Annotated in this window: 148 protein-coding genes, 3 tRNA genes and 7 pseudogenes; 87 read left to right on the top strand and 71 right to left on the bottom strand. The window is 51.0% G+C overall.

The window, feature by feature from the left end; all coding sequences use genetic code 11:
- Nucleotides 1-398 precede the first annotated feature (398 nt).
- Nucleotides 399-836: an acetyltransferase gene (locus tag NAZ64_RS18370; RefSeq protein ID WP_000973248.1), complete on the bottom strand. Its 438-nt coding sequence runs from the start codon at nucleotides 834-836 to the stop codon at nucleotides 399-401.
- 156 nt (nucleotides 837-992) lie between these two features.
- Here NAZ64_RS18370 and metA point away from each other — a divergent pair, with 156 nt between their 5' ends.
- The 4 genes from metA (at nucleotide 993) to aceK (ending at nucleotide 6981) form a co-directional block, all read left to right on the top strand.
- A complete protein-coding gene (gene metA, locus NAZ64_RS18365; protein ID WP_001122763.1) occupies nucleotides 993-1922 on the top strand; it encodes a homoserine O-acetyltransferase MetA in 930 nt (309 codons plus the stop codon).
- Between the two features lie 268 nt (nucleotides 1923-2190).
- A complete protein-coding gene (gene aceB / locus NAZ64_RS18360; protein WP_001069371.1) occupies nucleotides 2191-3792 on the top strand; it encodes a malate synthase A in 1602 nt (533 codons plus the stop codon).
- A gap of 31 nt (nucleotides 3793-3823) precedes the next feature.
- Nucleotides 3824-5128, top strand: coding sequence for an isocitrate lyase (gene aceA, locus NAZ64_RS18355; protein ID WP_000857878.1), 1305 nt, complete (start codon nucleotides 3824-3826; stop codon nucleotides 5126-5128).
- A gap of 101 nt (nucleotides 5129-5229) precedes the next feature.
- A complete protein-coding gene (gene aceK / locus NAZ64_RS18350; protein WP_001137275.1) occupies nucleotides 5230-6981 on the top strand; it encodes a bifunctional isocitrate dehydrogenase kinase/phosphatase in 1752 nt (583 codons plus the stop codon).
- On the opposite strand, the gene NAZ64_RS18345 is transcribed toward aceK, so the two are convergent.
- Nucleotides 6945-7352, bottom strand: a complete 408-nt coding sequence (locus NAZ64_RS18345) for an ASCH domain-containing protein (protein WP_010989091.1) — start codon at nucleotides 7350-7352, stop codon at nucleotides 6945-6947. The two genes, aceK and NAZ64_RS18345, sit on opposite strands and share 37 nt — an antisense overlap.
- Before the next feature lie 10 nt (nucleotides 7353-7362).
- Nucleotides 7363-8187, bottom strand: coding sequence for a glyoxylate bypass operon transcriptional repressor IclR (iclR, locus tag NAZ64_RS18340; protein WP_000226434.1), 825 nt, complete (start codon nucleotides 8185-8187; stop codon nucleotides 7363-7365).
- Between the two features lie 306 nt (nucleotides 8188-8493).
- On the opposite strand from iclR, the gene metH reads away from it, so the two are divergent.
- Nucleotides 8494-12177, top strand: a complete 3684-nt coding sequence (gene metH / locus NAZ64_RS18335) for a methionine synthase (RefSeq protein WP_220569490.1) — start codon at nucleotides 8494-8496, stop codon at nucleotides 12175-12177.
- A 266-nt stretch (nucleotides 12178-12443) separates the two neighbouring features.
- The gene (locus tag NAZ64_RS18330; protein ID WP_000956811.1) at nucleotides 12444-14075 is read left to right on the top strand and encodes a Na/Pi cotransporter family protein; all 1632 of its coding nucleotides are present in this window, start codon (nucleotides 12444-12446) and stop codon (nucleotides 14073-14075) included.
- 89 nt (nucleotides 14076-14164) lie between these two features.
- Here NAZ64_RS18330 and pepE read toward each other — a convergent pair whose 3' ends face one another.
- Nucleotides 14165-14854 (bottom strand): dipeptidase PepE, encoded by a 690-nt coding sequence (gene pepE / locus NAZ64_RS18325; RefSeq protein ID WP_000421776.1) that lies wholly within the window; start codon nucleotides 14852-14854, stop codon nucleotides 14165-14167.
- Between the two features lie 71 nt (nucleotides 14855-14925).
- Between pepE and NAZ64_RS18320 the strand changes: the two genes are divergently transcribed.
- Genes NAZ64_RS18320 through rluF form a run of 3 tightly spaced genes read left to right on the top strand, consistent with a single transcriptional unit; the run spans nucleotide 14926 to nucleotide 16517 of the window.
- Nucleotides 14926-15006: a hypothetical protein gene (locus tag NAZ64_RS18320; RefSeq protein ID WP_031623067.1), complete on the top strand. Its 81-nt coding sequence runs from the start codon at nucleotides 14926-14928 to the stop codon at nucleotides 15004-15006.
- Between the two features lie 55 nt (nucleotides 15007-15061).
- Entirely contained in the window at nucleotides 15062-15601 is a 540-nt protein-coding gene (locus tag NAZ64_RS18315; RefSeq protein ID WP_001096724.1) for a DUF2058 domain-containing protein, read from the top strand.
- Nucleotides 15602-15647: 46 nt separating this feature from the next.
- The gene (rluF, locus tag NAZ64_RS18310; RefSeq protein ID WP_000954619.1) at nucleotides 15648-16517 is read left to right on the top strand and encodes a 23S rRNA pseudouridine(2604) synthase RluF; all 870 of its coding nucleotides are present in this window, start codon (nucleotides 15648-15650) and stop codon (nucleotides 16515-16517) included.
- Here rluF and NAZ64_RS18305 read toward each other — a convergent pair.
- The 6 genes from NAZ64_RS18305 to lysC all read right to left on the bottom strand — a co-directional run bounded on the left by NAZ64_RS18305 (nucleotide 16514) and on the right by lysC (nucleotide 22800).
- Nucleotides 16514-16786: a YjbD family protein gene (locus tag NAZ64_RS18305; protein ID WP_001207628.1), complete on the bottom strand. Its 273-nt coding sequence runs from the start codon at nucleotides 16784-16786 to the stop codon at nucleotides 16514-16516. The genes rluF and NAZ64_RS18305 overlap by 4 nt on opposite strands.
- Before the next feature lie 210 nt (nucleotides 16787-16996).
- Entirely contained in the window at nucleotides 16997-17755 is a 759-nt protein-coding gene (locus tag NAZ64_RS18300; RefSeq protein ID WP_001068171.1) for a DeoR/GlpR family DNA-binding transcription regulator, read from the bottom strand.
- Nucleotides 17742-18602 carry a Cof-type HAD-IIB family hydrolase gene (locus NAZ64_RS18295; protein WP_220569489.1) on the bottom strand — a complete coding sequence of 287 codons (861 nt, stop codon included), beginning with the start codon at nucleotides 18600-18602 and terminating at the stop codon, nucleotides 17742-17744. Before NAZ64_RS18295 ends, NAZ64_RS18300 begins: the two co-directional genes overlap by 14 nt.
- Before the next feature lie 16 nt (nucleotides 18603-18618).
- The gene (locus NAZ64_RS18290; protein ID WP_000472333.1) at nucleotides 18619-19458 is read right to left on the bottom strand and encodes a beta/alpha barrel domain-containing protein; all 840 of its coding nucleotides are present in this window, start codon (nucleotides 19456-19458) and stop codon (nucleotides 18619-18621) included.
- Between the two features lie 23 nt (nucleotides 19459-19481).
- On the bottom strand, nucleotides 19482-21071 hold the full coding sequence (locus NAZ64_RS18285) for a PTS sugar transporter (protein ID WP_000716849.1): 1590 nt from the start codon (nucleotides 21069-21071) through the stop codon (nucleotides 19482-19484).
- Nucleotides 21072-21450: 379 nt separating this feature from the next.
- Nucleotides 21451-22800 (bottom strand): lysine-sensitive aspartokinase 3, encoded by a 1350-nt coding sequence (lysC, locus tag NAZ64_RS18280; RefSeq protein WP_000136394.1) that lies wholly within the window; start codon nucleotides 22798-22800, stop codon nucleotides 21451-21453.
- A gap of 388 nt (nucleotides 22801-23188) precedes the next feature.
- On the opposite strand from lysC, the gene pgi reads away from it, so the two are divergent.
- The 6 genes from pgi (at nucleotide 23189) to psiE (ending at nucleotide 29607) form a co-directional block, all read left to right on the top strand.
- On the top strand, nucleotides 23189-24838 hold the full coding sequence (pgi, locus tag NAZ64_RS18275) for a glucose-6-phosphate isomerase (protein WP_080095011.1): 1650 nt from the start codon (nucleotides 23189-23191) through the stop codon (nucleotides 24836-24838).
- A 441-nt stretch (nucleotides 24839-25279) separates the two neighbouring features.
- Nucleotides 25280-25522, top strand: a complete 243-nt coding sequence (gene yjbE / locus NAZ64_RS18270; RefSeq protein ID WP_001541297.1) for an exopolysaccharide production protein YjbE — start codon at nucleotides 25280-25282, stop codon at nucleotides 25520-25522.
- Between the two features lie 63 nt (nucleotides 25523-25585).
- Entirely contained in the window at nucleotides 25586-26224 is a 639-nt protein-coding gene (locus NAZ64_RS18265; protein ID WP_031601801.1) for a YjbF family lipoprotein, read from the top strand.
- Nucleotides 26221-26958, top strand: a complete 738-nt coding sequence (locus tag NAZ64_RS18260; protein ID WP_000977972.1) for a capsule biosynthesis GfcC family protein — start codon at nucleotides 26221-26223, stop codon at nucleotides 26956-26958. Before NAZ64_RS18265 ends, NAZ64_RS18260 begins: the two co-directional genes overlap by 4 nt.
- Nucleotides 26958-29054, top strand: a complete 2097-nt coding sequence (locus NAZ64_RS18255; RefSeq protein WP_220569488.1) for a YjbH domain-containing protein — start codon at nucleotides 26958-26960, stop codon at nucleotides 29052-29054. Before NAZ64_RS18260 ends, NAZ64_RS18255 begins: the two co-directional genes overlap by 1 nt.
- Before the next feature lie 142 nt (nucleotides 29055-29196).
- Nucleotides 29197-29607, top strand: coding sequence for a phosphate-starvation-inducible protein PsiE (gene psiE / locus NAZ64_RS18250; protein ID WP_000982752.1), 411 nt, complete (start codon nucleotides 29197-29199; stop codon nucleotides 29605-29607).
- 45 nt (nucleotides 29608-29652) lie between these two features.
- Here the strand turns inward: psiE and xylE are convergent, their stop codons facing one another.
- From xylE to malF, 3 genes are all read right to left on the bottom strand, one after another.
- Nucleotides 29653-31128 carry a D-xylose transporter XylE gene (gene xylE, locus NAZ64_RS18245; RefSeq protein ID WP_001091898.1) on the bottom strand — a complete coding sequence of 492 codons (1476 nt, stop codon included), beginning with the start codon at nucleotides 31126-31128 and terminating at the stop codon, nucleotides 29653-29655.
- Between the two features lie 319 nt (nucleotides 31129-31447).
- Nucleotides 31448-32338: a maltose ABC transporter permease MalG gene (malG, locus tag NAZ64_RS18240; RefSeq protein ID WP_001252081.1), complete on the bottom strand. Its 891-nt coding sequence runs from the start codon at nucleotides 32336-32338 to the stop codon at nucleotides 31448-31450.
- 14 nt (nucleotides 32339-32352) lie between these two features.
- The gene (gene malF / locus NAZ64_RS18235) at nucleotides 32353-33897 is read right to left on the bottom strand and encodes a maltose ABC transporter permease MalF (RefSeq protein ID WP_000382565.1); all 1545 of its coding nucleotides are present in this window, start codon (nucleotides 33895-33897) and stop codon (nucleotides 32353-32355) included.
- 42 nt (nucleotides 33898-33939) lie between these two features.
- On the opposite strand from malF, the pseudogene NAZ64_RS18230 reads away from it, so the two are divergent.
- Nucleotides 33940-34080: pseudogene (locus tag NAZ64_RS18230) on the top strand (hypothetical protein); the annotation flags it as partial.
- Here NAZ64_RS18230 and malE read toward each other — a convergent pair.
- Nucleotides 34029-35219: a maltose/maltodextrin ABC transporter substrate-binding protein MalE gene (malE, locus tag NAZ64_RS18225; protein WP_000695415.1), complete on the bottom strand. Its 1191-nt coding sequence runs from the start codon at nucleotides 35217-35219 to the stop codon at nucleotides 34029-34031. The pseudogene NAZ64_RS18230 and the gene malE sit on opposite strands and share 52 nt — an antisense overlap.
- 361 nt (nucleotides 35220-35580) lie before the next feature.
- Here malE and malK point away from each other — a divergent pair, with 361 nt between their 5' ends.
- The 5 genes from malK (at nucleotide 35581) to ubiA (ending at nucleotide 40782) form a co-directional block, all read left to right on the top strand.
- Nucleotides 35581-36690, top strand: coding sequence for a maltose/maltodextrin ABC transporter ATP-binding protein MalK (gene malK, locus NAZ64_RS18220; protein WP_000179176.1), 1110 nt, complete (start codon nucleotides 35581-35583; stop codon nucleotides 36688-36690).
- Nucleotides 36691-36778: 88 nt separating this feature from the next.
- The gene (locus tag NAZ64_RS18215; RefSeq protein WP_000973678.1) at nucleotides 36779-38137 is read left to right on the top strand and encodes a maltoporin; all 1359 of its coding nucleotides are present in this window, start codon (nucleotides 36779-36781) and stop codon (nucleotides 38135-38137) included.
- A 163-nt stretch (nucleotides 38138-38300) separates the two neighbouring features.
- Nucleotides 38301-39218, top strand: a complete 918-nt coding sequence (malM, locus tag NAZ64_RS18210; RefSeq protein ID WP_000782497.1) for a maltose operon protein MalM — start codon at nucleotides 38301-38303, stop codon at nucleotides 39216-39218.
- Between the two features lie 180 nt (nucleotides 39219-39398).
- Nucleotides 39399-39896: a chorismate lyase gene (gene ubiC, locus NAZ64_RS18205; RefSeq protein ID WP_000019217.1), complete on the top strand. Its 498-nt coding sequence runs from the start codon at nucleotides 39399-39401 to the stop codon at nucleotides 39894-39896.
- 13 nt (nucleotides 39897-39909) lie between these two features.
- A complete protein-coding gene (gene ubiA, locus NAZ64_RS18200; RefSeq protein WP_000455251.1) occupies nucleotides 39910-40782 on the top strand; it encodes a 4-hydroxybenzoate octaprenyltransferase in 873 nt (290 codons plus the stop codon).
- Nucleotides 40783-40880: 98 nt separating this feature from the next.
- On the opposite strand, the gene plsB is transcribed toward ubiA, so the two are convergent.
- Nucleotides 40881-43301 carry a glycerol-3-phosphate 1-O-acyltransferase PlsB gene (gene plsB, locus NAZ64_RS18195; protein WP_483641004.1) on the bottom strand — a complete coding sequence of 807 codons (2421 nt, stop codon included), beginning with the start codon at nucleotides 43299-43301 and terminating at the stop codon, nucleotides 40881-40883.
- 170 nt (nucleotides 43302-43471) lie between these two features.
- Between plsB and NAZ64_RS18190 the strand changes: the two genes are divergently transcribed.
- The 5 genes from NAZ64_RS18190 to NAZ64_RS18170 all read left to right on the top strand — a co-directional run bounded on the left by NAZ64_RS18190 (nucleotide 43472) and on the right by NAZ64_RS18170 (nucleotide 46402).
- On the top strand, nucleotides 43472-43840 hold the full coding sequence (locus tag NAZ64_RS18190) for a diacylglycerol kinase (RefSeq protein WP_000002900.1): 369 nt from the start codon (nucleotides 43472-43474) through the stop codon (nucleotides 43838-43840).
- A gap of 108 nt (nucleotides 43841-43948) precedes the next feature.
- Nucleotides 43949-44557, top strand: a complete 609-nt coding sequence (gene lexA, locus NAZ64_RS18185; protein ID WP_000646079.1) for a transcriptional repressor LexA — start codon at nucleotides 43949-43951, stop codon at nucleotides 44555-44557.
- A gap of 178 nt (nucleotides 44558-44735) precedes the next feature.
- Entirely contained in the window at nucleotides 44736-46061 is a 1326-nt protein-coding gene (gene dinF / locus NAZ64_RS18180) for an MATE family efflux transporter DinF (protein ID WP_483641003.1), read from the top strand.
- Nucleotides 46058-46171 (top strand): hypothetical protein, encoded by a 114-nt coding sequence (locus tag NAZ64_RS18175; RefSeq protein WP_010989093.1) that lies wholly within the window; start codon nucleotides 46058-46060, stop codon nucleotides 46169-46171. Before dinF ends, NAZ64_RS18175 begins: the two co-directional genes overlap by 4 nt.
- A 21-nt stretch (nucleotides 46172-46192) precedes the next feature.
- The gene (locus NAZ64_RS18170; protein WP_001030592.1) at nucleotides 46193-46402 is read left to right on the top strand and encodes a CsbD family protein; all 210 of its coding nucleotides are present in this window, start codon (nucleotides 46193-46195) and stop codon (nucleotides 46400-46402) included.
- A 99-nt stretch (nucleotides 46403-46501) separates the two neighbouring features.
- Here the strand turns inward: NAZ64_RS18170 and zur are convergent, their stop codons facing one another.
- On the bottom strand, nucleotides 46502-47017 hold the full coding sequence (gene zur, locus NAZ64_RS18165) for a zinc uptake transcriptional repressor Zur (protein ID WP_000416271.1): 516 nt from the start codon (nucleotides 47015-47017) through the stop codon (nucleotides 46502-46504).
- A gap of 246 nt (nucleotides 47018-47263) precedes the next feature.
- Here zur and NAZ64_RS18160 point away from each other — a divergent pair, with 246 nt between their 5' ends.
- The 3 genes from NAZ64_RS18160 (at nucleotide 47264) to pspG (ending at nucleotide 50070) form a co-directional block, all read left to right on the top strand.
- Nucleotides 47264-48574, top strand: a complete 1311-nt coding sequence (locus NAZ64_RS18160) for a conjugal transfer protein TraF (RefSeq protein ID WP_220569485.1) — start codon at nucleotides 47264-47266, stop codon at nucleotides 48572-48574.
- Nucleotides 48575-48661: 87 nt separating this feature from the next.
- A complete protein-coding gene (gene dusA / locus NAZ64_RS18155; RefSeq protein WP_001527561.1) occupies nucleotides 48662-49660 on the top strand; it encodes a tRNA dihydrouridine(20/20a) synthase DusA in 999 nt (332 codons plus the stop codon).
- 167 nt (nucleotides 49661-49827) lie between these two features.
- Nucleotides 49828-50070, top strand: coding sequence for an envelope stress response protein PspG (gene pspG / locus NAZ64_RS18150; protein WP_000891414.1), 243 nt, complete (start codon nucleotides 49828-49830; stop codon nucleotides 50068-50070).
- 174 nt (nucleotides 50071-50244) lie between these two features.
- Here the strand turns inward: pspG and NAZ64_RS18145 are convergent, their stop codons facing one another.
- Nucleotides 50245-51228 carry a quinone oxidoreductase gene (locus tag NAZ64_RS18145; protein ID WP_000235555.1) on the bottom strand — a complete coding sequence of 328 codons (984 nt, stop codon included), beginning with the start codon at nucleotides 51226-51228 and terminating at the stop codon, nucleotides 50245-50247.
- Between the two features lie 64 nt (nucleotides 51229-51292).
- Between NAZ64_RS18145 and dnaB the strand changes: the two genes are divergently transcribed.
- The 6 genes from dnaB (at nucleotide 51293) to NAZ64_RS18115 (ending at nucleotide 57002) form a co-directional block, all read left to right on the top strand.
- Nucleotides 51293-52708: a replicative DNA helicase gene (dnaB, locus tag NAZ64_RS18140; protein WP_000918353.1), complete on the top strand. Its 1416-nt coding sequence runs from the start codon at nucleotides 51293-51295 to the stop codon at nucleotides 52706-52708.
- A gap of 31 nt (nucleotides 52709-52739) precedes the next feature.
- A complete protein-coding gene (gene alr / locus NAZ64_RS18135; protein WP_001147297.1) occupies nucleotides 52740-53819 on the top strand; it encodes an alanine racemase in 1080 nt (359 codons plus the stop codon).
- Nucleotides 53820-54004: 185 nt separating this feature from the next.
- A complete protein-coding gene (gene tyrB / locus NAZ64_RS18130) occupies nucleotides 54005-55198 on the top strand; it encodes an aromatic amino acid transaminase (RefSeq protein ID WP_220569484.1) in 1194 nt (397 codons plus the stop codon).
- A gap of 186 nt (nucleotides 55199-55384) precedes the next feature.
- Nucleotides 55385-56098, top strand: a complete 714-nt coding sequence (gene aphA, locus NAZ64_RS18125) for an acid phosphatase AphA (RefSeq protein ID WP_000724436.1) — start codon at nucleotides 55385-55387, stop codon at nucleotides 56096-56098.
- 128 nt (nucleotides 56099-56226) lie between these two features.
- Entirely contained in the window at nucleotides 56227-56643 is a 417-nt protein-coding gene (locus NAZ64_RS18120; RefSeq protein ID WP_220569483.1) for a secondary thiamine-phosphate synthase enzyme YjbQ, read from the top strand.
- A gap of 2 nt (nucleotides 56644-56645) precedes the next feature.
- Complete coding sequence (locus NAZ64_RS18115; RefSeq protein WP_000155665.1) at nucleotides 56646-57002, top strand: MmcQ/YjbR family DNA-binding protein; 357 nt, start codon at nucleotides 56646-56648, stop codon at nucleotides 57000-57002.
- Here NAZ64_RS18115 and NAZ64_RS18110 read toward each other — a convergent pair whose 3' ends face one another.
- The 3 genes from NAZ64_RS18110 to uvrA form a co-directional block, all read right to left on the bottom strand.
- A complete protein-coding gene (locus NAZ64_RS18110) occupies nucleotides 57003-57341 on the bottom strand; it encodes a hypothetical protein (protein WP_000146588.1) in 339 nt (112 codons plus the stop codon).
- Nucleotides 57328-57783 carry a hypothetical protein gene (locus tag NAZ64_RS18105; RefSeq protein WP_220569482.1) on the bottom strand — a complete coding sequence of 152 codons (456 nt, stop codon included), beginning with the start codon at nucleotides 57781-57783 and terminating at the stop codon, nucleotides 57328-57330. Before NAZ64_RS18105 ends, NAZ64_RS18110 begins: the two co-directional genes overlap by 14 nt.
- A gap of 131 nt (nucleotides 57784-57914) precedes the next feature.
- A complete protein-coding gene (gene uvrA, locus NAZ64_RS18100; protein WP_000357722.1) occupies nucleotides 57915-60740 on the bottom strand; it encodes an excinuclease ABC subunit UvrA in 2826 nt (941 codons plus the stop codon).
- Nucleotides 60741-60987: 247 nt separating this feature from the next.
- Here uvrA and ssb1 point away from each other — a divergent pair, with 247 nt between their 5' ends.
- From ssb1 to siiF, 7 genes are all read left to right on the top strand, one after another.
- On the top strand, nucleotides 60988-61518 hold the full coding sequence (ssb1, locus tag NAZ64_RS18095) for a single-stranded DNA-binding protein SSB1 (protein ID WP_000168322.1): 531 nt from the start codon (nucleotides 60988-60990) through the stop codon (nucleotides 61516-61518).
- Between the two features lie 1039 nt (nucleotides 61519-62557).
- Nucleotides 62558-63190 (top strand): SPI-4 type I secretion system auxiliary protein SiiA, encoded by a 633-nt coding sequence (siiA, locus tag NAZ64_RS18090; protein WP_131046697.1) that lies wholly within the window; start codon nucleotides 62558-62560, stop codon nucleotides 63188-63190.
- Nucleotides 63187-64575 carry a MotA/TolQ/ExbB proton channel family protein gene (locus tag NAZ64_RS18085; protein WP_131046696.1) on the top strand — a complete coding sequence of 463 codons (1389 nt, stop codon included), beginning with the start codon at nucleotides 63187-63189 and terminating at the stop codon, nucleotides 64573-64575. The genes siiA and NAZ64_RS18085 overlap by 4 nt, the downstream gene beginning before the upstream one ends.
- Nucleotides 64565-65884, top strand: coding sequence for an SPI-4 type I secretion system protein SiiC (siiC, locus tag NAZ64_RS18080; RefSeq protein ID WP_001670706.1), 1320 nt, complete (start codon nucleotides 64565-64567; stop codon nucleotides 65882-65884). Before NAZ64_RS18085 ends, siiC begins: the two co-directional genes overlap by 11 nt.
- Nucleotides 65881-67158: an SPI-4 type I secretion system protein SiiD gene (gene siiD / locus NAZ64_RS18075; RefSeq protein ID WP_023262289.1), complete on the top strand. Its 1278-nt coding sequence runs from the start codon at nucleotides 65881-65883 to the stop codon at nucleotides 67156-67158. Before siiC ends, siiD begins: the two co-directional genes overlap by 4 nt.
- A 16-nt stretch (nucleotides 67159-67174) precedes the next feature.
- Nucleotides 67175-83854 (top strand): non-fimbrial adhesin SiiE, encoded by a 16680-nt coding sequence (gene siiE, locus NAZ64_RS18070; protein WP_483641002.1) that lies wholly within the window; start codon nucleotides 67175-67177, stop codon nucleotides 83852-83854.
- Nucleotides 83855-83893: 39 nt separating this feature from the next.
- Nucleotides 83894-85960, top strand: a complete 2067-nt coding sequence (siiF, locus tag NAZ64_RS18065; RefSeq protein ID WP_000358571.1) for an SPI-4 type I secretion system protein SiiF — start codon at nucleotides 83894-83896, stop codon at nucleotides 85958-85960.
- 278 nt (nucleotides 85961-86238) lie between these two features.
- Here the strand turns inward: siiF and NAZ64_RS18060 are convergent, their stop codons facing one another.
- Nucleotides 86239-86520 (bottom strand): YjcB family protein, encoded by a 282-nt coding sequence (locus tag NAZ64_RS18060; protein WP_483641001.1) that lies wholly within the window; start codon nucleotides 86518-86520, stop codon nucleotides 86239-86241.
- A gap of 561 nt (nucleotides 86521-87081) precedes the next feature.
- Here NAZ64_RS18060 and NAZ64_RS18055 point away from each other — a divergent pair.
- Entirely contained in the window at nucleotides 87082-88683 is a 1602-nt protein-coding gene (locus NAZ64_RS18055) for an EAL domain-containing protein (protein ID WP_000083652.1), read from the top strand.
- Here NAZ64_RS18055 and soxS read toward each other — a convergent pair.
- On the bottom strand, nucleotides 88671-88994 hold the full coding sequence (gene soxS, locus NAZ64_RS18050) for a superoxide response transcriptional regulator SoxS (protein ID WP_000019483.1): 324 nt from the start codon (nucleotides 88992-88994) through the stop codon (nucleotides 88671-88673). The genes NAZ64_RS18055 and soxS overlap by 13 nt on opposite strands.
- A gap of 86 nt (nucleotides 88995-89080) precedes the next feature.
- On the opposite strand from soxS, the gene soxR reads away from it, so the two are divergent.
- The 4 genes from soxR to NAZ64_RS18030 all read left to right on the top strand — a co-directional run bounded on the left by soxR (nucleotide 89081) and on the right by NAZ64_RS18030 (nucleotide 93993).
- Nucleotides 89081-89539 carry a redox-sensitive transcriptional activator SoxR gene (gene soxR / locus NAZ64_RS18045; RefSeq protein ID WP_000412686.1) on the top strand — a complete coding sequence of 153 codons (459 nt, stop codon included), beginning with the start codon at nucleotides 89081-89083 and terminating at the stop codon, nucleotides 89537-89539.
- 292 nt (nucleotides 89540-89831) lie between these two features.
- Nucleotides 89832-90500, top strand: coding sequence for a glutathione S-transferase family protein (locus tag NAZ64_RS18040; protein WP_000958575.1), 669 nt, complete (start codon nucleotides 89832-89834; stop codon nucleotides 90498-90500).
- Between the two features lie 347 nt (nucleotides 90501-90847).
- A complete protein-coding gene (ghxP, locus tag NAZ64_RS18035) occupies nucleotides 90848-92197 on the top strand; it encodes a guanine/hypoxanthine transporter GhxP (RefSeq protein WP_000106907.1) in 1350 nt (449 codons plus the stop codon).
- Nucleotides 92198-92346: 149 nt separating this feature from the next.
- On the top strand, nucleotides 92347-93993 hold the full coding sequence (locus NAZ64_RS18030) for a Na+/H+ antiporter (RefSeq protein WP_000402189.1): 1647 nt from the start codon (nucleotides 92347-92349) through the stop codon (nucleotides 93991-93993).
- A 94-nt stretch (nucleotides 93994-94087) separates the two neighbouring features.
- On the opposite strand, the gene NAZ64_RS18025 is transcribed toward NAZ64_RS18030, so the two are convergent.
- Entirely contained in the window at nucleotides 94088-94975 is an 888-nt protein-coding gene (locus NAZ64_RS18025; RefSeq protein WP_000354962.1) for a LysR family transcriptional regulator, read from the bottom strand.
- A 103-nt stretch (nucleotides 94976-95078) separates the two neighbouring features.
- Between NAZ64_RS18025 and NAZ64_RS18020 the strand changes: the two genes are divergently transcribed.
- Nucleotides 95079-95489: a CidA/LrgA family protein gene (locus NAZ64_RS18020; RefSeq protein WP_000257347.1), complete on the top strand. Its 411-nt coding sequence runs from the start codon at nucleotides 95079-95081 to the stop codon at nucleotides 95487-95489.
- Nucleotides 95482-96171 (top strand): LrgB family protein, encoded by a 690-nt coding sequence (locus tag NAZ64_RS18015; protein ID WP_001067096.1) that lies wholly within the window; start codon nucleotides 95482-95484, stop codon nucleotides 96169-96171. Before NAZ64_RS18020 ends, NAZ64_RS18015 begins: the two co-directional genes overlap by 8 nt.
- A gap of 38 nt (nucleotides 96172-96209) precedes the next feature.
- Here NAZ64_RS18015 and actP read toward each other — a convergent pair whose 3' ends face one another.
- The 3 genes from actP to acs form a co-directional block, all read right to left on the bottom strand.
- Nucleotides 96210-97859: a cation/acetate symporter ActP gene (actP, locus tag NAZ64_RS18010; RefSeq protein ID WP_000832526.1), complete on the bottom strand. Its 1650-nt coding sequence runs from the start codon at nucleotides 97857-97859 to the stop codon at nucleotides 96210-96212.
- On the bottom strand, nucleotides 97856-98170 hold the full coding sequence (locus tag NAZ64_RS18005; RefSeq protein ID WP_220569925.1) for a DUF485 domain-containing protein: 315 nt from the start codon (nucleotides 98168-98170) through the stop codon (nucleotides 97856-97858). Before NAZ64_RS18005 ends, actP begins: the two co-directional genes overlap by 4 nt.
- A 239-nt stretch (nucleotides 98171-98409) precedes the next feature.
- Nucleotides 98410-100368 (bottom strand): acetate--CoA ligase, encoded by a 1959-nt coding sequence (gene acs / locus NAZ64_RS18000; RefSeq protein WP_000083874.1) that lies wholly within the window; start codon nucleotides 100366-100368, stop codon nucleotides 98410-98412.
- 431 nt (nucleotides 100369-100799) lie between these two features.
- On the opposite strand from acs, the gene nrfA reads away from it, so the two are divergent.
- The 7 genes and pseudogenes from nrfA (at nucleotide 100800) to gltP (ending at nucleotide 109038) form a co-directional block, all read left to right on the top strand.
- Nucleotides 100800-102236, top strand: a complete 1437-nt coding sequence (gene nrfA, locus NAZ64_RS17995; protein ID WP_000101775.1) for an ammonia-forming nitrite reductase cytochrome c552 subunit — start codon at nucleotides 100800-100802, stop codon at nucleotides 102234-102236.
- 111 nt (nucleotides 102237-102347) lie between these two features.
- Nucleotides 102348-102914 (top strand): cytochrome c nitrite reductase pentaheme subunit, encoded by a 567-nt coding sequence (gene nrfB / locus NAZ64_RS17990; RefSeq protein ID WP_000115065.1) that lies wholly within the window; start codon nucleotides 102348-102350, stop codon nucleotides 102912-102914.
- Entirely contained in the window at nucleotides 102911-103582 is a 672-nt protein-coding gene (nrfC, locus tag NAZ64_RS17985; RefSeq protein WP_001527214.1) for a cytochrome c nitrite reductase Fe-S protein, read from the top strand. Before nrfB ends, nrfC begins: the two co-directional genes overlap by 4 nt.
- Nucleotides 103579-104535: a cytochrome c nitrite reductase subunit NrfD gene (nrfD, locus tag NAZ64_RS17980; protein ID WP_220569480.1), complete on the top strand. Its 957-nt coding sequence runs from the start codon at nucleotides 103579-103581 to the stop codon at nucleotides 104533-104535. Before nrfC ends, nrfD begins: the two co-directional genes overlap by 4 nt.
- Nucleotides 104528-106766, top strand: a pseudogene (gene nrfF, locus NAZ64_RS17975) (heme lyase NrfEFG subunit NrfF). The gene nrfD and the pseudogene nrfF overlap by 8 nt, the downstream one beginning before the upstream one ends.
- The gene (gene nrfG, locus NAZ64_RS17970; RefSeq protein ID WP_000083232.1) at nucleotides 106763-107383 is read left to right on the top strand and encodes a heme lyase NrfEFG subunit NrfG; all 621 of its coding nucleotides are present in this window, start codon (nucleotides 106763-106765) and stop codon (nucleotides 107381-107383) included. The pseudogene nrfF and the gene nrfG overlap by 4 nt, the downstream one beginning before the upstream one ends.
- 344 nt (nucleotides 107384-107727) lie before the next feature.
- Nucleotides 107728-109038 (top strand): glutamate/aspartate:proton symporter GltP, encoded by a 1311-nt coding sequence (gene gltP, locus NAZ64_RS17965; RefSeq protein WP_000793278.1) that lies wholly within the window; start codon nucleotides 107728-107730, stop codon nucleotides 109036-109038.
- Between the two features lie 157 nt (nucleotides 109039-109195).
- Here the strand turns inward: gltP and yjcO are convergent, their stop codons facing one another.
- From yjcO to NAZ64_RS17935, 6 genes are all read right to left on the bottom strand, one after another.
- Nucleotides 109196-109885 (bottom strand): Sel1 family TPR-like repeat protein YjcO, encoded by a 690-nt coding sequence (yjcO, locus tag NAZ64_RS17960; protein WP_000771454.1) that lies wholly within the window; start codon nucleotides 109883-109885, stop codon nucleotides 109196-109198.
- A 176-nt stretch (nucleotides 109886-110061) separates the two neighbouring features.
- Nucleotides 110062-112209 (bottom strand): formate dehydrogenase H subunit alpha, selenocysteine-containing, encoded by a 2148-nt coding sequence (locus tag NAZ64_RS17955; protein WP_011233236.1) that lies wholly within the window; start codon nucleotides 112207-112209, stop codon nucleotides 110062-110064.
- Between the two features lie 365 nt (nucleotides 112210-112574).
- Complete coding sequence (lpxO, locus tag NAZ64_RS17950; RefSeq protein WP_079944676.1) at nucleotides 112575-113483, bottom strand: lipid A hydroxylase LpxO; 909 nt, start codon at nucleotides 113481-113483, stop codon at nucleotides 112575-112577.
- Nucleotides 113484-113740: 257 nt separating this feature from the next.
- Nucleotides 113741-114175, bottom strand: a complete 435-nt coding sequence (gene phnO, locus NAZ64_RS17945; RefSeq protein ID WP_220569478.1) for an aminoalkylphosphonate N-acetyltransferase — start codon at nucleotides 114173-114175, stop codon at nucleotides 113741-113743.
- 151 nt (nucleotides 114176-114326) lie between these two features.
- The gene (gene yjdN, locus NAZ64_RS17940; protein WP_001131301.1) at nucleotides 114327-114770 is read right to left on the bottom strand and encodes a VOC family metalloprotein YjdN; all 444 of its coding nucleotides are present in this window, start codon (nucleotides 114768-114770) and stop codon (nucleotides 114327-114329) included.
- A gap of 119 nt (nucleotides 114771-114889) precedes the next feature.
- Nucleotides 114890-115225, bottom strand: coding sequence for a zinc ribbon domain-containing protein YjdM (locus NAZ64_RS17935; protein WP_000056482.1), 336 nt, complete (start codon nucleotides 115223-115225; stop codon nucleotides 114890-114892).
- Between the two features lie 467 nt (nucleotides 115226-115692).
- Here NAZ64_RS17935 and proP point away from each other — a divergent pair, with 467 nt between their 5' ends.
- Both proP and pmrR read left to right on the top strand, forming a co-directional pair.
- Nucleotides 115693-117195, top strand: coding sequence for a glycine betaine/L-proline transporter ProP (gene proP, locus NAZ64_RS17930; RefSeq protein WP_000919710.1), 1503 nt, complete (start codon nucleotides 115693-115695; stop codon nucleotides 117193-117195).
- A 69-nt stretch (nucleotides 117196-117264) separates the two neighbouring features.
- Entirely contained in the window at nucleotides 117265-117354 is a 90-nt protein-coding gene (gene pmrR / locus NAZ64_RS17925) for an LpxT activity modulator PmrR (protein WP_000844399.1), read from the top strand.
- A 7-nt stretch (nucleotides 117355-117361) separates the two neighbouring features.
- Here pmrR and pmrB read toward each other — a convergent pair whose 3' ends face one another.
- The 7 genes from pmrB to melR all read right to left on the bottom strand — a co-directional run bounded on the left by pmrB (nucleotide 117362) and on the right by melR (nucleotide 126852).
- Complete coding sequence (gene pmrB / locus NAZ64_RS17920) at nucleotides 117362-118432, bottom strand: two-component system sensor histidine kinase PmrB (protein ID WP_080210022.1); 1071 nt, start codon at nucleotides 118430-118432, stop codon at nucleotides 117362-117364.
- Between the two features lie 9 nt (nucleotides 118433-118441).
- On the bottom strand, nucleotides 118442-119110 hold the full coding sequence (gene pmrA, locus NAZ64_RS17915; protein WP_000697894.1) for a two-component system response regulator PmrA: 669 nt from the start codon (nucleotides 119108-119110) through the stop codon (nucleotides 118442-118444).
- Nucleotides 119107-120750, bottom strand: coding sequence for a phosphoethanolamine transferase EptA (gene eptA / locus NAZ64_RS17910; RefSeq protein WP_076936179.1), 1644 nt, complete (start codon nucleotides 120748-120750; stop codon nucleotides 119107-119109). Before eptA ends, pmrA begins: the two co-directional genes overlap by 4 nt.
- A gap of 133 nt (nucleotides 120751-120883) precedes the next feature.
- The gene (adiC, locus tag NAZ64_RS17905) at nucleotides 120884-122221 is read right to left on the bottom strand and encodes an arginine/agmatine antiporter (RefSeq protein WP_000093130.1); all 1338 of its coding nucleotides are present in this window, start codon (nucleotides 122219-122221) and stop codon (nucleotides 120884-120886) included.
- Between the two features lie 139 nt (nucleotides 122222-122360).
- A complete protein-coding gene (locus NAZ64_RS17900) occupies nucleotides 122361-123122 on the bottom strand; it encodes an AraC family transcriptional regulator (RefSeq protein WP_001217074.1) in 762 nt (253 codons plus the stop codon).
- 297 nt (nucleotides 123123-123419) lie between these two features.
- Nucleotides 123420-125687, bottom strand: a complete 2268-nt coding sequence (adiA, locus tag NAZ64_RS17895) for an arginine decarboxylase (RefSeq protein ID WP_219564485.1) — start codon at nucleotides 125685-125687, stop codon at nucleotides 123420-123422.
- A gap of 232 nt (nucleotides 125688-125919) precedes the next feature.
- Complete coding sequence (gene melR / locus NAZ64_RS17890) at nucleotides 125920-126852, bottom strand: transcriptional regulator MelR (RefSeq protein ID WP_000106992.1); 933 nt, start codon at nucleotides 126850-126852, stop codon at nucleotides 125920-125922.
- Nucleotides 126853-127120: 268 nt separating this feature from the next.
- On the opposite strand from melR, the gene melA reads away from it, so the two are divergent.
- Nucleotides 127121-128476: an alpha-galactosidase gene (gene melA, locus NAZ64_RS17885; RefSeq protein ID WP_115286551.1), complete on the top strand. Its 1356-nt coding sequence runs from the start codon at nucleotides 127121-127123 to the stop codon at nucleotides 128474-128476.
- Between the two features lie 83 nt (nucleotides 128477-128559).
- A complete protein-coding gene (gene melB / locus NAZ64_RS17880) occupies nucleotides 128560-129990 on the top strand; it encodes a melibiose:sodium transporter MelB (RefSeq protein WP_000028070.1) in 1431 nt (476 codons plus the stop codon).
- 88 nt (nucleotides 129991-130078) lie between these two features.
- Here melB and fumA read toward each other — a convergent pair whose 3' ends face one another.
- The 5 genes from fumA to NAZ64_RS17855 form a co-directional block, all read right to left on the bottom strand.
- Nucleotides 130079-131725, bottom strand: a complete 1647-nt coding sequence (fumA, locus tag NAZ64_RS17875) for a class I fumarate hydratase FumA (protein WP_220569477.1) — start codon at nucleotides 131723-131725, stop codon at nucleotides 130079-130081.
- Between the two features lie 95 nt (nucleotides 131726-131820).
- Entirely contained in the window at nucleotides 131821-133161 is a 1341-nt protein-coding gene (dcuB, locus tag NAZ64_RS17870; protein ID WP_000899149.1) for an anaerobic C4-dicarboxylate transporter DcuB, read from the bottom strand.
- 146 nt (nucleotides 133162-133307) lie between these two features.
- On the bottom strand, nucleotides 133308-133574 hold the full coding sequence (locus NAZ64_RS17865; protein WP_001519837.1) for a hypothetical protein: 267 nt from the start codon (nucleotides 133572-133574) through the stop codon (nucleotides 133308-133310).
- Between the two features lie 316 nt (nucleotides 133575-133890).
- Entirely contained in the window at nucleotides 133891-134610 is a 720-nt protein-coding gene (gene dcuR / locus NAZ64_RS17860) for a two-component system response regulator DcuR (protein ID WP_000611307.1), read from the bottom strand.
- Nucleotides 134607-136238 (bottom strand): sensor histidine kinase, encoded by a 1632-nt coding sequence (locus NAZ64_RS17855; protein ID WP_220569476.1) that lies wholly within the window; start codon nucleotides 136236-136238, stop codon nucleotides 134607-134609. Before NAZ64_RS17855 ends, dcuR begins: the two co-directional genes overlap by 4 nt.
- A 374-nt stretch (nucleotides 136239-136612) precedes the next feature.
- Here NAZ64_RS17855 and NAZ64_RS17850 point away from each other — a divergent pair, with 374 nt between their 5' ends.
- The 4 genes from NAZ64_RS17850 (at nucleotide 136613) to NAZ64_RS17835 (ending at nucleotide 141117) form a co-directional block, all read left to right on the top strand.
- Nucleotides 136613-139042, top strand: coding sequence for a DMSO/selenate family reductase complex A subunit (locus tag NAZ64_RS17850; protein ID WP_220569475.1), 2430 nt, complete (start codon nucleotides 136613-136615; stop codon nucleotides 139040-139042).
- A gap of 13 nt (nucleotides 139043-139055) precedes the next feature.
- The gene (locus NAZ64_RS17845; RefSeq protein WP_000816143.1) at nucleotides 139056-139682 is read left to right on the top strand and encodes a DMSO/selenate family reductase complex B subunit; all 627 of its coding nucleotides are present in this window, start codon (nucleotides 139056-139058) and stop codon (nucleotides 139680-139682) included.
- Entirely contained in the window at nucleotides 139675-140448 is a 774-nt protein-coding gene (locus NAZ64_RS17840) for a dimethyl sulfoxide reductase anchor subunit family protein (RefSeq protein ID WP_000544921.1), read from the top strand. Before NAZ64_RS17845 ends, NAZ64_RS17840 begins: the two co-directional genes overlap by 8 nt.
- Nucleotides 140449-140523: 75 nt before the next feature.
- Nucleotides 140524-141117, top strand: coding sequence for a TorD/DmsD family molecular chaperone (locus tag NAZ64_RS17835; protein ID WP_001542855.1), 594 nt, complete (start codon nucleotides 140524-140526; stop codon nucleotides 141115-141117).
- Nucleotides 141118-141200: 83 nt separating this feature from the next.
- On the opposite strand, the gene NAZ64_RS17830 is transcribed toward NAZ64_RS17835, so the two are convergent.
- The gene (locus NAZ64_RS17830) at nucleotides 141201-142601 is read right to left on the bottom strand and encodes a CBM96 family carbohydrate-binding protein (protein WP_024798409.1); all 1401 of its coding nucleotides are present in this window, start codon (nucleotides 142599-142601) and stop codon (nucleotides 141201-141203) included.
- 303 nt (nucleotides 142602-142904) lie between these two features.
- Between NAZ64_RS17830 and NAZ64_RS17825 the strand changes: the two genes are divergently transcribed.
- On the top strand, nucleotides 142905-143810 hold the full coding sequence (locus tag NAZ64_RS17825; protein ID WP_076727846.1) for an SdiA-regulated domain-containing protein: 906 nt from the start codon (nucleotides 142905-142907) through the stop codon (nucleotides 143808-143810).
- A gap of 294 nt (nucleotides 143811-144104) precedes the next feature.
- Here NAZ64_RS17825 and NAZ64_RS17820 read toward each other — a convergent pair.
- The 3 pseudogenes from NAZ64_RS17820 to NAZ64_RS17810 form a co-directional block, all read right to left on the bottom strand.
- A pseudogene (locus NAZ64_RS17820) lies at nucleotides 144105-144239 on the bottom strand (hypothetical protein); the annotation flags it as partial.
- A 12-nt stretch (nucleotides 144240-144251) separates the two neighbouring features.
- A pseudogene (locus tag NAZ64_RS17815) lies at nucleotides 144252-144491 on the bottom strand (hypothetical protein); the annotation flags it as partial.
- Nucleotides 144492-144542: 51 nt separating this feature from the next.
- Nucleotides 144543-153419, bottom strand: a pseudogene (locus tag NAZ64_RS17810) (Ig-like domain-containing protein); the annotation flags it as partial.
- Between the two features lie 496 nt (nucleotides 153420-153915).
- Here NAZ64_RS17810 and NAZ64_RS17805 point away from each other — a divergent pair.
- Genes NAZ64_RS17805 through NAZ64_RS17780 form a run of 6 tightly spaced genes read left to right on the top strand, consistent with a single transcriptional unit; the run spans nucleotide 153916 to nucleotide 160208 of the window.
- A complete protein-coding gene (locus NAZ64_RS17805) occupies nucleotides 153916-154362 on the top strand; it encodes a hypothetical protein (RefSeq protein ID WP_076936195.1) in 447 nt (148 codons plus the stop codon).
- A complete protein-coding gene (locus tag NAZ64_RS17800; protein WP_316970289.1) occupies nucleotides 154325-155374 on the top strand; it encodes a hypothetical protein in 1050 nt (349 codons plus the stop codon). Before NAZ64_RS17805 ends, NAZ64_RS17800 begins: the two co-directional genes overlap by 38 nt.
- Complete coding sequence (locus tag NAZ64_RS17795) at nucleotides 155364-156581, top strand: TolC family protein (protein ID WP_220569472.1); 1218 nt, start codon at nucleotides 155364-155366, stop codon at nucleotides 156579-156581. The genes NAZ64_RS17800 and NAZ64_RS17795 overlap by 11 nt, the downstream gene beginning before the upstream one ends.
- A 1-nt stretch (nucleotide 156582) precedes the next feature.
- Nucleotides 156583-157818: an HlyD family secretion protein gene (locus NAZ64_RS17790; RefSeq protein ID WP_115286541.1), complete on the top strand. Its 1236-nt coding sequence runs from the start codon at nucleotides 156583-156585 to the stop codon at nucleotides 157816-157818.
- Between the two features lie 7 nt (nucleotides 157819-157825).
- Nucleotides 157826-158248 carry a hypothetical protein gene (locus tag NAZ64_RS17785; RefSeq protein ID WP_316987463.1) on the top strand — a complete coding sequence of 141 codons (423 nt, stop codon included), beginning with the start codon at nucleotides 157826-157828 and terminating at the stop codon, nucleotides 158246-158248.
- Nucleotides 158241-160208: an ATP-binding cassette domain-containing protein gene (locus NAZ64_RS17780; protein ID WP_115286539.1), complete on the top strand. Its 1968-nt coding sequence runs from the start codon at nucleotides 158241-158243 to the stop codon at nucleotides 160206-160208. Before NAZ64_RS17785 ends, NAZ64_RS17780 begins: the two co-directional genes overlap by 8 nt.
- Before the next feature lie 197 nt (nucleotides 160209-160405).
- On the opposite strand, the gene rtsB is transcribed toward NAZ64_RS17780, so the two are convergent.
- The 3 genes and pseudogenes from rtsB to NAZ64_RS17765 all read right to left on the bottom strand — a co-directional run bounded on the left by rtsB (nucleotide 160406) and on the right by NAZ64_RS17765 (nucleotide 162051).
- On the bottom strand, nucleotides 160406-160693 hold the full coding sequence (gene rtsB, locus NAZ64_RS17775) for a transcriptional regulator RtsB (RefSeq protein WP_001541332.1): 288 nt from the start codon (nucleotides 160691-160693) through the stop codon (nucleotides 160406-160408).
- Nucleotides 160690-161565, bottom strand: coding sequence for an AraC family transcriptional regulator (locus NAZ64_RS17770; protein WP_115286537.1), 876 nt, complete (start codon nucleotides 161563-161565; stop codon nucleotides 160690-160692). The genes rtsB and NAZ64_RS17770 overlap by 4 nt, the downstream gene beginning before the upstream one ends.
- A 263-nt stretch (nucleotides 161566-161828) precedes the next feature.
- Nucleotides 161829-162051, bottom strand: a pseudogene (locus tag NAZ64_RS17765) (hypothetical protein).
- Nucleotides 162052-162368: 317 nt separating this feature from the next.
- On the opposite strand from NAZ64_RS17765, the gene NAZ64_RS17760 reads away from it, so the two are divergent.
- On the top strand, nucleotides 162369-162662 hold the full coding sequence (locus NAZ64_RS17760) for a type II toxin-antitoxin system TacA family antitoxin (RefSeq protein ID WP_001110453.1): 294 nt from the start codon (nucleotides 162369-162371) through the stop codon (nucleotides 162660-162662).
- A complete protein-coding gene (locus tag NAZ64_RS17755; RefSeq protein WP_483641000.1) occupies nucleotides 162659-163150 on the top strand; it encodes a GNAT family N-acetyltransferase in 492 nt (163 codons plus the stop codon). The genes NAZ64_RS17760 and NAZ64_RS17755 overlap by 4 nt, the downstream gene beginning before the upstream one ends.
- Before the next feature lie 297 nt (nucleotides 163151-163447).
- Here NAZ64_RS17755 and NAZ64_RS17750 read toward each other — a convergent pair whose 3' ends face one another.
- Nucleotides 163448-164200 (bottom strand): non-specific acid phosphatase, encoded by a 753-nt coding sequence (locus NAZ64_RS17750; protein ID WP_220569471.1) that lies wholly within the window; start codon nucleotides 164198-164200, stop codon nucleotides 163448-163450.
- A 556-nt stretch (nucleotides 164201-164756) separates the two neighbouring features.
- Here NAZ64_RS17750 and NAZ64_RS17745 point away from each other — a divergent pair.
- Nucleotides 164757-164831 (top strand): annotated as a pseudogene (locus NAZ64_RS17745) (helix-turn-helix domain-containing protein); the annotation flags it as partial.
- Nucleotides 164832-164910: 79 nt separating this feature from the next.
- Here NAZ64_RS17745 and NAZ64_RS17740 read toward each other — a convergent pair.
- From NAZ64_RS17740 to aspA, 6 genes are all read right to left on the bottom strand, one after another.
- A tRNA-Phe gene (locus NAZ64_RS17740) sits at nucleotides 164911-164986 on the bottom strand.
- Nucleotides 164987-165102: 116 nt separating this feature from the next.
- Entirely contained in the window at nucleotides 165103-165678 is a 576-nt protein-coding gene (locus tag NAZ64_RS17735; protein WP_001188509.1) for a transcriptional regulator, read from the bottom strand.
- A 36-nt stretch (nucleotides 165679-165714) separates the two neighbouring features.
- Complete coding sequence (locus NAZ64_RS17730; protein ID WP_220569470.1) at nucleotides 165715-167418, bottom strand: protein-disulfide reductase DsbD; 1704 nt, start codon at nucleotides 167416-167418, stop codon at nucleotides 165715-165717.
- Entirely contained in the window at nucleotides 167394-167741 is a 348-nt protein-coding gene (cutA, locus tag NAZ64_RS17725) for a divalent cation tolerance protein CutA (protein WP_000887832.1), read from the bottom strand. The genes NAZ64_RS17730 and cutA overlap by 25 nt, the downstream gene beginning before the upstream one ends.
- Nucleotides 167742-167861: 120 nt before the next feature.
- Complete coding sequence (dcuA, locus tag NAZ64_RS17720) at nucleotides 167862-169163, bottom strand: anaerobic C4-dicarboxylate transporter DcuA (RefSeq protein WP_000637595.1); 1302 nt, start codon at nucleotides 169161-169163, stop codon at nucleotides 167862-167864.
- A 114-nt stretch (nucleotides 169164-169277) separates the two neighbouring features.
- Nucleotides 169278-170714 (bottom strand): aspartate ammonia-lyase, encoded by a 1437-nt coding sequence (aspA, locus tag NAZ64_RS17715; RefSeq protein ID WP_000069440.1) that lies wholly within the window; start codon nucleotides 170712-170714, stop codon nucleotides 169278-169280.
- A gap of 339 nt (nucleotides 170715-171053) precedes the next feature.
- Here aspA and NAZ64_RS17710 point away from each other — a divergent pair, with 339 nt between their 5' ends.
- Nucleotides 171054-171530: an FxsA family protein gene (locus NAZ64_RS17710; RefSeq protein WP_001267291.1), complete on the top strand. Its 477-nt coding sequence runs from the start codon at nucleotides 171054-171056 to the stop codon at nucleotides 171528-171530.
- 58 nt (nucleotides 171531-171588) lie between these two features.
- On the opposite strand, the gene yjeH is transcribed toward NAZ64_RS17710, so the two are convergent.
- Nucleotides 171589-172830: an L-methionine/branched-chain amino acid transporter gene (gene yjeH / locus NAZ64_RS17705; RefSeq protein ID WP_023216535.1), complete on the bottom strand. Its 1242-nt coding sequence runs from the start codon at nucleotides 172828-172830 to the stop codon at nucleotides 171589-171591.
- A 275-nt stretch (nucleotides 172831-173105) separates the two neighbouring features.
- Here yjeH and NAZ64_RS17700 point away from each other — a divergent pair, with 275 nt between their 5' ends.
- The 3 genes from NAZ64_RS17700 to NAZ64_RS17690 all read left to right on the top strand — a co-directional run bounded on the left by NAZ64_RS17700 (nucleotide 173106) and on the right by NAZ64_RS17690 (nucleotide 175686).
- Nucleotides 173106-173399, top strand: a complete 294-nt coding sequence (locus NAZ64_RS17700; protein WP_000027827.1) for a co-chaperone GroES — start codon at nucleotides 173106-173108, stop codon at nucleotides 173397-173399.
- A 43-nt stretch (nucleotides 173400-173442) separates the two neighbouring features.
- Nucleotides 173443-175089, top strand: coding sequence for a chaperonin GroEL (groL, locus tag NAZ64_RS17695; RefSeq protein WP_000729126.1), 1647 nt, complete (start codon nucleotides 173443-173445; stop codon nucleotides 175087-175089).
- A gap of 243 nt (nucleotides 175090-175332) precedes the next feature.
- Nucleotides 175333-175686, top strand: a complete 354-nt coding sequence (locus NAZ64_RS17690) for a DUF4156 domain-containing protein (protein WP_000558210.1) — start codon at nucleotides 175333-175335, stop codon at nucleotides 175684-175686.
- Nucleotides 175687-175733: 47 nt separating this feature from the next.
- Here the strand turns inward: NAZ64_RS17690 and NAZ64_RS17685 are convergent, their stop codons facing one another.
- Nucleotides 175734-176591: a YjeJ family protein gene (locus NAZ64_RS17685; protein ID WP_024797370.1), complete on the bottom strand. Its 858-nt coding sequence runs from the start codon at nucleotides 176589-176591 to the stop codon at nucleotides 175734-175736.
- A gap of 281 nt (nucleotides 176592-176872) precedes the next feature.
- Entirely contained in the window at nucleotides 176873-177901 is a 1029-nt protein-coding gene (epmB, locus tag NAZ64_RS17680; RefSeq protein WP_000940477.1) for an EF-P beta-lysylation protein EpmB, read from the bottom strand.
- A 40-nt stretch (nucleotides 177902-177941) separates the two neighbouring features.
- Here epmB and efp point away from each other — a divergent pair, with 40 nt between their 5' ends.
- From efp to ecnB, 3 genes are all read left to right on the top strand, one after another.
- A complete protein-coding gene (efp, locus tag NAZ64_RS17675; RefSeq protein WP_000257282.1) occupies nucleotides 177942-178508 on the top strand; it encodes an elongation factor P in 567 nt (188 codons plus the stop codon).
- Between the two features lie 60 nt (nucleotides 178509-178568).
- Nucleotides 178569-178703, top strand: a complete 135-nt coding sequence (locus tag NAZ64_RS17670; RefSeq protein WP_001670700.1) for an entericidin A/B family lipoprotein — start codon at nucleotides 178569-178571, stop codon at nucleotides 178701-178703.
- A gap of 107 nt (nucleotides 178704-178810) precedes the next feature.
- Nucleotides 178811-178957: a lipoprotein toxin entericidin B gene (gene ecnB / locus NAZ64_RS17665; RefSeq protein ID WP_000239598.1), complete on the top strand. Its 147-nt coding sequence runs from the start codon at nucleotides 178811-178813 to the stop codon at nucleotides 178955-178957.
- A gap of 30 nt (nucleotides 178958-178987) precedes the next feature.
- On the opposite strand, the gene NAZ64_RS17660 is transcribed toward ecnB, so the two are convergent.
- Nucleotides 178988-179575 (bottom strand): helix-turn-helix transcriptional regulator, encoded by a 588-nt coding sequence (locus NAZ64_RS17660; RefSeq protein ID WP_000912959.1) that lies wholly within the window; start codon nucleotides 179573-179575, stop codon nucleotides 178988-178990.
- Between the two features lie 256 nt (nucleotides 179576-179831).
- On the opposite strand from NAZ64_RS17660, the gene sugE reads away from it, so the two are divergent.
- Nucleotides 179832-180149 carry a quaternary ammonium compound efflux SMR transporter SugE gene (gene sugE, locus NAZ64_RS17655; protein ID WP_000118469.1) on the top strand — a complete coding sequence of 106 codons (318 nt, stop codon included), beginning with the start codon at nucleotides 179832-179834 and terminating at the stop codon, nucleotides 180147-180149.
- A 16-nt stretch (nucleotides 180150-180165) separates the two neighbouring features.
- Here sugE and NAZ64_RS17650 read toward each other — a convergent pair whose 3' ends face one another.
- From NAZ64_RS17650 to frdA, 5 genes are all read right to left on the bottom strand, one after another.
- Nucleotides 180166-180699, bottom strand: coding sequence for a lipocalin family protein (locus tag NAZ64_RS17650; RefSeq protein ID WP_001221670.1), 534 nt, complete (start codon nucleotides 180697-180699; stop codon nucleotides 180166-180168).
- A 110-nt stretch (nucleotides 180700-180809) separates the two neighbouring features.
- Nucleotides 180810-181169, bottom strand: coding sequence for a fumarate reductase subunit FrdD (frdD, locus tag NAZ64_RS17645; RefSeq protein ID WP_000609650.1), 360 nt, complete (start codon nucleotides 181167-181169; stop codon nucleotides 180810-180812).
- A 10-nt stretch (nucleotides 181170-181179) separates the two neighbouring features.
- Nucleotides 181180-181575, bottom strand: coding sequence for a fumarate reductase subunit FrdC (gene frdC, locus NAZ64_RS17640; protein WP_000208749.1), 396 nt, complete (start codon nucleotides 181573-181575; stop codon nucleotides 181180-181182).
- A gap of 10 nt (nucleotides 181576-181585) precedes the next feature.
- Nucleotides 181586-182320: a fumarate reductase iron-sulfur protein gene (gene frdB / locus NAZ64_RS17635; RefSeq protein ID WP_000829509.1), complete on the bottom strand. Its 735-nt coding sequence runs from the start codon at nucleotides 182318-182320 to the stop codon at nucleotides 181586-181588.
- Entirely contained in the window at nucleotides 182313-184103 is a 1791-nt protein-coding gene (frdA, locus tag NAZ64_RS17630; protein ID WP_001192954.1) for a fumarate reductase (quinol) flavoprotein subunit, read from the bottom strand. Before frdA ends, frdB begins: the two co-directional genes overlap by 8 nt.
- Nucleotides 184104-184425: 322 nt before the next feature.
- On the opposite strand from frdA, the gene epmA reads away from it, so the two are divergent.
- Both epmA and yjeM read left to right on the top strand, forming a co-directional pair.
- Nucleotides 184426-185403: an elongation factor P--(R)-beta-lysine ligase gene (epmA, locus tag NAZ64_RS17625; protein ID WP_000004797.1), complete on the top strand. Its 978-nt coding sequence runs from the start codon at nucleotides 184426-184428 to the stop codon at nucleotides 185401-185403.
- A gap of 225 nt (nucleotides 185404-185628) precedes the next feature.
- Entirely contained in the window at nucleotides 185629-187131 is a 1503-nt protein-coding gene (gene yjeM, locus NAZ64_RS17620) for a glutamate/gamma-aminobutyrate family transporter YjeM (protein ID WP_000149872.1), read from the top strand.
- A 61-nt stretch (nucleotides 187132-187192) separates the two neighbouring features.
- Here yjeM and mscM read toward each other — a convergent pair whose 3' ends face one another.
- From mscM to rsgA, 3 genes are all read right to left on the bottom strand, one after another.
- Nucleotides 187193-190519, bottom strand: coding sequence for a miniconductance mechanosensitive channel MscM (gene mscM / locus NAZ64_RS17615; RefSeq protein WP_001236755.1), 3327 nt, complete (start codon nucleotides 190517-190519; stop codon nucleotides 187193-187195).
- A gap of 18 nt (nucleotides 190520-190537) precedes the next feature.
- Nucleotides 190538-191506, bottom strand: coding sequence for an archaetidylserine decarboxylase (gene asd / locus NAZ64_RS17610; RefSeq protein ID WP_000934949.1), 969 nt, complete (start codon nucleotides 191504-191506; stop codon nucleotides 190538-190540).
- A 91-nt stretch (nucleotides 191507-191597) separates the two neighbouring features.
- Complete coding sequence (gene rsgA, locus NAZ64_RS17605; protein WP_000041945.1) at nucleotides 191598-192650, bottom strand: small ribosomal subunit biogenesis GTPase RsgA; 1053 nt, start codon at nucleotides 192648-192650, stop codon at nucleotides 191598-191600.
- A gap of 106 nt (nucleotides 192651-192756) precedes the next feature.
- Between rsgA and orn the strand changes: the two genes are divergently transcribed.
- Complete coding sequence (orn, locus tag NAZ64_RS17600) at nucleotides 192757-193302, top strand: oligoribonuclease (protein ID WP_001271546.1); 546 nt, start codon at nucleotides 192757-192759, stop codon at nucleotides 193300-193302.
- A gap of 61 nt (nucleotides 193303-193363) precedes the next feature.
- Here orn and NAZ64_RS17595 read toward each other — a convergent pair whose 3' ends face one another.
- Nucleotides 193364-194104 carry an arginine ABC transporter substrate-binding protein gene (locus tag NAZ64_RS17595; protein ID WP_079809967.1) on the bottom strand — a complete coding sequence of 247 codons (741 nt, stop codon included), beginning with the start codon at nucleotides 194102-194104 and terminating at the stop codon, nucleotides 193364-193366.
- A gap of 275 nt (nucleotides 194105-194379) precedes the next feature.
- Between NAZ64_RS17595 and NAZ64_RS17590 the strand changes: the two genes are divergently transcribed.
- Nucleotides 194380-194455, top strand: a tRNA-Gly gene (locus NAZ64_RS17590).
- Nucleotides 194456-194611: 156 nt separating this feature from the next.
- Nucleotides 194612-194687 (top strand) — tRNA-Gly (locus NAZ64_RS17585).

The following is a 194687-nucleotide window of genomic DNA, read 5'->3' as shown; positions in this document are numbered from 1 at the left end:
GTGAAACGCCGTAGCGCCGATGGTAGTGTGGGGTCTCCCCATGCGAGAGTAGGGAACTGCCAGGCATCAAATAAAACAAAAGGCCCTGTCGGAAGACAGGGCCTTTTGTTTTATCTGTAGTCTGTCGGTGAGCGCTCTCCTGAGGAGGACAACTCCGCCGGGAGTGGATTTGAACGTTGCGCAGCAACGGCCCGGAGGGGGGGCGGGCAGGACGCCCGCCATAAACTGCCAGGCATCAGACAAGTGAAGAAGCCCATCCTGACGGATGGGCTTTTTTGCGTGTGTGGTAACTGTAAAACCGTAGGCCTGATAAGCGCAGCGCCATCAGGCAACCTGCACCGCCGGATGGCGGCTCCGCCTTATCCGGCCTGCATGCACTTATCAGGCAGCGCCACTACTCACGGATAAATTAAATTCAACAATGGATACGGTTTCCCAAGATCGTCGACCTCCGAACGTCCCGTCACCTTAAATCCCATTTTCTTATAAAATCCAACAGCTTGTGTATTCTGCTCGTTAACATTGGTTGTCAACCCCGGCGCCAGTGTTAACGCATGTTCAACTAATCTCTTACCGATACCCTGACCACGCACGTCCGGATCGACAAACAGCGCATCCATATGTTCGCCGGTAAGCAGCATAAATCCTACCGGCTCATCCTGATCGGTCACGGCAACCCATAGTGGCGCTTCTGGCAGAAAATCGCTCACCAGTTCTTCCAGTTCGGCCCGATAAGCGTTTGACAGAAAATCGTGCGTGGCATCGACTGAGCGACGCCAGATCGCAATCAGTTTTTCCCCTTCCTCATGCCTTGAACGGCGAATGTTAATCATCATCTTCACTCCTTTTTTGCTTACTTCTATTCTAATGCAAATGCTGTCGTGAAACTTTCTCACCTTGAACTTGCAGACTCGACATTCGCCTGATTTCTGAGTATCTTCAGCTATCTGGATGTCTAAACGTTTAAACGTATGTCGTGAGGTTATCAGGTTATGCCGATTCGCGTGCTGGACGAGCTACCCGCCGTCAATTTTTTACGTGAGGAGAATGTCTTCGTCATGACGACTTCTCGCGCATCAGGTCAGGAAATTCGCCCGCTAAAGGTACTTATCCTTAACCTGATGCCGAAGAAGATTGAAACGGAAAATCAGTTTCTGCGCTTGCTATCGAACTCGCCATTGCAGGTCGATATTCAACTACTGCGGATAGATGCCCGCGAGTCGAGGAACACGCCAGCTGAGCACCTGAACAACTTTTACTGTAACTTCGACGATATCTGCGATCAGAACTTTGATGGGCTTATCGTGACCGGAGCGCCGCTGGGTCTGGTGGAATTTAATGACGTGGCTTACTGGCCGCAGATTAGGCAGGTGCTGGAATGGGCGAAAGATCACGTTACTTCGACGCTATTTGTCTGTTGGGCCGTTCAGGCTGCACTCAATATTCTGTATGGTATCCCCAAGCAGACCCGTACAGATAAACTTTCCGGCGTCTATGAACATCACATCCTTCATCCTCATGCTCTGTTGACGCGTGGTTTTGATGATTCGTTTCTTGCGCCACACTCGCGCTATGCCGATTTCCCGGCGGCGCTAATACGAGATTATACGGATCTTGAAATTCTGGCCGAAACAGAAGAAGGGGATGCGTACCTGTTTGCCAGCAAAGATAAACGTATTGCGTTTGTCACCGGTCATCCTGAATATGACGCTCATACGTTAGCGGGTGAATATTTTCGTGACGTTGAGGCCGGGTTAAATCCGGATATTCCGTACAACTATTTCCCGAAAAACGATCCGCAAAACATACCGCGCGCAACCTGGCGCAGCCACGGTAATTTACTATTTACTAACTGGCTCAACTATTATGTCTACCAGATTACGCCATATGATCTGCGTCACATGAATCCAACCCTGGATTAATCTTCTGCTTCTGACGATCCTAAAGCGTTTCAGCATGTTGAATCAGGCACCTTCGGGTGCCTTTTTTATTTCCGAAACGCACCTCATCATGTAATTAAATTTAATTTATATTGTTATCAATAGGTTAATGTATAATTAAATTAAAAATGGAAATTGTTTTTGATTTTGAAATTTAATTGAGTAGTCTTAGTTGTGTTGAACGAAAAGCGCACAGTGATCCTTCGTTCGCATTGGGGATGTATCTGGATCAACAACGAGGAGCTGCATGATGAATCCACAGGCAACCACAACTGATGAATTAACCTTTACCAGGCCGCAAGGCGAGCTGGAAAAGCAAGTCCTGACCGCTGAGGCAGTCGAGTTTTTGACGGAGTTAGTCACCCGTTTTACCCCAAAACGCAATAAACTCCTGGCTGCACGTATCCAGCAACAGCAGGATATTGATAACGGTAAGTTGCCTGATTTTATTTCGGAAACCACTTCCATTAGAGAAAGTAATTGGCAGATTCGTGGTATTCCGGCGGATTTACAGGATCGCCGAGTAGAAATTACCGGGCCGGTTGAACGTAAAATGGTGATTAATGCCCTGAACGCAAATGTGAAAGTGTTTATGGCGGATTTTGAAGACTCGCTGGCGCCGGACTGGAATAAAGTTATTGATGGTCAAATCAACCTGCGTGATGCGGTGAACGGCACCATTAGCTATACCAACGAAGCCGGAAAAATCTATCAGCTCAAGCCCGATCCGGCCGTATTGATTTGTCGTGTACGTGGTCTACATCTGCCAGAAAAACATGTTACCTGGCGGGGGGAAGCCATTCCCGGCAGCCTGTTTGATTTTGCTCTGTACTTTTTCCACAACTATAAAGCGCTGCTCGCTAAAGGTAGCGGCCCGTATTTTTACCTGCCGAAAACGCAAGCCTGGCAGGAAGCAGCCTGGTGGAGTGAAGTTTTCAGCTACGCCGAAGACCGCTTTAACCTGCCGCGCGGTACGATCAAAGCGACCCTGTTGATTGAAACGCTGCCGGCTGTTTTCCAGATGGATGAGATTCTTCATGCGCTGCGTGATCATATCGTCGGTCTCAACTGTGGTCGCTGGGATTATATTTTCAGCTATATCAAAACGTTGAAAAATCACCCGGATCGCGTCTTGCCGGACAGGCAGGTGGTAACGATGGACAAACCGTTTCTGAGCGCCTACTCGCGCCTGCTGATCAAAACCTGTCACAAGCGCGGCGCGTTCGCGATGGGCGGTATGGCGGCGTTTATCCCGAGCAAAGACGTTGAACGCAACAATCAGGTCCTTGCCAAAGTGAAAGCGGATAAAGCGCTGGAAGCGAACAACGGCCACGACGGCACGTGGATTGCGCATCCCGGGTTGGCGGATACCGCAATGGCCGTCTTTAACGAGGTACTGGGCGAGCACAAAAATCAGCTGTTCATTACCCGTGATGAAGATGCGCCGATTACCGCTGAGCAGTTACTGGAGCCATGTGAAGGCGAACGCACAGAAGCGGGAATGCGCGCCAATATTCGCGTGGCAGTGCAGTACATTGAAGCGTGGATCTCCGGCAATGGCTGTGTACCGATTTACGGTCTGATGGAGGATGCCGCGACGGCGGAAATCTCACGAACCTCTATCTGGCAGTGGATTCACCATGAGAAAACACTGAGCAATGGAAAACCCGTAACGAAAGCGCTTTTCCGCGAAATGTTGGCGGAAGAGATGCGGGTAATCCAGGACGAACTGGGCGAGCACCGCTACAGCAGCGGGCGCTTCGACGATGCCGCACGTCTGATGGAGCAAATCACCACCTCAGATGACTTAATCGACTTCCTCACCCTGCCGGGCTATCGCTTACTGGCTTAATTCACCACATAACAATATGGAGCATCTGCACATGAAAACCCGTACTCAACAAATCGAAGAATTACAGAAAGAGTGGACACAACCGCGCTGGGAAGGCATCACCCGCCCGTACAGCGCGGAGGAGGTGGTGAAATTACGCGGCTCGGTTAACCCGGAATGCACGCTGGCGCAGCTCGGCGCCGCGAAAATGTGGCGGCTGTTGCACGGTGAAGCGAAAAAAGGCTATATCAACAGCCTTGGCGCGCTGACCGGCGGTCAGGCGTTGCAGCAGGCGAAAGCCGGTATTGAGGCGATTTATCTTTCAGGCTGGCAGGTGGCGGCAGATGCCAACCTGGCATCCAGCATGTATCCGGATCAATCGTTGTACCCGGCAAACTCTGTTCCGGCGGTAGTGGATCGGATCAACAACACTTTCCGTCGTGCAGATCAGATCCAGTGGGCATCCGGTATTGAACCCAACGATCCGCGCTATGTGGATTACTTCCTGCCGATCGTTGCTGATGCGGAAGCCGGTTTTGGCGGCGTTCTGAATGCCTTCGAACTGATGAAATCGATGATTGAAGCCGGTGCAGCGGCCGTTCACTTCGAAGATCAGCTGGCGTCGGTGAAGAAATGCGGCCATATGGGCGGCAAGGTGCTGGTCCCCACGCAGGAGGCGATTCAGAAACTGATTGCTGCGCGTCTGGCCGCTGATGTGATGGGCGTCCCGACGCTGGTGATTGCGCGTACCGATGCGGATGCGGCAGATCTGATCACCTCCGACTGCGATCCCTATGACAGCGGTTTTATTACCGGCGAACGCACCAGCGAAGGTTTCTACCGCACCCATGCGGGCATTGAGCAGGCGATCAGCCGCGGTCTGGCGTATGCCCCGTATGCCGATCTGGTATGGTGCGAAACTTCTACGCCGGATCTCGAACTGGCGCGTCGTTTTGCCGATGCTATCCACGCGAAGTATCCGGGCAAACTGCTGGCCTATAACTGTTCGCCATCCTTCAACTGGCAGAAGAATCTGGACGACAAGACCATTGCCAGCTTCCAGCAGCAGTTGTCGGACATGGGTTACAAATACCAGTTTATTACCCTGGCGGGCATCCACAGCATGTGGTTCAACATGTTCGACCTGGCGCATGCATACGCTCAGGGCGAGGGCATGAAACACTATGTTGAGAAGGTTCAACAACCCGAGTTCGCCGCGGCGAAAGATGGCTACACCTTTGTTTCCCACCAGCAGGAAGTGGGTACTGGTTACTTCGACAAAGTCACCACCATTATTCAGGGCGGCGCGTCATCCGTTACCGCATTAACGGGTTCCACCGAAGAATCGCAGTTTTGATTGATGCCCGGTGGCGCTGCGCTTACCGGGCCTACAGATAGCGTAGGCCGGATAAGCGAACGCGCCATCCGGCATGACGTGGTGCCGGATGAGGGAAAAAAATGCCGCGTGGCCTGGAATTACTGATTGCTCAAACCATCCTGCAAGGCTTTGACGCGCAGTATGGTCGATTTCTGGAAGTGACTTCCGGCGCGCAGCAGCGTTTTGAACAGGCCGACTGGCATGCCGTCCAACAGGCGATGAAAAGCCGTATCCACCTCTATGATCATCATGTGGGCTTGGTGGTGGAGCAACTGCGCTGTATTACCGATGGCAAAAGTACCGACGCGGATTTCCTTTTACGCGTTAAAGAGCATTACACCCGGCTGTTACCGGATTACCCGCGCTTCGAGATTGCGGAGAGCTTTTTCAACTCCGTTTATTGCCGGTTATTTGACCACCGCTCGTTAACACCCGAGCGGTTGTTTATTTTCAGTTCGCAACCGGAGCGTCGCTTCCGTACTATCCCGCGCCCGCTGGCCAAAGACTTCTTTCCCGATCACGGTTGGGAGACGCTGTTGATGCGCATACTCAGTGATTTACCGCTGCGTCTGCCCTGGCAGAATAAAAGCCGGGATATCCGCTATATTATCGCGCACCTGACTGAAACACTGGGCGAGGACGCGCTACCTCGCTGCCATGTCCAGGTGGCGAATGAGTTGTTTTACCGTAATAAAGCGGCCTGGCTGGTAGGTAAATTAACCACACCTGACGGTACGCTGCCGTTTTTACTGCCGATTCATCGTACTGATGAGGGGGAACTATTTGTCGATACCTGCCTGACCACCACGGCAGAAGCGAGCATTGTGTTTGGTTTTGCCCGCTCTTATTTTATGGTGTATGCGCCGCTGCCTGCCGCGCTGGTTGAGTGGTTGCGTGAAATCCTGCCGGGTAAAACCACTGCCGAACTGTATATGGCGATTGGCTGCCAGAAACATGCGAAAACCGAAAGCTACCGCGAATATTTATGTTATCTGGCTGAAAGTGATGAGAAATTTATTGAGGCGCCTGGTATCCGCGGCATGGTGATGCTGGTGTTTACCCTGCCAGGTTTCGACCGGGTATTTAAAATCATTAAAGACAAATTCGCCCCGCAGAAAGAGATGTCTGCCGCCCATGTGCGTGCCTGTTATCAACTGGTAAAAGAGCATGATCGCGTCGGTCGTATGGCGGATACCCAGGAGTTTGAGAATTTCGTACTGGATAAACGGCAAATCGATCCGGCGCTGATGGCGCTGTTACGACAAGAAGCGCCAGAGAAGATTACCGATCTTGGGGAACATATCGTCATTCGCCATCTCTATATTGAACGTCGCATGGTGCCGCTCAATATCTGGCTGGAACAGGTAGAAGGCCAGCAGTTGCGCGATGCGATAGAAGAATATGGTAATGCGATTCGCCAGCTTGCCGCCGCTAATATTTTCCCCGGCGATATGTTGTTTAAAAACTTTGGCGTTACCCGTCATGGTCGCGTGGTGTTCTACGACTACGATGAAATTTGCTACATGACGGAAGTGAATTTCCGCGATATTCCGCCAGCGCGTTATCCAGAAGACGAACTGGCCAGCGAACCCTGGTATAGCGTCTCGCCGGGTGATGTTTTCCCGGAGGAGTTTCGTCACTGGCTGTGTGCCGATCCGCGTATCGGGCCATTGTTTGAAGAGATGCATGCCGACCTGTTTCGCGCCGATTACTGGCGCGCGCTACAGACGCGTATTAAAGAAGGGCATGTAGAAGATGTGTATGCCTATCGTCGTCGCCAGCGCTTTAGCGTGCGTTACGGCGCGATCTCAAGTACGGCGAACTCTTCGTAAACCAGTTCCATCTCCGGCGACCAATTACCCTCGCGCTCAAAAAAGGCTCGGTGTGCCGCTTGCCAGTACGCCAGGCTAAGATCGCCTTCGCCTTCCAGTGCGGCGAGATCGGCGCTCATCTCGTTAAAACGGATCAGCCTGAGCGCCAGCGTGCGTATGACGCACACGGCGTCGCCTGTGCCGTTGAGCACAATGTGATATGACCCGGGCGTGACAGGGGGCTGCTCTTTCTGATAGCTAACCAGCGAGCTACAGGTGCCACGCTTTTTACCGGCGACCACTAGCGCCGCCAGCTCGTCGGCCAGCGCCGGCGAATCACCGAAAGACCAACAGAAGGCCTGTGGGTACTTCTCCTGCCAGTATAATTTCAGGCTGCTCATTTCAGCGAGTTCCACCATAGGCCAGCGTCACCTCTTTCGCCGCTTTAATCACCATGGCGCCAAGTTCGGTGACGCGATCGTCAGTAATGCGTGAGCAGGGGCCGGAAATAGAGAGGGCCGCAAACGGTTCGCGGTGTTCGTCATAAATACACGAGGCCACGCAGCGCAGACCGAGCGCATGTTCTTCATCGTCAAACGAATAGCCGCGCTTGCGCGTCTGGGCCAAATCGTCTTTCAGATGCAGCGGCGACACCAGCGTCGCATGGGTATAAGCGTGCAACCCCTTGCGGTGCAGCAGACTGGTAACCTGTTCCTCACTGAGCTGTGATAAAAACGCCTTGCCCGCGCCAGAGGCGTGCATGGGCAGCTTGCCGCCAATAGGCGCGGACATACGCATCAGCTGCGTACACTGCACCTGGTCGATAATAATGGCCTGATGGTCGCTCTGGTCGAGTACGGCAAGGTTTACCGTTTCGCCGGAGTCCTCCATCAGTTTGCGCAAAATCGGATGGACAATCGCCAGCAGATTACGGCTCTGTAAGAAGCTGCTGCCGACGATAAACGCATGTGCGCCTACGGCCCAGTGGCCCAGCTCACCGACCTGGCGGACAAAACCCTGCTGCTGCATGGTGGTGAGTAGACGGTGAGTAGTGGAATTAGGCAAACCCGCCTGTTGCGCCAGTTCGGTCAGCGCGACGCTGCCGTTGGACTCGGCAATCCACTCCAGCAGCTTCAGACCGCGAGTTAAAGACTGAACCTGCCCGGTTACGGGTGCAGTGGTAGCGGCAGGTTTTCTCCCGCGTTTCGCGGGAACAGGGGCAACCATGGCAGACTCCTTTTTCTGTATCGTGGAAATCATTTTCGTTTTATTCAATTATAATGCAAGAGTTCCTGAACTGATCGGATGAGTGACATCACAGGATGCCCGATGGCGCTTCGCTTATCAGGCCTACGCTTTGTGAGCCGCCAAAGTAATTTGTAGGCTGGATAGGGCGCTTGCGCCGCCATCCGGCAAAACGGAACCAATAGCGCCAGCAAGCTGAACATGTCTCATGTTGCCCGTTGTTCTCTTTTCCGCCAGCACGCTTTGTGCCAGTATGGCTCGTTACGTGGAGCGTTGTCGGGAGCGAGTGTGAGCAGCAAAGTTGAACAACTGCGTGCGCAGTTAAATGAACGTATTCTGGTGCTGGACGGCGGTATGGGCACCATGATCCAGAGCTATCGTCTACATGAAGAAGATTTCCGCGGGGAGCGCTTTGCCGACTGGCCCTGCGACCTGAAAGGCAACAATGACCTGCTGGTACTCAGCAAGCCGGAGGTGATCGCCGCTATCCACAACGCCTACTTTGAGGCTGGCGCGGATATCATCGAAACCAACACCTTTAACTCGACAACCATTGCGATGGCGGATTACCGGATGGAATCCCTGTCGGCGGAAATTAACTATGCGGCGGCCAAACTGGCGCGCGCCTGCGCCGATGAATGGACGGCGCGAACACCAGAAAAACCACGCTTTGTTGCGGGCGTGCTTGGTCCAACTAACCGCACGGCCTCCATTTCGCCGGACGTCAACGACCCGGCGTTTCGTAATATCACCTTCGATCAGCTGGTGGCCGCCTACCGCGAATCCACCAAAGCGCTGGTGGAAGGTGGCGTAGATCTGATCCTGATTGAAACCGTCTTCGACACCCTCAACGCCAAAGCGGCGGTGTTTGCGGTGAAAGAAGAGTTTGAAGCGCTGGGCGTTGATCTGCCGATCATGATTTCCGGCACCATCACCGACGCCTCTGGCCGTACGCTTTCCGGCCAGACGACCGAAGCCTTTTATAACTCGCTGCGCCACGCCGAGGCGCTCACTTTTGGCCTTAACTGCGCGCTGGGGCCAGATGAACTGCGCCAGTACGTCCAGGAACTGTCGCGGATTGCCGAATGCTACGTCACCGCGCACCCGAACGCCGGCCTGCCGAACGCTTTCGGCGAGTACGACCTCGACGCCGACACCATGGCGAAACAGATTCGCGAATGGGCGGAAGCGGGCTTCCTGAATATCGTTGGCGGCTGCTGTGGCACTACGCCGGAGCATATCGCCGCCATGAGCCGCGCCGTTGCCGGTTTGCCGCCGCGCCAGCTGCCGGATATCCCGGTCGCCTGCCGCCTTTCCGGCCTGGAGCCGCTGAACATTGGCGACGACAGCCTGTTTGTGAACGTCGGCGAACGTACTAACGTCACCGGCTCGGCCAAATTTAAGCGCCTGATCAAAGAAGAGAAATACAGCGAAGCGCTGGATGTCGCCCGTCAGCAGGTAGAAAGCGGTGCGCAGATTATTGATATCAATATGGATGAGGGGATGCTCGACGCCGAAGCGGCGATGGTGCGTTTCCTCAGCCTGATTGCCGGTGAGCCGGACATTGCCCGTGTACCAATCATGATTGACTCCTCCAAATGGGAGGTTATCGAAAAAGGGCTGAAGTGCATTCAGGGTAAAGGCATCGTCAACTCTATTTCGATGAAAGAGGGCGTGGAAGCCTTTATTCATCATGCGAAGTTGCTACGTCGCTATGGCGCGGCAGTGGTGGTGATGGCTTTTGATGAGCAGGGGCAGGCCGACACCCGCGAACGCAAAATTGAGATTTGCCGCCGAGCCTACAAAATTCTCACCGAAGAGGTAGGCTTCCCGCCGGAAGACATTATCTTCGACCCGAACATTTTCGCCGTGGCGACCGGTATTGAAGAGCACAACAACTACGCGCAGGACTTTATCGGCGCTTGCGAAGATATTAAACGCGAGTTGCCGCACGCGCTGATCTCCGGCGGCGTGTCTAACGTGTCCTTCTCGTTCCGCGGCAACGACCCGGTACGTGAGGCTATCCACGCGGTATTCCTCTACTACGCCATCCGCAACGGCATGGACATGGGCATCGTCAACGCCGGACAGTTGGCTATCTACGACGACCTGCCCGCCGAGCTGCGCGATGCGGTTGAAGATGTCATTCTTAACCGTCGCGATGACGGCACCGAGCGTTTGCTGGATTTGGCGGAGAAATACCGCGGCAGCAAAACCGACGAAGCTGCCAACGCCCAGCAGGCGGAATGGCGTAGCTGGGACGTGAAAAAACGCCTTGAATACTCGCTGGTGAAAGGCATTACCGAGTTTATCGAGCAGGATACCGAAGAAGCCCGTCAGCAGGCCGCCCGCCCGATTGAGGTGATTGAAGGCCCGCTGATGGACGGCATGAATGTGGTCGGCGACCTGTTCGGCGAAGGGAAAATGTTCCTGCCGCAGGTGGTGAAATCCGCTCGTGTGATGAAACAAGCGGTGGCCTACCTGGAGCCGTTTATTGAAGCCAGCAAAGAAAAAGGCTCCAGCAACGGCAAGATGGTGATTGCCACCGTGAAGGGCGATGTGCACGATATCGGTAAAAATATCGTCGGCGTGGTGCTGCAATGTAACAACTACGAAATCGTCGATCTTGGCGTGATGGTGCCAGCGGAGAAAATCCTCAGAACGGCGCGTGAAGTGAATGCCGATCTGATTGGTCTTTCCGGGCTTATCACCCCGTCGCTGGACGAAATGGTCAACGTGGCGAAAGAGATGGAGCGTCAGGGTTTTACTATCCCGCTACTGATCGGCGGCGCAACCACTTCGAAAGCGCACACCGCGGTGAAAATCGAGCAGAACTACAGCGGTCCGACGGTCTACGTGCAGAATGCTTCGCGTACCGTGGGCGTGGTGGCGGCGCTACTCTCCGACACCCAGCGCGATGACTTTGTCGCCCGTACCCGCAAAGAGTACGAAACCGTGCGTATTCAGCACGCCCGCAAAAAACCGCGCACGCCGCCGGTCACGCTGGAAGCGGCGCGCGATAACGATCTGGCGTTCGATTGGGAACGCTACACTCCGCCAGTAGCCCACCGTCTGGGCGTGCAGGAGGTGGAAGCCAGCATCGAAACTTTGCGCAACTACATCGACTGGACGCCGTTCTTTATGACCTGGTCGCTGGCCGGCAAATACCCGCGCATTCTGGAAGATGAGGTGGTGGGCGTTGAGGCGCAGCGTCTGTTTAAAGACGCCAATGATATGCTGGATAAACTGAGCGCCGAGAAACTGTTGAATCCGCGTGGCGTGGTGGGCCTGTTCCCGGCGAACCGCATCGGCGATGACATCGAAATCTATCGCGACGAAACCCGTACTCATGTTCTGACGGTCAGCCACCACCTGCGCCAGCAGACTGAGAAAGTCGGTTTTGCCAACTACTGTCTGGCGGATTTTGTCGCGCCGAAATTGTCCGGAAAAGCGGACTACATCGGCGCGTTTGCCGTCACCGGCGGTCTTGAAGAAGACGCTCTGGCTGATGCTTACGAAGCGCAACACGACGACTATAACAAGATCATGGTGAAAGCGATTGCCGACCGTCTGGCGGAAGCGTTTGCCGAGTACCTGCATGAACGTGTACGTAAGGTTTACTGGGGATATGCGCCGAACGAGAGCCTGAGTAACGACGAATTAATCCGCGAAAACTACCAGGGGATTCGCCCGGCGCCGGGTTATCCTGCCTGCCCGGAACATACCGAAAAAGGCACTATCTGGCAGCTACTGGATGTCGAAAAACACACCGGGATGAAGCTCACCGAATCTTTCGCCATGTGGCCTGGCGCGTCGGTCTCCGGCTGGTACTTCAGCCATCCTGAGAGCAAATACTTCGCGGTAGCGCAGATCCAACGCGATCAGGTGACAGATTATGCTTTCCGTAAAGGAATGAGCGTTGAGGACGTTGAGCGGTGGCTGGCGCCGAACCTGGGTTACGATGCGGACTGATTCATAAAATCGTCACTTTTCCTTACAACATACAAGGCGCTCATTGGGTGCCTTGTCTCTTTCTTACAATTAAACCCTTATACTGAAGGAAGGCTCTACGCTGAATTTGCCGGATGACGGCGTAAACGCCTTATCCAGCATACCGTATTACGTATGGTAAGCCCGGTGGCGTGCAACGCCAGCAGGCCTTAACGCTGTGCGCCATCAGGCAATTTATCGCAAGTGAGCTTCAGGAAAACGTATAACGATAAGGAGAACCTGACGCCGTGTTAACTTTGCTCCATCTACTTTCTGCCGTTGCGCTGTTGGTATGGGGAACACATATCGTTCGTACTGGCGTAATGCGCGTGTTTGGCGCGCGTCTACGCACTGTCCTCAGCCGCAGCGTGGAAAAGAAACCGCTCGCCTTTTGTGCGGGTATCGGTGTTACCGCGCTGGTACAAAGCAGTAACGCCACCACTTTATTGGTAACGTCGTTTGTCGCCCAGGATCTTGTCGCCCTGACGCCAGCTCTGGTGATTGTGCTGGGCGCTGATGTGGGTACTGCGCTAATGGCGCGTATTCTCACCTTTGATTTGTCGTGGCTGTCGCCGCTGCTGATTTTTATCGGCGTGATTTTCTTTTTAGGACGTAAGCAGTCCCGCGCCGGGCAGCTGGGTCGCGTCGGTATCGGGCTTGGCCTGATTCTACTGGCGCTGGAGCTGATTGTGCAGGCAGTGACGCCGATCACTCAGGCTAATGGCGTGCAGGTCATTTTCGCGTCGCTGACGGGCGACATTATGCTGGATGCGCTGATTGGCGCGATGTTCGCTATTATCAGTTATTCCAGCCTGGCGGCGGTGTTGCTGACGGCGACCCTGACGGCGGCGGGGATTATATCGTTCCCGGTGGCGTTGTGCCTGGTCATCGGCGCTAATCTGGGATCGGGGCTGCTGGCGATGCTCAATAACAGCGCCGCCAATGCTGCCGCGCGTCGCGTAGCGCTCGGCAGCCTATTGTTCAAATTGATCGGCAGCCTGGTCATCCTGCCGTTTGTCCATCCGCTGGCGAATCTGATGGATGAGCTATCGCTACCGAAATCAGAGCTGGTGATCTATTTCCACGTTTTCTATAACCTGGTGCGCTGCCTGGCGATGGTGCCATTTGCCGAGCTGATGGCGCGTTTTTGTAAACGAATTATTCGTGATGAGCCTGAACTGGATACCCATCTGAAGCCGAAACATCTGGATGTCAGCGCGCTGGATACGCCAACGCTGGCGCTGGCTAATGCTGCCCGCGAGGTGTTGCGCATTGGCGATGCGATGGAACAGATGATGGAAGGGCTAAAAAAGGTCATGCACGGCGAGCCGCGTGAAGAGAAAGCGCTGCGCAAGCTGGCGGATGACGTTAACGTGCTCTACACCGCGATTAAGCTTTATCTGGCGCGAATGCCAAAAGACGAGCTGGCGGCGGAGGAGTCCCGTCGGTGGGCGGAGATTATTGAGATGGCCCTGAACCTCGAACAGGCGTCGGATATTATCGAGCGAATGGGCAGCGAGATTGCCGACAAGTCGCTGGCGGCGCGTCGGGCATTTTCAGAAGAAGGATTGAAAGAGCTGGATGCGCTTTACGATCAACTGCTCAGTAATCTGCAACTGGCGATGTCGGTCTTTTTCTCCGGCGATGTCACCAGCGCCCGTCGGTTGCGCCGCAGTAAACATCGCTTCCGTATACTTAATCGCCGATACTCACATGCGCATGTCGACCGCCTGCACCAGCAGAACGTGCAAAGCATTGAAACCAGCTCGCTTCATTTAGGGCTGCTGGGCGATATGAAGCGTCTTAACTCACTGTTCTGTTCGGTCGCCTATAGCGTACTGGAACAGCCGGATCAGGACGAGGAACGGGGCGAGTATTAAGTGAAATGCCGGATGGCGGTGTAAACGTCTTCCGGCCTACGGAGAACATGCGTGTAGGCCCGTCATTCGGCATTCAATGTGGCCAGAGATTAAAAGCGATGACCCGCTTCCAGCGCCACGGCCTCTTCGCCCGCTTTAAACACCCAGGTGGTATTCGGGCCGCCGAGAACCGCCTGGCCGTTGCTCACCTGAATCCAGTTACCTTCCGGCAAACCAATCACAGTCAGTTCCGGCGCGACCACCAGCAGTTCGCGAATACGCTGCTCGCGGGTCTCGCCCTTATGACCTTCCGGCAAGGCGTTAGTGAAGTGAGGATTAATTTGCAGCGGGAACAGATCCAGCGCGTCGAAACCGTTTGGATCGACGATCGGCATATCGTTGGTCGTGCGGATAGTCGGGCAGGCAAGGTTGGCGCCCGCGCTCCAGCCGATATACAGCGCGCCGCGTTTTACCCTGTCCGCCATCGGCGCCAGCAGCCCGCGTTCACGCGATTCTTTCAGTAGCTGGAAGGTATTTCCGCCGCCGACAATAATGATTTCCGCTTTCTCAATCGCCGCAAGCGGATCGGCGACACGATGAATCCCTGTGACGTTTATCCCTAATGGCGCAAGCACCTCTGCGGTTTTATCCGTGTACTCGTCCCATGTTTGCGTGACGCCGGCAAACGGAATAAACACGGCTGAGCGTCGACCGTTCAATTGATTCGCTATCAGCGGCAGAGCGTGTTCCAGCCAGGCTTTACCCGGCAGCGTCGAGTTACTTAATAAAAGCAGTTCCATTACTTCTCCACCTCATCAGGAAATGTCAAAACGTAATAATGCTACCATTATCCATTTAATGTCTTACTGATATGGCTCATGATGTTATGCGTGTCACAGGCAAAGCGCGGTCGCTAAAAGTGACGACAGGCCAGATCTGCCATCTGGTATAGCCTGAAAAATTACAGGTATAATCCGCAAAATTATTTAACACGTTTAGAGACGAAAATGGCAAAACTGACCTTACAAGAGCAACTGCTACAAGCGGGATTAGTGACCAGCAAAAAAATGGCCAAAGTCCAGCGCACGGCTAAAAAATCACGCGTTCAGGCTCGTGAGGCCAGAGAGGCGGTGGAAGAAAATAAAAAGGCGCAACTTGAGCGTGATAAACAACTCAGTGAACAGCAAAAACAAGCGGTTTTAGCGAAAGAGTTTAAAGCTCAGGTTAAGCAACTTATTGAAATGAATAGAATCAATGTATCTAAAGGCGATATTGGTTTTAACTTCACCGATAATAACGTCATCAAAAAAATAGACGTGGATAAACTCACTCAGACGCAACTGATTAATGGGCGTCTCGCGATTGCGCGTCTGGTTATCAATAACAGCGGTGAATGTGAATATGCGATTATTCCCGCGAGCGTCGCTGATAAAATCGCACAACGAGATGCGGACAGTATTGTCGTAAACAGTGCGCTGAGTCAGGAAGAGCAGGACGAAGATGATCCGTATGCCGATTTTAAAGTTCCTGACGATTTGATGTGGTAAGTCACATTCCCGACGTTTATGTAGAAAAATTTCTCAGAGAGTAAATATGCTGACCGACACATCTACCCGGCTTAATAAATATATCAGTGAAAGCGGCATCTGTTCGCGTCGCGAGGCGGACCGTTTTATCGAACAGGGCAATGTTTTTATCAACGGCAAACGCGCCGCCATTGGCGATCAGGTGGTCGCCGGGGATGTTGTTAAAGTAAATGGTCGGTTGATTGAGCCGCGAGAAGCGGATGATTTAGTGCTGATTGCGCTGAATAAACCGGTTGGCATTGTGAGTACCACTGAAGACGGCGAACGCGACAATATTGTCGATTTTGTGAACCACAGCAAACGTATCTTCCCGATTGGTCGTCTGGATAAAGACTCGCAGGGGCTGATATTTCTGACTAACCACGGCGATCTGGTCAATAAGATTCTACGTGCCGGTAACGATCACGAAAAAGAGTATCTGGTGACGGTGGATAAACCGATTACCGACGAGTTTATTCGCGGTATGGGCGCTGGCGTGCCGATTCTGGGTACCGTCACCAAAAAATGTAAGGTGAAAAAAGAGGCGCCGTTTGTCTTTCGCATCACCCTGGTGCAGGGATTAAACCGTCAGATCCGCCGTATGTGTGAATACTTTGGTTATGAAGTGACGAAACTGGAGCGTACGCGCATTATGAACGTCAGCCTGAGCGGGATTCCGCTGGGCGAGTGGCGCGATCTGACGGACGATGAGCTGATCGATCTGTTTAAATTGATTGAGCGTTCCTCTTCCGAAGCCAAACCAAAGGCCAAAGCGAAGCCGAAGACCACGGGTATTAAGCGACCGGTCGTTGCGATCGAAAAAAGCAATGAGAAAGCGCGCCCGACATCAAGCGGTAAGCGCTTTACCTCGCCGGGACGAAAGAAGAAAGGACGTTAACGTCTGCCGCGCGTCGGCGTATTCGCCGACCAGGAGAATGACGCTTCCGTATCGGGTTTATACGCCTGCTTTTTCTTCAACTGGCGGGCTTTTTTCGCTTCAGCCTCACGCAGCGCCATCAGCTTATCGATGTACTCCTTTTTGACGCTGTTGGTCTCAGAATTGGTCAGCGGACGCCCGTGCGCAATACGGGCGCGGTCCAGCAACGTTTTCAGTTCGCGCTGTTCGCGCTCGGTCATCTCTTTTTGGGTAATGCGGGGGAGTGCCATACGGGTGCCCTCAGTTAGCCGATGCATTTAGAGCCTATCCCATTAGGGCTATTTTACTTGCCATTTTAGACCTGGGCAGTGCTCAAAATCCTCACGTACTACGTGTACGCTCCGGTTTTTGCGCGCTGTCCGTGTCCAAACTGGCTGCGCCAATAACGCCTGGTGGGATAGGCTCTTAGTCTACGGCAATACGCAACGGGCGGATAGCGCTCAGTCAGCAATCCGCAGCTTTCCGGCGAAATCCTGTGGCGTATAACCCGTTGACGTAAATCCTTTATCCGTGATGATGTTATCGATTTCTTTTACGCTTGCGATGCACATCACACCGTCCTGACCAAATTTGGTATGGTCGGCGAGAATCACTGATTTTTTGCTCATCGCAATCATGGCTTTGGCAACGTAGGCTTCTTCAAAGCTCTTCACCAACACGCCATGCTGGGGAGAAATGCCGCCAGCGCCAATAAAACAGATATCCGCGTGAATTGCGTTAATCTGCTGACACACCGAGACGCCGAGGTTGGCGCGAAAATGGTAATCATATTCGCCGCCTAATACATACACGCGGGCCTGCAGGTTATGCTCTTTAATTTTATCGGCAATCAGGGCTGAATTGGTAATCACGGAAAAAGCGAGAGGCGGTAATTGCTCGGCCAGAATAAGGTTAGTTGTACAGGAATCAATAAACAATGTATCCCGTTCACTGACCATTTCGGCGGCAAGTTTGCCAATCGCTATTTTCTCTTCGCGATGCGCCTCTATTCTTGCGCTAAACGCATCCTCCTGGACAACCTGCTTTTTGACTGCGCCCCCATGAATCTTAGTGATTTTGCCTTCAGATTCCAGTAAGGAGAGATCGCGACGAATGGTTTCCGAGGTGACGTTGAGCATTTCCGATAATTTAATAACGGTGACTTCACCGAATTTGTTTAATTCATCAAGAATATGTTTTCGTCTTTTAATTGGATTCATTATCTTTCGCCGTCGTCAACCTTTGGCGCATGGTAACTGGATGCGTCAGGCAACGCAACCACTCCAATGCATGGACGATACCCTCCTCATCATTCGTGGCAGTCACATAGCCGGCCTGCCGCTTTACTGTATCCGGCGCATTGCCCATTGCGATACTGATTCCGGCAGCGGCAAACATGCTGACATCATTCTGCTGATCGCCAATCGCGACTACCTTGTCAGAAGATATATTTAAATAATGAATTAATTTATCGATTATGAACCCTTTATTTATATCGGCTCTTTGAATATCAATATAATTTTCTCCCGTGACAACCGCATAATATCCACAAGGCAGGTGATTATTCACTTCTGTACACAGAGTATCTATCTCCGAAGATGCGGCAACAAGTGTAATTTTATATATATTGCGACGATTAAAGATATTTTCTGCAGTTTCAGTTATAAGCGGTAACCCAAATAAGCGGGCTTCATATGTTGTCCAGGGCGCAATTAGTCTATCGTCACGATGGTGAATTGCTTCGGCGCTAAAAAAGTGGTGGTAGCGGGAAAGAGAAATATGTTGGTCAATATTCCATAGATCTGTGGCGGTCAGCGGGGCAGCATGAATAATGCGCGGCCCCGCCATCTCCAGCAGGCGTCCGCAGTTAAAACCGGCGCACCAGCTAAACAACGTATCAACCTGTTGCTGGCGTAGCAGGCGTACCATTGAGGAGACCGGTCTGGCGGAACATGCCGCCAGCAGACCACCGTCCTGGCGGAACGCAATCAGCGCCTGACGCGTGCGCGGGCTGATCGTTTTCTGCGAGGTGAGTAATGTTCCATCCAGATCGGTGATCAACAACATCTCTCGTTCCCTGATATCAATGAACAATAAACGGCGTAACGGCTTCTTTGGCGGCGTTGCACACCATGTTGTCGATAGCAGTACCGACCACCAGAATATTGACCCCGGTATCTTTAAACGCTTTCGCGTTGGCGAGGTTAATCCCGCCTTCCGCCAGCGTCGGAACATCCACCGCGCCGACCAACGCCCGCAGGCGATCTTTAATCATCTGCGGGATATCGCCTGCCGCTACGCCTTCATAGCTCATGCCTGTCATCAGACCAATCATATCCACGCCGATATCCTGCATTCGCTTCGCCACGCTGACGACCTCTTCCGGCGTGCGTGCAGGAATACCGAAAGTATGCAGATCGTCAGGATGGCCAATGTAGGCATCGACGGTCAGACCATACTGATGGGCGAGATTAACGATGTCCTGCAGATCGTCCCAGTCGGATTTATGCGTATGTAAACCGTCGGCCCCAGCGCGGGCAATCTCCAGAATTTCCGTTTCGCTGAGCGGCACCGGTAAGGTTTCGGTAAAACCGCCGGCGATACCAACGGTGATAAAAATATCGTCCGGGACCACATTACGCACACCGTGTACGGCCTCAGCCATCTGGCTATTGGTGATTTCGTGACGAATCTGCTCCGCCGCGTGCATGTTGCTCACGCCTTTGTGTCCACGCGCCAGCGCCAACGCAGGGTGGTTCGGCTCCAGTAGCTTAACGCCAGCCTCACACACGGCTTTCGCCAGGCGCGCATCGTCGCCGGTTATTCCTGTGCTGAGGATGGTTTGCCCGCCGTGAAGTGTGATGGCTTCTTTCACTTTCTGTAACGCTTTGGCGCGTTTTTTATTCATATCGCCTTTAAACATGGTGTACCTCTGGTGTTGGTGCATTAATTAACGGCTGTCGTTGTTGATTCGCTCTGTACGACAGGTTTGAAACGGTTAGCAATAATGGTGGTAAGGCAGGTCATCGCCATTGTGGCAATCATTACGATGGCCATCTGGAGCGCATTGCTGGATAAGAACGGTGAGGCGAAAGCCGGAACATAGGCCACGCCTTTGACGTTAAAAAAGCCCAGCATCATGCCGCCCATTCCGGCCCAAAAAATGGCGGAGCCAAAAACAATTTTGTTGGCGAACATGAAGGGATAGGCGGATTCAACAAAGGTGCCAAAACCCAGGTTAATGAGCAGGCCCGGCGTAGCAACGGCAGCTTCGCTTTTTTCACGCGGGGCGATCACATTGGCAAGGTTAATACCTGCGGCCACCATCACCAGACCGACCATATCGACCGCGCCGAGGAAGCTGACGCCGGATTTTTCCATCTCCAGCAGCACCAACGGCAGGATCACCGCGTGATAGACGCCGCCGAGAATGGCAGGCCAGATAACCAGACCAGCCAGCAGCCCGGCAAGAATTGGGCTGAATGCCAGCGTGCTTTCGATAGCCAGTTTGATGTAATTACCCGCAGATAGCGCCAGCGGACTCAGCAGATAGTGCATGATTAACCCAGCGGCAAGGCCCGATATCCCACCGGCGACGATGTTGACGGTAGTCATTGGGAAGCGCCAGTTCAGGCACAGCTCGAACAGCCAACGGACGAAAATCCCCGCCATTACACCGCCGATAATGCCGCCGATAAGACCGCCCTCTACGGAAAGCACGCCAGCGACGACCCCGGCCACAATTGAAACTTCATCCAGTTCGGAAATCTGTTTTGCCGCCAGTACCGCGACTAACACCGGCAGACCTTTTAGTAAGATTTCAAAGATATCGTTAAGTTTTTCCAGTCCTGGTATGTGGCTCAGGGCGAGTACAATCGCCATGGCGATAAAGCCTGGTAGCGCAGGGATCATGATGCTACGAATGTTAAAACGTTTGAGCAGGCTTTTTCCGGAACCGCTCTGCGAGGGCGAAGCGCTACCCAACTGTGGTTTGTACTTGATACCCCAATGTTTACACAGTGACGCCACGAAGGAGACGGCGCGGGTACGGCTGGTGGTGCCGGTTGTTCCGGAGGTCGCGACCACATTCGCCCCCTTTGCCGCCACCAGCGCCATGGAGGTTCCCCCGGTGCCGACAATCGGTGTTTTCATCTCAACGGCGGCGGCAAAAACGGCCTGGTTCGCCTTTACCGGATCGGCGCTCATTACCACGATCCCATCGATCTCACCGCGACGGATCATCTCAGCGATTTGGCGATCGCTTTCTACTACCGAGGTGTTTACCTCCGAAAGTTTGCCCTGAAATATGCGCTGTGGTTTTTGTTGGTTTTCTGTGGTTAATGCATAAACCGATGCCGGGGTATCCGGTTTGGCGACGTCCATCGAGGCTTCTGCCGCGATAAACTGTACGGCGGCCACATTCACGCCCGCAGCCTCACACTGCTGATAAATCTCCTGGAGTAACTTCTCTGGCTCGGCGCCACCCAGGTTGTAGAGGTTGCCTCCACTGCTTCCAATAATCGCAATTTTTTTCATAGCGGCCTCAAATAGGGGGTAAGGGGGTTATCTGTGTTGTAGTGCAATCATAATTCCAACTAAAACAAAATAAAGCAACAATGTAAAAGTGGGCTTATACCAAAAGATATCAATTTTTAAATGTAACTCATTAAAATATAATGATTAATTTATGTTTTTGTTTTGTGTTGTTTTGTGTGGTTTTGTGACGAGGTTCAAAATGGGGAGTGCATAAATAGGGGAAAGTTGCCCATGTTGGTGGGACGAGTAGGGTGTTGCGGATTCCTGAGCAGTATTCCGCCGGCAGCGCCTGGCGCGGGAACCGCCGGATGACGTGCCTGCGTCGCCATCCGGCAGCGTATTGCGCTGATAGCGCTCACCCGCTGTCGTGTCAGGGCGATTATTCAAATAAGTTCTGATGTAGCTTTTGCACCACTTTCTCGGCATCGTCTCCCGGCACGAGGAAGCACAGATTGTGGCTGGAGGCGCCGTAACAAATCATGCGAATGTTGAACGGTTCCAGGACGCCAAACACTTCTTTACCAACGCCGCAGGCTTTTGACAGGTTGTTGCCAATCAGCGCGACCAGCGCCAGTCCTTCTTCGACTTCTACCCGACACAGCGCGGAAAGCTCCATCAATAAGGATTGGGTCAGTAACGTATCGCCCGTGGAGGTGGAGCCGGTAGTATCCAGCGTCAGCGCGACGCTCACCTCCGAAGTGGTAATCAGATCTACCGAAATATTATGCCGCGCCAGAATGCCGAACACCTCAGCCAGGAAACCTCGCGAGTGCAGCATATTCAGGCTGTGCAGCGTCAATAGCGTTTGATTGCGGCGCAGCGCCAGCGCGCGGAACAGCGGCGGGTTTTGGGTTTTATTGCACACCAGCGTACCGCCCGCTTGCGGATCTTTACTGGAGCCAACGAAGACCGGGATATCGCTGCGCACGGCCGGGAGTAAGGTGGCTGGATGCAGTACTTTTGCGCCGAAGGTTGCCATCTCCGCCGCTTCTTCAAAGTCGATTTCATCAATTCGCTGCGCGACGGGCACCACGCGCGGGTCGGTGGTGTAAATACCGGGCACATCTGTCCAGATATCAACCCGCGCGGCGTGGAGCGCTTCAGCCAGCAACGCTGCCGTATAGTCGCTGCCGCCGCGGCCTAATGTCGTGGTGCGGCCTTTGCTTTCACTGCCGATAAAGCCCTGAGTAATGACCAAAGTTTCGCTCAGGCGCGGGAGCAACTGCTGCGCGGCCAGTTCCGCAAGCGCTGCGACGTCCGGTTCCGCACGACCAAAGCGATCGCTGGTACGCATCACTTTGCGCACGTCGAACCAGTGGGCCTGTACGTCGCGTTCACGCAGGATCTCAACAAATAGCAGGGTAGACATCAGCTCGCCGTGGCTGACCAGTTCATCGGTCAGGGCTGCCGATGTCGCCAGCGATGCCGCCTCCGCCAGAATAGTGATGTTTTCCAGCAGGCGTTCAATCTCTTCGCGAATGACATTCGGATGACGCAGACGATCAAGGATATCGAACTGGATTTTACGGATGGCGTCGAGCGTAGCGAAACGTTCGCCAGGCTCCATCCCTTCGGCCAGCGCCACCAGCAGATTAGTGATGCCGGCAGACGCGGAAAGCACGACTAAACGAACATTGGCGTCGGAAAGTACGATATCCGCGCTACGGTTCATGGCGTCAAAATCAGCGACGCTGGTACCGCCAAATTTGGAAACAACGATCTCTGTCATATCAACCTCGTGTCAGGAAATGAAAAACGCGACCATGGCACAAGGGCAGAACAGAAACCGGTGCAGGCGCAAATGCAAGTAACGTATTTATAAATAAAAGTTGTGGCCTGGACTGTCAACGTTGGGATTATGCGGATTTTTTATGCTGAGTTTAGGCTCAGTAACAGCGCTTATAACCCCGATACCCGTTTGTAGGAATGTTGGCTTATCTATGCGCCCGGCGACTCACCCACTTGCCGCCTTTCTGCACCTCGAATTATTTAGGGTATATACTTTTTATCCTCATTCGACAGTGCCTGGGGCAACGGCACTAAAACAATCACACTTTTCTGTGACTGGCGTTACAATCGATCCCAGTCACAATTCTCAAATCAGAAGAGTATTGCTAATGAAAAACATCAATCCAACGCAGACTTCTGCCTGGCAGGCGCTCCAGAAACACTACGATGAAATGAAAGACGTTACGATCGCTGAGCTTTTTGCGAACGATAGCGACCGTTTTGCTAAATTTTCCGCGACGTTTGACGATCTGATGCTGGTGGATTTCTCCAAAAACCGCATCACCGAAGAGACGCTGGCAAAATTACAGGATCTGGCGAAAGAGACCGATCTGGCCGGCGCGATTAAATCCATGTTCTCCGGCGAGAAGATCAACCGCACCGAAGACCGCGCCGTGCTGCACGTGGCGCTGCGTAACCGTAGCAATACGCCGATCATTGTGGACGGCAAAGATGTGATGCCGGAAGTGAACGCCGTGCTTGAGAAGATGAAAACTTTCTCGCAAGCGATTATCTCCGGTCAGTGGAAAGGCTACACCGGTAAGGCCATCACCGACGTGGTGAATATCGGTATCGGTGGTTCCGACCTCGGCCCGTTCATGGTGACCGAAGCGCTGCGTCCGTATAAAAATCATCTGACTATGCACTTCGTCTCTAACGTTGATGGTACCCACATCGCTGAAGTGCTGAAGAAAGTGAACCCTGAAACCACACTGTTCCTGGTCGCTTCTAAAACTTTCACCACCCAGGAAACCATGACCAACGCCCACAGCGCGCGCGACTGGTTCCTGAAAACTGCAGGCGATGAAAAACACGTGGCGAAACACTTTGCTGCGCTCTCCACCAACGCCAAAGCGGTCGGCGAATTTGGTATCGACACGGCCAATATGTTCGAGTTCTGGGACTGGGTCGGCGGTCGTTACTCGCTGTGGTCTGCCATCGGGCTATCCATTATTCTGTCCGTCGGTTTCGACAACTTTGTCGAGCTGCTTTCCGGCGCACACGCGATGGACAAGCATTTCTCCACCACTCCGGCGGAGAAAAACCTACCCGTTCTGCTGGCGTTGATTGGCATCTGGTACAACAATTTCTTCGGCGCGGAAACCGAAGCCATTCTGCCGTACGACCAGTATATGCACCGTTTCGCCGCCTACTTCCAGCAGGGTAACATGGAATCCAACGGTAAATACGTTGACCGTAACGGCAACGCCGTGGATTACCAGACAGGCCCAATTATCTGGGGCGAACCAGGCACCAACGGTCAGCACGCGTTTTATCAATTGATTCACCAGGGTACTAAAATGGTGCCGTGTGATTTTATCGCCCCGGCTATCACCCATAACCCGCTATCCGATCATCATCAGAAGCTGCTGTCTAACTTCTTCGCGCAGACCGAAGCGCTGGCGTTTGGTAAATCCCGCGAGGTGGTTGAGCAGGAATATCGCGATCAGGGTAAAGATCCGGCGCAGCTTGAACACGTTGTGCCATTCAAAGTGTTTGAAGGCAACCGCCCGACCAACTCTATCCTGCTGCGCGAAATTACGCCATTCAGCCTGGGCGCGCTGATTGCGCTGTATGAGCATAAAATCTTTACGCAGGGCGCCATCCTGAACATCTTTACTTTCGACCAGTGGGGCGTTGAATTAGGTAAACAGTTGGCTAACCGTATTCTGCCGGAGCTGGGCGATGATAAAGCTATTTCGTCCCATGATAGCTCTACTAACGGTCTGATTAACCGTTATAAAGCCTGGCGCGCCTGATGGCGCTGCGCTTATCCGGTCTACGTAATGCATAGCGTCTGTAGGCCGGATAAGGCGTTTCGCCGCCATCCGGCAAAAAGAGAATAAGATAATAAAAAGGCCGATATTCACATCGGCTTTTTTTATAAGATAATTCCGCTTGTCCGTCTTTATCCCCACAATTTTATATTGAGCTTAATCCTAAAATAAGCAATAACCAGAAAATCACTCTGCGTTATTTTCAGATTATACGGATGCCGATGTCTTTTAGTTTAATTTTAACTTATTGATTTTATTTGTTTGTTAATTAAATGATGTAGGCGTTACTTCTTTAAAGTTTAATTATCCTAAAACCTCGCTGTTATTTCTCCCGGACATAATCCGCCTGCTTTGGTTGTATACTCGGTAGCGCCCGAAATTCTTTTGGGTAAATCTCCATTCATTCAATGAAGGGAAATTATGATGAAAAAAGTACTGTATGGCATTTTTGCCATAACCGCGCTTGCGGCGACATCTGTCTCGGCAGCCCCCGTTCAGGTGGGTGAAGCGGCAGGGTCGGCAGCGACGTCGGTATCGGCGGGAAGCTCCTCCGCTACCAGCGTTAGCACCGTAAGTTCGGCGGTGGGCGTCGCGTTAGCGGCAACCGGCGGCGGCGATGGTTCTAATACCGGAACCACGACCACCACGACCACCAGTACCCAGTAGTATCGGTACGTTTAACCATAACCACACTCCGGTGTGGTTATTTTGCCCCTCTGGAGAAGCGTCGTGAAGCGACTCGCACTTATCCTGATTTGCCTGCTATTACAGGCGTGTTCGGCCACCACCAAAGGCCTGGGCGATTCACTGTGGGACAGTTTGTTCGGTACGCCAGGCGTACAGCTAACGGATGACGATATTCAAAACATGCCGTATGCCAGCCAGTACATGCAGCTTAACGGCGGTCCTCAACTGTTTGTGGTGCTCGCTTTCTCGGAAAACGGGCAGCAGAAATGGGTGACGCAGGATGGCGCGACGATCGTGACGCAGCATGGCCGTCTGGTCAAAACGCTGCTCAGCGGCGACAACCTGATCGATGTGAATAATCTGGCGGCCGACCCGCTGGCGAAACCAGGACAGATTATCGATGGCGCGACCTGGACTCGCACCCTGGGCTGGACCGAACATCGCCAGGTGCGTTACGCCACCGCCCGTTCCGTTTTTACATGGCGAGGGACCGATAGCGTTAGCGTCGGCAGTGAAGAGACCGACGTGCGGGTGCTGGATGAAGAAGTGACGACCGATCAAACGCGTTGGCGTAATCGCTACTGGGTTGATAGCGAAGGCCAAATTCGCCAGACGGAACAGTATCTGGGCGCGAATTACTTTCCGGTGAAAACCACGCTGATTAAGGCGGCAAAATCATGATGAAAAGGACGATAAGCGCGCTGGCGCTGGCCTTTGTCGCGTCATCCGCCTTTGCCAGCGGCACTGTTACCGTTTTTACCCAAGGTAATAGCGAGCCTAAAACGCTGACAGACGCTGAGCGTCTGCTCGATTTAGTCGGACAGCCGCGCCTGGCAACGAGCTGGTGGCCTGCGGCGGTGATAGGCGAAGAACAGGCGACCGTGACGGCGCGTCAGCAGCAGCAGGAACTTCTCGGGCGACTGGCGGCGCTCAGCGCTGAGGAAGACGGCGATGCGGCGGCGGCGATAAACACACTGCGCCGACAGATTCAGGCGCTGAAGGTGACGGGCAGACAATTCGTGAATCTTGATCCTGACGTGGTGCGGGTGAGCGAACGAGGTAACCCGCCGCTGCAAGGTCACTACACGCTCTGGGTCGGGCCGCAACCCACGCAGGTGACGCTCTTTGGCTTGATTAGCCAGCCGGGCAGCCAGCCGTTCGTCCCTGGGCGGGACGTCGCCAGTTATCTCGAGGGTCAGCGCTTACTCAGCGGCGCGGATCGTAGCTATGCCTGGGTGGTTTACCCTGATGGACGCAGCCAAAAAGCGCCGGTGGCTTACTGGAATAAACGTCATATCGAGCCAATGCCCGGCAGCATTATTTTTGTCGGTTTTGCCGATTCCCTTTGGCGCGGCACGCCGGAGGCGATAAATGCCGACATTCTTCATACCCTGACGCAGCGGATACCGGAATAATGAAAAAAACACATCTGCTCAGCGTGCTGGCGCTGGGTATTAGCGCGGCCTGCCATGCCGAAACATATCTAGCCCCTGTTGGGCCTTCACAATCTGACTTTGGCGGCGTGGGCCTGCTGCAAACGCCGACAGCGCGTATGGCGCGTGAAGGGGAGATGAGCCTGAACTATCGCGATAACGATCAGTACCGCTACTACTCGGCTTCGGTTCAGCTTTTCCCGTGGCTGGAAACCACGTTGCGCTATACCGATGTCCGTACGAAAAAGTACAGCAGCGTGGAATCATTCTCCGGTGACCAGACTTACAAAGATAAAGCGTTTGATGTGAAACTGCGGTTGTGGGAAGAGAGTTACTGGATGCCGCAGGTGGCGGTTGGCGCGCGCGATATCGGCGGGACGGGGCTGTTTGATGCGGAATATATTGTAGCGAGTAAGGCCTGGGGGCCATTTGATTTTTCATTAGGTCTCGGTTGGGGCTATCTTGGCACCAGCGGCAATGTGTCTAATCCTTTCTGTTCGTATAGTGATAAATTCTGTTCGCGTGATAACAGCTATAAAGAGGCAGGTTCCGTCGACGGTAGCGATATGTTTCACGGCCCGGCCTCGCTGTTTGGCGGCGTAGAATACCAGACCCCGTGGCAACCGCTACGCCTGAAGCTGGAGTATGAAGGCAATAACTATCAGCAGGATTTTGCGGGTAAACTGGAGCAGAAGAGCAAGTTTAACGTCGGCGCCATTTACCGCGTCACCGATTGGGCCGACGTTAACCTCAGCTACGAGCGCGGCAACACCTTTATGTTTGGCGTTACGCTGCGCACCAATTTCAACGATTTACGTCCCGCGTATCATGACAATTCACGCCCGCAATACCGACCACAGCCGCAGGATGCCATCCTGCAACATTCGGTAGTGGCTAATCAATTAACGTTATTGAAATATAATGCCGGTCTGGCGGACCCGAAAATCCAGGTCAAAGGCGATACGCTGTACGTTACCGGCGAACAGGTGAAGTACCGCGACTCCCGTGAAGGGATCGTGCGCGCTAACCGGATCGTCATGAACGATCTGCCGGAGGGAATCCGCACGATCCGCGTGACGGAAAACCGCCTTAATCTGCCGCAGGTCACCACTGAAACCGATGTCGCCAGCCTGAAACGCCATCTGGAAGGCGAACCGCTGGGACATGAAACCCCGCTGGCGCAAAAACGTGTGGAGCCGATCGTGCCAGAGAGTACTGAACAGGGCTGGTATATCGACAAGTCGCGCATTGATTTTCATCTTGATCCCGTGCTGAATCAGTCGGTAGGCGGCCCGGAAAACTTCTATATGTATCAGTTGGGCGTAATGGGAACTGCGGATCTGTGGGTCACGGATCATCTGCTCACCACGGGCAGCGTGTTTGCCAATATCGCCAACAACTACGACAAATTTAACTACACCAATCCGCCGAAGGATTCACATCTGCCGCGGGTGCGTACGCATGTCCGTGAGTATGTGCAGAATGATGTTTATGTGAATAACCTACAGGCCAACTACTTCCAGTATTTTGGCAATGGTTTCTATGGGCAGGTCTACGGTGGTTATCTGGAGACCATGTTTGGCGGTGCCGGGGCGGAAGTCCTGTATCGCCCGGTAGACAGCAATTGGGCGTTTGGTCTGGATGCCAACTACGTGAAACAGCGTGACTGGCGTAGCGCGCAGGATATGATGAAGTTTACCGATTACAGCGTGAAGACCGGACATTTGACCGCATACTGGACGCCGCCGTTCGCCCAGGATGTGCTGGTGAAAGCCAGCGTTGGTCAGTATCTGGCGGGCGATAAAGGCGGTACGCTGGAGATCGCCAAACGCTTCGATAGCGGCGTCGTTGTCGGCGGTTACGCGACGATTACCGATGCGTCGCCGGATGAATATGGGGAAGGGGATTTTACCAAAGGCGTATATGTTTCCGTGCCGCTGGATCTCTTCTCGTCCGGCCCAACCCGAAGTCGTGCGGCAATTGGCTGGACGCCGCTGACGCGTGACGGTGGTCAACAGCTTGGCCGTAAGTTTGGCCTGTATGATATGACCAGTGACAGGAGCGTAAATTTCCGTTAATACTCAGGCCGGATAAGGCGTTCAAAGCGCTATCCGGCAAATTATCTTATTGAACAAAATATAAACATAAATAAAAAATATAGATGCTCGTCACATTTGTGCGTTATACAGAAACCTCGCCGCAGAGAAAGAGGGGGCTGTTATGATGCCATTATCGCGCTCACGTCTTGAGTTTATCGCCACGATTTTACAAAACGTACTAAATTTGGGGCTGCTTACCCTCGGTCTGATCCTGGTCGTTTTTCTCGGTAAAGAGACGGTGCACCTGGCGGATGCCTTATTCGTGCCTGAGCAAGCCAGCAAATATGAACTGGTGGAAGGGCTGGTGATCTACTTTCTTTATTTCGAATTTATTGCGCTGATTGTGAAGTACTTTAAGTCTGGCCTTCACTTTCCGCTGCGCTATTTCGTGTACATTGGGATCACGGCGATTGTGCGCCTGATCATTGTCGATCATAAAACGCCAATGGATGTATTACTCTATTCGGCGGCGATCCTCCTGTTGGTTATCACGTTGTGGTTATGTAATTCGAACCGACTACGGCGAGAATAGGCGTCGCCACACTGTAACGGACGTACGGCGTGGCGATAAATCAGCTTATTGTATGGCGGCTTTCGGCGTTTTCTCTTCTGCTGGCGTCCATAACTTCTCAAGTTCTTCCAGCGTTTTGCCTTTGGTTTCCGGCACGAACTTCCACATAAACAGCGCCGCCAGAATACCCATACAACCGTAAATCCAGTAGGAGAAACCGTTGTGGAAATGGGAAACCAGCCACGAATTTTTGTCCATCATCGGGAAGGTCCAGGAGACGAAGTAGTTCGCCAGCCACTGCGCGGCGACGGCAATGGCGAGCGCTTTGCCACGAATCGCGTTCGGGAAGATTTCTGCCAGCAGCACCCAACAAACCGGTCCCCAGGACATGGCAAATGCGGCGACGTAAAACAGCATCGACAGCAGCGCTATCAGCCCGGAAGCCTGGGTGTAAAACGCGGTGCCAAGGCTGAACATCCCAAGAGCCATGCCCAATGCGCCAATAATTTGCAGCGGTTTGCGACCAAATTTATCTACCGTCATAATGGCCAGCACGGTGAAGCTCAGGTTGATTACGCCGACAATAATGGTCTGCAAGAGCGCCACGTCGGTGCTGGCCCCCAACGTTTTAAACACTTCCGGCGCGTAGTAGAGCACGACGTTAATGCCGACAAACTGCTGGAAGACGGACAGCATCACGCCGATGACTATCACGCCCACGCCAAACATCAACAGGCGTCCGCCGGTTTTACGACCATGCTCCAGAGACTGGTTGATCTCCTGCATGGCCTGGGTGGTGAGGCTGCTACCCATAATTTTGCGCAGAATGCCCTCCGCCTGTTCGTGTTTGCCACGTGCCATCAGCCAGCGCGGGCTTTCCGGTACGGTATACAGCAGCAGTAAAAACAGCAGGGCGGGAATACTTTCGGAAGCAAACATATATCGCCAGCCATCGGTATTCAGCCAGTTAGCGTCACCAGAGCGGGCAATGAAATAGTTAACGCAATACACCAACAGTTGACCAAAAATAATGGCGAACTGGTTAAAGGAAACCAGTTTCCCACGAATATGCGCTGGAGCCAGTTCAGCAATATACATCGGTGAGAGCATTGAGGCTAAACCAACGCCAATACCACCGATGATGCGATAAATAACAAATTCGGGGACATATCCGGCCAAATAAACAGGTACGGCATTATCTGGGTTAATCGTGGTAAATCCTAATTCTGGCCATGCGGAGCCAATACCGGAAATAAAGAACAGCAGAGCGGCGATTTTCAGCGAGTCCCGACGACCAAAGCGGTTACTGCAATAACCGCCCAGCGCACCGCCGATGATGCAGCCAATCAACGCACTGGCGACGCAGAAGCCCAATAGCGAGTTGGCGGCGGATTCACTTAAATGTTGCGGAGCGACAAACACGGTATTTAAGGATTCTACCGTTCCGGATATGACGGCAGTGTCATAGCCGAATAATAACCCTCCTAATGTTGCGACTAAGGTAATGGAAAAAATATAGCGGGAATTATAGTGGGTGTTCATTCAGACCTGCCTTAGAGGATACAGCTCTTTTGATCAGTGTCGTGATGGTGAATTTAACAGGCAGGGAAAACAATTATCATTTTTTACATTGCAATTATGTTTTGTCTTTTCTGTGATCTTAATTCTGTTTAATTTGTCTGTTTTCAGGCGGTAAATATAATTGCAGTGATGGGGGCCACGAAAGGAAATAATCGTAACAGCAATGCAAAATAACATAAAAAAAGCGCTCCGAAGAGCGCCAAAATACGACCATAAGTGGGGATAACATAAGTTGAGGGCAGTGGCATTGCCCGTTGCCGGGCAGGTACTTCGATAAGACTTAACCTTTCACACCCCCTGCCGTCAGGCCGTTGACCAGCCAACGCTGCGCCAACAGGAACACCAGGGTGATAGGAATAGCGGAAAGGACGGCGGCGGCGGCAAAGTCGCCCCACAAATAGTTTTGCGGGTTGAGATATTGCTGCATACCCACGGCCAGCGTATAGCTGTCCACATCGCGCAGTAACAACGAGGCGACCGGAACTTCGGTAATCGCCGCGATGAACGACAGAATAAACACCACCGCCAGAATCGGTACGGAAAGCGGCAGCAGCACCAGGCGAAACGCCTGCCACGGGGTTGCGCCATCCAGCGCGGCGGCCTCTTCCAGCGAACTGTCGATAGTTTCGAAGTAGCCTTTAATCGTCCAGACATGCAGCGCGATGCCGCCAAGATAGGCGAAGATCACGCCGCCATGCGTATTCAGACCGATAAATGGAATGTATTGTCCCAGGCGGTCAAATAACGCATACAGCGCCACCAGAGACAAAACCGCCGGAAACATCTGGAAAATCAGCATCCCTTTAAGCAGTGTTGCTTTACCTGGAAAACGCATTCGTGCAAAAGCGTAGGCGCAGGTGGTGGAGAGCGCCACGATGCCGATGGCGGTAATACCGGCGATTTTCACCGAGTTCCACAGCCACAGCAGGACCGGGAAGGGAGGCGGTGTTACCCGACCATCCGCATGTTCCACGCTGAAACCCAGCGCCAGCCGCCAGTGTTCCCAGGAGATTTTGTCCGGGATCAGGCTTCCGGTGGCGAAGTTCCCTTCACGTAGCGAGATAGCGATGACCATCAGCAGCGGGAACATAATCGCCGCGATGAAAATCAGCAGCCCCAGGTGCGTGATGAAGAGACGCAGTTTCTGAGATTTGGGTTGGACCATAGCCATTGTTATTATCTCCCTTAATCAAACTTCATACGCGTGGCTTTCAGGTTCACTATTGCCAGCGCGCCTACCAGCAGGAAGATCAGCGTGGCAATGGCCGCCGCCAGACCGAAGTCCTGACCGCCGCCGCCTTCAAAGGCGATACGGTAGGTGTAGCTGACGAGCAGATCGGTATAACCGGCAGGCGTGGTGGTGCCGAGACGGTCTGGCCCGCCGTTGGTCAATAACTGAATCAGTACAAAGTTATTAAAGTTAAAGGCGAAGCTGGCGATCATCAGCGGCGTTAGCGGCTTAATCAGCAGCGGTAAGGTGATCTTAAAGAAATTCTGAAATGGACCTGCGCCGTCCATTGCGGAGGCTTCGTACAGGTCATCCGGAATCGCTTTCAGCAGTCCCATGCACAGGATCATCATGTAGGGATAGCCCAGCCAGGTATTCACGATAATCACCATTGCCCGCGCGGTGTTGGGGTCGCTGAACCAGGCCGGTTTAATGCCAAACAGCGCGCTCAGCATCATATTGATTTCGCCAAAGCTTTGGTTGAATAACCCTTTGAAAATCAAAATTGAAATAAACGACGGTACGGCGTAGGGCAGAATCAGCAGGACGCGGTAGATAGCTTTACCTTTCAGCGCTTCCCACTGTACGAGGCAGGCCAATACCATCCCAACCGCCACGGTTAACACCACAGTGAGGACCGAAAAGACCACGGTCCAGACGAAGATAGCGAAAAAGGGCTTCTGGATCCCTTCGTCGGTAAAGACGCGCGTAAAGTTTTTCGCGCCGATAGTAACGGTATAACCAGGACTGAGTTTTTCATCACCCCAGCTTCCGTCGGCGTTGATCGACTGATAATAACCGCTATCGTTGTTTGGCCGGTATTTTACGCCGCTCTGGTTATTGGTAAGCAGGCCGTCATCAGCCAGTGTGTACAGCGGACGGGTACCGGAAAACTGACGTAGCGAGCTCATAATCACTTTACTTTCATCCGGCAGGACGGCGGTTATCTGGTTCAGTGCCAGACGGTTCTGGGTGATTATCCGCAGATTGGCGCGTTCGCCGCCCGGCAGGGCATCGGTCTCTTTCAGCTGTAATTTCTGTTCGCCGCCGAAGGAAAATGCGTCAGACAGGTAATGTTTGCCCGTTTCTCCGTCGGTGAGGGCCAGTTGCCACTCGTCGCCGGCCGGGTAAAGACCGAAGTTATAGGTTTTTCCTGCCTGATAAGAACGGTCCATCAGCACTTGCTGGGCGCGTTCAAAGGTGAGCTGGTTGGTGCTGCTGTAGTTAGTAAAGGCGATGGCGATGGTGCACACCAGCGGGAATAGCACAAACAGCCCCATGCCGGCGAGGCCAGGGTAAACGTAGCGCCAGGCATAGGTTTTACGATTTGCGAAAATATACAGGCCAGCAGAGCTTAAAATCAGCGTCATGATGGCGAACAGATACTCCCCTTGTACGTACATTAAAACTACAAGGTAACCCACCAGCAGGCCCAGCAGACCAATTACTGACCATTTAAGCTGGTCGCTTTGCCACCAGTGTTTCTTTTTAATGACATCCATGGGGGATTTCCTCTACAGCGTTGAAACTTCCTGGCCGGAGATGTGCCTGATGGCGCTGCGCTTATCAGGCCTACGGTGTGTTGTAGGCCGGATAAGGCATTTATGCCGCCATCCGGCACAGGCTCGCGGCATTACTTAGTGATACGGCTTTGTGCATCTTTCAGCGCGGCATCCACGGTTTGACGGCCGCTGGCGGCGTTGATCACAGCCGTACGTACCGCATACCAGAAGGCGGACATCTGCGGAATATTCGGCATGATCTCGCCTTTCTGGGCGTTATCCATGGTAGCGGCGATACGGGGGTCTTTCGCTAACTGCTCCTGGAAAGATTTCAGCGCCACGGCGCCCAGCGGTTTATCTTTGTTCACCGCTTCCAGACCCTGATCGGTCAGCAGGTAGTTTTCGAGGAACTCTTTTGCCAGCTCTTTATTCGGGCTGGCAGCGTTAATCCCCGCGCTCAGCACACCGACGAACGGTTTCGAGGGTTTACCTTTGAAGGTCGGCAGCAGGGTGACACCGTAGTTGACTTTGCTCTTGTCGATGTTCGACCATGCCCACGGGCCGTTGATGGTCATTGCCGTTTCGCCTTTATTGAAGGCCGCTTCGGCGATGGAGTAATCGGTATCGGCGCTCATATTTTTGTTCTTGATCATATCGATCAGGAAAGTCAGGCCCGCTTTCGCGCCGGCGTTGTCGACGCCAACGTCTTTCACGTCATACTTGCCGTTTTCAAATTTGAACGCGTAACCGCCGTCAGCGGCGATCAAAGGCCAGGTGAAATACGGCTCTTGCAGGTTGAACATTATCGCCGACTTCCCTTTCGCTTTTAGCTCTTTATCCAGCGCCGGGATCTCTTCCCAGGTTTTCGGCGGGTTCGGGACGAGGTCTTTGTTATAAATCAGGGAGAGGGCTTCAACGGCGATGGGGTAGGCGATCAGCTTGCCGTTATAACGTACCGCATCCCAGGTGAACGGATAGAGTTTGTCCTGAAACGCTTTATCCGGAGTGACCTCCGCCAGCAGACCAGACTGCGCGTAGCCGCCAAAACGGTCGTGCGCCCAGAAGATAATGTCAGGACCGTCGCCGGTGGCTGCCACCTGCGGGAATTTCTCTTCCAGCTTATCCGGGTGCTCAACGGTCACTTTAATGCCGGTGTCTTGCTCAAATTTTTTACCGACCTCGGCCAGACCGTTATAGCCCTTGTCGCCGTTGATCCAGATAACCAGTTTACCTTCTTCAATTTTGGCGAGAGCCGGGGCGGAAATCATCATCGTCGTAAGTGCGGATAATGCGAGGATGCCTACGCCAGTTTTAATCTTCATATCTCCCATCCTTTTTGGTGATGTACACAGAGGTGGTTTAACGGTCTCTAGTTTCTTTATACGACAACCTCTTTCCATCCTCCCCGCCCCTACGCCCCACCCCGGCTTTATGTGATCTGTGTTACATAAATGTGAGTAATGCGTGCTGGCGCACATAAAAACACGCCGATTTTTGCGGGCGGCATCACGAAATTCCTTTTCTGTCCGCGCCCGTGGTCTCAGGCGCTGTGTCCTCATCCTCCCGCCTCCTCCCCCATAAAAAAGCCGGGGGGTGGAGGATTTACCCCAGTCAGGGATCGCGCATAGTCAGGCCATCATGAATGTTGCTGTCAATGACAGGTTGTAACGAAGGGAGAAGGGCATGGCGAGCGTACAGCTACGAAATGTAACGAAAGCCTGGGGTGACGTGGTGGTATCGAAAGATATTAACCTCGATATCCATGACGGGGAGTTCGTGGTGTTTGTCGGACCGTCAGGCTGTGGTAAATCGACCTTGCTGCGTATGATCGCCGGGCTTGAAACCATCACCAGTGGCGACCTGTTTATCGGGGAAACCCGTATGAATGATATTCCGCCTGCCGAGCGCGGCGTGGGCATGGTATTCCAGTCTTATGCGCTCTATCCCCATCTCTCCGTTGCAGAAAACATGTCTTTCGGCCTCAAGCTGGCGGGTGCCAAAAAAGAAGTAATGAATCAACGCGTCAACCAGGTGGCGGAAGTGCTGCAACTGGCGCATCTGCTGGAACGTAAGCCAAAAGCGCTTTCCGGCGGGCAGCGTCAGCGCGTAGCGATTGGCCGCACGCTGGTGGCGGAGCCGCGTGTGTTTTTGCTGGATGAACCGCTCTCTAACCTGGATGCCGCGCTGCGCGTGCAGATGCGCATTGAAATTTCTCGCCTGCATAAACGTCTGGGCCGCACGATGATTTACGTCACCCACGATCAGGTCGAAGCGATGACGCTGGCCGACAAAATCGTGGTGCTGGACGCCGGTCGCGTCGCGCAGGTCGGTAAGCCGCTGGAGCTGTACCACTATCCGGCGGACCGCTTTGTCGCGGGCTTCATCGGCTCGCCGAAGATGAACTTCCTGCCGGTGAAAGTGACCGCCACCGCAATTGAACAAGTCCAGGTCGAACTGCCGAATCGCCAGCAAATCTGGTTGCCGGTCGAAAGTCGCGGCGTGCAGGTCGGCGCCAATATGTCTTTAGGCATTCGGCCGGAACACCTGCTGCCGAGCGATATCGCCGATGTCACCCTGGAAGGTGAAGTCCAGGTTGTCGAGCAGTTAGGGCACGAAACACAAATTCATATCCAGATCCCCGCCATCCGTCAAAACCTGGTTTATCGCCAGAATGACGTGGTGTTGGTAGAAGAGGGCGCCACATTCGCTATCGGCCTGCCGCCAGAGCGCTGTCATCTGTTCCGCGAGGATGGCAGCGCATGTCGTCGTCTGCATCAAGAGCCGGGTGTTTAAGGCCTCCATAAAAAAACGAAACGCAAAACCATTCGCAGTTTTAGAAGGTGGCAGCGTTTAAAGAAAAGCAATGATCTCAGGAGATAGAATGATGATTACTCTGCGCAAACTCCCTCTGGCGGTTGCTGTCGCTGCGGGCGTCATGTCCGCTCAGGCAATGGCTGTCGATTTCCACGGTTACGCCCGTTCCGGTATTGGCTGGACGGGAAGCGGCGGCGAACAACAATGTTTCCAGGTGACCGGTGCACAAAGTAAATACCGTCTCGGTAACGAATGTGAAACCTATGCGGAACTGAAACTGGGCCAGGAAGTGTGGAAAGAGGGCGATAAGAGCTTCTATTTCGACACCAACGTCGCCTATTCGGTTAACCAGCAGAACGACTGGGAATCGACCGATCCCGCCTTCCGCGAAGCGAACGTGCAGGGTAAAAACCTGATTGAATGGCTGCCGGGCTCTACCATCTGGGCCGGTAAGCGCTTCTATCAGCGTCATGACGTACACATGATCGACTTCTACTACTGGGATATTTCAGGTCCTGGCGCGGGTATCGAAAATATCGATCTGGGCTTCGGTAAGCTTTCACTGGCGGCGACCCGCTCTACTGAAGCGGGCGGCTCTTACACCTTCAGCAGCCAGAATATTTATGATGAAGTGAAAGATACCGCTAACGACGTCTTTGACGTACGTCTGGCTGGGCTGCAAACAAACCCGGACGGCGTACTGGAGCTGGGCGTTGATTACGGCCGCGCCAATACGACCGATGGTTATAAGCTGGCTGATGGGGCATCGAAAGACGGCTGGATGTTCACCGCCGAACACACGCAAAGCATGTTGAAAGGCTATAACAAGTTTGTCGTGCAATATGCCACCGATGCCATGACCACGCAGGGTAAAGGCCAGGCGCGCGGTTCCGACGGTTCTTCATCTTTCACTGAAGAATTGCCTGATGGAACCAAAATTAATTATGCCAATAAGGTCATCAACAATAATGGCGATATGTGGCGTATTTTGGATCATGGCGCCATCTCGCTTGGTGATAAATGGGATTTGATGTACGTCGGTATGTACCAGAATATCGATTGGGATAATAACCTGGGTACTGAGTGGTGGACCGTGGGCGTACGTCCAATGTACAAGTGGACGCCAATCATGAGTACCCTGCTGGAAGTCGGCTACGACAACGTGAAATCTCAGCAGACCGGCGATCGTAACAATCAATATAAAATTACCCTGGCGCAACAGTGGCAGGCGGGCGACAGCATCTGGTCGCGTCCGGCTATCCGTATTTTCGCCACCTACGCGAAATGGGATGAGAAATGGGGCTATATCAAAGACGGCGATAACATTTCCCGTTATGCCGCAGCGACTAACTCCGGCATTTCCACCAATAGCCGTGGCGATAGCGATGAGTGGACCTTCGGCGCCCAGATGGAAATCTGGTGGTAATACGATGGTCATCTGACGTAACGAGGGGCACAAGCCCCTCTGAAACATCAGGTCTGATGATGCTTGTAAGCCGAATAAGGCGCCAGCCGCCATTCGGCGATATGTTTGGGTTGGCGTGCTATTGCCTGGCTACCGCTGAACCCGCCTTATTGAGGTGAGAATAATGAAAATGAAGAAAAGTCTCGTCGCCCTCTGTTTAACCGCAGGGCTGTTCGCCAGCGTGCCGGGTATCAGCCTGGCGGAAGTGAACTATGTACCGCAAAATACCAGCGCCGCGCCCGCTATTCCTGCTGCCGCGCTACAGCAATTAACCTGGACGCCTGTAGATCAGTCAAAAACGCAGTCTACCCAACTGGCGACTGGCGGCCAGCGCCTTGACGTCGCCGGCATTACCGGCCCGGTCGCCGCTTATAGCGTTCCGGCGAATATCGGCGAGCTGACATTAACTCTGACCAGCGAGGTCAATAAGCAAGCCAGCGTTTTTGCGCCAAACGTGTTGATTCTTGACCAAAATATGACGCCTTCGGCGTTCTTCCCCAGCAGTTACTTTACTTATCAGCAGCCGGGCGTCATGAGCGCAGACCGGCTGGAAGGCGTGATGCGCCTGACGCCTGCGTTGGGGCAGCAGAAACTCTATGTTCTGGTGTTTACGACCGAAAAAGATCTTCAGCAAACCACTACACTGCTCGATCCGGCAAAAGCCTATGCCAAAGGCGTCGGCAACTCTATCCCGGATATTCCCGATCCAGTTGCTCGCCATACCACTGATGGCGTGGTGAAACTGAAGGTGAAAACCAACAGCAGCTCCAGCGTATTGGTCGGGCCGTTGTTTGGCTCGTCCGGTACCGGGCCGGTAACGGTAGGCAATACCGCCGCGCCGGTCGCTGCGCCAGCGCCAGTCGCGCCGAAGAAAAGCGAACCGATGTTGAACGATACGGAAAGCTACTTTAATAAAGCGATTAAGGATGCCGTAGCGAAAGGCGACGTCGATAAAGCGCTGAAACTGCTTGATGAGGCCGAACGTCTGGGATCGACATCTGCCCGTTCCACCTTTATCAGCAGTGTAAAAGGCAAGGGGTAATTGTTTCCCCACAGTGCTGATTTTGCAGCAACTGGTGCGTCTCCTGGCGCACCTTTTTTTATCATTTCATGCGAATTGTTATTTTTTTGTTGCGCAACAGATCACTTAATTGTGATTGCGCCCCCCGTAATGTCTTTTCTGAGATACAATGACTTTAGGTTATGAATCGGAGAGTAAGGCATGTCACACCCTGCGTTAACGCAACTGCGTGCGCTGCGCTATTTTGATGCGATTCCTGCGCTTGAACCCCATTTGCTGGATTGGCTGTTGCTGGAAGATTCTATGACTAAACGTTTTGAGCAACTGGGAAAGCGGGTAAGCGTGACGCTGATTCGGGAAGCGTTTGTCGGCCAAAGCGAGGTCGAGGAAGCGTCAGGTTTACTGCCATCCGAATCCCGTTACTGGTTACGTGAGATACTGCTTTGCGCTGACGGCGAGCCCTGGCTTGCCGGACGTACCGTGGTACCGGAATCCACGCTGTGCGGACCTGAACAGGTCTTACAACATCTGGGTAAAACCCCGCTTGGACGTTATCTATTTACATCATCGACACTGACCCGCGATTTTATTGAAATTGGACGCGATGCAACGCTATGGGGGCGCCGCTCTCGACTGCGGTTGAGCGGAAAGCCACTGTTGCTTACCGAGCTTTTTTTACCTGCATCGCCGCTGTACTGAGAGGAAGATAAAGATGGAGTGGAGTCTGACGCAGAGTAAGCTGCTGGCGTTTCACCGTTTGATGCGTACAGATAAGCCTATTGGCGCGTTGCTGCTGCTCTGGCCGACGCTTTGGGCGCTATGGGTGGCGACGCCGGGTATGCCTCAGCTGTGGATTTTGGCAGTTTTTGTCGCTGGCGTGTGGTTAATGCGCGCGGCGGGCTGCGTGGTGAATGATTACGCCGATCGTAAATTTGACGGACATGTAAAACGTACGGTCAACCGGCCTTTACCCAGCGGCGCCGTGACAGAGAAAGAAGCGCGCAACCTGTTTGTGGTACTGGTGCTGCTGGCGTTTTTGTTGGTGCTGACGCTGAACGCCATGACGATTCTGCTTTCCGTGGCGGCGCTGGCGTTGGCCTGGGTTTATCCCTTTATGAAACGCTACACCCACCTGCCGCAGGTCGTGCTGGGGGCCGCTTTCGGCTGGTCAATCCCCATGGCGTTCGCCGCGGTGAGCGAATCCCTGCCGTTGAGCTGCTGGCTGATGTTCCTCGCCAATATTCTCTGGGCGGTGGCTTACGATACGCAATATGCGATGGTCGACAGAGATGATGATATCAAGATAGGCATTAAATCGACGGCGATCCTGTTTGGTCGTTATGACACATTGATTATCGGGATTCTGCAGCTTGGCGTCATGGCGTTAATGGCGCTGATCGGCTGGTTGAATGGTCTGGGATGGGGATATTACTGGTCTGTGCTGGTGGCGGGCGCGCTGTTTGTCTACCAGCAAAAACTGATTGCGAACCGTGAACGTGAAGCCTGCTTTAAAGCCTTTATGAACAATAACTACGTTGGCCTGGTGCTATTTTTAGGGCTGGCGATGAGTTACTGGCACTTCTGATGTCATGCCGGGCGGACCCGGCCTACAAAGCCAAAATTTTCAATACGTCATATCAGTTGCCCGATAAGCTTACGCCATCGGGCATTTCAGGCACTGGCTTACTCGCCCTGCGTCGCGCTTTCAATCGTCAGACGGACATCAGAGGTAATCAGATCGGCAAGCATCTGATATATCTTCATCGTTTCTGCCGGTTCGGCATCGCCCGTATCACTGATATAACCCTCATCCCGTAGCGTCAACACGAGTGAACTGAACACCGCTTTGTCGAAAAACTCCGGCGCGTTAATACCGTGCAGGACAGACAGACGTTGCGCCACGGTACGGCTTTCTTTCTCCAGCGTACTGCGGTTGATGGACGGATTGGCGCTCAACAGCCAGAACGTAATGGCATAACGCTGTAGCGTTTCACGCGCGCCTGCCGCCAGCAGCTGCAGCGTACGGGAATGCGCCGGGTTGATATGCAGTTCATCATCCTGCAGGGTGATTAGCCCCTGACGCTGCATTTCACTGGCCAGAGCGTCAATGACCGAGGCTAACTCCTCGCGCTCCCAGCGCAGGAACAGCTCCGCTTTTAACATCGGATAGAGCGCTTCAACATGCTGCTGCAACGCATCACGCGAAATGCGACGATGCTGGGTGATAATCGCCGCCATCAGCGAAGGCATAATCAACATATGCGCGATATTGTTACGATAATAGGTCATCAACACCGCCTGCTCGCGCGGCAGGATGATGATATCGCCAATGGTGTCTTTCTCGACCTCAAACTTATTCATCTGCAGCGCGTGAGCGATGAGCTCGCCAGTGCTGGCGGCAGGAACGGTTGAGTCTGTGGAATAAGGGACATTGCGCATCAGATCGAGATAGCAATCAAGCTGCTCGGTGAGCTGCTCGCGGGTGAGCGAGCGCTGACGCGACGCTAACAGTGCGGTACAACACAGGTTCATCGCGTTTGCCGCGCCAGCGTTGTTAATACGCACCATCAGATCGGCGGCGATACTATTTACCGTCGGCGTCAGCCAGGCTGGGCGTATGGCCTCTATAGGGTCGATAGATTCGCGCCACTCCGGCACATGCTGGTTCAGGTACGTCATGAGCGGCATCGGTTCGCCAAAGTTAACGTAGCCCTGACCCAGATTGCGCAGCTTGCTCAAGCCTTTCAGCATCTGCGGCAGACTCTCTTTCTCTTTTGTCGCGCCGCGCAGCTCTTTCGCATAGGTGCCCACTTCCATGACGTGCTCATAGCCGATGTAAATAGGCACTAACGTAATTGGACGGGTACCGCCGCGCAGCATCGCCTGGATAGTCATCGACAGGGTGCCGGTTTTCGGGTCTAACAAACGTCCGGTACGCGAACGTCCTCCTTCGACAAAATACTCAACCGAGTAGCCGCGGCTGAACAGCTCGCCCAGATATTCGCGAAAGACGGTGGAATAGAGTTTATTCCCCTTAAAGGTACGACGAATAAAGAACGCGCCCAGACGACGGAAAATCGGGCCAGCGGGCCAGAAATTAAGGTTAATACCGGCGGCAATGTGCGGCGGAACCAGTCCCTGATGGTACAGCACATAAGAAAGGAGCAAGTAGTCCATATGGCTGCGGTGACAGGGTACATAGACGATTTCATGGCCGTCGTGCGCCAGTTGGCGTACGCGCTCGGCGTTATGCACGTTAATCCCCTGGTAAAGTCGGTTCCAGGTAAACCCCAAAATCCTGTCGGTCAAACGAATCATCTCGTAAGAGAAGTTCGCCGCGATCTCTTCCATCAGCGCAATGGCGTTTTGCTGCGCTTTTTCATGAGAGATTTTCTTACTGCGCGCTTCGTCTTCTACCGCGCGGGCGATCGCTTTCGAGGCCAGCAGTTTGTTAAACAGATCCTGACGGGCGGGCAGGCGTGGGCCAACCGCCGCCAGGCGCTGGCGAGCAAAGTGCATACGCGCCACGCGAGCCAGCTTCTGTGCGATGATTTTATCGGTGCCGTGTTCATCAGCCATGCGACGCAATGAGACGGACGGCGAGAATCGGACAAAGCTATCGCGGCCTAGCCAGGAGATGGCAAAGAATTTCTGTACGCCGTTCAGCATGCGTAAAGGCGGGTTCTCTTCTCCCTTTTCACGACCCGGCGCGCGGCCAAACATCACGGAAACGGGCACCATCTGCACGTCCAAAGCCGGATTACTCCGATGCAGATCGAGATAATCGTGAAAAAGTTTCACCGACTCTTCTTTTGGCGTGTAATAGGTAAAGACACGCGGTCCGCCGTGAATAAATACATAGCGTGGCAGCAGCGCGCCGTCGATCTCCAGCGGCTCCAGCGGATCCGGGAGATCGTGCGCCAGACATTGCGCCCGCAGCGTCAGTAAGTCCGCTTTTGAGTTGTATGGCAAGACATACATAATGGGGCGAGAAGTATCGAGCCCCAATTCCTGGGCGGGTTCCGCCGGAATAGACTTGCTTTTTACCAGTATGCTTAATGGTAAATTCAGTAATTTGTAGTAAATTCGTGGCCAGCCGGACATAAACGATGTAAAGCCTCTGGTTAATAATGCAAATGCGGTGCAAGGATATCAGAAAGTTTAGCGAATTTCTGTTGTATCCCGTCATACTTCGCGCTGCGTTACGGCAGTCCGAATCGTGCAGGGCAACCGTATAATGTCATTGACGTTAATAATGTAAAAAGGTTCTTTTGATGGCCAATAATACCACTGGATTCACCAGAATTATCAAAGCGGCAGGATATTCCTGGAAAGGATTTCGCGCCGCATGGACTCACGAAGCGGCGTTTCGCCAGGAAAGTATCGCGGTATTGCTGGGCGTCATCATCGCCTGCTGGCTGGATGTGGATGCGATTACCCGTGTGTTATTGATAGGTTCCGTTTTACTTATCATGATTGTTGAAATCCTCAACAGCGCTATTGAAGCGGTCGTGGACCGCATCGGTTCTGAATACCATGAGCTTTCCGGCCGTGCGAAAGATATGGGATCGGCTGCGGTGCTACTGTCTATTTTCGTTGCCCTGATGACCTGGGGCATCCTGTTATGGTCACATTTTCGATAAAGGTTCCAAATTTTATAAATCTCTTGTTTTTTGCGCCGTTTGTGGTTCCAAAATCACCTTTAACTGTATATACTCACAGCATGACTGTATATACACCCAGGGGGCGGAATGAAAGCGTTAACGGCCAGGCAACAAGAGGTGTTTGATCTCATCCGGGATCACATCAGCCAGACAGGTATGCCACCGACGCGTGCGGAAATCGCGCAGCGTTTGGGGTTCCGTTCCCCAAACGCGGCGGAAGAACATCTTAAAGCGCTGGCGCGCAAAGGGGTGCTTGAAATCGTTTCCGGCGCATCGCGAGGTATCCGTCTGTTACAGGAAGAAGAGGACGGATTACCGCTTGTCGGGCGTGTCGCGGCGGGTGAACCGCTTCTGGCGCAGCAGCATATTGAAGGCCATTACCAGGTCGATCCTTCGCTGTTCAAACCCAGCGCCGATTTCCTGCTGCGCGTGAGCGGTATGTCGATGAAAGACATCGGTATTATGGATGGGGATTTGCTGGCGGTACATAAAACGCAGGACGTCCGTAATGGCCAGGTGGTTGTCGCTCGCATTGATGATGAAGTGACAGTAAAACGCCTGAAAAAGCAGGGCAATAAAGTGGAGCTGCTGCCGGAAAACAGCGAGTTTACACCGATAGTGGTGGATCTGCGCGAACAAAGCTTTACGATTGAAGGGCTGGCGGTAGGCGTCATTCGCAACGGGGAATGGTTGTAATCTCTTTTTAATCTCCTTGTAAGCCGTCATCCGGCAATCGTGCAGCCTGATGGCGCTGCGCTTATCAGGCCTACGGGAATGCAGTTCCTGAGATGATTAATTTGTAGGCCGGATAAGGCGTTACGTCGCCATCCGGCAATGCGCTCGTTTCGTTTAACTCCTTGTCAGGCTTTTCTCCATGCCGCTTTTTACCTCCTCTGATAAAGCTCTCTGGCGTCTCGCGCTGCCGATGATTTTTTCTAACATCACCGTCCCCTTACTGGGGCTGGTCGATACGGCGGTGATTGGTCATCTGGACAGCCCGGTTTTCCTGGGCGGCGTGGCGGTGGGCGCGACTGCCACCAGCTTTCTTTTCATGCTGCTGCTATTTCTACGTATGAGCACCACCGGACTAACGGCGCAGGCATTTGGCGCCAAAAATCCGCAGGCGTTAGCCCGGGCGCTCATTCAACCGTTATTGCTGGCGCTGGGCACTGGCGTGATGATTGTGCTATTTCGCACGCCGCTTATCGAGCTGGCTTTACATATTGTCGGCGGGAACGACGCTGTCCTGGTGCAGGCGAGACGCTTCCTTGAAATTCGTTGGCTAAGCGCTCCCGCGTCACTGGCGAATCTGGTGCTGCTCGGGTGGCTGTTAGGCGTTCAGTATGCGCGGGCGCCGGTTATCTTGTTGGTCGTGGGCAATATCCTCAACATCGCGCTCGACCTGTGGCTGGTGATGGGACTTCATATGAACGTGCAGGGCGCCGCCCTGGCGACGGTCATCGCAGAATATGCCACGTTACTGATCGGCCTCATGATGGTACGTAAAGTTCTCCATCTCCGCGGTGTGTCGCTGGATATGCTAAAACAGGCCTGGCGCGGCAACGTGCGCCGCCTTTTAGCGCTCAATCGCGATATCATGCTGCGCTCATTGCTCCTTCAGCTTTGTTTTGGCGCAATCACGGTGTCAGGCGCGCGGCTGGGCAGCGATATTATCGCGGTAAATGCAGTCCTGATGACCTTACTCACCTTTACGGCCTATGCGCTGGACGGTTTTGCTTATGCGGTGGAGGCGCACTCCGGTCAGGCTTACGGCGCGCGTGACGGTAGCAAGCTACTGGACGTCTGGCGAGCGGCGTGTCGTCAGTCGGGAATTGTGGCCTTGTTGTTTTCCACAGTCTATGCCCTGGCAGGCGAACATTTTGTCGCGTTACTGACCTCATTGCCGCAAATACAGCTACTGGCGGATCGGTATCTTATCTGGCAGGTGGTATTACCGCTGGTGGGCGTATGGTGCTATCTGCTCGACGGTATGTTTATTGGCGCGACGCGCGCCGCCGAAATGCGCAATAGCATGGCAGTCGCCGCGGGAGGATTTGCGCTGACGCTCTTCGCCCTGCCGGTATTAGGAAATCATGGTTTATGGCTGGCATTAACCGTGTTCCTGGCGCTTCGCGGTCTGTCGTTGAGCCTTATCTGGCGTCGTCACTGGCGCGAGGGTACATGGTTTGCCAGATCGTGACGGTTAAAAATTCTGAATATAAAACCGAAGGCCGAATTCCTGCCTACAATTATTATCACGTCCAGCAGAAATTGCAGAGCATTTGGGCGAATAACACCTGCTATTCCTAACCGAATGATGAGGACAAGATGATGAATAAAGACGAAGCCGGCGGTAACTGGAAACAGTTTAAAGGTAAAATGAAAGAACAATGGGGCAAACTGACCGATGACGATATGACCGTTATCGAAGGTAAACGCGACCAACTGGTAGGTAAAATCCAGGAGCGTTACGGTTACCAGAAAGATCAGGCGGAAAAAGAGGTTGTTGACTGGGAAACCCGTAACAACTATCGCTGGTAATACGTTTTCCCCTACCAGGAGTACATGGATGTGCTTCCCACTGTTTGCTTATGAATGCGGGCGTGCCCCTCTCTACTGCCGCCCGTTTTTCCGTTCAGGCTAACGCGGTTTTTTCTTCACCAGCACCGAGTGATCGTGACCACAGTCGCCCGGATGGCGACACGCTTCTACTTCTACGCACGCAGGGCACAGACCGTGCGCCTCAATAACGTTATGTCGTAGCGCAAATCCCATTTTAGCCGCCAGCGTATGCATGATGTCTTCCACGCCCTCGGCACACTCTTCCTTCACCACGCCACAACGATCGCAGATAAACATGGCCGAGCTGTGCGTCGGCTGGTCGAACAGGTGGCAAACCACATAACTATTGGTGGATTCCACTTTATGGACAAAACCCTGTTCGAGCAAAAAATCCAGCGCGCGGTAAATGGTGGGCGGTTTGGCCTGTGGTTCCGTTTCGCGCAGCAAATCGAGCAAATCGTATGCGCTGATGGCACCCTGTTGCAGACTCATCAGGCGCAGCACTTCGAGGCGCTGAGGCGTCAGGCGCACGTTGCGCTGCGCGCAGAGTTTTTCAGCTTGCGCCAGTAACTCTTGCGTTGTGGTCTTTTCCATGTAGCACCTCGAATGGCATGAAAGTCTAATCCGTTACTTTACCACGAGCTGCTTAAAACTCTGAAATTACCCCGCGACAATATATCGCCTGCTAAGCTTTTCCGCGCCAGTATTCTCATCTATACATAATGAGGGTCGATATTATTACAACAGGATTTAACATCACTATTTCACAGCAATAGTTCGCCTCTGTCCGGCAAGGCGTGGCGGAGGGATTACTTCACCTGATAATAAGATGGGCTAACTGTGAACAAAAACGTCAAACTTTCACTGATTGCTATCGCGGTCTCGCTTTTTATGGCAAAGCAGGTGAGCGCCGCCAATACCTGGACGGAAGCGCGTAATGACGCAATGGGCGGGACGGGCGTCGCGTCCGCGAATTATGGCAGCGGAGTACTGTTAAATCCGGCGTTACTGGCAAAAGCCAAACCGGAAGACAATATCACTGTTGTCCTTCCTGCGGTCGGCGTCCAGATTACGGATAAAGACAATCTCCAGGATGAAATTGACGATATCAGCGATAAAGTGGATTACTACGATGAGGTCGTCGATAACCTTACGCTGGGGCAAATTCTGCTCAATCCGCGAGGCGTGCTGAATCAATTTCAGGGCGCCGCGCGCGACCTGGCCGATGAGCTGGAATATCTCAACGGAAAAACCGCCCGCGCCAATGCCGGCGCCGGGTTGGCGGTAAGTATTCCAGGGCAAACGCTTTCCGTGGCGTTTATCGCCAAAGGTTATGCGCATGGGCGCGTGAGTTCGTCCATTGATCAGAACGATATTCAGTATCTGCGCGATATCCAGCATGATGAACGTGTCGCGCTTCGTGAAGCAGGACGCGCTGCTTTGCTGGGGTCTGACGAAATTACAAAGCATTTAAACTCTACCGCGTCGGGGCGGGTAGCGATTGTGTCTGACTACGGTATTGCGCTGGCGAAGCAGTTTGTGGTGGGCGAGGTGCCTGTTTCCATTGGCGTTACACCAAAACTGCAAAAAACCTGGCTCTATAACTACACCACCTCAATTTATAACTACGACAGTAGCGACTGGAATAGCAGCCGTTATCGCAATGACAATACGGGTTTTAACATTGATGCGGGGCTTGCTGCCGATATCGGTGAAAACTGGACGCTGGGGCTGAGCGGGCAAAATCTGGTATCTCGCGATATCGATACGAAAGATATTTACATCACTAATGGTATGACGGGAGAAACCACCAACTACAAAGATACATACCAAATCCGCCCCCTGGTTACCGCGGGCGTCGCATGGCATAACGATTTGCTGACCGTAAGCGCCGATGGCGATCTGACGGAAACGAAAGGCTTTAAGAGCGAAGACAATTCACAGTACGTGGGTGTCGGCGCTGAAGTTCGACCGTTGTCATGGCTGGCGGTGCGCGCAGGGTATCGTGCGGATGTGAAAAATAACGATAGCAATGTGGTTACCGGCGGTCTTGGCTTTGCGCCCTTTAACCGTGTGCATCTCGACTTAATGGGACTGTACGGCGAAGATGAAACCTGGGGGGCAGGCGCGCAGCTTACAATGACATTCTGAGGTGCTTTCACCGGAGGCGCTACGCCTCCGGTTTAGCGTTATGCTATAGTAACGCCCCTTTTTTAACCGGATGCTTATTTATTCGCCATGCAGCCTGAAACCCAGTCCTCCGCTTTTCCTGCTTATCGCTTCTCCATCGCGCCTATGCTCGACTGGACGGACAGACATTGCCGCTATTTCCTGCGTTTGCTGTCTCGCCAGACGCTGCTCTACACCGAAATGGTGACCACGGGCGCGATTATTCACGGTAAGGGTGACTATCTGGCTTATAGCGAAGAAGAGCATCCGGTCGCTCTACAGCTTGGTGGAAGCGATCCAGCTCAGCTTGCGCATTGTGCAAAGCTGGCGGAAGCGCGTGGCTACGATGAAATTAACCTCAACGTGGGGTGCCCTTCCGATCGCGTGCAAAATGGTATGTTTGGCGCCTGTTTGATGGGCAATGCGCAACTGGTCGCCGATTGTGTTAAAGCCATGCGTGATGTCGTCTCGATTCCGGTGACGGTAAAAACCCGCATTGGTATTGACGATCAGGACAGTTATGCGTTTCTGTGTGATTTCATTAATACGGTTTCCGGTCAGGGCGAATGCGAGATGTTTATTATCCATGCGCGCAAAGCCTGGCTTTCTGGCTTAAGCCCGAAAGAAAATCGTGAGATCCCGCCGCTGGATTACCCGCGCGTCTATCAGCTAAAGCGGGATTTTCCGCACCTGACCATGTCCATTAACGGCGGCATCAAATCGCTGGAAGAGGCGAAGGAGCACCTGCGCCATATGGATGGCGTCATGGTTGGCCGCGAAGCTTATCAGAATCCGGGTATACTGGCCGCGGTGGATCGGGAGATCTTTGGCGCCGATACCACCGATGCCGACCCGGTTACGGTGGTTCGCGCGATGTATCCCTATATTGAGCGTGAATTGAGCCAGGGAGCGTATCTGGGGCATATCACTCGCCATATGCTGGGGTTGTTCCAGGGCATCCCCGGCGCGCGGCAGTGGCGTCGCTATCTGAGCGAAAACGCCCATAAAGCTGGCGCGGATGTTGCTGTACTGGAGCAGGCGCTAAAACTGGTAGCAGACAAGCGTTAAAAGTTCGCCAAAAATTAGTCAATCTCACCACGCTCTGTGCAGTCTTGCAGGGCGTTTTCTTTATATATCAAAAACATAAATATTGGCATGATTTTTGTAATAGCTTACCTGACCAAACCCGGTAAGCGCCATGCCGCCGGGCAATGCCATCTTTATGGGGAACGACTATGCTGGAACTACTTTTTGTGCTTGGCTTTTTTCTGATGTTAATGGTGACGGGCGTCTCCTTGCTGGGTATTCTGGCCGCGCTGGTTGTAGCGACTGCCGTCATGTTCCTGGGCGGAATGTTCGCCCTGATGATCAAGCTGTTACCGTGGCTACTGCTGGCGGTGGCTGTGGTGTGGGTGATCAAAGCAGTAAAAACGCCAAAAATCCCACAGTATCAGCGCAATAACCGTCGGTTTTACTAAGGTATTGAGCGGTTCGTCACAACCTGGAACTTTGCCCTCACAGGCAAATAGGAATCGATTATTAAATCTGTCATGATTGCGCAGGTAACGAATTCATCGCGCTGTACCCTACATACAGCCGAACAAAAAAAGAAAGGGCTTCCCGGGTGGAAGCCCAATTTCTTTGCAGAGCTATTACGGAATCAGCAGGCTTGAGCCCTGTGTGGCCCGGCTTTCCAGCACCTCATGCGCGCGACGGGCATCTTTTAACGCATAGCGTTGATTTTCAGCCACATCAACTTTAATCACGCCGCTGGCGATCAATGAGAACAATTCATTGCTGGCTTCGGTCAGTTCTTCACGTGTCGTAATATACCCCTGTAGTGAAGGTCGCGTGGCATACAGGGAACCTTTCTGATTCAGAATACCTAAATTCACGCCGGTGACGGGGCCGGACGCATTGCCGAAACTGACCATCAGTCCCCGACGTTGCAGGCAGTCCAGTGAGGCTTCCCAGGTATCTTTCCCCACGGAGTCATAGACCACGCGGACTTTTTTGCCGCCAGTGATCTCTTTTACCCGTTCTACAATGCTCTCCTCACGGTAATTAATTACCTGCCAGGCACCGGCGTCCAGCGCCCGCTGCGCTTTTTGCGCGCTACCGACGGTACCGATAAGCTTCGCGCCCAGCGCTTTCGCCCACTGGCAGGCGATCAGACCGACGCCGCCCGCAGCGGCATGAAACAGGAAGGGTTCGTCGGGTTTCACTTCATAGGTTTTGCGCAACAGGTAAAAAACGGTCAACCCCTTGAGAAAAGAGGCTGCCGCCTGTTCGAAGGAAATGGCGTCAGGTAAAATCGCGGCTTTATCTGCGGGGACGTTATGGACGGAACTGTAAGCGCCGAGCGTTGACTGCGCGTAGACGACGCGATCGCCCACGCGAATGTGCTCCACGCCGTTGCCGACTTTACTGACCACACCCGCAGCTTCGGTTCCCAGGCCCGCAGGCAACGACGGGGGCGGATAGAGTCCGCTACGGATATAGGTGTCGATGAAGTTGATACCAATGGCTTTGTTCTCAACCTGGATTTCGTGTTCCGCCGGTTCCGTTGGCGTAAACTCCACGGTCTGAAGCACTTCCGGACCACCATGCTTGTGAAATTCAATACGCGTTGCCATGCTTCCTCCAAAAGAAATGTGGTAATCTTTCGACCCAATCACTATCTCGGTAACTCCATTCACTATGGCAGGAAATAAACCCTTCAACAAACCACAGACTGATGCCCGCGACCGCGATCCGCAGGTTGCCGGGATAAAAGTGCCGCCGCACTCGATTGAAGCGGAACAGTCGGTGTTGGGCGGTTTAATGCTGGATAACGAGCGCTGGGACGATGTGGCCGAGCGCGTGGTGGCGGAAGATTTCTATACCCGTCCGCATCGCCATATCTTTACGGAGATGGGGCGCTTGCAGGAAAGCGGCAGTCCAATCGACCTGATTACGCTCGCGGAATCGCTGGAGCGGCAGGGCCAACTGGACAGCGTCGGCGGTTTCGCCTATCTGGCGGAGCTGTCTAAAAACACGCCAAGCGCGGCGAATATCAGTGCTTATGCGGACATTGTGCGCGAACGCGCCGTGGTCCGCGATATGATCGCGGTGGCGCATGAAATTGCGGACGCCGGTTACGATCCACAGGGGCGCAATAGCGATGAACTGCTGGATCTGGCGGAGTCGCGCGTCTTCCAGATCGCGGAAAACCGGGCCAACAAAGACGAAGGTCCGAAAAGCATCGACCAGATTCTCGACGCTACCGTGGCGCGTATTGAGCAGTTGTTCCAGCAACCGCACGATGGCGTTACAGGCGTGGATACCGGCTATCAGGATCTCAATAAAAAGACAGCAGGGTTGCAGCGTTCGGATTTGATTATCGTCGCGGCGCGTCCCTCCATGGGTAAAACCACTTTTGCGATGAACCTCTGCGAAAATGCGGCGATGTTGCAGGATAAACCGGTACTGATCTTTAGTCTGGAGATGCCCGGCGAACAGATCATGATGCGTATGCTGGCCTCGCTGTCCCGCGTCGATCAGACACGTATTCGTACCGGTCAACTCGATGATGAAGACTGGGCGCGAATCTCCGGCACGATGGGCATTTTGCTGGAGAAACGCAATATGTATATTGACGACTCCTCAGGTCTTACGCCGACAGAAGTCCGTTCGCGCGCGCGGCGTATTTTCCGCGAACATGGCGGGTTAAGTCTGATTATGATCGACTACCTGCAATTGATGCGCGTGCCGTCGCTTTCTGATAACCGTACTCTGGAAATCGCCGAAATTTCCCGCTCGTTGAAAGCGCTGGCGAAGGAACTCCAGGTGCCGGTCGTGGCGCTATCGCAGCTTAACCGCTCCCTGGAACAACGCGCGGATAAACGTCCGGTGAACTCCGACCTGCGTGAATCCGGCTCTATTGAACAGGATGCCGACTTAATTATGTTTATCTACCGTGATGAGGTTTATCACGAGAACAGCGACTTAAAAGGCATTGCTGAAATTATTATTGGTAAGCAACGTAACGGTCCTATCGGTACGGTTCGTCTGACGTTCAATGGTCAGTGGTCGCGCTTCGATAACTATGCGGGACCGCAATACGATGATGAGTAACTCTCCGTCATTCTGTTAACAAGGAATTCAAATGCAAGCGGCAACAGTCGTCATTAACCGCCGCGCTCTGCGACACAACCTGCAACGTCTGCGTGAACTGGCGCCTGCCAGTAAGCTGGTTGCGGTGGTGAAAGCGAACGCTTATGGACACGGTCTTCTGGAGACCGCGCGAACGCTCCCTGATGCTGACGCTTTTGGCGTGGCGCGTCTTGAAGAGGCTCTACGTCTGCGAGCGGGCGGGATCACGCAGCCTATCCTGCTGCTGGAGGGTTTTTTCGACGCCGCCGATTTGCCGACCATTTCCGCGCAATGTCTGCATACCGCCGTACATAATCAGGAGCAGCTTGCCGCCCTGGAGGCGGTGGAGCTGGCGGAGCCGGTAACGGTCTGGATGAAACTGGATACCGGTATGCATCGTCTCGGCGTGCGTCCCGAAGAGGCGGAGGCGTTCTACCAGCGTCTGACGCACTGTAAAAATGTACGCCAGCCGGTGAATATCGTCAGCCATTTTGCCCGTGCGGATGAGCCGGAATGCGGCGCTACCGAACATCAGCTCGACATTTTTAATGCCTTCTGTCAGGGTAAACCCGGGCAGCGCTCTATTGCCGCGTCTGGCGGTATTCTGCTGTGGCCGCAGTCTCACTTTGACTGGGCGCGTCCGGGCATCATTTTGTATGGCGTATCGCCGCTGGAGCACAAACCCTGGGGGCCGGATTTTGGTTTTCAGCCGGTGATGTCCTTAACCTCCAGTTTGATCGCGGTGCGTGACCACAAAGCGGGCGAACCGGTGGGCTACGGCGGGACATGGGTGAGTGAGCGCGACACGCGCCTGGGCGTGGTGGCGATGGGTTATGGCGATGGCTACCCACGAGCGGCGCCTTCCGGTACGCCAGTACTGGTCAATGGCCGTGAAGTCCCGATTGTCGGGCGGGTGGCGATGGATATGATTTGCGTGGATTTGGGGCCAAACGCGCAGGATAACGCGGGCGATCCGGTGGTCTTATGGGGTGAAGGTCTGCCGGTTGAACGTATCGCTGAAATGACAAAAGTAAGTGCTTACGAACTTATCACGCGCCTGACCTCAAGGGTGGCGATGAAGTATATTGATTAAATACGCGGCGGGCCGGGTGGCGCTTGCGCTTATCCGGCTTGTATCGCGCATTGGCTGTAGGCCGGATAAGACGTTCACGCCGCTATCCGGTAATATGCGCATCCACCACAACATCCTCTCGATCTTCTCGTCCTTCCGGTTTATTGTGTTATTTCCTGCCCTCTGTAAACCTGGAGAACCATCGCGTGTTTCAAAAAGTTGACGCCTATGCCGGCGATCCGATTCTTTCACTGATGGAGCGTTTTAAAGACGACTCCCGTCACGACAAAGTGAATCTGAGCATTGGCCTGTATTACAACGAAGACGGGATTATCCCACAGCTCAAAACGGTGGCCGAAGCCGAAGCCCGGCTTAACGCGCAGCCGCATGGCGCTTCGCTGTACCTGCCGATGGAAGGACTCAATACTTATCGCCATACTATCGCGCCTTTGCTCTTTGGCGCCGATCACCCGGTTCTTCAGCAACAGCGCGTGGCCACTATCCAGACATTAGGCGGTTCCGGCGCGCTGAAAGTGGGCGCGGATTTCCTGAAGCGTTATTTCCCCGACGCAGGCGTATGGGTGAGCGACCCCACCTGGGAAAACCATATTGCGATATTTGCCGGGGCAGGATTCGAAGTGAGTACTTACCCCTGGTATGACGACGCGACTAACGGCATCCGTTTTAACGATCTGCTGGCCACGCTGAATACGTTACCTGCGCGCAGTATCGTGCTGCTGCACCCCTGTTGTCACAACCCGACCGGGGCGGATTTAACGCCTTCGCAATGGGATGCGGTGATTGAGATAGTGAAAGCGCGCGATCTGATTCCGTTCCTTGATATTGCCTATCAGGGGTTTGGCGCAGGCATGGACGAGGATGCTTACGCTATTCGCGCCATTGCCAGCGCCGGGTTACCTGCGTTAGTCAGTAATTCTTTTTCGAAGATTTTCTCGCTGTATGGCGAGCGCGTCGGCGGCCTGTCCGTGGTGTGTGAAGATGCCGAAATCGCCGCGCGGGTTCTGGGGCAGCTAAAAGCGACGGTGCGCCGAATTTACTCCAGTCCGCCGTGTTTCGGCGCTCAGGTGGTCGCTACGGTCCTGGGCGATGAGGCGTTAAAAGCGAGCTGGCTGGCGGAAGTCGACGCGATGCGTAACCGCATTATATCGATGCGCCAGACGCTGGTGAAGGAGCTGAAGGCGGAGATGCCTGACCGCAACTTTGATTACTTGTTACAGCAGCGCGGTATGTTCAGCTATACCGGGTTAAGCGAGGAGCAGGTCGAGCGGTTGCGCGATGAGTTTGGCGTTTACCTGATTGCCAGTGGCCGCATGTGTGTCGCCGGGCTTAATTCTTCAAATGTACACCGCGTGGCGAAGGCATTTGCCGCTGTCATGTAATATTCAGGCCGGACGGCGATAACAGTGCCCTCCGGCCTGACAATAGCTGTTGTGATCATCCTCTTTTTTCGTAACAAAACCGCAGATAATCCTTCCTTTTGACCGTTACTGGCGTTATGGTCAGATAGTTTTTTGAGCAAAGACTCATCTTGATAATTATAATATTTTGAATTTTAAGGGAAAAGTATGAAAAAAATAACCCTGGCGCTGAGTGCCGTCTGTTTATTGTTTACGCTAAACCATTCCGCGAATGCGTTAGTATCTTCCCCTTCGACGCTCAATCCGGGCACTAACGTTGCAAAACTCGCGGAACAAGCGCCTGTCCATTGGGTCTCTGTCGCCCAGATTGAAAACAGCCTCACCGGACGACCGCCGATGGCGGTCGGCTTTGATATTGACGACACCGTGTTATTCTCCAGCCCCGGATTCTGGCGCGGAAAGAAAACCTACTCCCCGGACAGCGACGATTATCTGAAAAATCCGGCCTTTTGGGAAAAAATGAACAACGGCTGGGATGAGTTCAGTATTCCAAAAGAAGTGGCCCGACAGCTCATTGATATGCATGTTCGTCGTGGCGACAGTATTTACTTTGTCACTGGTCGTAGTCAGACGAAAACGGAAACCGTGTCGAAAACGCTGGCGGATAACTTCCATATTCCGGCGGCGAATATGAATCCGGTGATTTTCGCCGGCGATAAACCGGGACAAAATACGAAAGTTCAGTGGCTGCAGGAGAAGAACATGCGTATCTTCTACGGCGATTCGGATAACGATATTACTGCGGCTCGTGATTGTGGTATCCGCGGTATTCGTATCCTGCGCGCGGCTAACTCCACCTACAAACCGCTGCCGCAGGCAGGAGCGTTTGGCGAGGAAGTCATTGTCAACTCGGAGTACTAAAAATCAGGAGAGCGACAGGCTCTCCTTTTTTGCATGATTTTTGCACAAACTTGCCCCGCTGGCTTTTACCTTTTCCAGACTTGCTGCACACTATTCAGGAGACGTTTGTTTTTAGGAAGGAGCAGCCTATGTGGTATCAGCGCACCATAACACTGAGCGAGAAGCCGCGCGGGTTTCATCTGATAACAGATGAAATTATCGATAAATTGTCTGGCTTACCGCTTGTCGAAACGGGTTTGCTGCATCTGTTGTTGCTACACACCTCGGCCTCGCTGACGCTAAACGAAAACTGCGATCCCACCGTGCGCGCTGATATGGAGCGCCATTTCCTGAAAACCGTTCCCGATAATGCGGCGTATGAACATGATTACGAAGGCGCGGATGACATGCCTTCGCATATTAAGTCGTCAGTATTGGGCGTCTCGTTGTTGCTGCCTGTACGCCAGGGGCGTTTACAGTTAGGAACATGGCAAGGTATCTGGTTGGGAGAGCACCGTATTCACGGCGGTCCACGTAAAATCATCGCGACACTACAAGGGGAATGATAATGACCATTTCGGAATTACTGCAATACTGCATGGCAAAACCTGGCGCAGAGCAGAGCGTCCACAGCGACTGGAAAGCGACGCAAATTAAAGTGGAAGATGTACTTTTCGCGATGGTAAAAGAAGTTGAAGGACGCCCGGCAGCCTCTCTCAAAACCAGCCCGGAACTGGCAGAGTTGTTACGCCAGCAGCACAGCGATGTACGACCGAGTCGGCACCTTAATAAAGCGCACTGGAGCACGGTCTATCTGGACGGATCGCTGCCGGATTCACAACTCTATTATCTGGTCGATGCCTCTTATCAACAGGCAGTAAATGCGCTGCCGGAAGATAAACGCAAGCAGTTGCCGCAGTCCTGATTATAGCGCGCCGACCAACAACGCCAGGGCGATATCAATGAGGCGGATGACCGTAGACCGGATACGGCTGCCGAGGGCGATTTGCGCATTATTGGCGCGTAGCCTGGCGAGGTCCCGCTGTCCTTCCAGCAGAATAATCATATCGTCGTCATCCAGCCAGCCGCGAGCATGTTCCTGAAGCGCGCGGGCGATAAACGCGGCGGACTCGCGGATACCGTCGTCGCTGTCTTCTCTTGCCTGCTTATACGTCTGGATAAACTCGGCAATCGCCGAGGAGGCTACAGGATGTTCGGCCCGGGCGGTGGTCATCAGGTTATGTATTTCGTTAATAGACGCCATTTTCATCTCCCTGAGTGCAGCGGGTGCCCCAATGCAGACACTCACCCTGTATGGCTAATTTCCAGACCTGATTATTTTGCTGTTGGTATCTCTCAGCCTGGATGTAAGTAAGTGGTTGCTTACGTTGCATAACCCGCGCATAAAGACGCAAATAGTGATTTTTCAGCAGCGCCAGATTATCGAGTCGGTGTTTATCCCCACCTTGACGGGCGACCCGCTCAGCCTGAAAAAATGTCTGGCGGATATCGCGGTCATCCTTGAGCAGTGTCTCTTTTTGCCACGGTATTCGCGCCGCGTCCTGCAGGAAGCGGGTTGAGCGCGCTTGTAATAGCGTCAGTTGTTGAAAAGCCACGGCGCTAAAGCGGTCAGGCAGCGTGCAGGCGGATAAAATCAGGCACAGCAGTAGTGTGATTGCGTAGGGCAACTTCATGGTGTTTTCCATAACAGACCGTTTGCGCTATCACATGTCAGAGCGAGGCGGCACGCAAATCACAAATGCTCAACACGGATACAATGAGGTGGGATGAGGAAAAATGATGCCGCTTCCCGGCGAATCGGAAAGCGGCGTGAAGGTTATTTGAGCATAGGTTTAAGGAAGCGGGCGGTATGCGACGCCTCGCACTCCGCCACGGTTTCCGGCGTACCGGAGACGAGAATTTCGCCGCCGCCGCTGCCGCCTTCCGGGCCGAGGTCGACAATCCAGTCCGCCGTTTTAATGACGTCCAGGTTGTGTTCGATCACCACGATGGTGTTGCCCTGATCGCGCAACTGATGCAGAACGTCAAGCAACTGCTGAATATCGGCAAAGTGCAGGCCGGTGGTCGGCTCGTCGAGAATATACAGCGTCTGCCCGGTGCCGCGCTTCGACAGTTCGCGCGCCAGCTTCACGCGCTGGGCCTCGCCGCCGGAAAGCGTCGTCGCCGACTGACCAAGACGGATATAGGTCAGCCCCACGTCCATCAGCGTCTGCAGCTTACGCGCCAGCGCCGGAACCGCATCAAAGAACTCACGCGCTTCTTCAATGGTCATATCCAGCACTTCGTGGATGGTCTTGCCTTTGTACTTAATCTCCAGCGTTTCCCGGTTATAGCGCTTGCCTTTGCACTGGTCGCACGGCACGTAAATATCCGGCAGAAAGTGCATTTCGACTTTAATGACGCCATCGCCCTGGCACGCTTCGCAGCGACCGCCGCGCACGTTGAAGCTGAATCGCCCTGGCGTATAGCCGCGCGCGCGAGACTCCGGCACGCCAGCAAAAAGCTCGCGAACCGGGGTAAAGACGCCCGTATAGGTCGCCGGGTTGGAGCGCGGGGTGCGCCCGATTGGGCTCTGGTCGATATCGATCACTTTATCGAAATGTTCCAGCCCCTGAATATCCCGATACGGCGCCGGTTCGGCGATAGTCGCCCCGTTTAACTGACGCTGGGCGATGGGGAAGAGCGTATCGTTAATCAGCGTTGATTTACCGGAACCCGAGACGCCGGTGATACAGGTAAACAGCCCTACCGGTAGCGTAAGGGTCACATCTTTCAGGTTGTTGCCGCGCGCGCCGGTGAGTTTGAGCACTTTTTCTGGATTTGCCGGCACGCGTTGTTTCGGCACTTCAATTTTGCGTTTACCGCTCATGTACTGGCCGGTCAGTGATTCCGGTACCGCCATAATGGCTTCCAGCGGGCCTTCAGCCACCACCTCGCCGCCGTGAACGCCCGCGCCGGGGCCAATATCAATCACATGGTCGGCGGCGCGGATGGCGTCTTCATCGTGTTCCACCACAATCACGGTATTGCCAAGATTGCGCAGATGAATCAACGTACCCAGCAGCCGTTCGTTATCGCGCTGGTGCAGACCGATGGACGGTTCATCCAGCACATACATCACGCCGACTAACCCGGCGCCTATCTGGCTCGCCAGACGAATACGCTGGGCTTCGCCGCCGGAAAGGGTCTCTGCCGAGCGGGAGAGCGTGAGATAGTTCAGGCCGACGTTCACCAGAAACTTGAGGCGATCGCCGATCTCTTTTAGCACTTTTTCGGCGATTTTCGCCCGTTGCCCGGAAAGCTTGAGATTAGTGAAAAAATCCATCGCATGGCCAATGCTCATATCGGAAATAGCAGGCAGCGGCGTATTTTCCACAAATACATGGCGCGCTTCGCGATTCAGTCGCGTTCCTTCACAGCTGGCGCAGGGGCGATTACTGATGAATTTCGCTAGCTCTTCGCGCACTGCGCTGGATTCCGTCTCTTTATAACGGCGCTCCATATTATGCAGCACGCCTTCGAACGGATGGCGGCGCACGGAGGTATCGCCGCGATCGTTCATATATTTAAATTCAATATTCTCTTTGCCGGAACCGTATAGCACGACTTTATGTACGTTGGCGCTGAGGCTTGCCCACGGCGCATCCACGTCGAACTTATAGTGTTCCGCCAGCGACTTGAGCATTTGAAAGTAGTAAAAATTGCGACGATCCCAACCACGAATCGCGCCGCCTGCCAGCGACAGGTCGGGATTCTGGATCACGCGGTCCGGATCGAAATATTGCTGAACGCCGAGCCCGTCACAGGTCGGGCAGGCGCCTGCCGGGTTGTTGAACGAGAACAGACGCGGTTCCAGCTCGCGCATACTGTAGCCGCAAATCGGACAGGCAAAATTGGCGGAGAACAGAAGCTCCTCCGCTTTCTCATCATCCATATCGGCAACAACCGCCGTGCCGCCGGATAATTCCAGCGCCGTTTCGAACGACTCCGCCAGGCGTTGGGAAAGATCGTTGCGAACTTTGAAGCGATCGATCACCACCTCAATAGTATGTTTCTTTTGCAGCTCCAGCTTCGGCGGATCGGAGAGATCGCAGACTTCGCCGTCAATACGGGCGCGAATGTAACCCTGGCTTGCCAGATTTTCCAGCGTTTTGGTGTGTTCGCCTTTGCGCTCTTTAATAATCGGTGCCAGCAGCATCAGACGTTTGCCTTCCGGCTGTGACAGCACGTTATCGACCATCTGGCTAACGGTTTGCGCCGCCAGCGGCACGTCATGGTCCGGACAACGCGGCTCGCCCACGCGGGCAAACAGCAGACGCAGGTAGTCGTGGATCTCGGTAATAGTACCCACCGTAGAGCGCGGGTTGTGCGATGTCGATTTCTGTTCAATTGAGATCGCGGGCGATAGCCCCTCAATATGGTCGACATCCGGTTTTTCCATGAGCGACAAAAACTGCCGCGCGTAAGCGGAGAGCGATTCAACGTAACGACGCTGCCCTTCGGCATACAGAGTGTCGAAAGCCAGTGAGGATTTGCCTGAACCCGAAAGCCCGGTCACGACAATCAGTTTGTCGCGGGGGATGACGAGGTTAATATTTTTGAGATTATGGGTGCGGGCGCCCCGAACTTCGATCTTATCCATTCACCTTTCCCGGTAGAGACTCGGATGCCTGGTTTGTTTGAAGGACAAACGGCAGAAACGGCTAATTATGACACAATTTAACCTGTTTGAATATACAGTATTGGAATGCATCTTCAGCTAAAGTATGCAACAATATGAGGTTCGCGCGAGTGACCTGGAACCTGCATCGCAGCTATTAAAATGCTACGTGGAAATGGTACACTCACGCGTTTACACTATTTATGAAACGTATTCAGGAGACTCAATTATGGCCAGCAGAGGCGTAAACAAGGTGATTCTCGTTGGTAATCTGGGCCAGGACCCGGAAGTACGCTATATGCCAAGTGGCGGCGCTGTCGCCAACTTAACGCTGGCTACTTCTGAATCCTGGCGCGATAAGCAGACCGGCGAAATGAAAGAGCAGACTGAATGGCACCGGGTGGTGATGTTCGGCAAACTGGCGGAAGTGGCCGGCGAATATCTGCGTAAAGGTTCTCAGGTGTATATCGAAGGTCAATTGCGTACCCGCAAGTGGACCGATCAGAGTGGCCAGGAACGCTATACGACTGAAATTAACGTTCCGCAGATCGGCGGCGTGATGCAGATGCTGGGTGGTCGCCAGGGCGGCGGCGCACCGGCAGGCGGTCAGCAGCAGGGGGGTTGGGGTCAGCCGCAACAACCTCAGCAGCCGCAGGGCGGCAACCAGTTCAGCGGCGGCGCGCAGTCGCGTCCACAGCAATCCGCGCCAGCGCCGTCTAACGAACCGCCAATGGATTTTGACGACGACATTCCGTTCTGATTTTTGGTAAAAAACTCAAAGCGTTATTTGCATTTTCGCTATAGCTCTCGTCTGCTGAAATGCCTGGTGTAAACCGGGCATTTTCTTACCTGGTATTATTGTCTTTGTATCCCTTTCAAAAAAGAGAAGCGCATATCTTACGGAAAAATGTCGCTTATCGCCTCTGGCCGACTCGCCTCGGCACATCGTTATCCAGCCGAAGTTCATAAATGTACTGCAATAACCCGGATTGTCTTAAATATGAAAGAGAAATCTCATCTGCAAAATATATAATTTATAGCCATTTTTTGACAACAAAAAGATATTATAAAATAACGTTAGAGAATGGTCGGTATTATCAATAGTTAATTAAATGTTTGCTTTAGCTTGTGATGAGCTCAAATATGACATGTGCATCTTGATTTATTTTTAATTGCTGAATATAAAATTGTTACTTATAGCTGGCTTTATATAAAAAATGGTTTTATTTATGTGTTTTTTTACGCAATTCTGATTTTTTACTCCCCACTTATTATATTTTTAATGATTTAAGTTATATTGAAGTCCCTGTGACCCTATGTTTTAATTGTGAAAATTCATTTTATCCTCTGGAGGCAAATTTATTAAATACGTATGGTTATAACGCGTATTAAAACGGAATATGTCCTTAAAATTATTTGGCGTTTCAATGATTAGCTAACAAATCTATTTATTAGCAGGTGGTTTTAATTTGCTGATGACTATTTTTTATTCATGAGCTGAGAGCTTATGCGATACCTATTATTGGGAAAGGTATAGTTAGTACAATAATTGATGCCTGCCTAATTAAATAAATGAAGAGTGTTTTTAATTAAAACACTCATCTTTGTTGTGGGCGTATAAAAATGGCGTCGTTTTTTTATTTTTCTGATTACGAGATGTAGGAAAACTGAAATCTATAAAGCGTATTGGTAGCAGGAAGCCAAGGGCGGTAGCGTTCACTTTCTGAATAAGTTGAGCATCCTTTATCCTTTCTAATCCACAAAAACATTTTATTCACAATGTAATATCAGGAGACAACATGGAAGACGAAAGTAATCCGTGGCCTAGTTTTGTTGATACATTCTCTACGGTATTGTGCATTTTTATATTCCTTATGTTGGTGTTTGCACTTAATAATATGATTATTATGTATGACAACTCAATTAAAGTTTATAAGGCAAATATAGAGAATAAGACTAAATCTACTGCTCAAAATAGCGGAGCCAATGACAATTCAAATGCTAATGAAATAGTTAATAAGGAAGTGAATACACAAGATGTGTCGGACGGAATTACTACAATGTCAGGTAAGGAGGTTGGAGTATACGATATCGCCGATGGTCAGAAAACTGATATAACATCTACAAAAAATGAGCTTGTTATTACGTATCATGGCAGGCTGAGAAGCTTTTCAGAAGAGGACATTCATAAAATAGAGGCTTGGTTAGAAGACAAAACTAATAGCAATTTATTGATAGAAATGGTTATTCCTCAGGCAGACATCTCTTTCTCTGACTCTTTACGACTGGGATATGAACGGGGAATTATTTTAATGAAAGAGATTAAGAAGATATATCCTGATGTAGTTATTGACATGAGTGTTAACTCCGCAGCATCAAGTACAACGAGTAAAGCTATTATCACGACTATTAATAAAAAGGTGTCAGAGTGAAATATATAAATCATTACCGCTATTTGTTTGTCTGTTTTTTTCTTGCCATACTCCCTTTTTCCGCTTTATCTTTTCCCGGTATAAGAGAGTATGTTTTTGATAACTTTATGGTTTCTGCAGTTTACAATGGAGTCATTATTGCCATTTATATTACAGGTTCTTTGTGTGCATTATTCACTATTCTTAAAAATATTTCAGCAAAAGACATATTAATAGCTCAGGACGCCAGTAGAAAAAATAGCATTCTTTCTAACCTCAATCAGGTTTTGTTTGCCGGGGAGCCCAAACAGTGTGATTTCAATTTACTGATGGAATTAGATGACAATGTGTCTACCGCCCGTAATCAACGATTGTCATTTATTATGAGCTGTAGCAATGTGTCGACGCTTGTTGGCCTGTTGGGGACGTTTGCGGGTCTGTCTATTACGATTGGTTCAATCGGGAACTTATTGAGCTCGCCATCAGATGTTGGCGGTGATAATGCAAGTAATACACTCAATATGATCGTGACAATGGTAGCGTCGCTTTCTGAACCATTGAAAGGGATGAATACCGCATTTGTATCTTCTATCTATGGTGTTGTTTGCGCCATACTCCTGACCTCACAAAGTGTTTTTGTTCGCAGCTCCTATTCCCTTGTTTCTACGGAAATCAAAAAATTAAAAATCATAAGCAACAGATCCAATAATAAACAGCGAAGCCTGCGGGTTGAATCAGAGACGCTTGTAGAATTTAAAGAGTTGTTTAAAGCGTTTTTTGATAACTACCTGACAGTTGAAAACTTACGGACGCAGGATGAAGAAAAGAAACGAGAGATGCTATCAGATAGCTTTGTCACTTTGCAAAACCGACTATTGGATAACTCAGCAAAACTGGAACAAATTTCTACGCTGATTGATGGTTATCTGGTAAGCAGTAACGAAAATCTCAAAAAATTATCTGACGGTGTAATAACAATTACCTCTCGTTTATCTGAAGGTAATATCCTGCTTGCTGATAATAATGCACGACTGGAGGCAATGAGTACAATACAAAATATTATAGATAAAAAGAATGATTCAATAATGGCATCAGTTGATAAATGTTATCAGGAATCTCTTTCACATGGTAAGACCATAAACGATATTGCCGCTGGCAGTGCCGATATTTCTCATACTCTCGATGGGCTGAGAAAAGAAATGGATGAGGATATGAACAATGTTCATTTAGCGCTATCCGAACTATCGGCTACTGATAAAAAGATTATTGCCAATACTAAAGAGATTAGTGCTGAAATGGTTAGCTACCGTGATACCTATATGCCATTAATGGAAAAAATAACATCTATGCATCAGGAAATAGTAAAGCAACGTTTGTTAAACAAGGAGGAAAAAAATGAAGATTAAGATGTTTTTTCTGACGACTGCTTTTATTACACAAAGCACATACGCCAGCGAGCTTCCGGTCATTCCTCTAAGAGATTTAGTTAATGCCGCATTAACGCATCAGCCCTCTGTTGCTGTTTCATATTATGAGACTGAAAAGAAAAACAGTGACTTAGATCTTTCACGGGCAGCACTTTATCCTACCCTGGATCTAACATCTGGCCTTAATAATAACAGGAAAGAGTCATCAGGTACCGAGAGAAACGTTGAAAATAAGGTGTCTTTATCATACCGAATAACGGACTTTGGAGTGAGGGGGGCTAATATCAGGAAATCTGAATACGAAAGAGATAATAGTAAAACTGACTATGAGAAAACAAAGAATATAGTGTCTCAGGAGGTTGTGACAACCTATTACAACATCAGTAAATATCGTGAAATGATTGATGGCGTAAATCTGGAGAAAGAGTTTTATAAAAAGATGCTGGAAACTTTTTCGCTGCTGGTATCTTCCGGTGTAGCTATGCAATCTGATATGCGTAAAGTACAAGTATCTATCGATGCATTAAATACCAGAAGCATTATGTATCAGTCGATGTTGGATGATGAAATGTATAAAATGCAGAATATGACTGGTCTGAATTTATCACCAGATCAGATTCAAAGCGATGAAAAATTCAACCTCTTCAAAAAATATATCTTTGTCGAAAGTCCTGAAAAACTTATGGACATGGTGATGAAATACAACGATGACTATAAGATGCTTGTCAATACCCGAAAAGCCGCGACCGAAGATATTAATGCCGCAAAATCATCCTATTTTCCGACTGTAGATCTCGTGTCCAGCTATGTACAGAATAATCCGAGCGGTAGTGCCAAAAAAAGTGATTATGAAGATGAATTTAAAACGGGTATCAATGTCAGTTTCAACATTTTTAATGGGTTCAGAAATTCAGCCCAGGAAAGAAAAATGGTGGCAAGTTACTCGCAGGCTAAGCTGCAAATTGACGATTTTTTGATTAAAACGCGTTATAACATTGATTCACAACTTTCAAGATACGCCGCTGCAAAAGAGACTTACTCAGTGGCGGAACGTTCACATACAAACGCGTTACAGCTTACTGAATTATATGAGCAGGAGTTTCAGTTAGGGCAAAAAAGTTTGCTTGATTTAATTTCAAGCCGTAATGAAGCATTTCAGGCATATGTAAGCATGATCGACAGCAAATATAGCCTGTATATTTTAAAGTTACAGCAACTCTCATTGATTTTTCATTTAATGGATTATTTAAAAGGAAATACTGAAAGTGAGTTAAATGTGATGAAATGAATAGAAGACAAAGCGATCATCTCATGATGATAATTATTTCTTTGACGATCTTAATTATTATCCTTACCTACTTTATAGAAATTAATTCAGTGGTTCATGGTCAGGGCGTTATCACCACTAAAGATAATGCTCAGTTAATATCTCTTTCTAAAGGAGGGACGATACAAGATATTTATGTGGCCGAGGGTGATACTGTAAAAAAAGGAGAACTCCTTGCAAAGGTCGTTAACCTTGATCTGCAAAAAGAATATCAAAGGTATAGAACTCAAAAAGGGTATCTGGATAAGGATGTTAACGAAATATCTTTCATTCTTGATAAAGAAAGTGAGAGTGGGTTGATTACCCTGGATGGCACCCGTTCTTTAAGCAATAAAGAGGTAAAAGCGAATATTGAATTAGTGCATAGTCAGATAAGAGCTAAAGAGTTAAAAAAAACATCTCTTGATTCTGAGATTAGCGGATTACAAGAGAAGCTGAGTTCGAAAGAAAAAGAACTAGCATTGCTTGCCGAAGAAATAAATATTCTTTCCCCACTGGTAAAAAAAGGAATTAGCCCATATACCAATTTTCTTAACAAGAAACAGGCGTATATAAAAGTTAAGTCTGAAATTAATGATATTGAAAGTAGTATCACTTTAAAAAAAGATGATATTGAGCTGGTTGTTAATGATATTGAGGCGCTTAATAATGAATTGCGATTATCTTTATCTAAAATAATATCTAAAAATCTTCAGGAACTTGAGGTTGTTAACTCTACATTAAAAGTAATAGAGAAGCAGATAAATGAGGAGGATATCTATTCACCGGTTGACGGCGTAATTTATAAAATCAACAAAAGTGCCACTACTCATGGTGGTGTGATCCAGGCGGCGGACTTACTTTTTGAAATAAAACCAAAAGTAAGGACTATGCTGGCCGATGTGAAAATACTACCCAAATACCGTGACCAAATATATGTAGATGAAGCCGTTAAGCTGGATGTCCAGTCAATTATTCAACCAAAGATAAAATCGTATAATGCGACTATCGATAATATTAGCCCTGATTCCTATGAGGAAAATACCGGAGGAACAATTCAGCGTTATTATAAAGTAATTATTGCATTCGATGTTAATGAAGATGATTTACGGTGGTTAAAACCAGGTATGACTGTTGACGCCAGTGTAATTACCGGAAAACACAGCATTATGGAATACCTGTTATCTCCCTTGATGAAAGGCGTGGACAAAGCCTTTTCAGAACCAGTTAATACTAAACGATTAGATACACCTTGAGAGTGAATATAATATTATGGGAAATAAAAGCATACAAAAGTTTTTTGCCGATCAAAATTCTGTAATTGATTTATCTTCTTTGGGTAATGCCAAAGGCGCAAAAGTTTCTCTTTCCGGGCCAGACATGAACATTACCACGCCGCATGGTTCAGTGATCATTGTCAATGGCGCTCTTTATTCAAGTATCAAAGGCAATAACCTCGCTGTTAAATTTAAAGATAAGACTATTACCGGCGCTAAAATTCTGGGTAGCGTAGATTTAAAAGATATTCAACTAGAGAGAATTGACAGCTCATTGGTTGATTCTGCTCAGGTAGAAAAGAAAGGTAATGGCAAACGACGAAATAAGAAGGAAGAAGAGGAATTAAAAAAGCAGCTTGACGAGGCTGAAAACGCAAAGAAAGAAGCTGATAAGGCGAAGGAAGAAGCAGAGAAAGCTAAGGAGGCTGCAGAAAAAGCGCTCAATGAAGCGTTTGAAGTACAGAACTCGTCAAAGCAAATTGAAGAAATGCTGCAGAATTTTTTGGCTGACAATGTAGCAAAAGATAATCTGGCTCAGCAAAGCGATGCTTCCCAGCAAAATACACAGGCTAAAGCAACGCAGGCTTCTAAACAGAACGATGCTGAAAAAGTTCTTCCTCAACCTATTAATAAAAATACCAGCACTGGCAAAAGTAATAGCAGTAAAAATGAGGAAAATAAGCTCGATGCCGAGTCTGTTAAAGAGCCGCTTAAAGTCACATTAGCGCTTGCGGCCGAGAGTAACAGCGGTAGCAAAGATGATAGTATAACTAATTTTACCAAACCTCAGTTTGTAGGTAGCACTGCTCCCAATGCCACGGTCATTATTAAAATTAATGGTATTGCTGTCGGTCAGGCTGTAGCGGATAGTTTGGGTAACTTCACCTTCACTGCGCCTGAAACATTGACTGATGGAACATACAATCTGGAGGCAGAGGCCAAGACTGCTGATGGGAGCGGTAGCACCAAACTTGTCATTACTATCGATTCCGTTACCGATAAGCCAACATTTGAACTTTCGCCTGAAAGTAGTGTGTCTGGTCATAAGGGCTTAACGCCGACCTTGACGCCTTCAATTGTTGGTACGGCGGAAGAGAATGCCAAGGTTGACATTTATGTAGATAATAAACTGGTTGCCAGTGTTGATGTCGATAAAGATGGAAACTGGAGTTATGAATTTAAAGATAATGAATTATCTGAGGGCGAAAATAGTATAAAAGTCGTTGCCGTAGATAAAGCAGGTAATAAAAACGAAACGACGGATAGTATCATAACCGACACCATTGCTCCGGAAAAGCCGACGATTGAGCTGGATGATAGTAGTGATTCCGGCATTAAAAATGACAGCATTACAAATAGCACCCTGCCAACATTTATTGGTGTGGCGGAACCCGGTTCTACAGTCTCTATTTATCTTGGACTTAAACATCTTGGTGAGGTCATTGTTGCTAAAGATGGGACATGGAGCTATACGCTTACTACGCCGCTCAAGGATGGCGAATACAATATAACAGCAACAGCTACTGATATTGCCGGGCATACCTCAGCGACGGCAAATCTGCCTTTTACTATTGATACACGTATCAGCTATTTCAGCGCTGAGATTGAAACGACGAATGATAGCGGTATTGTCGGAGATAACGTTACTAACAATACTCGCCCAACCTTTACAGGTAAAACTGAGCCAAATGCTATTATCAGTGTCATAAATAGTGAGACTGGCGAAGAGGTTATTTTTAAAGCGAATGACAAGGGCGAATGGACGTTCAATTTCACTTCCGACTCAGTGGAAGGGATTAACAATCTTACGTTCACTGTTGAAGATGTCGCTGGCAACAAAAAGGATTTTTCCTTTAGTTACGTTATCGATACTGTTGCCCCTGTACCTCCGACGGTTTCTTTGGAGGACTTTGTTGTTTTACCGAATGGTATAATTTTATCAGGGAATGATTTACCGGCTTTAGTCGGTACGGCAGAGCCAAAGTCTACCATCTTATTGATGCGAGATGGTAAATTATATGACAGCATTGAGGTTGACTCAAACGGGACCTGGAATTATCAGTTTAGTAATAAATTTCTTCAGGGCGCCTATGATATTGAAATCATTTCTCAGGATGCCGCCGGTAATAAATCCTCTACTGTTAAATATTCTTTTACTATTCAAACTGAAGTTGTACCTCCAAAAGCGGAACTCGATGCCAGTGATGATTCCGGTGCAAAAGGCGACTGGATTACCAATAAACATAATGCTCTGACATTACTGGGAACAGCGGATAGGTTTGCTACCGTAAATATCCTTATTGATGGTAAAACGATAGGCGTGACGACTGCGGATGCAGACGGTAACTGGAATTTTGATATTTCCCGAAATCTGTCTGACAATGTTTATAAGATTACGGTTGAATCCATCGATCCTTTAGGAAGAACGTCATCTGTAGATTATCAGCTTACCATTGATAGCTTTACGCCGATCCCTACTGTTATGTTGCATGATAGCGCTGATTCTGGCGTTAAAGGCGATATGATTACTAAAATTAATACGCCGTTGTTTACCGGGATGGCTGAAGCTAATGCTAAGGTTTCCATCTATGTTGACGGTGTGTTAAGTGGTGAGGCTATTGCTGGCGATGATGGTGTATGGAATTTTCAATTTACCACAGCGTTATCCGATGGCTCGCATGACGTAACGGTAAAGGTAGAAGATATTGCCGGTAATACTGCCTCCTCATCAGCGTATAATTTCCAAATCGTAACGCAAACGCAAAAACCAACAATAGAGTTGGTCAACGATACGGGGGTTGATAATACAGACCATATTATTAATGAAAAGAATCCTGCACTGACAGGAACTGCTGCACCCTATTCAACGGTTAAACTCTATATTGATGGTGCGCTGATCGCTGAGGTCAGAACAAATAAAGATGGCAGATGGGAGTATACCCTGAAAGCCGATCAAGATTTGGTTGATGGCGATCATAGAATAACTGCTTCAGTTGAAGATATCGCTGGCAACATTGCCCATTCGGATCCTTTCTTAATTAGCGTCGATACTGCTATTTCAATACCGATAGTTTCATTGAGCCCGGATTCAGATTCGGGAATTTCAGATGATAATTTAACGAATATCGTTAAACCTACCTTGCACCTAAAAGATATTGATCCGGACATTATCAGTGTTCAGGTATGGGATGCCGCGTCTGATACGCAGATCGGTGTTGCCACGCAACAACCTGATGGTTCATGGGCCTATACCTTTACTTCAGATTTAACGGAAGGCTTGCATCAGGTTTATGTCAAGGTTGAGGACATTGCGGGTAATAAAGCGAACAGCGCGGTATTCGATTTTACTATCGATACCACAGTATCAACGCCGGTGATTTCCCTGCTTTCTAAGGATGATACGGGGGTTACAGGCGATAACCTGACCAACATCAATAAGCCAGGTTTTGCTATTTCCGGTGTTGATGCCGATGCGCATCGGGTCGTCGTACAGGTGATGCACAATGGCGTGAGTGAAGAGATCGAACTTTCCCACCTCAATGGTAGTTGGTTATTTACACCAGGGAATACGTGGGCGGATGGCAGCTACACGTTAACGGTGAAAGTAGAAGATAAGGCAGGAAATACCAACTACTCAGCGCCGCTGACGGTCGTTATCGATACCCAAATCGCCATTGATGGGGTGGAACTGGTCAACGATAGCGGTGTGAAAGGCGATAATATGACCAACGACGACCGTCCCCACTTTCGTGTGACGGTACCGACGGATGTCAATGAAGTCCGTCTGAGCATTGACGGTGGTAATTCGTGGGTTCAGGCAACTCCGGGCGTGGCAGGAAGCTGGGAGTATATCTGGCCGACAGACCTGGCAGATGGTCAATACACGCTAACGGTGGAAGCGACTGATAAAGCAGGCAATACAGTGACGAAGACCATCGATTTCGCGGTGGATACCACGCTGTCAGTGCCGGTCATCGTACTGAATAGCGCGGACGATACCGGTGTCCAGGGCGATAACATGACGAATAGCACCCAGCCGACATTTGCCCTGCAGCATATTGATGATGATGCCGTTCGCGTTACGGTCAGCGTGGAGCATGGCGGCGTCACCACCACATTTGACGCCACGAAAGGCACAGGCGGATGGAGCTTTACGCCGACAGGGGCGTGGGCGGATGGTGATTATACCCTGAGTGTGTCAGTCGAAGATAAAGCGGGGAACACCAGCCATTCTGCATCGCTGACGGTGACGGTGGACACGCAAATCGCCATTAATAACATTGAACTGGTCAATGACAGCGGTATTCCCAACGATAATCTGACTAATAACGTGCGTCCGCACTTCCAGGTGACGGTACCGACGGATGTCAACGTGGTGCGCCTGAGCATTGACGGCGGCAAGACGTGGTTCAACGCTACCCAGAACGCGACGCCGGGCGTCTGGGATTATATCTGGCCGGATGATGTGGCCGACGGAGGCTATACCCTGACGGTAGAAGCGACCGATGAGGCGGGAAATAAGACAACACAGACGCTCGATTTCACCATCGATACCACTCTGTCTGTGCCGACCCTCTCGCTGGACAGCGCAGATGACAGCGGCATCGCGGGCGATAATATCACCAATGTTAAAACGCCGGGCTTTACCCTCAACAATATTGATACCGATGTCAGCAGGGTGATAGTGGAGGTAATGCACAATGGCATTAAACAGGAGGTGCCACTGGTTCAGACCGGCGGACAGTGGCGCTTTGCGCCGACCAGCGACTGGGCGGACGGCGACTATATCCTGACGGTGAAGGTAGAAGATAGGGCCGGAAATGTGAAGCAGTCCGCGCCGTTGACGGTGACAGTGGACACGCATATCGCCATTGACCGTATTGAACTGGTTAACGACAGCGGTATCCCCGGCGATAATCTGACCAATGAAGCGCGCCCGCACTTTCAGGTGACAGTACCGGCGGATGTTAACGGTGTAAGACTGAGCATTGATGGCGGCAAAACGTGGTTTGACGCCACGCAGAGCGCGACGTCGGGCGTCTGGGATTATACCTGGCTGACGAATGTGGCTAACGGCCCTCACACCCTGATGGTGGAAGCGTCCGACAAGGCGGGAAACAAAACGACGCAGAAACTGGACTTCATCATCGATACCATGCTGTCAGAACCGACGATTACCCTGGACAGTGCGGATGACAGCGCCGCTGGCGATAACATCACCAACGTTAAGATGCCAGGCTTTACCCTCGGTAATATCGACGCCGACGTGACCAAAGTGGTGGTGACGGTGGCGCATGATGGTAAGAACCAACAGATAGAGTTGATTAAGAACGGCGGTGTGTGGCGCTTTACGCCGGGCGCAGCCTGGACCGATGGCGACTATACGCTGACGGTAAAGGTAGAAGATAAGGCGGGTAATACAAATTATTCTGCGCCGCTGACGGTGACTATCGATACGCAAACGTCTATTGATCGCATTGAACTTCTTAATGACACGGGTATTGTCGGGGATAACCTGACCAATGAAGCACGTCCACAGTTTCATATTACGGTACCGACGGACGTGAACTCTGTGCAACTGAGTCTTGATGGCGGCATCAACTGGGTTAACGCAACGCTGACGTCCGACGGCGTTTGGGAGTATATATGGCCGACAGATCTGGTCGAAAATACGTATACCCTGACAGTGAAAGCAACCGATGTTGCAGGCAACACGGCGACGGAAACGCTCAATTTTATCATTGATACCACATTGTCGACACCGACCATCACGCTGGATAGCGCAGATGATAGCGGCACCGCCAACGATAATAAGACTAACGTTAAAACACCGGGTTTTATTATCGGCGGTATTGATTCTGACGTGACTCAGGTCGTCGTGCAGGTGATGCGCGATGGTCACAGCGAGGAGGTGGAGCTGACGCAGACTAACGGGCAGTGGCGTTTTGTACCCGGCAGCGCGTGGACTGATGGCGACTATACGCTGACGGTAACGGTGAAAGATGAGGCGGGTAATATTCGCCACTCAGCGCCGTTGACGGTCACCATCGATACGCAAATCGCCATTGACCATATTGAACTGGTCAATGACAGCGGTATTCCCAACGATAATCTGACTAATAACGTGCGTCCGCACTTCCAGGTGACGGTACCGACGGATGTCAACGTGGTGCGCCTGAGCATTGACGGCGGCAAGACGTGGTTCAACGCTACCCAGAGCGCGACGCCGGGCGTCTGGGATTATACCTGGCTGGCTGATGTGGGAGAGGGGAAGCATACCCTGACAGTGGAGGCGACCGACAAGGCGGGAAACAAAACGACGCAGCAACTGGACTTCATCATCGATACCATGCTGTCAGAACCGACTATTGTGCTGGACAACACGGACGACAGCGGAACAAAAGGCGATAACCTGACCAACGTAAATAAGCCGACGTTTTTACTGGGCAATATTGACGCAGACGCGCGGTATGTCACGGTTGAGGTGCAGCATGGCGGCACGAAAGAGGTGCTGACGGCCACCAAAGACGCGACCGGCAACTGGAGCGTGACACCGACCGGTACATGGGCAGATGGCGACTATACGCTGACAGTGAGGGTGGAAGATGAGGCGGGGAACGAAAAACACTCAGCGTCGCTGACGGTCACTGTTGATACCCAAATCACCATTGATGCTATTGAACTGGTTAATGATAACGGTATTCCCGGCGACAATATGACTAACGACGCCCATCCGCAGTTCCGCGTGACGGTACCGGGGGACGTTAACGAAGTCAGTCTGAGCATTGACGGTGGCGTGACCTGGGTTAAGGCGACACAGAGCGCGACGCCGGGCGTCTGGAATTATACCTGGCCGGGCACCGTGCCGGATGGCGACTATACGCTGAATGTGAAAGCGACTGACAATGCGGGTAATACGGTGACGGAGACACTCCACTTCACTATTGATACCACGCTGTCGACGCCGGTCATCGTACTGGATAGCGCGGACGACACCGGCATCCAGGGCGATAACATGACCAATCGCACCCAGCCGACATTTAACCTGCAACATATTGATGATGATGCCGTTCGCGTTACGGTCAGCGTGGAGCATGGCGGCGTCACCACCACATTTGACGCCACGAAAGGCACAGGCGGATGGAGCTTTACGCCGACAGGGGCGTGGGCGGATGGTGATTATACCCTGAGTGTGTCAGTCGAAGATAAAGCGGGGAACACCAGCCATTCTGCATCGCTGACGGTGACGGTGGACACGCAAATCGCCATTAATAACATTGAACTGGTCAATGACAGCGGTATTCCCAACGATAATCTGACTAATAACGTGCGTCCGCACTTCCAGGTGACGGTACCGACGGATGTCAACGTGGTGCGCCTGAGCATTGACGGCGGCAAGACGTGGTTCAACGCTACCCAGAGCGCGACGCCGGGCGTCTGGGATTATACCTGGCTGGCTGATGTGGGAGAGGGGAAGCATACCCTGACAGTGGAGGCGACCGACAAGGCGGGAAACCAGACGACGCAGAAACTGGACTTCATCATCGATACCATGCTGTCAGAACCGACTATCGTGCTGGACAGCACGGACGACAGCGGAACAAAAGGCGATAACCTGACCAACGCGAATAAGCCGACGTTTATACTGGGCAATATTGACGCAGACGCGCGGTATGTCACGGTTGAGGTGCAGTATGGCGGCACGAAAGAAGTGCTGACGGCCACCAAAGGCGCGACCGGCATCTGGAGCGTGACACCGACCGGCACATGGGCAGATGGCGACTATACGCTGACGGTGAGGGTGGAGGATGATGCAGGGAACGTAAAATACTCAGCGCCGCTGACGGTCACGGTTGATACCCAAATCACCATTGATGTTATTGAACTGGTTAATGATAACGGTATTCCCGGCGACAACCTGACCAATGACGTTCGTCCACACTTCCGCGTCACGGTGCCAGGGGATGTCAACGAGGTACGTCTGAGTATCGACGGCGGTAATACGTGGGTTCGTGCAACACAGGGCACGGCAGGGATCTGGGATTACACCTGGCCGAAAGATGTGACCGACGGGCTACATACCCTGACGGTAGAAGCGACCGATAAGGCGGGAAATAAGACGACGCAGACGCTCGATTTTACCATTGATACCCGGCTGTCAACGCCTACCATCACTATGGATAGCAGGGACGATACAGGTGCCATTGGCGATCATATTACGAGCGCCAAAAGGCCGGGCTTTACCATTGGCAATATTGACGCCGATGCGCAATCGGTCATTTTGCGGATCACACAGGGCGGCAATAGCCAGGAAGTGACACTAACCCAGGTTGGAGGACAGTGGCGCTTTACGCCAGATGCTGACTGGGCGGACGGTAGCTATACACTGACGGTAGAGGTAACGGATAACGCAGGAAACGTTCGTCAGTCCACGCCGCTGATAGTGACGGTAGATACGCAAACCAGCATTACTGATATTACATTGGTCAATGATCATGGCGTGCCTGATGACAATCTAACTAACAGCACCCGTCCGCAGTTTGAGATCACGGTGCCGGCGGATGTGAATTCTGTGCAACTGAGCATTGATGGGGGCGCAAACTGGGTGAGCGCGGCGCAGGGTATTGAAGGCGTCTGGGGCTATACCTGGCCAACGGATATGGGCGATGGAAAACACACCCTAACCGTCATGGTCACCGACAGAGCGGGCAATACGGCGACGCAAACGCTTGAATTTTTCATCGACACCCGGTTGTCGACGCCGACTATTGCGCTGGATAGCACGGATGATACCGGTACGCCTGGCGATGATATGACCAATCGCACCCGACCGACCTTTATTCTGCAGAATATCGATTCGGATGTTATCAACGTTACAGTCAGCGTCACGCATAATGGAACGACAACCTCGTTTACTGCGACACAGGGGGCTGGAGGATGGAGCTTTACACCGCCAGCACCGTGGGGCGACGGTGATTATACGCTGACGGTGACAGTGGAGGATCGGGCGGGAAATACGCGTCCGTCTACGCCGCTGACGGTGACAGTGGATACGCAAATAGCCATTGATCATATTGAATTAGTCAACGATAGCGGCGTCCCTGGCGATAATGTCACAAAACATGTGCGTCCGCAGTTCCAGATCTCGGTACCGGATGATGTGGAAAAGGTTCTTCTGAGTATTGACGGCGGCACGACCTGGGTTACTGCAATCAAGAGTTCGACGGCTGGCATTTGGGATTACACCTGGCCGACGGATATGCCAGAGGGACAGCATACCCTGATCGTGGAAGTGACTGACGGTGCGGGTAATAAGATGACGGGGACGCTCGATTTCACTATCGACATCACGTTGTTGACGCCAACCATTGAGCTAGCGCCCGATCAGGATACCGGACAGAATAAGAACGATAATCTGACCAGCGTCACTCAGCCGGTATTTGTGTTGGGGAGTATCGATAAAGATGTTCGACACGTGGAATTGAGTATTGAGCATAACGGTACGTTTAAAACGGTGGTACTCACCGAATCAGCCGACGGCTGGCGCTATCGACCAGATTCTGCTTTGGCGGACGGTAGCTACACATTCACCGTGACGGTAACAGATGTGGCAGGCAACCAGCAAACATCCGCGCCTTTAAAGGTGACGATAGACGGTACGTTGACTACGCCGGTGATTGAACTGGCAGCTGGCGAAGATAGCGGTACTGTTGGCGATCGCCTCACCAATCACGATCGGCCTGTGTTCGACATACGCCAGGTTGATTCTGACGTTACGCGCGTGATGGTCAAAGTAACTTACAACGGTAAAACGCACGAGGAAGCGGCGGTATTCACCAATGGTCAATGGCGCTTTACGCCTTCTGCGAGCTGGGCTGATGGCTCATATCAGTTAGCCGTTGTGGTGGAAGATCTGGCGGGGAATGTAAAAGAATCTGCGCCGTTTGAGGTGCGTATTGACACCACGACAACCATTAACAATATCGTATTGCTTAATGATACTGGCGTGCAGAATGATCAATTAACGAATGTTGCCAAACCGTCATTCAGAATTGACGTTCCCGGTGATGTCGTCCAGGTACGCGTAACCCTGGATGGTGGCGCTAACTGGAATGTGATACGCAAAAATGCCGACGGACAGTGGATTTTTGACAGCCCGAATACTCTGGTTGACGGCACATATACCCTTCGCGTAGAGGCCACGGATGAGGCAGGTAATATTGCGAATAAAGATTTAGTATTTAATATCGATACTAATATACAGGTTCCGACTATTGCTTTAGACGCAGGACAAGATACCGGAGCGAATACAGCCGATAATATCACTAATATTTCACGACCCACCTTTACGATTGGTAATGTTGACCCCGATGTTATCAAAGTCGTGGTGACGATTGATGGTCATGATTATAACGCGACTAAGGTTGGGGCTGGTTGGCAATTTACGCCAGGCAATGCCATTCCGGATGGTTCTTATAATATTACCGTTACGGTTGAAGATAAGGCCGGAAATACCGCGACATCGAAACCATTACCTGTTGTGATAGATACGACGGCTGAAATTGAAAGCGTCACGTTGGTTACAGATAGCGGCGATAGCGATGTAGATAACATTACCAAAGTCGACAAGCCGCAGTTTAGTATTGTTACCGCTGATGATATTACCCATGTGCGCGTTAAAATCGATAACGCCGCTAATTGGATTGAACTCACAAAAGGAGGGGATGGCCGCTGGATATTTAATGTCGGTTCGGCATTACCTGATGGGCAACACACTCTCTTGGTTGATGTGACTGATATCGCCGGCAACGTTGCGCAAGAAACGCTGCAGTTTACGATTGATACGACTCTGCGAGAGCCGACAATTGTACTCGATCCCACCCATGATACTGGTGATGATACTAATGATAATCTTACCAGGATTAACAAACCGGTGTTTATTATCGGTAATGTCGATAATGATGTATCACACATTGTGGTTCATATTGATGGTCGGGATTACACCATTGAAAACACAGGGGGGAATTTAACCTTTACGCCGGATCAACCGCTGTCTGACGGTCAGCATACGATCTCTGTTACCGTAACGGATATTGCTGGTAATACCAAAACATCGGCCGAACTGCAGATTGAAATCGACACGCAGGTTCAGATTGACAGTGTTACGTTAACAACAGATAGCGGCGTCAACGATCACGATAATGTCACCAATGCTACCCGTCCCTCTTTTGAAATTGCAACGCCTGATGATGTGACATCGGTGCTGGTTTCTTTCGATGGCGTAAACTGGACGCCCATCAGTAAAAATGCGGCCGGGCAGTGGGAATTTACTGCAGGTAGCGCATTGCCTGATGGTCATTATACTCTCCATGTCCAGGCGACGGATCGGGCAGGGAATACGGCAAATTCCACGCTGGGCTTCACCGTGGATACGCAGATTGACGGCCTGAGCGTCGTGATGCTGGACGACGCCGGAAAGGATTCTACGGATGGTATTACGAATATTACCTCTCCACGTTTTGAAATTTCAGCCAGAGAACCGCTGCAGAGCGTGACGGTAATTTTAAACGGGAAATCCAGCACACTGACTCAGGGGGCAGGTAATAAATGGCTGTTTACCCCTGATACACCGTTAGTGGATGGAACTTACAAAATAGAAATAGTGGCTGAAGATATCGCAGGTAATAAAATTAGCAAAGAGGTATCATTCACAATAGACACTATTGTTTCTGATCCCAGTATTGATTTGCTGGATGCGGATGATACTGGCGAAAGCGCTGTTGATAATATTACGAGTGTCACTAAACCACGTTTCGTTATTGGCAATGTACCCGCCGATATTGATACTGTTGTAATCAGAATTAACGGCGTTTCTTATCCGGTTACGGCAAATGGCAATAACCTCTGGGAATTTCAGGTTCCCGTTGCGTTAAACGATGGCGTATATGAAGCCGTTGTTGTCTTCAGAGATATTGCCGGAAATACTTCTGAAACTAAGCTGCCCTTTACCATTGATACCACGACAAGCGTCAGTGTCAGAATGGAGCCAGCGTCTGATACCGGAAATTCCAATAGCGATAACCTTACGAATAAGCAAAATCCCAAATTCGAAGGTACTGCAGAGCCCAATGCGAAACTGGTGATTACCATTGTTGACGATAAGTCAGGTCGGGAGGTTTTAAAACAAACTATTACGGTTGGCGCTGATGGCAACTGGAGTGTGACGCCGAATATACTGCCGGATGGCATGTATACCATCAACGTCGTCGCAACAGATGTCGCGGGAAATACTGCGCAAACGCAGGAAAGATTCACTATCGATACGGTTACGATCGATCCCACCATTCGCCTTTCGGATCCATCTATTGATGATCAGCATGAAGCAACCAGCCTGCGTCCTGAGTTCAAAGGGTTTGCCGAAGCGTTCTCGACGATTATGATTCAGTGGGATGGGAAAGTGGTCGGCTCCGCAAACGCCAATGCGAATGGCGAATGGAGTTGGACGCCGCCATCAGTATTAGCGCCAGGCTCCTATGTTGTGAGCATTGTTGCCAAAGATAAAGCGGGTAATGAATCGTCGCAGGTCGACTTTCCTGTAGTAATACCTGTTATTGATGTCACGCCTCCAACCATAAAGCTCAGCGAGGAGAGCGATAGTGGTGCCTTAGGAGACTTTACGACGAATAATAAAACGCCGACCCTGATTGGGAGCACGTTACCTAATACGATTGTGAGTATTTATGTGGATGGCGTGAAGGTCGGCGAGGCGACAGCGGATACAGCGGGTCGATATACTTTCCAGTTATCGGAAATGAAAGATGGCCATTATGTCGTCCAGGTGGGTATCGTCAACCCTCGCGATAATAGCGAACTGCGTTCTACCGCCGTTGATCTCACTATCGATACCGAGGTTGCTGAACTGGTATGGAATATATCTGGAATGCATGAGGGCGGATATATCAACACGGTGACGCCGGAGATTGGCGGCACCAGTGAGCCAAACAGCAAAATCACTATCTTTGTGAATGGCGTTGAAAAAGCGATTGCTTATACGACAGGCGCAGGACACTGGGGCGTAGTATTACCCGCTTTGGGTAATGATGGTAATTATGAATTAACGTTTAAAGTTGAAGACGTTGCCGGCAATATCAGAGAGTTTGGTCCGCAGAATGTGATACTGGATACGGTAATTTCGCCGTTAACCGTGGTATTACGCGAAGCTGATGACAGTGGCAAAGTTGGCGACTGGATCACCAATAAATCTCATGTCACCATCGATGGTACTGCCGAAGCCGGAAGTACTTTAACCATCAGGAATCCGCAGGGAGTGGTTATTGCTACCCTGGTGGTAGGCAATGATGGTCGATGGAGCGCAGAATTAGATCTGCGTGAAGGTAGTAATGCCTTTGTCGTGGTATCGGAAGATAAAGCGGGCAACAGCCAACAAAAAGATATTCTGATAGAACATGATACGCAGATTGAAATCAGCGATATTTCATTAAGTCGGGATACTAATAGCGGTGATAAATATGATCTGATTACCAATAATAAGTCTCCGGTACTGGTTGCCATGACCGATCCCGGCGCGACGGTACAGGTTTATATTAATGGTGTGTTACAAGGCACAGTAGAGGCGAGTTCGTCAGGTAATATTAGCTATACCATGCCGGCAAATAGCGCCGACGGCGAGTATCAGGTGCAATTTGTTGCTACGGATACTGCTGGTAACCGGGTTGAGTCTGCGATTACAACCGTGACAATCGATTCTCAAATTGCTGTCTTTGACATTGATGAAGATTCATTACCGGCCCTCTCTAATAACCGGGCGTTGTCAGTCTCAGGTGTCGGGGAGGCTGGTTCTCAGGTCAGCATCTTTGTCGATGGTAAATTAGTCAACGTTGTTATGGTTGAGGCTGATGGCACATGGCGCGCGCCGATACTGCTGCAAGATGATGGTACGTTTAATATTCATTTCAGCATTACTGACGTTGCTGGCAACACTGAAGTGAGCAAGGATTATAGCGTGGATGTCGATTCATCAACCGACTTCCCAACGCTCAACCTTGAAGATGCGAGCAACTCTGGTTCACTTGACGATCTGATTACTAGTCACAACAAGCCTGTGTTAGTTGGCACCGCAGAAGCGGGAGCCACAATCCATATTTATGTGGATGAAAAGATCGTGGCAAATGTTCTTGTGCTTGAAGATGGAACCTGGTCCTATCAGTTTGATAATGCGTTAAAAGATGGTGAATATTCTATCCGAGTGGTTGCCGAAGACCCGGCAGGTAATACAGCAGAATCGCCTCGCTTACTCGTCACGATAGATACCAGTACGTTTATCGATAATCCTGTTATGATGGCAGGTTCTGATAACGGTATTTTCAGTAATGATAGTATAACGAGTCAAACCCGGCCTGCGTTTAGTATTTATGGAGAAATGAACCAGAGTGTTCAGATTTTCATTGATGGGGTGTTAGTCGATACGATCACGGTGACCGACAGAAATCAAGTTTATCGACCTGAGTCACCGTTGGGCGATGGTTCCCATAGCATTTATTATGTTATCACCGATAAAGCAGGCAACACGGCTACCTCGAAAACGCTAAACTTTACTATCGATACCTTAAATACGACGCCTGTCGCTATTGATTCTATCGGCGGACAAACGTTAGCAGAGATGACCGGTAGTGATGGCAAAATATATATAACGGACACGACACGTAACTTATTGTTTAGTGGCAGTGCCGAGCCCAATAGCAAAATAGAAATCATCATTAATGGCTTAAATGTGGGGGAAGTTTGGGTTAATGACAAAGGCCACTGGCAGATGCCGGTGAACCCGCTTTATTTCACAGAAGGCCAGCTGGATATCACTGTTAAATCTACGGACCGTGCTGGTAACGTAAATCAGGAAAAGTATTCCATTTGGGTCGATACGCATATCCAGGTATTTACCAGCGAGCTTGATGACAATAAATCATCATCGAAAACGGACTGGTGGAGTAATAGCTCCACTATTACCATGAGAGGTATGGGGGAAATTGGCGCTACGGTATCATTAATCGTGGCAGGGGTCACGCTGGCAACCGCTGTCGTTGCGGCTAATGGGCAGTGGGAGTTATCGACCGATCAGCTTCCGGAAGGGAAATACGATATCACTTTGAGTATTGAGGATAACGCAGGCAACCGTAAGGAAGAGGTACATGAAATATTTATTGATCGAACGCCGCCAAACGCTCCGGTCGTAACTTATTCAGATATTGTCAACGATCTAATTATTATGCAGGGGACGGCGGAAGCCAAATCTCAGCTAATAATAACCGATAGTAATGGGAATACTTATACGTTAACCGTTCCTGATAATGGTAAATGGAGTATGGCGATCCCGTATCCATCGGAAGGGAAGTTTACCATTACGAGTGTGGATGCGATTGGTAACCGGAGTGATGATGTCCCTCTCGATATCATGAAAGAGGTTCCCGTTATTTCATTATCTCCAGACTCAGACAGTGGTACGGTGGGCGATAATATTACGCGAGATAAGCAACCTACCTTTATTATCGGGAATCTGGAAAGCGATGTTGTGGTCGTTCAGGTCGATATCAATGGGACCGTATATAATGCTGAAAAAAATGCCGATGGCGTTTGGTTCTTTACGCCAGGTACACCGTTAGCTGATGGTTCCTATACGATATCGGTAATCGCAAGCGATGCCGCGGGTAATCAGAAAAACTCGTTACCCATTACCGTTACGATCGACAGTACGCTGACCGTGCCGGAGATTGCGCTGGCAGCAGGTGAAGACAATGGCGCTTCAGACAGCGATAACGTGACGAATCACACGCAGCCTAAGTTCACGCTGCAGCATATTGATGCTGATGTGACCGGGGTGACCGTAAACGTGACGCATAACGGCGTGACAGACATCTATCAGGCGACGCAAGGCGCGGATGGCTGGACCTTCACGCCGCCAGCCGCCTGGAATGACGGTACCTACACGCTGAGCGTGACGGTGGTGGATCGCGCGGGGAACTCACAGCAATCTGCTTCGCTAGCGGTGACGGTTGACTCAACGGTGACGGTAACAGCGGATAGCCAGCATAACGATGCGAGCGATGACGCCACGGCAACAGCGGTTACTCCACTGGAGTCTGAAACAGTGAATGCCGAAAGCGCTACGCATCTTCGTACAGTGCCGTCTGTGGCGGAAGAAAGCGTGGTGAAGGAGACAGCCTATAGTATTACATTGTTAAACGCTGACTCCGGGGATGAAATAGATCGTTCAATTAGTCAGACACCTTCTTTTGAAATATCAGTACCTGAGAATATTGTTAATGTCAGTGTTATGTTTGAAGGAGAAGAGTTTAATCTGCCGATAACTAACCAGAAAGCAATATTCGAAGTTCCGCTATCTTTGGAAGATGGTGAATATACTATGGACGTGAAATTCATTGATAAGGACGATGATTTCCTGATTAAGGAGAAAACATTCTCAGTCGATCACTCCTCGGCGGATATTGTGAACGCAATGAATGCAAGAGGAAAGACCGAGGATGATATTAATGATTCCCCTTCAACGAGTTCTGTAGGGCACAACAATAACGGCGCTATTGATGTTTTCGCCGTTAATGAAGTTACGTTACCTGTAGATAATCAAGAAGAACACGCATAATAACGGAGGCCCCTCACCTTTGGGTGAGGGGGTTTACTTATGGATAAAAAACTAGAACCTTATTATTTAAGTGCGGAAACGGCATTATCTATAGTGTCTAAAAAATTCAACATAAAAATTGACATCAAAGAGGATGATATAAATTTAAGATTTAAAAAGTACGACAGAAATAACACTGACGACTCTATACAAATGAAGAATTTCTTTTTGTCGTTAGGGCTTTCTCTACAGGATATATTATTTAATAATGGTGAGGATTTACTAAATGAGCCTATGCCGATTTTACTATTAACGCCAGAAATGAAGTGGATGGTGTGTGTGAGCGGCGGGCAAAAAATAAAGTTGGTAAACGCGCGCGGTGAACTCTGTTATGTTGAAATTGAAGATGAATATTTAAAAGAGTTATCTGCATTTAGTATACTACCTTTAAATAAAGTTGTTGATAGTATAAGAGTAAAAAATATCATAAAAAACTCTTTATCGATGAACAAGATTTTTTATACTAAATACTTCTTTTCATCTCTTTTTATGGCAATTTTTGCGTTAACTATCCCAGTATTTAGTAATCTATTCTATGATAAGCTTGTTCCAAGTGCTTCGGTTTCATCTTTATTTGGTGTGGCTATAATTGTTGCTGTATTTATTGTTTTTGAGTTTATTCTTCGTACTTCGAAAGATATTTATCAGTCTATCACAGCAAGGCAGGATGACGTCGATATTGATATCGCATTTCTTGAAGCGGTCCTTTATAGTAAAAAGAAAAATGGCAGATCCATGTCATCAGCATTTGTGCTATGGAATGAGTTTCAGAAAATTAAACCCGTTTTATTAAACTCGATCTTTCAACGTATAGCCGATATTCCAATATTTATTATATTTCTCATTGTTATATATGTAAATTTAGGTCTGGTTGTTATTGTACCTGTTACCATGTTTATCGTCTCTATTATTATTTCCATCGTTAACCACCATTATACTAATGAGTTAATGAACAAACAAAAAGAAGGACAGAAGAACAGGAATATTTTCATCTCAGAAGTTTTCTTATCTATTAAAATGATCCATACCTTAAATAATCAAGGTTTACTTTTTGATTGGGTTAATACATCAAATGAACAGTCGTATCTTAACCTGAAGATAAGGAAATTAAATCTTATCTATCAATCTATATTGGGTAGTATGTCATCTATTACCCAAATAACTATTATGGTAATAGCCTTTTTTATGGTAATTAAGGGTGATGTTACCACTGGCGCAATTGTTTCATCTGTCATTGTCTCTGGCCGTATCTCCGGGATCATTTCGAATTTTTCTTCTACATTAATCTCTATTTTATCAGCAGAAAAAACCGGTAAGGATCTGCTTTCTTTTTTTGATGAAGATCAGGCAGAAAAAACACCGGCATTACAGTCCATATCAAAGTGCAATGGCGATATCTCTATCCGGGGCGTGAGTTATCAGTATGATGCTCAATCTCCGATGATTATTAACCGACTGTCTATAGACATACCTGCGGGGCAACGTGTCGCGGTGGTAGGCGAATGCGGTGCAGGAAAAAGCTCATTACTGGGAATGCTATCTGGCTACCTTTCGCCAACAGACGGTGCCATCTTATATGATGGATATAACTTAGGACATTTATCGCAGAACTTTTTTTCTCAGCATTTAAGTGTGGTGACGACACATGATGTTTTATTCACCGGAACCATTGAAAGTAATTTCGCGTTAAAACCGCAAAACGACAGGGGCCGGGTACTGAAGGCGCTTCATCTGGCGAACTGTGGTTTTATCTTGCAACATCCTATGGGGCTGAAGTTTCCGGTGAATTTTATGGCTAAAAACCTGTCATCCGGACAGCAGCAGCAGTTATTATTAGCACGCAGTCTGAGCAGTAACGCCAGCGTCTTTTTATGGGATGAACCAACATCAAATCTGGATGAGAATACCGAGAAGCAAATTTTTGATAACTTAGATGAGTTTATTCATGGGAAAACGTTGATCATGGTGACGCATCGTCGATACCTGATAAAGTATTTTGACCGGGTCCTGGTAATGAAAGGTGGGAAAATAATCCGTGATTGTTCTCCGGATAAATTATTAATGTAAAATAAGCAGCGCTTGTCGCTGTTATCAGGCGGTACTATTTAATAAAAAAGACCCGTTGCACAAACGGGTCTTTTTTTGTCATTTAACGAGTCGGCAATGTTTTCAATAAGTTTAGCTCGATTCTGTTAGGGCTATTCCACTTGCCATTTTTGGATAACCACACCTGGCGGCCCTCATCAACGGTTATGTGAGGGACGTGATGATGCGCAAGGCTACCCCTGGCGCGCGATTCCGCGTTGAGATAACCGGTGGGCGACTTCACCGGCAGCGATAGCGTATCAGGTCAGCACCATCGGCCATTCTGGCGGGGTCTGGCTCATCGTTTCGACCATTACGGCTTCAATGTTATGCCAGATCGCGGCGAGATTCATCATGGTAATACCGAGTAAACCGGTGGCAAACCAGCAGGCGAATACCACGCCCAGACCGCTACTGATCACTGCCAGACCAATATAATCTGATTTACGGAAACGGATATTGAGCGTGCTGGCTAAAAACATGAGCACGGCGCTCAACAGTTGCCAGCGGAGAAGAACGACACCAGTGGTTATGGCAGCCATGAAACATTTCCTCTGAATAGACCTTTGTCCAGGACAGCGCGGCGTTGTTCCCGGGAAACGTGGGACATTCTGGCTATCAACGGACGTCACATCAACATCGAATGAAACATTGTTTCTGTTTCATTATTTTTGTGAACTATATCACAAAAACCAGCTTGTTCGCCAGATGGATAATGTATTTTTTGTGCGTTTTATAACCGTATTTTTTGTGTGACTTCTGCGCGTCCGTAGAGAAACTGCCGGAAAGCAAAGATGTATTATTACTACTCTTTTATTTTTTTCGTGAAATTCAGACCTGATAAAAATATCAAGTTATTTATCAAAAGAAAGGAGTAAAGATGTATACCCCATCGTTTACTTGAGTATAAATCTGATATTGTCAAAAATATTTAGCGTCCTGCCAGGTATGCGAAAGAGATTGCGCGTAGTTATTAATGGTAAATGTTGATCGGTAAAAGTCTGTTGCTAATATTGATAAATTCATGCACCGTAAACCTCCGTTTGGTTCACGTCTTATTTTGCCAACAATAGTCACAAATAATGCAGGGAAATAGGCTGAAAATGAGTCAAAGCACACGACGCAAGGTGTTGAGATTTCTCGGAACGATCATTGTGGTGTTACTTCCTGTATTGCTGGCGATCTGGTTTGCTCATATCCGGGCAGTCTCTGAAACCAGAAATCAGTTACATTCATTTGCGCAGTTGGTATTAGATAAAACGGAGCGGGTTATCCTGCAAGCAGATTTAGCCCGCGATGCCGCTGAACAATATCAGGGGCAAGCCTGTACGCCAGCCCATCAACAGCGAATGCTGAATATTATCCGCGGTCGTTTGTACATTAATGAGTTGATTTATGCTAAGGGCCAGCGTTTTCTATGCTCTACGGTTATGACGCCAACAAGTCCTTATTTTATTCCCCGCGCTGACTATAAACGAAAGCCTGACATCGCTATTTATTACTATCGTGATACGCCTTTTTTCAACGGTTATAAAATGACATATATGCAGCGGGGAAACTATGTCGCGGTTATCAATCCCTTATCTTATAGCGAGGTGATGTCAGACGATCCGGCGTTGGCCTGGGGAATGTATGATACGGTGACCAACACCTTTTTCTCCCTGAGTGAACAGGCGCAGGCTGATCAGCTATTACCTTTGGTACGACGGAGTGAACCTGTGTTCCAACAGGGTGAGCGTTTTTATACTCTGGTTAAATCAGCAAAACGACCGGTTGCCGCGATTGTGTCAACCTCAAAGCAACGCTTTTACCAGAACCTCTTTCATCAGCTTACGTTAACGCTACCGTTAGGGATCATCTGTAGCATTATCGTCTTATTTATGTGGTCACGATCCCGGCAGGCATATTACTCACCGCGTCGATTGCTGCAACGGGCCATTACCAGGCACCAGCTTTGCCTTCATTATCAGCCGATCATTGATATCCGAAACGGGACATGTGTAGGTGCCGAAGCGCTATTGCGTTGGCCGGGCTATCACGGTCCGGTGATGAGCCCGTGCGAATTTATTCCGCTGGCGGAAAAAGAGGGGATGATTGAGCAGATCACCGATTATGTCGTCGAAGAGGTATTTAATGATTTAGGTGGTTTTCTGGCCGCGCACCCGCATCTTTATGTCTCTATCAATCTCTCTGCCGCCGATTTTCTCTCTTCCCGACTAATTGTGATGATTCATGAAAAAACGCGTCAGCATTCAGTGCTTGCGCAACAGATAAAGGTTGAAGTGACTGAGCGCGGATTTATTGATGTGCCTAAAATGACGCCGATTATTCAGGCGTTTCGCCAGGCGGGATACGAGGTGGCAATTGATGACTTTGGTACCGGCTATTCGAACTTGCATAACCTGTACTCATTAAATGTCGACCTTTTAAAAATTGATAAATCTTTTGTCGACACGCTAACCACTAATAGCGCCAGCCATTTGATTGTGGAACATATTATTGAAATGGCGCAAAGTTTGCGGCTAAAAATCATTGCGGAGGGGGTTGAAACGGCTGAACAGGTTAGCTGGTTGCTAAAACGCGGCGTTCAGTATTGTCAGGGATGGCACTTTGCGAAGGCGTTACCACCGCAGGAATTCATCTCCTGGCTACAACAAACGCCCGCGCCTCTGACGATACGCGGGCAGACGCCCTACAGGCGGTGACGGTAATCGCTGGGAGTGCGATCGAACTCGCGGCGGAATACACGCGAGAAGGTTTGCTGCGATACATAGCCCAGGTCCATCGCGATATCAAAAATCGGGCGCTCGGTCGTTCGTAGCTCAACGGCCGCCAACAGGAGACGGCGCTGGCGAATATACTCGCCTAATGTTTGATGCGTTACCGTACGAAACATCCGCTGCAAATACCACTTGGAGTAGCCCGATTTTTTTGCCACCACATCAATGTTTAGCGGTTGGTCGATATGTTCATCAATCCATTCGATAAGGGTCTGAATTATCTGCTGATGCGACATATTGTTGCCTCTTAAACAGTATTCGATTCGTCGTTTTGTCTGCGGGCGAGTATAATTCCTCAAGTTAACTTGAGGTAAAGCGATTTATGGAAAAAAAATCTCCCCGTTTAAAAGCCTTACTGACGCCGGGGGAAGTTGCGAAACGTAGCGGTGTTGCTGTGTCCGCCCTGCACTTCTATGAAAGCAAAGGGCTAATTACCAGTATCCGTAATAGCGGTAACCAACGGCGATACAAGCGTGACGTGTTGCGTTATGTCGCGATTATCAAGATCGCCCAGCGTATCGGCATCCCGCTGGCAACTATCGGCGACGCGTTTGGTATCTTGCCGGAAGGGCATACGTTAAGCGCGAAAGAGTGGAAGCAGCTCTCCTCGCAGTGGCGCGAAGAGTTAGACCGACGTATTCATACGCTGGTGGCGTTGCGCGATGAGCTGGACGGTTGTATCGGCTGCGGCTGTTTATCGCGTAGCGACTGTCCGCTGCGAAATCCAGGCGACAGGCTTGGCGAACACGGGACGGGTGCCCGGCTGCTTGAAGATGATTAACATGCACTCGGCCATCGGGCTGAGTTCACCTAAAACTAAAGCGCCGCTAAGGGCGCTTTAGTTTGTTTCCGGTCTTTGTCTTTCGCTCTATCCCGCTGATTACAGGAGGGTTTCCCCCGACGTCAACACCCCTCATATCGAGCACGTGGTGGAGGTTCCGGTTTGTGTTGATACTGTAAGTGTAAGCGACGACGCCCTGTTCGCCAGCGAAATGCTGATTTTTTAGCCGAAATTTTTACGGCAACTGCCATAATTTTCTATAGTTAGTTGGCATACCTTACAGGAGACAGCCATGCTGACGGTGCACCATTTAAATCAGTCTCGTTCGCAGCGCATCCTCTGGGCGCTGGAAGAGCTGGCGTTGCCTTACCAGATTGTGCGTTACCAGCGTGAAAAGACCATGCTGGCGCCGCCGGCATTGAAAAAAGTGCATCCGCTGGGCAAGTCTCCGGTTATTGAAGATCACGGTATGGTTATTGCGGAATCGGGCGCCATCCTGGAATATTTGCAGGACACTTACGACAGTATCGGACGCTTTAAACCTGCGGATGCGCAGGGGAAACAACACTATCGATTCTGGCTACATTACGCTGAAGGTTCGCTCATGCCCTTACTATTGATGAGACTGCTCTTTACCTCTCTGGGTAAACCGCCGGTACCATTGGGCCTGCGAACGTTGGGCGGCGTTATCGGTAAGGGCGCGCAAAAAGCGTACCTCAATCCGCAACTGGAAACCCATGCGCGCTTTATTGACGGGCATCTGGCAAATCACCCCTGGTTTGCCGGAGAGCAGTTAAGTATGGCGGATATCCAGATGAGCTTCCCGCTATTTGCGCTGCTTGCCCGAGGCGGGATCGCTCATCTCGACCATATCAACGCATGGAAAGCGCGGGTAGAAATGCGTCCAGCCTGGCAGCGAGCGATTCAGCAGGGCGGTCCGTTTACCATTCCCGGCGGATAATGGCGTTTTTGTGAGCAGATTGCGCAACGTATTTGCTAACAGCGATGCGAAAAATTGTTGCTGGATTGCGCAGGGACGATAACGTTTGCGCATCGTCTGGCGATTTATTGAGCATACTAAGCAGAAAAGCATAAAAAGCGGCAAAGTTCAGTTGAAAAAGCGTTGATGATCGCTGGATAATCGTTTGCTTTTTTTTTGCCACCCGTTTTGTATACGTGGAGCTAAACGTTTGCTTTTTTGCGGCGCCCCGGTTGTCGTAAATGTAGCACAAGGAGATAACGTTGCGCTGTTAGTGGATTACCTCCCGCGTATACCGACGAATAATAAATTCTCAGGGGATGTTTTCTATGTCTACGCCTTCAGCGCGTACCGGCGGTTCACTCGACGCCTGGTTTAAAATTTCACAACGCGGGAGCACCGTTCGCCAGGAAGTCGTTGCTGGCTTAACCACGTTTCTTGCGATGGTTTACTCCGTCATCGTGGTGCCAGGGATGCTGGGTAAAGCCGGGTTCCCGCCTGCCGCCGTCTTTGTAGCGACCTGCCTGGTCGCCGGCGTCGGCTCTATCGTTATGGGGCTTTGGGCGAATCTGCCGCTGGCTATCGGTTGCGCTATCTCGTTGACGGCGTTTACCGCGTTTAGCCTGGTCCTGGGGCAGCATATTAGCGTCCCGGTCGCGCTTGGCGCCGTATTCCTGATGGGCGTACTGTTTACCGTTATCTCCGCCACCGGCATTCGTAGCTGGATTTTGCGTAACTTGCCACAGGGCGTTGCCCACGGAACCGGTATCGGTATTGGCCTGTTTTTGTTGCTGATTGCCGCCAACGGCGTCGGCCTGGTCATTAAAAACCCGCTGGATGGCCTGCCGGTCGCGCTGGGCGATTTCGACACCTTCCCGGTGATTATGTCGCTTGTAGGGCTGGCTGTTATTCTCGGTCTGGAAAAGCTGAAAGTCCCCGGCGGCATTCTGTTGACCATTATTGGCATTTCTATTGTGGGTTTGCTCTTCGATCCTAACGTCCATTTTTCCGGCATTTTCGCCATGCCTTCGTTGAGCGATGAAAACGGCAACTCGCTGATCGGCAGCCTGGATATTATGGGCGCGTTAAACCCTGTCGTTCTGCCAAGCGTACTGGCGCTGGTGATGACGGCGGTGTTTGATGCGACCGGCACGATCCGTGCGGTCGCAGGGCAGGCTAATCTGCTGGACAAAGATGGACAAATTATCGATGGCGGCAAAGCGCTAACCACCGACTCCCTGAGTAGCGTTTTCTCCGGCCTGGTCGGGGCGGCGCCTGCGGCGGTGTATATCGAGTCTGCGGCTGGTACGGCGGCGGGTGGTAAAACGGGCCTGACGGCGATTACCGTGGGCGTGCTGTTTTTGCTGATCCTGTTTCTTTCGCCGCTCTCTTATCTCGTTCCCGTCTACGCAACCGCCCCGGCGCTCATGTATGTCGGTCTGCTGATGCTGAGTAACGTGGCGAAAATCGATTTTGCTGATTTCGTCGATGCGATGGCGGGGCTGGTAACGGCTGTATTTATTGTACTGACCTGTAACATTGTCACCGGGATTATGATCGGCTTTGCCACGCTGGTCGTCGGGCGTCTGGTTTCCGGCGAATGGCGTAAGCTGAATATCGGAACTGTCGTCATTGCGGTCGCGCTGGTCGCTTTTTATGCCGGCGGCTGGGCTATCTAGTTCTGCCTTCATTCTGAAAAACGGGCGGCGTTGGTCGCCCGTTTTCATTTTCAGGACACATCACGTTACCTTTTGCGTTAATCTGAAGAAGGTGAAACCGAGGCATGATGCCTTTCTCCATCATAAAAAACATCGCAAACAGGGAACGCATGGAAATTTTCTTCACAATACTCATCATGACCCTTGTGGTCTCGCTGTCGGGGGTATTTACGCGTGTATTACCCTTCCAGCTTCCTTTACCCCTTATGCAGATCGCCATTGGCGCGCTGTTGGCGTGGCCGACGTTTGGTTTGCATGTGGAATTCGACCCGGAACTCTTCCTGGTGCTGTTTATTCCGCCGCTGCTGTTTGCGGATGGCTGGAAGACGCCGACCCGTGAATTTCTTGAGCATGGACGAGAGATTTTCGGGCTGGCGCTGGCGCTGGTCCTGGTAACGGTCGTGGGAATCGGCTTCCTGATTTATTGGCTGGTGCCCGGCATTCCGCTGATCCCCGCCTTTGCGCTGGCCGCCGTGCTGTCGCCGACCGATGCGGTAGCGCTCTCCGGAATTGTGGGCGAGGGGCGCATCCCGAAAAAAATCATGGGCATTCTGCAGGGAGAGGCGTTAATGAACGACGCCTCCGGTCTGGTATCGCTGAAATTCGCCGTCGCGGTGGCGATGGGGACGATGGTCTTTACCGTCGGCGGCGCGACGCTGGAATTTTTTAAGGTCGCTATCGGCGGTATTCTGGCGGGTTTTGTGGTCAGTTGGCTGTATGGCCGCTCGCTGCGTTTTTTGAGCCGCTGGGGCGGCGATGAACCCGCGACGCAAATTGTCCTGCTGTTTCTGCTGCCCTTCGCGTCTTACCTGATTGCCGAGCATATTGGCGTCTCAGGCATCCTGGCCGCGGTTGCCGCCGGGATGACCATCACCCGTTCTGGCGTAATGCGCCGCGCGCCGCTGGCAATGCGTTTGCGCGCGAACAGTACCTGGGCGATGCTGGAATTTGTCTTTAACGGTATGGTCTTTCTGCTGTTGGGACTGCAATTGCCGGGTATTCTGGAATCTTCGCTGGCGGCGGCGGAAGCTGACCCGAATGTCGAAACCTGGATGCTCTTTACCGATATCGTGCTGATTTATGCGGCATTGATGCTGGTTCGCTTCGGCTGGCTGTGGACCATGAAAAAGTTCAGCCTGCGCTTTTTGAAGAAGAAACCGATGGAGTTCGCCAGCTGGACGTCGCGTGAAATTCTGATTGCCTCCTTCGCTGGCGTTCGTGGGGCGATCACCCTGGCTGGTGTGCTCTCTATACCGTTACTTTTGCCGGATGGTAGCGGATTTCCGGCGCGTTATGAACTGGTATTCCTGGCGGCTGGCGTCATTCTGTTCTCGTTATTTGTCGGCGTGATCATGCTGCCGCTGCTGTTGCAACATCTGGAAGTCGCCGATCATGCGCAACAGTTGAAAGAGGAGCGTATCGCCCGCGCGGCGACGGCGGAAGTGGCGATTGTTGCCATTCAGAAAATGGAAGAGCGTCTGGCGGCGGATACCGAAGAAAACATCGATAATCAGTTGCTTACTGAAGTAAGCTCGCGTGTCATTGGTAACTTGCGTCGCCGTGCCGATGGGCGAAACGATGTCGAAAGCTCCATACAGGAAGAAAACCTGGAGCGACGTTTCCGTCTGGCGGCGCTGCGTTCCGAGCGCGCCGAGTTGTATCATCTGCGCGCCACGCGAGAAATCAGCAATGAAACATTGCAAAAGCTGCTGCACGACCTGGATTTGATGGAAGCGCTACTGATAGAAAATCAGTAGTCCTTGTGGCCCGGTGGCGCCATGCTTACCGGGCCTACAAGTAGTCCGGATAAGGTGCTTGCGCCGCCATCCGGCAAGGGTTTTAACCCATGGTTTACGGTTGTTTCAGCCAAAACCCTTCGCAACAGGTTAACCATGCCCGGGCGCTGTGCGACAGATACACGCCCTCTCGCCAAATCATGCCCAACTGCCAGCGGAGATCGCTTTCCAGCGGTAGCCAGCGCAGCGTGGCCTTATCCAGACGCTGACAAATTGGCTCCGGCAAAATGGCGATGCCGACGCCCGCTTGCACCATGGCGGCGAGAAAATCCCATTGCCCGCTGCGCACGGCAATCCGTGGTTTTACGTCATGCTGGCTAAATAAGGTCATCAACTGGCGGCTCAGGGCAAAGTCTTCGTTATAGATAAGAAGAGGATGCTCCGCCAGAGCTTCAGGCGCGATGGAGTCGCAGGTTGTCCACTGACCTGAACGGGGAACCAGCACGCACAGCGGATGACTGAACAGCGATAATGTCGTCAGCCCGCTCGCTTCTTCCACCGGGAGCGCGGTCATCGCAACATCCAGCTCGCCATTCATTACCGCCTGCTGTACCGTCAGGCCGCCAAACTCCGAAATTTTGAGTTCAACGCCAGGGTAGCGTTGTCGAAACAAACTGATTGGCCCGGCCATCAACATGCCGACCATCGGGGGAATACCCAGCCGCAGCACGCCCTTATTGAGATGGTTAATATCGCTCAACTCGGCCTCTAACTGGCGAAACTCAGCGAGGATCGCCAGACCGCGTTCAAACACCACGCGTCCGGTATCGGTCAGCAATAACTTACGTCCGTCGCGGATCAGTAGCGTACAGTTAAGCTCATCTTCAAGATTTTTCAGCATCTTGCTAATGGTGGGCTGGGTGACAAATAACTTCTCCGCTGCGCGGGTGAAACTTTGCTGGCGCACCACCTCGACAAAATAACGCAGCGTTCTGATATCCATGATTATTCCTTCCGACTATGCCTGCAATGATTTTAATTCATTTCTGCCCGTGACGGAGGTTCTCTATACTGGCGCTCCGTATTATTTTTCAGGACATTCCCTCATGGCTGTGGCGATAAGCCGCGTTACGCCTGCCGTTGTGCAACGACTCCAGGTACCGGTTCAGGTACTGCTCTATGCAGGTTTATTCATTTTTTCCCAATATCTTGTCTCCTGGCTGCACCTGCCGTTGCCCGCGAATCTGGTCGGCATGGTGCTTATGTTGGCGCTGATCGTTTGCCGGATTATTCCGCTTAGCTGGGTACGCGCAGGCGCACGCTGGCTGCTGGCGGAGATGCTGTTATTCTTTGTTCCCGCCGTCGTGGCGGTAGTGAACTATGCCCATCTGTTACTGGTGGACGGCTGGCGCATTTTCTCGGTGATAGCGATCAGTACCTTAATGGTACTCGGCGCGACGGCGTGGGTGGTGGATAAAGTGTATCGCTATGAGATGAGCAGGCTAAATCGTGAATAACGTTCAGTTAAGCGTACTGTGTCTGGTGATTACGCTGGGGATTTACTTCGCCAATAAGCGTCTGTATCGCCGTTTTCGCAAACTGCCGTTGATGCCATTAGTGTTGACGCCAGCACTGCTGGTGTTAATGCTGGTGTTCGGTCATATCTCCTGGCAAAACTATATTGGTGAATCGCACTGGCTATTGTGGCTGCTCGGCCCGGCGACCATTGCCTTTGCGGTGCCGGTGTACGATAACCTCGCGATTATCAAACGTCACTGGATGTCGCTCACCGCGGGCGTAGTGACGGCGACGGTGGTGGCGGTCACCAGTTCCGTTTGGCTGGCGCGTCTGTTCACGTTATCGGATGAGATTCAGCGTAGTCTGGCGGTACGTTCCGTTACTACGCCGTTTGCGCTGGCGGCGGCAGAACCCCTGGGCGGGCAGCCGGATCTGGTGGCGCTGTTCGTGGTCGTCACTGGCGTGTTTGGCATGGCGGTCGGCGACGCGCTATTTTTGCGTCTCTCTATCCGGGAAGGCATGGCAAAAGGGGCAGGATTCGGCGCGGCGTCACATGGGGCGGGCACGGCGCGTTCCTATGAACTTGGTCAGCAGGAGGGCGTCGTCGCCAGTCTGGTCATGATGCTGTCCGGCGTGGTGATGGTGCTGGCAGCCCCGCTGGTGGCGAGGGTGATGTTCTGATTTTCCTCCGACCCACGGGGCCGGAGGAAACGGTAAGATTAATGCGCACGCCCTTGTTGTACGCCGAATCCCGTTTGGGAGCGGATAAACTGAGCGCGGAACTGCTCACGTTCACGGTTGCCTTCTGCCGAGTTATCGGTGGCCGAGAAAAACCAGATCCCCAGGAACGCCACGCTGATAGAGAACAGCGCCGGATACTCATACGGGAAGATCGCTTTTTCGTGGCCGAGGATCTGCACCCAAATGGTAGGGCCAAGAATCATCAGCACCACCGCTGTCAGTAAACCTAACCAGCCGCCCAGCATAGCGCCGCGCGTGGTCAGTTTTGACCAGTACATGGAAAGCAGAATGATGGGGAAGTTGCAGCTCGCGGCGATAGCAAACGCCAGGCCCACCATAAAGGCGATGTTCTGATTTTCAAACAGGACGCCGAGGATAATGGCGATCACGCCCAGCACCAGGACGGTGATTTTCGACACCTTCAGCTCTTCACGTTCGGTTGCGCCTTTGCGGAACACGTTGGCGTACAAGTCATGCGACACCGCCGATGCGCCCGCCAGCGTCAGACCGGCGACCACCGCCAGGATAGTGGCGAAGGCCACGGCGGAGATAAAGCCGAGGAACAGGTTGCCCCCTACCGCGTTGGCCAGATGTACCGCCGCCATGTTATTGCCGCCAATCAGCGCGCCCGCGGCATCTTTATAGGCGGGATTCGCCCCCACCAGCATGATAGCGCCGAAGCCGATAATAAAGGTCAGAATGTAGAAATAGCCCATAAAACCGGTGGCGTAGAACACGCTCTTGCGCGCTTCGCGGGCATCGCTGACCGTAAAGAAACGCATCAGAATATGCGGCAATCCGGCGGTGCCGAACATCAGTCCCAGACCCAACGACAACGCGGAGATCGGATCTTTCACCAGCCCGCCCGGACTCATAATGGCTGAACCTTTCGGGTGTACCGCCATGGCTTCGGTAAACAGATTATTGAAGCTAAAGCCGACGTGTTTCATCACCATAAAGGCCATAAAACTGGCGCCAAACAGCAACAGGACGGCTTTGATAATTTGCACCCATGTTGTCGCCAGCATCCCGCCGAACAGCACGTACATCATCATCAGCACGCCGACCAGCACCACGGCGATGTGATAGTTGAGGCCGAACAGCAGTTCAATCAGTTTACCGGCGCCGACCATTTGGGCGATGAGATAAAGCGCCACCACTACCAGGGAGCCACAGGCCGAAAGAATACGGATTGGCCCCTGTTTCAGGCGATAAGAGGCAACGTCAGCAAAAGTATAACGTCCCAGATTACGCAGGCGCTCGGCAATCAAAAACAGGATGATTGGCCAGCCGACAAGGAAGCCCAGCGAATAGATCAGCCCGTCATAACCGGAGGTAAACACCAGCGCGGAAATGCCGAGAAATGACGCGGCGGACATATAGTCGCCGGCAATCGCCAGGCCGTTCTGGAACCCGGTGATATTGCCGCCAGCGGTGTAGTAGTCGCTACGGGAACGTACGCGTTTAGAGGCCCAGTAGGTAATACCGAGCGTAAACACGACGAAAATCAAAAACATGATAATCGCTTGCCAGTTGGTGGGCTGGCGTTCAACCGCGCCGCTAATGGCATCCGCCGCATGAGCGGCGAAGGGGAGAGCGGCGGCGAGCGCCGTCAGAACTCTCTTCATAATGCATTCACCTCATGCAGTACGGCGTTATTAAGACGATCGAATTCGCCATTCGCCCGCCAGATATAAATTCCGGTCAACACAAAAGAAATCACAATCACCCCGACGCCAATGGGAATTCCTCGGGTGACGCTGGTTCCCGCATGTAGAGGCGTGCCCAGCCAGCCAGGCGCGAAGGCGATCAGTAAAATAAAGCTGATATAAACCGCCAGCATGATAACCGACAGAATCGTGGCAAACCGTTGCCGTTTTTCAACTAATTCCCTGAAACGCGCACTGTCTTCTATCCGCTGATAAATTTGGTCATTCATCACAGAGCTCTCCAGAGGTCCCCCTGCGTCTTTCGCGCTACAGGCGCGTTGGCCGCACTCGCGCGCCCCAGCCACATAGTGAACTATGCTGCTGAGGGTGTGCTCGCTTGCCGCCTTCCTGTAACACGAAATCCTTTGGGGGAGGGTTTTTTATATTTCCCTCTCCCGGTTTGAGAGAGGGCAGGGGTAGGGTCGTAGGCCGGATAAAACGCTTTCGCGTTGCCATCCGGCATTTATGGTTATGACGGCATCGCGATGGCCTGCTTCTCTTCGAGCAGTTTCTCCACCACGCCAGGATCGGCGAGAGTCGAGGTATCGCCCAGATTGCTGGTATCGCCCGCCGCGATTTTGCGCAAAATGCGGCGCATAATTTTGCCGGAACGGGTTTTTGGCAGTGAGTCGGTCCAGTGCAGCACGTCCGGCGTCGCCAGTGGGCCAATCTCTTTACGTACCCAGTTGCGCACCTCCGCGTACAGTTCTGGCGACGGCTCCTCGCCGTGGTTGAGCGTCACATAAGCGTAAATCGCCTGGCCTTTGATAGCGTGTGGAATACCCACCACCGCCGCTTCGGCGATCTTCGGATGCGCCACCAGCGCCGATTCGATTTCCGCCGTACCCAGACGGTGGCCGGAGACGTTTAACACGTCATCCACGCGACCGGTGATCCAGTAATAGCCGTCTTCATCGCGACGCGCGCCGTCGCCGCTGAAATACATATTCTTAAAGGTAGAGAAATAGGTCTGCTCAAAACGTTCATGATCGCCGAACAGAGTGCGCGCCTGGCCCGGCCAGGAATCGGTGATGACCAGATTGCCTTCCGTCGCGCCTTCTTGCGGATGGCCTTCGTTATCCACCAGCGCAGGCTGTACGCCAAAGAAAGGACGGGTGGCGGAACCGGCTTTCAGTTCGATAGCGCCTGGTAGCGGCGTGATCATAAAACCGCCTGTTTCAGTCTGCCACCAGGTGTCGACGACCGGACATTTTTCCTTGCCGATCTTCTTCCAGTACCATTCCCACGCTTCGGGATTGATCGGCTCGCCGACGGAACCCAGAATGCGTAGTGAAGAACGGTCGGTGCCTTCAATGGCTTTATCGCCTTCCGCCATCAGCGCGCGGATGGCCGTCGGGGCGGTATAGAGAATGTTGACCTGGTGTTTGTCGACCACCTGGCACATGCGAGCGGGCGTTGGCCAATTCGGCACGCCTTCAAACATTAAGGTGGTCGCGCCGCAGGCCAGCGGGCCATACAACAGATAGCTGTGCCCCGTCACCCAACCCACATCGGCGGTACACCAGTAAATATCGCCAGGGTGATAATCAAAGACATACTTAAAGGTGGTCGCGGCGTAGACCAGATAGCCGCCGGTGGTGTGCAGCACGCCTTTCGGCTTGCCGGTGGAGCCGGAGGTATAAAGGATAAACAGCGGATCTTCGGCATTCATCGCTTCAGGCTGGTGCTCAGGGCTGGCTTTTTCAATCAAATCGCGCCACCACAGGTCGCGGTCTTCTTGCCAGTCAATGTCGCTGCCGGTGCGCTTCAGGACGATCACATGCTCAACGCTAGTGACATTCGGGTTTTTCAGCGCGTCATCGACATTCTTTTTCAGCGGGATACTGCGTCCGGCACGTACACCTTCGTCAGCGGTGATCACCAGCCGCGAGCTGGAGTCGATAATGCGTCCGGCGACGGCTTCCGGCGAGAAGCCCCCGAAGATCACCGAATGCACCGCACCGATGCGGGCGCAGGCCAACATTGCCACCGCCGCTTCCGGCACCATCGGCATATAAATCGCTACCACATCGCCTTTTTTAATGCCCAGATCCAGCAGTGTATTCGCGAAACGGCAGACATCGCGATGCAGTTCGCGATAAGAGATATGTTTACTCTGCGACGCGTCATCGCCTTCCCAGATAATGGCGGTGCGATCGCCATTTTCCTGCAAATGGCGGTCAAGACAGTTCGCTGCCAGATTCAGCGTGCCGTCCTCGTACCATTTAATCGACACATTGCCTGGCGCAAAGGAGGTGTTTTTCACTTTTTGGTACGGCGTGATCCAATCGAGAATTTTTCCCTGTTCGCCCCAAAACGTATCGGGGTCGTTAATAGACTGTTTATATTTAGTCTCATACTGCTCTGGATTTATCAGGCAACGATCCGCAATGTTGGCGGGAATGGCGTGTTTATGTGTTTGGCTCATGCTGTTGTTCTCCTTGTAGGATGTTAATAATATGTCGCATAAACGTTAAATGTAGGGTCTTAATAAGTTTTGTTTAGTATTTGGGCGACAGATCACGCAAAAAGGGAACTGTGCAAATAAGCAGCAATCTATTTTTTGATTGTGTCCCGCAAAATTAGATAAATTTTCGGGATAACATGACGTTATATGAAATTTTTTAAAAAAGTGATCCGTGTCCGGAAATCAGAAAAGAGAGGGAGTTTTGTCCAGGTTACTAACTCTAAAGTGGTATTTTACATACACTTACAATTGATTAAAGACAACATTTTAAGTGTGGTTATTTGTTACACATAGAGGAGATCAATGTAATAACAGTATTTGTGCGGTTGCTGTTATGGAAAACGATAAAAAATCGCCATTAAAGATAATGGCGCAATCTGGATGAGACCTCTATGGCAAGGAAAACACTACGCGCACGTCGTTTCTTCAGCCTTATATTTCCTTTTTTCTTCATTACCTCTGTTTACGCTGAGCAAACGCCTGAATCCGCAAAAACCGTTACTGTTGAAGCGAAAAATGAAACGTTCGCGCCTCAACACCCCGACCAATATCAGTCATGGAAAGCGACGTCAGAACAGTCTGCCCGTGAAGATGCGCTGGCGGAAGACCCTCGTCTGGTGATCCTGTGGGCGGGCTATCCCTTCTCCCGTGATTACAACAAACCACGCGGCCACGCGTATGCGGTAACCGACGTGCGCGAAACACTGCGTACCGGCGCGCCAAAAACGGCGGAAGACGGCCCGCTGCCGATGGCCTGCTGGAGTTGTAAAAGCCCCGATGTCGCGCGTCTTATCCAACAAGAAGGCGAAGACGGCTACTTCCATGGCAAATGGGCGCGAGGCGGCCCGGAAATTGTCAACGATTTGGGCTGTGCCGACTGTCATAACACCGCGTCGGACGATTTCGCCCAGGGGAAGCCAGCATTAACGTTGTCGCGCCCCTATGCCGAACGGGCGATGGAGGCTATCGGCAAACCGTTTGATAAAGCGGGACGATTTGATCAGCAATCGATGGTCTGCGGCCAGTGCCACGTGGAGTACTACTTTGACGGTAAAAACAAAGCCGTTAAGTTCCCGTGGGATGAGGGCATGAAGGTCGAAAATATGGAGCAATACTACGACGCCATCGCCTTCTCTGACTGGACTAACTCGCTGTCGAAAACCCCAATGCTCAAAGCGCAGCACCCGGAATATGAAACCTGGAGCGCGGGCATTCATGGTAAGAACAACGTGACCTGTATCGACTGCCACATGCCGAAAGTACAGAACGCCGAAGGCAAGCTCTACACCGACCATAAAATCGGCAACCCGTTCGACAATTTCGCGCAAACCTGCGCCAACTGCCACACCCAGGATAAAGCGTCCCTGCAAAAAGTGGTCGCCGAGCGTAAACAGGCGATTCATGACCTGAAAATCAAGGTTGAAGATCAGCTGGTACATGCGCACTTCGAAGCGAAAGCCGCATGGGATGCAGGGGCGACAGACGCGGAAATGAAACCGATTCTGAACGATATTCGCCACGCGCAGTGGCGTTGGGATCTGGCGATTGCGTCACACGGTATTCATATGCATGCCCCGGAAGAAGGTCTACGGATGTTAGGCAGTGCGATGGATAAAGCCGCGGATGCCCGTACTAAACTGGCGCGACTGCTGGCGACCAAAGGCATTACCCATGAAATTCCGCTGCCGGATATTTCGACGAAAGAGAAGGCGCAGAAAGCGATTGGTTTGAATATGCAACAAATCAACGCGGAGAAGCAGGACTTCCTGAAAACGGTCGTACCGCAGTGGGAAGATCAGGCGCGTAAAAACGGTCTGTTAAGCCAATAACCTCACATGTGACAAATTTGCCGGATGACAGCGCAAGCGCTTTATCCGGCCTACAGAAGTCTTGTAGGCCTTAAAGCTGCGCGCCATCAGGCATTATGCAATGGAGTGAATATGAGCGTATTACGTTCGTTATTAACTGCTGGGGTGCTGGCGTCAGGCCTGTTCTGGAGCCTGAGTGGAATCACTGCCACGCCAACGCCGCAGGAGTCGGATCAACGCTGGACGGTCACCCAGCAGCGTAATCCGGATGCTGCCTGTCTGGACTGTCACAAGCCGGACACCGAAGGTATGCACGGTAAACATACGGGCGCTATCAACCCGAACAATAAATTGCCGATAACCTGTACCAACTGCCACGGTCAACCGTCGCTTCACCACCGTGAAGGGGTGAAAGATGTGATGCGTTTTAACGACCCGATGTATACGGTAGAGCAACAGAACAGCGTCTGTATGTCCTGCCACTTGCCTGAACAACTGCAAAAAGCGTTCTGGCCGCACGATGTTCATGTTACTAAAGTGACCTGCGCCAGTTGCCATTCCCTGCATCCGCAGCAAGACACGATGCAGACGCTAAGCGAGAAAGGGCGGATCAAAATATGCGTGGATTGCCACAGCGATCAGCGTACTAACCCGCACTTTAATCCGGCGTCCGTTCCGTTGCTTAAGGAGCAGCCATGAGTTGCACCCGACGTCAATTTATTACCCGCGTCGGCGCGCTGGCGGCGGTCAGTGGGATGGCAGGACGCGTTGTAGCGAACACGTTGAATATTAATGGCGTGCGTTATGGCATGGTACACGATGAGTCATTATGCATCGGCTGCACGGCCTGCATGGATGCCTGTCGGGAAGTCAACACCGTGCCGGAGGGCGTATCGCGCCTGACGATTATTCGCAGCGAGCCGCAGGGGACGTTTCCGGAGGTGAAATATCGCTTTTTCCGCCACTCGTGCCAGCATTGCGACCATGCCCCCTGCGTTGACGTCTGCCCGACGGGGGCATCATTCCGCGATGCCGCCAGCGGTATTGTCGACGTGAATCCGGACCTTTGCGTCGGCTGCCAGTACTGCATTGCCGCGTGTCCCTACCGCGTGCGCTTTATCCATCCGGTGAGCAAAACGGCGGATAAATGCGATTTCTGCCGGAAAACCAACCTGAAAGCGGGCAAACAGCCCGCCTGCGTTGAGTCATGTCCGACGAAGGCGCTGACGTTTGGTAATCTGGACGATCCCAACAGCGATATCTCCCGTTTGTTGTGGCAGAAAACCACCTATCGTTACAAGCTGGCGCTGGGCACAAAACCGAAGGTCTACCGCGTTCCCTTTAACTATGGGGAGGTGAGCCAATGACACCCGCTTCTGCATTCCATTTTGCATCACTGGTGTGGGACTGGCCCATCGCCATCTATCTGTTTCTGATTGGCATCTCCGCCGGACTGGTCACGTTGGCGATTCTGCTGCGTCGCTTCCATCCGGAGGCGGGCGGTTCGGACAGCACGCTGCTGCGCACTACGCTGGTGTTAGGGCCGGGGGCGATTATTCTTGGTCTGCTGATTCTGGTCTTTCACCTGACGCGCCCGTGGACCTTCTGGAAGCTGATGTTCCACTACAGCTTTACCTCGGTGATGTCGATGGGGGTGATGCTGTTCCAGTTGTACATGGTAGTGCTGGTGCTGTGGCTGGCGAAAATCTTTGAAAAAGAGGTGATTGCCCTGCAACAGCGTTGGCTGCCGCGGTTAGGGATCGTGCAGAAAGTGTTGGCGCTAATAACGCCGTTTCATCGCGCGCTGGAGACGTTAATGCTGGTACTGGCGGTTCTGCTCGGAGCGTACACCGGCTTTCTGCTGTCGGCGCTGAAATCCTATCCGTTCCTGAATAACCCGATCCTGCCGGTGCTATTCCTGTTCTCCGGCATCTCCTCCGGCGCGGCGGTGGCGCTGATCGCTATGGCGTTACGCCATCGTAGCAACCCGCACAGCACCGAGGCGCGCTTTGTACATCGCATGGAAACCCCAGTGGTATGGCTGGAGATCTTCCTGCTGGCGGCCTTTTTTATCGGGCTGGCGCTGGGCGATGACGGCAAAATGCGCGCGCTGGCGGCGGCGCTGGGCGGCGGATTCTGGAGCTGGTGGTTCTGGCTTGGCGTCGTAGGGCTGGGATTGATTATCCCGCTGCTGCTGAAACCCTGGGTTAACCGTAGCGTCACGTTTCACGGCGTGCTGGCCGTTTGCGGCGCCAGTTTGACCGGCGTGCTGCTGCTGCGCTTTTTCATTCTTTATGCGGGACAGCTAACGGTTGCATAATCTGGACATCTTCCTTCCTGAAGCCGGATTTCTGGCGCTGTTGTTGAGTCTCGGGGTCAACGTGTTGACCCCGCTGGCGACGTGGTGCGGGATGGGTCAGCATTGGCGTGGCGTCATGCGCCTGACGACCTGCGGCGCGTGGATGGCGTTCACGCTGCTGCTACTGGCGTTTGCGATTCTGGTTAGCTGTTTTCTGACCAGCGATTTTTCGGTCGTTTATGTTGCGCAGCATAGCCATAGTCAATTGTCATGGGGACTGAAACTGGCGGCGGTATGGGGCGGTCATGAAGGCTCGCTCCTGCTGTGGGCGCTGCTTCTTTCGGGGTGGACGGCGCTATTCGCCTGGCGCTCCCGGCATGAATCTGACGCGCTTTTTCCGCTGACCCTGAGCATCTTGTCCCTCATTATGGCTTCGCTGCTGCTATTTATTGTGCTGTGGTCCGATCCGTTCCTGCGTATTTTCCCTCCCGCCATGGAAGGGCGCGACCTTAATCCCATGCTGCAACATCTGGGGCTGATCTTACATCCGCCTCTGCTCTATCTGGGTTATGGTGGCCTGATGATCGCGGCGAGCGTAGCGCTGGCTTCGTTACTGTGCGGCGGCTTTAACGCGGCAACCGCCTGGGTGTGCTGGCGCTGGGCGTTACCCGGCTGGTGCGCTCTGACGCTGGGGATCATTCTCGGATCGTGGTGGGCGTATTGCGAACTGGGCTGGGGCGGCTGGTGGTTCTGGGACCCGGTGGAAAATGCCTCGTTGTTGCCGTGGCTTGCCGCCAGCGCCTTGCTGCACAGTCTGTATGTCAGCCGCCAGCGCGGGAGCTTCCGTCACTGGTCGTTGCTGCTGGCGATACTGACGCTGATCCTCTCGTTGCTGGGAACGCTGATTGTGCGTTCCGGCATTCTTGTTTCGGTACATGCCTTTGCGCTGGATAACGTGCGCGCGGTGCCGCTGTTTACCCTTTTTGCCGCGTTAAGTCTGGCATCGCTTGTTCTGTACGGCTGGCGGGCGCGGGAGCCGTATCCGGCGACGCGTTTGGGCGGCGGAAAGTGCGAAACGCTCATTCTGACGACGCTGCTACTCTTTAGCGCCGTCTTGTTGATCGTGCTGGTCGGGACGCTCTACCCCATGATTTATGGTTTGATGGGCTGGGGAAGGCTTTCGGTGGGCGCGCCCTATTTTAATCGCGTCACGCTGCCGTTTGGCCTGCTGATGCTGGTAGTTATCGTGCTGGCGACAATCAGAAGCCGCAAAGTCTCTGTGCGTTGTCAGCTTCCGGCGTTGCTGGCGCATACGGGCGTATTTATCTTCGCCGCCGGGATCATGGTTTCCAGCGGCAGTCGGCATGAAATCAGTCTTAACCTCAGCCCCGGTCAGCAGGTGGTACTGGCGGGCTATACCTTTCGTTTCGAGCGTCTGGATCTGGAAGCCAAAGGCAACTACACCAGTGAAAAAGCGCTGATCACGTTGTGGCGGAATGAAAAACGCATTGGCAGCCTGCAGCCTGAAAGGCGCTTCTATGCCGCGCGTCGTCAACAGATGATGGAGCCGGGGATTCACTGGAACCTGCTACATGACTGGTACGCAGTGATGGGCGAAAAAACCGGAGCGGACCGTTACGCCATGCGCTTATGCGTGCAGACTGGCGTGCGCTGGATCTGGGGAGGGGGATTGTTGATGGTGTTTGGCGCGCTGCTGAGCGGATGGCGGGGGAGGAAGCGTGATGCGTAAATTACTCACAGCGTTGCCGGATGGCGGCGTAAACGCCTTATCCGGCCTACAGGATGCGCAAACCGTAGGCCGGATAAGCGTAGCGCCATCCGGCAGAAAGTTTTTACTCTTAACGATCGTCCTGTTTTTAATCACCTTCGCCACCCACGCCCAGGTGGTGGATACCTGGCGCTTTGACAATCCGCAACAGCAGGAAAAAGCGCTGTCTATTGCCGGTCAACTGCGCTGTCCGCAGTGTCAGAACCAGAATTTGCTGGAATCCAATGCGCCCGTGGCGGTCAGTATGCGCCATCAGGTTTACAGCATGGTGGCCGAAGGTAAAAGCGAAGCGGAAATCACCGCCTGGATGACCGACCGTTATGGTGATTTCGTACGCTACAACCCGCCGTTGAATGAGCAAACGCTGCTGTTGTGGACGCTGCCGTACCTGCTGTTATTGCTGGTGGGTGTGGTGGCCTGGCGGGTGAGAAAGCGTCAGCACGCAGAAAAGGGGGAACAATGAGCCAGTCTGAACACTCCACTGCGCCGTTACGTCCCATGCCCGTAAAGCGTCTGGCGGCTGCGGCGGTGTTGATGGTGGCTGCCTGTGTCGGCGGCTATCTGTTGACGCCGAAATGGCAGGCTGTGCGTAGCGAGCAACAGCGTCTGGCCGATCCGCTACGTGACTTTACGAACCCGCAAACGCCAGAGGCGCAGCTTTCCAGGCTGCAAGAAAAAATTCGCGCCAATCCGCAGGATAGCGAGCAATGGGCGCGGCTGGGCGAGTATTATCTCTATCGCAATGCGTATGACAATGCGCTGCTGGCATATCGTCAGGCGTTGCGTCTGCGAGGCGATAACGCGCAGCTTTTCGCCGCGCTGGCAACGGTGCTGTATTACCAGGCCGGACAACATATGACGCCTGCGACGCGTGAAATGATTAATAAAGCGTTAGCGCTGGATGCGACAGAAGTGACCGCGCAGATGCTGCTGGCGGCGGATGCGTTTATGCAGGCGGATTATGCGCAAGCCGTGTCGCTGTGGCAAACCTTACTGGACGCTAACTCGCCGCGAGTGAACCGCGCGCAGCTGGTAGAGGCCATTAATTTGGCTAAATTGTTACAAAATCGGCAGAAATAATTTTTTCTTTTTTGTGACTTTTGTCATGTGTGCTGTTTAAAAAAACGGCGAATGAGACACAAGTAAAAATTAATTACCTCAGTGTATTATTCGTTTTTGACGAAGTAAAAAACTTTCCATAACAAATAGTTATTCATCATTAACGCCATAAACTCGCGTTATTATGCATAAAAACAGCCAAAAGCCCTGTTATGAAAGGGTTGCGCAAGACGCTATGCAAATGATACTGATTATGCGCGTTAAAAAACTCTACAAACCAACGCAACACAAATCATACCCTTTCAGTATGTATTGCTCTCATGCTTTCGGCGGAGAGCAACGCTTCATCGAGGAAGTCTGTTGTTATGAAAAATTTGAAAGTCAGCCTGGCCTGGCAAATTTTGCTGGCTATGGTGCTGGGCATTCTGTTGGGCAGCTATCTGCATTATCACAGTGACAGTCGTGAATGGCTGATTGCCAACCTGCTGTCGCCTGCTGGCGATATCTTTATCCACCTGATTAAAATGATCGTCGTGCCGATCGTGATCTCGACTCTGATTGTCGGCATCGCCGGCGTTGGCGATGCGAAACAGCTAGGCCGTATCGGCGCCAAAACCATTCTCTATTTTGAACTGATCACCACGGTGGCGATTATCCTCGGCATTACGCTGGCGAATGTCTTTCAGCCAGGCTCAGGCATTGATATGTCGCAACTGGCGACCGTCGATATTTCGAAATACCAGAACACCACGGCGGAAGTACAAAGTCATGCGCATGGGCTGATGGGGACGATACTGTCGCTGGTGCCGACCAATATCATCGCATCGATGGCCAAAGGGGATATGCTGCCAATTATCTTTTTCTCGGTCCTGTTTGGGCTGGGGTTGTCGTCCCTGCCGGCAACGCACCGCGAACCGCTGGTGACGGTATTTCGTTCCATCTCTGAAACCATGTTTAAAGTCACCCATATGGTGATGCGCTATGCGCCAGTGGGCGTTTTTGCGCTGATCGCCGTCACGGTGGCGAATTTTGGTTTCGCGTCGCTGTGGCCGCTGGCGAAACTGGTGCTGCTGGTACACTTTGCCATTATCTTCTTTGCGCTTGTAGTGCTGGGCATCGTGGCGCGCCTGTGCGGGTTAAGTATCTGGATTCTGATTCGCATTCTGAAAGATGAATTGATTCTGGCGTACTCGACCGCCAGCTCCGAGAGCGTACTGCCGCGCATTATCGAGAAGATGGAAGCTTACGGCGCGCCAGCCTCTATCACCAGTTTCGTGGTACCGACCGGTTACTCATTTAACCTCGACGGCTCCACGTTATACCAGAGCATCGCCGCCATTTTTATCGCGCAGCTATACGGTATCGACCTGTCGCTGTGGCAGGAAATTGTACTGGTGCTGACGCTGATGGTGACGTCGAAAGGGATTGCCGGCGTGCCTGGCGTTTCCTTCGTGGTGTTACTGGCGACGCTGGGCAGCGTGGGCATTCCGCTGGAAGGGCTGGCGTTTATCGCCGGTGTCGACCGTATCCTCGACATGGCGCGTACTGCGCTAAATGTGGTGGGGAATGCGCTGGCGGTGCTGGTGATCGCCAAGTGGGAACACAAGTTTGACCGCAAAAAAGCGCTGGCCTACGAGCGCGACGTGCTGGGCAAATTTGATAAGACCGCCCAATAACGGATTGCCGGATGGCGCTTTGCTTATCCGGCCTACAGCGAAAGAGAATGTAGGCCGGATAAGGCGTTCACGCTGCCATCCGGCAACCTGCTCCGGGTTGCCTGATGGCGCTACGCTTATCAGGCCTACAACGACTACGTTCATCCGACAATAAACATCAGCCATTTGTTAGCGTTTCGAACTCTTCGCAACCGGTATCAAACCCTTCCAGACAGCTTAGATTCAACCAGTGCAACGCCTTCTGCTTGTTCTTTTCAATAAAGCCCGGTTCACCGTTTAAAAACATCATTCCCGCCCAGTATTCTGAATAGCCGGTACGGGAAATGGCGGAACTGCGTTTGAAATACCAGGCGGCTTTTTCATCATCGGCGGCAATGCCCACGCCGTTGGCGTAAATCAGGCCAAGCAACATTTGCGCATCCACCGCGGAGTCGTTATCCAGATCTTCAGAGGCCTTTTGCAGCAGCGAGATGGCTTTTGGGTAGTCCGGGCGCCCGGCCTGGGTGTTGACCAGGATCCGCGCCAGCGTAATTTCGCCCGCTTTACTGCCCGCGTTAGCCGCCTTTTCAGCCAGCTTTTTCGCGTCGGGATAATCCAGGCTTACCGGATTAGTGATTTTGATTTGCGCCAGTAGCGCGCAGGCGTCGGCGTCGCCACTGTCGGCGGCTTTTTGCGCCCAGTATTCAGCTTTGTTCAAATCGCCATAGCTCAACCAACTGTCGGCCAGAAAATATTGCGCGCGTCTGTCACCTGCCTCTGCTGCCTGCAAATACTGGCTACCCGGCTCAGGATCTGCGGCATGGGCAAAGAATGTCATAAACAACATCAATGCAAGAAGTAGTTTCATTTTGAATTTTATTTAGGGTACGGAAAGGACAGTATAAAGAGATCGTATGGATAAAAAAACAGCCTCCGGGCGGAGGCTGTTATAGGGAAAATGCCTGATGGCGATGCTAATGCATCTTATCAGGCCTACAGTAGACGCAGGCCGAATAAAGCATTCTGATGCCGCCATCCGGCAGATCAACCCATTGCGCTTTCGCGCAGGCGGGTTTTCAGCTTGTTGTACTCATCAATCACATACTGCTCGGCGGCTCGCTGATCGGCGATCGGCTCAACGCGTACGGCGCAGTATTTGTACTCCGGCGTTTTGGTAATCGGGCTGAGGTTTTCAGTCACCAGCTCGTTACAGGCGCCAATCCACCACTGGTAGGTCATGTAAATCGCCCCTTTGTTCGGGCGATCGCTGACCTGCGCGCGGGTGATGATTTTGCCTTTGCGCGAATGAACCCACACCAGCGCTTCATCTTCAATGCCCAGACGCGCGGCGTCGGCGGTATTGATTTGCGCATAGCCCGGTTCATCGGCCAGCGCGGCCAGCGCCGCACAGTTACCGGTCATTGAGCGGCAGGAGTAGTGACCGACTTCGCGCACCGTCGACAGTACCATCGGGTACTCTTCGGTGAGTTTATCGATAGGCGCTACCCAGTCGCAGGTGAAGAACTGCGCCAGACCGTTGGGGGTATCGAACTTCTCTTTAAAGAGGTACGAGGTTCCCTGATCGGCATCCGACGTGTCGCGGCACGGCCACTGGATATAGCCCAGCTCGCCCATTTTCTCGTAAGTGGCGCCGTAGAAATCCGGGCACAGATGACGCAACTCATCCCAGATCTCCTGGGTGTTGTTGTAGTGCATCGGATAGCCCATCCGGGTGGCGATTTCACTGATAATCTGCCAGTCGGTTTTCAGGTCCCACTTCGGTTCAACGGCTTTAAAGAAGCGCTGGAAGCCACGGTCAGCCGCAGAGAAGACGCCTTCATGCTCGCCCCACGAAGTGGAGGGTAAAATCACATCCGCCGCCGACGCGGTTTTGGTCATGAAGATATCCTGCACGATGACCAGTTCCAGATCCTCAAACGCTTTACGTACCGCAGAGAGTTCCGCATCGGTTTGCAGCGGATCTTCACCCATAATGTACGCCGCGCGCACTTCGCCATGCGCCGCACGGTGCGGCAGCTCACTGATGCGATAGCCGGTATGCGCAGGCAGACTTTCTACGCCCCAGGCTTTAGCGAACTTCTCGCGGTTTTCCGGGAACTTAACGTACTGGTAGCCCGGATAAGTATCCGGCAGCGCGCCCATATCGCACGCGCCCTGAACGTTGTTCTGGCCGCGAACCGGGTTAACGCCCGCGCTTGGCTTGCCGAGGTTGCCGGTCAGCATCGCGAGGCTGGTCAGTGAACGCACGGTTTCCACACCCTGATAGAACTGGGTGACGCCCATACCCCACAAGATCGCTGCGCTTTTCGCGCTGGCATACATCCGCGCCGCCTGACGAATTTCCTGTGCGCTCACGCCAGTGATCTCTTCGACGGACTCCGGCGTATAGCCTTCGACAATCTTACTGTACTCTTCAAAACCTTCGGTACGGCTGGCGACAAACGCTTTGTCGTACAGGTTTTCTTCAATAATGACATGCCCCATGGCGTTGAGCAGCGCGATATTCGAGCCGTTTTTCAACGCGATATGCATGTCAGCGATGCGCGCAGTTTCAATTTTGCGCGGATCGCAGACGATAATTTTCGCCCCGTTGCGTTTAGCGTTAATCACATGATTCGCCACGATAGGGTGGGAATCCGCCGGGTTATACCCGAAGACGAACACTAAATCAGTGTTATCAATTTCGTTGATCGCATTACTCATTGCGCCGTTACCGACCGATTGGTGCAGACCTGCAACCGATGGGCCGTGTCAGACGCGAGCGCAGCAGTCAACGTTATTGGTACCAATAACGGCGCGTGCGAATTTTTGCATTACATAGTTGGTTTCATTTCCGGTACCGCGAGAGGAGCCGGTTGTCTGGATTGCATCCGGACCGTACTTCGCTTTGATGGCGCTCAAACGTTCAGCAACGTAATTGAGCGCTTCATCCCAGGAAACAGATTCCAGTTTGCCGCCACGCTGGCGACGGATCATTGGGGTTTTCAGGCGCGGGGTCAGGATCTGGGTATCATTAATAAAATCCCAGCCGTAGTAGCCCTTCAGACACAGGGTACCCTGGTTGGTTTTCCCCTGCGCCGCCTCAGCCCGGACGATTTTGCCGTTATCGACCACCAGATTGATTTTGCAACCTGATGCGCAATACGGGCAAACCGTGACGACTTTTTTCATCGGTTTCGCTCCAGTTAATCAAATCGCGCATACGCGCTGTCGCCCTCAGTATGCATGTTTTATGCCACTTTTTTATTATGGGCTTTCCCTGATATTACGGGCGAATTTTGCTCAAAACCCTGACGAAAAACAGGCTATCGTCAGTTTTGACGTGTCGAAAGAAAATACCGCATGACATTTATTATGGGGAGAAACGCGGAGCGCAGGCCAGATAGGGCGGAGCCGCCATCCGGCAATCTGCTCTGCCTGAAGTGGGGGTTTTTAATAAATTACCCGGATGGATAGATTCAAGGCCAGGGAACGCTTTGAGACTAACGCCAGGATAGAACAGGCCGCGGCAGGCAGTTCCATACCGCGGCCCGGCTTCAGAGGAGGCTGAAAAGGATTATCGCGGCAAAAATAGCGGCAATAACGAGATATTTCAGCGCGTAATAGAGAGTGCGGTTTTTCTTTTTCAGCCGTTGCCCGGCATCGCGTGCTGCGTGAACGTATTTAAAGATGCGATTAATCGCACCGGTGCGATCGTTCTCGTCGTTTGGCGAACTGGCGGCGGACATCAACGATGCGCCGACCCAGTGGTTTACGCTCTGCGCCCAGCGCCATTTCATTGGGCGCTCAATATCGCAAAAGAGGATAATACGCGTCTGCTCAGTTTTATTTTCCGCCCAATGAACGTAGGTTTCGTCGAAGATGACGGCTTCGCCGTCGCGCCAGCTATGGCGCTGTCGATCAACTTCAATAAAACAGCGGTCGTCATTCGGTGTGCTTAATCCAAGATGGTAACGTACTGAACCGGCATAGGGGTCGCGATGTTTTCCCAGATAGGCTCCGGGAGGCAACTCGGCGAACATCGCCGCTTTGATAGAGGGGATGCTGTTGACCAGCTTTGTCGTTATCGGGCATAACATTTCCGCCGACGGGTGGGCATCGGAATACCATTTAAGGTAAAACCGTTTCCAGCCGCGCTTGAAAAAGGTGTTGAATCCGGCGTCGTTATTGGCCTGCGCGGCTTTTATGTGATGCTGAAGCCGTAGCGCCTCTTCACGAATCACCTGCCAGTTTTCCGTCAGCTTCTGCAGCTCTGGAAATGCCGTGGTATCAAAGTACGGCTGCTTTGCCGGTAACGTTGAGAAGCGAGTCATGAACATATTGATCGGCGCCATAAACGTCGAGTGGTCAAAGAGCTGACGGGAAAGCTTTTGTTTTTCCACACCGCGTGAATGCGCATAAATGACGCTGATAATAAAAATACCGATAATGATTGCTGCGAACATAACGTCACTGTCCTTCTAAGAAAACCTCATCCCGGGATTTTCAGGCAACCCTCCCGGTGATGCCAAAGAGAAAAGTGTAGTTCGTTGACAATAAATTTACATTTCTACAACTTAAAAGGGCCATTTTTGTTAAAGAAGCGAGTCAGCTCGTTTAACCTTTATCCAGGCTTGCCGACAGTAGAATTAAGATGGCTCCGCTACTTCACCCGGTGACGGTTGATTACGTTATGTCTTATCTCCTGATGACGGCTGCCAGATCACAATGCTTTCGTAAACCGAAAATGACTTTGCTTGTAACCTTCGCAAAGATAAAAACGGTGTGCATCGCGGCGTTTAATATTTGTGGAAAGCTCCGTTAGCTCGGCGCCCGCCTGACGTGCTTCTTCTTCTGCCCAGGCCAGAAGCTGACTGCCAACTTTTTGTCCCCGCATCTGCGGTAATACCACCAGCTCCTGAATTTCGCCAATCCAGTTGGCATGATGGAGATGAAACTGCATATGCAGGCTGATCATGCCGACTACCTCTCCGTTGCGCAGCGCTAAACGATAATGAACGTTGGGGTCCAGTAAATTAGCGGCGAACCCATCTCTGAAAGCCTGATAATCAAGCTCATTTTTAAGTAACTCACAGATAAGCGCGTAAACAGAATCGGTATCCTCTGTTGTCGCGTGGCGTAATTCACAGACTGACATAATGTCCTCCCGACGCTTCATCAGGATCAACCATCTTTCGACAGACTGTAACAAACTACCGTCATTATTTATTCTATGGCAGTTAAACGGCGGATAACGTGCAGCCAAAGATCACTCTGATGGCAAGGGGGAGGGCGAGCCTCCCGGGGAGTTAGGTGGCAGGCTGATGTTTAACCACGTTAATCATCCACGGCACACCGAAACGATCGCTGACCTTGCCGAAACCCTGCGCCCAGAAGGTCTCCTGCCAGTCCATTTCGATTTGCCCTTGTGCGGCAAGGTTATCAAACCAGCGCTTCCCTTCTGCTACATCCTGGGTATCAAGCACCAGCGTAAAGCCGGAATAATGCGCCGTTCCCGACGCGCTGGCATCACTCATCATGATATCGCTGCCGGCAATGCGCATGTTGGCGTGGGCGATAGCAGTATCGGGAAAGCGCATTCCTGACGGGCAGCCCTCTTCGTTATCCGCCGCCGAGGGGGGCATTTCACCGAAGCTGAGTTTATAAAGCAGTTCTGCGCCTAACGTTTGTTGATAATACGCGATGGCGTCGGCACAGTTGCCGGCAAAAGAGAGATAGGGACTTAACGGCATGATGGTTACCTCAGATAAGAGATGCTCGTTAAGTGTAGTTCGAAATTGGCACAATATTGTCGGTGGCAGGGCCGCTCAGGCCCGGTAAGCGAGGCGCTACCGGGCAATGACACGGTAAATCAGTTCTTTTTCACGAACTCGGATTTCAGTTTCATCGGGCCAAAACCATCGATTTTGCAGTCGATGTTATGGTCGCCTTCAACCAGACGAATGTTCTTCACTTTGGTACCGATTTTCAGCATGGAAGAGCTGCCTTTTACTTTCAGATCTTTCACGATGGTGACGCTATCGCCGTCCGCCAGCAGGTTGCCGTTGGCGTCTTTGACAATCAGCTCATCGCTCTCCTGAGCGGGTTCCGCATCGTTCCATTCGTGAGCGCATTCCGGGCAGATGAACATGCCGTTATCTTCGTAGGTATATTCGGAGTTACATTGCGGGCAGTGGGGTAATGACATGTTGGTATCCTCAAAAAGTCAGCGGGGGCAAACGCGCCCAAAAATGGCAGATCGCCGAAAAAGGCCGCAATTATACACAAAATCCTTAGCGTTGTCGGGACTATTGCCGCTTTTATAAATGGGTCTGCGCCACGCCAGTCAGCAATGGTTTACACTCAAATAACCGCTTTTTTACTGTCACCACAGCGCATTAGGGCGTCCTTATTTACACCTTTTGACCGAATTGACATATATGTGTGAAGTTGATCACATATTTAAACCCTGTTAGGGTAAAAAGGTCATTAACTGCCCATTCAGGCGTCAACAGGTTCGGTTGTACAGTCCGTAACCGGACAGTGTAAGTAAACCTGCTACGCTTGTATGAGGGATAGCGTTCGCGCCCCTCCCTCCGCTCGACGGCGACGCTGGCGCGGTATGCCAGTGCCCGCCGTATATAGCGCTACAGGGCTTAGCCTATGAGGACAGCTATGCTGAAAAGGAAAAAAATAAAACCGATTACACTGGGCGATGTGACCATCATTGATGATGGTAAACTTCGCAAAGCGATTACCGCCGCCTCGCTGGGCAACGCGATGGAGTGGTTTGATTTTGGTGTTTATGGATTTGTTGCCTACGCGTTGGGTAAAGTCTTTTTCCCCGGCGCCGATCCCAGCGTCCAGATGATTGCCGCGCTGGCCACGTTTTCCGTTCCCTTCCTGATTCGTCCGCTCGGCGGGTTATTTTTTGGTATGCTCGGCGATAAATACGGGCGCCAGAAGATCCTGGCGATCACGATTGTGATTATGTCGATCAGTACCTTCTGTATCGGGTTAATCCCCTCTTACGCGACGATCGGTATCTGGGCGCCAATACTGTTGTTGTTGTGTAAAATGGCGCAGGGCTTCTCGGTTGGCGGGGAATATACCGGCGCGTCGATCTTTGTCGCGGAATATTCGCCGGATCGTAAACGCGGATTTATGGGAAGCTGGCTGGATTTTGGTTCCATCGCCGGGTTCGTGCTGGGCGCGGGCGTGGTGGTCTTAATCTCGACGATTGTCGGCGAGGAGAATTTCCTTGAGTGGGGCTGGCGTATTCCGTTCTTTATCGCCTTGCCATTGGGAATTATCGGTCTCTACTTACGCCATGCGCTGGAAGAGACGCCAGCGTTTCAGCAGCACGTGGATAAACTGGAGCAGGGCGACCGCGAAGGGTTGCAGGATGGGCCGAAAGTCTCCTTTAAAGAGATTGCCACCAAACACTGGCGTAGCCTGTTGTCATGTATCGGTCTGGTGATTGCCACCAACGTGACCTACTACATGCTGCTCACCTACATGCCGAGCTACCTGTCGCATAACCTGCACTATTCTGAAGATCACGGCGTGTTGATTATCATCGCCATTATGATCGGGATGCTGTTTGTGCAGCCGGTGATGGGGCTGCTGAGCGACCGTTTCGGTCGTCGTCCGTTTGTGATTATGGGCAGCATTGCGCTGTTCGCGCTGGCGATCCCGGCCTTTATCCTGATTAACAGTAACGTTATTGGCCTGATTTTTGCCGGTTTGTTGATGCTGGCGGTGATTCTGAACTGCTTTACCGGGGTGATGGCCTCGACATTGCCGGCGATGTTTCCGACGCATATTCGTTACAGCGCGCTGGCGGCGGCTTTTAATATCTCTGTATTGATTGCCGGTCTGACGCCAACGCTGGCGGCCTGGCTGGTGGAAAGCTCGCAGGATCTGATGATGCCGGCGTATTATTTGATGGTCATCGCGGTGATAGGCTTGATTACCGGTATTTCCATGAAAGAGACGGCCAATCGTCCGCTAAAAGGCGCAACGCCAGCGGCGTCGGACATTCAGGAAGCGAAGGAAATTCTGGGCGAGCATTACGATAATATTGAGCAGAAAATCGACGACATCGATCAGGAAATTGCGGAGCTGCAGGTCAAACGTTCGCGTCTGGTACAGCAACATCCGCGTATCGATGAATAAATTTCGCGCTTAAGGTTCGCTTAATCTCTCGCGGGCATACTCTCCTCCATACCTTTGGAGGAGAGCGTCATGAAAAGCTATATTTATAAAAGTTTGACGACCCTGTGTAGTGTGCTGATTGTCAGCAGTTTTATCTATGTGTGGGTCACGACGTATTAAACGCCTGTTATGCCTTTTTCAACAGCACCCAGGCACGGGTGCCTGTTCTTTCCGTACGGTTTTGCAGGAAAAACTGTCCCTGATGTAGCTGGGTGATGCGGCTGACGATACTCAGCCCCAGGCCAATTCCGCCATAACGGCTGTCCATCCGCACGAACGCTTCGCTTAGCTTCCCGCATTTGCTTTCATCAATACCCGGACCCTCGTCTTCGACCGCCATAATAGCGTTGGGGTCGGCGCTAATGTGGATAGTGATATGGGTTCCTTCAGGGCTATAGCGATGCGCGTTTTCCACCAGATTTCGCAGCAGCATACGCAGTAACGTTGCGTCACCGCGTACCACCACGTCCGCCGCGCTTTCCGGCAGCAACAGAGTTTGCTGGCGCGTTTCCAGCATAGTGTTCAGCTCATCGTAGGAGGGGAGGATCACATCTTCCAGCAGTTTTACTTCCTGATAATTCCCGGAAGAGAATGACTGGCCCACGCGCGCCAGTTGCAGAAGCTGGGAGACGCTATCCATCATCTGGTCAAGACGGGCGATAAGCGGCGCGACATCAACATTGTGGGTTTTTGACAATAATTCCAGATGCAAACGCACCCCCGACAGCGGCGTGCGTAGCTCATGGGCCACATCGGCGGTAAAAAGGCGTTCATTGTCGAGCGTGGTGGTCAAACGCGTAACCAGTTGATTGATCGCCGAGACGACGGACTCAACCTCAAGCGTGGAGCTGTGAATGGCGATCGGCACCAAATTATCCGCCGTCCGCGCTTCCAGCTCTTTTTGCAGTTCGGCGAGCGGGCGGGTAATACGTCGTACCGCCTGGTAGCAAGCCAGCAGCGTCAGGCTAACCATAAATATGCTGGGGACGATCAGGCTGGCGACCGCCTCGCGAATTTCGTGCATGATATGGCGATCGTTGTTGCGATTATCCCGCAGCGCCTGCTCGAACAGTTGGATTTGCTCAGTGCTTTCATGCCATAACCAAAAGGTACTGATTAACTGGAACACCAGCAGAATAAGTCCAATTGTCAGCGTTAAACGCTGGCGAAGGGTCATCGCTCTTCGCTGAAAACGCATCAGGCTCACTTAGCTTTCCTCAGTGGCAACCAGCATGTAGCCAAACCCGCGAACCGTGCGAATGCGCGACTTGCCGACTTTGTCGCGCAAATTATGTATATGCACTTCCAGAGTGTTGGTCGAGGGTTCGTTATCCCAGTTGTAGATATCGTTATAAAGAATTTCCCGGTGCACTGGGCTGCCTGCCTTGAGCATCAATCGTGAGAGCAGCGCGTACTCCTTAGGCGTCAGGGTCAGTTCCTGTCCATCCCTCCATGCCTGATGGCGGCCTATATTGAGCGTCAGATTGCCAACCGTCAGTTCACTTTCACCCTGGTTATTATGGCGGCGCAGCAGCGCGCGGATGCGGGCGTGCAACTCCTCCAGGGCGAAGGGTTTAACCAGATAATCATCTGCGCCGACATCCAGCCCGCTAATGCGATCGTTGAGCGTATCGCGGGCGGTCAGAATGAGTACCGGCAGGGTATATTTTTTCTGTCGGATTCGCGTCAGGAAATGCAGGCCATCCTCATCGGGCAGCCCTAAATCCAGCACCATCAGACTGTAATGACCAGACTCCAGACTATGCTCGGCGGCACGCGCTGTCGAAACGCCATCACACGCATAGCCTTCGGTTTGCGCGGCGAGTATTAACCCCTGTAATAATAGCGTGTCGTCTTCAACAATCAGTATCTTCATTCGCTTAGTCTCCTGCACGGTTGCAGAATATCATCTGCGGCCTGGTAATACGTCGTTTGTACGCCGGTTAATCCCAGCATGGTTGAGAAAAGATTGTCCTGTGAATAATCCAGCGTGCTCGCCCGTTTTTGCAGGCAGGCCTGATCCACCTGATAACGCTGTTGATAATCTTTAGAAAGCCAAATGAGCATCGGGACATGTTTTTGCGTATCCGGCGCAATGGAATACGGCAGACCGTGTAAATAAACGCCATTTTCACCCAATGATTCGCCGTGATCGGAAAGATAGACCAGGCTGGTTGTGAATTTATCCTGATGAGATTTCAGCAGGTTAATGGCTTTATCTACAATATAGTCCACGTACAGCACGGTATTATCATAGGTGTTGATCAACTGCTGTTGGGAACAGTTCTGAATTTCGTTAGTGTCACAGGTTGGGGTAAATTTTTTAAACTGCGGTGGATAACGGTTGTAATAGGTTGGGCCGTGGCTGCCGATGGTATGTAATACAATAACGCCATCGCCTTTCAAATGGTCGATATAGTCTTCCAGACCGTGAAATAACACTTCATCGTAGCACTCGCCGTCGATACATTGTCCGGGCAGGTTTAGCTCGGTGACATTTTGATGCGGAACGCGATCGCATGCGCCTTTACAGCCGCCGTCATTATCATTCCACAGTACGTTAATCCCCGCGCGCTGGATAATATCCAGCAGTCCTTCCTGGTGATGCGCCAGCTCTTCGTCATAATGTTTGCGCGGCATATCAGAAAACATGCAGGGAACGGAGATCGCGGTCGCCGTACCGCAAGAGGTGGTATGCGGGAAGTAGATCACATCGTCTTTCGCCAGCCGCGGATTGGTGTCGCGCGGATAGCCGCCAAGAGAGAAATCATCGCCGCGCGAGGTTTCGCCAACGATGAGAATCGTCAGGTTTTTGCGATCGCCTTTCAGCATTAATGGATTGCGATGGGCATCCTCGCCAATGCGTACCAGCGGCAAATTCGCCAGCCGTTGATGCGAATACCATGACCAACTGGCGACAATACTGTTCGATGGGCTTAACGATTTGATCAACTGTTTATTATTTCGAAATAGCGAGGCGTAATCTTTATAGAAAAAGGCGGCGACCAGAATAACTAATAAAATAGAGATCAGGACGCTGGCCAGGCGGTAAAGCCCGCTACGTAAGCGCGGCGTCGCCGGGCGGATTTTGACCCAGAAGGCAATCACGGCTGCCAGAACGCCGCTTAATCCCAGCGTCAGCACCATTCTCGGCGTCATCAGCGCAAAGGTTTCCGCGGGCGTGGTATCCATCATATTGGCGATCATGGAGCGATCGATGATGATGCCGTAAGTCAAAATAAAATACTGCGCGGCAGCGCCGACCAGAATAAAAACGCAGGCCAGCAGTCGGTTTAGCCAAATAAATGAGGCCAGCGTCAGCACACTATTGACCACGCTAAACGCGACGACCGGCATGGAAATAAACACCAGCACATTGCGCAGCGAGTTTAACGGTAGGTCTTGTAGTACCTGCTTGTAGAACGCAATGTTCAGGCAGACGGCAATATAAAAGGAAAAAAGCAGAAGCCAGGCGATTTGCCCAAGAACAGGTCTTTTAAGAAAGCGCTTTAACATGTTGATGCGTCCATCGATTCGGTGACGCTAATCGTGACAAAGTAAAATTAAGTGAACCTTAAGAACTTAATGTTGGTGGTGGCCGGATAACCTGCGCTATCCGGCCTGTTGCGATAACATTAACTACACGTGGTCAATCCTGTTTAACCGGCGCATCCAGCGGATACGGGTTTTTGTGAATGCGGTTGTAGTTCAACGCATACAGCGCGGTGATCACCATCAACGTGACGAACGACCACATCACTTCTTTGGCGCCGGAACCGATGACCGCCCAGATGCAATACACAAACGCGACGAAGGTAATCAGCAGATACAGCGGGCGCGCTTTACCAAAGTGGCCGTGGCCCAACAGCAACAGCGCAGCACAGGTGTAAAGATAAGGCACCAGGGTGAAGATAACCGACACGGAGGAGACCAGACCAAACTCTTTCGCGGCATTCGGCGACATACTGCTGAACTGGAAGATAGTCATCAGCACGCCGACGATAAGCAACCCAGCCACTGGCGTACCGGCTTTATTAACCCGCGCGAAGATCGGCGGGAAGAGACCATCGTCCGCCGCCGCTTTTGCGGTTTGACCGGCAAGCAGCGTCCAGCCGCCGAGAGAGCCCAGGCAACCCGCTGCCGCACAGAAGGAAACAATAGCCCCTGCGGTATCGCCCAGCGCCATACGCGCCGCGTCACCGAAAGGCGATGCCGACACACGCAGCGCTGCGTTGGGGATCATCCCCATAATCGCCGTTGTGGAGAGTACATAGCAGACGGCGGCGATCAGTACCCCGCCGATGGTGGCGATAGGCACGTTGCGTTTCGGGTTTTTGACCACACCGGCCGCAACGGAGGCGCTTTCTACCCCGATGAATGACCACAGCGTAACGTTCAACGTGCTTTGAATCGCGCCGAAGGTATTCATGCCGCTCACGTTCCAGGCCGCCATATAGGTTTCGCCTTTAAACCAGAACCAGCCGAAGACCGCAATCCCTACGATAGGCACCAGCGCCAGTACGGTGGCGACGGCCTGTACGCGGGTAATCATTTTCGGCCCGACGATGTTCAGCAGAACAAAAATCCACAGCACCGCGACGCAGGTAAGCGTTAATACCAGCGGATCTTTCAGAATCGGGAAGAAATAGCTCAGATAGCCGACGCCGATAACGACCATCGCGATATTACCGATCCAGCATGCCAGCCAGTACAGCACGTTCGTTTGATAGCCCAAAAACGGCCCGAAGCAGCGGCGTGCGTAGGCATAGGAACCGCCGGGACTGGGATCTAAGGACGACATTTTGGCATAAACCATCGACAGCGCCAGGGCGCCGATGATAGTGACCAGCCATCCGTAGATTGCAATCCCGCCAGTGGCCGCCAGGTTGGCAGGGAGTAAGAATACCCCTGAACCCATAATATTCCCCGATACCATTAAGGTGACGGGGATTAGGCCCACTTTGTGAGCATCAGCATCCGAAGACATAATTTGGACTCCTGAAAAGGTGACTTCGTTACGATAAATTACGTCGTATCATACCCCCTCAGAATGCCGCTGAATTATGTCGGAGACGGGTTATCGCCAATGCTGTTATTATCGTGTCTTATCGTTGAGTGTAGGAAAATTAGGCAGCCGATCGTTCCCGATGTTGGCTAACATAATGCAGGGGGGTCATACCATAAAACTCTTTAAACACGGAAATAAAGTACGATGTGCTGTTATACCCACACAGCTGTGAGACTTGAGAGATATTCTTTCCGTCCATTAATAATTGGTTTACGGCATAACGCATTCGGCAGGTCGTGATTATTTGGCTATAACTGGTATTCTCGTTTTTGAGCTTTTTCTTTAACAAGCTTGGACTCAGGCACAGGCAGCTGGCAACGGCGCTCAGATTCCAGTCTTTATGAATATCGCTCTGAATGATGTGGTAAACGCTGTCACTGATGCGGCTGCGCAGCATGTGCATTAACAAAGAAATAAATTTTTTGTGGTCAAGAAAGCGGGATAAAACGGTGAAAAGGAGCGCACGGGTACGTTCACTAACAATTTCATCCGGTGCTTCCATCGCGCTGTAGCGGGCGGCGACCCTGAAGATATCCGGCGTCAGACAGTTGGCGGTCAATAAGGGATCGGCGTTGCGTTGCCAGACGGGAAGGTGTGAGAGATCTTTATTCAGGAATTGTAAATAGTCTTTAATATTATTGCGACTCACTTGTATTACTAGCACGCTATTTAATGATGAAATGTCAATAACGTTATTTTCACAAGCCAGAATGGCCATATGATTCGCTTTTAAACTGATTGGCTCCTTACCATTTACTCGTAACCATGTATCTTTTTCGGTTAATAACACTATGCAAGGTTCGTTGCTGCAAATCCTCATACCCGAACTCCTGGAATATGAACATAAAATACCGGATCTCGCCAAACGGGAGAGATAACGGGGACTGAGTCAATTGTGTGATGAATTGAAACTGCACTAAAATAACTTTCCTGAATAATATTACAATATTTGTACGATGAATTAGGGTGTACAAAAAGTTGTACGCGAGTGGAAACTTGTCATTTTTGTATAAAAAAAGCGCGGGATGGGGCCCGCGCAAAAAGGTATGACAGTATTATTGTTTTGCAGCAATACTCAGGGAATACATGCCATCCTCAAAAAAAAGACTCTTTGTGATTAGGCTTTCACGCACATAACGTGATATACGCCATCAATAATTTCCGTGCCTTCGGTTTCATGCTCAAAGCCAGGGAAGTGATGATCCCAGGATTGCAGTGAGCGTAAGTAACCCACCTGCGGACTGTTTTCATCGCCAAAGTTTTCGCCGGAGAGCAGCATCGGGATTCCTGGCGGGTAAGGAATAACGGAGTTCGCCGCGATGCGACCCGGTAGATTTTCAATCGCCACCATTTCAATATTGTTGTTCACAATCGCGTTGTAGGCGTCGCGCGGGGTAATCTCCGCAACCGGCAGGGTGGAATAGGCGGCGTTGAGACGGGCGCCCGGGTTATTTTCACGTAGCCAGGCAAACATTTTATCGCCCAGGTCATGAATACCCATGTTCGCGTAAGTGTCAGGATAATCCTGCACCAGTTCCGGCATCACCTGCGCCAGCGGCGTATTCGCGTCGTAATGATGTTTGAAGGAACACAGCGTGTTGATCAGCGTTCCCCATTTCCCGCGAGTGACCCCCATGGAGAACAGGAACATAATCTGAAAGTCGGTGGTGCGGGTCGGCACGATACCGTGGCGGCCAAGCCATGCTGTGACCAGCGCAGCAGGTACGCCGGATGCTTCCAGTTCGCCATCGTCGCCCATACCCGGCGCCAGAATACTGACTTTAATCGGGTCCAGCATACTCCAGTTATCCGGCAGGTCTTTAAAGCCGTGCCAGGTTTCCCCGGGGCGCATGACCCAGCAGTTCTGGTCGGTTGCCAGCAGTTTTGCCGGCGCGTCGGCGAAGTCATACGTTTTACCGGTTTGTGGATCGGTGACGACGTCTTTATTCCACGGTTTAAAGAACCAGTCGCCTTCATCGGTAAACTCTTTATAAAGACGCGCCATCGCTTGACGGAAATCAACCGCTTCGTCAATCACCTCTTGAGTCAGGGACAGGCCGCTGTTACCGTCCATCATCGATACCGCCACATCGTTGGATGCGCAGATGGCATATAACGGAGAGGTGGTGGCATGCATCATATATGCCTGGTTGAAGCGGGAGAAATTCACCGCGCCACGGCCTTCACGGACATGAATGTAGGAAGCTTGTGAAAGCGCATTCAGTAGTTTGTGCGTGGAGTGGGTGGCAAACACGGTCGGACCGTTATGGTCGCTTGGCTCGCCGCGCATCGCGTAGTGATCGCAATAAATCGGGTTGAAGCGCGCATAGCCGTACCATGCTTCGTCGAAGTGAATGCGATCGCTGGTTTTTGCCAGCAGATCCTGCGCCTCTTTGGCGTTATAGCATACGCCGTCATAGGTACAGTTGGTCACCACGCTGTAAGACGGTTTCTGTCCGGCTTTGGTTTTGGTCAGCGGGCTGGCGCTGATTTTTTTCTGCAAGGTTTCAGGCTGCATTTCCTGCGGGTAGATTGGCCCGATAATGCCGTAACGGTTACGGCTTGGCACCATATATACCGGTTTGGCCCCGGTGAGGATCAGCCCCTGCTCGATGGATTTATGGCAGTTACGATCCAGTACAACGACATCATTATCCGTCATACAGGCCTGCATAATAGTACGGTTAGAACCGGAGGTCCCGACAACCACGGACCAGGAGCGGTCAGCACCGAATACGCGGGCGGCGTTTTTCTCGCTTTCGCCAAACGCGCCGGTATGGTCGAGGAGTGAACCGAGCGTGGTACGCTCAATCCCCATATCGCTGCGGAACAGGTTTTCGCCATAATAATCGTGATAAAAGCGACCGGCAGGCGTTTTAGTGAAACCGACGCCGCCCTGGTGTCCCGGCGCCGCCCATGAATATTCATGAATGTCGCTGTATTTCATCAACGCGTTAAACAGCGGCGGTAACAGTTGCTGGCGATACCGGGTCATGGCGGCAACAGCGCGTCCGGCGATAAAGTCAGCGGTGTCTTCCAGAATCCAGGCGAATTCATCGACAAGCTCCAGCAGGTCGCGGTCCAGCGATGCCGTCGCTTTTTCCCTGTCGCCTAACAGGAAAACGGGCACGTTTTGCTGACGCTCGTGAAGCTTACCGATCAATTGCCTGACGCTCAGGTGCTCATCCGGTTGTTCCATTTGGTAGCTAAACATCAGACAGTCAATGGCTTCGTTCGCGGACAAGATGGCATAGCCGTCATCGAAGGATGTCGATTTAATGACGGTAACATTTTGTTGGCTCAAGGCATCCGCCAGACGCTCAACCGCGTTGCCAACCCAGGTGTCCTGATGCAGAAACTCACTTTCAACAATTAATACTTTCATCATCTTTTACCCGGTTGTGGAGGCCGTGCAATTTACGCCTTGCCGACCCGCCGTATGAATGTGACGTGGGCAAGTATTACCCCGTCAAATAGGGGGTGTAAAGTGATGGAATAATGGTCAGTTATTGATATTATTGTTTAATAAACAATGAGTTAATTATTGATATCGAGCGATTTCACCTGCCGTTTATCGACAGGTGAATTATTTTTTTGGCTGATAGTGGTATCCGGCTTTAGCCGGGCATCGTCTGGCGTCGTTGCTGACTTAGCTTGCGGTATTGTTGCGGCGACATACCGACAAATTTGCTAAAAGTACTGTAAAAACGGCTGCTGGATCGGAACCCGGCAGTCAGAGCGACATCGAGGATCGTTTTGTCAGTATCGCTCAATAAGGCACGTACGTGATTGATGCGCATCGCCGTGATGTACTGCTTCATCGTCAATTGCATAACCCGCTGGAATATTCCCATCGCGTAATTAGCATTGAGTTTGACATGCTCCGCGACGTCGTTAATGGTGAGCGCCTGATCGTAGTTATCGGCAATAAATCCCAGCATCTGGCTTACGTAAAACTGCGCATGGCGTGAGACGCTATTCTTGTGGGTGCGTGATGTTTTATTGAGCAAAATAGGCTGCCAGCCGGAAAGGCTAAAGCGTTTAAGCATCAGGCCGATTTCATCGATCGCCAACTGGCGAATTTGCTCATTCGGGCTGCTTGTTTCCTGCTGCCAGCGCAACACTTCAAAGGTGCTAAGCTGCTGGGTCGCCAGTGATTTAACCACCATCCCGTGCGTGACGTGGTTGATAAGATCGCGATCCAGCGGCCAGGAGAGAAACAGGTGCATCGGCAAACTGAAAATCGCCATCTGGCGGCAGTTGCCGGGGCGGGTAAGCTGGTGTGGCGTACAGGCCCAAAACAGGGTGATATGTCCCTGCTTTATCTGGACGACTTCATTGTTGATTAAATACTCCACATCGCCGTCAAACGGAACATTCACTTCTACTTGCCCATGCCAGTGACTGCTGGCCATTCTGTGCGGTGGCCTCAGCTCAACGTCCAGTCGTTGATATTCGGAATAGAGCGACAGCGGGCTACGGGTTTGCTTTTCATCGCCGTTGCACATGTGCGGGTCGGGCGGGAGGAGGGATATTGCTTGCGTACTCATCGTCACTCCATTTCCTGAATTATCAGAATTATGCCCCTTTAGCCGGGAGGAAACCGGGAATCCGGACACAGAATCCGTCGATATTGTAGAGCGTAGCCTGACTTTCAGGCCGAATACTCTGCTTTTTACGCCATTTTGTCCCAAAAACTCAGATCTCCCGCGCGTCAGCATACGATCTGAGTTTTCGGGAATGCTCATCGGGGAAGACGGAGGTTTTCACCGGGAACGCGTGCCACCATGAAGGTGTTCACTACTGTTCTGGAGAGTCATGATGACGGCACCCAAAATTACCTTTATCGGCGCAGGTTCTACGATTTTCGTCAAAAATATCCTCGGCGATGTGTTTCACCGCGAGGCGCTAAAATCAGCGCATGTCGCCCTGATGGATATTGACGAAACCCGGCTGGAAGAGTCGCACATTGTGGTACGGAAACTGATGGACTCAGCGGGCGCTTCTGGCCGGATTACCTGCCATACCAACCAGAAAGCGGCGCTACAGGATGCGGATTTCGTGGTGGTCGCCTTTCAGATTGGCGGCTACGAACCCTGCACCGTGACCGATTTTGAGGTTTGTAAGCGTCATGGCCTGGAACAGACGATCGCCGATACGCTGGGGCCGGGCGGCATTATGCGCGCGCTGCGGACCATCCCGCATCTGTGGCGGATTTGCGAAGACATGACGGAAGTCTGTCCGAAGGCCACCATGCTCAATTATGTCAACCCGATGGCGATGAACACCTGGGCTATGTATGCCCGCTATCCGCATATCAAACAGGTCGGCCTGTGCCATTCGGTACAGGGAACGGCGGAAGAACTGGCGCGCGACCTGAATATCGATCCCGCCTCGCTGCGCTACCGCTGCGCCGGCATTAACCACATGGCGTTTTACCTCGAACTGGAGCGCAAAACGGCTGACGGGACTTATGTCAATCTCTATCCTGAATTGCTGGCGGCTTATGACGCCGGACAGGCGCCGAAGCCCAATATTCACGGCAATGAACGCTGCCAGAACATTGTGCGCTACGAGATGTTCAAAAAGTTGGGCTACTTCGTCACCGAGTCATCAGAGCATTTTGCCGAGTACACGCCGTGGTTTATTAAACCGGGACGCGAGGATCTGATTGCGCGCTACAAGGTGCCGCTGGATGAATATCCGAAACGCTGCGCAGAACAACTGGCGAACTGGCATAAAGAGCTGGAGGAGTATAAAACCGCCGAGCGTATCGACATCAAACCGTCCCGCGAGTACGCCAGCACCATTATGAACGCTCTGTGGACCGGCGAGCCGAGCGTGATTTACGGCAATGTGCGTAATGAGGGGCTGATTGATAACCTGCCGCAGGGAAGCTGCGTGGAAGTGGCTTGTCTGGTGGATGCCAACGGCATTCAACCGACGAAGGTGGGGACGATCCCTTCTCATCTGGCGGCGATGATGCAGACCAACATCAACGTGCAAACGCTGTTGACCGAAGCCATCCTCACGGAAAACCGCGATCGCGTGTATCACGCGGCGATGATGGACCCTCATACCGCAGCGGTGCTGGGTATCGAAGAAATCTATGCGTTGGTTGACGATCTGATCGCCGCGCATGGCGACTGGCTTCCGGCCTGGTTACGCCGTTAATCTCCAGCCGCGCTGGACGGCAGATCCGGCGTTTAACCTCTACTAACAGAAGGCGGGCGCTGGTAACAGCGACCCGGTACCCTATGAGCATCTCTCTGACAACAAAGCTGAGTTACGGGTTCGGTGCGTTTGGTAAGGATTTCGCCATCGGCATTGTGTATATGTACCTGATGTATTACTACACCGATGTGGTGGGACTCTCGGTCGGCCTCGTCGGCACCCTTTTTCTGGTCGCGCGAATCTGGGATGCGATAAACGATCCCATCATGGGATGGATTGTCAACGCCACGCGTTCGCGGTGGGGGAAATTTAAGCCGTGGATATTGATCGGCACCTTAACCAATTCGCTGGTGCTTTTCCTGCTGTTCAGCGCCCATCTTTTTGAGGGAACCGCGCAGGTTGTATTTGTCTGCGTAACCTACATCCTGTGGGGCATGACGTATACCATTATGGATATCCCATTTTGGTCGCTGGTGCCGACCATTACGCTTGATAAGCGAGAACGCGAACAACTGGTGCCGTTCCCGCGTTTCTTCGCCAGTCTGGCTGGCTTCGTCACTGCCGGTATAACGCTGCCGTTTGTGAACTACGTTGGCGGAGCGGATCGTGGGTTCGGCTTTCAGATGTTTACGCTGGTACTGATTGCGTTCTTTATCGCCTCGACTATCGTGACATTACGCAACGTACATGAGGTGTACTCCTCCGACAACGGTGTAACGGCGGGCCGCCCACATCTGACGTTAAAAACGATCGTTGGATTGATATACAAAAACGATCAGCTCTCTTGCCTGTTGGGAATGGCGCTGGCGTATAACATTGCCTCCAATATTATCAATGGCTTTGCGATCTACTACTTCACCTATGTGATTGGCGATGCCGATCTTTTTCCCTATTACCTTTCTTACGCCGGCGCGGCGAATCTGCTGACGCTGATTGTCTTCCCCCGGCTGGTGAAAATGTTATCGCGGCGGATATTGTGGGCGGGCGCCTCCGTGATGCCCGTTCTGAGTTGCGCAGGGCTCTTCGCGATGGCGTTGGCGGATGTCCATAATGCCGCTTTAATCGTGGCGGCGGGTATTTTCCTGAATATCGGGACCGCGCTCTTTTGGGTGCTTCAGGTGATCATGGTGGCGGATACGGTCGATTATGGGGAATTTAAGCTCAATATTCGCTGCGAGAGTATCGCTTATTCCGTACAGACGATGGTTGTGAAGGGCGGCTCGGCGTTTGCGGCGTTCTTTATCGCTCTGGTGCTGGGGCTGATTGGCTACACGCCGAACGTGGCGCAGTCTGCGCAAACCCTGCAGGGGATGCAGTTTATTATGATTGTCCTGCCGGTACTGTTTTTCATGATGACGTTGGTTCTCTACTTCCGCTACTACCGTTTGAACGGCGATATGCTGCGCAAGATTCAGATCCACCTGCTGGATAAATACCGGAAAACGCCGCCATTCGTCGAACAGCCGGATAGCCCGGCGATTTCTGTGGTAGCGACCAGCGATGTAAAAGCGTGAGCATGGTCTCTCGTGCAGGCCGGATAAGCGTAGCGCCATCCGGCAATTAACCGATAACGCGGCCCGGGAGAACGCCGGGCCTGCCAGGTTATTTCGCGCAGTTAGCGCACTGTTTGCTGACAATCTGCTGGAAGAAATCGTTGCCTTTGTCATCCACCAGGATAAAGGCCGGGAAATCTTCTACTTCAATTTTCCAGATAGCTTCCATGCCGAGTTCCGGATACTCGACGCACTCCAGATGCTTAATGCTCTGCTGTGCCAGAACCGCCGCCGGGCCGCCGATACTGCCCAAATAAAAGCCGCCGTGTTTTTTACAGGCATCCGTGACCTGCTGACTACGGTTGCCTTTCGCCAGCATGATCATACTGCCGCCGTGGGATTGCAGCAGATCGACATAAGAGTCCATTCGGCCTGCGGTGGTGGGGCCTAATGAGCCAGATGGATAACCTGCCGGGGTTTTTGCCGGGCCTGCGTAATAGATGGGGTGGTCTTTAATATACTGCGGCAGGTCTTCGCCGGATTCAATACGCTCTTTTAGCTTCGCGTGGGCGATATCGCGACCTACGATAATGGTGCCCGTCAGCGACAGGCGAGTCGAGACCGGGTACTGCGATAGCTGGGCGAGGATCTCTTTCATCGGACGGTTGAGATCGACTTTCACCGCGTCGCCTTCGCCCGCCTGACGCAGCGCTGGCGGAATATACTGGCCCGGATTGTGTTCCAGTTTTTCGATCCAGATGCCTTCGCGGTTGATTTTCGCTTTGATGTTACGGTCTGCCGAGCAGGAGACGCCCATCCCCACCGGACAGGAAGCGCCGTGACGAGGCAGGCGAATTACGCGAATATCGTGGGCGAAATATTTCCCGCCGAACTGGGCGCCGAGGCCAAGTTTATGCGCTTCTTCCAGCAGTTCCTGTTCCAGGTGGAGATCGCGGAATGCCTGGCCGTGCTCGTTACCTTCCGTCGGCAGCGCGTCGTAATAGTGGGTGCTGGCGAGTTTAACGGTTTTCAGCGTGCTTTCCGCCGAGGTGCCGCCAATGACAAAGGCGATATGGTATGGCGGACAGGCTGCGGTGCCCAGCGTGCGCATTTTCTCAACGAGGAAGTTTTTCAGCTTGCCTGGGGTGAGCAGCGCTTTGGTCTCCTGATAGAGATACGTTTTGTTTGCTGAACCGCCGCCTTTCGCCACGCAAAGGAACTTGTACTCGTCGCCGTCGACGGCATAGAGATCGATTTGCGCTGGCAGGTTGCTGCCGGTATTGACCTCTTTGTACATATCCAGCGGCGCGTTCTGCGAGTAGCGCAGGTTATCTTCGATATAGGTATTAAACACGCCTTTGGAGAGCGCGGCTTCATCGCCGCCGCCCGTCCAGACGCGTTGGCCTTTTTTACCCACGATAATCGCCGTGCCGGTATCCTGGCAGGTCGGCAGAATGCCTTTGGCGGCGATCTCGGAGTTTCTCAGGAATTGCAACGCCACATATTTGTCGTTTTCGCTGGCTTCGGGGTCATTGAGAATGGCGGCGACTTGCTGCTGGTGTTCAGGACGGAGCATAAAAGACGCATCATGGAAGGCCTGCTGAGCCAGCAACGTTAACGCCTGCGGCTCAACGTTGAGGATAGATTCTCCGTTGAATTCACTGACGCTGACATAATCGGAGGTGAGCAGATAATACTCTGTTTTGTCCTCTCCCATCGGGAAAGGCGCCTGATAGATAAACTCTTTTTTCGACATGTGCTTCCAGCCTAATAGTAAGAAAATGTATTAAGAGCCTCATGGGCCAGGCTCTAAGTCGCGCGCCGCGCATAACTTGGCGGCGCGCGCGGCCATTACAGGAATCCGTACATTGCGGCAAAGATCCAGCCAAAGACGCAGGAGACGCTCACGCCAATCAAACCCGGCAGAATGAAGCTGTGGTTAATGACGAAGCGGCCAATACGGGTTGTGCCGGAACGGTCAAACTGAATCGCCGCCAGATCGCTTGGGTAGGTCGGCAGGATATAGTAGCCATAACATGCCGGCGCAGAGGCCACGATATACGCCGGATCGACACCGATAGCCAGCGCGACGGGAACAATCGCCGCCAGCGCCGCTGCCTGGGAGTTAACAAACTTGGAGACCAGCAGCAGAACGATGGCGTAGGCCCACGGATACTCTTTGACCATTTCGCCCAGCACGCCCTGAATTTCCGACATATGCGCGCCGAACATGGTTTCCGCCATCCAGGCGATCCCGTATACCGCGACAATCGCAATCATACCGGAACGAAAAACTTCGTTTTTTGAGATAGACGCAGGATTGGTTTTGGTCAGGATGATAATGAGCGCCCCGGTCAGCAGCATAAACATCTGAATGACCAGCACCATCGACAACGGTTTGCCGCCGAAGGTTGGACGTAAGTCGGAGTCCGCGCCCAGGAGAGCGACCACGGCAATCGCCGCCAGGAAGATCCACATCGCCAGCCAGTTGCTTTTCGGCAGTTTTTTATCCAGCAGCGTCGCGGTATCGCCGTACACGTACTGACGGTTTTCCGGTACGGAAATAAATTTCTGAAACGCTTCGTCTTTATCCAAATCTTTACCGCGGAACCAACTAAAAATACCGATTGCCAGGATACCGAGCAGGGTAGACGGGATGGTGATCGACAGCAGATCGAGGAACTCCAGATGTTTTCCGTCAAATGTCACGTTGCCCAGCATCGCTACCAGAGAAACAACGGCGACGGAAACCGGACTGGCGATGATGCCCATTTGCGCGCCGATAGAACTGGCCGCCATTGGACGTTCCGGACGGATATTATTCTTGATCGCCACGTCATAGATAATCGGCAAAATGGTGTAGACCACGTGGCCTGTCCCACACAGAATCGTCAGGGTACAGGTGACGAACGGCGCCACAATAGAGACGTATTTGGGGTTGCGACGCAGCAGCTTTTCGGCAATCTGCAGCATCACATCCAGCCCGCCTGACGCCTGCAACGTTGCCGACGCGGCGACTACCGCGATAATGACCAGCATTACGTCAACGGGCGGTTTACCTGGCTGGAGATGGAAAACAAACACCAGAATGACCAGACCAATACCGCCCAACAACCCGAGCGCGATCCCGCCCTTTCGGGCACCATAAAACAGACATATTAATATTATGAGAAGCTGTATACTAAATAACATTTTTATTTATCCTCGCGATAAACCCAGTCAATTTTGATAAATGGATCACAGCCATCTTCTGATTTGTGTGAATGAGCATCAGGAAATGGCGAATATTCAATGCGCCAGTGGCGACGATTAACGATTAAGCTTTTTACAGAGTTGCTTTAAGTAATTATTTTCTTGCGATGGTGATGTTCAGAGGGAAGCACCCTCTGGCGATGGGCAGGTGGAGTCAGCGAGAGCAGTAAATTATGATTTGTCTGTTTTAAAAACAGGCGTTTATTATTTAATTTTTGTGTCTCGCCATCAGGTAAATCACGAGATAAAGCGAACAGAATGTGACTTATGTGATCATTGTCACGCCATTTTTTTAAATTATTAGTATGGCGTGTGGAGACGCGTATCTGCTCACCAATATACGTATTGTCCATAGGCGTAGCACAAGCTCCATTGCTACAAACATAATTTTATTTAAGTGTCAGGAAAATTCCGGACAAATCCCTTTTTTAATAAAAATACACACTCTCGGCATGGGATAATACTTAATTAACTTTTGTTAGCGTTTTGAAATTAAAAACAGCGCAGAGCGCTGTAATAATAGAAAATAACGTTAACAGGCCTGGGTTGAGTATATTTGATCTGACACAATTTCCCAGATTTGTTATTAATGTGATAGCGTTTTTATTGGCATTGTTATAATAAATGTTACCAGGATATAACGCTTCGCGTCGGCTTTATGCGGTATCCTTACTGACAATATTGTTTCAGTAAAGAGTAATGTTCCGGCTGAACGCGGTAGCGGTAAACCGGCCTGCCGGTCACGCCGTAATGAATACTGGTAAACAAGATATGGCAATTCACCAGCCAGATAAGATATTTACGGCAGGAGACGCGCGAGATATTCACTTCGTTGGCCAACTCGTCGGTAGAAAATTCCTGCTCCTGATGCGCATCAATCCACTGGCATAAGGTGCGTAGCGTTTGCTGGGTCAGCCCTTTTGGCAGCCGACGAGGCTCCTGCTCGCTGGATGAATTACCGTGAATGAGCAGGTCAAGCTCAGACTGTTCGTAATACTGGCGTTTTTCCATCGCCGTTTTCTTACGTAGCCAGCCGGTCAACGCTTCTTCAAAGCGCGTGGCCTGAAAAGGCTTGATCAGATAATCCACCACGCCGTAGTGAAGCGAATCTTTAATGGTGGCGGCGTCAGCGGCAGAAGAAATGACAATAACGTCGCTTTTGCAGCCTGCGCTGTGCAGGACAGGCAGCAGATCCAATCCGTTTTCCTGCTGCATGTAGATATCCAGCAGGATTAGGTCAATGTGATTTTCACTGTTGAAGATAAACTCTTTCGCTTTTTCCAGCGTCGAAGCGGTTCCACAACAATGAAAACCGGAGATTTGCGCGACATAGCGGCGATTTAACTCCGCGACCATCGCATCGTCATCGACAATTAATACATTGATCATAGGCTGGTCCTTTTTCCATCCCAGGGTAACTGTACAAAAAATTGTGTGAAGATCCCAGGCTCGGACTCCACAGAAATTACGCCGCCAAGCGCTTCAACCTGCTGTTTAACCAGCGCTAAACCGACGCCGCGTTCGGCGCCTTTCGACGAGACGCCTTTTTCAAAAATCGCCTCGATGCGCTCAGGTTCGATACCCGGACCGTCATCGCTCACTTCGCAATGCAGCCAGCCATGACGGTAGTGTAACGAGACGCTGATTTCGCCGCCGGATTCCTGGCTCAACGCTTCCAGCGCGTTTTCAATCAAATTACCCAGCGCCGTAATCAGTACCGTAACCTGATCTTCATTGTTATTATCCGGTAACTGGCTGTCGCTGCTTATCGCCAGGCTGTGCCCGAAATCAGAGGCGCGAGTAATCTTACTGAGCAAAAAGCCAGCGATAATCGGCGACTTTATTTTACCCAGCAGCAAACCGATCTCTTCCTGATAGTTATTGGCCGTCTTGATAATATACGCTTCAAGCTGCTTATAACTCTTCAGGTGCAATAATCCCAGAATCACATGTAATTTGTTCATGAATTCGTGGGATCGTTCACGGAGCGCATCCGCGTAGTTCACCATCCCGTCCAACCGCTGCATCAGTTGGCGAACTTCTGTTTTATCCCTGAAGGTGGATATCGCGCCGATAATTTCGCCGTTGCTGCGCACCGGAACGGTATTCACCAGCAGCAGGCGGCCTTTGACGATGATCTCTTCATCGCGGCGCGGCGTACCGTCACGCAACACTTCGCTAATGTCCACCACCTGCGACCAGGCATGACTCAGGGTGGATAATCTGGCGTCATCCTGCGTTTTTCGATAATCGAGCAGCGCCTGCGCCGCATGGTTAATCAACGTGACTTCGCCGCTACCATCCACGGCGATAACGCCCTCTTTGATTGACTGTAGCATTGCCTGGCGTTGTTCAAACAGGGTTGAGATCTCATAGGGTTCGAGGCCAAACAGGATACGTTTTAGCACCTTGACCAGCGCATACGTGCCTACTAATCCCACCAGAGCGCCGAACAGAATGGACCAGATAATGCTGCCGCGGCTATTGTTGATCTGCTGCGTAACGTGACTGAGTTCCAGGCCAATCGCTACCACGCCGATCTGCCGGTGGCGTTCATCATAAACCGGTGTGAAAACGCGCAGCGCTTTGGCAAGAAAGCCGCGATTAATGGCAACGTTTTCCTTTCCCTGCAGTGCGAGCAGAATGTCATCGCCTTTGAACGGTTGACCGATTCGCTGCGTTTCTGGGTGCGAATAACGGATGCCCTGCATATTGGTCACCACAATAAACAAAAAGCCATTATGCTGGCTCACCGCTTCGGCGAGCGGCTGAATGCCGCTTTCCGCAGGCGGTTTTTTCAGCCCCTCGCGAATTGCCGGAGAGTCCGCCAGCGAGCGCGCCACCGCCAGCGCTTTATCTGCCAGCGCGTCGCGCGTCATGCTGCTGATTTGCGAAAAATAGATCAGATGGACCACAACGAGCACCGAAAACAAAACGGCGCTGACCATCAGAATGACGGTAGTGCCGAGTTTCATGGGGCGTTTGCGTAACGCCCGGCATGGCAGGGAGTGTTTCATAGTGGACCTGAGCGGACGAATCGTAAGGTTATTATCCCTGATGAGGCGTCTAATTCAAAGGCATAGGCGATGTTGCTCCAGTGTTGAAAAGCCCGTCTTACCTTGTAGGGGGCGCTACCTGCTCATGTCGACTGGCAAACGTCATGTCGTTAATTAATATCGCCGGATACCGTGATGGGTAATTTATTTTCATCAGAATTGCATAAAATAATTTTTCATTAATTTTTATAATAACGTATGCGGTATCACATTTTATTTTTACTGACGTTCAGAATGCGTTTGATCACAATCAATCAGCGCTAATGTTTAATCTATTATGATTAGTTTTCATTACATATTATTAATAATTATGGAAGCAATGTGAGAAATAAAACATGGAAATAAAAAAATGGCTGAACACAACCATAACCCGACGTGATGCTATTGTCGCTACTGCAAAAGTAGGGGCGGCGGTGACGCTAAGCCAGGCGATTACGCTGCCTTTTGCTACCACTGCCCAGGCGCAGGATACCCCGATACCGAAGGATGCCAACGACGAAACCGTCAGGCACAGCGCCTGTCTGGTCAACTGTGGCAGCCGATGCCCGCTTAAGGTTATCGTGAAAAATGATCGCATCGTGCGCATTGAGCCGGAAGACGCGAAAGATGACGCGGTATTCGGCGAGCATCAGATTCGTCCCTGCCTGCGTGGGCGTTCCAGTCGCTGGCGCGTCTATAGCCCGGATCGCATTAAGTATCCGATGAAAAGAGTGGGAAAACGCGGTGAAGGAAAATTTAAACGTATTTCATGGGATGAGGCCACGGCCTTTATTGCAGCGGAATTAACGCGCGTTAGCGAACAATATGGCCGGGAAGCTATTTATTATAATTATCAATCCGGGGCATATTATCATACGCAGGGCAGGCCCGCCTGGATAAGATTATTAAATCTCACCGGCGGTTATTTAAATTATCACAACACCTATTCCACGGCGCAAATCGCCACCGCCACGCCCTATACCCACGGCGATTATGTCGGTAGCCATTTTACGCAGATCGCGCATTCCGATCTGGTGGTGCTATTTGGTCTGAATCTCTCAGAAACGCGGATGTCCGGCGGCGGTCAGGTTGAAGAGCTGCGCCGGGCGCTGGAGACCTCGAAAGCCCGAGTCATTATTATCGATCCACGCTATACCGATTCGGTGATTACCGAACACGCCGAATGGCTACCGATTCGCCCAACCACGGACGCTGCGTTAGTCGCCGGCATCGCGCATACGCTGATTACCGAACAGCTTCTCGACGAGGCGCTGGTAAACCGCTATTGCGTCGGCTATGACCGTAGCACCTTGCCGGACACGGCTGCGCCTAACGCCAGCTATAAAGATTATGTTCTTGGCACGGGCGATGACGGTATCGCGAAAACCCCGGAATGGGCGGCGGATATCACCGGAATTCCGGCAACGCGTATTCGCCAACTGGCGCGCGAAATCGCCTCGGCGCGTGCCTGCTATATTTGCCAGGGCTGGGGTCCGCAGCGTCATGCCAACGGCGAACAAACCGTGCGTGCTATTCAGACGCTGCCAGCGTTAACCGGCCACTTCGGGCGGCCCGGCACCAACAATGGCAACTGGCCTTACGGTACGCCGTATGGCGTGCCATTGTTGCCTGTCGGTAAGAATCCGATCACAACCTCTATTCCTTGCTATCTGTGGACGGACGCCATTCAGCATCCGGAGAAAATGACCGCGACGACAATGGGCGTGAAAGGCGCGGACAGGCTAAAAACCGGGATTAAGCTGTTTTTCAACCAGGCCGGTAATACCTTGCTGAATCAGCACGGCGAAACGAACCGCACCCGACAAATTCTCGCGGATGAATCGCTGTGTGAAACCATTATCGTGATTGAAAACCATATGACGCCCAGCGCGATGTATGCGGATCTGCTGTTGCCGGAGACCAGCTATCTTGAGGCGGAAGACCTGGTGGACAGCTCCTATGCGGCGGGATCGCATAACTATATGATTGCGATTCAGAAAACCGTTAAACCGATGTGGGAAGTGCGCAGCACGTATGACATCTGCGCGGATATCGCCGGGCATCTTGGACTGCGCGAGCAATATACCGAGGGCCGAACTCAGGCGCAGTGGGCGGAGATGCACTATCAGCAGATCCGTGAAAAACGACCATACCTGCCGGAGTGGAGCGTGGCGAAAGAGATGGGCGTGATTGACCAGCGTATCGCGACCGAGCAGCAGAGCCTTGCGTTTGCCGATTTCCGCGCCGACGCCGAGGCTAATCCACTCTCCACGCCGTCGGGCAAAATTGAAATTTACTCCCAGGCGCTGGCGGATCTGGCGCAAACGTGGACGTTGCCAGAAGGCGAGCGAATTCCCGCATTGCCGGAATTTTGTCCGGCGAAAGAGTCGCACCTTAACAAAGCGCTGACGGCGAAGTATCCGTTGCAGTTAAGCGGCTTCCATACCAAAGGGCATACCCACTCGACCTACAGCAATGTGCTGATGCTACATGAGGCGGTGCCGGATGAAGTCTGGATTAACCCGATTGACGCCAGCACCCGCCAATTGAAGTCCGGCGATCGGGTGCATGTATTCAATGACCGCGGCGTGGTGGAGCTTCCCTGTAAAGTGACCCAGCGCATTTTACCCGGCGTGGCGGCGATGCCGCAGGGCGCGTGGACGCGGCTTGACGGCAACGGCGTTGATGTCGGCGGCTGTATCAATACGCTGACCAGCCACCATCCTTCGCCGCTGGCGAAAGGCAATCCGCAGCATACCAATCTGGTTGAAATTAAACGCGCTTAAGGAGTGATGTACGATGAAACAGTATGGCTTTTATGTTGACTCTTCGCGCTGTTCAGGCTGTAAAACCTGCCAGGTAAGCTGCAAGGATAATAAAGATCTGGATGTCGGTCCGAAACTGCGCCGCGTCTATGAATATGGCGGCGGAAGCTGGGTGAAAGAGGGGGAAAGCTGGCATCACGACACCTTTACCTACTACCTCTCTATTGCTTGTAACCATTGCGATGAGCCGGTATGTGTCTCCGGCTGTCCGACCGGGGCGATGCATAAACGCAAAGAAGATGGTCTGGTAGTGGTGGATGACAGCGTATGCGTCGGCTGTCGCTATTGTGAAATGCGCTGCCCCTACGGCGCGCCGCAGTTTGATACGCAGGCGAACGTGATGCGTAAATGCGACGGTTGTCTTGACCGACTGGAGAACAATCTGCGCCCTATTTGTGTGGATTCTTGCCCTCAGCGAGCGCTGGATTTCGGCCCTGTCGATGAATTACGGGCAAAATATGGCACGGAGAATCAAATCGCGCCGCTGCCTTCAGCGTCGTTCACCCATCCTAACCTCATTATTAAACCGCATCCGAAAGCGAGACCCACGGGCGATACGGAAGGCGCAATCATGAACATTCGGGAGGTGCGCCATGCATGAGTTACCGCTGGTCTTTTTTACGGTCTTTACCCAGAGCGCGGTCGGCGCGTTTATTCTGCTGCTGATTGGCGGCGCAATGGGGCTGGTCGCGCCGCGGCGCAAGGCTATTGGTCTGTTCTCGGTGATGTGCCTGTTTGGGCTGGGCGTCATTGTCGGCATCTTCCACGTCGGGCAACCGCTGCGCGCGCTGAATATGCTGCTGCGCGTCGGACATTCGCCGATGAGTAACGAGATTGTCTTGTCGGCGGCTTTTGCAGCGCTCGGCGGTCTGGGGGCGCTCGGTTTGTTGCTGAACCGGGCGACGCCGCTGTGTAACGCGTTGGTATGGTTGGCGGCGATAGTCGGGGTGGTCTTCTTATACGCCGTTCCGCAGATTTACCAACTGCCGACGGTGGCGACCTGGCGTTCATCTTACACCACGGCAATGATGATATTGACGCCGTTGATTGGCGGCGGCGCGTTGGCGGCATTGTTTGGCGTGCGCCGTCTGGGGCTACTGGTCAGCGTGTTGGCGATTTTGGTGAGCTTTTGTCTGCGCCCGGGCTATATGGCGACGCTGATGAGCGCCGATAGCGCTCTGACCGCCGCGCAGCATAGCTGGTTTACCGCCCAGGCGATATTGCTGGCGGCGGGCGTGGTCGGGGTGGTGGTCTGCGCGCGCCTGAAATCGAGCGCTGCGGTGCTGGCCATGACGGCAGTGGTGGTTATCGCGGCGGAGTTGGCGGGTAGGATTGCGTTTTACAATCTGTGGACGCTGCCAATGTAGTTTTTTGCCCGGTTTATGCCATGTAAGCCTGATCAGCGTAGCGTCATCAGGCGAAATATTTCAGGAGCTATTGCTATGCCTTCCCGTGCTGTTTTGCCGCGTATCCTCGGCGCACTGTTTTACTTCTCCCCTGAGAGGCCGGAGGTGAAAGCGTTGTTCGACTGTTTGCCAACGTTGCCTGAGCTTTACCCCTGGCGCGATCGCGGACATATTGAATCACTGTGTGCGTCATGGTCGCTACCGGATGATGATGCGCTTACATGGCAATTTTCCGTGTTGTTTGAAGGCCAGGGAAAGATGCCCGTCCCGCCCTGGGGATCGGTCTATCTGGAAAAAGATAATTTGCTGATGGGGGAAACCACCGCCGATTATCGAGCTTTTTTACAGGCGCAGGGCATGGTATTCACTGACCGTGAACGCGAGCCGGAAGATCAGTTTGGCCTGATGCTATTAGCCTGTAGCGATCTGCTGGCACGAGGCGACAACGTGGCGGCCAACCGGTTACTGGAGGCGCATCTGCTGCCCTGGGGATTCCGCTATCTGGAATTGCTGCAACGCAATACCGTTAGCGCCTTCTATGCCCGGCTTGCCATCGTAGCGACCTGTTATTTGCAGGATGTTCAGCAGCAACAGGGACTACAGCCTGAGAATAAACGGTTGTTTTTCTGAGGTATTGGTCAGGTTTTGATGGCGTGCCATAATGCTTGTGCCGCCATCGTGCCCGCTGTTGCGTCAGCGGGCACAGTTTACTATTACAGCTCCGGCGTCTTTTTGAAACCGGTCAGCATCAGCACCAGGCTCTGTTTTGAGTCCGCTGGCGTGAAATCGTAGTGATTTCCCTGACGGTCGCCGCCGATATACCAGGATATTTCCGTTTTCCCTTCCGCCAGCGCTTTGCGCACCGCTTTATCGACATCAACCATGCGATACTCATGTGAATGGTTTAGATATAACACGGCATCGGAACGGTAGTTGATCGCCGGTTTATTGTTCCAGGACACGGTACTGACGTGCCAGTCATTGCTGGTCGGGTAAAAGAAAATTTGATCGGCGCCGTTCGTTTCCGTTTTGCCGCCAAAAAGGCGAATACGGTATTTGAATAGCGAAGTGTCCATATTGGCAGGCAGGGGCGGGATCTTAAATTTCACCAGCGTGAGCGTTTCCGGGTGCTGCGTGCGTCCGCCATTTGTCCAGTCATCCTGTACGTACAAGGTATCGACGCTGGCATGAGGCTTGTCGTCTTCGCTGCTTACCCAGGTATTTTCTTCCGCTTTACTGTAGGCGTAAGGAACCGTAGTGCCGCAATCCAGTCCCTGATTCATACACAGATCCGTCATAAACTGCGCGCCATCTTCCGTCCAGCCATTCATAAAATCGGCATGGGCGGTATAAAGACTTCCCCAGCGCTCTGCCCGGGTTTCGCCATGCATTACCGGGTCCATCGACAATTCTACTTTGGACGTATCCAGCGAGGAGATCTGCGGGAGTACCCAGGCGATGTTCATATTAACCGTCGGGATTTTGACCGGATAGTCTGCGGAACATTTCCCGTGGTCGGCATAGATAGCGTTATTGTGGCTATGGGTCGGTTTCAGGTTGACGCCATCCCAACAGTTGGGGAAAGCGATCCCGATATTAAACTGGACGGCATCGCCCGCTTTACGCAGGCCGCATATTTCGCCTACCTTGTTGGTGTAACCTTTGCCGTTGGCACATAAAAAGGTGATTGCGGAACTGGGGCCAGTACCGTGATGATCGCCTGCCAGTAACTCCAGCCCGGCCGGGAATGGATGGAGCGGATATTGCGCAACATTTGTGGATTGATAATAGGTCTTTTGGTAGGCGGGATTTACGATTTCACCATCGGGTAATTTCATGGACGGCGCCCAGTAAGCGGAGCTGTCGGCTTTATTATCACAGGTGGTATCTGGTTGCGCGCGCAACGTCTGGTAGGTAGAGACCGCGTCGGTGTGGGTGTTGCCAAAAAAGTCATGCCACATCGCCTGATTCGCTTTATCAAACATCATAATCGCGTCATCGCCCAGCGTGTGGTGATAGCCGCACACGACATGCGCCTGAGGACCAGCATGGGCCGGGAATGCGCCAGCGGCAACGAGCGTAGCCAGGCTGACGGTAATAAGGTTGAGTTTCATTTTTTTGCTGCCCGGTTGAATAGAAGTGGGAGCAGCAATAGCAGATCAGATTGCGGTGTTACATCTCATTAATTATCACTTTTTGTCATTTGCTCTGCATACAGGGGCAAATTTGCAGACGTACTATTTAAATAATTAGCCGAAACTACCCTCCTCTTGATTATGTCAATTTACAAAAAGGGTACGTTAGTGATTAAAATCGGGCTTTTTGTGATAACCCTCACTATTTCATTTTGCCTATGCTAATGGCGCTCGCCATAACCGAATAACGATTCTATCGGACATCGGCTTTATTTTTAAGAAATGCGTTACGACATCAGTCGTGACGCGATCTGCTATGGATTTTTTATGAGATTACTAAAACGCGTTATTGTGGTTGTACTCTTGGGCGTGATTTTATTTATGGTCAGGGACGATATACGCTATGTTTATCAACTGATCCTCAAATATGGTGATAAACCTTCGGCGCTGGCACTGAGTAGCTATAAAGCGGTTATTCAGCAAAAACCAGTCGCAGGAGTTAAGAGTAACCTTTCAGGTTTGACCTACTCCGCCGAAGACAGGATGCTTTTCGCCGTTATTAATAATCCCCCTGAACTGGTCTGGTTAACGACAGAAGGGCAGCTGATAGGGCGGATGCCGCTCCAGGGCATCCACGACCCGGAGTCTATTGCATGGAGTGGGGGTAACCAGTTCCAGATAGGCAGTGAGAAAGATGGCGCGGTCTATAAAACACAGGTGGATATTCAGCGCGGCACCATGCAGATAATCTCCATGGTGAAGCTTGAGGGTTATGACAAAGCAAAAAATAAAGGGCTGGAAGGTACGGCATGGGATGCGAAAAATGAGAGATTATATGCCGCAAAAGAAAGAAAACCCATTATGATCAAAGAAGTAGAGATGAGCAAAAATGGTATCACCAGAGCGTTGCCTTCTGCCATCACTGCGAGTGTGAGCGATGTCTCCGGACTTGAATACCATGCCCCAACGGATTCGCTGCTGGTGTTGTCGGACGAGTCAAAAATGATTCTGGAGGTCAGTTCCGAGTGGCGGGTGCGCGATCGATTGTTCCTGACGGCGGAGTGGTCAGGGCTCAGAGACGATATCCCCCAACCAGAAGGGATTGCCATGGATAATGAAAATAATTTGTATATTGTGAGTGAACCAAATCTGTTTTATAAATTTTCGTGTGATATACAGAATGACTAAAATCTATTTTTACTGTCACAGTATGCTAAAACAGAACAAGGTTATTAATACCATGATTTGACGATTGTTTGATTCGTTGATTCATTGTTGGGGATATTTATGTTTTACTTACCTCAGTAACGGATTACTTTGTGGTGTAGCGTAACGGTAATTGTCCTCCTCATATTTGCGGCAGCGTAGTCTGCCGCTTTTTTTTATAAATTAACTCTCTCTGTAATAATTAACAGACAATAAATATTATTCTGTTTTTTTCAGGAGGCCTCCGAAGAGACCTCGCATGGTGATGTTTAGTTATCAGGCATAATATTCTTCATCAACACTTACCGAATGCCATGTCGCCTCGCTAAGCGAAATCATTTCATCTACGCCGGAACTCTTGTTAACCGGGTTTTCCGTCGGCGATGTACCTGTAAATGTTCCACTGGCTGTGGCGCTATTACCGGCGGGATCGGTGGCCGTTATGGTGTACTGATTCGCCCCCGACAGAATAGCGGATTGCTGAACAGAAACATGCCAGTTACCGGTATCGTTATCAACACTGGCGGTATAGTCCGTATCGTTGACCGTGACCTTCACCTGAATATCCTGATGCGCCTCCACGACTCCCTTAAGGGTGACGGTATTATCCAGACTGCTAACAGTCGATCCCAACGTTGGTTCGGCGGGCGGTTGTGTATCAATAGTCAGCTGCTCGTTCAGCGTATTCTCATTCCCGGCAGCGTCTTTAGCCGTAATGGTGTAGTCATAAGCGCCATCATTGAGGGGCTGTTTAAGAGTAATTGTCCATTTTCCTGTTTCATCTGCAGTTGTTATAAAATCCTTATTATCAATAGTCAGCTTAATTGTTGCGTGAGCTTCTGAGGAGCCGATAAAGGTCGGTGTATTGATGTTAGTGATATTATCGCCTCCGGCGCCGATATCACTATTACCCTCCATGGAAAGTACTGGCGGTGTAGAGTCGATCGTCAGCCAGCCGGTAGACAGCGAAGAGGCGTTTCCTGCCTGGTCTTTAGCCTGTACCGTATAGCGGTAAACACTGTCGTCTAACGCATCAGCATCCGGTAAGGTAAATTCCCATCTGCCGTCATTTTCGGCCTGGAATGTATACGTTTTTTGGTTGAGTGTCAGAATAATCGTTGCTCCCGGTTCTGTTGCGCCAGTAAATGTCGGCGTTTTATCACTGGTGATGTTATCTCCCTTATCGCCGGTATCCGAATTCTCGGTAAGCGCGCCAGTAGTAGGCGAGGGCGATGTAGAGTCAATGGTAAGCGAACCGCTGGTTGGCGTAGACGTATTTCCGGCGGCGTCTTTTGCCTGTACCGTATAAACGTACGTATCGTCAGGCAGCGCATTTTCTGGCGGCAGTGTGAAACGCCATGCGCCGTGATCATCGGCCTGGATCTCATACGTTTTATTGTTAATGGTAAGAATGATGATCGCGTCAGGCTCTGTCGTACCGGTAAAGGTCGGCGTACTCACGCTGGTAATGCCATCATCTTTAGTTCCCGTATCTGTATCGTCAGACAGTTCTCCAACGGCAGGTGCTGGCGGTGTCGTATCGATAGTTATCGATCCTGTGAAGGACTCAGAGGTCGTACCCGCCATGTTTTTACCATGCAGCGTAAAGCTATAGGAGCCGTCGTTCAGCTTATCTTCAGCAGGTAAGGTAAAGCGCCAGGTCCCATCATTGCTCACCGGCACGTCGTAGCTTTTATTATTGATGGTCAGAATAACGGTGATATTCGGTTCTGCCGTACCGCTGAAGGTGGGAAGATCCGTGCGGGTAATATTATCTCCGGTGTCGCCTGTATCCGACTCGATAGCCAGCCCGCCGTTTGGAACGGCCGGGAGGGTGAGATCGATGGTTATGCTGCCGTGAGCCGTTGCGGAGACATTGCCTGCGGCGTCGGTGGCTAACACGGTATAGGCATAGTTACCGGCTGTGAGCGCATCTGCTGTGGGTAAAGTAAAGACCCATGTACCGTCGTCCGCCGTAGGACATTCATACGTTTTATTGTTGATAGAAAGTGTGATTGTCGCTCCTGGCTCCGCTTTACCGGTGAATTTAGGCGTAGTGATACGTGTGATATTGTCGTCAGCCACTCCCGTGTCATAACCGGGGGCCAGACTGGCCGTGGGGGCTGTTGGCGGTGTCGTATCAATGATGAACGAGCCTGCCTGTTCTGCGGAGGTATTCCCGATAGCGTTTTTGCTCTGTAGGGTGTACTCGTAAGTGCCCTCAGTAAGACTATCTTCTGCCGGTAATGTAAATTTCCAGGCACCGTCATTTCCTGCCTGGATCTCATACGCTTTATCGTTGATTCGCAGAATGACGACACTGTGAGGGTCAGCCTTACCGCTAAACGTCGGGGTGGTTACGTTAGTCGTGTTATCTGTACCGGTACTGGAATCCGGATCTTGTGTGAGGCCTCCCGTAGGGACTGTTGGCGCGGCGGTATTAATAATTACAGACCCCACAGTGGATGCAGACTGATTTCCGGCGGCATCCTGGGCCAGAACGGTATACTGATACGTACCGTCTGGCAGCGAATGGCCTACAGGTAATGTGATTGTCCAGGCGCCGTCGCTTCCGGCTTGAGCGGTGTAGTCTTTGCCGTTAATCGTCAGTATTACGGTAGCGTTCGCTTCTGCCGTTCCCGCAAAGGTTGGGTTCTTAATGTGGGTAATGTCATCACCCTTGACGCCGCTGTCTGCTATTTCCGCCAGGGCAGCGACGGGGGCGTCCGGAGGAGTGGTATCAATCGTAAAAGCTCCCTCATAGCGAGATTCGTTGCCAGCATTATCCGTGGCCAGAACCTGGTAGGTGTAGGCACCATCCGTTAGCGTGGTTGGTATCTGGAATGTCCAGTTACCTGACGCATCGGCCGGAATGGGATAATTCACGCCAGCGTATACAATAACAATCGACGCGCCAGGCGTGGTTTTGCCCGACAGCACAGGCTGAGTGTTGTTGGTCACTTGTTCGTCCGTGACGCTGCTGTCGCTCCCGGCGTGTAACCCGGCATTTGCTGAGGGCGGCGTGTGTTGAACAGTGACATTACCGTTCACCTGTGCGTTGCTCATATTGCCGCTGGCATCCGTCACTATAATCGTATACAGATAACTGCCATCCGCTAATTTACCGGCTTCCGGCAGGGTAATGCTCCATTTACCATTCTCACCCGCGACGGCGGTATACGTATTACCGTTAATCATTAGTGTGACGGTTGCGCCGTTTTCTGTGACGCCGCTAAAGGTCGGCATCGTCTGATTAGTAAGATGACTGCCGGTTCCCCCGGTTTCGCTGGTGGTATCCAGTCCGCCGGTTAAATGGTCGGGAGCGGTGGTGTCAATCGTGATGGTTGCCGTCGACGATGTTGTATTGTTTGCACTATCGGTGGCAGTGACCGTGTAATGATAAGCGCCATCCGTTAAGGCGTGAGTCAGCGGGATAGCCCATTCCCCGTCTGCGTTCGCTGTGGTGATGTATCTGTTACCGCCAATTATGAGTGTAATAGTTGCATTGGCGTCAGCGGTTCCCGTTAGTGTGGGCGTGGTATTACTGGTGGTATTGTCGGCTTTCGTGCCGGAGTCCGTATCATGGCTAAGTCCGTTTATCTGAAGGTGCGATTCGCTGTCGATAGTCACCTGCCCGGTCATTGGTGGCGATTGATTACCCGCAATGTCTTCGAGCGCGATCGTGTAATCATGGACGCCATCGCGCAATGGGTTGGTAATCGCCAGCATCCAGTTACCGTCCCGATCGGCTACGGTTTTATACGTTTTGTCGTCAATAGTGACGACGACCGTAACGCCAGCAGGCGCGGTGCCGGAAAAGTTAGGTTTTTTATTACTGGTGATGGTATCGCTGGTATCGCCAGTATTGCTGTGAACATCCAGGCCGCCAGTTACCGAACCGGTGATGTTTCCACTTTGAATATTCAGCGTGCCGGTTGCTGGCGGGCTGATATTTTGCGCAAGGTCGATAACGGAGACGGTATAATTATGCGTACCCGTATTTAATGGCGTGGTGACGGCTACTTCCCAGAGTCCTGTATTGTCCGCTACGACCGTGTACGTTTGTCCATCAACCGTAAGCGTTACTGTAGCGCCTGGTTTCGTTTTGCCTGTAAACACGGGTGTTTCATTGTTAGTGATAAAATCACCTAACGTCCCACTGTCCGTAGCGACGCTGAGCCCTACCGTTGTGGTTGGCGGCGTATTATCAATGACAAACTGGCCGGTAATGGTGGATGAGGTGCCCGCTGTATTGGTGGCTGTCACGGTATAACTGTAGCTATTGTTGGCCAGATCGGGGAGAGGCAAAGTCCAGTTGCCATCAGCGGTAACGGTTGGCGTATAGATAACATCGTTGATTGTCACCGTCACGGTGGCGCCTGGCGTGGTTGTACCTTTTAACGTTTGATCGTTGTGATTACTCCAGCCATTGGCGATATTCGGATCGGCGGTTGTGTCCAGTCCTCCCGTCAGCGCCACGCTGGAAGTATCTACGGTAAGTGTGCCGGTAACAGGAGTGGAAGCATTACCGGCCTTATCGACGGTCGATATGGTGTAATCATAATTGCCCTCCCGTAGCGCTTCCGGTACGGTAAAGCTCCATTTACCAGCACTATTGGCGGTTACCGTGTAGGTTTGCCCGTTCAGCGTAATGGTTACTTTCAGACCGGCATCCGTGTGGCCACTAAACGTAGGTCTGGTGTTATTCGTGATGCCATCGTTCGGCGTACCGGTATCGCTGGTGTTGTCCAGACCACCGGTTAAATTCGGAGGTACGGAGTCGCGGGTCATTCTAATGGTGTAAGTAGTTTCCAAACCATAACTATTGGTTACGGTCAGGTTCCAGGTGAAGTATCCGCCCTGGGGGGTATCTGCCGGGAATTCTGACGCAGGCAACTGAATTTTCCAGTTGCCATCTGCGTCAACAACGGCAGTAAGAGGGGCAGGACCTCCTGCGCCCTTTCTGATAGTGATCGTATCGCCCGGATTACCGCGTCCGACGATAACCGGCGAGGCATCCGTATAGAAAACAGTGTTAATTGAGCCAGCGGTACCACTGAGATAATCTTCATGACCGCCAAATTGTGCATTAGGCGCGGTGACGACATTGCTAATTGTGCCATGAAATACGCCGCTATTCCCCGCACCATCGGTAGACGTTATGGTGTAATCGTAACGTGTGTCAGGAAGAAGATTTGCATCCTGTAACCAGATTTGCCAGTTACCATCATCGTCTGAAGTGGTTGAGTAACGTTTTCCATTAATCTCTACAATAACTTCTCTATTGGGTTCTGCTTTTCCATTAAACGTCGGCGTAGCCGATCGGGAGGCTGTAGGGTCATTCGGCGTCGCATCGTTGGGCCACAGTCCTCCGGTAATTTCCGGCGGCGTATGGTCTATGGTGAAGGAACCGTTAAATGACGTGACCGAGTGTCCAACAATCTCAGTCAGTTTGTAGTGATATTCCCCTTCAACGAATGGCCCTCCCGGTAATGTAAACGTCCAGGTGCCATCGGCATTAACCGGAATAGTATATTCCTGCGCATTAAACTCAATACGTAATGTGGCGCCGATACTCGCTTTGCCGCTTAACGATGGTGAGGCATTTTGCGTCTTGTTATCGCCGACTACGCCAGTATCATCTTCGGGGGAAAGAAATCCGATCAGAGTACTGATTGTCACCGAGGCGGAGTGGGTGGTTTCTGTACCGAATTTATCCTTGAACGTTAACGTATAGTCATGTATTCCTGAGCCCAGCGGCGCGCCATCGGGGACCGTAAACGACCACTTTGTCCCTCCGGCGGTAATCGTGAGCGGATAAGTCTTACCGTCGATGGTGATGGTGCCGCGCAGATTGTCGTTAGCCTCACCTCCGGCGATGGTGCCCTCTAGCGTTGGGCGGGTCACGGATGTCAAATTATCGCCTTTGGTATCGCTATCCGTTTCAGCAGAGAGCCCGTTGGTGATAGTCAGTTTACGCTTACAAATATAAATGGCGTCAGTGTTTGTCGTGGTATTGCCTGCGGCATCGGTTGCCGTCATGTAAAAGCGAACGGTGTTATAACTGCCGTTATCCGCTACCAGCCCCGCAGGGAGAGTGAATTTCCAGGTGCCGTCGCTGGCGATATCCGTCACGTCGTAGGTTGTGTTATTAATACGAATGGTCAATTTTGAACCTGGTTCAACCTGCCCCTTTAATGTAGGGATGAGCTCGTTAGTCCAATATCGGTCTTTGTCGCCCGTATCGCTATTGCTATCCAGATCAGATCCTGTCAGCGTTGGCGCTCGATTATCAGTGATAACATTCCCTTTTGTAGAGGTTTGGTTTCCGGCTGTATCTGTGACGGTAAGGGTATAGCTGGCCGTGTGATTAGGCGGTAACCCCCAGGTCGGGCCTTGCAGCGTCCAGGTTCCGTTCTGGTCTGCTGTGGTGTTAAGTGTTTGGCCATCTATATGTAAAGTGATCGTCGCGCCAGGCTCGGTTTTCCCGGTAAATACGGGCCTGGTCGATTGGGTGATCATATCCCCTTTGATACCGGTATCAGAATCGCTCGTTAAACCGACGATGGACATAGGATTAAGGGTATCAATAAAAACATTATTCGTGGCGATGGCGGAGAGCCCGGTAGTGGTGTCCGTCGCGGTAACCGTATATTCGTTGAACCCTTCGTGCAATGGGTTAGTCACATCAATAGACCAGCTGCCGTCGGCCGCCGCCGTTGTGGTATAACTTTGCCCTGCGATGGTCAGGACAATGATGGTATCCGGCGTAGCCTGCCCGACAATTTTTGGCGTATTGTTATTGGTAATATTGTCGCCCTTAGTGCCGCTATCACTATCTACATCCAGCTGCGCCGTTACTTTAGGCGGCGTGATGCCTGATGGGACGTAATTAAAATTGCCCGTTATCGTTGCCGTGTTACCGGCAAGATCCTCTGAAGTTACGGTATACTCATTCAGGCCGGGAGCCGCATCTTTGGGTAAGGTCAGTTTCCAACTTCCGTCATTATCTACGGAAGCCGTATAGGTCGCGCCTTTAATGGTGACGGTGACGAGGCTGCCGGGTTCGGCCATACCGCTGAGCGTTGGGCGAACAAGCTGGGTAGTCGTATTTCCCACAGTCCCTTCCATCACGCTGGAAAGGTCAAGCCCACCGCTGAGTTGGGAAACGGTATCAACAGTAAACTGATGCTCGCTGCTTGAGGTATTGCCCGCTTTATCGGTGGTGACGACCGTATAAGTATAAGTTGCATCAGTAAGGTCGTTCGGCATCGCATATTGCCAGACGCCATCAGTGCCGGCTGTCAAAGTATGACTCACGCCGTTAAAAATAATTTCTACGCTGGCCTCGGGTTCTGTCGTACCGGTAAAGATAGGGCGGATAACGTTGGTAATGCCATCCTGCGTACTCTGTCCACTATCCGATGCTTCGTTTAAGCTTGCATCAGATGAAGGTGGCGTGGTGTCCACGGTAATCGTCCCCGTTGCGGTCGTGCTGGTTCCCACCGCATTCTTTACTTGTACCGTATATTCATAGGTTTCATCCGCAAGCGCGTCCGGGAGCGTTAAAGACCAGCTACCGTCCACACCCACGGCGACGGGATAGTCGATATGATTAATGGTAAAAATAACGGTGGTATTTGGTGTCGCCGTACCGTGGAAGGTTGGCTGATTAACCTGGGTGATATTATCGCTGTTGCTGACACCGCTGTCATCGCTGTCCAGCAAGCTGACGGTGATTTCCGGCCGACTGGTATCAATAACCAGGGTTATACTCCCTGCGGTTTCGCTCATATTTCCTGCGCTATCTTTGGCCACAACGGTGACGTCATAGCGACCATCAGCCAGCGGTGTATCCAGCGTGAGCTGCCAGTCGCCATTTTCATCGGCCTGCAGGGTATAAACGTGATCGTCAACAGTCACAAGTACTTCCGTATGGGGGTCAGACTTTCCGTGCAGAGTAGGCGTTGTTATATTGGTGATGTTGTCGCCTGAATCACCTGAATCGCTGTTGACGTCAAGGGTCACTGTGGGCGCTGGCGGTGGCGTCGTATCAAGTGTAAAACTGCCTTCTAAAGGCGAAGAGGCGTTATTTCCTGCCGCATCGGTGACTGAAAGCGTATAAACATGCTCGCCATCATCTAATACCAGATCTTCTGGCACTTTCCAGGCCCATAGCCCGTTTTCATCAGCCCGTACAGAAAACGATTTGCCGGCAAGTGTAACGGTAACCACGGCAAAAGGTTTCGTGCTCCCGATTAATACTGGATGGGGATTATTGGTAATGCCGTCAGCATCACTGCTGCCAGTATCTGACTCTGCGGATAATGTTGCAGTAACCGTCGGGAGCTGGGTATCAATAGTGACGGTACCGGTTTGCGTGGCGGTATTGCCCGCGATATCGGTTATGGTGACAGTAAAGTCATAGCTGCCGTCGTCGAGCGCCGGAGTGATTTTAAATTCCCACTGTCCCTGCTGGTCGGCGGTGCCTTCATAGACGTGACCATTCAGGGTGAGCATCACGTTCGCGCCGGGTTCGGTTTTTCCGGTCAATGCGGGCTGGGGAATTTTCGTCAGAAAATCGTCCTGTTGTCCGGTATCCGTGGCGTCGGATAACGCAAACGTTACGTCAGGCGCAGTGGCATCAATCGTGACGCTGTTAGTCACTGTGGCGGTATTGCCTGCATCATCGGTGGCGGTTACCTGGTAATGATAGATCCCATCAGGCAAATTTGTACCCGGGGATAAAGACCAATAACCTTCAGCGTTAGTAATCGTAGTTAACGTCATTCCACCTATGATGACATTAATAATGGAGCCCGGTTCTGAGGTTCCCTGAAGCACTGGCTTAGTATTATTTGTTATCGAATCGCCTGTAATGCCGGAATCTGACGTTGGATCAAGCGAGGCAGTAAGTCCGGTAATTTCGCTATCAATCACAATGGTAATAGTGGAAGCTACCGTTTTGCCGCTGCTATTGGTAATAGTAAAGTTTACATCATAGTGGCCATCCGGCAGGGGGGAAGATAGCTGTAACGTCCATTTTCCATCTTTATCGACAGTTAGCGGATAATGTGTTTTGTTGATTATCAGACTTGCCGTTGCGCCTGGCGTAGCATTTCCGCTAAAGGTGGGGTTAGCAATGTTGGTAATCCCATCCCCTGTTTTACCTGAGTCTGTTTTCGCATCCAACTTACCGGTAATAAAGAGGGGAGTTTCCTGAGTGGGTAACGGTGCCTGAGTTTTTTCCGCTGGCTCTCCGGATGAAGAACTGGATGAAGAGGACGAGGCAGGAGGAGGAGGTGGTGGTGTGGCTACGCTATTTTGGACGTCCTCTTCTGCCGGTTTTAGATTTTTCGAAACTTCTTGCTTTGCTTTCTTATCGATAATCTCTTTTTTTTCTGGCGGCAGATCGTTTTGTTCGAGCTTTATGTTCTGTTGCTGCTCTTCGGCACGCTCTTTGAGAAGTGCCTCATACTCTTTAATTTTTTGTTGTAAAGCAGTCTCTAAGGATTTATTCGTTTCGACAAATGCTTCCTTATCCGCCTCGTCATTATTAGTCTCAATGGTCGACTCTTCGCTTTTTAGCATATCAGCAAGGTATACAGTATCCAAACCAAGCTGATAGGTTTTTATAGACGAGATAATATGATCCTGATTAATTGTTTTTCCCGAGGTGTCGCGTAATTCAATATTCCCCAGAACCAGGTTAGTTAAACCATCTTTTAATGTTGTGGTATTACCGTCAGCGGTAGTGACTATCAGATCAAAGCCACTGACTTTATACGACTTAATATCCGTAACACTCTCAGGTTTAATGTTCGGTTTTTCAGTTGAATAGATATCATTTTTCGTCGTCATGTTGTCGATATTCCTTAATATAGCTAATGGTAGATTACTAAAATTGTTTTGATAGTAGGCTAACTTTTCTTTTTCAGAGGCTTAATTTTACCTGTCAGTAAACATGAAATAAATTAAGCAGTGTCTTAATGGTCTAAAAATGTAATATCTCAAGCTCATGATTGTATGTCAGATCAGCATGAAATATTTATAATTAAAGTACCTTTACCAATATTAAGATGGCCGTATGAGTGCAGATGAAAATAATGGCGATGAAGAATTGGCGCCGATGGTTGATGGATTAAGTGGAGCTCTTTGTATACTAATACTGATTTCCACAGTATTTATGTTATCAGGAACAGACTCGCTTGTAACATCGGATGGCGGAGCATTAAAGTTCAGAGATTCATTCACAGATCTAAGTAAGAATAGTATTTACTATAGTGGGGCTGTTTCACTTTCGTCTACCGATTTGTATCAAACCCGTAAGCATCTAATTAACTCAGGAAAGAAAAAAATCACGTTTTATGGTGCGATGTCTGAATCTATAGAAAATTACAAGGAGAAAAATACATTTAATCTATTGAAAACTTATACGGATTTAAAACTACCATCTGATATAGAAATCGACTTCCGAGAAGGAAACATCTCTCAGTGTGGAAAAAATCTGTCGTGTATTTACTGGAGCTATTAAACAAATGCATTTTCTGGGTCTGATTTTTTATATATTAACGGCTGCCTGTTATCTTTTGTTCCCTGCCATCAAAAACATGGTTAATCAGGCTGTTTTTCTGGCACCACAAATTACTTATGCTTGTGGGGTATTGTTTGTATTACCGCTACTCTTGTTTTTAACGCATTGGATATTCAGATTAAAGGCTCGAAGATACTATGCCTTACTGGCAACGCAAACGAAGCTAGCAGCGTCAGTTGCAGTTTCATTGGGACTTATCGGTACCTTTATGGGGCTAACCGATATGGTATCAGCTATTGCAGGTTCGCTGGGGGGAGAAGGCGACCTGGCAGCAAAAATGGGCGCTATGATTTCATCGATTTCGTCAGCTCTGACGGCAATGTCATTTGCGTTCCTGACATCTATATTAGGTGTTGCTGTTTCAGTATTACTTCTGGTCAGTCTTAATTTTTGGGAGTTTTACTACGAAACCGAGAATCACGTTGACAATGAACCGGAGAAAAAGCCTTCGGAGGATGAACTACAAGCGTTACTCAACCGGGTTATGTTGCTCGAAGAGATTAACACTAATATCGCCACTAAACTGGTCTGTATACCAGATAATACCAACCTGACGGAACAGTTGGTTATGAATGGCAAAGTGATGGCAGAGAGTTTACAGCAAATAAACACGGCCATCAGTCATCTACAAACAATAGCAAAAACATCTGAAGAACTTAATGGAAAAGGGTTTTCCAGCATGAATACATCACTCATGGATGTTAATCAAAGCAATATGCTGATAAATGAAAAAATAACATCTGGCAACGAACAATTAATGGAATTGAACATTGGTATCAGCACCCTGGTCTCGTTAATGAAGAAAAATTCTGAATTCATTGAAAAGATGGAGGGCATGAAGGCAGAGCAACTGAAACTTATTAACGACAGGCAGGAGGCTCATTTCCATGAGAAATATACATTTAAGAAAAAAATACAACAGGTTGTAGAGGTGTTGACGAATGAAAACTAATTTTATCATTATAGGGTGCTTGTTTTTTAGTCCATTTGCTTTAGCCAGTCAGGAGACTTTACATTATTCTGACTTTATTAATGAAATGTATCAAGAATCAGGGGTAATTAGAGCTAAAGCGTTAGAGTTGGAGGCAGAGTTATTGCGTTCAAAGCAAACTGATTTGTATTTTATGCCGAAGATCTCTGCAGAAAGTAAGTACAAGTCAGATACCACCCGTGGTGATATAACTGATTCTAAAGTAACAGCGAGTTCTTTAATTTTTAGCACAACGATCGTTGATCGCTTTAAAGAAAAAAATAGTCGGGTTCATGGCGCAGAGTTATCCTTATTGAAAGAAAAAGAGAACCTGTATAAAACGTTAGTAGAGAATTTGATTGGTATTAAATATTACAATAATCTTGAGGCGAAGGCAGCGAACCTGGAACAAACTGCCGTCGAATTATACCAACAAATTGAGGGTCGATATGTATCAGGTATTGCTAAGGCAAGCGATGTAGAACAGGCTCGCCTGTTGATTCAAAAAATAAAAACAGAATCAGAAAGTATTAATAAAGAGATTGAGTTGATTAAATCTAATATAGAGCTGGCAACAGGCATTGCTTTTCCTGCTCAGGGGGTTTACCTACCTGATAATATCATAGATAAAATCAACAATTATAAAATAAATGATAAGAAAATCTATAATAACCTCGATTATAAATTGTTGAGCGAGCAGGCTGATGCAGCAAAATTTAACGCATGGCAGCAGGATTCATTGGTTCAAGTGAGTCTGGTCGCGGAAGAACGATATAATAACAGCCAGCGTGTAGATAAAGACTCTTGGGGGGGAATTCAGGTAGCAGTGAACCTATTTGATTACGATAAAAAGATTGCCAGACAAACGGGAATTAAGGCGTACCAGGTTTTAAAAACAAAAATGGACTTCAAATATAAAGAGCTACTGGCAAAGATGAAGTCTTTGCAATTGACCATCAATTCAAATGAAAAGGAGCTTCAAGGGCTTGTAGATCAAAGTAAAACTACAGAAGTGATCTTAGCCAATCAGAAAAGAGAATATAATATTTCACAATCATCCTATTATGAGATGTTAAATACACAATATGATTATTTTGCATTAGAGCGAAAGATGATTGAAATGAAGATAAGTGATGCTATTAACAAAGTATCTTTATTACAGATCTCTGGCGAATTATTAAGTTTGTAATATGAAGAGTAATACGCTTTCGCACAAGTTTTTAGCTTTGATCGTCATAATGATGGTTTTGATTATTTATATTTGTGTTGCGAAGATAGATATTGTTTCTCCTGGTACCGGGGTGATTACTGGGGCTTCGGATAAACTGGTAATTGTAAGCCCTGACTCAGGTTTCATTAATAAGTTTGATCTACGAACAGGTTCGCCCGTCAAGATAGGGGATATTCTTTTCTCCTATACCAATCTTGATGTCTTTCATCAGGAGAAAACGCTTAATGAGCTAGTCTCATTCGCTGGCAGGCGTATTCAGAATCTTGAAGAAGATCAACAGTTACTTAAAATGATTCTTGCGGGAGAAATACCTGAAGAAAGTGAATTTTCGGCACAAATTAAAGAACTATTCTCTCATGAACTCAGTGCTTATAAATTTTTGAATGAGCTTTTCTCTTTAAGGAATGAGGAGAAAAACCTAAAACAGCGGGAAGAGAAAATGAATGAAGAAAAAGACGACCTTCATGAACGATTATTACTTTTGAAAAGAAAAGGTAATTTACTAAAGTCCGCCCGTGCTCCGGAGATAGAGATAATAAATAATCAGACTGAGGTTAGTCAGATTGTTTCTCAGATAACAACCGGAGACATTAGCTTGCTTGCCTTACAAAATGACATTAAGTTAGCAAACAATCGATTCCGCAGCAGTGTTCTTGAACAGCTTAATAATAATGCCGAGCAGTTGGAGCAATTACGTAGGGAGCGTCTTGAAAATCGTGGGCAACTGGAACTTCTAAGAAATAAAATTAAGGCTAATAGCGTCTTATCTCCTACGGATGGTGTAATATTAAGCATAGAGCGTAGTTTTGAAAAAGGCTCTTATGTTGAAAATGCTCAGCCTGTCATGACCATCAAAAAAAACAATGAAAGTAAGGTAGTAGATGCGAGAATTCTAGCAAAGTATCGACCTTTTATCTTTACTGGAGCCAGTGTAAAAATTACAGTAACCTCTCCAGGTTATAAAAAAACGATTGCCGGGCAGATTACGAGGATAAGTGCTGACTCGTTTTCTGACGATGAGAAAAATGGTGCTGAACGTTATTACAAAATTGAAATAAAGCCGGATGATAGTGTCAAGGTTCCACCTGAACTGGAGGGTGTACAGGTTAATGTATATGCGCTTAGCAAAAAAGTCACGCTGTTAAACTATATTACAGCGTTGGTAGGCGATAATATCGTATTTAATGTTTGGTAATGTAACTATGCTTGGATTCGTTTCTGCCTTATCCTCGGCTGTAGCGGTGATGATATTACTGATGTCCGTATTATTAGCTAATCTTTTAGCGGTAGCCATTGCAAAAGATGAAAAATTAGATTCATCTACACTCCAGTACAGTTCTGATACTGAAGAGTTGAAGAATAAGCAAAAAGCTATTATTATGTCTGGTCAAGGATTTTCCATATCTGTTTCAGACCTTTTACCGCTTCGTGCTTCCAGTTCTGCAGTCAGGCTCTACTGCACATATGGTAATAATATGAGTCTGGAGGTTGCTAAAAAATATACAACCTATAATTATATTGTTTCCAAATCAGTTTTAGGTAACAAAAAAATTATTGTGGTATCACCGATTTATGAGCCGACAAGTAAAAATAACTGTGCTGTTGAAGAACTGAAAAATGAATAATAATTTCTTTGATGTTATCAGGAAATATTGCCTGGTAGAGGAAGTCGCTTTTGTTTATAAAAATAAAAGCAAAGATATGTATGATATAGTGCAGAATTTTAATGATTATGTAAATGATAGTTTTTTTGACTTTGAGTTAACTAGTAATAGCTGTTGCGAGTATGCTCATCTTCCTAAAACATTTATAGTTGAATGGACTGAATCTTATTTTTTAATTTTACAAAAAGAAAAAAATAAGATTATTAATCTGAGTTCTTCTGAAGTGGTAATGCAAGATGATTTACGTAGTAAAAGAATATTTTATCTCTCAAAGGAATTAAAAAATATAGATGACAGAGACGTTTTTGAAGCTATCAAAAAGATGACACCAAAGGCAAGTTACCTTGCGCTAGGATTAATCTTTTTTGCTTTAATGACACCATTTTATTCAAATCTATTTAATACACGATTGATTTATAGTGATTCTTACCATTCCATTATCTTTGTGACTGGAATATTCATAATTTTTGTTCTTTTTGAGCTTATTTTAAAAGGTATGATTTATGATAAAACATCTGCACATATTAGAGTTAACAATATAAAATGTAATGCTTTATATCTCCACGCGTTAAAAGCATCCAATTGCAGAAATGCTGCGGTGAAGATACGTACTATTGAATCCTCAGTGGCGTCTCTTTGGGAGTCATATCCATTAATATCAGTTGATTTATCATTAGCTTTTTTATTCCTGATCGGTCTTTTTGTAATGATGGGGAGCTATGCTTTCCCTCTTTTGATCTACTATACAGGCTTAACATTTGTTTGCGTTTATATTCGTTTTTCTGCTTATAAAAAAACGTTGCAAATGAATACCGTCAGTTATGAAAAAATGTCTACACTAATCTCTTTAGAAGAAAAAAGGAAAGAGCTGAAATTTTTACGCGGTACCTTCTTTGAAAAGTTGTTGATGGATAAAACGCATCGCGATGAGTATACGAAAATGGAGATGAATATCGAAAATCACCATTGGGCGGAGATGATAAAGGCCAACACCTTTCTTTCTATGATTGTGATGTTTATGTCATCCTATTTTGCTGTTGTTAACGGAGTATTGATGACTGCCTCTATTATTGCCATTATGATTATTAACTCCAGACTCTCTGGGGCCTTAGTCGGTGGGGTTAATAAATTATATTTGTCAAAATTGCATATGTTCCATATTAAAAATAGTTTGGCGGAACTATTGAAAGATAAGGACACGTTTATATCACATAGTGGAATTTATATATCCCATATCGAAAAATTGTCGATTGAAAAATTATCCATAGCGTTTGCGGAGCGAAAACTGATTGATCAGCTTTCATTCACTGCTGTTCCCGGAGATTTTATTGGTATTATCGGTGCATCAGGTTCAGGTAAATCTTCTTTAATCAAAGCACTATCAAATTCCAGTCATTGCTATACGGGATCAGTTAAATTAAACAATGTAGATATCACTCATATCTCAGAAGATTATATCCAGAATTGCCTTGCCTACCACTCTACCAACAGCACTTTTATAAAAGGAACACTCCGTGAAAATTTCATGATTTATGGTGTGGTTGATGATGATGATATTATCAAAATATTAACTTTATGCTGCAATAATCTTGTTCTCTCGAAAGAAAATGTAGACGAAAAATTTGTCGATGAACTCAATCTTTCTAATGGGGAAAAACAAAAGATTTTGTTGTATCTGGCGTTATTTAAAAAACCAGATATAGTCTTCCTGGACGAGTCAACATCTTATCTTTCCACAACTGATGCGTTAGCATTTCTGGAGAAGATAAAGTATCTGTATTGTCATAGTATTGTCATTTTTGCAACACATGATATTTCACTGCAAAAAATGTTTACCCGCAAAATTGACCTTTCTGGTGAAAGGTTAAGAGCAGTAAGTAGCACAACAATAAATGTACCACAAATGAAGTTAAGTGGGTGAGATCGGCATTGAAAAGATGATAAGCGGAGCGGCGATATGACTAAGAAATATCGCCGCTTGCATTTTTTGATTTACCTTAGGGTACTTTTCTTTATACAGCAGGAAAGATGGTTTTTGTAATTTCATTTGAGCGTTAAAATTATCAACACAGTAAATTTAAATAATTGGCGCTGTTTGATACGTAATTTTAGAAAAAATTACGTAATATCGACTGATATGTAAAACTCATTCAGCATCAAATGGATTAATTCAACATCAGTAGTAATATCCATTTTTTTATAGGCTGATCTCTTTTGTGTTGAAATCGTTTTTATATTTCGGTCTAATAAATTTGAGCAACTTTTAACAGATAATCCTGCTGCCACGTAATAAATAACTTTTTTCTCACTCAATGTTAGATCGAATTTTTTAGCGAGCAACAGAATTCCATCTTTTATATTAATATGTTTTGCTTTGTTCTTATACTGCATTGTCAGATATCTCAATTAACATATTGATGACGAGAGGAAGATAAAAACGCTAAAAATTCTGATGGTGTAGTTTTGAAGTGTTTTTTAAAAACGCATGTAAAATAAGAAGCACTATCATAACCACACATATAAGCCACTCGGGTAATATTATATTCACTATTGCGTAAAAGTTTTGTCGCTTTATTCATTCTCGCATTAAGGTAAACTTCGCTGAATGAGGTGTTCTCTTGTTTTAATTTCCTTTTTAATGTGGAACAACTCATATAGAGTGAGTCAGAAATATCCTTGAGCGCCCATTTTCGACTTATGTCGCTTATAATAATATTATAGATGTTTTCGGCTAATGTATTTTGCGATAGTTCTCTAAAGAGAGCAAATGCTTCGGGTTCATAGATGAACTCTGAAAGTAGAAATCTTATTAAATATTCCTTTTTATCTTGGGATAGTTTTTGGCTTTTATTTGAAGAGTGTAAGAGGTTGAATACTCTTGCTACGCCTGTTTCTATTGGCGCTAACAGATGTTTTGTCGTCGGTTTTGTTAATGGGGCCGAAAAGTCTGCATGTTCATACAGAAAAAAATTATAAGCATTTTTTATTGACGCTGAATCTAATTCAATTAAATTATAATTTAACTGTTCATGAGTCTCTTCCATAGTGATATGAATAGTTTGATCTTTAGCTAAAAATATTAACATTGGCCCTGATGCCATAATATACTCCCCGGACGATGTCGTAATTGAAATTTTACCCGTGGTGAGCTTGATGAGTACGGACTGCAGTAAATTTAATCCCTGAAGTGATAAGGATTTCCTCTGCCAGTTTTGCGCTGATTGTAAACATTCAATGCTCCCCACCTGGACAGGTGAGGGATTAAATACTTTTAGCATGATAATTTCCTTTTATTAAATGTGCGTGTAAATCAAAAATTATTCTGAAAAATATTTCAAAAAAACTAATATATAGCTATATAAGTATTGGCGAACTTAAGGTATCAGGTAGCGATCTTTTCATTTTCTCTGGAAAATGCTATTTTATATTGCATTTCTACATATTATAGTATCGTTAAAAAACTATGTCGCGTATAAAAAAAAGATGGAAATTTACAAGAATTGGCTCATGTTATTATCAAATTATCTATTTAAAATTTGAATTAAGTAATAATTGCCTTTAATCTTTTAGAGAATAGCTCTTTAATTTCATGGAGGTAGTTAGCATGAGGTATAAGATCTGATGTTAATTTGTGATAAGGTTTATCCTGGATGTAAATATTAACGCTCTCGGTTAGGAAAGGCATACAACGCGGTAAATATATACTGCGGCGGGTAGACGGTGTAGCGATATCCGGAAATTTGAGGGGGAGGGGAAGCATTCAATCGTATGGTTGGCTTTATAAAAAACGATGTAACACGTTATTGAGGTTCTTACTGTGCGTATCCGTTAGGTTTATGCTTTCTGGATTGTATAATGTTGCGTGTTTTGGCGCGGCAGTATTGAATCTTTTGCTGCGTCGGCCCCGAGGAGGAATCACTCACAGCGAATGCCAGCGCACAGCCTGGTCCTGAATCTCTAAATGAGTAGAAAACCTTTCGGTTCGATACTCCGGTTCTATTCCTTCTAAATTTATCGTAATGACATCTGCGTTACGCGTGTTGTATGCTTAATATCCACAGAAGTACAAGAGGACAACACTATGCCAGCCGCAAACAGTATGGCGATGAAACGCGAAACCCTGAACCTGCGCATCAAGCCCGCCGAGCGCGATCTTATCGATCGAGCGGCGAAAGCCAGAGGGAAAAACCGCACAGACTTTGTGCTGGAAGCCGCCCGCGCTGCCGCAGAGGAAGCGCTTATCGAACAACGCATCATTATGGCCGATCCACAGGCTTATCAGGAATTTCTGGCTCGTTTGGATCAAACACCTTCACCTAATGCCGCACTGCGTAAAACCATGCAGACCCCTGCGCCGTGGGAGCAGGAAAAATGATCTCCGCCCCTGAGCCGCTTCATGCCGGACATATTCTTACTCCGTTTTGCTGCGTTGTGGATTCTATGGATAACTGGCTGAAACAGCGGGCGATGAAAAATCAGACCACTGGTGCGTCCCGTACCTTTGTGTGTAGTGGCAGCGATTCGAGCGTACTGGCCTATTACTCGCTGGCGTCCAGCGCGGTCACGACGAATACCGCCCCCGGTTGCTTTCGTCGCAATATGCCTGACCCGATTCCGATTGTGGTATTGGGGCGTCTGGCGGTGGATAAATCGCTTCATGGGCAGGGCGTTGGTCGGGCGCTGGTACGCGACGCAGGGCTGCGGGTTATTCAGGTGGCGGAGACTATCGGCATTCGCGGGATGCTGGTTCACGCCCTGTCGGATGAAGCGCGGGAATTTTACCAGCGGGTGGGGTTTGTACCGTCGCCGATGGATCCGATGATGTTGATGGTGACGTTGGGGGATTTGGTGGAGAGTGTTTAAACTCCAGAACGTATCCCTTAGCTTCTGATGGCCGGAATTCGCTGTGGACAGTCAGTGAGCCAGACCGGTTTTACCGCTTCAGCCGGACAACGACATCATGAGTGCGGGCTTTAACTTGGCTGAAAAGGAGCCCTTCCCGGAAGTATTCGATACGGTCTGGACGGACAGCAAGCGGGGGGGGGGGCGTTGAATTCATGCGAATCGGGGAAACCGAAGGCATTCTCCACGCCCGGTCGCCCCTACGCAGTTGCACTTCCTTTCATTTGCTGTGGCCAGTTTGCGGGAAGACTTTCACCTTCAGTAATTAAGTTTGGGGTAATCTTCTTTACTCAATAAATTATTTTTGTCGTTCAGCTCCTGGCGGACTTTTGCCAGTGACTTCTGAAAAGCCGGGATTGTTTGCAACCTTGCAAACTCTACTGCTCCCACATAACGGCCGGCATCAACATCGCTTTGCCAGTGAGCACCGCATATTACTCTGCTTTGCCCGAACTCCCATCCTCGTCTGGCGAGCTCCTGCGCGCGTTCCGGTCTGGCCTCGGATAATACTAATGCCAGAAGTGTACCATAGGCAGTATGCCCGGAAGGGTAAGAGCCATCTTTGCGTAAAGTATTCTCATCTTCAGGACGGCAGGTGGAATGATTAAATAAGACAAAGGGGCGAGTACGCATATAATATTTTTTTGCCGAAGCCGTAGCGTAGTAGCCGCCCATTTTCAGAAGATTCTGTAACATATTCCAGGTTTCTGGCGTATCTTCGGGATTAATTTTAGCACCCACTACTGGCGAGAATATTCTGGCTATATTTTCTACGCTTATATCTGCATCCTCAGCAGCTTGTTTCCATCGTGGGGAACCCTTTATCGCATAGCCCTTAAAATAAGCTTCCTTATCATAGCGGAAAGCCGGATCATCATTACCTGGCGGTGGTGGTAAGTAGAACTGACTGTTCACTGATTCTTCAGGAGAATGAAAGAGTTGCACTGTTGCTGCTGATGTATATTTAGCTACGATCAGTGGTAGAAAAAATAGTAAATAACGACTTTTCATAAAGACTCACTCCGGATCAGGCAATAATAAACAGATGTAATCCTATAATGATTTATTGCAATGGTTATTCAACATACAGGTAAAAAAGCAGGACGCTGCACTGGCATTATCGTCTACCCATACCGGACTGACTGCAGCGGACAACAGAACAATACTGGTATTTCCGGCTAACAGCATTTTGTTTAACTTTTGTCTCCGGTTATTTTTTATCTGCGTGCCTGACTGACATGCATTAGGTTAAAATCTTTCCGTAATAACACAGTATGAATAATTATTTTAAAGTATGTGCTCTGTTACCCCGATAACTACCATCAGTCATGATGTGCTGAGTATTAATTTATGATTATGAACAAGAGTCGGAAACAGTATTTAAGAATAAAGAAACCGACAAAGAAAAAATGCCAAAATTGGCGAAGGGATTATTGTTGTCAGTGATGAAAAAGTTCATGGCGGAGATATTGGACTCACTTGTCGGGGCTAGCGAACCGTCAGATGGAGTGATACGCGTTATTACTGGTAATAATCTCCCTATAGCTAAGTAAGCTTTTGACCCAGGCCCAAAGATGAGCGGCTGATCGCCGAAGCGCTGGGCGTTGCGCCAGAGAAAATCTGGCCTTCTCGTTATAGCTAGTCAGGCCGGAGATGGGGGCTACGGATTTCCATTCCCAGAAAAGCAAAAACCCAGCCATAGGCTGGGTTTTCTGAATAAGTGGTGCCCGGACTCGGAATCGAACCAAGGACACGGGGATTTTCAATCCCCTGCTCTACCGACTGAGCTATCCGGGCAACGGGGCGCATTAAACCGTAAAGGGGCGCGGTCGTCAACGGCTTTACACGAAAAAAGTGATAAAAGCGCGCTGACTGCCTGCTTTTCAGGCAAAATGCATAAAATCAGTACCCCGTCAGGTGAGCGCCCCACCCTGGCGGCACTGTGCAAAACGCAGAATATCTTCTGCCAACCGCTGAGCGGTATCTACATCAGCCTGACTGCGGTTGACCAGCATTCGGCTGAGACAACCTTCCAGCACCAGCTCCATCTGCCTTGCAACCATCGCCGGATCGTCAATTTCCAGCGTGGTCAGTAGCTCATGGGTAAAATCATGTGCCGCGCGTTTTTGTTGATTAGCCAGTTGGTGAATAGGATGGGTTGGGTCGGGATAAAACGTACAGGCGGCAATGAACAAGCAACCAGGATAACGGTTATTACTGACACATTCCGAGAGCGCGCTGTAGCGTGCCAGTAGCTTTTGTTCAGCAGAAAGCGTCTCATCAAGAAGAAGCTGGCGTCGCCAGATATCTACCTGCTGACTCAGATAACGTAGCGCGTCATATAAAATGGCTTCTTTATCTGGCCAGAAACGCTGTAATGTGTCGAGTGGGCGATTTACGCGCTCCGCCACCATTTCCAGCGTAGTATCGGCTATCCCTTGCGTCTCCAGTAATTTCAGGGCTTCTCCCAGAATATCTTCACGTTGCACGGTATTCTCCTCCGTCTTTGCTTTTGCAAGTGTCGCTCACGGTTGGCGATCGTGCAAATGCGCGCTAAAGGTGGCGGCGTCCATAAAGCCGGTGACTCGCGCTTGCGGCTGTTCCTGGCCTTGGGCATTAAAGAACAGAATGGTGGGCAGCCCGAGGACTTGCAGATGCTTTAACAGCGCGACATCCTGCGCATTATTAGCGGTGACGTTAGCCTGCAAGAGCACCGTGTCGCCGAGCGCCTGCTGGACCCGCGGATCGCTGAAGGTATACTTTTCAAACTCTTTACAGGCCACGCACCAGTCGGCGTAGAAATCCAGCATAACGGGTTTGCCTTTGGCCTGCGCCAGCGCCTGATTGAGTTCGTCCACGGTAGAAATAGCCGTGAAATTGAGGTGCGCTGGAGCTTGCGCGGATGGCGATCCGAACGCCCAATCCTGTAGAGGCCGCACGCTAATGAGCGCAGCCGCCAGCAGGATAATCTGTACGATACGCATCCACGCTCGTCTGGCCTGAAGGCTGGTGATAAAGGCCCAACCAAAGAAAGCGACGCCCAGCAGCGACCACAGACGTAAACCCCAAGCCTCGCCAATAATCCGCTCCAGTAAAAAGACCGGTAACGCGAGGATCACGAAACCAAAAGCGGTTTTGACATGCGCCATCCACGGGCCGCTTTTCGGTAGCAGGCGGTTGCCAAACACGGTGACCAGCATTAGCGGCAGACCCATACCTAATGCATACAAATACAGCGTACCGCCGCCCAGCCACATGTTTCCGCTCTGAGCGATATAAAGCAGGATCGCGCTTAACGGCGCTGTAGTGCAGGGCGAGCAAATTAATCCGGCAATCGCCCCCATAACAAAAACACCGCCGGGCGAGCCGCCTTGCTGACGATTACTCATTAATGTCAGCCGGGTTTGCAGTGAGGAGGGGAGCTGTAGTGTGAACAGGCCAAACATCGACAACGCAAGCAGGGTGAACACGATGGCAAGGCCGATTAACACATAAGGGTGCTGCAGCGCCGCCTGAAACTGTAATCCCGCCGCGGCGACGACCAGACCCAGTGCGGTATAGGTCAGCGCCATCCCTTGTACATAGATAAAGGCCAGCAGCAGTGCGCGCCCCGTCGACAAACGTTGCCTTCCCCCCAGGACAATACCGGAAATCAGCGGATACATGGGTAAAACGCAGGGCGTAAAGGCGATGCCTATGCCGATCAGCAGCGCCCAGAGCGCGGAAAAAGGTAGCTGGGCGGCGGGTTTTGATGTTTCACCCGTCTGGGTGACAGCAGGCGTCGGCGTGGCGTCTATTGCCGCGGTGACTTCACTTAGCGGCACCGTTTTCGTTTCCGGCGGATAACAGAATCCCGCATCGGCGCACCCCTGGTACGTTATCGTTAATGTCGCGCCAGCCGCCGCCTGGTTAACCGTTACCGGAACGTTTAGCCGCTTACGGTAGATTTCGCTTTTCCCGTAGAACTCATCTTCATGCCAGACGCCTGCCGGGAGTTGGACTGCGGCGATATCCGCTTTCGTCGGCGTGATACTGATTTGTTTACGGTAAAGGTAGTAACCCTCTTTTACCTGCCAGGAGAGGGTAAGATCGTGTTGATTTTGCTGAAAATCAAAAACAAACGCCCGGTCGGCAGGGACGAACTGCGAGCGACCCGGCGCGTCGAATAATCCGGCGAAGGCGGATGTGCTGCACAGCAGCAGGATCAGCGTAAAGATGCGTTGAGCCATGAGAGGTAATCAGTATCTCCGTGAGTAACAGGTAAAACCAGAAGTTCAGGCGTTTGATACGGGTGATGAGACTTCAGGCAGTCGATAAGCGCTTGCTGATGTGAAACGGTGGTTTTTAAGATCATTTGAACTTCATACTCCTGCTCCAGTTTGCCTTCCCAGTAGTACAGCGATGTCGCGCCGGGGAGGAGGGTGGCGCAGGCGGCCAGTTTTTCCGCCAGCACTTTGGCGGCCAGATCCTGGGCGGTAGCTTCATCCGGGGCGGTACAAAGCACCACAACGGCCTCGGGGATGGAAATATCCTGACTCTTAACATCAAGCATAAACACCTCGAAAGAACAAAAAGACCCGCAAGTGAACGGTCACTATACAACGGACGAGGGCAGGATGTTAGTCAAAGGGCGGGAGAATGCGGGGCGTGATACGCCCCGCGGGTGAAACACTTACAGCATAAAGCTGCCCAGCAGGAAGCCGAAGCAGACAGCCAGAACGACGCCCAGGGTGCCTGGGATGAAGAACGGGTGGTTAAAGACGAATTTACCGATACGGGTTGTACCGGTGTCATCCATCTGTACTGCCGCAACCAGAGTCGGGTAGGTCGGCAAAATGAACAGGCCGGAAACGGCGGCGAAGGAAGCGACTGCCGTCAGCGGAGAGACGTTCAGCGCCAGCGCCATCGGCATCAGCGCTTTCGCCGTTGCCGCCTGAGAGTAGAGCAGCGCGGAAGCAAAGAAGAAGATGACGGCCAGCAGCCACGGATGACCCTGGATGACGCTACCCGCAGTGTCTTTGATCCAGTCGATGTTAGCGGATACGAAGGTATCGCCCAGCCACGCCACGCCCAGAATACAGATACAGGCGCTCATCCCTGCTTTAAAGGTGCTGGAGTTGAGGATGGCGTCAGTTTCCACTTTACACAGGATGGTGGTCAGCGTTGCGACGCTCAACATGATGATCAAAATAGCGTTGGTGGTGTTCATCAGCGGTTTTTCAACCAGGCCGAGGCTCGGACTGTTGACAATCGCATAAACAACCACGCAGATAACGCCCAGCAGGAACAGCCAGACGGAATTTTTTGCCATCGGTTTGATTTCAATCTGCTTTTCACCACGCAGTTCAATCAGCCCTTCTTCCAGACGCTTGCGGTAAATCGGGTCGTCCGACAATTTGGAGTTGAACAGCATCGTGACCAGGAAGGACATCACCAGTACCGCCAGCAGCGTAGAGGGGATAACCACGGACAGCAGGTGAATGTAGCTAATGCCATGACCTTCCATAACAGAAGACATATACACCACGGCCGCAGAAATCGGCGAGGCGGTAATCGCAATCTGCGCGGATACCACGGCGGTCGAGAGCGGACGGCAAGGTTTGATTCCCTGCTCCTTCGCGACTTCAGCAATAACCGGCAGCGTTGCCAGGGAAATGTTCCCGGTACCAGCAAAAATAGTCAGGAAATAGGTCACAATCGGTGCGAGGATAGTGATGTATTTCGGGTTCTTACGCAGCAGTTTTTCCGTCTGGTTTACCAAATAATCCAGACCGCCCGCGACCTGCATAGCAGAGATCGCGGCGATAACCGCCATGATGATGGAAATGACATCGAATGGAATTGTCCCTGGCTTCACGCCGATGGCGGCAAGTACCAGAACACCCAGCCCACCTGCGAATCCAATACCGATGCCCCCAAGTCTGGCGCCCAAAAAGATTGCCAGCAAAACAATGATAAGTTCGACAACTATCATATTAGCCTTCCTTGTTGTTTAACAAGTTGATATTAAATTGTTGTTATTTGGTAACTTCTTGTAAGAAAAAAGGCACGTCATCGTGACGTGCCTCTTTGGTACTACCCTGTACGATTACTGTTCGCTTTCATCAGTATAACGTTTAGCTTTATAAGCCGGGTGCATCAAGTTCTGTACGGAGAAAATATCGTCCAGCTCGGCTTCCGTTAACAGGCCGCGCTCCAGCACAACTTCACGTACGCTTTTACCGGTTTCAGCACAGATTTTACCGACGATGTCGCCGTTGTGGTGGCCGATGAACGGGTTGAGGTAAGTGACGATACCGATGGAGTTATAAACGTACCCTTCGCACACTTCTTTATTCGCGGTAATGCCGTTAACGCATTTTTCCAGCAGGTTGTAGCACGCGTTGCTCAGAATGTGGATGGATTCGAACATCGCCTGACCGATAACCGGCTCCATAACGTTCAACTGCAACTGACCGGCTTCCGCCGCCATCGTAACGGTGGTGTCGTTACCGATGACTTTAAAGCATACCTGGTTTACGACTTCTGGTACAACCGGGTTCACTTTGGCTGGCATGATGGAAGAGCCCGCCTGCAGTTCCGGCAGGTTGATCTCGTTCAGGCCGGCACGAGGACCAGAAGAGAGCAAGCGCAGGTCGTTACAGATTTTGGACATCTTCACTGCCAGACGTTTCAGCGCGCTGTGAACCATAACATACGCGCCACAGTCAGATGTCGCCTCAATCAGATCCTCAGCCGGAACACAGGCAAAACCAGTGACTTCAGCCAGTTTTTTCACCGCCAGCGGAGAGTATTCTTTCGGCGTGTTCAGACCGGTACCGATTGCCGTTGCGCCAAGGTTGACTTCCAGCAGCAGCTCAGCAGTACGCTCGATGCTTTTCACTTCTTCTTTCAGCAGGATGCTGAACGCACGGAATTCTTGACCAAGCGTCATCGGTACGGCGTCCTGCAACTGGGTACGACCCATTTTCAGGATGTCCTGGAATTCAACCGCTTTACGTTCGAAACCTTCACGCAACTGGTTGATGGCATCGATCAGTTTGACGATAGAGGCGTAAACCGCTACACGGAAGCCTGTCGGATAGGCATCGTTAGTGGATTGACATTTATTCACGTGGTCGTTCGGGTTCAGGTACTGATATTCACCTTTCTGATGACCCATCAGTTCCAGCCCGATGTTGGCCAGCACTTCGTTGGTATTCATGTTGACGGAAGTGCCCGCGCCGCCCTGATAGACATCTACCGGGAACTGGTCCATGCACTTACCGTTGTTAAGGACTTCATCACATGCGGCAATGATGGCGTTCGCCACACTCTTAGGAATGGTTTGCAGCTCTTTGTTGGCCAGCGCCGCCGCTTTTTTTACCATAACCATGCCACGCACAAATTCAGGGATGTCGCTGATTTTGTTATTGCTAATGTAGAAGTTTTCAATCGCTCTCAGAGTGTGAACACCATAGTAGGCTTCAGCTGGAACTTCCCTGGTACCCAACAGATCTTCTTCGATACGAATGTTGTTTGACATGTGAACCTTCTTTTTCAAGCTGCCAATGATTTTACTTTAAAACACACAGGATATATGTGATTTCGAATGTTTTCTGACCGACGATTATCCCCTCCATCGGCCTGATAAACGAGATCATATGCTGGTTCAGAATTCCTACCGTAATCTGGATCACTTAAAGTGTGGGAATTTACCCCTTATTTATTATTTTGTGAAATAGGTCACCGCTTTAGTATTACTACCTAAAATATGTGTACAAACCACTTGAAATTTTGCTACGCACCACCATATCGAATCGATGCGAATCGCAACCCCATTCAAATGGTCGTCGCAGACGGCCATGACTTACAGGAGAGTCCTTTGCGCTGGATACCCTTTTTAGCTGTCTTTCTCTATGTTTACATTGAGATTTCTATCTTTATCCAGGTCGCCCATGTGCTTGGCGTCCTGATGACGCTAATCCTGGTGATTTTTACGTCTGTTATCGGTATGTCGCTGGTACGTAACCAGGGTTTTAAAAACTTTTTGCTGATGCAACAAAAAATGGCGGCCGGTGAGAGCCCGGCGGCAGAAATGATTAAGAGTGTATCGCTGATCATCGCTGGCTTACTGCTCCTGTTGCCAGGATTTTTCACCGATTTTCTCGGCCTTCTCCTTTTGTTACCGCCGGTGCAAAAACATTTGACGCTGAAGTTGCTGCCGCATTTACGTTTTTCCCGGATGCCGGGCGGCGGGTTTAGCGCGGGTACTGGCGGTGGCGAAACATTTGACGGCGAGTATCAGCGTAAAGACGACGATCGCGATCGTATTGAACATAAAGACGATCGTCGGGATTAAAGGTAGAAATGTTGGTCGGATAAGTCGCGTGAGGCGCTATCCGGCCAGCGGATGCGTCTTACGCCATGCGTTTTCGCTTCGGTAAAAATAGCCATAATGCAGCCAGCATGATAATGGCATATAAGCTTTTCCACCCCAGCATTGCCAGCAATAACAGGCACAGTAGACAACCCGTCACCGCCAGTGCATAGCAGCGCCCTTTCAACAGTCGACAGCCCGCCAGCATACAAAGCAGATAGAGCATAATAAAAATACCGTTAGCATAGACGATCAGCGCATTGAGGTTAATCTTCAGGGCGTAGACGACCAGGGAACTCACGCAACAACAGACCAGAATAACGTTTAACGCGTGCAAGGGAAGGCGCCCGGGAGAGAGTTGAGCCAGATAGTGATCGGGCTGATATTGCATTTGCGTCCATATCAGACGCGCAAAACTCTGAGCATACACATTCAGGCTGGCAAAGCAGGTGAGATAACCAATAATGCAGGCTACCCACAACGCCTGGATACCGAAGAGATGAACAATAATAAGCGGTAGCGAGGCTGTTGCCGCTATCTTGTCGCTATAGACGCCAAAATGCAGCACCACGGCGGTACAGGTCCAATAAATGGCGCCGGCCAGCATCAGGCCAATGATCAATGCGCGCGGAAAATCACGTTCAGGATTTTTAAATTCAGACGACAAATGCGTAAAAGCCTCAATTCCCACAAATCCCCAGAACATGATCGCCAGGGCGGTACACAGCCGGGAAAAGGTGATTTCGTTTGCGGCTGGGAAGGTGATATCTGCAGGTTTAATCGCGCCTTTCCACAGAATGGCGGCAATAAGCGCGATAATTAATCCAGCGATAATGGCTTGCAGGTTGGCGCTGGAGCTGGCGCCGCGCGATCCCATAAACCATAGTAAACCTAGAGTACCCAGCTCCCCAAATAAGAGCTGTTCGCTTTGCCAGCCAAACAGCGCCTGGCCGAAACCCACCGCAATATGCAAGGCTGCGGGAAAACTAACAGGAATGACTGATAAAAACAGCCAACTGATCACCCGTTGCAGACGCGGGCCAAATGCCATCCCGACAAAATGCGCTACGCCGCCAGCGTGTGGAAAATGACGCCCCAGCACAGCAAAGACAATCGCAATAGGGAAAATCAAAATAATGAGCAGCGGCCATGCCCAAAGGCTGATGTCGCCTGCCGCCAGCGCAGCCAGCTCCGGAAGCGCAAAAACGCCAGTCCCTAATAATGATGTGGTTAACAAGATAACGCCCTGAACCAACCCAAGCTCTTTTTTTAGTTCATTCATCAGCTCATTATCCGGCGGCATTGTAACGTCAGGTGACGACAGGCATTTTTAAGCGTATCACACACGCCTTTTCTTATAGCAGGATGTTCTAAACCTTGGGTAAACGTGAGATAAGTAGCGTTTTTACCGCTTTTTTCGCTCAGAAGAATTTTTTTTCATCTCCCCCCTTGAAGGGGCAAAACCCCATCCCCATCTCTCTGGTCACCAGCCGGGAAACCGTTTACGGGCCGGCGTCACCCATAACTGATAATGACTTTCTCAAAGGAGAGCTATCAATGAGTATTCGTCCGTTACATGATCGTGTGATCGTCAAACGTAAAGAAGTTGAGTCCAAATCTGCTGGCGGCATCGTACTGACCGGTTCCGCAGCGGGTAAATCAACTCGTGGCGAAATCATCGCTGTCGGTAAGGGTCGCATCCTGGACAACGGTACTGTACAGCCGCTGGACGTGAAAGTTGGCGACATCGTTATTTTTAACGATGGCTACGGTGTGAAATCTGAAAAGATCGACAATGAAGAAGTGTTGATCATGTCTGAAAGCGACATTCTGGCAATTGTTGAAGCGTAATCCGCGAACGACACTGAACATACGAATTTAAGGGAAAGAGAAAATGGCAGCTAAAGACGTAAAATTCGGTAACGACGCTCGTGTGAAAATGCTGCGCGGCGTAAACGTACTGGCAGATGCAGTGAAAGTAACCCTCGGTCCGAAAGGCCGTAACGTGGTTCTGGATAAATCTTTCGGTGCGCCGACTATCACTAAAGATGGTGTTTCCGTAGCGCGTGAAATCGAACTGGAAGACAAGTTTGAAAACATGGGCGCGCAGATGGTGAAAGAAGTTGCCTCTAAAGCGAACGACGCTGCAGGCGACGGCACCACCACCGCGACCGTACTGGCGCAGTCCATCATTACCGAAGGCCTGAAAGCCGTTGCAGCGGGCATGAACCCGATGGACCTGAAACGTGGTATCGACAAAGCGGTTGCTGCTGCGGTTGAAGAGCTGAAAGCCCTGTCCGTACCGTGCTCCGACTCTAAAGCGATTGCTCAGGTAGGTACTATCTCCGCTAACTCCGACGAAACCGTAGGTAAACTGATCGCGGAAGCGATGGATAAAGTCGGTAAAGAAGGCGTCATCACCGTTGAAGACGGTACCGGTCTGCAGGACGAACTGGACGTGGTTGAAGGTATGCAGTTTGACCGCGGCTACCTGTCTCCTTACTTCATCAACAAGCCGGAAACTGGCGCAGTAGAGCTGGAAAGCCCGTTCATCCTGCTGGCTGATAAGAAAATCTCCAACATCCGCGAAATGCTGCCGGTTCTGGAAGCCGTTGCAAAAGCAGGCAAACCGCTGCTGATCATCGCTGAAGATGTTGAAGGCGAAGCGCTGGCAACTCTGGTTGTTAACACCATGCGTGGCATCGTGAAAGTGGCTGCGGTTAAAGCACCTGGCTTCGGCGATCGTCGTAAGGCGATGCTGCAGGATATCGCTACCCTGACCGGCGGTACCGTAATCTCTGAAGAGATCGGTATGGAGCTGGAAAAAGCAACCCTGGAAGACCTGGGTCAGGCGAAACGTGTTGTGATCAACAAAGACACCACCACCATCATCGATGGCGTGGGTGAAGAAGCTGCCATCCAGGGCCGTGTTGCTCAGATCCGTCAGCAGATTGAAGAAGCGACCTCCGACTACGATCGTGAAAAACTGCAGGAGCGCGTAGCGAAACTGGCAGGCGGCGTTGCGGTTATCAAAGTTGGCGCTGCGACCGAAGTTGAAATGAAAGAGAAGAAAGCCCGCGTTGAAGATGCCCTGCACGCGACCCGTGCTGCGGTAGAAGAAGGCGTGGTTGCTGGTGGTGGCGTTGCGCTGATCCGCGTTGCTTCTAAAATTGCTGACCTGAAAGGCCAGAACGAAGACCAGAACGTGGGTATCAAAGTTGCGCTGCGCGCAATGGAAGCTCCGCTGCGTCAGATCGTGCTGAACTGCGGCGAAGAGCCGTCTGTTGTCGCTAACACCGTTAAAGGTGGCGACGGTAACTACGGTTACAACGCAGCAACTGAAGAATACGGCAACATGATCGATATGGGTATCCTGGACCCAACCAAAGTTACCCGTTCTGCGCTGCAGTACGCGGCTTCTGTGGCTGGTCTGATGATCACTACCGAGTGCATGGTGACCGACCTGCCGAAAAGCGATGCTCCTGATTTAGGCGCTGCTGGCGGCATGGGTGGTATGGGTGGTATGGGCGGCATGATGTAATTGCCCACACCCTGCATCCTTCAGGCTGCAGATGCGTTGGCTAACCCCAGTCACTTACTTGAGTAAGTGACTGGGGATTAACAAACTGGCCGCCTTCCTGCAACCAGAATGATTTGGATGTTTATCTCCCAGAATTGAGAAACCCTCGGGCAGAAATGACCGGGGGTTTTTCTTTTAGTCATCTTTTTAGTATAAGATTCAGATACGGACAAAACGTCCAGCTCATTGATTATGGGGAATAACATGCACGTGAAATATTTAGCAGGGATCGTTGGCGCCGCGCTGCTGATGGCGGGTTGTAGCTCCAGCAACGAACTCACCGCTGCCGGCCAAAATGTACGCTTTGTCGAAGATAAGCCAGGCGCGGAATGCCAGCTAATTGGTACGGCAACCGGTAAACAGAGTAACTGGTTTTCAGGCCAGCACGGCGAAGAGGGTGGCTCAATGCGTGGCGCAGCGAACGATCTGCGTAATCAGGCGGCCGCGATGGGTGGAAACGTGCTGTATGGCGTAAGTAGTCCGTCGCAGGGCATGTTGTCCAGTTTTGTCCCGACGGCCAGCGAGATGAACGGCCAGGTTTATAAATGTCCGAATTGATATGTCTGAATCGTAACGCCCTCTGAAAAATTCAGAGGGCGATATGGCTAGCGTTTTTCCTGCGATGACGCCATGCGTAGATTATGCAACGCGCGCATGCATTGATCTTGCGTCAGACGCGCTGCTTTACCGGTTCCAAGCGTTCTGACAAAAACCTTACACGGTTTTCCTTCCAGCTTTTTAAGACGCGGGCTGAAATTCAGCAAGCGGCGTGATATCGCTTCAGCTTCTTTAGAGCCTGACTGACTACGGGTCTTAATGATGGTGCCGCAATCATGCGATTGTCCTGCCTCATCCGTATAACGATAAACGAGCGCTAAATAATGGTTATACAGATTATGTTTCCAGTCAGGGTGGTTATAGGTATCGAATTCGATATTACCGTTTTCCAGGCAGTCTGCATCGTATAATGGTAAAAAGTCCAGCATTGAAGAAATACGCAATGCGAGCTCACGCATTTCGGCATTATTAATGGCGTGAATAATAGCCATCACCAGAACTTCAACCTGCCACTCACCGACCTGTAAATCAAGATGGCTACCATTGTGCAGCTTTAACGTAAAGGTTAATACTTTTTCTGTATTATCGCTCAACGCTAAAGATTCAACACGCTGATTAACATCGGCGTTTTCCAGCTCTTCACGGAGTATTGCCGGAATATTCTCATGCATTTTAAGCACATGACTGCTTTTAGCTTTCTGGCGTTTTTCCTGCTCTTGTTCCGGAAGCGAGTGTTGTAAATAAAGCCGGTGTTCAAGGCCGATCAACAAGTCTCGCAGCGCGAGCACAGGAAAGAAAAGCAGTGTTTCTTTATTTCTCAGTGACTTCACCTTAAGCGCCAGCGCGATAAACTTATCATTGTGACGAATAACGCCGGTATTTAGTCCCTTAATCGTTAAGGCCATGTCAATTCTCCACAAATATAAAATAATTAAATGTTTTACTGCAATGTATTTGATATATAAATTGTTTATGCCGTCCTATAAAAAGGAGAACCAGTATAATTCGAAAATGCAGTACACGCTAAGCGAGTCCTAAAACGGACTTTATTGAAAAGAGAGGACCGGAAAGGTGTATTTAACGAAGGGTATTTTATCGTCGCCAGAGGGTGAGGAGAATCGCGGGGGAATCTCCTCGTGATATCGCGCGGTAATATTTTTCGTCGTCCCTGACGCGCCCGCGAGGATTAGCACTGCCGAAGCTGTAAATCCAGCGGTGTTTTGCTCGGTTCGCCGCCGATTTCACGCGCCAGTCTTGGCACCATATAGCCGGATACCAGCGTGAGCAGTTCGCGCATGATTTGCCGGGCTTCGTCATCGGTGACCATAAAATGCGCGGCGCCCTGCACTTTATCCAGCACATGCAGGTAATAGGGCATCACGCCGGCGTCAAATAGCGCGTTGCTCAGATTCGCCAGCGTTCGCGCGTTATCATTCACGCCACGCAGCAGGACGCTCTGGTTGAGAAGCGTGACGCCCACGTGGCGCAGTTTCTTCATCGCCAGGCAGAACGCCTCGTCCACTTCATTGGCGTGGTTGATATGGTTCACCAACAAAATTTGCAGACGTGACTGGTCAAAGCGGGCGACCAGTTCGTCAGTAATGCGTGCCGGGATGACGATAGGCAACCGGCTGTGGATGCGTAGCCGCTTGACGTGCTTAATGGCTTCCAGTTGCGTGAGCAGCCAGTCCAGCTCATGATCTTTCGCCATCAGCGGATCGCCGCCGGAAAAGATGATCTCATCCAGTTCCGGGTGTGCGGCGATATACTCCAGCGCGACTTTCCAGTTGCGCTTATTGCCTTGATTCTCCGCATACGGGAAGTGACGACGGAAACAGTAGCGGCAATTTACCGCACATCCGCCTTTTACCAGCAATAGCGCCCGGTTTTGGTATTTATGCAATAATCCTGGCACCACGCTGTGTTGCTCTTCCAGCGGGTCGGTGGAGAAACCGGGGGCGACAATAAATTCATCCCGGGACGTCAGCACTTGACGTAAAAGAGGATCGTCAGGGTTGCCCTTCTCCATGCGCGCAATAAAAGCGCGCGGCACGCGGAGGGCAAACAAGCGCCTGGCGTCCTGTCCTGCCCGGAGGTTTTCATCAGCTTCAATCTGTAAAAGATGCAGCAGTTCGTCGGGATTGGTCACAACATCGGCAAGTTGCGCTAACCAATCTTCTCGCAATGGGGTATTTAGGGTTACAATATGCGCCATTTTGTGGCTTAGCTACCAGTTAACAATTTCAGAGGGCCTTATGGCGACTTACTATAGCAACGATTTTCGTTCCGGTCTTAAAATCATGTTGGATGGCGAACCTTATGCGGTTGAATCCAGTGAATTCGTGAAACCGGGTAAAGGCCAGGCGTTTGCCCGCGTTAAGCTGCGCCGTCTGCTGACCGGCACGCGCGTTGAGAAAACCTTCAAATCGACCGATTCCGCAGAAGGCGCGGACGTAGTCGATATGAACCTGACTTACCTGTACAACGACGGTGAGTTCTGGCATTTCATGAACAACGAAACCTTCGAACAGCTGTCTGCAGATGCCAAGGCTATCGGCGACAACGCAAAATGGCTGTTGGATCAGGCGGAATGCATCGTAACCCTGTGGAACGGTCAGCCTATCTCTGTCACTCCGCCGAACTTTGTTGAACTGGAAATTGTTGATACCGACCCAGGTCTGAAGGGCGATACCGCAGGTACTGGCGGCAAACCAGCCACGCTGTCTACTGGCGCAGTGGTTAAAGTTCCGCTGTTCGTGCAGATTGGCGAAGTGATCAAAGTCGATACCCGTTCCGGCGAATACGTATCCCGCGTAAAATAATTTACGTTATCGGGAAAAATGGTGCAGCGTATGCTGCGCCATCCTATTTTTCGCGCCTCAATGATGAAACGCTTTATCTGCCTTGTCGCACTGGTTCTTCTTACCGGCACATTATTAACGGCATGTAATACCGCCCGCGGCTTCGGCGAAGATATTCAGCATCTTGGCCACGCCATCTCCCGCGCAGCCAGCTAATCGCTTCTCGTCTTCCTAAAATTAGTCGATCGCCCGTCATTTTCTGGGATGTTGTCTATTATTAAGTTGCTATACACAAACAACATTGGCTAGAAAAGGAAGACATTATGGTTAAAAAGACAATTGCAGCGATCTTTTCTGTTTTGGTACTTTCCACTGTATTAACTGCTTGTAATACCACGCGCGGCGTGGGCGAGGACATCTCGGACGGTGGTAGTGCGATCTCTGGCGCTGCAACCAGAGCTCAGCAGTAATCATCAACGGTACGGCATGGCGTCGTACCGTTAATCGATTTTCTCCGGAAGCATAAGAAAGGGAGAATACCGGTTATCCATATGAAGTTTCATACGGATATTACGCTTATAGGTGTAAACCGTTTTCCCGTGAATGCCAAGCGCATACGCAATCTCTTTATTGCTGGTGCCTTCCGTCCACATCGCGAGCACCTTTTCCTCCTGCGGAGAGAGCAATGGCGTGGCGCTTTCCGGCGCTTCCTGCAGTGGATGAGTATATAGCGCTCCTTTAATTCGTTGTGCAAGCTCATGTAAAGGCGTGTGTTTAGATAACACCGCATGACTGGCATATTGCGGTCTGTACGGCATATTCCCTGACTGTAATAATACCAACGGCGTCATCCTGCAGGCGGCAAAAAATGCATTGATAGGCTGTTCGGGTAAGGCATCGTTGAGAAAACCATATAAATCAGCGATAACCAGATGGGGCTTCCATTGCAGAATATGTTCTTTCGCCAGTATAAGGTTATTCATCCCGGATACCAGCAGTGAAGAACTGAGCACATCAGTGTGATTAAGCCAGGCCTCCATGCCCGTACGGGTAAAGTGGCATCGGTCTATCACTAAAATTTTCAACATAGTTTTTTGCACCCGGAAGTAGATAAAGCACTTTCTTTCCCAGAAGGCGTTCCATCATAGAGAACTCCTGTGGGCGCTAAATGCGAAAACTACGCGGCTTAAAAGGGCCAATTCCCGCCTTTAGACGGAAAAAAATAAAAAGGTTGAAATTCATTTTCTCTCAGGCAAAAATGGCTTTTCATCCGTATACGTTACAGGACGACCTGTAAACGCTATTCTCACCGGGGACGGCCCCATTAATTATCTGGAGCCTGCTATGTCCTGGATCATTCTATTAATCGCTGGTTTACTTGAAGTGGTATGGGCTGTCGGCCTGAAGTATACCCACGGTTTTTCTCGTCTGACCCCCAGTATTATCACCATTACGGCCATGGTTATCAGTATGGCGTTACTTTCCTGGGCAATGAAAACGCTGCCCGTTGGAACGGCGTACGCCATCTGGACCGGCATCGGCGCCGTCGGGGCGGCAATCACCGGTATCCTTCTGCTGGGCGAGTCTGCCTCACCGGCGCGTTTGCTCAGTCTTGGCTTGATCGTCGCGGGTATCATTGGGCTAAAACTCAGTGCGCATTAATTCGTCGCTGACATTGCTACGAACCTGATTGTTTTACCCAAATTAATTTATTGACGTCAAACCCCTCCCGGGTCGCGACGGCCAGCATTTGCTGTTTTATTTCCTCAGAAAGCGTTGGCGTGCGAGAGAGTATCCATAGATAGTCGCGATCCGGGCCGCACACCAGCGCATGACGGTATTCCCGGTCAAGCGCAATCACGTTATAGCCGCCGTAGAACGGGCCGAAAAAAGAGACCTTGAGCGCGGCGCGGTTTGGACTACCGGTAAAATACGCTTTGCCTTCTGTTTTTTGCCACATTCCCCGATCCGGGTTATAGCCTTTATTGATGACATTAATCCCGCCATCGTCACGCAGACTATAGGTGGCCGTGACTTGTTCCAGCCCACGTTCAAATCGATGATCGAGGCGTGCGATCTCATACCAGGTGCCGAGGTAACGTTTGGCATCAAAGTTATTTACCACGGTAACGCCTTTAGGCGGAGTAGGCGAACTACAGGCGACAACCAGAAATGCAGCCGTAACTGCAGCAACGACGGGCAGAATGCGCATAAAATTTTCCTTCCAGTGTTTTTTCTAAGTGTAGAACCTGGCGGGAAAATGAGAGGCAGGAAAAGAAAAAACGCCCTCTTATCGGGTAGATAAGAGGGCATCGTGGCAACTTAGAGAGTGATAACGCCAATCGCCGTCACAACGGTCAGGATTGCCGCCAGACCGTAAAAGACCCATTTGCCCGCAGGCACGTGGATTTTCAGGTCATGCATCGCGTGGTGCATACGGTGTAGGCCACACCATAGCGGCAGCACGATCATCAGGAACAGAAAAACGCGACCAATAAAGCTTTGGGCGAACGTCAGTACGCGCTCAAAACTCAGGGCATCGCCCGGAAATAGCCCCAGCGGCAGCATGATGCCAACCAGTAGCACGATCACCGGCGCGATGATCGCGCCCCACATACCGCCTGCGCCAAACAGTCCCCAGAATACGGGTTCATCAGAACGTTTTGGGTTTGGATTAATCATCCGGGACTCCTTACCAGAACAGGGCAACATACAGAATGACTACGGTGACTACCGCAGTGACCACCCAAAGCCCTTTGATGATTGGCTCTGGCCCCATTTTTTCGTCTTTTACAATGATATTGGCCGCCTTCGGCGCCAGTTCAAACCAGGTTTTGGTGTGCAGCAGCGCGGCCGCCAGGGTGATCAGGTTTAAGATCACCACCACCGGGTTTTGTAAAAAGCCGACGAATCCCATCCAGGATTCCGCGCCGTGTTTGAGCGCAAACAGACCGAAAATCAGTTCAATACTGAACCAGACTGCCGGCACCGCTGTGCCTTCGCGCAGCATATAAAAGCGATAAAACGGCAGTTTTTTCCACCAGGTGGACGTCATCGGCCGCACATAGGGTTTGCGTTTAGTCGTCATGTTGCACTCCTTAGCGTGGTTTCAGGGTGGCGATAAGAAAGTCTTTCGAGCTTTCCACTTTACCCTGCTGAATGGCCGCAGCCGGATCGACATGTTTTGGACAGACTTCGGAGCAGTAGCCCACGAAAGTACAGGTCCATACGCCGTTCGGACTGTTCAACTGCGCCATACGCTCCTTCTTACCGTGATCGCGGCTATCTTCGTTATAGCGATGCGCCAGCGTAATCGCAGCCGGTCCGATAAACTCAGGATTCAGACCGAACTGCGGGCACGCGGCGTAGCACAGACCACAGTTGATGCAACCGGAGAACTGATGATACTTCGCCATTTGCGCCGGGGTCTGGACATTCGGCCCCTGATCTGGCGTGCGAGAGTTGCCAATAATGTACGGTTTGATCGCTTCCAGGCTTTCGATAAAGTGCGTCATATCGACAACCAGATCGCGCTCAATCGGGAAGTTCGCCAGCGCTTCCACCTTCATACCGTTGGTGTAATCGCGCAGGAAGGTTTTACACGCCAGTTTAGGGACGTTGTTGACCATCATGCCGCAAGAGCCGCAGATCGCCATACGGCAGGACCAGCGGTAGCTCAGGTCTGGCGACAGGTTATCTTTGATGTAGCCCAACGCGTCCAGTAGCGATGTTGTTTCATCATAAGGAACTTCATAGAAAGCACTGTGCGGCGCGGTATCGGTTTCCGGGTTATAGCGCACCACCTCAACTTTCAGGTTTTTCATCTCAGCCATTCGCCTTCTCCTTCTTATCGGCTGCTTCCGCTTCACCGCCGTAAACACGCTTAGCTGGCGGCAGGGTGGTGATTTTCACGTCGCTGTATTCCAGACGGGTCGTGCCATCAGCATCGCGGAAGGCGAGGGTGTGCTTGAGGAAGTTCACATCGTCGCGCTCGGTACAGCCTTCATCCAGACGCTGATGCGCGCCGCGGGACTCTTTACGCGCCAGCGCAGAGTGCGCCATACATTCCGCCACGTTCAGACCATGACCCAGTTCGATGGTATACAGCAGGTCAGTGTTGAACACGCTGGAAGTATCGGAGATACGTACGCGCTTGAAACGTTCCTGAAGCTCGGCCAGTTTATCAACGGTTTTCTGCATCAGTTCCGGGGTACGGTAAATACCGCAACCTTCTTCCATAGACAGACCCATCTCATCGCGGATCTTCGACCAGTTTTCGTTGCCTTCCTGGTTCACCAGATTTTTCAGACGCTGTTCAATATCGGCAACCTGGGCGTCGAGCGCGGCGCTATTTGCGGCGCCAGCCGTCGCAGCGCGTTCCATTGCTTGTTCGCCAGCCAGACGACCAAACACCACCAGTTCCGCCAGTGAGTTGGAACCGAGGCGGTTCGCGCCATGCAGGCCAACAGAGGAGCATTCGCCAACGGCAAACAGCCCTTTGACACGGCTTTCACAGTTCTGGTCGGTTTCAATGCCGCCCATGGTGTAGTGCGCGGTCGGACGTACTGGAATCGGTTCTTTAACCGGATCGACGCCGACATAGGCTTTCGCCAGTTCGCAAATGAACGGCAGACGTTCATGCAGTTTCTTCTCGCCGAGATGACGCAGGTCGAGGTGAACCACATCGCCGCGCGGCGTGGAGATGGTGTTGCCTTTACGCCATTCGTGCCAGAAAGCCTGGGATACTTTGTCGCGCGGCCCCAGTTCCATATATTTGTTTTTCGGCTCGCCCAGCGGCGTTTCGGGGCCCATGCCGTAGTCTTGCAGGTAACGGTAGCCATTTTTATTGACCAGAATACCGCCTTCGCCGCGGCAACCTTCGGTCATCAGGATACCGGAACCTGGCAGGCCGGTCGGGTGATACTGAACGAATTCCATATCACGCAGCGGAACGCCGTGGCTCAGCGCCATGCCCATCCCGTCGCCGGTGACGATGCCGCCGTTGGTGTTATAGCGGTATACGCGGCCTGCGCCGCCTGTCGCCATGACCACGGCGTTGGCGCGGATTTGCACCAGCGTGCCTTCCATCATGTTCATTGCCACCAGGCCGCGCGCATGGTTGTCATCAACCAGAATATCCAGCACAAAATGTTCGTCAAAGCGCTGGATTTGCGGGAACTGCAGGGAAGTCTGGAACAGGGTATGCAGCATATGGAAGCCGGTTTTATCCGCGGCGAACCAGGTACGCTCGATTTTCATACCACCGAAGCGACGCACGTTAACGCTACCGTCCGGACGGCGGCTCCACGGGCAGCCCCATTGCTCCAGCTGCGTCATCTCAGTGGGACAATGGTGGACAAAGTAATCCACGACATCCTGCTCACACAGCCAGTCTCCGCCTGCTACCGTATCGTGAAAATGGTAGTCAAAGCTGTCATGATCCTGGGCGACAGCGGCTGAACCCCCTTCGGCAGCGACGGTGTGGCTGCGCATCGGGTACACTTTTGAGATCAGTGCGATTTTAGCATTGGGATTCGCCTGTGCGGCAGCAATTGCAGCACGTAATCCCGCGCCACCGGCGCCTATAATGGCAAGATCGGCTTGAAAGGTTTGCACGACATTCCTCCAGATTATTGTAATTTCACCCTCGCGCAGCCAGATAAAGCCTCTGGGTTCTGCGAAGTATGAATGCGTTTCCACTGCTCCTTTATGGGTACAACAGTATAGTCTCAGGGATGTCAGGGAAATTTGACGTGTTCGATTTTTTTAGCGTATCAGAGGGATGAATTATCATTGATTTTGATTAATTTAATTACTAAACCATCTGAAATCACTTTTTTTACCCTCCAGAAGGCACCCGATACGCCTGCGCAAAATTTGTTTCGCCCGCGCGTTGCGAGTAGACTTCGTGACCTTGTCTTAAACTGGAGAAAGAATCATGAGCGAAACGGCAACCTGGCAGCCGAGCGCGTCCATCCCCAATTTATTAAAACGTGCGGCGATTATGGCGGAAATCCGTCGTTTCTTTGCCGATCGTGGAGTGCTTGAGGTTGAGACGCCCTGCATGAGTCAGGCGACGGTCACAGACATTCATCTGTTCCCGTTCGAAACGCGTTTCGTCGGACCTGGCCATTCCCAGGGGATGAACCTCTATTTAATGACCAGTCCGGAATACCATATGAAACGCCTGCTGGCGGCAGGGTGCGGCCCGGTTTTCCAGCTATGCCGCAGTTTCCGTAATGAAGAGATGGGACGACATCATAATCCGGAATTCACTATGCTGGAGTGGTATCGCCCGCATTACGATATGTACCGCTTGATGAATGAAGTGGATGATTTGCTTCAGCAAGTGCTGGATTGTCAACCTGCGGAAAGTCTCTCCTATCAACAGGCGTTTCAGCGCCATCTGGAGATTGACCCGTTGTCAGCAGATAAAACGCAACTGCGTGAGGCGGCGGCAAAGCTTGATTTAAGCAATATCGCCGATACGGAAGAAGACCGTGATACGTTGCTGCAACTGTTGTTCACGATGGGGGTTGAGCCGCATATAGGTAAAGAAAAGCCGACCTTTATTTATCACTTTCCGGCCAGTCAGGCATCGCTGGCACAAATCAGTACCGAGGATCATCGCGTCGCCGAGCGCTTTGAGGTGTACTACAAAGGTATTGAGCTGGCGAATGGTTTCCACGAACTGACGGACGCACGTGAGCAACAACAGCGCTTTGAACAGGACAATCGTAAGCGCGCCGCGCGCGGTCTGCCGCAGCAGCCGATTGACCAAAATCTACTGGATGCGCTGGCCGCCGGTCTACCGGATTGTTCCGGCGTGGCGCTGGGTGTTGATCGTCTGGTGATGCTGGCGCTGGGAGCAGAAAGCCTGGCGGACGTGATTGCTTTTACGGTCGATCGGGCGTAAATCTGAAATTCACTCTTTGGCGAGATAAAATGGCGCAATAAGCGCCATTTTGTAGCATATTTTTTCAATTATCCTCTGTTTGCCACAACATAAGGCTGGAACTTTGATGCCATTTAGGTATCAATCCTGTGTTGATTTTTTTATCGCTGACCTTTGTAAAAAAGAAGGCGGCGTCAATCGGTGAGCGGCGTCTGGCAAACGCGCTCGAGCGTAAGGGATGGTTGAATGACCCACACGATAAAAAAGATGAGCCTTATTGGGCTTATCCTGATGATTTTTACTTCTGTTTTTGGTTTTGCGAATAGCCCGTCGGCGTTTTATTTAATGGGGTATAGCGCAATCCCGTGGTATATATTTTCTGCCTTGCTGTTTTTTATTCCATTCGCCTTAATGATGGCTGAAATGGGTTCCGCTTATCGCAAAGAAGAGGGCGGGATCTATTCGTGGATGAATAATAGCGTGGGGCCACGTTACGCGTTTATTGGCACGTTTATGTGGTTTTCATCGTATGTCATATGGATGGTAAGTACGGCGGCAAAAATTTGGGTACCGTTTTCTACTTTTGTTTTTGGCGCCGATATGACGCAGCACTGGCGTATTGCGGGGCTTGAGCCTACGCAGGTTGTCGGGCTGCTCGCCGTCGGCTGGATGATTCTGGTGACGTGTGTCGCCGCCAGAGGGATCAATAAAATTGCGCGAATTACGGCGGTCGGAGGTATTGCCGTAATGTGTCTTAATTTAGTTTTATTGTTAGTAAGTGTCGCTATTTTGTTATTAAATGGTGGGCATTTTGCACAAGAAATTAATTTTACCTCGTCACCGAATCCGGGTTATCACTCCGGCCTGGCAATGTTGTCATTTGTGGTATTTGCTATTTTTGCTTACGGCGGTATTGAGGCTGTCGGCGGACTGGTGGATAAAACCGAGAAACCGGAAAAGAATTTTGCGAAAGGTATTGTTTTCGCGGCTATTGTGATTTCAATTGGTTATTCTTTGGCGATCTTTTTATGGGGCGTCAGCACTAACTGGCAACAGATATTAAGTAATAGCGCCGTTAACTTAGGGAATATCACCTACATTCTGATGTCGAGTTTAGGCACGACATTAGGTAACGCGTTAAACCTTTCTCCGGACGCAGCGATGACGGTGGGCGTCTGGTTTGCGCGTATCACCGGCCTTTCTATGTTTCTGGCTTATACTGGCGCGTTTTTTACGTTGAGCTATTCACCGCTGAAAGCCATTATTCAGGGGACGCCAAAAGCGTTGTGGCCCGCGCCGATGACGACACTGAACGCTAACGGTATGCCGGCGACCGCTATGTGGCTACAGTGCGTGCTGGTGAGTCTGTTTATTTTGCTGGTCTCTTTTGGCGGTGACACCGCATCGGCGTTTTATAACAAACTCACGCTGATGGCGAACGTCTCAATGACCTTGCCATACCTGTTCCTTGCGCTGGCATTTCCCTTCTTTAAAGCGCGTCAGGATCTGGAGCGGCCATTTGTTCTCTTTAAAACCAAAGCCTCTACCCTGGTCGCGACGGGTGTTGTGGTGCTGGTGGTGACGTTTGCCAACGTCTTTACCATCATCCAGCCAGTGATTGAAGCTGGGGACTGGGACAGCGCCTTGTGGATGATCGGCGGCCCGATCTTCTTCTCGCTGCTGGCGATGGCGATTTATCAGAATTACAGCAGCCGCATGAGTGCCGATCCGGAGTGGGCGGCGGAGTAAAGGCCGTATGCCGGATAAGACCCGACGGGTCGCATCCGGCATTTCTTGCCTGGATCATGCGCTACAAACTGCCCGCCGGGCGGCTGGTTTTACCCGCTGACGTTAACGTTCTCCCCGTTTGTTTACCGCCGAGACTCTCCAGACGCATCTGGAACGGCGGGAACGGCATATCAATACCGTGCTCGCGGAAGCCCGCCAGAATCAATTGGTGGATCTCATGGCGTAATGGCATACGGTGTCCCATTTCCGCGGCATAAATACGCAGTTCGAAAATTTGAATACCCTGCTGGAGATCCACCAGAAAGATTTCAGGCGGCGGGTTGTCCAGCACCAAAGAACAGCGCTGCGCCGCCGTCAGCAGAATTTGCGTCACCTCTTCGCTATTGGCATCCGCCGGTGCCGGGATGGTTAACACCACGCGCGTAACGGAGTCAGACAGCGACCAGTTGATAAACTGTTCGGTGATAAAGGCTTTATTCGGCACGATAATCTCTTTGCGATCCCAGTCGCTGATGGTGGTGGCGCGGGTATTGATTTTGGTCACGCTGCCAGTGAGATCGCGAATGGTCACCGTATCGCCGATACGAATCGGCTTTTCAAACAAAATAATCAGGCCGGAGATAAAGTTAGCGAAAATTTCTTGCAGGCCAAAACCAAGCCCAACGCCGAGCGCGGCCACCAGCCATTGTAGCTTCGACCACTCAATGCCGATCATCGAGAAACCGACCAGTCCGCCAATCAGCATTAACAGATATTTGGTGATGGTCGTGATGGCGTAACCGGTACCAGGCGTTAAATCGAGATGCTGTAATAACGCCAGTTCCAGCAGCGCAGGCAGATTACGCACCAACTGCGTGGTGATGATAAAGACCAGAATCGCAATGAGTACCGCCCCGAGGGTAATCGGCTCCAGGCTTTCCACGCCTTGCACCGTAGAGGTGACATCCCACAGCGAAATATTCTCCAGGAAGCCGAATGCCGAGTGGATTTCCGACCACAGTACAATTACCGATAGCAGGGCGATAAGCATCAGAATTGAGCGGACCAGACGCAGCGACTGGGCGCTAATAGCGTCAAGATCGATTTCACTTTCATCGATGTCGACCGCGCCTTCCAGGCTGGAGGAGTGCGCCGGTTCTTCTTCGCCGCGCGCGCGCTGCGCCAGCATTTCCGCCCGACGATGTTTGGCGCGGTCAAAAGCCAGTCGGCGTCGTTGGATCAGCATCCAGCGGCGAATGACGTGATAAATGACCAGCAACAGGAACCAGATAGCGACCGAGGTTTCCAGTCTCGCCAGTAGCGCCTGCGCTGTGGCCAGATAACCCACCGCCGCCGCCAGAATCGCGATAAGCGGCGCGCCCATCAGCATATTCCACAGCAGGCTGTTGACCATGTTGTCGCCGTTGCCTTCTTTATCAAGATAGAGCGGGATGCCCGCTTTTTTCAGACTCAGCGTGACCAGCGCCAGCGCGCCGCATATCAGGATAAAGCAAAGGCGGCCCAACGAGCCGGAAAACTCCCGATCGTTAAGATTATCAAACATGATCACTGCCATGATGAGCGGCACGATCAGCCCAATGCTCATCAGGTAGTAGCGCATCGCTTTCGCTACCCGGTTTCGCGGCCAGCCAAAATGCGCCACAAACAGGCCATTAGGGCGGGCAAACGCGGCGCAAATCATGACTACCCACAACAGCGGTACTGTCGCCGTCACGCCATCGCCGATGGCGACGGCCAGCGGATACGGCCAGGCTTCCTGTAGACCATAGCCGAGCGTCGCCCACAAGACCGGCAGCGGCGAGGCGACCAGAATCGACCAGAACACCGTTCGCAGCGTCAGCGAGAAGTGATCCTGGGTGACTTTCCCGACGCGCGAGGCCGAGCGCTCAAGGAACCGGTTGAAGTGTTGGCGTGAATAGAGGCTAAACCCGACCAGCGCCAGCGCGCCGAATAACGGCAGTAGCGTCTCTTTGCTGGTCAGCATCATGATGCTGGCTTTACCTAACTGATTAAACGTATCTAATGAGATAAGCCGGCGTAAATCCTGAACCAAATCAACAGGCCAGGAGAGCGATAGCGGGCTAACGTCAGCGGTCCAGAACAGATAACGGTGGGTCGCTTCATTAACCTCTTTAAGCGCATCCTCCAGTTGGCTGTTGGAGACTTTCAGTTTGGTCAGCTCCAGGATCAGCGTATCGCCGCCCTGTAACAACGAGTTGAGCAGCTCGCGCTGAGTGCGAAGCTGGGCGTCAAGAATCTGGTTTTGCTCGGCGGTCAGCGGCTGTCCATTGGCCTGACGTATTTGCCGTAGCTGCGGCTGCTTATTGAGTAACTCTTCATAGCGCATACGGTGAACGCGTAGCTGCGCCATTTCCGTATCAAGCTGCTGCGGCTTAGGCATCTCTGGCAGACGGGCGACCTGCGCACGCAGCGCTTCGCCAAGCATGTTGGACACGCCAAGCCATTGCGACTGCTCCCGCAGCGTATTGAGCGCCTGGCGCACCTGTAACGTTTGGCTGGTGGCCTGTCGCTGCTGCGAGGCGACCAGATCCATCCGCTGCGCTTGTTGATTGAGCGCCTGTGACAGCTCGCGGTTGACTTTAAATTGTTCGACGATGCCTTCCGGCAAACCGGCGCTGTTTTCCGCCAGCAGCTCAGTGCTTTCCAGCGCGCGTTCCGCTTCACGTTGGCGCAGGCTATTGAGCTGATTGCGCAGCGCCTGAAGATATGCATCCAATTGCTGACTCTGTTTTTCCGCCAGCTCGGAACGCAGACGAGCCAGTTCCTGCCGGTTGTTGGCGGACAGTTGCGCCAACTCCAGTTCGTCGACTAACGCTTTTAGTTTGGCGGACTCCGCCTGCATACTGAGACTTTGCGCCTGGCTAAGCGCGGCACTTCCGCCTGCGGCGCCGAGCCGTCGCTCAATCTCATTAAGCTGGCGGCGGGCGTCGTTTTGCTGTTGGGGAAGCTGGCTGAGCGAGTCGGCGATCTCCCTGACGCGCTCCTGCTCCTGTTGCGCCTCGCGGGTTTTATCCAGTAGCTGGCTGCTAACCTGCAAGATCTCCTGATTTAACGCTTCGGTGGACATCTCTGGCGGTACGCTGCGAGGTTCATCGCGCAGATTATTCAACTGGGCGCGCAAGGTGGCGGATAGCTTAGGGAAATTATCAATAACGTGTTGATATTGTTTCGCGCGCTCAAGCGAGCCTTTTCGCTCTTCAAGCGCGTTTAACGCAGTCTGGAGCGCCTCAACGGCTTCCGGCTGAGCGGGCTTCGCCGCTTTTGCCTGCTCCAGTTCCTGCGTGATTTGTTTGGCGTCGGGGGCCGTTGCGGCGAACGCCCCCGTGCTGAGGCACCAGGCCATCAGAAAAGCGATAATCAGGCGCACGTCAGCATTCTCTCTTGATTAGGTGTCGTCTTTTTTATTGTCAACCAGCGGGCTGGCGTCGTGTTCGGCTTTAATTTCTTCTGCCGGCAGCGGAGCAGGTTCTACCTCCGGCGCGACGAATGTTTCGGTCGACGTCGCCAGCGGTTGGCCAATTTTGGTAACGGACAGGCTTGCCAGCGACGCGATCAGATTCACTTTCCCCGGCGCAAATAAGTTGATGACCGTGGAACCCAGTTTAAAGCGCCCCATCTCCTGGCCTTTCAACAAGGCGACAGACCCTTCATGTTCGCCTTCTGGCCAGGTCCAGCGCTTGATGATGCCTTCGCGCGGCGGGGTAATGGTCCCCGCCCAGACGGTTTCGATACTGCCGACAATAGTTGCGCCGACCAGAATCTGCGCCATAGGACCGAACTCGGTATCAAACAGACAGATAACGCGCTCGTTGCGGGCAAACAGGTTGGGGACGTTTTGCGCGGTCAGATGGTTAACGGAGAACAGATCGCCCGGTACGTAGATCATTTCGCGCAGGATGCCGTTGCATGGCATATGCACGCGATGGTAGTCGCGAGGGGAGAGGTAAGTGGTCACAAACGTGCCGTTGCGGAACTTATCCGCCATCAGGTAGTTACCCGCCAGCAACGCTTCAAGGCTGTAATTATGGCCTTTGGCCTGTAAAATTTTATCTTCTTCGATACGACCCAACTGGCTTATCACGCCGTCGGCAGGCATCACCAGGATGTTAGGATCGGTATTGAGCGGACGCACGTCATCACGCAGCGGACGAACAAAGAAATCATTGAACGTACGATAGCTGGCGGTATCCGGTTTTTGCGCCTCAGTCATATCAACTTTGTAATACTTTACGAAGAGATCGATAACCAGTTTTGTCAGCCATCCTGCTCGTTTGCTTGCGCCCCAGCCCGCCAGGCGAGTGAGCCATAGTTTCGGCAGAATGTATTGTAGCGAAAGTTTAAATGAGTTTAACAAGGTAGCCTCCAGGCCATTGTTGTTCCTGAACCGGCAGTTATACCGGTATCCTGAAAAAAGGGGACGATTCTAACGACGCCTAGCGTATCTGTCAGTCGTCCGTATCAGAAAAGTTTTTACGCGTTTTTACCTGCGCCATACTTTCAAGAATTCGGTGATAATTTTCGAAACGGGTTTCCGCAATAGCGCCGTTCTCTACCGCTTCGCGAATGGCGCAGCCTGGATCGGCGTCATGCTTGCAGTCCCGGTATTTGCAATGTCCCAAATAGTCATGAAATTCGACAAAGCCCTGGGTGATTTGTTCCGGCTCCAGATGCCATAAGCCGAACTCGCGCACGCCGGGGGAATCAATGACATCGCCGCCATGCGGGAAATGATACAGACGAGCAGCGGTAGTGGTATGTTGACCCAGACCGGAGACATTCGACACATCGTTCGTCAGAATCTCGTTCTGTAAGCCGAGCAGAGCGTTTAGCAGACTGGATTTTCCGACGCCGGACTGCCCGGCAAAAATACTGATGCGACCGGTTAACGCCTCTTCCAGCGGTTTCAGACCATCCTGCGTATGGCTGGAGACCATCAGTACGCGATAGCCGATATTGCGGTAGATATCCATCTGCTCATTAACGAAGTCCATACCTTCGTCGTCCAGCAGATCAATTTTATTGAGTACGATAAGCGGCTCAACCTGTAGGGTTTCACAGCCGACCAGATAGCGATCGATGATATTCAGCGACAGCTCCGGCAAAATCGCGGAGACGATAACGATTTGGTCAATGTTGGCGGCAATAGGCTTCACGCCGTCGTAGAAGTCCGGGCGCGTCAATACCGAGGTGCGCTCATGCACCGCTTCAACGATGCCTTTTACGTTGACGCCCTCTGCAGCGGCTTTGCCCGGACGCCAGACGACGCGATCGCCCGTTACCAGCGAACGGATGGTGCGGCGGATATTGCAACGGTGAACCTCGCCGTCAGCAGACTCCACATCGGCATGCATACCAAAACGGCTAATGACGATACCTTCTGCAGGCTCGCCAAACAGGTTGTCATCGTAGTCGGCTTTCTCCGCGGACGTTTTTAAACGACGCTGGTGATTGGCGTTCACACGGCGCTGCTGGCCTTTGGAGAGTTTATTTTTGCTCAATCGTACTGGCTCCTGGTCGCCCATAGTGGGCAAAACATCTATGATACACGCAATTGTAGATGAATATAGTCACAGTGAATGTGACCTCTGAAGGGTGGAAAATAGCATGAGTGCCGATGAAAACAACCTGATTTGGATCGATCTGGAGATGACAGGTCTGGACCCCGAGCGCGATCGCATTATTGAGATAGCCACGCTGGTAACGGATGCCAGTCTGAATATTCTGGCGGAAGGACCGACGATTGCGGTACATCAATCCGATGCGCAACTGGCGTTAATGGATGACTGGAACGTGCGCACCCATACCGGCAGCGGCCTGGTAGATCGCGTTAAGGCAAGTACGATGGGCGAACGAGACGCTGAACTGGCGACGATTGAATTTCTGAAAACGTGGGTGCCTGCGGGTAAGTCGCCGATTTGCGGTAACAGCATCGGTCAGGATCGTCGTTTTCTGTTTAAATATATGCCAGAACTGGAGGCCTACTTCCACTATCGCTATCTGGATGTCAGTACGCTCAAGGAACTGGCGCGCCGCTGGAAGCCGGAGATTCTGGCCGGCTTTACCAAGCAGGGCACGCACCAGGCGATGGATGATATTCGCGAGTCGGTGGCGGAGCTGGCTTACTACCGCGAGCATTTCATTAAGCTGTGAGGCGTAACATGCCGGATGGCAACGCCAGAGCGTCTCATCCGGCAGCTCTCCCGCCACTGAATTACTGCGTAAACCATTTCTCCTGCATTTGCGCATATTCCGGCGACGCTTTCACCTTGTCGAGCGCGGCATTAATTTCTTGCAATAGCGCGTCGTTGCCTTTGCGTACCGCAATGCCTAACCCTTTTCCGTAGTAGTCAGGATCGCTGGCGCGTTCATCCATGATGGCGTAATCCGGATTGTTTTTTAGCCACTTACCAATCGCGGCGACATCGCCAAACACGCCCTCAAGACGGTTGTTTTTCAGATCGGTAAAGGCGTTTAGATAGCTGTCATAGGCGACAGGCGTGATCGCTTGTTGTTTATCCTGCAAATAGCGCTGATGCGTTGTACCGTTTTCCAGTCCGACTTTTTTGCCTTTCAGATCGGCAAAAGTGTGATAAGCCCCTTTACGCGTGACGACTACCGCCGACAAACCTTCGTAATAGGGTTGGCTAAAGGAGACCTGCTGTTCACGTTTGGGCGTCATATCCATACCGGCGATCACCGCATCAAACTTTTTGAAGCGTAGGCCGGGGATCAGACTATCAAAGCTCTGGTTAGTGAATGAGCACTCCGCTTGCATCTCTTTGCAGACCGCGTTGGCGACATCAATATCGAAACCAACAATTTTATTATTGGCATCGACAAACTCATAGGGCGCATAGGTGGCGGAGGTGCCAAAATGTAATGTTCTGGCGGAAACGGAAGCGGCGTGAACGGAGAGGCTGGCTAACAGCATGACAATAAGTTTTTTTTTCATCTTGATCCCTGATATCAATTGGATGTTGTGGTCACCGTGCTGTTCTTTTTTTGGCGCAGGGTGCTATTCTGATTCTGTGCCTTTAGGCGTGGCGTGAAAAGTTTTTTGTTGCATAGCGCACGCTTTGCTCGTTTTTTGTCTTGTTTGGTGATTTAATCAGCATTCAAACAAAAATCGCGAAAAAATGCGTTCAGGGGCTTGCAGCTAAATGGATTTCTCGTATAATGCGCCTCCCGTAACGACGCAGAAATGCGAATTACGACAGCAACAAATTTGCGGGAATAGCTCAGTTGGTAGAGCACGACCTTGCCAAGGTCGGGGTCGCGAGTTCGAGTCTCGTTTCCCGCTCCAAAATTTGAAAGTACTTGTTAAGTACAGACCACCAATCGCAGGATTTCGAATTGCGACAAGGCGGCAACTGAATGAGTCCTCAGGAGCTTACTGAAGTAAGTGATTGAGGCGAGTGAAGGCAGCCAACGCAGTAGCGGTTCGAAAGACGAAGATTATGCGGGAATAGCTCAGTTGGTAGAGCACGACCTTGCCAAGGTCGGGGTCGCGAGTTCGAGTCTCGTTTCCCGCTCCA

The sequence above is a fragment of the Salmonella sp. A1325 genome (assembly GCF_056991255.1).
Note: the sequence above shows the minus strand (reverse complement) of the source record. Positions and strands in the feature narration are given on the sequence as shown.

Excerpts from the sequence above, each read along its gene's own strand:
- NAZ64_RS18370 (WP_000973248.1), bottom strand. The coding sequence starts at position 836 with ATGATGATTAACATTCGCCGTTCAAGGCATGAGGAAGGGGAAAAACTG.
- metA (WP_001122763.1), top strand. The coding sequence starts at position 993 with ATGCCGATTCGCGTGCTGGACGAGCTACCCGCCGTCAATTTTTTACGT.
- aceB (WP_001069371.1), top strand. The coding sequence starts at position 2,191 with ATGAATCCACAGGCAACCACAACTGATGAATTAACCTTTACCAGGCCG.
- aceA (WP_000857878.1), top strand. The coding sequence starts at position 3,824 with ATGAAAACCCGTACTCAACAAATCGAAGAATTACAGAAAGAGTGGACA.
- aceK (WP_001137275.1), top strand. The coding sequence starts at position 5,230 with ATGCCGCGTGGCCTGGAATTACTGATTGCTCAAACCATCCTGCAAGGC.
- iclR (WP_000226434.1), bottom strand. The coding sequence starts at position 8,187 with ATGGTTGCCCCTGTTCCCGCGAAACGCGGGAGAAAACCTGCCGCTACC.
- pepE (WP_000421776.1), bottom strand. The coding sequence starts at position 14,854 with ATGGAACTGCTTTTATTAAGTAACTCGACGCTGCCGGGTAAAGCCTGG.
- NAZ64_RS18320 (WP_031623067.1), top strand. The coding sequence starts at position 14,926 with ATGGCTCATGATGTTATGCGTGTCACAGGCAAAGCGCGGTCGCTAAAA.
- NAZ64_RS18315 (WP_001096724.1), top strand. The coding sequence starts at position 15,062 with ATGGCAAAACTGACCTTACAAGAGCAACTGCTACAAGCGGGATTAGTG.
- rluF (WP_000954619.1), top strand. The coding sequence starts at position 15,648 with ATGCTGACCGACACATCTACCCGGCTTAATAAATATATCAGTGAAAGC.
- NAZ64_RS18305 (WP_001207628.1), bottom strand. The coding sequence starts at position 16,786 with ATGGCACTCCCCCGCATTACCCAAAAAGAGATGACCGAGCGCGAACAG.
- NAZ64_RS18300 (WP_001068171.1), bottom strand. The coding sequence starts at position 17,755 with ATGAATCCAATTAAAAGACGAAAACATATTCTTGATGAATTAAACAAA.
- NAZ64_RS18295 (WP_220569489.1), bottom strand. The coding sequence starts at position 18,602 with ATGTTGTTGATCACCGATCTGGATGGAACATTACTCACCTCGCAGAAA.
- NAZ64_RS18290 (WP_000472333.1), bottom strand. The coding sequence starts at position 19,458 with ATGTTTAAAGGCGATATGAATAAAAAACGCGCCAAAGCGTTACAGAAA.
- NAZ64_RS18285 (WP_000716849.1), bottom strand. The coding sequence starts at position 21,071 with ATGAAAAAAATTGCGATTATTGGAAGCAGTGGAGGCAACCTCTACAAC.
- lysC (WP_000136394.1), bottom strand. The coding sequence starts at position 22,800 with ATGACAGAGATCGTTGTTTCCAAATTTGGCGGTACCAGCGTCGCTGAT.
- pgi (WP_080095011.1), top strand. The coding sequence starts at position 23,189 with ATGAAAAACATCAATCCAACGCAGACTTCTGCCTGGCAGGCGCTCCAG.
- yjbE (WP_001541297.1), top strand. The coding sequence starts at position 25,280 with ATGAAAAAAGTACTGTATGGCATTTTTGCCATAACCGCGCTTGCGGCG.
- NAZ64_RS18260 (WP_000977972.1), top strand. The coding sequence starts at position 26,221 with ATGATGAAAAGGACGATAAGCGCGCTGGCGCTGGCCTTTGTCGCGTCA.
- NAZ64_RS18255 (WP_220569488.1), top strand. The coding sequence starts at position 26,958 with ATGAAAAAAACACATCTGCTCAGCGTGCTGGCGCTGGGTATTAGCGCG.
- psiE (WP_000982752.1), top strand. The coding sequence starts at position 29,197 with ATGATGCCATTATCGCGCTCACGTCTTGAGTTTATCGCCACGATTTTA.
- xylE (WP_001091898.1), bottom strand. The coding sequence starts at position 31,128 with ATGAACACCCACTATAATTCCCGCTATATTTTTTCCATTACCTTAGTC.
- malG (WP_001252081.1), bottom strand. The coding sequence starts at position 32,338 with ATGGCTATGGTCCAACCCAAATCTCAGAAACTGCGTCTCTTCATCACG.
- malF (WP_000382565.1), bottom strand. The coding sequence starts at position 33,897 with ATGGATGTCATTAAAAAGAAACACTGGTGGCAAAGCGACCAGCTTAAA.
- malE (WP_000695415.1), bottom strand. The coding sequence starts at position 35,219 with ATGAAGATTAAAACTGGCGTAGGCATCCTCGCATTATCCGCACTTACG.
- malK (WP_000179176.1), top strand. The coding sequence starts at position 35,581 with ATGGCGAGCGTACAGCTACGAAATGTAACGAAAGCCTGGGGTGACGTG.
- NAZ64_RS18215 (WP_000973678.1), top strand. The coding sequence starts at position 36,779 with ATGATGATTACTCTGCGCAAACTCCCTCTGGCGGTTGCTGTCGCTGCG.
- malM (WP_000782497.1), top strand. The coding sequence starts at position 38,301 with ATGAAAATGAAGAAAAGTCTCGTCGCCCTCTGTTTAACCGCAGGGCTG.
- ubiC (WP_000019217.1), top strand. The coding sequence starts at position 39,399 with ATGTCACACCCTGCGTTAACGCAACTGCGTGCGCTGCGCTATTTTGAT.
- ubiA (WP_000455251.1), top strand. The coding sequence starts at position 39,910 with ATGGAGTGGAGTCTGACGCAGAGTAAGCTGCTGGCGTTTCACCGTTTG.
- plsB (WP_483641004.1), bottom strand. The coding sequence starts at position 43,301 with ATGTCCGGCTGGCCACGAATTTACTACAAATTACTGAATTTACCATTA.
- NAZ64_RS18190 (WP_000002900.1), top strand. The coding sequence starts at position 43,472 with ATGGCCAATAATACCACTGGATTCACCAGAATTATCAAAGCGGCAGGA.
- lexA (WP_000646079.1), top strand. The coding sequence starts at position 43,949 with ATGAAAGCGTTAACGGCCAGGCAACAAGAGGTGTTTGATCTCATCCGG.
- dinF (WP_483641003.1), top strand. The coding sequence starts at position 44,736 with ATGCCGCTTTTTACCTCCTCTGATAAAGCTCTCTGGCGTCTCGCGCTG.
- NAZ64_RS18170 (WP_001030592.1), top strand. The coding sequence starts at position 46,193 with ATGAATAAAGACGAAGCCGGCGGTAACTGGAAACAGTTTAAAGGTAAA.
- zur (WP_000416271.1), bottom strand. The coding sequence starts at position 47,017 with ATGGAAAAGACCACAACGCAAGAGTTACTGGCGCAAGCTGAAAAACTC.
- dusA (WP_001527561.1), top strand. The coding sequence starts at position 48,662 with ATGCAGCCTGAAACCCAGTCCTCCGCTTTTCCTGCTTATCGCTTCTCC.
- pspG (WP_000891414.1), top strand. The coding sequence starts at position 49,828 with ATGCTGGAACTACTTTTTGTGCTTGGCTTTTTTCTGATGTTAATGGTG.
- NAZ64_RS18145 (WP_000235555.1), bottom strand. The coding sequence starts at position 51,228 with ATGGCAACGCGTATTGAATTTCACAAGCATGGTGGTCCGGAAGTGCTT.
- dnaB (WP_000918353.1), top strand. The coding sequence starts at position 51,293 with ATGGCAGGAAATAAACCCTTCAACAAACCACAGACTGATGCCCGCGAC.
- alr (WP_001147297.1), top strand. The coding sequence starts at position 52,740 with ATGCAAGCGGCAACAGTCGTCATTAACCGCCGCGCTCTGCGACACAAC.
- aphA (WP_000724436.1), top strand. The coding sequence starts at position 55,385 with ATGAAAAAAATAACCCTGGCGCTGAGTGCCGTCTGTTTATTGTTTACG.
- NAZ64_RS18120 (WP_220569483.1), top strand. The coding sequence starts at position 56,227 with ATGTGGTATCAGCGCACCATAACACTGAGCGAGAAGCCGCGCGGGTTT.
- NAZ64_RS18115 (WP_000155665.1), top strand. The coding sequence starts at position 56,646 with ATGACCATTTCGGAATTACTGCAATACTGCATGGCAAAACCTGGCGCA.
- NAZ64_RS18110 (WP_000146588.1), bottom strand. The coding sequence starts at position 57,341 with ATGGCGTCTATTAACGAAATACATAACCTGATGACCACCGCCCGGGCC.
- NAZ64_RS18105 (WP_220569482.1), bottom strand. The coding sequence starts at position 57,783 with ATGGAAAACACCATGAAGTTGCCCTACGCAATCACACTACTGCTGTGC.
- uvrA (WP_000357722.1), bottom strand. The coding sequence starts at position 60,740 with ATGGATAAGATCGAAGTTCGGGGCGCCCGCACCCATAATCTCAAAAAT.
- ssb1 (WP_000168322.1), top strand. The coding sequence starts at position 60,988 with ATGGCCAGCAGAGGCGTAAACAAGGTGATTCTCGTTGGTAATCTGGGC.
- siiA (WP_131046697.1), top strand. The coding sequence starts at position 62,558 with ATGGAAGACGAAAGTAATCCGTGGCCTAGTTTTGTTGATACATTCTCT.
- siiC (WP_001670706.1), top strand. The coding sequence starts at position 64,565 with ATGAAGATTAAGATGTTTTTTCTGACGACTGCTTTTATTACACAAAGC.
- siiD (WP_023262289.1), top strand. The coding sequence starts at position 65,881 with ATGAATAGAAGACAAAGCGATCATCTCATGATGATAATTATTTCTTTG.
- siiE (WP_483641002.1), top strand. The coding sequence starts at position 67,175 with ATGGGAAATAAAAGCATACAAAAGTTTTTTGCCGATCAAAATTCTGTA.
- siiF (WP_000358571.1), top strand. The coding sequence starts at position 83,894 with ATGGATAAAAAACTAGAACCTTATTATTTAAGTGCGGAAACGGCATTA.
- NAZ64_RS18060 (WP_483641001.1), bottom strand. The coding sequence starts at position 86,520 with ATGGCTGCCATAACCACTGGTGTCGTTCTTCTCCGCTGGCAACTGTTG.
- NAZ64_RS18055 (WP_000083652.1), top strand. The coding sequence starts at position 87,082 with ATGAGTCAAAGCACACGACGCAAGGTGTTGAGATTTCTCGGAACGATC.
- soxS (WP_000019483.1), bottom strand. The coding sequence starts at position 88,994 with ATGTCGCATCAGCAGATAATTCAGACCCTTATCGAATGGATTGATGAA.
- soxR (WP_000412686.1), top strand. The coding sequence starts at position 89,081 with ATGGAAAAAAAATCTCCCCGTTTAAAAGCCTTACTGACGCCGGGGGAA.
- NAZ64_RS18040 (WP_000958575.1), top strand. The coding sequence starts at position 89,832 with ATGCTGACGGTGCACCATTTAAATCAGTCTCGTTCGCAGCGCATCCTC.
- ghxP (WP_000106907.1), top strand. The coding sequence starts at position 90,848 with ATGTCTACGCCTTCAGCGCGTACCGGCGGTTCACTCGACGCCTGGTTT.
- NAZ64_RS18030 (WP_000402189.1), top strand. The coding sequence starts at position 92,347 with ATGGAAATTTTCTTCACAATACTCATCATGACCCTTGTGGTCTCGCTG.
- NAZ64_RS18025 (WP_000354962.1), bottom strand. The coding sequence starts at position 94,975 with ATGGATATCAGAACGCTGCGTTATTTTGTCGAGGTGGTGCGCCAGCAA.
- NAZ64_RS18020 (WP_000257347.1), top strand. The coding sequence starts at position 95,079 with ATGGCTGTGGCGATAAGCCGCGTTACGCCTGCCGTTGTGCAACGACTC.
- actP (WP_000832526.1), bottom strand. The coding sequence starts at position 97,859 with ATGAAGAGAGTTCTGACGGCGCTCGCCGCCGCTCTCCCCTTCGCCGCT.
- NAZ64_RS18005 (WP_220569925.1), bottom strand. The coding sequence starts at position 98,170 with ATGAATGACCAAATTTATCAGCGGATAGAAGACAGTGCGCGTTTCAGG.
- acs (WP_000083874.1), bottom strand. The coding sequence starts at position 100,368 with ATGAGCCAAACACATAAACACGCCATTCCCGCCAACATTGCGGATCGT.
- nrfA (WP_000101775.1), top strand. The coding sequence starts at position 100,800 with ATGGCAAGGAAAACACTACGCGCACGTCGTTTCTTCAGCCTTATATTT.
- nrfB (WP_000115065.1), top strand. The coding sequence starts at position 102,348 with ATGAGCGTATTACGTTCGTTATTAACTGCTGGGGTGCTGGCGTCAGGC.
- nrfC (WP_001527214.1), top strand. The coding sequence starts at position 102,911 with ATGAGTTGCACCCGACGTCAATTTATTACCCGCGTCGGCGCGCTGGCG.
- nrfD (WP_220569480.1), top strand. The coding sequence starts at position 103,579 with ATGACACCCGCTTCTGCATTCCATTTTGCATCACTGGTGTGGGACTGG.
- nrfG (WP_000083232.1), top strand. The coding sequence starts at position 106,763 with ATGAGCCAGTCTGAACACTCCACTGCGCCGTTACGTCCCATGCCCGTA.
- gltP (WP_000793278.1), top strand. The coding sequence starts at position 107,728 with ATGAAAAATTTGAAAGTCAGCCTGGCCTGGCAAATTTTGCTGGCTATG.
- yjcO (WP_000771454.1), bottom strand. The coding sequence starts at position 109,885 with ATGAAACTACTTCTTGCATTGATGTTGTTTATGACATTCTTTGCCCAT.
- lpxO (WP_079944676.1), bottom strand. The coding sequence starts at position 113,483 with ATGTTCGCAGCAATCATTATCGGTATTTTTATTATCAGCGTCATTTAT.
- phnO (WP_220569478.1), bottom strand. The coding sequence starts at position 114,175 with ATGTCAGTCTGTGAATTACGCCACGCGACAACAGAGGATACCGATTCT.
- yjdN (WP_001131301.1), bottom strand. The coding sequence starts at position 114,770 with ATGCCGTTAAGTCCCTATCTCTCTTTTGCCGGCAACTGTGCCGACGCC.
- NAZ64_RS17935 (WP_000056482.1), bottom strand. The coding sequence starts at position 115,225 with ATGTCATTACCCCACTGCCCGCAATGTAACTCCGAATATACCTACGAA.
- proP (WP_000919710.1), top strand. The coding sequence starts at position 115,693 with ATGCTGAAAAGGAAAAAAATAAAACCGATTACACTGGGCGATGTGACC.
- pmrR (WP_000844399.1), top strand. The coding sequence starts at position 117,265 with ATGAAAAGCTATATTTATAAAAGTTTGACGACCCTGTGTAGTGTGCTG.
- pmrB (WP_080210022.1), bottom strand. The coding sequence starts at position 118,432 with ATGCGTTTTCAGCGAAGAGCGATGACCCTTCGCCAGCGTTTAACGCTG.
- pmrA (WP_000697894.1), bottom strand. The coding sequence starts at position 119,110 with ATGAAGATACTGATTGTTGAAGACGACACGCTATTATTACAGGGGTTA.
- eptA (WP_076936179.1), bottom strand. The coding sequence starts at position 120,750 with ATGTTAAAGCGCTTTCTTAAAAGACCTGTTCTTGGGCAAATCGCCTGG.
- adiC (WP_000093130.1), bottom strand. The coding sequence starts at position 122,221 with ATGTCTTCGGATGCTGATGCTCACAAAGTGGGCCTAATCCCCGTCACC.
- NAZ64_RS17900 (WP_001217074.1), bottom strand. The coding sequence starts at position 123,122 with ATGAGGATTTGCAGCAACGAACCTTGCATAGTGTTATTAACCGAAAAA.
- adiA (WP_219564485.1), bottom strand. The coding sequence starts at position 125,687 with ATGAAAGTATTAATTGTTGAAAGTGAGTTTCTGCATCAGGACACCTGG.
- melR (WP_000106992.1), bottom strand. The coding sequence starts at position 126,852 with ATGAGTACGCAAGCAATATCCCTCCTCCCGCCCGACCCGCACATGTGC.
- melA (WP_115286551.1), top strand. The coding sequence starts at position 127,121 with ATGATGACGGCACCCAAAATTACCTTTATCGGCGCAGGTTCTACGATT.
- melB (WP_000028070.1), top strand. The coding sequence starts at position 128,560 with ATGAGCATCTCTCTGACAACAAAGCTGAGTTACGGGTTCGGTGCGTTT.
- fumA (WP_220569477.1), bottom strand. The coding sequence starts at position 131,725 with ATGTCGAAAAAAGAGTTTATCTATCAGGCGCCTTTCCCGATGGGAGAG.
- dcuB (WP_000899149.1), bottom strand. The coding sequence starts at position 133,161 with ATGTTATTTAGTATACAGCTTCTCATAATATTAATATGTCTGTTTTAT.
- NAZ64_RS17865 (WP_001519837.1), bottom strand. The coding sequence starts at position 133,574 with ATGGACAATACGTATATTGGTGAGCAGATACGCGTCTCCACACGCCAT.
- dcuR (WP_000611307.1), bottom strand. The coding sequence starts at position 134,610 with ATGATCAATGTATTAATTGTCGATGACGATGCGATGGTCGCGGAGTTA.
- NAZ64_RS17855 (WP_220569476.1), bottom strand. The coding sequence starts at position 136,238 with ATGAAACACTCCCTGCCATGCCGGGCGTTACGCAAACGCCCCATGAAA.
- NAZ64_RS17850 (WP_220569475.1), top strand. The coding sequence starts at position 136,613 with ATGGAAATAAAAAAATGGCTGAACACAACCATAACCCGACGTGATGCT.
- NAZ64_RS17845 (WP_000816143.1), top strand. The coding sequence starts at position 139,056 with ATGAAACAGTATGGCTTTTATGTTGACTCTTCGCGCTGTTCAGGCTGT.
- NAZ64_RS17840 (WP_000544921.1), top strand. The coding sequence starts at position 139,675 with ATGCATGAGTTACCGCTGGTCTTTTTTACGGTCTTTACCCAGAGCGCG.
- NAZ64_RS17835 (WP_001542855.1), top strand. The coding sequence starts at position 140,524 with ATGCCTTCCCGTGCTGTTTTGCCGCGTATCCTCGGCGCACTGTTTTAC.
- NAZ64_RS17830 (WP_024798409.1), bottom strand. The coding sequence starts at position 142,601 with ATGAAACTCAACCTTATTACCGTCAGCCTGGCTACGCTCGTTGCCGCT.
- NAZ64_RS17825 (WP_076727846.1), top strand. The coding sequence starts at position 142,905 with ATGCGTTACGACATCAGTCGTGACGCGATCTGCTATGGATTTTTTATG.
- NAZ64_RS17805 (WP_076936195.1), top strand. The coding sequence starts at position 153,916 with ATGAGTGCAGATGAAAATAATGGCGATGAAGAATTGGCGCCGATGGTT.
- NAZ64_RS17795 (WP_220569472.1), top strand. The coding sequence starts at position 155,364 with ATGAAAACTAATTTTATCATTATAGGGTGCTTGTTTTTTAGTCCATTT.
- NAZ64_RS17790 (WP_115286541.1), top strand. The coding sequence starts at position 156,583 with ATGAAGAGTAATACGCTTTCGCACAAGTTTTTAGCTTTGATCGTCATA.
- NAZ64_RS17785 (WP_316987463.1), top strand. The coding sequence starts at position 157,826 with ATGCTTGGATTCGTTTCTGCCTTATCCTCGGCTGTAGCGGTGATGATA.
- NAZ64_RS17780 (WP_115286539.1), top strand. The coding sequence starts at position 158,241 with ATGAATAATAATTTCTTTGATGTTATCAGGAAATATTGCCTGGTAGAG.
- NAZ64_RS17770 (WP_115286537.1), bottom strand. The coding sequence starts at position 161,565 with ATGCTAAAAGTATTTAATCCCTCACCTGTCCAGGTGGGGAGCATTGAA.
- NAZ64_RS17760 (WP_001110453.1), top strand. The coding sequence starts at position 162,369 with ATGCCAGCCGCAAACAGTATGGCGATGAAACGCGAAACCCTGAACCTG.
- NAZ64_RS17755 (WP_483641000.1), top strand. The coding sequence starts at position 162,659 with ATGATCTCCGCCCCTGAGCCGCTTCATGCCGGACATATTCTTACTCCG.
- NAZ64_RS17750 (WP_220569471.1), bottom strand. The coding sequence starts at position 164,200 with ATGAAAAGTCGTTATTTACTATTTTTTCTACCACTGATCGTAGCTAAA.
- NAZ64_RS17730 (WP_220569470.1), bottom strand. The coding sequence starts at position 167,418 with ATGGCTCAACGCATCTTTACGCTGATCCTGCTGCTGTGCAGCACATCC.
- cutA (WP_000887832.1), bottom strand. The coding sequence starts at position 167,741 with ATGCTTGATGTTAAGAGTCAGGATATTTCCATCCCCGAGGCCGTTGTG.
- dcuA (WP_000637595.1), bottom strand. The coding sequence starts at position 169,163 with ATGATAGTTGTCGAACTTATCATTGTTTTGCTGGCAATCTTTTTGGGC.
- aspA (WP_000069440.1), bottom strand. The coding sequence starts at position 170,714 with ATGTCAAACAACATTCGTATCGAAGAAGATCTGTTGGGTACCAGGGAA.
- yjeH (WP_023216535.1), bottom strand. The coding sequence starts at position 172,830 with ATGAATGAACTAAAAAAAGAGCTTGGGTTGGTTCAGGGCGTTATCTTG.
- NAZ64_RS17700 (WP_000027827.1), top strand. The coding sequence starts at position 173,106 with ATGAGTATTCGTCCGTTACATGATCGTGTGATCGTCAAACGTAAAGAA.
- groL (WP_000729126.1), top strand. The coding sequence starts at position 173,443 with ATGGCAGCTAAAGACGTAAAATTCGGTAACGACGCTCGTGTGAAAATG.
- NAZ64_RS17690 (WP_000558210.1), top strand. The coding sequence starts at position 175,333 with ATGCACGTGAAATATTTAGCAGGGATCGTTGGCGCCGCGCTGCTGATG.
- NAZ64_RS17685 (WP_024797370.1), bottom strand. The coding sequence starts at position 176,591 with ATGGCCTTAACGATTAAGGGACTAAATACCGGCGTTATTCGTCACAAT.
- epmB (WP_000940477.1), bottom strand. The coding sequence starts at position 177,901 with ATGGCGCATATTGTAACCCTAAATACCCCATTGCGAGAAGATTGGTTA.
- efp (WP_000257282.1), top strand. The coding sequence starts at position 177,942 with ATGGCGACTTACTATAGCAACGATTTTCGTTCCGGTCTTAAAATCATG.
- NAZ64_RS17670 (WP_001670700.1), top strand. The coding sequence starts at position 178,569 with ATGATGAAACGCTTTATCTGCCTTGTCGCACTGGTTCTTCTTACCGGC.
- ecnB (WP_000239598.1), top strand. The coding sequence starts at position 178,811 with ATGGTTAAAAAGACAATTGCAGCGATCTTTTCTGTTTTGGTACTTTCC.
- NAZ64_RS17660 (WP_000912959.1), bottom strand. The coding sequence starts at position 179,575 with ATGTTGAAAATTTTAGTGATAGACCGATGCCACTTTACCCGTACGGGC.
- sugE (WP_000118469.1), top strand. The coding sequence starts at position 179,832 with ATGTCCTGGATCATTCTATTAATCGCTGGTTTACTTGAAGTGGTATGG.
- NAZ64_RS17650 (WP_001221670.1), bottom strand. The coding sequence starts at position 180,699 with ATGCGCATTCTGCCCGTCGTTGCTGCAGTTACGGCTGCATTTCTGGTT.
- frdD (WP_000609650.1), bottom strand. The coding sequence starts at position 181,169 with ATGATTAATCCAAACCCAAAACGTTCTGATGAACCCGTATTCTGGGGA.
- frdC (WP_000208749.1), bottom strand. The coding sequence starts at position 181,575 with ATGACGACTAAACGCAAACCCTATGTGCGGCCGATGACGTCCACCTGG.
- frdB (WP_000829509.1), bottom strand. The coding sequence starts at position 182,320 with ATGGCTGAGATGAAAAACCTGAAAGTTGAGGTGGTGCGCTATAACCCG.
- epmA (WP_000004797.1), top strand. The coding sequence starts at position 184,426 with ATGAGCGAAACGGCAACCTGGCAGCCGAGCGCGTCCATCCCCAATTTA.
- yjeM (WP_000149872.1), top strand. The coding sequence starts at position 185,629 with ATGACCCACACGATAAAAAAGATGAGCCTTATTGGGCTTATCCTGATG.
- orn (WP_001271546.1), top strand. The coding sequence starts at position 192,757 with ATGAGTGCCGATGAAAACAACCTGATTTGGATCGATCTGGAGATGACA.
- NAZ64_RS17595 (WP_079809967.1), bottom strand. The coding sequence starts at position 194,104 with ATGAAAAAAAAACTTATTGTCATGCTGTTAGCCAGCCTCTCCGTTCAC.